217 protein-coding genes, 3 tRNA genes and 1 pseudogene (2 of these 221 only partly in view) are annotated in these 224973 nt (G+C 73.3%); 117 read left to right on the forward strand and 104 right to left on the reverse strand.

The window, feature by feature from the left end; all coding sequences use genetic code 11:
- The 4 genes from AC6EH9_RS04700 to AC6EH9_RS04715 form a co-directional block, all read left to right on the forward strand.
- Positions 1-491, forward strand: partial view of an SDR family NAD(P)-dependent oxidoreductase gene (locus AC6EH9_RS04700; RefSeq protein WP_498421048.1) — the 3' portion only. The gene continues 349 nt to the left of window position 1, outside the view; 491 of the gene's 840 nt are visible here — the last part of the coding sequence; the start codon falls outside the window, past its left edge; it ends in the stop codon at positions 489-491.
- A complete protein-coding gene (locus tag AC6EH9_RS04705) occupies positions 488-1855 on the forward strand; it encodes an MFS transporter (RefSeq protein WP_498421049.1) in 1368 nt (455 codons plus the stop codon). Before AC6EH9_RS04700 ends, AC6EH9_RS04705 begins: the two co-directional genes overlap by 4 nt.
- Before the next feature lie 67 nt (positions 1856-1922).
- Positions 1923-3044 (forward strand): hypothetical protein, encoded by a 1122-nt coding sequence (locus tag AC6EH9_RS04710; protein WP_498421052.1) that lies wholly within the window; start codon positions 1923-1925, stop codon positions 3042-3044.
- A 103-nt stretch (positions 3045-3147) separates the two neighbouring features.
- On the forward strand, positions 3148-4533 hold the full coding sequence (locus AC6EH9_RS04715; RefSeq protein ID WP_498421054.1) for an HNH endonuclease: 1386 nt from the start codon (positions 3148-3150) through the stop codon (positions 4531-4533).
- Positions 4534-4545: 12 nt separating this feature from the next.
- On the opposite strand, the gene AC6EH9_RS04720 is transcribed toward AC6EH9_RS04715, so the two are convergent.
- Positions 4546-4851, reverse strand: a complete 306-nt coding sequence (locus tag AC6EH9_RS04720; protein WP_498421056.1) for a helix-turn-helix transcriptional regulator — start codon at positions 4849-4851, stop codon at positions 4546-4548.
- A 723-nt stretch (positions 4852-5574) separates the two neighbouring features.
- On the opposite strand from AC6EH9_RS04720, the gene AC6EH9_RS04725 reads away from it, so the two are divergent.
- Both AC6EH9_RS04725 and AC6EH9_RS04730 read left to right on the forward strand, forming a co-directional pair.
- Entirely contained in the window at positions 5575-6072 is a 498-nt protein-coding gene (locus AC6EH9_RS04725) for a C40 family peptidase (RefSeq protein ID WP_498421058.1), read from the forward strand.
- A 144-nt stretch (positions 6073-6216) separates the two neighbouring features.
- Positions 6217-6579: a hypothetical protein gene (locus AC6EH9_RS04730; RefSeq protein ID WP_498421060.1), complete on the forward strand. Its 363-nt coding sequence runs from the start codon at positions 6217-6219 to the stop codon at positions 6577-6579.
- Here the strand turns inward: AC6EH9_RS04730 and AC6EH9_RS04735 are convergent.
- Positions 6564-7340, reverse strand: coding sequence for an MOSC domain-containing protein (locus AC6EH9_RS04735; protein ID WP_498421062.1), 777 nt, complete (start codon positions 7338-7340; stop codon positions 6564-6566). The two genes, AC6EH9_RS04730 and AC6EH9_RS04735, sit on opposite strands and share 16 nt — an antisense overlap.
- 84 nt (positions 7341-7424) lie before the next feature.
- Between AC6EH9_RS04735 and AC6EH9_RS04740 the strand changes: the two genes are divergently transcribed.
- Entirely contained in the window at positions 7425-10670 is a 3246-nt protein-coding gene (locus AC6EH9_RS04740) for a DEAD/DEAH box helicase (RefSeq protein WP_498421064.1), read from the forward strand.
- Between the two features lie 10 nt (positions 10671-10680).
- Here the strand turns inward: AC6EH9_RS04740 and AC6EH9_RS04745 are convergent, their stop codons facing one another.
- Together AC6EH9_RS04745 and AC6EH9_RS04750 are read right to left on the reverse strand one after the other, a co-directional pair.
- Positions 10681-11823: an acyl-CoA dehydrogenase family protein gene (locus tag AC6EH9_RS04745; protein ID WP_498421066.1), complete on the reverse strand. Its 1143-nt coding sequence runs from the start codon at positions 11821-11823 to the stop codon at positions 10681-10683.
- An 11-nt stretch (positions 11824-11834) separates the two neighbouring features.
- The gene (locus AC6EH9_RS04750) at positions 11835-12989 is read right to left on the reverse strand and encodes an acyl-CoA dehydrogenase family protein (RefSeq protein ID WP_498421068.1); all 1155 of its coding nucleotides are present in this window, start codon (positions 12987-12989) and stop codon (positions 11835-11837) included.
- A gap of 291 nt (positions 12990-13280) precedes the next feature.
- Between AC6EH9_RS04750 and AC6EH9_RS04755 the strand changes: the two genes are divergently transcribed.
- Positions 13281-14357: an LPXTG cell wall anchor domain-containing protein gene (locus AC6EH9_RS04755; RefSeq protein WP_498421071.1), complete on the forward strand. Its 1077-nt coding sequence runs from the start codon at positions 13281-13283 to the stop codon at positions 14355-14357.
- Here the strand turns inward: AC6EH9_RS04755 and AC6EH9_RS04760 are convergent.
- Positions 14354-15163, reverse strand: a complete 810-nt coding sequence (locus AC6EH9_RS04760; RefSeq protein ID WP_498421073.1) for a YwiC-like family protein — start codon at positions 15161-15163, stop codon at positions 14354-14356. The genes AC6EH9_RS04755 and AC6EH9_RS04760 overlap by 4 nt on opposite strands.
- A 118-nt stretch (positions 15164-15281) precedes the next feature.
- Here AC6EH9_RS04760 and AC6EH9_RS04765 point away from each other — a divergent pair, with 118 nt between their 5' ends.
- Positions 15282-16136 (forward strand): ScoMcrA-related endonuclease, encoded by an 855-nt coding sequence (locus AC6EH9_RS04765; RefSeq protein ID WP_498421075.1) that lies wholly within the window; start codon positions 15282-15284, stop codon positions 16134-16136.
- On the opposite strand, the gene AC6EH9_RS04770 is transcribed toward AC6EH9_RS04765, so the two are convergent.
- The 3 genes from AC6EH9_RS04770 to AC6EH9_RS04780 all read right to left on the reverse strand — a co-directional run bounded on the left by AC6EH9_RS04770 (position 16124) and on the right by AC6EH9_RS04780 (position 19312).
- The gene (locus tag AC6EH9_RS04770; protein ID WP_498421077.1) at positions 16124-17869 is read right to left on the reverse strand and encodes a SelB domain-containing protein; all 1746 of its coding nucleotides are present in this window, start codon (positions 17867-17869) and stop codon (positions 16124-16126) included. The two genes, AC6EH9_RS04765 and AC6EH9_RS04770, sit on opposite strands and share 13 nt — an antisense overlap.
- A gap of 22 nt (positions 17870-17891) precedes the next feature.
- Positions 17892-19181, reverse strand: a complete 1290-nt coding sequence (gene selA / locus AC6EH9_RS04775; protein ID WP_498421078.1) for an L-seryl-tRNA(Sec) selenium transferase — start codon at positions 19179-19181, stop codon at positions 17892-17894.
- Positions 19182-19217: 36 nt separating this feature from the next.
- Positions 19218-19312, reverse strand: a tRNA-Sec gene (locus AC6EH9_RS04780).
- 44 nt (positions 19313-19356) lie between these two features.
- Between AC6EH9_RS04780 and selD the strand changes: the two genes are divergently transcribed.
- The 12 genes and pseudogenes from selD (at position 19357) to AC6EH9_RS04840 (ending at position 32986) form a co-directional block, all read left to right on the forward strand.
- Complete coding sequence (selD, locus tag AC6EH9_RS04785; RefSeq protein ID WP_498421080.1) at positions 19357-20370, forward strand: selenide, water dikinase SelD; 1014 nt, start codon at positions 19357-19359, stop codon at positions 20368-20370.
- A 97-nt stretch (positions 20371-20467) separates the two neighbouring features.
- The gene (locus tag AC6EH9_RS04790; protein WP_498421083.1) at positions 20468-21031 is read left to right on the forward strand and encodes a hypothetical protein; all 564 of its coding nucleotides are present in this window, start codon (positions 20468-20470) and stop codon (positions 21029-21031) included.
- A 12-nt stretch (positions 21032-21043) separates the two neighbouring features.
- Positions 21044-23809: pseudogene (gene fdh / locus AC6EH9_RS04795) on the forward strand (formate dehydrogenase); the annotation flags it as partial.
- Positions 23806-24720 carry a 4Fe-4S dicluster domain-containing protein gene (locus AC6EH9_RS04800; protein WP_498421085.1) on the forward strand — a complete coding sequence of 305 codons (915 nt, stop codon included), beginning with the start codon at positions 23806-23808 and terminating at the stop codon, positions 24718-24720. The pseudogene fdh and the gene AC6EH9_RS04800, both read left to right, overlap by 4 nt.
- Positions 24717-25727 carry an NrfD/PsrC family molybdoenzyme membrane anchor subunit gene (gene nrfD, locus AC6EH9_RS04805; RefSeq protein WP_498421087.1) on the forward strand — a complete coding sequence of 337 codons (1011 nt, stop codon included), beginning with the start codon at positions 24717-24719 and terminating at the stop codon, positions 25725-25727. Before AC6EH9_RS04800 ends, nrfD begins: the two co-directional genes overlap by 4 nt.
- Before the next feature lie 28 nt (positions 25728-25755).
- Positions 25756-27015, forward strand: a complete 1260-nt coding sequence (locus tag AC6EH9_RS04810; RefSeq protein WP_498421088.1) for an L-lactate MFS transporter — start codon at positions 25756-25758, stop codon at positions 27013-27015.
- Positions 27012-27353 (forward strand): TraR/DksA family transcriptional regulator, encoded by a 342-nt coding sequence (locus AC6EH9_RS04815; protein ID WP_498421089.1) that lies wholly within the window; start codon positions 27012-27014, stop codon positions 27351-27353. Before AC6EH9_RS04810 ends, AC6EH9_RS04815 begins: the two co-directional genes overlap by 4 nt.
- Before the next feature lie 84 nt (positions 27354-27437).
- Positions 27438-28199, forward strand: a complete 762-nt coding sequence (locus AC6EH9_RS04820) for a hypothetical protein (RefSeq protein WP_498421091.1) — start codon at positions 27438-27440, stop codon at positions 28197-28199.
- 80 nt (positions 28200-28279) lie between these two features.
- Positions 28280-29515 carry a TY-Chap domain-containing protein gene (locus AC6EH9_RS04825; protein WP_498421092.1) on the forward strand — a complete coding sequence of 412 codons (1236 nt, stop codon included), beginning with the start codon at positions 28280-28282 and terminating at the stop codon, positions 29513-29515.
- 71 nt (positions 29516-29586) lie between these two features.
- Positions 29587-30906 carry a hypothetical protein gene (locus AC6EH9_RS04830; protein WP_498421093.1) on the forward strand — a complete coding sequence of 440 codons (1320 nt, stop codon included), beginning with the start codon at positions 29587-29589 and terminating at the stop codon, positions 30904-30906.
- Positions 30903-31976 (forward strand): NADH:flavin oxidoreductase/NADH oxidase, encoded by a 1074-nt coding sequence (locus AC6EH9_RS04835; RefSeq protein ID WP_498421095.1) that lies wholly within the window; start codon positions 30903-30905, stop codon positions 31974-31976. The genes AC6EH9_RS04830 and AC6EH9_RS04835 overlap by 4 nt, the downstream gene beginning before the upstream one ends.
- Positions 31976-32986 carry a glycosyl hydrolase family 18 protein gene (locus AC6EH9_RS04840; protein WP_498421097.1) on the forward strand — a complete coding sequence of 337 codons (1011 nt, stop codon included), beginning with the start codon at positions 31976-31978 and terminating at the stop codon, positions 32984-32986. Before AC6EH9_RS04835 ends, AC6EH9_RS04840 begins: the two co-directional genes overlap by 1 nt.
- A 6-nt stretch (positions 32987-32992) precedes the next feature.
- On the opposite strand, the gene AC6EH9_RS04845 is transcribed toward AC6EH9_RS04840, so the two are convergent.
- Complete coding sequence (locus tag AC6EH9_RS04845; RefSeq protein ID WP_498421099.1) at positions 32993-33562, reverse strand: mismatch-specific DNA-glycosylase; 570 nt, start codon at positions 33560-33562, stop codon at positions 32993-32995.
- Between the two features lie 60 nt (positions 33563-33622).
- Between AC6EH9_RS04845 and AC6EH9_RS04850 the strand changes: the two genes are divergently transcribed.
- A complete protein-coding gene (locus AC6EH9_RS04850) occupies positions 33623-33982 on the forward strand; it encodes a hypothetical protein (RefSeq protein ID WP_498421101.1) in 360 nt (119 codons plus the stop codon).
- Between the two features lie 6 nt (positions 33983-33988).
- On the opposite strand, the gene AC6EH9_RS04855 is transcribed toward AC6EH9_RS04850, so the two are convergent.
- From AC6EH9_RS04855 to AC6EH9_RS04865, 3 genes are read right to left on the reverse strand one after another with little or no spacing between them, the layout of a single operon-like run.
- The gene (locus AC6EH9_RS04855) at positions 33989-34747 is read right to left on the reverse strand and encodes a hypothetical protein (protein WP_498421103.1); all 759 of its coding nucleotides are present in this window, start codon (positions 34745-34747) and stop codon (positions 33989-33991) included.
- A 59-nt stretch (positions 34748-34806) separates the two neighbouring features.
- On the reverse strand, positions 34807-35880 hold the full coding sequence (metX, locus tag AC6EH9_RS04860; RefSeq protein ID WP_498421105.1) for a homoserine O-acetyltransferase MetX: 1074 nt from the start codon (positions 35878-35880) through the stop codon (positions 34807-34809).
- Position 35881: 1 nt separating this feature from the next.
- Positions 35882-37168, reverse strand: coding sequence for an O-acetylhomoserine aminocarboxypropyltransferase/cysteine synthase family protein (locus tag AC6EH9_RS04865; RefSeq protein ID WP_498421106.1), 1287 nt, complete (start codon positions 37166-37168; stop codon positions 35882-35884).
- Between the two features lie 136 nt (positions 37169-37304).
- Between AC6EH9_RS04865 and AC6EH9_RS04870 the strand changes: the two genes are divergently transcribed.
- Positions 37305-38501, forward strand: coding sequence for a site-specific DNA-methyltransferase (locus AC6EH9_RS04870; RefSeq protein ID WP_498421108.1), 1197 nt, complete (start codon positions 37305-37307; stop codon positions 38499-38501).
- A gap of 5 nt (positions 38502-38506) precedes the next feature.
- Here the strand turns inward: AC6EH9_RS04870 and AC6EH9_RS04875 are convergent, their stop codons facing one another.
- Entirely contained in the window at positions 38507-39904 is a 1398-nt protein-coding gene (locus AC6EH9_RS04875; protein ID WP_498421110.1) for a WS/DGAT/MGAT family O-acyltransferase, read from the reverse strand.
- 249 nt (positions 39905-40153) lie between these two features.
- Here AC6EH9_RS04875 and AC6EH9_RS04880 point away from each other — a divergent pair, with 249 nt between their 5' ends.
- The 3 genes from AC6EH9_RS04880 to AC6EH9_RS04890 are packed head-to-tail and all read left to right on the forward strand — an operon-like array spanning position 40154 to position 42704.
- Positions 40154-40480 (forward strand): hypothetical protein, encoded by a 327-nt coding sequence (locus AC6EH9_RS04880; RefSeq protein WP_498421111.1) that lies wholly within the window; start codon positions 40154-40156, stop codon positions 40478-40480.
- 52 nt (positions 40481-40532) lie between these two features.
- On the forward strand, positions 40533-41633 hold the full coding sequence (locus tag AC6EH9_RS04885; RefSeq protein ID WP_498421112.1) for an FUSC family protein: 1101 nt from the start codon (positions 40533-40535) through the stop codon (positions 41631-41633).
- Positions 41634-41639: 6 nt separating this feature from the next.
- Positions 41640-42704, forward strand: coding sequence for a DNA polymerase IV (locus AC6EH9_RS04890; protein ID WP_498421114.1), 1065 nt, complete (start codon positions 41640-41642; stop codon positions 42702-42704).
- A 28-nt stretch (positions 42705-42732) separates the two neighbouring features.
- On the opposite strand, the gene AC6EH9_RS04895 is transcribed toward AC6EH9_RS04890, so the two are convergent.
- From AC6EH9_RS04895 to AC6EH9_RS04910, 4 genes are read right to left on the reverse strand one after another with little or no spacing between them, the layout of a single operon-like run.
- Positions 42733-44100: an FtsX-like permease family protein gene (locus AC6EH9_RS04895; RefSeq protein ID WP_498421115.1), complete on the reverse strand. Its 1368-nt coding sequence runs from the start codon at positions 44098-44100 to the stop codon at positions 42733-42735.
- The gene (locus tag AC6EH9_RS04900) at positions 44097-44759 is read right to left on the reverse strand and encodes an ABC transporter ATP-binding protein (protein WP_498421116.1); all 663 of its coding nucleotides are present in this window, start codon (positions 44757-44759) and stop codon (positions 44097-44099) included. The genes AC6EH9_RS04895 and AC6EH9_RS04900 overlap by 4 nt, the downstream gene beginning before the upstream one ends.
- Before the next feature lie 26 nt (positions 44760-44785).
- On the reverse strand, positions 44786-45193 hold the full coding sequence (locus AC6EH9_RS04905; protein WP_498421685.1) for a PadR family transcriptional regulator: 408 nt from the start codon (positions 45191-45193) through the stop codon (positions 44786-44788).
- A 24-nt stretch (positions 45194-45217) separates the two neighbouring features.
- Positions 45218-46345, reverse strand: coding sequence for a glutamate--cysteine ligase (locus AC6EH9_RS04910; protein ID WP_498421118.1), 1128 nt, complete (start codon positions 46343-46345; stop codon positions 45218-45220).
- A gap of 70 nt (positions 46346-46415) precedes the next feature.
- Here AC6EH9_RS04910 and AC6EH9_RS04915 point away from each other — a divergent pair, with 70 nt between their 5' ends.
- On the forward strand, positions 46416-47741 hold the full coding sequence (locus tag AC6EH9_RS04915; protein ID WP_498421120.1) for a threonine/serine exporter family protein: 1326 nt from the start codon (positions 46416-46418) through the stop codon (positions 47739-47741).
- Positions 47742-47765: 24 nt separating this feature from the next.
- Here the strand turns inward: AC6EH9_RS04915 and AC6EH9_RS04920 are convergent, their stop codons facing one another.
- Genes AC6EH9_RS04920 through AC6EH9_RS04930 form a run of 3 tightly spaced genes read right to left on the reverse strand, consistent with a single transcriptional unit; the run spans position 47766 to position 50636 of the window.
- Positions 47766-48275: a DUF402 domain-containing protein gene (locus tag AC6EH9_RS04920; protein WP_498421121.1), complete on the reverse strand. Its 510-nt coding sequence runs from the start codon at positions 48273-48275 to the stop codon at positions 47766-47768.
- A 28-nt stretch (positions 48276-48303) separates the two neighbouring features.
- Positions 48304-49140: an SDR family NAD(P)-dependent oxidoreductase gene (locus tag AC6EH9_RS04925; protein WP_498421123.1), complete on the reverse strand. Its 837-nt coding sequence runs from the start codon at positions 49138-49140 to the stop codon at positions 48304-48306.
- A complete protein-coding gene (locus AC6EH9_RS04930; protein WP_498421125.1) occupies positions 49137-50636 on the reverse strand; it encodes a flavin-containing monooxygenase in 1500 nt (499 codons plus the stop codon). Before AC6EH9_RS04930 ends, AC6EH9_RS04925 begins: the two co-directional genes overlap by 4 nt.
- A 51-nt stretch (positions 50637-50687) precedes the next feature.
- Between AC6EH9_RS04930 and AC6EH9_RS04935 the strand changes: the two genes are divergently transcribed.
- The gene (locus AC6EH9_RS04935) at positions 50688-51281 is read left to right on the forward strand and encodes a TetR/AcrR family transcriptional regulator (protein ID WP_498421128.1); all 594 of its coding nucleotides are present in this window, start codon (positions 50688-50690) and stop codon (positions 51279-51281) included.
- A gap of 222 nt (positions 51282-51503) precedes the next feature.
- On the opposite strand, the gene rocD is transcribed toward AC6EH9_RS04935, so the two are convergent.
- From rocD to AC6EH9_RS04955, 4 genes are read right to left on the reverse strand one after another with little or no spacing between them, the layout of a single operon-like run.
- A complete protein-coding gene (gene rocD / locus AC6EH9_RS04940) occupies positions 51504-52751 on the reverse strand; it encodes an ornithine--oxo-acid transaminase (protein ID WP_498421130.1) in 1248 nt (415 codons plus the stop codon).
- A gap of 49 nt (positions 52752-52800) precedes the next feature.
- Positions 52801-54105, reverse strand: a complete 1305-nt coding sequence (locus AC6EH9_RS04945; protein WP_498421132.1) for a hemolysin family protein — start codon at positions 54103-54105, stop codon at positions 52801-52803.
- Between the two features lie 9 nt (positions 54106-54114).
- A complete protein-coding gene (locus AC6EH9_RS04950; RefSeq protein WP_498421133.1) occupies positions 54115-55554 on the reverse strand; it encodes a sensor histidine kinase in 1440 nt (479 codons plus the stop codon).
- A gap of 1 nt (position 55555) precedes the next feature.
- Positions 55556-56263, reverse strand: a complete 708-nt coding sequence (locus tag AC6EH9_RS04955) for a response regulator transcription factor (RefSeq protein WP_498421135.1) — start codon at positions 56261-56263, stop codon at positions 55556-55558.
- A gap of 96 nt (positions 56264-56359) precedes the next feature.
- Here AC6EH9_RS04955 and hrpA point away from each other — a divergent pair, with 96 nt between their 5' ends.
- The 5 genes from hrpA to AC6EH9_RS04980 all read left to right on the forward strand — a co-directional run bounded on the left by hrpA (position 56360) and on the right by AC6EH9_RS04980 (position 63761).
- Positions 56360-60157, forward strand: coding sequence for an ATP-dependent RNA helicase HrpA (gene hrpA, locus AC6EH9_RS04960; protein ID WP_498421137.1), 3798 nt, complete (start codon positions 56360-56362; stop codon positions 60155-60157).
- A gap of 16 nt (positions 60158-60173) precedes the next feature.
- On the forward strand, positions 60174-60767 hold the full coding sequence (locus AC6EH9_RS04965; protein ID WP_498421139.1) for a hypothetical protein: 594 nt from the start codon (positions 60174-60176) through the stop codon (positions 60765-60767).
- Positions 60768-60920: 153 nt separating this feature from the next.
- The gene (locus AC6EH9_RS04970; protein ID WP_498421141.1) at positions 60921-61367 is read left to right on the forward strand and encodes a type II toxin-antitoxin system PemK/MazF family toxin; all 447 of its coding nucleotides are present in this window, start codon (positions 60921-60923) and stop codon (positions 61365-61367) included.
- A complete protein-coding gene (locus tag AC6EH9_RS04975) occupies positions 61364-62236 on the forward strand; it encodes an aldo/keto reductase (RefSeq protein ID WP_498421143.1) in 873 nt (290 codons plus the stop codon). Before AC6EH9_RS04970 ends, AC6EH9_RS04975 begins: the two co-directional genes overlap by 4 nt.
- Before the next feature lie 160 nt (positions 62237-62396).
- Positions 62397-63761 carry an ABC transporter substrate-binding protein gene (locus tag AC6EH9_RS04980; protein ID WP_498421145.1) on the forward strand — a complete coding sequence of 455 codons (1365 nt, stop codon included), beginning with the start codon at positions 62397-62399 and terminating at the stop codon, positions 63759-63761.
- Positions 63762-63764: 3 nt separating this feature from the next.
- Here the strand turns inward: AC6EH9_RS04980 and AC6EH9_RS04985 are convergent, their stop codons facing one another.
- Genes AC6EH9_RS04985 through AC6EH9_RS04995 form a run of 3 tightly spaced genes read right to left on the reverse strand, consistent with a single transcriptional unit; the run spans position 63765 to position 66102 of the window.
- Positions 63765-64127 (reverse strand): hypothetical protein, encoded by a 363-nt coding sequence (locus AC6EH9_RS04985; protein WP_498421147.1) that lies wholly within the window; start codon positions 64125-64127, stop codon positions 63765-63767.
- The gene (locus tag AC6EH9_RS04990; protein WP_498421149.1) at positions 64124-65470 is read right to left on the reverse strand and encodes an HRDC domain-containing protein; all 1347 of its coding nucleotides are present in this window, start codon (positions 65468-65470) and stop codon (positions 64124-64126) included. Before AC6EH9_RS04990 ends, AC6EH9_RS04985 begins: the two co-directional genes overlap by 4 nt.
- 5 nt (positions 65471-65475) lie before the next feature.
- A complete protein-coding gene (locus tag AC6EH9_RS04995) occupies positions 65476-66102 on the reverse strand; it encodes a DUF3000 domain-containing protein (protein WP_498421150.1) in 627 nt (208 codons plus the stop codon).
- Between the two features lie 70 nt (positions 66103-66172).
- On the opposite strand from AC6EH9_RS04995, the gene hemE reads away from it, so the two are divergent.
- Complete coding sequence (gene hemE / locus AC6EH9_RS05000) at positions 66173-67267, forward strand: uroporphyrinogen decarboxylase (RefSeq protein WP_498421152.1); 1095 nt, start codon at positions 66173-66175, stop codon at positions 67265-67267.
- A 9-nt stretch (positions 67268-67276) separates the two neighbouring features.
- Positions 67277-67801 (forward strand): SRPBCC family protein, encoded by a 525-nt coding sequence (locus AC6EH9_RS05005; protein ID WP_498421154.1) that lies wholly within the window; start codon positions 67277-67279, stop codon positions 67799-67801.
- On the opposite strand, the gene AC6EH9_RS05010 is transcribed toward AC6EH9_RS05005, so the two are convergent.
- Positions 67780-68688 carry a LysR family transcriptional regulator gene (locus tag AC6EH9_RS05010; protein ID WP_498421157.1) on the reverse strand — a complete coding sequence of 303 codons (909 nt, stop codon included), beginning with the start codon at positions 68686-68688 and terminating at the stop codon, positions 67780-67782. The genes AC6EH9_RS05005 and AC6EH9_RS05010 overlap by 22 nt on opposite strands.
- Before the next feature lie 202 nt (positions 68689-68890).
- Here AC6EH9_RS05010 and AC6EH9_RS05015 point away from each other — a divergent pair, with 202 nt between their 5' ends.
- The 5 genes from AC6EH9_RS05015 to hemQ all read left to right on the forward strand — a co-directional run bounded on the left by AC6EH9_RS05015 (position 68891) and on the right by hemQ (position 74069).
- Complete coding sequence (locus AC6EH9_RS05015; protein WP_498421159.1) at positions 68891-70141, forward strand: SfnB family sulfur acquisition oxidoreductase; 1251 nt, start codon at positions 68891-68893, stop codon at positions 70139-70141.
- A 56-nt stretch (positions 70142-70197) separates the two neighbouring features.
- Entirely contained in the window at positions 70198-71346 is a 1149-nt protein-coding gene (locus AC6EH9_RS05020; RefSeq protein WP_498421160.1) for an LLM class flavin-dependent oxidoreductase, read from the forward strand.
- Positions 71343-71861, forward strand: a complete 519-nt coding sequence (locus AC6EH9_RS05025) for a flavin reductase family protein (protein ID WP_498421161.1) — start codon at positions 71343-71345, stop codon at positions 71859-71861. The genes AC6EH9_RS05020 and AC6EH9_RS05025 overlap by 4 nt, the downstream gene beginning before the upstream one ends.
- 64 nt (positions 71862-71925) lie before the next feature.
- Positions 71926-73314, forward strand: coding sequence for a protoporphyrinogen oxidase (gene hemG / locus AC6EH9_RS05030; protein ID WP_498421163.1), 1389 nt, complete (start codon positions 71926-71928; stop codon positions 73312-73314).
- Between the two features lie 56 nt (positions 73315-73370).
- The gene (gene hemQ / locus AC6EH9_RS05035; protein ID WP_498421165.1) at positions 73371-74069 is read left to right on the forward strand and encodes a hydrogen peroxide-dependent heme synthase; all 699 of its coding nucleotides are present in this window, start codon (positions 73371-73373) and stop codon (positions 74067-74069) included.
- Between the two features lie 13 nt (positions 74070-74082).
- On the opposite strand, the gene msrB is transcribed toward hemQ, so the two are convergent.
- On the reverse strand, positions 74083-74481 hold the full coding sequence (gene msrB / locus AC6EH9_RS05040; RefSeq protein WP_498421168.1) for a peptide-methionine (R)-S-oxide reductase MsrB: 399 nt from the start codon (positions 74479-74481) through the stop codon (positions 74083-74085).
- A gap of 73 nt (positions 74482-74554) precedes the next feature.
- Here msrB and AC6EH9_RS05045 point away from each other — a divergent pair, with 73 nt between their 5' ends.
- Genes AC6EH9_RS05045 through AC6EH9_RS05060 form a run of 4 tightly spaced genes read left to right on the forward strand, consistent with a single transcriptional unit; the run spans position 74555 to position 78482 of the window.
- Positions 74555-75649, forward strand: coding sequence for a ferredoxin reductase (locus tag AC6EH9_RS05045; protein ID WP_498421169.1), 1095 nt, complete (start codon positions 74555-74557; stop codon positions 75647-75649).
- Between the two features lie 8 nt (positions 75650-75657).
- Positions 75658-76917, forward strand: a complete 1260-nt coding sequence (locus tag AC6EH9_RS05050; RefSeq protein ID WP_498421171.1) for a fatty acid desaturase family protein — start codon at positions 75658-75660, stop codon at positions 76915-76917.
- Entirely contained in the window at positions 76917-77390 is a 474-nt protein-coding gene (locus AC6EH9_RS05055; RefSeq protein WP_498421173.1) for a hypothetical protein, read from the forward strand. The genes AC6EH9_RS05050 and AC6EH9_RS05055 overlap by 1 nt, the downstream gene beginning before the upstream one ends.
- Before the next feature lie 9 nt (positions 77391-77399).
- Positions 77400-78482, forward strand: a complete 1083-nt coding sequence (locus AC6EH9_RS05060) for a DNA polymerase domain-containing protein (protein WP_498421175.1) — start codon at positions 77400-77402, stop codon at positions 78480-78482.
- Positions 78483-78494: 12 nt separating this feature from the next.
- Here AC6EH9_RS05060 and AC6EH9_RS05065 read toward each other — a convergent pair whose 3' ends face one another.
- From AC6EH9_RS05065 to AC6EH9_RS05075, 3 genes are read right to left on the reverse strand one after another with little or no spacing between them, the layout of a single operon-like run.
- The gene (locus AC6EH9_RS05065; protein ID WP_498421178.1) at positions 78495-79592 is read right to left on the reverse strand and encodes a hypothetical protein; all 1098 of its coding nucleotides are present in this window, start codon (positions 79590-79592) and stop codon (positions 78495-78497) included.
- Positions 79589-80137, reverse strand: a complete 549-nt coding sequence (locus AC6EH9_RS05070) for a hypothetical protein (protein WP_498421180.1) — start codon at positions 80135-80137, stop codon at positions 79589-79591. Before AC6EH9_RS05070 ends, AC6EH9_RS05065 begins: the two co-directional genes overlap by 4 nt.
- 25 nt (positions 80138-80162) lie before the next feature.
- Positions 80163-81296, reverse strand: a complete 1134-nt coding sequence (locus tag AC6EH9_RS05075) for an ATP-dependent DNA ligase (RefSeq protein WP_498421182.1) — start codon at positions 81294-81296, stop codon at positions 80163-80165.
- 65 nt (positions 81297-81361) lie between these two features.
- Between AC6EH9_RS05075 and AC6EH9_RS05080 the strand changes: the two genes are divergently transcribed.
- From AC6EH9_RS05080 to AC6EH9_RS05105, 6 genes are all read left to right on the forward strand, one after another.
- Positions 81362-81440 (forward strand) — tRNA-Gln (locus tag AC6EH9_RS05080).
- A gap of 1 nt (position 81441) precedes the next feature.
- Positions 81442-82881, forward strand: a complete 1440-nt coding sequence (gene glmU, locus AC6EH9_RS05085) for a bifunctional UDP-N-acetylglucosamine diphosphorylase/glucosamine-1-phosphate N-acetyltransferase GlmU (protein ID WP_498421184.1) — start codon at positions 81442-81444, stop codon at positions 82879-82881.
- Between the two features lie 105 nt (positions 82882-82986).
- Positions 82987-83967 (forward strand): ribose-phosphate diphosphokinase, encoded by a 981-nt coding sequence (locus AC6EH9_RS05090; RefSeq protein ID WP_498421186.1) that lies wholly within the window; start codon positions 82987-82989, stop codon positions 83965-83967.
- A gap of 228 nt (positions 83968-84195) precedes the next feature.
- A complete protein-coding gene (locus AC6EH9_RS05095) occupies positions 84196-84849 on the forward strand; it encodes a 50S ribosomal protein L25/general stress protein Ctc (protein WP_498421188.1) in 654 nt (217 codons plus the stop codon).
- 31 nt (positions 84850-84880) lie between these two features.
- Positions 84881-85480, forward strand: coding sequence for an aminoacyl-tRNA hydrolase (pth, locus tag AC6EH9_RS05100; protein ID WP_498421189.1), 600 nt, complete (start codon positions 84881-84883; stop codon positions 85478-85480).
- 103 nt (positions 85481-85583) lie between these two features.
- Positions 85584-86240 carry a hypothetical protein gene (locus AC6EH9_RS05105; protein WP_498421191.1) on the forward strand — a complete coding sequence of 219 codons (657 nt, stop codon included), beginning with the start codon at positions 85584-85586 and terminating at the stop codon, positions 86238-86240.
- Positions 86241-86258: 18 nt separating this feature from the next.
- Here the strand turns inward: AC6EH9_RS05105 and AC6EH9_RS05110 are convergent, their stop codons facing one another.
- Positions 86259-87044, reverse strand: a complete 786-nt coding sequence (locus AC6EH9_RS05110; RefSeq protein ID WP_498421192.1) for a TetR/AcrR family transcriptional regulator — start codon at positions 87042-87044, stop codon at positions 86259-86261.
- 253 nt (positions 87045-87297) lie between these two features.
- Between AC6EH9_RS05110 and AC6EH9_RS05115 the strand changes: the two genes are divergently transcribed.
- The 10 genes from AC6EH9_RS05115 (at position 87298) to AC6EH9_RS05160 (ending at position 97804) form a co-directional block, all read left to right on the forward strand.
- Entirely contained in the window at positions 87298-88659 is a 1362-nt protein-coding gene (locus AC6EH9_RS05115; protein ID WP_498421194.1) for an exopolysaccharide biosynthesis polyprenyl glycosylphosphotransferase, read from the forward strand.
- A complete protein-coding gene (locus tag AC6EH9_RS05120; protein WP_498421196.1) occupies positions 88659-89198 on the forward strand; it encodes a UDP-N-acetylglucosamine--LPS N-acetylglucosamine transferase in 540 nt (179 codons plus the stop codon). The genes AC6EH9_RS05115 and AC6EH9_RS05120 overlap by 1 nt, the downstream gene beginning before the upstream one ends.
- Positions 89195-89761, forward strand: a complete 567-nt coding sequence (locus AC6EH9_RS05125) for a glycosyltransferase (RefSeq protein WP_498421198.1) — start codon at positions 89195-89197, stop codon at positions 89759-89761. The genes AC6EH9_RS05120 and AC6EH9_RS05125 overlap by 4 nt, the downstream gene beginning before the upstream one ends.
- Entirely contained in the window at positions 89758-90297 is a 540-nt protein-coding gene (locus AC6EH9_RS05130; RefSeq protein WP_498421199.1) for an acyltransferase, read from the forward strand. The genes AC6EH9_RS05125 and AC6EH9_RS05130 overlap by 4 nt, the downstream gene beginning before the upstream one ends.
- Positions 90294-91598 (forward strand): O-antigen ligase family protein, encoded by a 1305-nt coding sequence (locus AC6EH9_RS05135; protein WP_498421201.1) that lies wholly within the window; start codon positions 90294-90296, stop codon positions 91596-91598. The genes AC6EH9_RS05130 and AC6EH9_RS05135 overlap by 4 nt, the downstream gene beginning before the upstream one ends.
- 49 nt (positions 91599-91647) lie before the next feature.
- On the forward strand, positions 91648-92727 hold the full coding sequence (locus AC6EH9_RS05140; protein WP_498421203.1) for a P-loop NTPase family protein: 1080 nt from the start codon (positions 91648-91650) through the stop codon (positions 92725-92727).
- Positions 92724-93659 (forward strand): glycosyltransferase family 2 protein, encoded by a 936-nt coding sequence (locus AC6EH9_RS05145; protein ID WP_498421205.1) that lies wholly within the window; start codon positions 92724-92726, stop codon positions 93657-93659. The genes AC6EH9_RS05140 and AC6EH9_RS05145 overlap by 4 nt, the downstream gene beginning before the upstream one ends.
- Complete coding sequence (locus AC6EH9_RS05150) at positions 93637-95208, forward strand: MATE family efflux transporter (RefSeq protein WP_498421207.1); 1572 nt, start codon at positions 93637-93639, stop codon at positions 95206-95208. The genes AC6EH9_RS05145 and AC6EH9_RS05150 overlap by 23 nt, the downstream gene beginning before the upstream one ends.
- A complete protein-coding gene (locus AC6EH9_RS05155) occupies positions 95205-96122 on the forward strand; it encodes a sulfotransferase domain-containing protein (protein ID WP_498421209.1) in 918 nt (305 codons plus the stop codon). The genes AC6EH9_RS05150 and AC6EH9_RS05155 overlap by 4 nt, the downstream gene beginning before the upstream one ends.
- Before the next feature lie 62 nt (positions 96123-96184).
- A complete protein-coding gene (locus tag AC6EH9_RS05160; protein ID WP_498421210.1) occupies positions 96185-97804 on the forward strand; it encodes a YncE family protein in 1620 nt (539 codons plus the stop codon).
- Between the two features lie 10 nt (positions 97805-97814).
- Here the strand turns inward: AC6EH9_RS05160 and AC6EH9_RS05165 are convergent, their stop codons facing one another.
- A complete protein-coding gene (locus AC6EH9_RS05165; RefSeq protein ID WP_498421211.1) occupies positions 97815-98981 on the reverse strand; it encodes a hypothetical protein in 1167 nt (388 codons plus the stop codon).
- Between the two features lie 53 nt (positions 98982-99034).
- On the opposite strand from AC6EH9_RS05165, the gene AC6EH9_RS05170 reads away from it, so the two are divergent.
- From AC6EH9_RS05170 to AC6EH9_RS05180, 3 genes are all read left to right on the forward strand, one after another.
- The gene (locus AC6EH9_RS05170; protein ID WP_498421212.1) at positions 99035-99835 is read left to right on the forward strand and encodes a 3'(2'),5'-bisphosphate nucleotidase CysQ; all 801 of its coding nucleotides are present in this window, start codon (positions 99035-99037) and stop codon (positions 99833-99835) included.
- A 69-nt stretch (positions 99836-99904) separates the two neighbouring features.
- Positions 99905-100360 (forward strand): Zn-ribbon domain-containing OB-fold protein, encoded by a 456-nt coding sequence (locus AC6EH9_RS05175; RefSeq protein ID WP_498421214.1) that lies wholly within the window; start codon positions 99905-99907, stop codon positions 100358-100360.
- Complete coding sequence (locus tag AC6EH9_RS05180) at positions 100357-101547, forward strand: lipid-transfer protein (protein WP_498421216.1); 1191 nt, start codon at positions 100357-100359, stop codon at positions 101545-101547. The genes AC6EH9_RS05175 and AC6EH9_RS05180 overlap by 4 nt, the downstream gene beginning before the upstream one ends.
- Positions 101548-101554: 7 nt before the next feature.
- On the opposite strand, the gene AC6EH9_RS05185 is transcribed toward AC6EH9_RS05180, so the two are convergent.
- Positions 101555-103063 (reverse strand): SulP family inorganic anion transporter, encoded by a 1509-nt coding sequence (locus tag AC6EH9_RS05185; RefSeq protein ID WP_498421218.1) that lies wholly within the window; start codon positions 103061-103063, stop codon positions 101555-101557.
- 211 nt (positions 103064-103274) lie between these two features.
- Between AC6EH9_RS05185 and AC6EH9_RS05190 the strand changes: the two genes are divergently transcribed.
- Positions 103275-103958, forward strand: a complete 684-nt coding sequence (locus AC6EH9_RS05190) for a helix-turn-helix transcriptional regulator (protein WP_498421220.1) — start codon at positions 103275-103277, stop codon at positions 103956-103958.
- Between the two features lie 9 nt (positions 103959-103967).
- Here AC6EH9_RS05190 and AC6EH9_RS05195 read toward each other — a convergent pair whose 3' ends face one another.
- Positions 103968-104825 carry an LCP family protein gene (locus AC6EH9_RS05195; RefSeq protein WP_498421222.1) on the reverse strand — a complete coding sequence of 286 codons (858 nt, stop codon included), beginning with the start codon at positions 104823-104825 and terminating at the stop codon, positions 103968-103970.
- A gap of 291 nt (positions 104826-105116) precedes the next feature.
- Here AC6EH9_RS05195 and AC6EH9_RS05200 point away from each other — a divergent pair, with 291 nt between their 5' ends.
- Together AC6EH9_RS05200 and AC6EH9_RS05205 are read left to right on the forward strand one after the other, a co-directional pair.
- Entirely contained in the window at positions 105117-105722 is a 606-nt protein-coding gene (locus AC6EH9_RS05200) for a hypothetical protein (protein ID WP_498421224.1), read from the forward strand.
- 123 nt (positions 105723-105845) lie between these two features.
- Positions 105846-109166, forward strand: a complete 3321-nt coding sequence (locus tag AC6EH9_RS05205; RefSeq protein ID WP_498421226.1) for a LamG-like jellyroll fold domain-containing protein — start codon at positions 105846-105848, stop codon at positions 109164-109166.
- Between the two features lie 45 nt (positions 109167-109211).
- On the opposite strand, the gene AC6EH9_RS05210 is transcribed toward AC6EH9_RS05205, so the two are convergent.
- From AC6EH9_RS05210 to AC6EH9_RS05220, 3 genes are read right to left on the reverse strand one after another with little or no spacing between them, the layout of a single operon-like run.
- The gene (locus tag AC6EH9_RS05210) at positions 109212-111062 is read right to left on the reverse strand and encodes a right-handed parallel beta-helix repeat-containing protein (protein ID WP_498421228.1); all 1851 of its coding nucleotides are present in this window, start codon (positions 111060-111062) and stop codon (positions 109212-109214) included.
- Positions 111055-112209 (reverse strand): GNAT family N-acetyltransferase, encoded by a 1155-nt coding sequence (locus AC6EH9_RS05215; RefSeq protein WP_498421230.1) that lies wholly within the window; start codon positions 112207-112209, stop codon positions 111055-111057. Before AC6EH9_RS05215 ends, AC6EH9_RS05210 begins: the two co-directional genes overlap by 8 nt.
- Before the next feature lie 20 nt (positions 112210-112229).
- Positions 112230-113753, reverse strand: coding sequence for a glucosamine inositolphosphorylceramide transferase family protein (locus tag AC6EH9_RS05220; RefSeq protein ID WP_498421232.1), 1524 nt, complete (start codon positions 113751-113753; stop codon positions 112230-112232).
- Positions 113754-113938: 185 nt separating this feature from the next.
- Between AC6EH9_RS05220 and AC6EH9_RS05225 the strand changes: the two genes are divergently transcribed.
- Complete coding sequence (locus tag AC6EH9_RS05225) at positions 113939-115438, forward strand: tyrosine-protein kinase domain-containing protein (RefSeq protein WP_498421234.1); 1500 nt, start codon at positions 113939-113941, stop codon at positions 115436-115438.
- 98 nt (positions 115439-115536) lie between these two features.
- The gene (locus tag AC6EH9_RS05230; protein ID WP_498421236.1) at positions 115537-117678 is read left to right on the forward strand and encodes an acyltransferase family protein; all 2142 of its coding nucleotides are present in this window, start codon (positions 115537-115539) and stop codon (positions 117676-117678) included.
- An 18-nt stretch (positions 117679-117696) separates the two neighbouring features.
- Here the strand turns inward: AC6EH9_RS05230 and AC6EH9_RS05235 are convergent, their stop codons facing one another.
- From AC6EH9_RS05235 to AC6EH9_RS05255, 5 genes are read right to left on the reverse strand one after another with little or no spacing between them, the layout of a single operon-like run.
- Positions 117697-118395, reverse strand: coding sequence for an arsenate reductase/protein-tyrosine-phosphatase family protein (locus AC6EH9_RS05235; protein WP_498421238.1), 699 nt, complete (start codon positions 118393-118395; stop codon positions 117697-117699).
- Positions 118392-119636: a hypothetical protein gene (locus tag AC6EH9_RS05240; RefSeq protein ID WP_498421240.1), complete on the reverse strand. Its 1245-nt coding sequence runs from the start codon at positions 119634-119636 to the stop codon at positions 118392-118394. Before AC6EH9_RS05240 ends, AC6EH9_RS05235 begins: the two co-directional genes overlap by 4 nt.
- A complete protein-coding gene (locus AC6EH9_RS05245; RefSeq protein ID WP_498421241.1) occupies positions 119633-120919 on the reverse strand; it encodes a polysaccharide biosynthesis protein in 1287 nt (428 codons plus the stop codon). Before AC6EH9_RS05245 ends, AC6EH9_RS05240 begins: the two co-directional genes overlap by 4 nt.
- On the reverse strand, positions 120916-122082 hold the full coding sequence (locus tag AC6EH9_RS05250) for a DUF1972 domain-containing protein (protein WP_498421244.1): 1167 nt from the start codon (positions 122080-122082) through the stop codon (positions 120916-120918). Before AC6EH9_RS05250 ends, AC6EH9_RS05245 begins: the two co-directional genes overlap by 4 nt.
- A 10-nt stretch (positions 122083-122092) precedes the next feature.
- Positions 122093-122851, reverse strand: coding sequence for a CDP-alcohol phosphatidyltransferase family protein (locus AC6EH9_RS05255; protein ID WP_498421245.1), 759 nt, complete (start codon positions 122849-122851; stop codon positions 122093-122095).
- A gap of 148 nt (positions 122852-122999) precedes the next feature.
- Here AC6EH9_RS05255 and AC6EH9_RS05260 point away from each other — a divergent pair, with 148 nt between their 5' ends.
- Complete coding sequence (locus AC6EH9_RS05260) at positions 123000-124184, forward strand: glycosyltransferase family 4 protein (RefSeq protein ID WP_498421248.1); 1185 nt, start codon at positions 123000-123002, stop codon at positions 124182-124184.
- Between the two features lie 38 nt (positions 124185-124222).
- On the opposite strand, the gene AC6EH9_RS05265 is transcribed toward AC6EH9_RS05260, so the two are convergent.
- Positions 124223-124672 (reverse strand): FAD synthase family protein, encoded by a 450-nt coding sequence (locus tag AC6EH9_RS05265; protein ID WP_498421249.1) that lies wholly within the window; start codon positions 124670-124672, stop codon positions 124223-124225.
- Between the two features lie 168 nt (positions 124673-124840).
- Here AC6EH9_RS05265 and AC6EH9_RS05270 point away from each other — a divergent pair, with 168 nt between their 5' ends.
- The gene (locus tag AC6EH9_RS05270; RefSeq protein WP_498421250.1) at positions 124841-125266 is read left to right on the forward strand and encodes a VOC family protein; all 426 of its coding nucleotides are present in this window, start codon (positions 124841-124843) and stop codon (positions 125264-125266) included.
- A gap of 9 nt (positions 125267-125275) precedes the next feature.
- On the opposite strand, the gene AC6EH9_RS05275 is transcribed toward AC6EH9_RS05270, so the two are convergent.
- Complete coding sequence (locus AC6EH9_RS05275; protein WP_498421251.1) at positions 125276-126133, reverse strand: hypothetical protein; 858 nt, start codon at positions 126131-126133, stop codon at positions 125276-125278.
- 167 nt (positions 126134-126300) lie between these two features.
- On the opposite strand from AC6EH9_RS05275, the gene mfd reads away from it, so the two are divergent.
- The 4 genes from mfd to AC6EH9_RS05295 are packed head-to-tail and all read left to right on the forward strand — an operon-like array spanning position 126301 to position 131654.
- Positions 126301-129855 carry a transcription-repair coupling factor gene (gene mfd / locus AC6EH9_RS05280; protein ID WP_498421252.1) on the forward strand — a complete coding sequence of 1185 codons (3555 nt, stop codon included), beginning with the start codon at positions 126301-126303 and terminating at the stop codon, positions 129853-129855.
- Between the two features lie 12 nt (positions 129856-129867).
- Entirely contained in the window at positions 129868-130545 is a 678-nt protein-coding gene (locus tag AC6EH9_RS05285; RefSeq protein ID WP_498421254.1) for a hypothetical protein, read from the forward strand.
- 5 nt (positions 130546-130550) lie between these two features.
- A complete protein-coding gene (locus AC6EH9_RS05290) occupies positions 130551-131171 on the forward strand; it encodes a nucleoside triphosphate pyrophosphohydrolase (RefSeq protein ID WP_498421256.1) in 621 nt (206 codons plus the stop codon).
- Between the two features lie 9 nt (positions 131172-131180).
- On the forward strand, positions 131181-131654 hold the full coding sequence (locus AC6EH9_RS05295; protein ID WP_498421257.1) for an ASCH domain-containing protein: 474 nt from the start codon (positions 131181-131183) through the stop codon (positions 131652-131654).
- Positions 131655-131666: 12 nt separating this feature from the next.
- Here the strand turns inward: AC6EH9_RS05295 and AC6EH9_RS05300 are convergent, their stop codons facing one another.
- From AC6EH9_RS05300 to AC6EH9_RS05310, 3 genes are read right to left on the reverse strand one after another with little or no spacing between them, the layout of a single operon-like run.
- Positions 131667-132326: a methionine ABC transporter permease gene (locus tag AC6EH9_RS05300; RefSeq protein WP_498421259.1), complete on the reverse strand. Its 660-nt coding sequence runs from the start codon at positions 132324-132326 to the stop codon at positions 131667-131669.
- Positions 132326-133387, reverse strand: coding sequence for a methionine ABC transporter ATP-binding protein (locus AC6EH9_RS05305; protein WP_498421260.1), 1062 nt, complete (start codon positions 133385-133387; stop codon positions 132326-132328). Before AC6EH9_RS05305 ends, AC6EH9_RS05300 begins: the two co-directional genes overlap by 1 nt.
- 5 nt (positions 133388-133392) lie before the next feature.
- Complete coding sequence (locus AC6EH9_RS05310; protein WP_498421262.1) at positions 133393-134337, reverse strand: MetQ/NlpA family ABC transporter substrate-binding protein; 945 nt, start codon at positions 134335-134337, stop codon at positions 133393-133395.
- A 276-nt stretch (positions 134338-134613) separates the two neighbouring features.
- Here AC6EH9_RS05310 and eno point away from each other — a divergent pair, with 276 nt between their 5' ends.
- The 13 genes from eno (at position 134614) to AC6EH9_RS05375 (ending at position 143798) form a co-directional block, all read left to right on the forward strand.
- Positions 134614-135891 (forward strand): phosphopyruvate hydratase, encoded by a 1278-nt coding sequence (eno, locus tag AC6EH9_RS05315; RefSeq protein WP_498421264.1) that lies wholly within the window; start codon positions 134614-134616, stop codon positions 135889-135891.
- A gap of 13 nt (positions 135892-135904) precedes the next feature.
- Positions 135905-136501, forward strand: a complete 597-nt coding sequence (locus tag AC6EH9_RS05320) for an FtsB family cell division protein (protein WP_498421265.1) — start codon at positions 135905-135907, stop codon at positions 136499-136501.
- Positions 136498-137061 (forward strand): DUF501 domain-containing protein, encoded by a 564-nt coding sequence (locus tag AC6EH9_RS05325; protein ID WP_498421266.1) that lies wholly within the window; start codon positions 136498-136500, stop codon positions 137059-137061. The genes AC6EH9_RS05320 and AC6EH9_RS05325 overlap by 4 nt, the downstream gene beginning before the upstream one ends.
- Positions 137058-137957 carry a Ppx/GppA phosphatase family protein gene (locus tag AC6EH9_RS05330; RefSeq protein WP_498421267.1) on the forward strand — a complete coding sequence of 300 codons (900 nt, stop codon included), beginning with the start codon at positions 137058-137060 and terminating at the stop codon, positions 137955-137957. The genes AC6EH9_RS05325 and AC6EH9_RS05330 overlap by 4 nt, the downstream gene beginning before the upstream one ends.
- Positions 137958-138031: 74 nt before the next feature.
- Positions 138032-138427 carry a phage holin family protein gene (locus tag AC6EH9_RS05335; RefSeq protein ID WP_498421269.1) on the forward strand — a complete coding sequence of 132 codons (396 nt, stop codon included), beginning with the start codon at positions 138032-138034 and terminating at the stop codon, positions 138425-138427.
- Positions 138424-138723 (forward strand): DUF3618 domain-containing protein, encoded by a 300-nt coding sequence (locus tag AC6EH9_RS05340; protein WP_498421270.1) that lies wholly within the window; start codon positions 138424-138426, stop codon positions 138721-138723. The genes AC6EH9_RS05335 and AC6EH9_RS05340 overlap by 4 nt, the downstream gene beginning before the upstream one ends.
- Positions 138724-138776: 53 nt before the next feature.
- A complete protein-coding gene (locus AC6EH9_RS05345; RefSeq protein ID WP_498421272.1) occupies positions 138777-139097 on the forward strand; it encodes a hypothetical protein in 321 nt (106 codons plus the stop codon).
- 71 nt (positions 139098-139168) lie between these two features.
- Positions 139169-140047, forward strand: coding sequence for a uracil-DNA glycosylase (locus AC6EH9_RS05350; protein ID WP_498421275.1), 879 nt, complete (start codon positions 139169-139171; stop codon positions 140045-140047).
- Entirely contained in the window at positions 140044-140562 is a 519-nt protein-coding gene (locus AC6EH9_RS05355) for a glycine cleavage system transcriptional repressor (RefSeq protein WP_498421278.1), read from the forward strand. Before AC6EH9_RS05350 ends, AC6EH9_RS05355 begins: the two co-directional genes overlap by 4 nt.
- Positions 140559-141113 (forward strand): peptide deformylase, encoded by a 555-nt coding sequence (locus AC6EH9_RS05360; RefSeq protein WP_498421281.1) that lies wholly within the window; start codon positions 140559-140561, stop codon positions 141111-141113. Before AC6EH9_RS05355 ends, AC6EH9_RS05360 begins: the two co-directional genes overlap by 4 nt.
- A gap of 32 nt (positions 141114-141145) precedes the next feature.
- Positions 141146-141218, forward strand: a tRNA-Leu gene (locus tag AC6EH9_RS05365).
- 48 nt (positions 141219-141266) lie between these two features.
- Complete coding sequence (locus AC6EH9_RS05370) at positions 141267-142802, forward strand: hypothetical protein (RefSeq protein ID WP_498421284.1); 1536 nt, start codon at positions 141267-141269, stop codon at positions 142800-142802.
- 141 nt (positions 142803-142943) lie between these two features.
- Positions 142944-143798: a Bax inhibitor-1/YccA family protein gene (locus AC6EH9_RS05375; protein ID WP_498421286.1), complete on the forward strand. Its 855-nt coding sequence runs from the start codon at positions 142944-142946 to the stop codon at positions 143796-143798.
- Between the two features lie 93 nt (positions 143799-143891).
- Here the strand turns inward: AC6EH9_RS05375 and AC6EH9_RS05380 are convergent, their stop codons facing one another.
- From AC6EH9_RS05380 to AC6EH9_RS05390, 3 genes are read right to left on the reverse strand one after another with little or no spacing between them, the layout of a single operon-like run.
- Entirely contained in the window at positions 143892-144260 is a 369-nt protein-coding gene (locus AC6EH9_RS05380; RefSeq protein WP_498421288.1) for an HNH endonuclease, read from the reverse strand.
- A gap of 21 nt (positions 144261-144281) precedes the next feature.
- Positions 144282-146075 carry a carboxyl transferase domain-containing protein gene (locus tag AC6EH9_RS05385; RefSeq protein WP_498421290.1) on the reverse strand — a complete coding sequence of 598 codons (1794 nt, stop codon included), beginning with the start codon at positions 146073-146075 and terminating at the stop codon, positions 144282-144284.
- Between the two features lie 57 nt (positions 146076-146132).
- The gene (locus AC6EH9_RS05390; RefSeq protein WP_498421292.1) at positions 146133-147191 is read right to left on the reverse strand and encodes an SGNH/GDSL hydrolase family protein; all 1059 of its coding nucleotides are present in this window, start codon (positions 147189-147191) and stop codon (positions 146133-146135) included.
- 65 nt (positions 147192-147256) lie between these two features.
- On the opposite strand from AC6EH9_RS05390, the gene AC6EH9_RS05395 reads away from it, so the two are divergent.
- Positions 147257-148672, forward strand: coding sequence for a cystathionine beta-synthase (locus AC6EH9_RS05395; protein ID WP_498421294.1), 1416 nt, complete (start codon positions 147257-147259; stop codon positions 148670-148672).
- Positions 148673-148691: 19 nt separating this feature from the next.
- Here the strand turns inward: AC6EH9_RS05395 and AC6EH9_RS05400 are convergent, their stop codons facing one another.
- Positions 148692-149537 carry a cobalamin-binding protein gene (locus AC6EH9_RS05400; RefSeq protein WP_498421296.1) on the reverse strand — a complete coding sequence of 282 codons (846 nt, stop codon included), beginning with the start codon at positions 149535-149537 and terminating at the stop codon, positions 148692-148694.
- Positions 149538-149608: 71 nt separating this feature from the next.
- Between AC6EH9_RS05400 and AC6EH9_RS05405 the strand changes: the two genes are divergently transcribed.
- Positions 149609-150391: a sulfite exporter TauE/SafE family protein gene (locus AC6EH9_RS05405; RefSeq protein ID WP_498421299.1), complete on the forward strand. Its 783-nt coding sequence runs from the start codon at positions 149609-149611 to the stop codon at positions 150389-150391.
- On the forward strand, positions 150388-151017 hold the full coding sequence (locus AC6EH9_RS05410) for a YigZ family protein (protein WP_498421301.1): 630 nt from the start codon (positions 150388-150390) through the stop codon (positions 151015-151017). The genes AC6EH9_RS05405 and AC6EH9_RS05410 overlap by 4 nt, the downstream gene beginning before the upstream one ends.
- A 9-nt stretch (positions 151018-151026) precedes the next feature.
- On the opposite strand, the gene AC6EH9_RS05415 is transcribed toward AC6EH9_RS05410, so the two are convergent.
- Positions 151027-151446, reverse strand: coding sequence for a YchJ family protein (locus AC6EH9_RS05415; RefSeq protein ID WP_498421303.1), 420 nt, complete (start codon positions 151444-151446; stop codon positions 151027-151029).
- A gap of 23 nt (positions 151447-151469) precedes the next feature.
- Between AC6EH9_RS05415 and AC6EH9_RS05420 the strand changes: the two genes are divergently transcribed.
- The 5 genes from AC6EH9_RS05420 to AC6EH9_RS05440 all read left to right on the forward strand — a co-directional run bounded on the left by AC6EH9_RS05420 (position 151470) and on the right by AC6EH9_RS05440 (position 157515).
- Entirely contained in the window at positions 151470-151799 is a 330-nt protein-coding gene (locus tag AC6EH9_RS05420; protein ID WP_498421304.1) for a pyridoxamine 5'-phosphate oxidase, read from the forward strand.
- 129 nt (positions 151800-151928) lie between these two features.
- On the forward strand, positions 151929-153449 hold the full coding sequence (locus AC6EH9_RS05425; protein ID WP_498421307.1) for an MFS transporter: 1521 nt from the start codon (positions 151929-151931) through the stop codon (positions 153447-153449).
- Positions 153446-153982 carry a DinB family protein gene (locus tag AC6EH9_RS05430; RefSeq protein ID WP_498421310.1) on the forward strand — a complete coding sequence of 179 codons (537 nt, stop codon included), beginning with the start codon at positions 153446-153448 and terminating at the stop codon, positions 153980-153982. Before AC6EH9_RS05425 ends, AC6EH9_RS05430 begins: the two co-directional genes overlap by 4 nt.
- Positions 153983-154060: 78 nt before the next feature.
- Positions 154061-155452, forward strand: coding sequence for a sigma 54-interacting transcriptional regulator (locus AC6EH9_RS05435; RefSeq protein WP_498421686.1), 1392 nt, complete (start codon positions 154061-154063; stop codon positions 155450-155452).
- The gene (locus tag AC6EH9_RS05440; RefSeq protein WP_498421312.1) at positions 155452-157515 is read left to right on the forward strand and encodes a vWA domain-containing protein; all 2064 of its coding nucleotides are present in this window, start codon (positions 155452-155454) and stop codon (positions 157513-157515) included. Before AC6EH9_RS05435 ends, AC6EH9_RS05440 begins: the two co-directional genes overlap by 1 nt.
- A gap of 19 nt (positions 157516-157534) precedes the next feature.
- Here AC6EH9_RS05440 and AC6EH9_RS05445 read toward each other — a convergent pair whose 3' ends face one another.
- The 6 genes from AC6EH9_RS05445 to msrA form a co-directional block, all read right to left on the reverse strand.
- Positions 157535-157963 carry a nuclear transport factor 2 family protein gene (locus AC6EH9_RS05445; RefSeq protein WP_498421314.1) on the reverse strand — a complete coding sequence of 143 codons (429 nt, stop codon included), beginning with the start codon at positions 157961-157963 and terminating at the stop codon, positions 157535-157537.
- A 17-nt stretch (positions 157964-157980) separates the two neighbouring features.
- The gene (locus tag AC6EH9_RS05450; protein ID WP_498421315.1) at positions 157981-158913 is read right to left on the reverse strand and encodes a DinB family protein; all 933 of its coding nucleotides are present in this window, start codon (positions 158911-158913) and stop codon (positions 157981-157983) included.
- Positions 158914-158949: 36 nt separating this feature from the next.
- A complete protein-coding gene (locus AC6EH9_RS05455) occupies positions 158950-159588 on the reverse strand; it encodes a CPCC family cysteine-rich protein (protein WP_498421317.1) in 639 nt (212 codons plus the stop codon).
- Between the two features lie 142 nt (positions 159589-159730).
- Entirely contained in the window at positions 159731-161197 is a 1467-nt protein-coding gene (locus AC6EH9_RS05460; RefSeq protein ID WP_498421319.1) for an HNH endonuclease signature motif containing protein, read from the reverse strand.
- 146 nt (positions 161198-161343) lie between these two features.
- Positions 161344-161868, reverse strand: a complete 525-nt coding sequence (locus AC6EH9_RS05465) for a dihydrofolate reductase family protein (RefSeq protein ID WP_498421321.1) — start codon at positions 161866-161868, stop codon at positions 161344-161346.
- A 94-nt stretch (positions 161869-161962) separates the two neighbouring features.
- Entirely contained in the window at positions 161963-162607 is a 645-nt protein-coding gene (gene msrA, locus AC6EH9_RS05470) for a peptide-methionine (S)-S-oxide reductase MsrA (protein WP_498421323.1), read from the reverse strand.
- A gap of 130 nt (positions 162608-162737) precedes the next feature.
- On the opposite strand from msrA, the gene AC6EH9_RS05475 reads away from it, so the two are divergent.
- The 4 genes from AC6EH9_RS05475 to ilvA are packed head-to-tail and all read left to right on the forward strand — an operon-like array spanning position 162738 to position 168022.
- Positions 162738-163901 carry a cystathionine gamma-synthase gene (locus AC6EH9_RS05475; RefSeq protein ID WP_498421324.1) on the forward strand — a complete coding sequence of 388 codons (1164 nt, stop codon included), beginning with the start codon at positions 162738-162740 and terminating at the stop codon, positions 163899-163901.
- The gene (locus tag AC6EH9_RS05480) at positions 163888-165300 is read left to right on the forward strand and encodes a glutamate mutase L (RefSeq protein ID WP_498421326.1); all 1413 of its coding nucleotides are present in this window, start codon (positions 163888-163890) and stop codon (positions 165298-165300) included. The genes AC6EH9_RS05475 and AC6EH9_RS05480 overlap by 14 nt, the downstream gene beginning before the upstream one ends.
- A gap of 9 nt (positions 165301-165309) precedes the next feature.
- Positions 165310-166764, forward strand: coding sequence for an AI-2E family transporter (locus AC6EH9_RS05485; RefSeq protein ID WP_498421328.1), 1455 nt, complete (start codon positions 165310-165312; stop codon positions 166762-166764).
- Positions 166757-168022: a threonine ammonia-lyase gene (gene ilvA, locus AC6EH9_RS05490; RefSeq protein WP_498421330.1), complete on the forward strand. Its 1266-nt coding sequence runs from the start codon at positions 166757-166759 to the stop codon at positions 168020-168022. Before AC6EH9_RS05485 ends, ilvA begins: the two co-directional genes overlap by 8 nt.
- A gap of 7 nt (positions 168023-168029) precedes the next feature.
- Here ilvA and greA read toward each other — a convergent pair whose 3' ends face one another.
- Positions 168030-168527 (reverse strand): transcription elongation factor GreA, encoded by a 498-nt coding sequence (greA, locus tag AC6EH9_RS05495; protein ID WP_498421331.1) that lies wholly within the window; start codon positions 168525-168527, stop codon positions 168030-168032.
- A gap of 262 nt (positions 168528-168789) precedes the next feature.
- Complete coding sequence (locus AC6EH9_RS05500; RefSeq protein WP_498421333.1) at positions 168790-169221, reverse strand: DUF4307 domain-containing protein; 432 nt, start codon at positions 169219-169221, stop codon at positions 168790-168792.
- Positions 169222-169250: 29 nt separating this feature from the next.
- Here AC6EH9_RS05500 and mca point away from each other — a divergent pair, with 29 nt between their 5' ends.
- The gene (mca, locus tag AC6EH9_RS05505) at positions 169251-170135 is read left to right on the forward strand and encodes a mycothiol conjugate amidase Mca (protein WP_498421335.1); all 885 of its coding nucleotides are present in this window, start codon (positions 169251-169253) and stop codon (positions 170133-170135) included.
- A gap of 66 nt (positions 170136-170201) precedes the next feature.
- On the forward strand, positions 170202-170492 hold the full coding sequence (locus AC6EH9_RS05510) for a hypothetical protein (protein ID WP_498421337.1): 291 nt from the start codon (positions 170202-170204) through the stop codon (positions 170490-170492).
- Between the two features lie 52 nt (positions 170493-170544).
- Here AC6EH9_RS05510 and AC6EH9_RS05515 read toward each other — a convergent pair whose 3' ends face one another.
- On the reverse strand, positions 170545-170946 hold the full coding sequence (locus tag AC6EH9_RS05515; protein ID WP_498421339.1) for a thioredoxin family protein: 402 nt from the start codon (positions 170944-170946) through the stop codon (positions 170545-170547).
- A 124-nt stretch (positions 170947-171070) separates the two neighbouring features.
- On the opposite strand from AC6EH9_RS05515, the gene AC6EH9_RS05520 reads away from it, so the two are divergent.
- Positions 171071-172651, forward strand: a complete 1581-nt coding sequence (locus AC6EH9_RS05520) for a sodium-dependent transporter (RefSeq protein ID WP_498421341.1) — start codon at positions 171071-171073, stop codon at positions 172649-172651.
- Positions 172648-172776 (forward strand): methionine/alanine import family NSS transporter small subunit, encoded by a 129-nt coding sequence (locus AC6EH9_RS05525; protein ID WP_498421343.1) that lies wholly within the window; start codon positions 172648-172650, stop codon positions 172774-172776. The genes AC6EH9_RS05520 and AC6EH9_RS05525 overlap by 4 nt, the downstream gene beginning before the upstream one ends.
- A 6-nt stretch (positions 172777-172782) precedes the next feature.
- Here AC6EH9_RS05525 and AC6EH9_RS05530 read toward each other — a convergent pair whose 3' ends face one another.
- The gene (locus AC6EH9_RS05530) at positions 172783-173367 is read right to left on the reverse strand and encodes a TIGR03086 family metal-binding protein (RefSeq protein WP_498421344.1); all 585 of its coding nucleotides are present in this window, start codon (positions 173365-173367) and stop codon (positions 172783-172785) included.
- Between the two features lie 37 nt (positions 173368-173404).
- On the opposite strand from AC6EH9_RS05530, the gene AC6EH9_RS05535 reads away from it, so the two are divergent.
- Complete coding sequence (locus AC6EH9_RS05535) at positions 173405-174229, forward strand: helix-turn-helix domain-containing protein (RefSeq protein WP_498421345.1); 825 nt, start codon at positions 173405-173407, stop codon at positions 174227-174229.
- A gap of 25 nt (positions 174230-174254) precedes the next feature.
- On the opposite strand, the gene trhA is transcribed toward AC6EH9_RS05535, so the two are convergent.
- Positions 174255-174974, reverse strand: a complete 720-nt coding sequence (gene trhA, locus AC6EH9_RS05540) for a PAQR family membrane homeostasis protein TrhA (protein WP_498421346.1) — start codon at positions 174972-174974, stop codon at positions 174255-174257.
- Positions 174975-175109: 135 nt separating this feature from the next.
- Between trhA and AC6EH9_RS05545 the strand changes: the two genes are divergently transcribed.
- From AC6EH9_RS05545 to AC6EH9_RS05555, 3 genes are all read left to right on the forward strand, one after another.
- Positions 175110-175886 carry an isoprenyl transferase gene (locus AC6EH9_RS05545; protein ID WP_498421347.1) on the forward strand — a complete coding sequence of 259 codons (777 nt, stop codon included), beginning with the start codon at positions 175110-175112 and terminating at the stop codon, positions 175884-175886.
- 298 nt (positions 175887-176184) lie between these two features.
- Positions 176185-177516, forward strand: coding sequence for an RNA 5'-3' helicase PhoH2 (gene phoH2 / locus AC6EH9_RS05550; RefSeq protein ID WP_498421348.1), 1332 nt, complete (start codon positions 176185-176187; stop codon positions 177514-177516).
- Between the two features lie 208 nt (positions 177517-177724).
- Entirely contained in the window at positions 177725-178402 is a 678-nt protein-coding gene (locus AC6EH9_RS05555; RefSeq protein WP_498421349.1) for an aggregation-promoting factor C-terminal-like domain-containing protein, read from the forward strand.
- Between the two features lie 29 nt (positions 178403-178431).
- Here AC6EH9_RS05555 and AC6EH9_RS05560 read toward each other — a convergent pair whose 3' ends face one another.
- Positions 178432-179844, reverse strand: coding sequence for a class II fumarate hydratase (locus AC6EH9_RS05560; protein WP_498421350.1), 1413 nt, complete (start codon positions 179842-179844; stop codon positions 178432-178434).
- A 53-nt stretch (positions 179845-179897) separates the two neighbouring features.
- Positions 179898-180569: a spermidine synthase gene (locus tag AC6EH9_RS05565; protein WP_498421351.1), complete on the reverse strand. Its 672-nt coding sequence runs from the start codon at positions 180567-180569 to the stop codon at positions 179898-179900.
- 113 nt (positions 180570-180682) lie between these two features.
- Between AC6EH9_RS05565 and AC6EH9_RS05570 the strand changes: the two genes are divergently transcribed.
- The 4 genes from AC6EH9_RS05570 to AC6EH9_RS05585 all read left to right on the forward strand — a co-directional run bounded on the left by AC6EH9_RS05570 (position 180683) and on the right by AC6EH9_RS05585 (position 182693).
- Positions 180683-180895, forward strand: coding sequence for a hypothetical protein (locus AC6EH9_RS05570; protein ID WP_498421352.1), 213 nt, complete (start codon positions 180683-180685; stop codon positions 180893-180895).
- Between the two features lie 87 nt (positions 180896-180982).
- On the forward strand, positions 180983-181669 hold the full coding sequence (locus AC6EH9_RS05575; protein WP_498421353.1) for a hypothetical protein: 687 nt from the start codon (positions 180983-180985) through the stop codon (positions 181667-181669).
- Positions 181666-182130 (forward strand): phage holin family protein, encoded by a 465-nt coding sequence (locus tag AC6EH9_RS05580; protein ID WP_498421355.1) that lies wholly within the window; start codon positions 181666-181668, stop codon positions 182128-182130. The genes AC6EH9_RS05575 and AC6EH9_RS05580 overlap by 4 nt, the downstream gene beginning before the upstream one ends.
- Positions 182106-182693 carry a DUF3618 domain-containing protein gene (locus AC6EH9_RS05585; protein WP_498421356.1) on the forward strand — a complete coding sequence of 196 codons (588 nt, stop codon included), beginning with the start codon at positions 182106-182108 and terminating at the stop codon, positions 182691-182693. Before AC6EH9_RS05580 ends, AC6EH9_RS05585 begins: the two co-directional genes overlap by 25 nt.
- A 43-nt stretch (positions 182694-182736) precedes the next feature.
- Here the strand turns inward: AC6EH9_RS05585 and AC6EH9_RS05590 are convergent, their stop codons facing one another.
- Complete coding sequence (locus AC6EH9_RS05590; RefSeq protein WP_498421358.1) at positions 182737-184440, reverse strand: fumarate hydratase; 1704 nt, start codon at positions 184438-184440, stop codon at positions 182737-182739.
- A 100-nt stretch (positions 184441-184540) separates the two neighbouring features.
- Between AC6EH9_RS05590 and AC6EH9_RS05595 the strand changes: the two genes are divergently transcribed.
- Positions 184541-185221: a DUF1707 SHOCT-like domain-containing protein gene (locus AC6EH9_RS05595; protein WP_498421360.1), complete on the forward strand. Its 681-nt coding sequence runs from the start codon at positions 184541-184543 to the stop codon at positions 185219-185221.
- Between the two features lie 54 nt (positions 185222-185275).
- On the opposite strand, the gene AC6EH9_RS05600 is transcribed toward AC6EH9_RS05595, so the two are convergent.
- From AC6EH9_RS05600 to AC6EH9_RS05620, 5 genes are all read right to left on the reverse strand, one after another.
- On the reverse strand, positions 185276-186547 hold the full coding sequence (locus tag AC6EH9_RS05600; RefSeq protein ID WP_498421361.1) for an ABC transporter ATP-binding protein: 1272 nt from the start codon (positions 186545-186547) through the stop codon (positions 185276-185278).
- Between the two features lie 4 nt (positions 186548-186551).
- A complete protein-coding gene (locus AC6EH9_RS05605) occupies positions 186552-187382 on the reverse strand; it encodes a carbohydrate ABC transporter permease (protein ID WP_498421362.1) in 831 nt (276 codons plus the stop codon).
- A gap of 2 nt (positions 187383-187384) precedes the next feature.
- Positions 187385-188335, reverse strand: coding sequence for a carbohydrate ABC transporter permease (locus tag AC6EH9_RS05610; RefSeq protein ID WP_498421363.1), 951 nt, complete (start codon positions 188333-188335; stop codon positions 187385-187387).
- The gene (locus tag AC6EH9_RS05615) at positions 188332-189684 is read right to left on the reverse strand and encodes an extracellular solute-binding protein (protein ID WP_498421364.1); all 1353 of its coding nucleotides are present in this window, start codon (positions 189682-189684) and stop codon (positions 188332-188334) included. Before AC6EH9_RS05615 ends, AC6EH9_RS05610 begins: the two co-directional genes overlap by 4 nt.
- A gap of 158 nt (positions 189685-189842) precedes the next feature.
- Positions 189843-190757: an alpha/beta fold hydrolase gene (locus tag AC6EH9_RS05620; protein ID WP_498421365.1), complete on the reverse strand. Its 915-nt coding sequence runs from the start codon at positions 190755-190757 to the stop codon at positions 189843-189845.
- Between the two features lie 92 nt (positions 190758-190849).
- On the opposite strand from AC6EH9_RS05620, the gene AC6EH9_RS05625 reads away from it, so the two are divergent.
- A complete protein-coding gene (locus AC6EH9_RS05625; protein ID WP_498421366.1) occupies positions 190850-191743 on the forward strand; it encodes an esterase/lipase family protein in 894 nt (297 codons plus the stop codon).
- Here the strand turns inward: AC6EH9_RS05625 and glpX are convergent.
- From glpX to AC6EH9_RS05650, 5 genes are read right to left on the reverse strand one after another with little or no spacing between them, the layout of a single operon-like run.
- Positions 191708-192736: a class II fructose-bisphosphatase gene (gene glpX / locus AC6EH9_RS05630; RefSeq protein ID WP_498421368.1), complete on the reverse strand. Its 1029-nt coding sequence runs from the start codon at positions 192734-192736 to the stop codon at positions 191708-191710. The two genes, AC6EH9_RS05625 and glpX, sit on opposite strands and share 36 nt — an antisense overlap.
- A gap of 9 nt (positions 192737-192745) precedes the next feature.
- Positions 192746-193744, reverse strand: coding sequence for an ABC transporter ATP-binding protein (locus AC6EH9_RS05635; protein WP_498421370.1), 999 nt, complete (start codon positions 193742-193744; stop codon positions 192746-192748).
- Positions 193741-194544, reverse strand: coding sequence for an ABC transporter permease (locus tag AC6EH9_RS05640; protein WP_498421373.1), 804 nt, complete (start codon positions 194542-194544; stop codon positions 193741-193743). Before AC6EH9_RS05640 ends, AC6EH9_RS05635 begins: the two co-directional genes overlap by 4 nt.
- Before the next feature lies 1 nt (position 194545).
- Entirely contained in the window at positions 194546-195325 is a 780-nt protein-coding gene (gene modA, locus AC6EH9_RS05645; protein WP_498421376.1) for a molybdate ABC transporter substrate-binding protein, read from the reverse strand.
- Positions 195322-195717, reverse strand: a complete 396-nt coding sequence (locus AC6EH9_RS05650; protein ID WP_498421378.1) for a TOBE domain-containing protein — start codon at positions 195715-195717, stop codon at positions 195322-195324. Before AC6EH9_RS05650 ends, modA begins: the two co-directional genes overlap by 4 nt.
- A gap of 133 nt (positions 195718-195850) precedes the next feature.
- Between AC6EH9_RS05650 and AC6EH9_RS05655 the strand changes: the two genes are divergently transcribed.
- A complete protein-coding gene (locus AC6EH9_RS05655) occupies positions 195851-196408 on the forward strand; it encodes a DUF4245 domain-containing protein (protein WP_498421380.1) in 558 nt (185 codons plus the stop codon).
- On the opposite strand, the gene AC6EH9_RS05660 is transcribed toward AC6EH9_RS05655, so the two are convergent.
- The 3 genes from AC6EH9_RS05660 to xseA are packed head-to-tail and all read right to left on the reverse strand — an operon-like array spanning position 196389 to position 198798.
- A complete protein-coding gene (locus AC6EH9_RS05660) occupies positions 196389-197258 on the reverse strand; it encodes a putative protein N(5)-glutamine methyltransferase (protein WP_498421687.1) in 870 nt (289 codons plus the stop codon). The two genes, AC6EH9_RS05655 and AC6EH9_RS05660, sit on opposite strands and share 20 nt — an antisense overlap.
- The gene (locus AC6EH9_RS05665; RefSeq protein WP_498421382.1) at positions 197255-197500 is read right to left on the reverse strand and encodes an exodeoxyribonuclease VII small subunit; all 246 of its coding nucleotides are present in this window, start codon (positions 197498-197500) and stop codon (positions 197255-197257) included. Before AC6EH9_RS05665 ends, AC6EH9_RS05660 begins: the two co-directional genes overlap by 4 nt.
- 11 nt (positions 197501-197511) lie before the next feature.
- On the reverse strand, positions 197512-198798 hold the full coding sequence (xseA, locus tag AC6EH9_RS05670) for an exodeoxyribonuclease VII large subunit (RefSeq protein ID WP_498421383.1): 1287 nt from the start codon (positions 198796-198798) through the stop codon (positions 197512-197514).
- Between the two features lie 95 nt (positions 198799-198893).
- Between xseA and AC6EH9_RS05675 the strand changes: the two genes are divergently transcribed.
- Positions 198894-199904: a 4-hydroxy-3-methylbut-2-enyl diphosphate reductase gene (locus AC6EH9_RS05675; RefSeq protein ID WP_498421385.1), complete on the forward strand. Its 1011-nt coding sequence runs from the start codon at positions 198894-198896 to the stop codon at positions 199902-199904.
- 11 nt (positions 199905-199915) lie between these two features.
- A complete protein-coding gene (locus AC6EH9_RS05680) occupies positions 199916-200539 on the forward strand; it encodes an L-threonylcarbamoyladenylate synthase (protein WP_498421387.1) in 624 nt (207 codons plus the stop codon).
- Here the strand turns inward: AC6EH9_RS05680 and AC6EH9_RS05685 are convergent.
- The 22 genes from AC6EH9_RS05685 to AC6EH9_RS05790 all read right to left on the reverse strand — a co-directional run bounded on the left by AC6EH9_RS05685 (position 200536) and on the right by AC6EH9_RS05790 (position 222875).
- Positions 200536-200934, reverse strand: a complete 399-nt coding sequence (locus AC6EH9_RS05685; RefSeq protein ID WP_498421390.1) for a DUF6542 domain-containing protein — start codon at positions 200932-200934, stop codon at positions 200536-200538. The genes AC6EH9_RS05680 and AC6EH9_RS05685 overlap by 4 nt on opposite strands.
- Positions 200935-200943: 9 nt before the next feature.
- Positions 200944-202086, reverse strand: a complete 1143-nt coding sequence (locus tag AC6EH9_RS05690; protein ID WP_498421392.1) for a DNA recombination protein RmuC — start codon at positions 202084-202086, stop codon at positions 200944-200946.
- Between the two features lie 47 nt (positions 202087-202133).
- Positions 202134-203183, reverse strand: a complete 1050-nt coding sequence (locus AC6EH9_RS05695) for an isopenicillin N synthase family dioxygenase (protein ID WP_498421394.1) — start codon at positions 203181-203183, stop codon at positions 202134-202136.
- Positions 203180-204247, reverse strand: a complete 1068-nt coding sequence (gene add, locus AC6EH9_RS05700; RefSeq protein WP_498421397.1) for an adenosine deaminase — start codon at positions 204245-204247, stop codon at positions 203180-203182. Before add ends, AC6EH9_RS05695 begins: the two co-directional genes overlap by 4 nt.
- Positions 204244-205044 (reverse strand): ABC transporter permease, encoded by an 801-nt coding sequence (locus AC6EH9_RS05705; protein WP_498421399.1) that lies wholly within the window; start codon positions 205042-205044, stop codon positions 204244-204246. Before AC6EH9_RS05705 ends, add begins: the two co-directional genes overlap by 4 nt.
- Complete coding sequence (locus AC6EH9_RS05710; protein WP_498421401.1) at positions 205041-205841, reverse strand: ABC transporter permease; 801 nt, start codon at positions 205839-205841, stop codon at positions 205041-205043. The genes AC6EH9_RS05705 and AC6EH9_RS05710 overlap by 4 nt, the downstream gene beginning before the upstream one ends.
- Positions 205842-205845: 4 nt before the next feature.
- Positions 205846-206694, reverse strand: a complete 849-nt coding sequence (locus AC6EH9_RS05715; RefSeq protein ID WP_498421404.1) for an ABC transporter ATP-binding protein — start codon at positions 206692-206694, stop codon at positions 205846-205848.
- Positions 206695-206707: 13 nt separating this feature from the next.
- A complete protein-coding gene (locus AC6EH9_RS05720; protein WP_498421406.1) occupies positions 206708-207775 on the reverse strand; it encodes an ABC transporter substrate-binding protein in 1068 nt (355 codons plus the stop codon).
- Between the two features lie 161 nt (positions 207776-207936).
- Positions 207937-208407 carry a nucleoside deaminase gene (locus AC6EH9_RS05725; RefSeq protein WP_498421410.1) on the reverse strand — a complete coding sequence of 157 codons (471 nt, stop codon included), beginning with the start codon at positions 208405-208407 and terminating at the stop codon, positions 207937-207939.
- The gene (locus tag AC6EH9_RS05730; protein ID WP_498421412.1) at positions 208404-211139 is read right to left on the reverse strand and encodes a molybdopterin-dependent oxidoreductase; all 2736 of its coding nucleotides are present in this window, start codon (positions 211137-211139) and stop codon (positions 208404-208406) included. The genes AC6EH9_RS05725 and AC6EH9_RS05730 overlap by 4 nt, the downstream gene beginning before the upstream one ends.
- Positions 211136-211984 carry an FAD binding domain-containing protein gene (locus AC6EH9_RS05735; protein WP_498421414.1) on the reverse strand — a complete coding sequence of 283 codons (849 nt, stop codon included), beginning with the start codon at positions 211982-211984 and terminating at the stop codon, positions 211136-211138. The genes AC6EH9_RS05730 and AC6EH9_RS05735 overlap by 4 nt, the downstream gene beginning before the upstream one ends.
- Positions 211984-212790 (reverse strand): MurR/RpiR family transcriptional regulator, encoded by an 807-nt coding sequence (locus tag AC6EH9_RS05740; RefSeq protein WP_498421416.1) that lies wholly within the window; start codon positions 212788-212790, stop codon positions 211984-211986. The genes AC6EH9_RS05735 and AC6EH9_RS05740 overlap by 1 nt, the downstream gene beginning before the upstream one ends.
- The gene (locus AC6EH9_RS05745; protein ID WP_498421418.1) at positions 212787-214043 is read right to left on the reverse strand and encodes an allantoate amidohydrolase; all 1257 of its coding nucleotides are present in this window, start codon (positions 214041-214043) and stop codon (positions 212787-212789) included. Before AC6EH9_RS05745 ends, AC6EH9_RS05740 begins: the two co-directional genes overlap by 4 nt.
- Positions 214040-215257 (reverse strand): pyridoxal-phosphate-dependent aminotransferase family protein, encoded by a 1218-nt coding sequence (locus AC6EH9_RS05750; RefSeq protein ID WP_498421420.1) that lies wholly within the window; start codon positions 215255-215257, stop codon positions 214040-214042. Before AC6EH9_RS05750 ends, AC6EH9_RS05745 begins: the two co-directional genes overlap by 4 nt.
- A gap of 36 nt (positions 215258-215293) precedes the next feature.
- Positions 215294-216706, reverse strand: coding sequence for an allantoinase AllB (gene allB / locus AC6EH9_RS05755; RefSeq protein WP_498421422.1), 1413 nt, complete (start codon positions 216704-216706; stop codon positions 215294-215296).
- A 10-nt stretch (positions 216707-216716) separates the two neighbouring features.
- Positions 216717-217661, reverse strand: a complete 945-nt coding sequence (gene pucL, locus AC6EH9_RS05760; protein ID WP_498421424.1) for a factor-independent urate hydroxylase — start codon at positions 217659-217661, stop codon at positions 216717-216719.
- A 5-nt stretch (positions 217662-217666) separates the two neighbouring features.
- The gene (gene uraH / locus AC6EH9_RS05765; RefSeq protein ID WP_498421426.1) at positions 217667-218008 is read right to left on the reverse strand and encodes a hydroxyisourate hydrolase; all 342 of its coding nucleotides are present in this window, start codon (positions 218006-218008) and stop codon (positions 217667-217669) included.
- Positions 218005-218499 carry a 2-oxo-4-hydroxy-4-carboxy-5-ureidoimidazoline decarboxylase gene (gene uraD / locus AC6EH9_RS05770; RefSeq protein WP_498421428.1) on the reverse strand — a complete coding sequence of 165 codons (495 nt, stop codon included), beginning with the start codon at positions 218497-218499 and terminating at the stop codon, positions 218005-218007. The genes uraH and uraD overlap by 4 nt, the downstream gene beginning before the upstream one ends.
- Positions 218500-218613: 114 nt before the next feature.
- Complete coding sequence (locus AC6EH9_RS05775; protein ID WP_498421431.1) at positions 218614-220143, reverse strand: AtzH-like domain-containing protein; 1530 nt, start codon at positions 220141-220143, stop codon at positions 218614-218616.
- Positions 220140-221207: an acetamidase/formamidase family protein gene (locus tag AC6EH9_RS05780; RefSeq protein ID WP_498421434.1), complete on the reverse strand. Its 1068-nt coding sequence runs from the start codon at positions 221205-221207 to the stop codon at positions 220140-220142. Before AC6EH9_RS05780 ends, AC6EH9_RS05775 begins: the two co-directional genes overlap by 4 nt.
- Positions 221208-221303: 96 nt before the next feature.
- Positions 221304-222029, reverse strand: coding sequence for a class I SAM-dependent methyltransferase (locus tag AC6EH9_RS05785; RefSeq protein ID WP_498421436.1), 726 nt, complete (start codon positions 222027-222029; stop codon positions 221304-221306).
- Between the two features lie 69 nt (positions 222030-222098).
- Positions 222099-222875: an exodeoxyribonuclease III gene (locus AC6EH9_RS05790; protein ID WP_498421439.1), complete on the reverse strand. Its 777-nt coding sequence runs from the start codon at positions 222873-222875 to the stop codon at positions 222099-222101.
- Positions 222876-222920: 45 nt separating this feature from the next.
- Between AC6EH9_RS05790 and AC6EH9_RS05795 the strand changes: the two genes are divergently transcribed.
- Positions 222921-223730, forward strand: coding sequence for a CDP-alcohol phosphatidyltransferase family protein (locus AC6EH9_RS05795; RefSeq protein WP_498421441.1), 810 nt, complete (start codon positions 222921-222923; stop codon positions 223728-223730).
- On the opposite strand, the gene AC6EH9_RS05800 is transcribed toward AC6EH9_RS05795, so the two are convergent.
- On the reverse strand, positions 223621-224973 hold the 3' portion of the coding sequence (locus tag AC6EH9_RS05800) for a PH domain-containing protein (RefSeq protein ID WP_498421443.1). It continues 189 nt past the right edge of the window; 1353 of the gene's 1542 nt are visible here — the last part of the coding sequence; its start codon lies off the right edge, out of view — the gene reads right to left on this strand; it ends in the stop codon at positions 223621-223623. The genes AC6EH9_RS05795 and AC6EH9_RS05800 overlap by 110 nt on opposite strands.

Here is a 224973-nt window from a genome sequence, read left to right on the forward strand (position 1 = left end):
TCGAGGCGCTGGTGGCCTCGCGCGGGCGGGTGGTGATGCTGACCTCGCGGATGGCGGTCATGCAGCTGCCGCTCGCCGCGGCGTACGGCGCCTCGAAGCGCGCGCTGGTGGCCTACGCCGACGCGCTGCGCCTCGAGCTCGGCACCCACGTGGGCGTGACCTGTGTCTACCCCTCTGCGGTGCGCAGCCCGATCCACGACTCCACCGCGTCGGCCGGGCTGTCGCTGGAGGGGATGAGCAGCTACGAGCCGCTCGAGGGCGTCGTCGACGCGGTGCTGCACGCCGCGCTGTCGCGCCGGCCCCGCCGCGACCTGCCCACCACCCGGCGCGGTGCGGTCGAGTTCTTCCTGGCCCGCCACCTGCCGGCGCTCACCGACCGGATCGTCGCGCGCACCTTCGCCGCCCGGATCGGCTCCGGCGCCTTCGCCGGCGCCGAGCTGGCCGCCCGCGCGGTGGCCCGGCACACCGAGCGGGACGGGGCCCGCAGATGAGCACCGCCCACGAGCCGGTCGCTGTCACCGGCGAGAGCCACGACAACCGCGCCCGGACCCCGCACCTGCTGGCCTACGGCTCCGGCTCACTGGGGATGGGCGTGTGGGTCACCGTGCCCGGGCTGCTGCTGCTCTACTTCCTGACCCACACCCTGGGCGTGTCGCCGCTGCTGGCCGGGCTCACGCTGCTGGTGCCCAAGGTGATCGACGCCGTGGTGCACCCGGTGCTGGGCACCTGGTCGGACCGCGGGGCACGCCGCGTCGGCCACCGGCGCCAGATGCTGCGCGTCGGCCTGTTCCTCGCCCTGGCGATGGCCGCGATGTTCACGGTGCCCGACGGCGTCTCGGGCGGCTGGGCGGCACTGTGGGTGGGCGGCTTCTACATCGTCGGCAACCTGCTCTTCGCCTGCTTCCAGGTGCCCTACCTGACCACCCCGTCGGACCTGCGCGTCGGCTACCACGAGCGCACCCGCGTGTTCATGGTCCGGATGCTGCTGCTGACCGTCGGCCTGCTGCTCGCCGGCGTGCTGGCACCGGCGCTGGTCGAGGACGGCGAGCGCGGCAGCTATGCCCGGATGGCGCTGCTGCTCGGCGCCCTGATGGTGCTCAGCGGCCTGGTGGCCATCCGGGGCGTGCGCCGGCTCACCGAGACCTGCGGCTTCCGGATGCCCGACGAGCGGGCCCACTCCACGCGCGCCGACCTGGTGCTCGCCTGGAGGGACCGGGACTTCCGGCTGCTCGCGCTGTCCTACCTGTTCACCGGCACCACCACCCACCTCGTGCTGGCGGCGGTCCCGTTCTACGCCGAGTACGTCCTCGCCGACAGCGGTCTCACCGCCGTCCTGATGGGCGCCTTCCTCGGCCCCGCCGTGGTCGCCGGACCGGTCTGGATGTCGGCCTCGCGGGTGCTCGGCAAGCAGCGCGGCCTGCTCCTGGCCCAGGTGCTCTTCATCCTCGGCAGCGTGCTGCTGCTGTTCGGGAAGGGGCTCGGCGTCCCGGCGACCGTCGCGATCGTGGTCCTGCTCGGCATCTCCTTCGCCGGCCTGCAGCTGCTCGCCTTCTCGATGGTCCCCGACGCGGTCGCCGCCGCGGAGGAGCGCGGCACGTCGCGCGCCGGCGCCTACACCGGGGTGTGGACCGCGACCGAGGCGGTCGGCACCGCGATCGGGCCCTACGTCTACTCCGCCGTGCTGGCCATCGGCGGCTTCGTCTCGGCGGTCGACGGCGACAGCGTGGCTCAGAGCGACGGGGCGCTCGACGCCCTGCTGATCGGGTTCACCCTGGTGCCGGCGGTGCTGATGGCGGTGGCGGTGGCCTTCCAGCGGCTTTGCGCGCTGGACCACGCCGCGGTGCCGCGCGGCTGAGGGCGAGTTCTCCACAGGTTCGAAACTGGCTCTGGTGGCAACACCGGGGCGGGTCTTTGCTGGGGGCATGTCGAGATCACGACCTCCCCGGCGCCGCGCCCGCCCCGCATCGGACACTCCCTTCCCGGCGGATGACCCTCTGGCGAAGCTCTGGCGGATCCTGGTCGCCGCGGACCGGGCCGAGGTGGCCGGCGACGCGGCCTTCGCCTGTCAGCTGATGCGGGCCCACCCCGTCGGTCCCGATGGCAGGCCGTTCTGGCGCCCGTGGCGGGTGCTCGCGCTCGAGCAGCTCGTCGAGCTCGGCCCGGCTCGGCCGGCCTGGGTGACCTCGCGCTGGATGCTGGCGCAGGCCCTGCAGCACGCGGACGCGACGAGCCGCGAGCGGTGCAGCGCGGCCCTCGACCTGGCGCTCGACCTGCTTGAGGACTCCGCGGACCCACCGGGGGCCGACCGGGTGGACAGGATCAGCCAGGTGATGGACCACGACTGGGTCTACCGCCAGCTGCATCTCTACGAGCTCGGCGGCCTGGAGGACTTCGTGCACCGGGTCGCCTCCCGGGAGCTGCGCCGTGCCGGGGAGGAGATGGACCCATGGCTGCGTGCGGCGATGGGCGGCTACCGGCTCCAGGGAGCGGACCGGGGCAGGCTGAGCTGGGAGGATCTCGCCACCCACGACACCGTCACCACGCTCGACACCGGGGCGGCCGCGCTCGTGCTCGGAGGGGAGACCGTGCTCGGGCGACTGGTCCCGGCGGGTGAGGAGACGATCTTCGAGGGCGTGCCGCTGCTCGTGTCGCCCGAGCTCGCCGGCGCGGTGGCGGCGTCACCGGGGGAGTGGCTGCACCTGCTGCAGCAGACCCCGGACAGGCCGGACACGTACCTCGCACCCGGCTGCGGCTTCGCCTCGGACGTGCGCGTCGACGTCCTGGACGCGATGGGTGGGGGCCTCGACCTGGTGCTCGAGGCGCTGGAGATCGTCGAGCACGGCGAGGTCGAGAGCGTGCCGGGCGACGTCGACATCTGGCCCTACTGCGCCGCGGTCCTGCTCCGGCCCGGGCGGCTCGACGCGATCGCCGGGCTGCTGGGCCCCGAGGACGCCGAGATGGTGGCCGCGCTGGCGGGGCGACTGGCCGAGCCGGCGGCGTCCGCGTGCCATCGGCTGGCGGCCCGGCTGCAGGCCGCGGCCTGAGCCCCACAGCCCTTATGACCTGCGGAAATGCTGGCCGAGAAGTTCTCCACAGATTGGCTTGCGGGGGTTACCTCGGGGTGCCGATTTGACTATAATCGGTCCTATGTTTGAACTCTCTGACTACGGGCTGAACGGCGGCGACGACGCTGCCGACGCACCCGTGCCCGAGGCAGCCGAGCGGCCGGGTGAGTTCTGGGTCGAGATCCTCGCCGCGGTCGAGCCCGCGGGGCTCAGCGATGCCGCGCTGGTCGACGAACTGGCCGGGTTGGAGCGGCTCACCTCCGCGGCGGCCGCGGCCAAGGCCCGGCTGACCGCGGACCTCGCGGCACGGCGCCGCGCCGAGGACACCGCCCGAGGCGTCCCGGCGCAGCGGTGCGGGCGCGGGGTCGCCCACGAGGTCGCGCTGGCACGCCGGGAGTCCCCACACGCCGCCCGCGAGCACGTCACGCTCGCGGTCGCGCTGGTCGAGGACCTCCCCGAAACCCTGGCCGCGCTGGCCCGCGGCGACCTCAACGAGCACCGCGCGCAGATCCTGGCCCGCGAGAGCGCCGACCTGTCGCGCGCCGACCGCGCCCAGCTCGACTCCACCCTCGCCCCACAGTTGGCCGGGATGGGGAACCGTGAGGTGATGCTGGCCACCCGCCGCCTGGCCTACGCCCTCGACGCCGAGGGCGCCGCCCAGCGCGCCACCCGCGCCCGGGCCCGGCGCCGCGTCACCCACCGCGGACTGGGTGACGGGATGGTCCGCATCAGCGCCGACGTCCCGGCCTGGGACGCGATCGTGGCGATGCAGGCCCTCGCCGAGCGCGCCGACCATCTCAAGGCCTGCGGCGACACCCGCACCCGCGACCAGATCATGGCCGACGAACTCCTCACCCGACTCGACCAGCCCGCCACCGCGCGTGGGCGGCGCATCGAGATCCAGCTGGTGATGAACGCCGAGATGCTCCTCGACCCCGACCAGTCCACGCCCGCACACCTGGTCGGCTACGGCCCCGTGCCCGCCAAGGTGGTCGCCACGCTGCTGGGCGACCCCGACGCTGAGGTCGCGATCCGGCGGCTGTACGCCAACCCCGCCGACGGGGCGCTGGTCGCGATGGACTCCCGCGCCCAGCTGTTCACCGGTGGCCTGCGCCGGCTGCTGTTCGCCCGCGACGGCGAGACCTGCCGCACGCCGTACTGCGACGCGCCCGTGCGGCACGGCGACCACGTCACCCCCCGCTCCCGCGGCGGCACCACCACCCTGAACCAGGGCCAAGGCCTGTGCGCGGCCTGCAACTACGCCAAAGAGGCCCCCGGCTGGCGCCACCGCACCACCAGCCCACCCCACACCCGCCACACCGTCGAGGTCACCACCCCCACCGGCCACACCCACCACTCCACGGCCCCACCACCACCCGTCCCGCCGTCCGGCACCAACAGCGGCCTCGACGTCCGGATCCACCACCGCCCCACCAGCCTCGAGATCGACTGGGTCCTCGGCGCCTAGGCTGCCCGGGTCTCAGAGGCCGCGACGCATCCGGGCCGCGCGCTGGCCGGGCGTCTCGCCGTACTCCTTGGTGAACGCCGCCACGAACGCGGACGCGCTGGAGTAGCCCACCCGGTGGGCGGTCTCGGTGACCGGGTGCAGGCCGAGCAGGGCCAGCGAGGCCTGCAGCCGCAGCCGGGTGCGCCACGCGGTGAAGGAGAGTGCGTACTCCCGGATGAAGTCGCGCTGCAGGCTCTTCACGCTGGTGTGCAGGCGGGTCGCCCACGCCTCCAGGCTGGTCTCGTCGGCCGGGTCGGTGGACAGCGCGGCGGCGACCACTCGGGCTGCGACAGGCCGGGTCCGCCGAGGCGTCGGATCACGCCGGCGGCGGCGCCGTCCATGGTCAGGGTGCCGGCCGGGACCTCCTGGACCGCCGGCGGCACCTCGCGCAGGCACACCCGGTAGACCGTCTGGCGGTCGCAGCCGCGGGCCGCGAACACCGCACCGCGGCGTACCCACAGTGCCTCGTCGGGCCCAGGAAGCGGTGACTCCCGCCGCGCGCGACCGCGAGCATCCCGTCCGGGGACCACACGACCTGGTGCAGGTAGTCGTCGCGGCTCTCGGCCGAGCTCGTCGAGGAGGTCTTCGGGCTGCCCTGCCTGATCGTGGAGGACCCGGTGGCCGGCACCCCGATGATCGTGCCGACGCTGGTGTGAGGCTGTGGCGAAGTTGTGGCGAAGTTGTGGTGCACATCGCCACCCCCCAAGGATTGCCCTTCGGTGGCCGATGGTGGCACCATCGATTTTCTGTCCGGGCTACTCGCGCCCGCGCAGACGAAATGCTCCGCACTCCGCCGGAGCCGCCTGGACCGCGCCGAGGCCCGTCACGTCGCCAGGTTGAACACGACCCAAGGAAGTGCAGAGACGGGCGCGGGAGACCCAAGCAGCACGCCTGAGCGGTGAGACCACCGTGAGGGCTCGGGGTGAAGTCGAGCAGCGCTCGACCGGGCACGGCGTCCGAATCCGACAGGACTCCTTCCGCAGGCGGTGCCGAGGAACCACTGTGAACAACGCCCGTATCGGCGTGCTGTCGCGCGCCCGCTCCCTTGCCCTGCTCCTGGTCGTCGCCTTCATGCTGGCCGGCACCCTCGTCGTCGCCGGCGGAGCCTCCGCCCCGGCCGACGCGATCGGCGCCAAAGCCCTGAAGAAGCGCGGCGAGAGGGTCGTCGCGGTCGCCCGCAACCAGGCCGGCGACCCCTACCGCTACGGCGCCACCGGCCCCAACGCCTTCGACTGCTCCGGCCTGACGCAGTACGTCTACCGCAAGGCCACCGGCAAGCAGCTGCCGCGCACCTCCGACGCCCAGGCCCGGGCCGCCAAGCGGATCAAGCGCTCCAGCGCCCGCCGCGGCGACCTGGTCTTCTTCCACAGCGGCGGCAACGTCTACCACGCCGCGATCTACGCCGGGAACAACAAGATCTGGCACTCGCCGAACTCCGGCTCGCGGGTGCACAAGGCGAAGATCTGGTCCAGCAGCGTCTTCTTCGGCCGGGTCCGCTGAGGCACTGCCGGATCGTCACCCAGGGGGCAACCGCGCCCGTGGGGGCCGACTAGAGTGTCCGCGATGAGTGCGTCAGCCGAGGACTACTGCGATCTGTGTGACCTTCCGAGGTCTCAGTGCCCCCACGGGCGTCCACCCACGCCGGTGGTCGAGCCGCCCGTCGCCGCGAAGCCGGTCCGCCGCTCGACCGTGCGCCGGACGCCGGGTGCGCCGATCAAGCGCGTCCAGCACCGATGGACCCCCGTCGAGACCCTGGAGCCGCACATCGTCGCGGTCCTGCAGGGGGCCGGGGGAGAGCTCGACACCGACGACGTGATGCGCGAGCTGGCGACCCGGCTGGAGGGCCGGCTGCTCCCCGGGGACGAGGAGACCACCCCCGAGGGCGAGCTGCGCTGGCGCTACGCGGCCCGCAAGGCGCGTCAGTCGCTGGCCCGCCAGGGTCTGATGGTCACCGGGCGTCCCGGGGTGTGGCAGCTGACCGACGCGGGTCTTCACTCCCCGGGCTGAGCCAGCACCCGGACGGCGTCCCCGGGCCGGATCGTGCCCGGCACCGTCACCTCGGCGTCGACGCCGAAGCACAGCTCGCCGGTCGTGAAGCGCGGCCGGTAGTCGGCCAGCGCCCGGAGGACGCCGGCGTCGCGACGCCCGGTGCGCGGGTCGAGGTCGACGACGGCGCAGCGCGGGACACGCTGGCGCACCCGCACCCGGGCGTCACCGAGCGCGACCTCCCTGCCGAGCCAGTCGTCCTCCTGGTGCGCGCTCAGGCCCTCGAGGAGCGCGGTGGCGCGGAAGCGGGCGCTCTGCGCGGCCACCTCCGGGCGTCCGAGCCGCCTGGAGAGCTCGCGCATCGAGGCGCTCGAGACCAGCGTGACGGCCGCGCCGTAGACCACCTGGCCGCGGGCGACGGCGGCGAGACGGACCGGTGCGCCGAGGTACGACGCGAGCAGCGCGGCGTGCGGCCCGTCCAGGAGCTCCAGCTCGGCCGGGCGACCCCAGTAGTCGCAGGTCAACCGCTCCCCGGTGGGGCGCGGTGCCCCGCTCGCGGACTCGCCGCCGGGCAGCACCACCTCCAGGTGCCCCTGGCCGTAGCGGGCGGTGACCGCGATCAGCGAGGGGTGCTGCACGGTGCGCAGCACCCGGGCGGCGTCGGGGTCGACCAGGCACAGCGCGCGGTCGCCCACGGGTCCGTGCGCGTCCAGCACGACCTCGTCGTACGCCGTGTGCGCGGTGCCCTTGACCGGCGCGAACCCGACCCGCTCGATGTGCATGCGCCGAGCCTGCCACGCCCGACCTCGCCGGGCCCTGTGGAGGACCGGGACCGAGCCCTGCCCCGGCGGTGAATAATCGGCCACGTGCACCCTCTGCTGGCTCCGCTCGACGACGCGGCGCTCCACGTGACCTTCGGCAGCGCCACGCTGCAGCGGGCGCGCGCCTACGCCCGCGAGGAGCGCGTGCGCCGGGTCGAGGTGGTCGAGGAGGCCCCCCACGAGCTGGTGGTCTCCGCGACGGTGGCCGGAAGCCACGCGATGGTCTACGAGGTGGGGGTGATCGTCGTCCGCTCGCGGGGCCGGGTGCTCGCGCACGGCGACTGCACCTGCCCGGTGATGGTCAACTGCAAGCACGCGGCGGCGGCGATCATCGCCCTGCGCGGGCGTCCCGAGAGCCCCCGGCACCTGCACGCGGTCCCGCGCTGGGGCGTGCAGCTGGAGGCGGTGCTCGACGAGCTCGACGGCTCGCGGGCCGCCGAGGCGGCCCAGCCGCTGGGCCTGCAGTTCGACCTGCGAGCGGCGCGCTCGGGCCAGCTCCCGGGGATCCGGATGCGACCCGTCCAGCGCGGCGCCCGGGAGCGGTGGATCAAGTCGGGCATCGGCTGGGCCGACGTCGGCCGGGCGGGCTACTCCTCGACCCGCGACCGGGCCCAGATGGCGGTGCTGGCGGAGCTGGCGCGTGCCTCGCGCGGAGACGCGTACTACTACTCCGCCGCCGCGCAGCCCGAGCTCGGCGACTTCGGTCCCGCCCTGTGGCTGCTGCTGCGCCGGGCCCGGGAGGCGGGGATCGTCTTCGTCGGCGCGGGGACGATCGCGAGCGTGGAGCTGCTGGATGAGCCCGTCGCGGTGCTCGCCGACGTCGTCGACGCCGGTGGCCAGACGCGGCTCGAGGTGGGCGTACGCCAGGGCGAGACCTGGTGGCCGGCCGAGCGGGTGGTACCGGTCGGGGGTCACGGGGTCGCCCTGCTCGGTCCCGGCCCCGGCGGGCACCGGCTGCTGCTGGCCCCCACCGACAGGTTCCTGCCCGACCCGATGCGCCGCCTGCTGAGCGGCGGCGAGGCGGTGCTGGTGCCGCCCGGCGAGCGGGAGCGCTTCACCACCGACTACCTGCCGCGGCTGGGTCGGCACCTCGAGGTGGTCTCCTCCGACGGGTCGGTGCCCGTCCCCGAGGAGCACCCGCCGGTCCTCACCGTGGCCGTGACCTGGCACGGCGCGTTCCGCGTCGCGCTGGAGTGGGGCTGGCGCTACCAGGTCGGCGACGAGCGCCGGGTCTTCGCCCTCGACAGCGAGGACGGGCTGCGCGACGTACGGCGGGTGCGGGCCGAGCGCGCCCACCTGGACCGGCTGCGACTGGCCCCGGCGGTGGCCGAGCTGCTGGCCGGCGCCGACGGGGAGCCGCTGGCGCGCCGCGAGCTGGTCGACGTCGAGGTGCTGGCCTTCGTCGACACGGTGCTGCCCGCGCTGCGCGCCGAGCCCCTCGTCGAGGTCGTCGAGCACGGCGTCGAGCCCGAGCACCGCGAGGCCCAGGGCGACCTCGACATCCGCTTCGACCTGGTCGACGACGGCGGTGGCGCCGACGACGCGGGGCCCACCGACTGGCTCGACCTGGCGGTGGCCATCACCATCGACGGCGAGTCGGTCCCGCTCGCCGACGTGCTGGCCGCCCTGACCCTGGGCCAGGAGCGGATCTTCCTGCCCAGCGGGACGCACCTGTCGGCCGCGCACCCCGAGCTCACCCGGCTCGCCGACCTGGTCCGCGCGGCCGGTGAGCTGGTCGACCAGGACGGCGAGGGCGTGCGGGTCGGGCGCCACGACCTCGGGCTGTGGGGCGAGCTGGCCGACCTCGGGATCGTGGATGCCCAGGCCGCGCGCTGGGTGCGCTCGGCGCAGGCGCTGCGCGACCTGACCGGTCTGCCCGAGGTCGAGCCCGAGGGCATCGTCAGCGAGCTGCGCGGCTACCAGCTCGACGGGTTCCGCTGGCTGGCGTTCCTCTGGCAGGCCGGCCTGGGCGGGATCCTGGCCGACGACATGGGACTCGGCAAGACCCTGCAGACGCTGGCCCTGATCAGCCACGCCCGCGGCAACGGGGCCGGTCCGTTCCTGGTCGTCGCGCCTTCCAGCGTGGTCTCCGGCTGGGCGCACGAGGCCGCCCGGCACGCCCCGAAGCTCGACGTCCGCACGGTGACCTCCTCGGGGCGCAAGCGCGGCGTCGCGCTGGGCGACGTGGTGGCCGGCGCCGACGTGGTGGTCACCTCCTACACGCTGCTGCGCCTGGAGGCCGAGGAGTACGCCGCGCTGGGCTGGGGCGGTCTGGTGCTCGACGAGGCCCATCAGGTCAAGAACCACCAGGGCAAGACCTACCAGGCCGTCCGCCGTCTCGACGTGCCGTTCCGCCTCGCCCTCACCGGCACGCCGTTCGAGAACCGGCTGATGGAGCTGTGGTCGCTGCTCTCGATCGTCGCGCCGGGGCTCTACCCGTGGCCCAAGAAGTTCACCCAGCACGTCGTGGTGCCGGTCGAGAAGCAGGGCGATCAGGCGGCGCTCACGCGCTTCCAGCGACGGATCCGCCCGTTCCTGCTGCGCCGGACCAAGGAGCTGGTGGCCTCCGACCTGCCACCCAAGCAGGAGCAGGTGCTGGAGGTGACGCTCGGCGCCAAGCACCGCAAGGTCTACGAGACCCACCTGCAGCGCGAGCGCCAGGCGGTGCTCGGCCTGGTCGAGGACTTCGACCGCAACCGGGTCGCGATCTTCCGCTCGCTGACCCGGCTGCGCCAGCTCAGCCTGGACGCCGCGCTGCTCGACCCGGCGCACGAGGGGATCGGCTCCGCGAAGCTCGACGTGCTCGTCGAGCACCTCGTCGAGCTGGTCGCCGAGGGCCACCGGGCACTGGTCTTCAGCCAGTTCACCAGCTTCCTGAGCCGGGTGCGCGCCCGGCTCGACGCCGAGGGGATCGACACCGTCTACCTCGACGGCCGGACCCGCGACCGGGGCCGGGTGATCGCCGACTTCAAGGGCGGGGACGCGCCGGTCTTCCTGATCAGCCTCAAGGCCGGTGGGGTGGGGCTGACCCTGACCGAGGCCGACTACGTGTTCGTGCTCGACCCGTGGTGGAACCCCGCCGCCGAGGCACAGGCGGTCGACCGCGCGCACCGGATCGGCCAGGACCGGCCGGTGATGGTCTACCGCCTGGTCGCCACCGACACCATCGAGGAGAAGGTGATGGCGCTCAAGGAGCGCAAGGCGGCCCTGTTCGGCCAGGTGCTCGACGGCGGCGCCGCGATGACCACGGGCATCGACGCCGACGACGTGCGCGAGCTGTTCGGGCCGTGAGCCGGCCGCCTCAGCCCAGCGGGTCCACCTCGTGGTGCTCGCCGACCGTGGCCGCCAGTCTGGCCAGGTGGTGGTTGCCGTCACCGAGCAGGTGGTCGAGCGCGGTCAGGTGGCTGGTGTAGCTGCCCACGCTGTACTCGGCGGTCATCGCGATGCCGCCGTGCAGCTGGATCGCCTCCTGGCCGACGTGCCGCCCGGCCCGGCTGACCTGGAGCGCCGCCCGCGAGGCCGCCTCCGCCACCTCCTGCGGGCTGCCGGAGACCAGCACCATCGACGCCCACAGCGCGACGCTGCGGGCCAGCTCGAGGGAGACGTACATGTCCGCGGCCCGGAAGTTCAACGCCTGGAAGGTGTTGAGGGTGACGCCGAACTGCTTGCGGCTCTTGAGGTAGTCGGTGGTGGCGGCCAGGGCGAACTCCATCGCCCCGATCGCCTCGTTGCAGGCCGCGATGCGCGCCGCGTCGAGGGCGCGGGCGATCACGTCGCCGCGGTCGCCGCCCTCGCCGAGGACGGTGGCCGCGGCGCCGTCGAAGGTGATCCGTGCGGCCCGCCCGCCGTCGTGGGTCCGGTACCCCGTGCGGGTCACGGCGTCGGAGTCCGGGTCGAGCAGGAACAGTCCGGTGCCGCCCTCAGGCAGCGCCGCGCTCACCACCAGCTGATCGGCGCGGGCACCGTGCGGCACCGGCTCCTTGACGCCGCTGAGCACCCAGCCGGTCCCCGTCTGGGTGGCGGTGACCGCGACGGCCGAGGCCGACCAGCGGCTGCCCGGCTCGGCGTGGGCGAAGGCCAGCAGACGCTCCCCGGAGGCGAGCGCGCCCAGCACCTCGCCGCGCTGCTCGGCGCTGCCGGCCGCGGCCACCACGCCGCCGGCCAGCACGACCGACGTCAGGAACGGCTCGGGGGCCAGGCACCGGCCGATCTCGCCCGCCACGATGCCGACCTCCACGGGGCCGGCGCCCATCCCGCCGTCCTCCTCGGCGAAGGGCAGCCCGAGCACCCCCATCTCGGCCAGCCGCGCCCACAGCGCCTCGTCGAAGCCGGGCTCCTGGGCGACCGCGCGGCGGCGCTCCTCGAAGTCGGCGTACGTCTTGGTGACCAGCCCGCGCACCGCGTCGCGCAGCGCGAGCTGCTCCTCGTCGTACTCGAAGTCCATCTCGTCGCCCCTCAGAGTCCCAGGATCGTCTTTGCGATGATCTGTCGCTGGATCTCGTTGGATCCGCCGTAGATCGACGCCTTGCGAAGGTTCAGGTAGACCGGTGTGGACCGTCGGGCCCACTCGGGCAGGTCGGAGTCGTCGCCCGCGCCGGAGGCCAGCGAGGCCGGACCGGCGAGGTCGACGACCAGCTCGCTGACCGCCTGCTGGAGCTCGGTGCCCTTCAGCTTCAGCACCGACGAGGCGGGGTGGGCCTTGCCGTCGGCGGAGTCGGCGACCACACGCAGCGCGGTCAGCTCGAGCGCCAGCAGCTCGTTCTCGAGCTCGGCGACCCGGGCGGCCAGCAGCGGGTCCTCGGTGAGCAGCGGACCGGCCCACTGCTTGGCCTGGGCCAGCACCCGCTTGCTGGCCCCGACCGGGGCGACGCCGACGCGCTCGTTGCCGAGCAGGAACTTGGCGTAGTCCCAGCCGTGGTTCTCCTCCCCGACCAGGTTCCCCGCGGGCACCCGCACGTCCTCGAACCACACCTCGTTGACCTCGTGGCCGCCGTCGATCAGCTCAATGGGGCGCACCGTCAGACCGGGGCTGGTCATGTCGATGAGCAGGAACGAGATGCCGCGCTGCTTCTTGGCCTCGGGGTCGGTGCGCACCAGGCAGAAGATCCAGTCGCCGTACTGCCCGAGCGTGGTCCAGGTCTTCTGGCCGTTGACCACGTACTCGTCGCCGTCGCGCACCGCGCTGGTGCGCAGCGAGGCGAGGTCGGAGCCGGCGTCGGGCTCGGAGAACCCCTGCGACCACCAGATGTCGAGGTTGGCGGTGCCGGGCAGGAAGCGCTCCTTGAGCTCCTGGGAGGCGAACGCGGCGATCACCGGGCCGACCATGGTGGCGTTGAAGGCCAGCGGCGCGGGCACGAACGCCCGCTGCATCTCCTCGTGCCAGATGTGGCGGCGCAGCTCGCTCCAGTCGCGCCCGCCCCACTCGACCGGCCAGTGCGGTACGGCGAGGCCGTGCGCGTTGAGGATGCGCTGGGTCTCGACGAACTGCTCCCGGGTCAGCTCACGGCGGTGCGCGACGGCGTCGCGGATCTCCTGGGGGACCTGGGTGGTGAAGAAGGTGCGCATCTCCTCGCGGAACGCGGCGTCCTCGGCGGACAGCTCCAGCTGCATCGGCAAGCCTCCTGGGTCGTGGTGCCGGCCCCATCATGGCCCGGGTCACCAACTCCCGCACCCGCACTGTGCAGGTCGTCCAACGGGCCGGCTCGGGAGCCGGGCGCAGTGCACGGGAGCCGGGCGTAGTGCACGGGAGAGAACATCTGCCGGTCCCAGGACACGTCTTTGCCACGTCCGGGACACATCGCTGCCTCTGGCCCTCGCCGGCCCGACTTCGCGCTTACCGTCGGCCGGGCCACGGACCTCTTTCGTGGCGCAATTGGGTGGGGGATGCAAGTGAGAAGAATCGTGACGACGGCGCTGTCCGTCTGTCTGGCCGTGCTCGGATCGGTGCTGTTCGCCGGGCCGGCCTCGGCGCACCACGTCAATGTCATGGGAACCGTGGTGTGTGGGGACACGCCGGGCACCTGGGACGTCACCTGGACCGTACGCAACTGGCAGGACCCCGACGCGAGCAACACCGCGACGGTGAGCTCCAGCTCCCGCGCCGTCGTCCCGGTCGGGACCACCTTCGCGCCGGACCAGGCGCGGACGTTCTCCGAGACGGTGAGCGCGACGACCCCGCTCACCCTCGAGGTCGGCCTGCGCTGGGCCAACGCCAACACCGGCTCCGCTCGCACCGGCGTGACCACCTTCCCCGCCTGCGACCCGGTGCTCGTGGACGTGACGGCCGCAGCGCCGAGCGTCACCCCGGCGACCTGCGAGAGCGACGGGACCCTCGTGGTGCCCGCCGACACCGACAAGGTCCGCTACACCCGTCAGCCCGCCGGAGCCGGCCCCGGGACCTACCTGGTCACCGCCACCGCGACTCCCGGCCACCGGCTGGTCGGCACCTCGACCTGGAAGCTCACCGTGGCTGAGCGCTCGTCGGTGCTGGACTGCCTCGTGCAGGTCAAGCCCGTGGCGCCGCAGGTGAAGGCCGAGGCCGACTGCGACACGGCCGGCTCGCTGAGCATGGCGGTCACCGAGGGTGTGCGCTACGTCCTGACCCGCGGCGACGGAGCCACCGGGAAGTGGGAGGTCACCGCCTTCGCGAAGCCCGGTTACGTCATCGCCGCCGGCGCCCGCACCGTCTTCACCGGCGACCTGGGCACGCCCGAGGACTGCGAGCCGGTAGAGGGCAACCCCGGCACCCCCGTCGTGAACGTGCCGGGGAAGCCCCCGGTCGAGCAGCCCCCGACGCCCACCGCGGACACGCCGGCCACGCCTGACGCTCCGGTGAGCTCCACGCCCGAGCTGCCGGCCACCGGCGCGGACGCGAACCTGGCGGCCCTCTCGGGCGCCGGTCTCGGCCTGCTCGTGCTCGGTGCGGCCATGGTCGCGATGGCCCGTCGCCGGACCACCCGACGCGGACTCGCCGGCTAGGCCCAGCGGGCGACGACGAGGCCGGCGACCACGAGAAGGAAGCCGGCCAGCTCGATCAGCCCGATCCGGGCCGGACGCATCGGGCGCCGGCCCACGACGAACGAGCGGACCGCCAGCACGACGAACGCGGGCACCAGCCACAGCCCCGCCGGCAGCCCCCAGAGCGCGCCGAGCGCCAGGACCACCGGCACCGAGGCCACGGCGAAGGCCCGGGAGACGTGGGCGAAGCGAGGATCGCGACGCTCGCGGATCAGGGACTTCACGTGCAGCGTGGAGCCGAGCAGGACCAGCACGCACAGTGCGGTGACCACCGCGAGCCGGACGGTGGCCAGCTCCTCGAGCGGGGGCAGCCAGGTCCGCTCGCCGACGGCGAGGGCGCGCACGACCGGCACCATCAGCGCGCACTCGGCCACCAGCACCAGGTCGTTGCCCAGCGCGCGCTCCCGGTTGCGACTCGCGTAGTGCAGGTTGACCGCGAGGCCGACGAGGTAGAGGGCGCCGACCCAGACCAGCCACGGCCGGGCGAGGAGCAGCAGCAGCGCCGGGGGCGTGGCGAGCGCGAGCCAGAGGACGAAGGGCCGGCGGAACCGCTGGGAGCGGCGCGCCCGGACCAGGCCCGAGGCTGCCCACGACATCGGGTACGCCGCGACCCAGGCGAGCCCGAGCACCAGCAGCAACGGGGTCCAGGGGGAGACGAGGGCGCCCAGCACCAGCGGCAGCACGAGGAAGGCCCAGGCGCCGTGCTGCTCGGGGAAGAGGCTGGCGATGCGGCGCGATCCTCGCGGGCGGGTCGTGGCACTGGTCACGGCGGTACTCATCGCGCCCCATTGAAGAGCCCGTTCTCCGGGGTAGGTAGAGACCATGGTCCCGCCGTGCACCGGCCAGGATGCCCGGTCGAGGGCCGGCGCACTCTAATCTGAGGGCATGCTGAATTTCTCCTCCCTCACTCGCGAGCACGTCGAACGTGCCATGGACGAGTACGACCAGCGCGGTGAGGACGGGTTCCTGTCCCGCCACGGCTTCGGCAAGACGCGTGAGTACTTCCTGTGGCACAACGCGAAGGCCTACGACGCGATGGCGATCGTCGGGGTCGCCTACGGCTTCGCCACCGGTACGCCGGCCAAGGCCGCGCAGTTCCCCGAGGGGCGCGAGGGCGCCGCGACGGTGCTGCACGAGCTCGGCTACGAGGTGTTCTCGACCAGCGCGTCCTCCAAGGACCTGGCCGAGCCCCCGAACGGCGCCTGGCGTGACGCCGCCGAGATCGGGATCGACGTCGCTCGCAAGGAGTGGGCCGAGGCCGCGCGCGCCGTACTCATCGAGACGGCCGGCCGCTACGGCGCCATCGTCACCTACAAGCAGCTCGGCGGGCTGGTCCGTGAGCGCACCGGGATCCGCACCGGGCAGCTGATGCACTACTGGATCGGCGACGTGCTCACCCGGGTCGCCCTGGACTGCGCCGAGCGCGGCGAGCCGATCCTCTCGGCGCTGTGCGTGAACGCCTCGGGCAGCGTCGGGAACGGCTACGCCCAGGCGCTCTCGCAGATCCACGGCCAGGCCCCCGACAACCACGACGACCACGCCGCCGAGGAGCGCCTCGCCTGCCACCACCACTTCGGCGCCGAGATGCCCGACCACGGCGGCGTCGCCACGCTGACGCCCCAGGTCGTCACGCTGCGTGACCGGCTGCGCAAGCAGCGCATCGCCGAGAAGGCCGTGCCGCTGTGCCCCAACTGCCACATGGCGCTGCCGGCCACCGGGGAGTGCGACTACTGCGCGTGAGCCCCGACTGACGTCGTCCGGCGGTCGTCCGGCAGCCGGCGGGTCAGCCCGCGGGCGTCGAGGTGCTCGAGCAGGGGGAGCGCCACCCGCCGGCTGGTGCCCAACCGGACCCGGGCCTCGCTGGTCGTGAACGGCTGCGGCAGCTGTGCCAGGTGCCCGGCCGCGCGCTCGGCGGCGTCGGGAAGCAGCACGATCCCCGGGGCCAGCCGCAGCAGCAGGCCGGCCCTCGCGGCCGCGGCGACGCGCTTGGTGTCCAGGCCCAGGGCGGCCAGCCGCTCCGCGGTCGGCGCCGCGAAGGGGGCCTCGGCGAGCTCGGCCTCCAGCGCCGCGATGGCGCTCACCAGCTCGCTGGGCGGGCCATCCGCGGTGGGCGCGACGACCCGGCCGCGCAGCACGCGCAGCGGCGCCCGGACCACGGCGGCCACCAGCTCCGCGGTGGGCAGCCCGACCCGCTCGGCGAGCGCGGTCAGCGCGACGCCGGGGTCCAGCGGGTGGGCGAGGTCGTGCTCGCGCACCGCCCGGGCCACCTCGGCGGCTGCCTGATCGGCGCGCTCGGGGCTGATCAGCCACCCCGGCTCGGAGGTGGGGACCCCGATCCGGCGCAGCACGTCGGCGTGGACCACTCCCCGCCGCTCGAGCTCGGAGGCGGGGTCCGGCTCGCCGCTCAGCGCGGCGAGGACCTCGGCGCGCTCGGCAGCTGCGCCCCGGCGGCGCAGCGCGGGGGGCATCGGGTCGAGGACCAGCACCCCCCACACCCGGCGGCTGCCGGGATCGCGCAGCAGCGCCCGGTCACCGACCCGCAGCGGCAGCGGCCGGTCGAGGGTGATCCGCAGGTGCCCGGCGCCCAGCGGGCGACCGCGCACCGCGACCGCGGCGGCCCCGACGTGCAGCATCGGCTCGGTCGGGACGTCGCCGGCGTCCCCGTTCACGCGGACGTCGAGCTGGGTGGTCTCGTGCCACGCGCCGGGAGTGACCAGGGCCGACCCGCGCTCGAGGGAGCCGACCTGCTCGCCGGTGAGGTTGAGCGCGACCCGGGCGACGCCGCTCGCCTCGGGGACCGCCTCGCCCAGCGACTGCAGCGCACGCACCCGCAGCGTCCCGGCGGCGTGCGCCAGCGCGTCGCCTCGCCGGATCGTGCCCGCGGGCAGGGTGCCGGTGACCACGGTGCCGGCCCCCTTGACCGTGAAGCGCCGGTCGACCCAGAGGCGGACGTCGGCCTCGGGGCGGCTGGTGGGGACCGCCCGCAGCATCTCGCCCAACGCCGCGCGCAGCTGGTCGAGACCCTGCCCGGTGCGCCCGCTGACGACGACCACGGGTGACCCGGCGAGCGTCGTAGCGGAGATCTCGGCGGCCGCCCGGGCACACATCGGTGCCGGATCGGCGAGGTCGCCGCGGGTGACGGCGACGACCCCGTGGCGCACGCCGAGGGCGTCGAGCGCGGCGAGGTGCTCGGCGGCCTGGGGCATCCAGGGGTCGTCGGCGGCGACGACGAGCAGCGCCGCGGGCACCGGGCCGATCCCCGACAGCATGGTCGAGATGAACCGCTCGTGCCCCGGCACGTCGACGAACGCCACGTCGCCCACCGCGGGCAGCGTCGTCCAGCAGTAGCCGAGCTCGATGGACAGCCCGCGCCGGCGCTCCTCCTCGAGCCGGTCGGGGTCGGTGCCGGTGAGCGCCTCGACCAGCGTCGACTTGCCGTGGTCGACGTGGCCGGCGGTTGCGATGACGTGCACGGGCTCAGCGTGTCAGCACCGGTCAAGAGCGAGCGCGGAACACGGCCTCGACCAGTACGGCGTCGTCGGCGGTCGCCACGGCGATCAGGTCCAGCAGCAGGCGGCCCTTCTCGACCCGGCCCACCACCGGCAGCTCGCCGTGGCGCAGCGGCCCGGCGAGGTCCGCGTCCAGGGCCACCGCGGCGCTGGGCAGCTCGACCTCCGGGGCGCCGCCCCCGCCGACCGCGGCGCGGGACTCGACGGCGCAGGCATCCACCTCGGGGGCGAGGGCGGCGGCGATCCGCTGGGCGCGGGCCAACAGCCCTTCCGGGGTGGTCGACAGCGCCTGCGCGACCGGGGGCGGCGGCCCGGTCAGCGTGGCCTCCAGCGCGGCCAGGGTGAGCTTGTCGACGCGGACGGCGCGGGCGAACGGGTGGCGGCGCAGCGACTCGACCAGCGCCGCGTCGCCGAGCATCAGCCCGCACTGGGGCCCGCCGAGCAGCTTGTCGCCCGACGCCGTGACCAGCGTGGCGCCCGCGCGCAGCGCCGCGGCCGCGCTCGGCTCGTCGGGGAGTCGCGGGTGGGGCCGCAGCAGCCCCGAGCCGATGTCGGCGACCACCGGCACGCCGAGCCCGGCGAGCTCGCGGATCCCGACCGAGGAGGTGAACCCCGAGACCAGGAAGTTGCTGGGATGGACCTTGAGCACGAACGCGGTGTCGTCGTCGATCGCCTCGGCGTAGTCGCCGAGCCGGACCCGGTTGGTGGTGCCCACCTCGCGCAGCACGCCGCCGACGGACTCGATCAGCTCGGGGATCCGGAACCCGTCACCGATCTCGACGAGCTCGCCGCGCGAGACCACGATCGTGCGGCCGGCGGCCAGCGCGAGGGTGACCAGCGCCAGCGCGGCGGCCCCGTTGTTGACGACGTGCACGCCGCCCGCGGCCGGGACCGCCTCGGCCAGCGCCGCCAGCGCGGAGCGGCCCCGACGCCCCCGGCGGCCGGTGGCGAGATCGAGCTCGACGTCGGTGGCGCCGGCCGCCACCCCCAGCGCCTCGACGGCGGCCGGCGACAGCGGCGCGCGACCCAGGTTGGTGTGCACGACCACGCCGGTGGCGTTGACGACCCGGCGCAGCGCGGTCGCGGCGAGCGGCAGCGACTCCACGGCGTACGACGCGACGTCGGCCGCGTCGACCTCCCCGGCCCGACACGCGGCGAGGGCGGCGGCGACGGCGGACTTGACCAGCCGCTCGCCGAGCCGGTCCGTGGCCGCTCGCAGACGGGGGTCGGCCAGGACGTGGTCGGTGCGGGGCGTCTCCCGCCGCGGGTCGGACACGGCCGCAGCCTATGCGGGATCGAGGTTTCGGCAAGCTGGCGGAGGCGGACGGGAATCGAACCCGCCGGACCCGGATACCGGGCCCCTACGGTTTTGAGGACCGCGCCCATCACCAGACGAGGTACGCCTCCGCGGCCACCCTAGGGCACACCTGGGCGGGGTTACCGTGGGTGCCATGACCGACGTGACCAGCCCGCTCCGTCTCACCCAGTACGCCGCGGGCGGCGGTTGCGCCTGCAAGATCCCGCCCGGTGAGCTCGAACGGGTGCTCGCCGACCTGCCCGGCAGCCGGGCCCCCGGCCCGGGCACGAGCTACGGCGACCTGATCGTCGGGCTCGAGAACGGCGACGACGCGGCCGCCGTGCGCATCGAGGACGGCCGGGCGGTGATCGCCACTGCCGACTTCTTCACCCCGGTCGTCGACGACCCGTACGACTGGGGGCGGATCGCGGCCGCCAATGCGCTCTCCGACGTCTACGCGATGGGCGGCGAGCCGCTGCTCGCGGTCAACCTGCTGGCCTGGCCGCGCGACAAGGTGCCCTTCGAGGTGGCCGCCGAGGTGCTGCGCGGCGGTGCCGAGGTATGCCGCCAGGCGGGCACGCACCTGGCCGGCGGGCACAGCATCGACGACCCCGAGCCCAAGTACGGGCTGGCCGTCACCGGGTTCGCCGACGCGAGCCGGCTGCTGCGCAACGACGGCGCCACCGCGGGCAGCGCGCTGACGCTGACCAAGCCGCTCGGGCTGGGCGTGCTCAACAACCGCCACAAGAGCACCGGCGAGCGCTTCGAGCAGGCGGTCGCGACGATGACCGCGCTCAACCGCGACGCCTCCCGCGCGGCGGTGGCGGCCGGGCTGCGCGCGGCCACCGACGTGACCGGCTTCGGGCTGCTGGGCCACCTCTACAAGCTGGCCCGCGCCAGCGGCGTCACCGCGGTCCTCGACGCCGCGGCGGTGCCCTACCTCGACGGCGCCCGCGCCTCGCTCGCCGACGGCTTCGTGCCCGGCGGCAGCCTGCGCAACCTGGACTGGGTGCGCCCGCACCTCGACGCGTCGGTGGGCGAGGACGAGCTGGTGCTGCTGGCCGACGCGCAGACCTCCGGCGGGCTGCTGGTCGCCGGGGAGCTGCCCGGCCACCCGGTGGTGGGCGAGCTGGTCGAGGCCGGGGAGTTCCCGCTCGTCGTCCGGTGAGCGCCGAGCCGGTGCCCGCGGATGGTGGCGTGAAGCGGCCGGTGCGGGGTACTTTCGCAGTCTCGGGCTCTTGTCTCGAGGGGAGAGGGGAAGCGTCATGGTGAGGACGCCGCTGTCCTGGCCGGTGCTGCGTCAGCTGACCGGCACCGACCTGCTGGGTCGCGGCAAGGCCGTGCGCTCGCCGAAGACCGAGGAGATCACCTCCCGCACCGTCTCCGCCGACCGGGTGGCCCGCAGCGTGTGCCCCTACTGCGCCGTCGGTTGCGGGCAGAAGGTGTTCGTCAAGGACGAGCAGGTCATCTCCATCGAGGGCGACCCCGACAGCCCCATCTCCCGGGGCCGGCTGTGCCCCAAGGGCTCGGCCAGCAAGAACCTGGTCACCAGCTCGATGCGCGAGACCAAGGTGAAGTACCGCCGGGCCTACGGCACCGAGTGGGAGGAGCTCGAGCTCGGCACCGCGATGAGCATGATCGCCGACCGGGTGGTCAAGGCCCGCAACGACACCTGGCAGGAGCTCGACGAGCACGGTCGCCGGGTCAACCGCACCCTCGGCATCGCCAGCCTCGGAGGGGCGACCCTCGACAACGAGGAGAACTACCTGATCAAGAAGCTGTTCACGGCGATGGGCGCGATCCAGATCGAGAACCAGGCCCGTATTTGACACTCCGCCACTGTCCCCGGTCTGGGGACCAGCTTCGGGCGCGGCGGCGCCACCGGGTTCCAGCAGGACCTCGCAGGCGCTGACTGCATCATCATCCAGGGCTCCAACATGGCCGAGGCCCACCCGGTGGGCTTCCAATGGGTGATGGAGGCGAAGGCCCGTGGGGCCAAGGTGATCCACGTCGACCCGCGCTTCACCCGCACCAGCGCGCTCGCCCACACCTACGTGCCGCTGCGGGTGGGCACCGACATCGCGTTCCTCGGCGGCATCGTCAACCACGTGCTGAGCAACGAGCTCGACTTCCGCGAGTACGTCGTGGCCTACACCAACGCGGCCACCATCGTCAGCGACGACTTCGCCGACACCGAGGACCTGGACGGGCTCTTCTCCGGGTTCGACGACGAGTCGCGCACCTACGACCCCTCCAGCTGGCAGTACGCCACCCAGGAGGGCGAGGGCGGCGACCGCCAGGACCAGGCGATGCAGCGCGAGACCGCCAGCGCGATGCAGCACGAGACGCACGGCGTCCAGGTGGACGGCGTGGTGCAGCGCGACGAGACGCTGCAGCACCCGCGCTGCGTCTACCAGGTCCTCAAGCGTCACTTCGCGCGCTACACCCCCGAGATGGTCGCCCGGACCTGCGGCGTCTCCGAGGAGGCCTTCCTCGAGGTGGCCGACGCCTGGGTCAGCAACTCCGGGCGGGAGCGGACCACCGCGCTGGTCTACAGCGTCGGCTGGACCCAGCACAGCGTCGGCGTGCAGTACATCCGCACCGGCGCGATCCTGCAGCTGCTGCTGGGCAACATGGGCCGGCCCGGGGGAGGGATCATGGCGCTGCGCGGACACGCCAGCATCCAGGGCTCCACCGACATCCCGACCCTGTTCAACCTGCTGCCCGGCTACCTGCCGATGCCCAACGCCGAGGATCACACCTCGCTGGATGCCTGGATCGACAGCGTGCGCAACCCCGGGGCGAAGGGCTTCTGGTCCAACGCGGGGGCCTACGGCATCAACCTGCTCAAGGCCTACTGGGGCGAGCACGCGACGACCGAGAACGGCTTCTGCTTCGACCACCTGCCCCGGATCACCGGCGACCACGGCACCTACCGCACCGTCCTGGACATGATCGACGGCAAGGTCAAGGGCTACTTCCTGCTCGGCCAGAACCCGGCGGTCGGCTCCGCGCACGGCAAGGCGCAGCGCCTCGGGATGGCCAACCTCGACTGGCTGGTGGTGCGCGACCTGTTCGAGATCGAGTCGGCGTCGTTCTGGAAGAACAGCCCCGAGGTCGAGACCGGCGAGATCGTCACCGAGGAGTGCCGCACCGAGGTGTTCCTGATGCCGGCCGCCACCCACGTGGAGAAGGAGGGCACCTTCACCCAGACCCAGCGGATGCTGCAGTGGCGCGAGAAGGCGCTCGACCCGCCGGGCGACTGCCGCTCCGAGCTGTGGTTCTTCTACCACCTCGGCCGGATGGTGCGCGAGCGGCTGGCCGACTCAGGCGACCCCCGGGACCTGCCGGTGCAGCAGCTGGCCTGGGACTACCCGGTGCACGGCGAGTACGACGAGCCGAGTGCGGAGGCGGTGCTCAAGGAGATCAACGGCTACGAGGTCGCCACCGGTCGGCCGCTGTCGACGTTCCTCGAGATGAAGGACGACGGCTCGACGCTCGGCGGCTGCTGGATCTACACCGGCGTCTTCGCCGACGGCGTCAACCAGGCCGCGCGGCGCAAGCCCGGCTCCGAGCAGAGCTGGGTCGCCCCGGAGTGGGGCTGGGCCTGGCCGGCGAACCGTCGCACGCTCTACAACCGCGCCTCGGCCGACCCCGAGGGCCGGCCGTGGAGCGAGCGCAAGGCCTACGTGTGGTGGGACCCCGAGTTGGGGGAGGCCGGCGAGTGGACCGGTCACGACGTCCCCGACTTCGAGAAGACCAAGCCGCCGTCGTACCGCCCGCCCGAGGGCACCGACGGCGTCGCGGGCATCGCCGGCGACGACCCGTTCATCATGCAGGGCGACGGGAAGGGCAGCCTCTACGTCCCCCAGGGGTTGATAGACGGTCCGATGCCGACCCACTACGAGCCGGTCGAGTCGCCGTTCCGCAACCCGATCTACGGCCAGCAGGCGAACCCGACCCGCAAGGAGTACGCCCGCGAGGACAACCGGATCAACCCGAGCCCGCCCGAGGAGCACAGCGAGGTCTTCCCGTTCGTGTTCACCACCAGCCGGCTGACCGAGCACCACACGGCCGGCGGGATGAGCCGCTACGTCGCCCGGCTGGCCGAGCTGCAGCCGGAGATGTTCGTCGAGGTCTCACCCGAGCTCGCCGAGCGCCAGGGCCTGGAGAACGGCGGCTGGTGCCACGTGGTGACCGCGCGCGCCGCGGTCGAGGGGCGGGTGCTGGTCACCGACCGGCTCACCCCGCTGCGGGTGGAGGGGCGCACCGTGCACCAGGTGTGGCTGCCCTACCACTGGGGCACGGGGGGCATGGTCACCGGCGACTCCGCCAACGACCTGTTCGGGATCTCGCTCGACCCCAACGTGTTGATCCAGGAGAGCAAGGTGGGCACCTGTGACGTCCGAGCCGGCCGACGACCGACGGGGCCGGCGCTGCTGGAGCTGGTGGCCGACTACCAGCTCCGCTCGGGCGTGTACGACGACCACACGGTGCCGATCGTGACCGCGTCCGGCCGGGGCGCCCGGCAGCAGCAGGACGGCGACCAGACGCCCGACCCCAGCACCGACTCACCCGACTCCTCGCAGTTCGGAGATGGCCCATGATCGGCAAGAACAGCCTGTGGGGACCGCTCGACCCGGCCCCCGACGCCGGCTACGACGGCGAGCACAAGCGCAAGGGCTTCTTCACCGACACCTCGATCTGCATCGGCTGCAAGGCCTGCGAGGTGGCCTGCAAGGAGTGGAACGACGTCCCCGCCGACCACTTCGACCTGCTCGGCTCCTCCTACGACAACTCGATGTCGCTGAACTCGAACCAGTGGCGCCACGTGGCGTTCATCGAGCAGCCCGCCCGCCCCGCGAAGCCGGACCGGGCCTCGGTCGACCTGGGCATGCCGGCGATGCCCGGCGCCGAGCAGAGCGAGCGTCCGGACTTCCGCTGGCTGATGTCCTCGGACGTGTGCAAGCACTGCACCCACGCCGCCTGCCTCGACGTGTGCCCGACCGGGTCGCTGATGCGCAGCGAGTTCGGCACGGTGGTGGTCCAGAACGACATCTGCAACGGCTGCGGCTACTGCGTGCCGGCCTGCCCCTACGGTGTGATCGAGCGCCGCCAGGGCCCCGAGGGCGCCAAGAACGTCGGCATCGCCCAGAAGTGCACGCTGTGCTACGACCGGCTCGACGCGGGTCAGCAGCCGGCCTGCTCGCAGGCCTGCCCCACCGAGTCGATCCAGTTCGGCGACGTCGAGGAGCTGCGCGAACGGGCCAGCAAGCGGGTCGAGCGGCTGCACGAGGCCGGGATCATGGACGCCCGCCTCTACGGCAACGACCCCAACGACGGCGTCGGGGGCACCGGCGCGTTCTTCCTGCTGCTCGACGAGCCGGAGGTCTACGGCTTCCCGCCGGACCCGGTGGTGACCACCAAGGACCTGCCGCACATGTTCAACCGGGCCTCCACGGCCGCCGGCGTGATGCTGCTCGGCGCGGTCGTGTCCTTCCTGGGGAGGCGCACGTGAACGAGGTGACCTCGAGGCGCTCGCGGCGCCGCGGCGGTGGACGCCGACGCGAGGACGTGGTGGTGCCCGAGGCGGCGTTCACCTCCTACTACGGGCGCCCCATCGTCAAGGCGTCGCCGTGGAAGGCAGAGATCCCGCTCTACCTGTTCACCGGGGGCCTGGCGGCGGGCTCGTCGCTGGTGGCCGCCGGCGCCCAGTCCACCGGACGCGACGCGCTGCGCCGCTCGAGCCGGTTCGGGGCGCTCGCGGCGCTGGGGCTCTCGATGTTCGCGCTGGTCCACGACCTCGGCCGGCCCTCCCGGTTCGTGAACATGCTGCGGGTGGTGAAGCTGACCTCGCCGATGTCGATCGGCACCTGGATCCTCACCATCTACGCGCCGTTCGCCGGTGCCGCGGCCGCGGCGGAGGTGGCCTCGATGCTGCCCCGGCGGATCCGCCGCAAGCCGCTGGTGCGGCTGCTGGAGTTCGCCGGCCGACCGGCCGGGCTGCTCGCCGGTCTCTTCGCTCCACCCGTCGCGGCGTACACCGCCGTGCTGCTCTCCGACACCGCGACGCCGTCGTGGCACGCCGCCTACAAGGAGCTGCCGTTCGTCTTCGTCGGCTCGGGAGCGGCCGCCGCCGGTGGGCTGGCGATGGTGAGCGCCCCTACCGCGCAGACGCTGCCGGCCCGGCGCTACGCCATCGGCGGTGCGCTGCTCGAGCTGGTGATGGAGCACCGCATGGAGCAGTCGATGGGCATCACCGTCGAGCCGCTGCACACCGGCCGGGCGGGGCTGCTGATGAACACCGCCAAGGCGCTCACCGTCGCCGGTGCCGCGGGCACGCTGCTGGCCGGCCGCAGCCGGGCGGTCGCGGTGGCCTCGGGGGCGGCGCTGATGGCGGGCGCGGCCTGCACGCGCTTCGCCATCTTCGAGGCCGGCCAGGCCTCGGCCAGGGACCCGCGCTACACGGTGGTGCCCCAGCGTGAGCGGGTCGATCGTGGGGAACCGGTGCGGCACCAGGACTAGCGAGTCAGACACGGACGAGGAGAGACCGATGGCTCAGGACGCGACCAAGGGACGCTGGCTCCTCGTCGGGGGCGGCCTGCTGCTGCAGTTCTCCATCGGCGCCGTCTACGCCTGGAGCGTCTTCGGCACCGCGCTCGAGAAGTCCGCCGACTTCGAGCTGACCAAGTTCCAGGCCTCGCTGCCGTTCAGCGTGACGATCGGGATGATCTTCGTCGGCACCTACCTCGGCGGCCGGGTCCAGGACAAGCAGGGGCCGCGGGTGGTGGCCCTGGTGGGCGGCGTCATCTACGCGCTCGGCATCATCCTCGCCTCGTTCGCGCGCAGCGACGACGACCTGTGGCTGATCATCGTGGGCTACGGCGTGATCAGCGGGTTCGGCCTCGGCGTGGCCTACATCGTGCCGATCGCGATGCTGCAGAAGTGGTTCCCCGACAAGCGCGGCCTGATCACCGGGCTGGCGGTGGGCGGCTTCGGCTTCGGCGCGGTGCTGACCTCCCCGGTGGCGCAGTGGCTGATCGAGCGCAACGAGGACCAGCCCACCCGCGCCTTCCTCCCGCTCGGCATCGCCTACCTGGTGATGTCGCTGATCGGCGCCTCGATCTTCCGCAACCCGCCCGCGGACTACGTGGTGCCGGGTCACGAGGCGGGCTCTGCCGCCGAGGGCGGCGTCACGCACGACTACACCCAGGGCGAGGCGCTGAGGACGCCGCAGTGGTACCTGCTCACCGCGATCCTCACCCTCAACGTGATCGCCGGCATCGCGCTGATCTCGCAGGCCAAGAGCAGTGCCATCGACATCGCCGGGTACGGCGCCGGCGGGGCCGCCAGCGTCGTCGGAGCGCTGGCCATCTTCAACGGCGCCGGCCGCATCGTGTGGGCCGCGGCGTCGGACCGGATGGGGCGGATGCCGTCGTTCGTCGCGATGCTCGGCCTCCAGGGCGTCTGCCTGCTGCTCATCCCGCACGCCTCGAGCGCCGTGCTGTTCTTCGCGCTCGCCGCGGTCATCTACCTCTGCTACGGCGGTGGGTTCGGCACCATGCCGGCCACCGCGGGCGACTACTTCGGCGTCAAGAACGCCGGCGCGATCTACGGCCTGATGCTGATCGGGTGGAGCCTGGGCGGAGTGATCGGCCCGCTGGTCGCCTCCGCGCTGATCGGGGACGACGCCGACTACACGCTGGGCTACACCACCATCGGCATCCTCACGCTGGTCGCCATGGCGCTCCCGCTGATCACCCGGATCCCGCGGGACCGTAAGGCGCCCGAGCAGGCCGCGGGGGTGCGGTGAGCGATCCTGACACCCGGGCCCGCCTGCTCGCCGACCTGGCGGCGACCGCGGGACGGGTGGCTCGGCTGCGCGGCGACTTCACCGGGATGGTCGAGGCCTCGCAGTCCTCCAACGCCGACGACGAGCACGATCCGGAGGGGGCGACGATCGCGTTCGAGCGCTCTCAGCTCAGCACCCTGATCCGCCAGGGCGAGCGCCGCCTCGAGGAGATCGAGCAGGCGCTGGCCCGGCTCGACGCGGACAGCTACGGCAGGTGCAGCCGCTGCGGACGCGCGATCCCGGCCGAGCGCCTGGCGGTGCGCCCCACGGCCACCACCTGCGTGACCTGCCCGCCGTGAGGCCCATTAGGTTCGTCACACGTCCGGCTGGGCGCCGCTCGACGGGCTGGGTCGCGCATGGTTCGGCCTGCATACTCGAACGGGATGACTGATGCACAGAAGCCCAAGCTCGAGATCGACTGGCTGAAGACCCTCGCCGGTGCGCTGGCGGCCGTCTCCTCGGCCGTTCTGCTCTCCACCCTGGGTGCCGCGGGCACCCTGATCGGCGCCGCCATCGGAAGCGTCGTGGTGACCATCACCAGCGCCCTGTACTCCCAGGGCCTGGCCCGCAGCCGGGCCAAGCTGACCAAGGCGCAGGAGGCGGCGCTGGCACGGGTGGGCGTCTCGACCTCGGAGGTGAACCGCGCCCAGGCGGACCTGGACCCGGCCACCGACGACACCGGCGAGCAGCCCTCCGAGGCGCCGTCGGTCCCGCTGCGCGAGCGGCTGGCGAGGCTGCCCTGGCGGCGGATCGCGATCGGCGCCGGGGGACTGTTCCTGGTGGTGGTGCTGGCGATCACCGCCTTCGAGGTCATCGCCGGACGCTCGGTGTCCTCCTTCACCGGCGGCAGCAAGTCCGGGGACGGGACGTCGCTGAGCAAGCTCACCGGCAACCAGGACGACCAGAAGCGCTCGCCGGACAAGGGCGAGGACAAGGGCTCCGAGAAGAGCTCCCCCTCACCCGGCAGCGAGAGCAGCCCCAGCGCCCCGGAGTCGAGCGCGGAGCCGAACGACGACGCGTCCGAGGAGCCGAGCCAGGAGCCCACGCAGGAGCCCAGCGAGAGCTCCACGACCGAGCCCGAGGAGCGGATGGCGCCCGAGACCACGGCGCCGGCACCCAGCGCCTCGGTGCCCACCCAGCCGTAGGCCGGCGCCGTCCGACTACGGTCGTCGGCGAGACGGCCTCGGGGCGGAGCGCGGCCGGGGCGAGCGGGAGAGGGAGCCGGATGGACGACGTAAGCGGCTTCGAGACGGCCGGGGAGCGGGCCTGGACCGGGTTCCGCGCGCGGCTGGCCGACCGGGTGGCGATGCTGACCGACGACGAGCTGGTGCACATCGACGCCGGCGTCGGCGTCGACCCCGAGGAGCTGGGCGGGGCCAACCCCTACCTCCAGCTGGTGGGCTGGTCGGACGGCCTGGTACGCGCCGAGGCCGCAGGCAACGCGCTGCTCGCGCCCGGCCAGCGGCTCGGCGAGGAGGCGCTCGCGCGGCTGCGCGAGATCGGCTGGAACGACCCGACCTACGTCCCGCCGGCCGAGCCCGACGACGGCTCGGCCAACCACTGGCTCGACCTGGAGCGCCGCGAGGCGGACCTGCTCGCGGTGGTCTGCGTGCGCACCCTGCGCGAGGTCTACGGCTGCCCACACCCCTCGTTCCTCGACGCCGACGGGCTCGAGGTCGACCCGGCCGCCGTGCCCGGGCCGGCCCCGGCGGCCCACGAGGTCCAGGAGGAGGCGATCGCCGTCTTCGCCGAGTCGCCCGACGAGCTCGAGGAGCTGGTCGACGCCGCGCTGGCGCTGATGTTCGACGAGCCGCTGCGCCACGACGCCGACGGCGACCTCCCGGTCGTGGTCGGCAAGAGCGTGGTCCTGGTCCGGATCGCCGACGACGTGCCGGCGGTGGACCTCGTCTGCGACCTGGTGGTCGAGATCGCCCACCTCGACCGGGCGCAGACCGAGGTGGGCATCCTCAACCGCGACCATCCGAGCCTGCAATTCCACCTGCGCGAGGACACGATCGTGGCCCGCTACCGGCTGTGCGCCGTCCCGTTCGCGGCGACGCAGCTGCGTGCGGTGCTCGCGGCGTTCTGCGAGGGCCTCGACGAGACCGCCTGCGACCTGACCCGGCGCGTCGGCGGCCGGCGGCTGCTCGAGGGAGCCGAGGAGACCCCCGGCGCGCGCCCGAGCGCCGCCCCGGGCACGGACCGCGTCGGCGACGAGCACCCGGCGCTGTCGGTGCTGCGCGAGCTGGCGCGCACCGGACCGGTCAGCGCGGAGATGGCCGCGACCGTGTGCGGGATGGATCGCGAGCTGATCGCCGAGCAGATCATCCGGCTGCGCAGGGCTTGTGACGAGGGGGCTGGTGCCGAGGGGCCGGATGACGCGGGGGCAGGGCTGATCGCGACGCTGGCCGACGCCCTGCGGCTGGTCGTCGAGCGGGAGATGATACGCGAGCGCCGGTAGGGCTCTGGGCCCGCGCAGATCGTCCGCCGTTCGGGGTGGACGGGCGGACCAGGGGGGTGTGGACTAGTGCCATGCGTCACCCACTCTCGGTCCTCCTCGCCGCTCCCGCCGCGGCGGCTCTCGGTGTGGTGCTCGCCGCCGGGCCCGCCGCGGCCGCAGGCACCGTCACGGTGCCCGGACTGGCCTTCCCCGGCGGGCACGTGCGACTGGCCTACGCCGGCTGCGAGGACTACTTCAGCGGCGCCGGCGCCCCTCTGGCGCGGATCAACCGCGGCCCCGGAGCCGCCCCGCTGGGGGAGCGGAGCTTCGGTTTCGAGCTGGCGCCGGGCACGGTCGCCGGTCCGGCGCACCGGGTCGACTCGCTGGCCGGCACCTCGGTCGCCGCGGTCCGGGTGCTGGCCCCCAGCGGCACCAGCGGGGCGGCCTACGTCTGGTACGCCGGGACCGACCTGGCCCCGGGCCAGGCGTGGAGCGGGCGCGCCGAGCTGGCCGTGGCGGCGGGCGGGTGGCAGGACGTCTCGGTGGCGGGCCTGCGCTACACCTGGACCGCCCACGACATGTCCACCGGCCGCCAGGTCCGCACGGGCGGCACCTCGACGATCGCGGACTTCACCGCCGGTCACGGTGGTGACGGCCCCGGGTGGTTCGTGCTGGGCTTCGGCTGCGGCGGCTCGTCGTTCAACGTGGACGCCTTCCGGGTCGGGGGCGACGCCGGCGTCACGACGTACGACTTCGAGGGAATGACACTGAGCGCGACCATCGACGGGCCTGCCCGGCGGGTCCGCGCCGGCGCCGAGGTCGAGCTCACCGGAAGCACCCGCGACTCCGGCGGTGAGATCACCGGACAGCCGATGACCCTCGAGGCCAGGGCCGCCGGACAGGCGCAGTTCCGCCCCGTCGGCGAGCCGGTCCTGCCCGGGGCGGACGGACTGGTGAGGACCACGGTGAAGCCGGAGCGCGACACCGACTACCGCTGGCGCACCGAGGAGACCGAGTACGCCGAGGGCGCGGTCTCGCAGACGCTGTCGATCGCCGTCAAGGGTGCGCGGGACGCCAAGCCGAAGCGGGAGCCGAAGTCGAAGCGGGAGCCGAAGCCGGAGCGGGAGCCGAAGTCGGAGCCCGAGCAGTCTGCGGAGCCGAGCACCGAGCCCGAGCCCGAGCCGAGCGCCTCGCCGAGTGCCTCGCCGAGCGCGTCGCCGAGTGCCGCGCCGTCGCCCAGCCCTGAGACGGAGACGCCGGAGCCTGCGCCGAAGGCGACGCCGACGCCGACGCCCACCCCGACGCCGTCGCCCACGCCGACGCCGACGCCGAAGCCGAAGCTGTCCAAGCTGCCGTCGCCCTCGCCGAGTCCCTCGCCCTCGCCCTCGCCCTCCGTCGAGCCGACCGGATGAGCGAGCTCTTCACCCCCCTCACGCTGCGTGGACTGACGATCCGCAACCGGGCGTGGGTGGCGCCGATGTGCCAGTACTCGGCCGTCGAGGGCGTCCCGCAGGACTGGCACCTCGCCCACCTGGGGTCGTTCGCGCGCGGCGGCGCGGGGCTGGTGCTGACCGAGGCCAGCGCGGTGCTGCCCGAGGGGCGGATCTCCCCGGTGGACGCCGGCATCTGGAACGACGAGCAGCAGGCGGCGTGGTCGCGCATCGTGGACCTGGTCCGCTCCCAGGGTGCCCGCGCCGGGATCCAGCTGGCCCACGCCGGCCGCAAGGCCTCCACCCTTCCGCCGTGGGAGGGACGCGGCATCGTCGCCGACGCCGACGGCGGGTGGCAGCCGGTCGCGCCGTCGGCGGAGCCCTACCCGCAGATGCGTGAGCCACAGGCCCTCGACGCCGACGGCATCCGGGCCGTGGTCGACGCGTTCGGCCGGGGTGCCGAGCGCGCCGTGGCGGCCGGCTTCGAGGTCGTCGAGGTGCACGCGGCGCACGGCTACCTGCTGCACGAGTTCTACTCGCCGCTGTCGAACCACCGCACCGACGAGTACGGCGGCTCGTTCGAGAACCGGGTGCGCCTCCTGCTCGAGGTGGTCTCCGAGATCCGCGAGCGGATCCCGGAGCGGATGCCGCTGCTGGTGCGGATCTCGGCCACCGACTGGATCGAGGGCGGTTGGAGCGTGGAGGACTCCGTCCGGCTCGCCCGGCTGCTCCAGCCAGCGGGCGTCGACCTGGTCGACGCCTCCTCCGGGGGCAACGCCCCCGCCCGCATCGACCTGCAGCCGGGCTACCAGGTGCCGCTGGCCCAGCGGATCCGCGCCGAGGCCGGCATGCCGACCGGGGCCGTCGGGCTGATCACCGAGCCCAAGCAGGCCGAGGAGATCGTCGCCAGCGGTGCCGCCGACGCGGTCCTGCTGGCCCGGGTGATGCTGCGTGAGCCGCACTGGCCGCTGCGCGCCGCCCACGAGCTCGGCGTGGAGATCGGCCAGGGCATCGACTGGCCGCGACAGTACCTGCGTGCGGCGCTGGACTGATGCCGCACCGCAATGCCCTGCTCGGCGCCTTCGTCGCCGTGCTGCTCACCACCACGCCCGCTGTGCCCGGCGTGCCGGCTGTGCCCGCCGCGCCCGCCGTCGCGGAGCCGCAGGTCACCGGCTACGCGGTCGGCGGCACGCCGGACCGCGTCATCGGCCGCGACGCCGACGCGCTGAGCACCGTCGGGGTCGCCGCGGTCTCCCTCTCGGCCGACGGGCGGCGCGTGGTGGCGCCCAGCAGCGGCGTGCGGAGCCTGCTGCGCAGCGCGCACCGGCGCGGCCTGCGCGCCGAGCTGCTGCTCAGCAACTGGAGCAACCGGCTCGGAGGCTTCGACCCGCGCGCCGCCGCCCGGCTGCTGCGCAACGACACCCACATCGACCGGGTCGCCCGGACCCTGGCCGACTGGGCGATCACGCAGGGCTGGGACGGCATCTCGGTCGACCTGGAGGGGCTGGGCCCTCGCCAGGGCGCGGGTCTGGTCACGCTGGTGGACGCGCTGCAGGCGCGGATGCCGGCACAGCGGACGGTCTCGGTGTGCGTCAGCGCGCGGACCTCCGCCTCGGGCTACCGCAACGGCGGCTACCGGCTGGCTGCGCTGGGCCGCTCGGCGGACACCATCGCGCTGATGACCTACGACCAGCACGGGCCCACCTGGTCGGGGCCCGGTCCGATCGGCGCCCTGGCCTGGCAGCGCCGCTCGCTGGCCGCCGCGGTCGCGCTCGCGCCGCGCACCAAGATCGATCTCGGGGTCGCCGGGTACGGCTACTCCTGGCCCCGGCGCGGCACCGGTCGCATGCTGAGCACCGCGGCCGCACGCAGGCTGGTGCACCGCGACGGCGCCCGGGCCCGCTGGCGCCCGGCGATGGGGGAGTGGACCGCGCGGCTCTCGGACGGGACCGTGCTGTGGTGGTCCGACGCCCGCTCGTACGCCCTGCGCGCCCGGTTGGCCCGGCGCCAGGGGCTGCACGGGCTGGCGCTGTGGCGGCTGGGGTCGGCCGACCCGCTGTGAGGCCGCTCAGCCGAGGACCCCGGCCTCCCGGGCGGGCTCGGCGTACGCCTGCGCCAGCGTGGCGAGGGTCTCGTGGGCGTTGAGCCCGCTCGGGTTGGGGACCACCCACAGCCGCGCCGGGCCGAGGTCTGCCGGCTGGGGGCCGAGCACCGCCTTGGGCAGCCCGAACGCCGTCCGGTACGCCGTGATCCCGGCGACCGCGACCACCCGGGGGCTCTCGCGCTCCACCAGCTCGACCAGCCGCCGGGAGCCCTCGCGCAGCTCTTCGGGCGTCAGCTCCGAGGCGCGGGCGGTGGCGCGCGGGGCCAGGTTGGTGATGCCGATGCCGCGCGCCCGCAGGTCGTCGCGGTCGGCGTCGCTCATCCCGGCGGACGGGTCGATGCGGCGCTCGATGATCCCGGCGCGCAGCAGCGCGGGGTAGAAGCGGTTGGCCGGGTGGGCGAAGTGGGTCTGGGTGGCCGCGGTCCACAGGCCCGGGTTGATCCCGACGAAGAGCAGTCGCAGTCCGGGCCCGAGGAGGTCGGGGACCTCGGTGTCGCGGAAGGACTCGAGTTCGGCGCGGGAGAACAGGGGCACACCCCGCACTCTCCCAGCCGGGCGGTGACATCATGGACCCAGCGCCTCGAGAGGAACTCCATGAGCGACCTGCCCAGCACCCAGCCCCGCCGCCAGCGGCACCTGATGGATCCCGCCAACCTCCAGGCCAGCCAGGTGTCCACGGGCGGGATGAGCATCAGCAACGTGCAGAAGTGGGTGATGTCCACCCTCGCGGTGACCACGATCCTGCACCTCGCCGGCGGGCTGGTGCTGGCCGCGCGGATGATGGACACCATCGACTTCGCCGGTCAGATCGGGCTGGTCGTGATCGCCAGCGTGCTCGGCGTGCTGGCGATCTTCGCCGGGCTCCTCATCCACCAGCACCGGCTGCTGAGCAAATGGCTGCTGGTGGCGCCGGCGCTGGCGGCCGTCTTCGCCTGGTTGGTCTTCGGCCTCTGAGCGGCGTCACCGGCACCGCACCGACCCCAGCCGCGCCAGGCCCTCCCGGTCGCCCGGGCCGAACGCGGTGACGCCGCCGCTGCTGTCGGCGTTCATCAGCTCGTAGGGGTCGTCGACGTGGGCGAGGCCGACCAGGTGGGCGAGCTCGTGGTCCACGATCGCCTGCGCCATGGCGTACCCGTCGGGGCGGGCGGCCAGGCGGGTGAAGGCGTCGCGGTCGAGTGCCACCATGCCGGTCACGTAGCGCATCGCGGTGCGCCCGGCGCCCACCGCGGTGCTCCCGCCGATGCCGGCGACGTCTCCGGTCAGCGCGGGGAGCTCCTCCGCGGTCGACCACCCCACCAGGACGGGGTCGGAGTGCGCGGGGGAGCGGACGGCCGTGCGGTCGGTGAAGTCGCGGTCGTCGGTGGTGCCCTCGACCTCGAAGCGCAGACCGGTCGCCGCCGCCACGCGGTCGATGCCGGTCGCGATCAAGGCGCTCCCGCCGGGTGGGGCGCCCTCGGGGTTCACCACCACCCGGACCGGGTGGCACGGGTCGTAGCCGACCGGCTGGTCGCTGCCGCTCTGGGTCAGGCTGAACGCGTACCGGCCCTCGCCGTGGGGGACGTCGGGAGCGGCCTCGAGCCGTGCACCGCCGTAGCCCGCCAGCGCGCGCAGGGTGCGCGTGGTTCCGTCGGGGTCCAGCAGCACCAGGCCGGCCAGCAGCAGCACCACGACCAGGCTGCCGGCGGCTCCGGCCGACGTGCCGCGCCGTTCGGTCCCCATCCGCACATGGTGCGCCATCCACGCTGCGCGCGCGAGGCCTGCGCGCTGACCGGTGGGGCTCAGCTGCGCAGGAACCCCGTCACCAGCTCCTGGTAGCCGGGCGCGGTCATCAGGAACGAGTCGTGTCCCCAGGGCGCGCTGATCTCGTGGCGGCGGACCGGGACGCCCCCGGCGCGCAGCGCGTCGGCGAGGCGGACCGAGTGCTCGGTGCCGAAGCGCCAGTCGGAGTCGAAGGAGATCACCAGGAACCGGGTCCCGCCGCCGGCCACCCGCTGCGCCGTCCCCGGCTCGGCGAACGGGTCGAAGTAGTCCATCACCCGGGTGAAGTACAGGTAGGACAGCGCGTCGAAGCGCTCCAGGAAGACCGAGCCCTGGTGCTCGAGGTAGGACTCGATGGCGAAGTCCACCCCGAACCCGCCGCCGAGCGCCTCGCGCTGCGGGCGGCGCCCGAAGCGCTCCTCCAGGCCCCGCTCGGACATGTAGGTCAGGTGGGCCATCATCCGGGCGATCGCCATCCCCTGGCTCGGCCCGGCGCCGTCGTCGTAGTCACCCTGCGCGAAGCCGGGGTCGCCGGTGATCGCGGCCCGGGCGACCGCGGAGAACCCGATGTTCATCGCGGTCAGCCGGCCGCTCGCGGCGACGACGACGGCGCGCTCGAGCTCGTCGGGGGCGTCGATCGCCCACTGCAGCACCTGCATCCCGCCCAGCGAGCCGCCGATCGCCGCGTGCAGGCGCCGTACGCCGAGGTGGGCGGCCAGCCGCCGGTGCACGGCGACCAGGTCGCGCATCGTGAGCTGCGGGAAGTCGAGTCCGTAGCGCCGTCCGGTGCTCGGGTCGATCGAGCGGGGACCGGTCGTCCCGCGGCAGCCGCCGAGCAGGTTGGGCGAGATCACGAAGAAGCGCTCGGTGTCCACGGGCAGGCCGGGGCCGACCATCGTGGACCACCAGTCGGCGGCGTGCGCGTCCCCGGTCAGGGCGTGGCAGACGAAGACGGCGTTCGAGCCGTCGGCGGCGAGCGTCCCGTAGGTCTCGAAGGCCACCTCGACCTCGCTCAGACACGAGCCGTCGGCGAGCACCAGCGGGTCCTCCTCGGTGAACAGGAGGACCCGCTGGCCGGCAGGGCGAAGCGGCACCTCAGCTGCTCTTGGCCAGCGCCTGCTCGAGGTCGGCGATGATGTCCTCGACGTGCTCGATGCCGATCGAGAGCCGCACCATGTCCTCGGGCACGCCGGCCGCCACCAGCTCGTCGGGGGTGAGCTGGGAGTGGGTGGTGGTGGCGTTGTGGATCGCCAGCGACTTGGCGTCGCCGATGTTGGCCAGGTGGCTGAAGAGCCCGAGCGCCTCGATGAAGGTCTTGCCGCCCTCGCGCCCGGACTTCAGGCCGAAGCTGACCAGGCCGCCGTACCCGCGCCCGGTGAAGGTGCGGTCCGCGACCTCCTTGTAGGCGCTGTCCTCGAGCCCGGGGTAGCTGACCCAGGACACCGCGTCGTGGCCCTGGAGGTACTTCGCAACGCTCAGCGCGTTCTCGCTGTGCCGCTCCATGCGCAGGTGCAGCGTCTCCAGGCCCTGCAGGAACAGCCAGGCGTTCATCGGGGTGGTCGCCGCCCCGGTGTTGCGCAGCAGCACGGTGCGGGCGCGGACGATGTAGGCGAGGTTGCCGACGGCCTCGGTCCACACCACGCCGTGGTAGGCGTCGTCGGGCGAGGTCAGCCCCGGGAAGCGCTCGGAGTGCGCGGCCCAGTCGAAGTTGCCGGAGTCGACGATGATGCCGCCGATGGAGGTGCCGTGCCCGCCGATGTACTTCGTGGCGGCGTGCACCGCGACGTCCGCGCCGAGGTCGAAGACCCGGCACAGGTACGGCGTGGGGGCGGTGTTGTCGACGATCAGCGGCAGGCCCTGGGCGTGTGCGGCGTCGGCCCAGGCGCGGATGTCGACGACGTTGATGCGCGGGTTGCCGACGGTCTCGGCGAAGACCAGCTTGGTCCGCTCGTCGACCGCGGCGGCCAGCTCCTCGGGCTTCTCGGGGTCGACGAAGCGGACCTCGATGCCGAACTGCGGCAGCGTGTGCGCGAACAGCGCGTAGGTGCCGCCGTAGAGCGTGGAGAGCGCCACGATGTTGTCGCCGGTGTAGGTCAGGTTGAGCACGGCGTACGTCGTCGCCGCGGAGCCCGAGGCGGTGGCCAGCGCGCCCACCCCGCCCTCGAGCTGGGTCATCCGCTCCTCGAAGACCGACTGGGTGGGGTTCATGATGCGGGTGTAGATGTTGCCGGGCTCGGCCAGCGAGAACAGGTTGGCGGCGTGCTCGGTGTCGTTGAAGACGTAGGACGTGGTCTGGTAGATCGGCACGGCGCGGGCGTTGGTGGCGGGGTCCGCCTCCTCCTGGCCGGCGTGCACCGCGATGGTCTCCGGGCGGTGGGTCACAAGCGACTCCTTCGTTCTGTCGGGCTGCCCGTGCAGCGTGCTCCGAAATCCCGGCGCCGAGATCGGGGTCTCACGAAGTGGTACTCGCCGCGGGCGGGCTAGGGTGCCCACCGTGCGGCGCGGCGTGGGACCAACGGTGTGGAACACCTTCATCGAGGGCGACAGCCTCGAGGTGCTGCCCACGTTGGTGGCGCAGGCGCGGACCCGCCCGGAGTCGGCCTTCGACCTGGTCTACATCGACCCGCCCTACAACACCGGCAACGACTTCGCCTACCGCGACGACTTCCGCGGGGACCGCGCCGACGGCACCCGCCGTACGACCCGGCACGCGGCGTGGACCTCGATGATGCGACCCCGCCTCGAGCTGGCCCGCGAGGTGCTCAAGCCGTCCGGGGCGATCTTCCTCAGCATCGACGACAACGAGGTGGCCCACCTGCGGCTGCTGATGGACGAGGTGTTCGGCGAGGAGAGCCTCATCGCCCAGGTGGTGGTGAGCCTGAACCCCAAGGGGCGCCAGCTCGGGCCGTTCTTCGCGACCAGCCACGAGTACCTGCTGGTCTACGCCCGCGACATCCGGCTCTGCGCGCTCGACGCCACCTCGGCGGAGACGGTGGTGGCCGCCGACTTCCCGCTCGTCGACCCCGACGGGCGGCGCTACCGTCGGCTCCCGCTGCGCAACACCAACAAGCGCTTCAACCCGGTGACGGCGCGGACCCTGCACTACCCGCTGTGGGGGGACCCGGTCAGCGGCCGGGTGGCCACCGCGCCGTTCGAGGACGCCGCCGAGATCAGGCCGGTCTTCGGCGACGGCACGCCCGCCGTGTGGCGCTGGTCGCGCCCGCTGGTCGACGAGCGCCCCGACGACCTGCTGTGCCGGGTGGTCAAGGGCCGCCTGGGCCAGCGCGTCGACGTCTTCCAGAAGGACTGGCTGCACCCGGACCGGCGCAAGAAGCTGCCGACGATCTGGCTGCCCGACGAGATCGGCTCCACCGACTCCGCGGTGGCCGAGCTCAAGGACATCGTCGGGCACGTTTTCGAGACCCCGAAGCCCACCGGGCTGCTGCGCCGGGTGGTCGCGACCATGCCGAGCGACGCCCGGGTGCTGGACTTCTTCGCCGGCAGCGGCACGACGGGGCACGCGGTGGCCCTGCTCAACGCCGAGGACGGCGGCACCCGGCACTGCACCAGCATCAACATCGCCGAGCCCACCCGGGAGGGCTCCAACGCCCGCGCGGCCGGGTTCGCCACCGTCTCGCAGATCACCCGGGCCCGGCTGCAGGCCGTGGCCGAGCGGGTCGGCGGCGGGCTCGAGGCGCACCCACCGGCCGACTGAGCCGGCTAGACGACCGCCTTCTCCAGCGCGGCGAGCTCGTCGTCGAGGTGGGCGAGCAGCCGCTGCAGCCGGGGCACCGTGCGCCGGCAGCCGGTCAGTCCGAAGCCCATCTTCCCGGCGTAGGAGGTGCAGGTGATGTTCAGGGCGATGCCGTGGATCGGGATCGACAGCGGGTAGACGCCGTCCAGCCTGGCTCCGTTGAGGTAGTGGGTATCACGGGGGCCCGGCACGTTGCTGATGATCAGGTTGAACGGCGGGCGGGTCAGCCCCTGCATGCCCAGCATCGGGGTGAGGATCGAGGGCGCCACTCCCAGCGCGCTCATCGCCAGGATCTGCAGCGGCGTCATCGAGGACAGCGCCTGCTTGCCGGTGGCCATCGAGCGGTGGATCGCGTGCAGCCGATCCGCCGGGTCGCTCAGGTCGGTGGCCAGCCCGACCATCACCGCGCCGACCGCGTTGCCGCCCTCGGCGGAGGCGCTCTGGGCCTGCTTGGCGTTCAGGCCCACCGGCACCATCGCCACCAGCGGGGTGTCGGGCAGCTCGCCCTGCTCCTTGAGGTAGCCGCGCAGGGCGCCGCTGCACATGGCGAGGACCACGTCGTTGATCGTGGTGCCGGTGGCGGCGCCGATCGCCTTCATCCGCTCGACCGGCCAGTCCTGGGCGGCGAAGCGTCGCGAGCCGGTGATCGTCTGGTTGAGGATCGTGCGGGGGGCGTAGAGGGAGAGCGCGGACGTCTCGTTGCGGATCCCGCGGTTGAGGGTGCGCAGCAGGGCGGCGGGCAGGCCGGCCGCCTCCGCGCTGATCGCGAGGCCCGAGCGCAGTGCGTGGAGCGGGACCTCGGCCAGGGTGGCCGCGGCCGGGCGCACGGCCGGCGGCCGGCTGGGCGGAGGTGCGCCCCAGGGCGGCGGCATGTCGCGGCGGTCGGGGTCGGTGCTCAGCACGCTCTGCAGCAGGCGGGTTGCCGAGACCCCGTCGACCAGGGCGTGGTGCATCTTCGTGTACATCGCGAAGCGGCCGTCGGCCAGTCCCTCGATCAGGTAGGCCTCCCACAGCGGGCGCTCCGGTGCCAGCCGCATGCCGTGCACCCGCGAGCACAGCTCGAGCAGCTCACGGATCCGGCCCGGGACGGGCAGCGCCGCGTGCCGCACGTGGTAGTCGATGTCGAACAGCTCGTCGGGGGCCCACACCCACTGCCCGGCGGTGCGCAGGGAGCGGTGCGGTCGCTTGCTGAACAGCGGGCTGATCTCGGCGACGTCGCGCATCTGCTCGTAGACGCCCGAGACGTAGTCGGGCCCGGCGCCCTCGGGGGTGGTGAAGAGCTGCAGGCCGCCTACGTGCATCGGCATGGCGCGGTTCTCCGCGAACAGGAATCCCAGCGACGTCGGGTCGAGCGGTGTGGCCACGGTGTTCCCCCCAGGTGAGCGAGCTCTGATACTGACGTGAGGTGACGCTGTTCACAAGGGCGAAAATCGGGCGGCAAGACCCAGCACGAGGTGCCGAGCGCCGTGACGCTGGCCCGCTGAGCATCCACAGGGCGCCCCGGCGTCCTCGTCCTCCACAGGCCACCGCACGGTCCGGCCACCGGGGCCGCCGGCTCCCTAGCGTGGCGGTGCGCCGGATCGGCCGGCGTGCTGAGGGCAGGAGCTGAGCAGATGAAGAGACTCATTGCGACGAGTACGGCGCTCGTGGTGCTGGCGCTGGCCGGGACCGGGGCGGCGCTGGCCGATTCCGGTCCCGGCTGGACGCCGCCCGGCGACACGATCGTGGAGATCACCGGGGACAAGGCGAACGGGTTCGAGATCCGCCACTACGACGGCACGGAGGTCTTCCCGCCCACCGACTCCGAGGCCAGGGCCGAGTGCGGGGAGTACGACACCCGGGTCCAGCGCGTGCGCTGCCGCACCGCGGTGCGGGTCTGGTACCGCGAGCTGGGCCGGATGAAGACGGCGCTGACCTGGGCGCAGCTCTCGCGCGGCTGAGCCGCTCGGAGGCCCGGTCGTGGTGGGGGATCGCTCTGGCAGGATCTGAGGCATGGAGCCGAACCCGCTCGACCGGGCCTGGAGCCGGGGCCGCACCTCGCTGCGGGCACGCCTGAAACGGCTGCGCGCCAAGTCGTGGGCGATCGCCCAGTGCGCGATCGCGGCGGGTGTCGCCTGGTTCATCGCGGCGGACCTGCTCGACCACCCGATCCCCTTCTTCGCCCCGGTGGCGGCCGTGCTCAGCCTCGGCACGTCCTACGGCCAGCGGCTTCGCCGGGTGGTCGAGGTGGCGATCGGGGTAGCGGTGGGTGTGTTCGCCGGTGACGTCCTGGTGGCGCAGGTGGGGGCCGGCTGGTGGCAGCTGACGCTGATCGTGGCGCTGGCGATGTCGGCGGCCTTCCTGCTCGACGGGGGGCAGCTGTTCGTGAACCAGGCGGCCATCCAGTCGATCGTGGTCACCACCTTGGTGCCCGACCCCGGGGCGGGGCTGATCCGGTGGACCGACGCGCTGATCGGCGGCGCCGTCGCGCTGGTCGCGGCCACCGTCGTCCCGGCGGCCCCGCTGCGGCGCCCGCGGGAGGAGGCGGCCGTGGTGGTGCGCAAGATCGCCCGGCTGCTGCGCGCCGCCGGCGAGGTGATGGTCGACGGCGAGGTCGAGCCCGCGCTCGAGCTGCTCACCGACGCCCGCTCCACCGACTACCTGATCCGCGAGCTGCAGGCTGCCGCCGACGAGGGGCTCTCGGTGGTGGCCTCCTCGCCCTTCCGGGTCCGCCACAAGGGCGACCTGCGCCGGATGGCCGACATGGTCGAGCCGCTCGACCGGGCCCTGCGCAGCACCCGGGTGCTGGTGCGCCGCACGGCGGTCGTCGCCTACCGGCGCCAACCGGTGCCGCGCTCCTACGCCAAGCTGTGCGACGAGCTCGCCGACGCGGCGCAGGAGGTGGCCGCCGAGCTGGACGCCAACCGGACGCCGGTGGGGGCGCAGGACGCCCTGCTCAAGGTCGCCGCCGGGACCGGGCAGGTGGAGCGCACCGACGAGCTGGTCATCGAGGTGGTCCTGGCTCAGATCCGCTCGGTGATCGCCGACCTGCTGCTGCTGACCGGGATGAGCCAGCTGGAGTCCACCGACGCCCTTCCGCCCCCGCGCCGGTGAGGGGTCGTGAGCGCCGTGGAGTGGGTCCTGCACGTCGACCTCGACCAGTTCATCGCCGCCGTCGAGGTGCTGCGCCACCCCGAGCTCGAGGGCCTGCCCGTGGTCGTCGGAGGCAACGGCGACCCCACTGAGCGCGGCGTCGTGGCCACCGCGTCGTACCCGGCCCGAGAGTTCGGCGTGGGGTCGGGGATGCCGCTGCGGGTGGCCGCGCGCAAGTGCCCCGACGCGGTCTTCCTGCCGGTGGACAAGGACGCCTACGAGGCGGCCTCCGCCAAGGTGATGGCCACGCTGCGTGACCTGGAGTGGGGCGGGGTGCCGGTGGTGGTGCAGGTGCTCGGCTGGGACGAGGCGTTCCTGGCCGCCGGGCCGGGCCACGGCCCGCTCGGCGAGCCGGAGGAGTTCGCGCGGCGGGTGCGCGAGGCGGTGCTCGCCGCGACCCGGCTGCACTGCTCGGTCGGGATCGGCGACAACAAGCTGCGCGCCAAGATCGCCACCGACTTCGGCAAGCCGCGCGGGACGTGGCGGCTGACCGAGGAGAACTGGTTCGCGGTGATGGGGGAGCGCGGCCCCGAGGCGCTGTGGGGGATCGGGCGCAAGACCGCCGCCCGGCTGGCGGCGATCGGGATCACCACGGTCGCCGAGCTGGCCGGCGCCGACCCCGCCGAGCTGGCCGAGCGGCTCGGCCCCACGATGGGGCCGTGGTACCGGCGGCTGGGTCGCGGTGTGGACTCCAGCCCGGTTGACGCCACGCCGTACGTGGCGAAGGCGCACGGGCGCGAGCAGACCTTCCAGCGCGACCTCGAGGACTGGGGCGAGGTCGAGCGCGAGGTCGCGGCGCTGACCCGCCGGGTCGTCGAGGACGTCGACCGGGAAGGGCGTCCGGCGGCGCGGATCGGCATCAAGGTGCGCTACCGGCCCTTCTTCACCGTGACCCGCAGCCTGACCCTGCCCGCGCCCAGCAACGACCCCGACGCGCTCGCCGCCGCGGCGCTCTCGCTGCTGGACCGGGTCGAGCGCGACCGTCCGGTCCGGCTGCTCGGGGTGCGCCTGGAGATGGTGGACCCGCGCTGAAGACCGGTGCGGCTCGCAGGCGCAGCGCTCACTCGGTCCGCAGGTTCCCTGCTGCGGTCGTGCTGAGGGTCCAGGGCCGGACCAGGCGCACCGCGGCGTGGACGGCGGCCCAGACGAGCGCGGGGAGGACGACGAGCGTGACCGCGCTGCACAGCGCCCAGCCGAGGCTGGCGGTGTCGGGGGAGGCGCCGACGACCGCGATGCCGAGCAGGGCGCCGGCCAGGGTCACCGGCACGGCGACGAGCCCGGCCTCCCACCGCTGGGCCCGCACGATCAGCTCGTCCGGCACACCCAGGGCCGACAGCCCGGCGATGGCCCGCCTGCGGTCCAGCAGCGACTCGACGGAGTGGACCGCCAGCGAGCCCACCACGGTGGCCAGGGCGAGCAGCAGTGCGAGGGCGGCCAGGACCGCGCCGACGAGGTAGTAGCCGGCGTCGTCGTCCGCCATGGTGGCGACCTCGGAGACGAAGGCGGTCCCGCCGCCGGCCACCAGGCCGACCCCGCCCAGCGCCGCGGCGGCCCGGCCGGCGGGCCGCGGGTCGGCGACCAGGCGGCGCGCGGCCAGCAGGACGTGGGCGCTGCGGGCTCGCTCGGCGACCGCCCGGCCGACCGCGTACGCCGTCCAGGGAGCGAGGCTGACCAGGCCCAGCACGAGCAGGAGCACCGCCAGCAGCGGGAGGACCGCGGCGGCCTCGGCGGACAGCGTGGTGTAGCCGAAGGTGTACCCGAGCCCGCACGCCAGCCCCGCCGCCACCAGCAGCAGGCCCCAGGGCCGCGGCCTGGGCCGAGCCGATCGCCGGGTGAGGCCGAGTGGGCTGACGACGACGCGGCGCCCGGCCAGGGCGCCGGTGCCCACCCCCAGCAGCGTCACGGCCGCGACGACGACGAGCAGCTGCCACCACGTCGGCACGACGGAGGTCGGCACGATCCGCAGCGAGAGTGTCTCCTGCCAGGCTCCGCCGTCCACGGAGCGGGTGTAGGCCAGGTTGCCGCCCAGGACCAGGCGCAGCAGCCAGTAGACGCCGATGCCGCCGAGCGCGCCGATCAGGGCCGGCACGCCGACCTCGACCGCGCCGATGCGCCGGACCTCGCCCGGCGTGGCCCCGGCCAGCCGCAGCGCCGCGAGGCGGCGCTCGCGGGCGGAGGTGCCCAGGCGGACGGCCTGGTGGAGCAGGAGCAGCGGCGCCAGGCCGAGCAGCAGGGTGCTGAGCGCGTAGCCGCCGCGGGTGCCGGGGTCGGCCACCACGTCGTAGAGATGCTCCTGGGGCTCTCCGGGCAGCGAGAGCACGGTGACGACCACGAGCAGCAGGCCGGAGACCGCGGCCGTGCACGCCGCCAGCAGCAGCGCGCGACCCCGGCCGCCGGCCAGGGCGAGCCGCAGTGCCAGGCGGGTCACTGGACCAGCCCGTCGCGCAACCGGACCTCGCGATCGGCACGTGCGGCCACCCGGTTCTCGTGGGTCACCAGGATCACGCTCGCGCCGGTGTCGCGGGCGGCGCCGAGCATGGTCTCCAGGAGCTGCTCACCTGCCACCGTGTCCAGCGCGCCGGTCGGCTCGTCGGCGAAGAGGACCTGGGGGCCGGTCACCAGAGCCCGGGCCACGGCCACCCGCTGGCACTCGCCGCCGGACAGCTCGCCGGGAAGCGCGTCGGCCAGGCCGAGCGCGCCGAGCCGCTCGAGCCAGCCCAGCCCCACCCGCTCGGCCGGTCCGCGCTCGTGTCGTTCGAGGAGCAGCGGGAGCGTGACGTTCTGCACCGCGGTCAGCTCGGGGACCAGCTGCCCGAACTGCAGCACCACCCCGAACTGGCGCCGCCGCAGCCGCGTGCGCTGCGCCTCGGGGAGGTCGTCCAACCTGGCCCCGGCGAAGCGCACCTCCCCGGACTCCGGGCGCAGGATGCCCGCCAGCGACAACAGCAGCGTCGACTTCCCGCTGCCCGAGGGGCCGGTGATCGCGACCGACTCGCCGGTCCCCACCTCCAGGCTGACGCCCCGCAGCGCCTCGGTGCGGCCGTACGCCTTGCGCACGCCGCGTGCCTCGATCAGGATCTCGCTCACGTCTGGGCCCCCGTGTCCTCGGTCGGTCACTGTCTGTTCTGCTGGCTCTGGGTGGTCTGCTCGGTGACCCGCTCGGCGGCCGTCTCCAGCCACCTCAGGTCCGCGTCCAGGTGGAACACCGTGTGGTCGACGGCGATCCGTCCGGCCGGGTCGGTGGTCGCGCGCTGCAGCGCCAGCAGCTCGCGCATCCGGGTCAGGTGGACCGCGCGCTGGCGCCGCAGGAAGGCGCCCGCGTCCGCCCCCAGCCTCAGCGCGGTGACGGTCTTGCGCACCAGCTCGTCGGCGGCGTACGGGCCGGCCGGCTCGCTGGTCGCCAGCCAGGCATGCAGCTCGGTGCGCCCCGCCTCGGTCAGCGCGTAGACCGTCCGGGTCGGCCCGGCGTCCTGCGCCGTCTCCAGCACCTCGACCCAGCCGTCGCGCTCGAGCCGCTGCAGGGAGGCGTGGGAGGAGCGGCGGCCTCAGAGGCTGGCGCGCAGCTCGGCCACCACCGAGTCGACGACCGCGACCAGGTCGCCGTCGTGCGCGGCGGCCACCGCCCGCTGACGCTGGTACGACGCGCCGCGGCGCGGGATCTCGGCGACCGCGCGCAGCTCGTCGGCGCAGCCCAGGCGCCGCGCCACCGGGGTGAGCCGCTCGAGCAGGTCGTCGAGGTCCTCGGTGATCAGCCGCTCATGGGAGTCGGCGTCGAGGATGATGATCGCGTCCAGCCCGTAGCGGGCGGCGCGCCACTTGTTCTCCTGCACGTGCCACGGCGGCATCACCGGCAGCGTCTCGCCGGCGGCCAGCCGGGTGTCGAGGTCGACGACCAGGCAGTGCATCAGCGCGGTCAGGGCGGCGAGCTCGCCGATGTCGGAGATGCCGTCGCAGACCCGGTTCTCGAGCGTGCCCAGGTGCGGCGCCGGGCGCATGTCCCAGCGGATCTCCGAGAGGTCCTCGATCACCCCGGTGGTCAGCTGGTCGTGGGCGAACGCCTCGAACTCCGACCAGCGCTGGAACTGGAAGGGCAGCCCGGCGGTCGGCAGCTGCTGGAACATCAGCGCCCGGTTCGAGGCGTAGCCGGTGTCGGTGCCCGACCACACCGGCGAGGAGGCCGAGAGCGCCTGCAGGTGCGGGTAGTAGTTGAGCAGCGACGAGAGCACCGGCATCACCCGGTCGCGCTCGGGCAGGCCGACGTGCACGTGCACGCCCCAGATCAGCATCTGTCGCCCCCACCACTGGGTGCGGTTGATCAGCTCCTCGTAGCGGTGACCCGGGGTGAGCTGCTGGCCCGACCAGGTGCCGAAGGGGTGGGTGCCGGCGCCGAACAGGTCGACGCCGAGGTCGTCGGCGGCGGGCAGCACCGCCGCGAGGGACTGGCGCAGGTCGGCCATCGCATCGCCGACGGTGTCGCAGATCCCGGTGACCAGCTCGATGGTGTTGCGCAGCAGCTCCTTGTGGAGCCGCTCGGGGTTCTCGTGGCGCGGGCGCGCCGCGTCGAGCAGCTCCGAGGCGGTGTTGCTCAGGTCGCGGGTCTGCTTGTCGACCAGGGCCAGCTCCCACTCCACCCCGAGGGTCGGCCGGGGGGAGCCGTGGAAGTCGATCCGCACGAGGCCAGCCAAGCACATGGGGGAAGGAGTCGTTTTGAGTGCCCCCGCCAGCGCCTGCCACCATGCGTTCATGCCTGAGGCGCGCGTACTGAACCTGACGCTCGATTTCTGCCTGCGGGTGGGCGAGCTGCTGCTGTCCTCGGGCGCCGGAGCCGCCGATGTGACCGCCACCATGCAGTCCCTGGCCCGGCATCTGGGCGTGCGTCACCCCGATCTGGATGTGACGTTCACCTCCCTGTCGATGTCCTACCAGCCGAACCCGGAGGACCCGCCGCTGGTGCTGATCCGCCAGGTCAAGCAGCGCGACATCGACTACGAGGACCTCACCCTGGTCGACCACCTGGTGCGCGACGTGCTCACCGACAAGGTCGACCTGATCGAGGGCCGCGCGCGGCTGGCCCGGATCTTCAGCTCCGGCCACGGCACCCCGCGGTGGGCGGTCACGCTGGGCTGGGGCCTGATGTGCGCCGGCGTCGCGATCATGCTCGGCGGGAACCTGCTGGTGGTGGTGAGCGCCTTCCTCGCCGCCGCGGTCATCGACCGGCTGCAGCAGCAGCTGGCCCGGCACCGGCTGCCGTTCTTCTACCAGCAGATCGCCGGCGGTTTCGTGGCCACCGTGCTGGCCGCCCTGGCGGCGGCCACGCCCCTGGACGTGGACCCCTCCCTGGTGGTGACCGCGAACATCATCATGCTGCTCGCCGGCATCGGCTTCATGGGCGCGCTGCAGGACGCGCTGACCGGGTTCTACGTCACCGCCGGCGCCCGCATCACCGAGGCGCTGCTCTCCACCGCGGGCATCATCGCGGGGGTCAGCGGCGGGCTCACCCTGGCCGGGCTCGCCGGCGTCCAGGTCGGCCGGATCGAGAGCCCGGTGCTCACCTGGCAGACGATCGGGATGGTCGCCTTCGGCAGCGCGCTGTGCGCCTCGGCGTTCGCCTTCGCCTCCTACGCGCCGCGTCGCTCGCTGATCCCGATCGCGGTGATCGCCGGGCTCGCGGCGCTGATCGCGCAGGGGCTGGCGATGCAGGGGCTCGGCCGGGCCTGGGGCACCGCCACCGCGGCGTTCTTCATCGGCCTGGTCGCCTACGCCGTCTCGGGTCGCGTCCTGGTCCCGCCGCTGGTGGTGGTCGTCTCCGCCGTCGTGCCGATGCTGCCCGGCCTGTCGATCTACCGCGGCCTGTCGCTGCTCACCGAGGGCGGCTTCCAGACCTCGGCGGGGCTGCTGGCCCTGATCACCGCCGCCTCGGTGGCGATCTCGCTGGCCTCCGGGGTGATCCTCGGCGAGTACGTCGCGCAGCCGCTCAAGCGGGAGGCGCGGCGCCTGGAGAGCCGGCTCGCGGGTCCCCGCCTGGTGGGGCCGCTGCGGGTGCGCACCGTCCGCAAGCGCGCGAGCTGAGCGGCCCCCGGGGGACGGCGGTCGCTACAGCGCGGCGAGCCGGTCCAGCCAGATCTCGGCGCTGCCGTCGTACGGCGCGGCCCGCCGGGTCAGCGCCGCGCGGACCTGCTCGCAGCTGCGCGAGGCGGCCGCGATCAGGTCGTCGGAGTACCCCAGCAAGGTGCGGTGCTGGGCGAACTCGTCCTCGTCGTCGACCCACACCCGCCCGGTGACGCCGCGCACCACGTCGAGGTCGAGGTCGACGGCGCCGACGGTGGGCCCGTCCCAGAACGGCGGCGTGGTGATGTCGACGTAGACGTCGACCACCCCGCCGGGGCCGTGGAACGTCGAGACCGCCCACTGCTCCTCGGGCAGCCAGACCACCTGGTCGACCGGGGCGACGTACTCCGCCCCGGGACGCGACATCGGGGTGCCCGCGCGGACCCCCACCCAGTCGCCGAACTCGTCGGCGCCGAGGAAGACCGCCTGGTAGGCCCAGTGCGGCGCGTCGCGCCACTTGGTCATCACGACGTCGACCGGAGTCCCTGGATGCATGCCCAGGTGTGCCCGCTCCCGGGCCGGCTCACACCACCTTGGCGGGAAGCACCCGTTTGCCGACCCGGGCCACGACGTCCTGGTAGCGCGAGCCCAGCACCCGGCCCAGCTGGTGCAGCGCATGGGCGTCGGCGCCGACGAGCACTCTGGCCTTGTCGGCGAGGATCCCCGCGACGATGATCTCGGCGGCCCGCTCGGGGGTCATCCGGGCCAGCTTCTCGTCGAAGAACCGGGCGGTGGCGCTCTGGTCCTCGGCCGCGCTGACCCGCGCGCTGCGGGCGATCGCGGTCTTGATCCCGCCGGGGTGGACGGCCGTCACCGCCACCCGGTGCCCGGCGATCAGCATCTCCTGGCGCAGCGACTCGGTGAACCCGCGCACGGCGTACTTGGTGGCGTTGTAGGCGCTCTGCCCGGGCATCGAGACCAGGCCGAAGAGCGAGGAGAGGTTCACGACGTGGCCGTCGCCGGAGGCGATCAGGTGGGGGAGGAACTCCTTGGTCCCGTGCACCACGCCCCAGAAGTTGATGTCCAGGATCCAGGCCATGTCGGCGTAGTCCAGGTCGGTGACGTCCCCGGCCAGGGCGACCCCGGCGTTGTTCACCACGACGTTGACCCGGCCGTAGTGCGCCACCACCGCGCGGGCGTAGGCCGCGAACGCGTCGCGGTCGGAGACGTCGAGCCGGGCGCTGTGCACGGCCGGGGCGCGCTCGGCCTCGAGCAGCTCGACGGTGCGGGCCAGCCCGGCCTCGTCGACGTCGGAGAGCGCGAGCAGCGCGCCGCGGCGGGCGGTCTCGAGCGCGAGCGCGCGGCCGATCCCGGAGCCGGCGCCGGTGATCACGACGACCTTGCCATCGAGTGTCTTCATGCCAGGTAGGCCTCTCGGTCGGTGCGGACGGGGGCCTGCACGCCGTACGCCGCGACGTCGAAGCGGCGCAGCTGGCGGCGGAAGGTGAAGGTGGACTTGGGCCACAGGGTGACGTTGCGTCCGTGGTCGTCGAGGTACCAGCTGGCACATCCGCCGGCGCTCCACACGGTGCGCTTCATCCGGCGCTGCAGGTCGTCGTTCCAGCTGCGCTGCGCCCGGGCCAGCGGCTCGACGGTGTCGTAGCGGTTGAGTCGCATGGTCCGGATCGCGTCGCAGATGTAGGCGATCTGCGATTCGATCACGAAGACCATGCTGGAGTGGCCCAGGCCGGTGTTGGGCCCGACCACCAGGAACAGGTTGGGGAAGCCGTGCACGGTGGTGCCCTTGTAGGCCGCCATCCCCTCCTCGGCCCACACCTGGGCCAGGGTGCGCCCGTCCCGGCCGGTGATCACCTCCGAGATCGGCAGGTCGGTGGTGTGGAAGCCGGTGGCCACGATCAGGACGTCGATCTCGCGCTCGGTCCCGTCGCGCCCGATGATCGAGGTCGGGGTGATCCGCTCGATCCCGTCGGTGACCAGCTCGGTGTTGTCCGCGTCGAGGGCGGGGTACCAGGCGTTGGAGATCAGGATGCGCTTGCAGCCGATCGCGTAGTCGGGGGTGACCTTGCGGCGTAGCTCGGGGTCGGTGACGCCGCGGGCGATGTTGGCCAGCGCCAGCTTCTTGGCCGGCAGCGCGATCCGGGGGTCGATCGTGAAGGCGGGCACGTAGAGCTCGCGTCCCCAGTAGATCGCCGTGCGGTAGAGCTTCTGGAGCGCCGGGACGTGCTGGAACAGCAGCCGCTCGGCGCGGGTGTAGCGCCGGTCGTTGCGCGGGATCACCCACGGTGCGGTGCGCTGGTAGACGTCGAGGTGGCCGGCCACCTTCTGCACCTCGGGCACGATCTGGATCGCCGAGGCGCCGGTGCCGATGACCGCGACCCGCTTGCCCGTCAGGTCCACGTCGTGGTTCCAGTCCGCGGAGTGGAAGACCTCCCCGGCGAAGGACTCGATGCCGTCGATGTCGGGCAGCTTGGGCTCGGAGAGGCCGCCGGCCGCGCTGATCACGTGGCGCGCGCTCCACGCGCCGTCGCTGGTGGCGACCTGCCAGCGCTGGGTCGTCTCGTCGTAGGTCACGGCCTGCACGGTGGTGTCGAACCGGAAGCGGTCCAGCACCCCCGACTCGCCCGCCACCCGGCGGATGTAGGCCTGGATCTCCGGCTGCGGCGAGAACGACATCGACCAGTCGGGGTTGGGCGCGAACGAGAACGAGTAGAGCTGGCTCGGCACGTCGCACGCGGCGCCGGGATAGGTGTTGGCGCGCCAGGTGCCGCCGACGTCGCTGCCCTTCTCGATGACGACGAAGTCGTCCTCGCCCTGCTCGGCGAGCTTGATCGCCGTGCCGAGGCCGCCGAAGCCGGCGCCGATGACGAGGTGGTCGACGTGCTGGAGGTCGGTCATGGGGCGTCACGCTAGTGGCGTTATTGAAAATCCGTCAATAGGATGGATCCCGTGACCGCGCCCACACGCACCCGCCTGTCCAAGGAAGACCGACGCGCCCAGCTGCTCGACCTCGGCGTGCGGCTGCTGGCCACCCGCTCGCTCGACGAGATCTCCATCGACGTGCTCGCCGAGGAGGCCGGCATCTCGCGCGGGCTGCTCTACCACTACTTCGGCAACAAGCACGACTTCCACCGGGCCGTCGTACGACGCGCGGCCGACGACCTGATCGCCACCACCGCGCCGCCCGCGACCGGGGACCCGCTGGAGCGCCTGCTCACCTCGATCGCCGGGTACGTCGACTACGTCGAGGCCAACTACCAGGGCTACCTGTCGCTGGTGAAGGGCGCGGCCAGCGGCGACCAGGCGCTGCGCGAGATCTACGAGGAGGCACGCTCGGCGCTGACCGATCGGATCTTCGCCGAGGACGCCGAGGGCGTGATCGTCCCCGACACGCCCGCCGCCCGGCTGATGGTCCGGGGCTGGTCGGCGATGACCGAGGAGCTGGTGCTCACCTGGGCCGTGGACCGGCGCGGAGTCAGCCGCGAGGAGCTGCTCGGCGCCCTGGCCGGGTCGCTGCCGGCGCTGGTGGAGGTGCTGCACTGACCGGGGCCGAGGGAAGCTGGGGAGACGGCACCGCCCGCACCGTCGGCGCACGGGGACGTGGACGGGGCGGGCGGGCTCGGATGGACTCCGGGAGCTCCGAGGTGGTCCCACACGAGCGGGAGACGCGAGGGGCCTCGGTGGGCCAGGTGTCCGACCGGCTCCACGGTGCCGCAGAGCGGACGGTTCCGGGCCCCGACCGGGGGCGATATACCGAATTTTCGTCTAACCGGCGCTGACCACGGCCTCGAGCTGGTCCAGGCCCCAGTGCAGGTCGGCCTCGTCGATCATCAGCGGCGGCGCGAGCCGGATCGTCGAGCCGTGGGTGTCCTTGGCCAGGACGCCGCGCGCCATCAGCGCCTCGCACACCGCCCGCCCGGTGCCGACCGACGGGTCGATGTCGACCCCGGCCCACAGGCCGCGGGTGCGCACGCCGACGACGCCGTGGCCGCGCATCGCCTTGAGCCGGTCGTGCAGCACCTTGCCGAGCTCGCTCGCGCGCTCCTGGTACTCGCCGCCTGCCAGCAGGCCGACCACGGCCCGGCCGACCGCGCAGGCCAGCGCGTTGCCCCCGAACGTGCTGCCGTGCTGTCCGGGGTGCAGCACACCGAGCACGTGCCGGTCGGCCACCACGGCCGAGACCGGGACGATGCCGCCGCCCAGTGCCTTGCCCAGGATGTACATGTCGGGGACGACGTCCTCGTGGTCGCAGGCGAACGTGCGCCCGGTGCGGCCCAGGCCGGCCTGGATCTCGTCGGCGGCGAAGAGGATCCCGGCGCGCGTGCAGGCCTGGCGCACACCGCGCAGGTAGCCGTCGGGCGGGATGACCACGCCGCCCTCGCCCTGGATGGGCTCGATCAGCACCGCGACCGTCTTCGGGGTGATCGCGGCCTCGAGCGCGGCGAGGTCGCCGAAGGGCACCATCCGGAAGCCCGGCGCGAAGGGGCCGAAGCCGCCGCGTGCCTCGGGGTCGTCGGAGAAGCCGACGATGGTCGTGGTCCGGCCGTGGAAGTTGCCCGAGGCGACGATGATCTCGGCGCGGTCGGGGGTCACGCCCTTGACGTCGTAGCCCCACTTGCGGGCGACCTTGATGGCGGTCTCCACGGCCTCGGCGCCGGTGTTCATCGGCAGCACCAGCTCCTTGCCGGCGAGGTCGCCGAGCTCGGCGCAGAAGGCGCCGAACTGGTCGTGGACGAAGGCGCGGCTGGTCAGGGTGAGCCGGTCGAGCTGCTCGTGCGCGGCGCGCAGCAGGTCCGGATGCCCGTGGCCGAAGTTCAGCGCCGAGTAGCCGGCCAGCAGGTCCAGGAAGCGGTTGCCGTCGACATCGGTCATCCAGGCACCCTCGGCGCTGGCCACCACCACCGGGAGGGGGTGGTAGTTGTGCGCCGTGCGCGCCTCGGCCTCCTCGACGAGGGCGGGCCCCCGCGGCGTGGCAGCCTCGTGCATGGGAACGGTGTCGACGGATGCCGTCATGGTGTCGCCTCCTCGATGGTGCCGGGTGTCGGCGAAGATTGTCCGACAATCACTCTGCTGGCAGCGTAACGCGAGGGCCCTCGTCGTCGGCGACCCGCACTGCGATCCTGCTCACGTGGTGGTGCTCCACCCCCTGGACCACCAGCTCGCGGCCCTCCACCTCCACCCGGTCGCCGGGCTCGGCCAGGCGCCCCAGCCGGGCCACCACGAAGCCCGAGGCGGTCTCGTAGGGCCCCTCGGGCAGGTCCACCCCGGTCTGCTCAGCGAACTCCTCCAGGGACAGCATCGCGTCGACCACGGCGACCCCGTCGCGCACCACGCTGGCGGCGGGCGCGGGCGCGTCGTACTCGTCGCGGATGTCGCCGACCAGCTCCTCGACCAGGTCCTCGAGGGTGACGATCCCGTCCGTGCCGCCGTACTCGTCGACCACGAGCGCGATGTGCACCTCCTCGGCGCGCAGCCGGCTCAACGAGGGGATCAGCCGGTTGGTGCCCGGCAGCCGGACGATGGGGCGGGCCAGCTCGGCCACGGTGGCGGACGGGGCGGCGTCGAGCAGGTCGCGCACGTGCAGGAAGCCCCGGACGTCGTCGAAGCCCTCGCCGGTCACCGGGTAGCGCGAGTACGGGCTGGCGCGCACCACCTCGACGGCCTCGCGCACGGTCGCGTCCGCGGGCAGGAACGTCACCTCCCGGCGCGGGCGCATCACCTCGGTGAGGCGGCGCCCACCGGCGTCGAAGACGTCGTCGAGGATGCGCCGCTCGTCGGGGGTGAGGTCCTCGTGGGAGATGACCAGCTGGCGCAGCTCCTCGGAGGTGATCCGCTCGGTGCCGGCCTCCGGGTCGCCGCCCAGCAGCCGGACCACGGCGTTCGTCGAGGCCGACAGCGTCCAGATCACCGGGCGCATCACGGTGGCCACCCGGTCCAGCGGCGGGGCGACCAGCAGCGCGGTCCCCATGGAGCGCTGCAGGGCCAGGCGCTTGGGCACCAGCTCTCCGAGGACCAGCGAGAGGTAGGCGATGGCCAACGTGAGAGCGACCAGCGCCAGGGTGGGCGCGAGCACCTCGGGCACCCCGAGCGCCTCGAGCGCCGGCTCGAAGTCCGGAGCCAGCCGCGACGCGCCGTACGCCGCGGACAGGAACCCCATCACCGTCACGCCGACCTGGACGGTGGCCAGGAAGCGGTTGGGGTCGCGGGCCACCCGGGCCACCCGGGCGCCGCGCGGGCCCTGGGCCTCGAGGCGGCGGATCTGGCCCTCGCGCAGGGAGACCAGGGCCATCTCGGTGCCCGCGAAGACGCCGCCCATCAGGACGAAGGCGATCACCAAGACGATGTTCAGCCAGGTGTCCTGGTCCATGCCTCCAACCTAGCCCGGCGCGGCCGGCAGTCGGACCGTGAACGTGGTGGCGCCGGGGCGGCTGTGCAGGCTCACCTCGCCGCCGTGCGCGGCCGCGATCGCCTTGACCAGCGCCAGCCCGAGTCCGGTGCCTCCCTCGGCGGCGCCGCGGGTGCGGGCGCTGTCGCCGCGGGCGAACCGCTCGAACTCCTTGCCGCGCAGCTCGGGCGGCAGGCCGGGTCCGTCGTCGTGCACGACGATCTCGCCGGGGCGCGCGCTGACGGTGACGGTGGTGCCGGCCGGGGTGTGCTTGCGGGCATTGGTGAGCAGGTTGCTGACCAGCTGGTGCAGGCGCTGCTCGTCGCCGCAGACCTGCAGGGCCTCCTCGGGCAGGTCGAGGCGCCACCGGTGGTCGGGGGCGAGCACCCGGGCGTCCGCCACCGTCTCGAGCAGCAGCCGGGTCAGGTCCACCGGCCGGCGCTCCAGCGGGCGGCCGGCGTCGAGGCGGGCCAGCAGCAGCAGGTCCTCCACCAGGGCGGTCATCCGCGCCGCCTCGGCCTCCACCTTGTCCAGCGCCGTCCCGGTCATCGCCGGGTCGTCGGGGCGCCGCCGGGCGAGCTCGGCGTAGCCCTTGATGGTGGCCAGCGGGGTGCGCAGCTCGTGCGAGGCGTCGGCGACGAACTGGCGGACCTGCTGCTCGCTGCGCTGGCGCGCGGCCAGCGACGACTCGACGTGGCTGAGCAGCGTGTTGAGCGCGGCGCCCACCCGGCCCACCTCGGTGCGCTCGTCGGTGAGGTGCTCGGGCACCCGCTCGGTGAGCTCGATGTCGCCCGAGGCCAGCGGCAGCTGCGCGACGTGGCGGGCGGTGCCGGCCACCTCGCGCAACGGGCGCAGCTGGCGGCGTACGACGACCAGGCCGGCGCCGCCGGCGGCGAGGACGCCCAGCAGGGTCAGCGCCAGCTCCCACCAGATCAGGCTGGCCACGGTGGCGTCGACGTCGGCGGAGGGCAGACCGGTGACGAGCACGCCCTCCTGGACCCCCGAGCCCGCCGCGTAGCGGGTGGCCTCCATCGCCGTCACCCGGTAGGACCCCTGCCCCTCCACGTCCACGGCGTGCACCTCGCCGTCGACCGGCACCTCCGCCAGCCGGTCCAGGGCGTCGGCCGCCAGCGTCTGCGGGTCGCCGCGGCGGTCGGTGAGGATCTCGCCCTCGCCGGCCCCGTCCCCGGGCAGGAAGGCGTTGAGCGTCCCGGGCGGCTGGTTGCGCCGTTCGAACTCGTCGGGGGAGCCCGGGGGACCGCCCGGCGCGGTGAGCGCGTCCACCGACGCCAGCACGTCGCCGTCGAGCTGGCCGGTCAGGTAGGAGCGCATCGCCACGGTGGTGGCGGAGCCGATCAGCAGGCAGACCACCGCGACCAGGGCCACCAGGGTGACGACCAGGCGCGCGGTCAGCGACGCGGGCCGGCCCACCTCAGGCCGGCTTCAACACGTAGCCGGCGCCGCGCATGGTGTGGATCATCGGCGGGCGCCCCGCGTCGATCTTCTTGCGCAGGTAGGACACGTACAGCTCGACGACGTTGGCCTGCCCGCCGAAGTCGTAGTTCCACACCCGGTCCAGGATCTGGGCCTTGCTCAACACCCGGCGCGGGTTGCGCATCAGGAAGCGCAGCAGCTCGAACTCGGTCGCGGTCAGCTTGATCTCGTCGCCGCCGCGGAACACCTCGTGGGTGTCCTCGTCCAGGGTCAGGTCGCCCACGGTGAGCACCGAGGACGACTCGCTGCGCTGGGCGCCGGCGCGCCGCATCAGCCCCCGCAGCCGGGCCACCAGCTCCTCGAGCGAGAACGGCTTGGTGACGTAGTCGTCGCCGCCGGCGGTGAGCCCGGCGACCCGGTCCTCGACCGCGTCGCGGGCGGTCAGGAAGACCACCGGGACGTCGGGCAGTGTGGCGCGCAGGCGGCGCAGCACCTCCATCCCGTCGAAGTCGGGAAGCATGATGTCGAGGACCACGGCATCGGGGCGGAACTCCTTGGCCACGCTCACCGCCTGCGCGCCGGTGTGCGCCATCCGCACCTCCCAGCCCTCGTAGCGCAGCGCCATCGCCACCAGCTCGGCGATGTTCACCTCGTCGTCGACGACGAGGATGCGCAGCGGGCTCCCGTCCGGCCTGGTCAGGTCCATGACTCCATCTTGCGCGCGAAGTCTGTGGATGTCCTGTGCCCCGGCTGTGCGTCCGATTCGCCGGCGTTTCCGCGACCCGGGCACAATGAGCGCGTTGTGGACATTCATTTCCCGCCCGAGCTCCCGGTCACCCAGCGCCGCGAGGACATCGCCGCCGCCATCCGCGACCACCAGGTCGTCATCGTCGCGGGCGAGACCGGGTCGGGGAAGACCACCCAGCTGCCCAAGATCTGCCTCGAGCTGGGGCGCGGCGACCGGGCCGCCGGCGGCAAGCTGATCGGCCACACCCAGCCGCGCCGGATCGCGGCGCGGTCGGTGGCCGAGCGGATCGCCAGCGAGCTCGGCAGCGAGCTCGGCGACCTGGTCGGCTACCAGGTCCGCTTCACCGACCGGACCTCGCGCAGCAGCCGGGTCAAGCTGATGACCGACGGCATCCTGCTCGCCGAGCTGCAGCGCGACCGGATGCTGCGCAAGTACGACACGATCATCATCGACGAGGCCCACGAGCGCAGCCTCAACATCGACTTCCTGCTGGGCTACCTCAAGCGGCTGCTGCCCAAGCGGCCCGACCTCAAGCTCATCATCACCTCCGCGACCATCGACCCCGAGCGGTTCGCGCAGCACTTCTGCGAGCGCGACGGCCGGCCCGCCCCGATCATCGAGGTCTCCGGGCGCACCTACCCCGTCGAGGTCCGCTACCGGCCGCTGATCGAGCTGCCGGAGGAGGACGAGGAGGGCGAGGCGGTCGTCCGCGACCAGACCGACGCCATCGTGGACGCGGTCAAGGAGCTCTCCGCGGAGGGCCCCGGCGACATCCTGGTCTTCCTGCCCGGGGAGCGGGAGATCCGCGACACCGCCGACGTGCTCAACGAGCTCGCCGGCAGCGGCGGGAGGGGGCTGGAGGTCGTGCCGCTCTACTCGCGGCTCTCGGCCGCCGAGCAGCACCGGGTCTTCTCCCCGCACACCGCCGGGCGCCGGGTGGTGCTGGCCACCAACGTCGCGGAGACGTCGCTGACCGTGCCGGGCATCCGCTACGTCGTGGACTCCGGCGTCGCCCGGATCAGCCGTTACTCCGCGCGCACCAAGGTCCAGCGGCTGCCGATCGAGCCGATCAGCCAGGCCTCGGCCAACCAGCGCTCGGGGCGCTGCGGACGCGTCGAGGCGGGGATCGCGATCCGGCTCTACTCCGAGGAGGACTTCGAGGCTCGCCCGGAGTTCACCGACCCCGAGATCCTGCGCACCAACCTGGCCAGCGTGATCCTGCAGATGGCCTCGCTGGGTCTCGGCGAGGTCGCCCGCTTCCCGTTCGTGGAGCCCCCCGACCGGCGCAACATCACCGCCGGCACCCAGCTGCTCGAGGAGCTCGGCGCGGTCGGTGCGGACCGGCAGGGTCCCGCCGCACCCGGCGTCCGTCTCACCCGGGTGGGCAAGCGCCTGGCCCGGCTGCCGATCGACCCGCGGCTGGGCCGGATGATCCTCGAGGCCGAGCGGCTCGGCTGCGTGCGCGAGGTGCTGGTGATCGCCTCGGCGCTGTCGCTGCAGGACCCCCGCGAGCGGCCGGCCGAGCTCAAGGCGCAGGCCGACCAGCAGCACGCCCGGTTCAAGGCCGAGGACAGCGACTTCCTGACCTGGCTGAACCTGTGGCGCTACCTCAAGGACCAGCAGCGCGAGCTCTCCTCGAGCGCGTTCCGGCGGATGTGCCGCAAGGAGTTCCTCAACTACCTGCGGGTCCGGGAGTGGCAGGACTTCGAGTCCCAGCTGCGCCAGGTGTGCAAGGAGATGGGCATCGAGCTGGGCCACCCCGCGGACGTGCCCGACGCCGACGGCATCCACCAGGCCCTGCTCTCGGGGCTGCTCTCGCACATCGGCCTGCTCGAGGAGCGGGACAAGGCCAAGCCCGGCCGATCGGGGGAGCGGCGCGCGATGCGCGAGTACCTCGGCGCGCGAGGAGCCCGGTTCGCGATCTTCCCCGGCAGCGGGCTGGCCCGGAAGAGCCCGCAGTTCCTGATGGCCGGCGAGCTGGTGGAGACCAGCCGGCTGTGGGCGCGCCAGAACGCCGCCATCAAGCCGGAGTGGGCCGAGCGGCTGGGCAAGGACCTGGTCAAGCGCTCCTACTCCGAGCCGCACTGGTCGCAGAAGCGGGCCGCGGTGATGGCCCACGAGCGGGTCACGCTGTACGGCGTGCCGCTGGTCGCCGACCGGCTGATCAACTACGGCGCGGTCGACCCCGAGCTGAGCCGCGAGCTGTTCATCCGCCACGCCCTGGTGTACGGCGAGTGGAGCACCCGGCACCGCTTCTACGCCGAGAACCTCCGGCTGCTCGAGGAGGCCTCCGAGCTCGAGCACCGGGCCCGGCGCCGCGACATCGTCGTCGACGAGCACACGCTCTTCGACTTCTACGACGCGCGGGTGGGCAAGGAGGTGGTCAGCGGGGCGCACTTCGACCAGTGGTGGAAGCACGAGCGCCAGCAGCGGCCCGACCTGCTCACCTTCGACCCCGACATGCTCACCCACGACACCGCCGAGGAGATCCGGGCGGCCGACTACCCCGAGTACTGGCACGCCGAGGGGCTGACCTTCCCGATCAGCTACCACTTCGAGCCCGGCGCGGCCGACGACGGCCTCACCATCGACGTCCCGCTGGCCACCCTCAACCAGGTCGGCGCCGAGGACTTCTCCTGGGTGGTGCCCGGGGTCCGCGAGGAGCTCGTCACCAGCCTGATCCGCAGCCTGCCCAAGCAGCTGCGGGTCAACTTCGTGCCCGCGCCCAACCACGCCCGCGACTTCCTGGCCAAGGTCCCGGCGGGGGAGGAGCCGCTGCTGGACGCGCTGGAGCGCCACTTCCGCGCCACCACCGGCGTGGTGGTGCCGCGCGAGGCCTGGGACTGGTCCAAGGTCCCCGACCACCTCAAGCCGATCTTCCGCGTCGTCGACGAGGCGGGGGAGGTCGTCGCCCAGGGCAAGGACCTGGAGGCGCTGAAGGCGCCGCTGCGCCCGACCTTCGACCAGGCGATGAAGGAGGTCGCCTCGGACTCCGGGGTCACGGCCTCGGGCCAGACCGGCTGGACCTTCGGCACCATCGAGCGCTCGTTCACCCAGAAGCGCGCGGGCCACGAGGTGCGCGGCTTCCCCGCGCTGGTCGACGAGGGCGCAGGCGTCGGGCTCGGCGTGTTCGGCTCGGCCGAGGAGCAGGAGGCGCGCCACCGGCTGGGTGTGCGCCGGCTGCTCGCGCTGGAGACCCGCTCGCCGGTCAAGGCGGTGCTCGACTCGCTCACCAACGCCGAGAAGCTGGCCCTGGCCGGCTCGCCGTACCCGACGGTGGCCGAGCTGCTCGAGGACTGCCGTGCGGCGGTGCTCGCCGCGGTCGTCGACGCGCGGCCGGCCGTGCGCGACCAGGCGTCGTACGACGCGCTGCGCGCGGCCGCCGACGCCGACGCCGAGGCGCACCTGCGCGCGGTGATGCAGGACGTGATCCGGGTGCTCCAGGGGTGGCGCCGGGTGGACCGGGCGCTGAGCGGGCGTGCGGACATGTACCAGCTGCCGGCCCTCTCCGACATGCAGGCGCAGCTGGGGCGGCTGGTGCACCGGGGCTTCGTCGGCGAGGCCGGCGTCACCCAGCTGCGCCACTACCCGCGCTACCTCCAGGCCATGGAGTACCGCCGTGAGCGGCTCGAGGGCCAGGTCGCGCGCGACCGGCAGCTGATGGACCAGATCCAGGAGCTGCAGGAGGCCTACCTGCACCGGCTCGAGGCGCTGCCCGCCGGGCGGCCGCCGGACGCGGCGCTGCGCCAGGTGCGCTGGCTGCTCGAGGAGTACCGGGTCTCGCTGTGGGCCCAGCACCTCGGCACCGCGGTGCCGGTGAGCGACGCGAGAATCCGCAAGGCCCTGGGCTGAGCCGTAGGCTGGAGCGATGAGCGAGCGCCGTCACCACAAGCCGATGGTGCCCGGCGCCGACTTCATCGAGGCGGCCACCGGCGGCGCCGACCCGGCCGTCCTGCGCGAGGCCGCCGAGCAGGCGGCCCAGCTGCTGGTCCGCGGCGCCCGGCGCAAGGGCGACCCCGAGACCGCCGAGCGGGTGGTGCGCCTGGCCGAGGACGAGGGCCTGGAGACCCTGGCCGAGCTGTGGTCCGGGGCGCCGGCCGACTCGCTGGCCGGCAGCCTGTGGCGGCTCTACCTGCTGCGCGGCTGGGTCTACGCCGACCCCGTCGGCGTCGCCCGCGAGTTCGAGGCCGGCCGGGTCCGCGCCCAGGTCGCCCGGGTGGTCGCCGGGGTGGCCGACCCGCCGAGCCCCGAGGGCCTGAAGCTGATGGTCGACGAGGTGCTGCGCGGCATCGCCACCGCCGACTACGCCGACGTGCTCTTCCGCGCGGCGGCGTTCGCCCGGGTGGTCGCCACCGGCCGCGCCGCGCTCGGCGCGCAGCCGGTCACCGCCGGCCGGATGCTGACCCTCGCCGAGCAGCTCGAGGCCGCCGGGCACTTCGAGCTCGAGCACCGACTGGCCTAGCGGGTAGACTGTGCGCGGTACGCCGGACCGCGGCAGCCCCGGGTCCCAAAATAAGCCGCTTCGAGCGGCCACGCGCCGTGAGGCGCTCCCGGTCCGGCGTACCACTCTCACGTCCGCCCGGTCGGCCTTTCCCCGGCGCCTAGGCTCACTGGCATGAGCTTCCTGAGCCGGGCCCTGTCCCAGGTCCTCCCGCGGCGCGGCGGCGCCGTCCAGAGCCGGGCCACCCAGACCTATGCCCCGCAGCGCGACGGAGAGCCCGACCCCGGCGAGGTGGTCTGGGCGTGGGTGGCCTACGAGGACGACCCCGCCCAGGGCAAGGACCGCCCGGTGCTGATCGTGGCCGAGGACGGCCCGGCCTGGCTAGGTCTGTACCTCACCAGCAAGGACCACGACCGCGACGCCGCCGACGAGGCCCGCTGGGGTCGGCACTGGATGGACGTGGGCACCGGGGGCTGGGACCGTCAGGGCCGCCCCAGCGAGGTCCGTCTGGACCGCCTGCTGCGCCTGGAGCGTGGCGACGTGCGCCGCGAGGGCGCCGCCCTGGCGCGTCCCGTCTTCGACAGCGTCGTCGCCGAGGCGCGACGCTTCCATTCCCTGTGAGCGCCCTGAGGACCCGCCTGCTCGGCGATCGGCCGGTCAGCGCGCTGGGTCTGGGGGCGATGCCGCTCTCGCGCCCCGGACGCGACGGCGCCGTGCCCGACCGGGCCCGGGCGATCGCCACCGTGCACGCCGCGCTGGACGCGGGGATCACCCTGGTCGACACCGCGGACTGCTACGCGCCCGACGGGTACGGGCTGGGGCACAACGAGGAGCTGGTCGCCGAGGCGCTGCGCGGGCGCGGTGAGGACGTGCTGGTCGCCACCAAGGGCGGCATCCGCCGCGACGGCGCCGCCTGGCCGGTCGACGGGCGCCCCGAGTGGATCCGCAGCGCCGCCGAGGGGTCCCTGCGCCGCCTGGGCACCGACAGCATCGGCCTGTACCAGCACCACCGCCCCGACCCGGCGGTCCCCTACGCGGAGACCATCGGCGCGTTCCGCGAGCTGTACGACGCGGGCCTGGTGCAGCGGGTCGGGCTCTCCAACGCCGACCCGGCCCAGATCCGCGAGGCCCAGGCGATCCTGGGCCCGGCGCTGGTCAGCGTGCAGAACCAGCTCAGCCCCGCCTTCCGCTCCAGCCTCGGCGAGGTCGCCCTGTGCGCCGAGCTCGGACTGGCCTTCCTGCCCTGGAGCCCCCTGGGTGGGATGCAGGGCGCCGCCGACCTCGGCTCGACGTACGCGCCCTTCGCGCAGGTGGCCGCCCGGCACGGGGTCAGCGCGCAGCAGGTCTGCCTGGCGTGGCTGCTCGGCCTGGGCGAGCACGTGGTGCCGATCCCGGGCGCCAGCCGGCCCGCCTCGCCTGCCGCCTCGGTACGTGCGCTATCTCTCACCCTGAGCGCTGAGGATGTCGCGCTGCTCGAGGGCGCCGGGTGAGTCGATATCGTGACGTGCGAATGTCCGGAGCCCGATCGGCGGCCCGGTTGCAGGCAGGGAGAGGAGCGCGCGGGTGACATCGCGTCGTGAGGAGGCCCCCGGTATGGGGCCAGGGCACAACCAGGGCAGGACGCCCACCTCAGGTGCGCGAGGACGCCGCGTGCGTCGGCGCCCCGCCTGGCTGGCGGCCGCCCTGGCGTTGGCGCTGTCGGCGACCACCGTCGCGTGCACCCAGGAGAGTGACGGGCCGGACGGGAGCCAGAGCCCGTCGCCCACCGCCGCGCCCACCGAGCTCACCTTCGGCGTCTACGGGCCGGAGGCGGAGATCACCGCCTTCACCGACGTCGTCGAGGCCTACAACTCGCTGGCCGACAACAGCACCGTCACGCTGCGCACCTGGCGCGACCACGAGGAGGCGGCGACCGCGATGCAGGACGAGGGGCGCGTCCCCGACGTCTTCTTCGCGACCCGTGACGACCTGGCCTGGCTGGGCGAGGACCACCTGAGCCAGCCGGTCGACGAGCTGCTCGACGAGCGAGGCGTCGACTTCGGCGACGTCTACTCCCGCGACGCCCTGCAGGCCTTCAGCAGCGACAACCGGCTGCAGTGCATGCCCTACGGCATCTCGCCGATGGTGATCTTCTACAACACCAAGCTCATCGACTTCGAGCGGATGCGCGAGCGCGGCCTGCCGGCCCCGACCTCCAACGCCTCCTGGACGATGGAGCAGTTCACCGCCGCCGCCGAGACCGCCACCCGGCCGCGGCGCGGCACCCGGGGCGTGCACATCGACCCCAGCGTCACCGGGCTCGCGCCGTTCATCGTCTCCGGGCGCGGTCGGGTCTTCAACGAGGAGACCTCGCCCACGTCGCTGGCCTTCTCCGACGAGTCCACCCAGAGCGCCCTCGAGCGGACCCTGCAGCTGCTGCGGACCCCCTACCTGACGCTGACCGAGGCCCAGCTCGCCAAGGCCGACCCGGTGGAGTGGTTCAAGCGCGGCAAGGTCGGCATGATCGCCGGGTACCGCTCACTGGTCCCGCAGCTGCGCGAGGTGCCCGGCCTCGACTTCGATGTGATGCCGATGCCCACCCTCGACGACGAGGCGACGCTGGGCGACATCACCGGGCTGTGCATGTCCGCCGACGCCGCCGACCCCGGCGAGGCGGCCGACTTCATGACCTACGCGCTCTCCACGATGGCGGTCGAGCGGGTGGTGCGGGCCGGCTACCTGGTCCCGGCCAACCTCGAGGTCGCCGAGTCCGACGTCTTCCTGCAGCCCGGACGGATGCCGGAGGGTGCGGCGGTGTTCAACCGCCGGGTCCGCGACATCACCATGCTGCCGGTGATCGACGACTGGGAGCAGCTGGAGGAGGCGGTCCGACCCGGGCTGCGTCAGCTGGTCACCGTGCCGGTGCTCGAGCTCACCGAGATGACCGAGCGGATCGACGAGGAGTCGCGACGCGTGCTCGACCCGGAGTGGAGCGAGGACGACGCCAGCGAGAGCCCGGAGCCCGAGGAGCGGTGAGCCTCAGCGGGGGGTCTGCTGGTGGAAGACCAGCCGCCAGCCGGCCTCCCGCCGTACGTAGTGGCTGCTGATCAGCGCGGAGTAATCCGCGGCTCCCTCGCGCCGGGCGAGCACGCCGTAGGCGACGATGCCGGTCTCCGGCATCGGCTGGAAGACCCACAGGTCCTGCATCTCGTAGGACGCCCAGGGCTGGCCCGACAGCGAGGCGATGATCGCGTCCCGGTCGTCGAGCACCAGCCCGCCGGGAAGCAGCATCACCACCGTGTGGTCCAGGACGCCGTCGTAGAACTCGGCAGCCTCGCCGGGGGAGGCGGACAGCGCGCGCCAGCCCTGCTCCTCCAGATCCACCAGCTCGCTCTGGGTCATGACTCGGTCCCTCCGTCCTCGATGCTGTGCTCGGTGCTGTGCTCGGTGAGCTGGGTGTCCTGAGTCTGCTCCGCGGCCAGGATCGCCTCCACCAGGGCCGGCGTGGCCAGCTCGACCTGCCAGGGCCGCGCGCCGTACCCGGCCAGCTGCTCGGCGACGCCGGCGGCGAGCGTCTCGTCGTCGCGGGCGCTCGGGGGCTCCCACAGCACCCGGCGCAGGTGGTCGGGGGTGAGCAGGTTCTCGACCGGCAGCTTGAGCCCCTGGGCGAGGCCGCTGAGCATCTCGCGGGCCAGCTGCAGCCGGCGGGCCGCGACGGCGTCCTTCTCGGCCCAGGCGCGGGGCAGGGGCGGGCCCTCGCTGCGCTGGGTGCGGGCGGGCAGCGCCGACTCGGGCATCTCCTGGACCTCGCGCAGCGCCTCGACCCAGCGCGAGGCGTAGCGCTCGGCCCCCCGGCCGTGGAAGCCGCGGGTGGACAGCAGCGCGGCCCGGTCGGTCGGCATCGCCTGCGCGGCCGCGATGATCGCGGCGTCGGGGATGATCCGGCCCGGGGTGACGTCGCGCTGCTCGGCGATCCGGTCCCGGGCCTGCCACAGGGCGCGCACCGCGCCGAGGGCTCGGCGCCCGCGCAGCTTGTGGGTGCCCGAGACCCGGCGCCAGGGCTCGGCGCGGACGGTCGGCTGATGGCCGAGCAGGTGCTCGAACTCCTGGCGCGCCCACTCGGTCTTGCCGGCCGCCTCGAGCTGCTCGATCATCGCCTCGCGCAGCTCGAGCAGCACCTCGACGTCGAGCGCGGCGTACTCCAGCCACGGCTGGGGCAGCGGTCGGGTCGACCAGTCCACCGCCGAGTGCTCCTTGCGCATCCGGCGCCCGATGATCGTCTCGACCAGGGTGGCCAGGCCGACCCGGGGATAGCCCAGCAGTCGTCCGGCGAGCTCGGTGTCGAACAGCGACGCGGGGTGCAGCCCGACCTCGGCGAGGCAGGCGAGGTCCTGGGTGGCGGCGTGCAGGATCCACTCCGCGTCGCCCAGCGCCTGCTGCAGCACGACCAGGTCGTCGAAGGCGATCGGGTCGACCAGGGCCGTGCCCGCACCCTCGCGGCGCAGCTGGATCAGGTAGGCGCGCGCCGAGTAACGGTAGCCCGAGGCGCGCTCGGCGTCGATCGCCACCGGTCCGGTGCCGGCGGCGAAGTCCGCGCACACCCGGGCCAGCGCCTCCTCGGTGTCGACCACCGGCGTCAGGCCGTCGCGCAGCTCCAGCAGCGGCACCGGCTCCGGCGGCTCGGTCGGGGCCTGGCTCTCGGCCGGCGTCTGTGCGGGGCTCTCGTGGTTCTCGTCGTCAGCCATCATCGTCAGGGCGTCGGGCCGCGCTGTCCGCGCCGACTGGGCATCGCGGTCACGCCCTCGGGGACGGGAGGCAGCCCCACGGTGGTGCACAGCAGCTCGCCCCACGCCTCGACGTGGGGAGCGATGTCCCAGTGCTCGTCCTCGTCGGGAGTCGGCGTCCAGGAGGCGCGGATCTCGACCTGGGCGGTGCCCTCCTCGTCGCTCATCGCGCCGAAGCTCTCGGTGGCGACCAGGGTGACCGTGCCGGAGGGGGCGGTGTACGCCGCGCCGTGCGCCTCCAGCGCCTCGACCAGCCAGGACCAGCCCACGCCGGCCAGCAGCGGGTCGCTGATCATCTCGGGGTCGATCTCCGCGCGGACGTAGGCCACGCAGCGGAAGGTGCCGTCCCAGGCGTCGTTGCCGGCGGGGTCGTGGAGCAGGATGATCCGCCCGGTGCCGACATCGATCTCGTCGACGGTGACGTCGGCCGACAGGGCCGCCGCGTACGGCGCGATCCGCTGGGGCGCCGGCATCTCCTCGCAGAAGACCTCCGGGCGCAGGCGCGCGCCACGCATCGCCTCCACCGCGTCCCGGAACTCGGGGGGTGTGATGCCCGCACCCGTTCCCGGGTACGTCTCCTGACGCACGACCATGCCCCCACAGTAGGCCCGCCGGCCCGCTGCCGATGTGCCAACACGCCGTCTGACCTGCGAGGATCAGAGGGTGACGAGCGACTCCCCAGCACAGCCCGCAACGACGCGGCCCAGCCTCCCTGCTCTGCCCGACCACCTCGCCGGGAGCGCCTTCCTGCGCGCCGCGCGCGGTGAGCCCGTCGCGCACACCCCGGTGTGGTTCATGCGCCAGGCCGGACGCTCGCTGCCGGAGTACCGCAGGCTCCGCGAGGGCGTGGGGATGCTCGAGTCCTGCATGGACCCGGGGCTGGTCACCGAGATCACCCTGCAGCCGGTGCGCCGCTACGGGGTGGACGCGGCGATCTTCTTCTCCGACATCGTGCTGCCGCTCAAGGCGGTCGGCGTCGACCTCGACATCGTGGCCGGCGTCGGCCCGGTGGTCGCCAAGCCGGTGCGCACCCTCGACGACGTGGCCGCGATCGAGGACCTCACCCCCGAGCACGTGCCGTTCATCACCGAGGCGGTGCGCTCGCTGGTGGGCGAGCTGGGCTCGACGCCGCTGATCGGCTTCGCCGGCGCGCCGTTCACGGTCGCGTCGTACCTGGTCGAGGGCGGGCCGTCCAAGGAGCACGCCAAGACCAAGGCGATGATGTTCGGCGCGCCGCAGGTGTGGGACGCGCTGATGCGCAAGATCGCCGACATGGCCGCCACCTACCTCGAGGTGCAGGTGGCTGCCGGCGCCTCCGCCGTGCAGCTGTTCGACTCGTGGGCCGGTGCGCTCACCCCGGGCGACTACACCGAGCACGTGATGCCGCACTCCGCGCGGGTGCTGGCCCGGGCCGGGGAGCTCGGGGTGCCGCGGATCCACTTCGGGGTGGGCACCACCAACCTGCTGACGCTGATGGGGGAGGCCGGCGCCGACGTCGTCGGGGTCGACTGGCGCACGCCGCTGACCTCGGCCCTCCCGCTGGTCGGCGACCGGGGGGTGCAGGGCAACCTCGACCCGACCCTGGTCTTCGCGCCCACCGACGTGATGACGGCGCGCGCGGCGGAGGTGATCGAGGCCGGCCGGGCGGCGAAGGGGCACATCTTCAACCTCGGCCACGGAGTGATCCCCTCCACCGACCCCGACCAGCTCGCCCGGCTGACCGAGTTCGTGCAGTCCTACCCCTTGACCGCCCCGTAGTCTCACCTCATGACGCAGCACAGCGGGTCCGAGGCGCCGGAGCAGGGCGAGGCAGCGACCGGGGCGGAGCCGCGCCGGATCTCGGTGACCCGGGATATCGGGGCTCCGGCGGCGGCGGTGTTCGACGAGATCGCCGACCCGCAGGGTCACGTCCGCATCGACGGCTCCGGGATGCTCGTGGCGACCTCGGCGGCCGCCCGGCTCGCGGCCGTCGGCGACAGCTTCACCATGGACATGGACCGCGAGCCGCTGGGCGACCTGCCGATGGGGCGCTACACGGTCGTCAACACCGTCACCCGGATCGTGCCCGACCGGCTCCTGGAGTGGAGCGTGGGCGCCGAGGGCCGCACCCCGATCGGGCACGTCTACGGCTACGAGCTCGAGCCGCTGGCCGAGGGCGGCACCCGCGTCACGTCGTACTGCGACTGGACGGACCTGCATCCCAAGCTGCGCGACAAGCTGACGTTCCCGATCGTCCCGGCCTCGATGCTCGAGACGTCGCTGGAGAACCTTCAGGCGCTGCTCGAGCGGTAGTCGCGGGCGTGGGCCACCAGCAGTGAGCGCAGCTCCTCGACGGCGGGTGGGGCCGGGTCCTGGGGGCGCTCGAGCAGCACCAGGTCGACGCCGGTGGCGTCCTCGAGCGGACGGTGGGTGAGCACGCCCGCCACCACGAGCGGGTCGCCGGCCACGCTGTAGTCGGGCAGCACGGTCACGCCGAGCCCCTCGGCGACCATCAGCTTGCCCATCTCCGCGCCGTCGGTGCTCGACGCGATCGGCGGCATCCGCGGGCCCAGCACCCGGTGCACGAAGCGGTGCATCAGGTAGCCCGCGCGCATCGCCACGAAGCTCTCGGTGCGCAGGTCCTCGAGGGTGACCACCTCCTGGGCGGCGAGCCGGTGGTCCGCCCGGCAGACCAGCGCCGGGCGTCCCTGCAGCAGCCGCGCGCAGCGCAGGTCGGCCGGTGCGTCGTCGCCGTCCAGCAGGTTCACCAGGCCCAGGTCGAGAGCCCCCTCGGCGAGCTGGCGGTGGATCTCCTCCTGCTGCAGGTTCACGATCTCGACGGTGGTGCCCGGCCGGCTCTGCGCCAGCGCCCGCACCGCCGGCACCAGCAGTGTCGAGGTGGCCGCGCTGACCGTGCCGACCCGGACCAGGCGGGCCGCCTGGCTCTGGTCGCCGGCCGCGGTGCGCAGCCGCTGGACGGCCTCCATCACCTCCGCGATCTGCGGCAGCAGGTCCCTGCCCCGGCGGCTGATCCGGGTGCCGCTGCGGCTGCGGTCCAGCAGGCTGACCCCCAGCTCGCGCTCGAGGTTGCGCAGGGCCTCGCTCAGCGCGGGCTGGGAGATGTGCAGCTGCTCGCTGGTACGGCGCAGCGAGCCGTGCCGGGTCACGGCGGTGAGGTACTCCAGCTGTTCGGTGCGCATGTGGCCTCTCGGGGGTGCGGGCGGAGCGGGCGGGACGGGAGCCGCCGATGCCGGAGGTGAGAGGCAGAGCCTGCACCCCCCTCGTCAACGGCTGGCGCCTTTCTCCTTGCCTGCGGCGCGCCCGTCGAGCAGTTTTGTTCAGTCAGCATATAAAGTCGAGTAACTTGCTAGACAAAACCGCCCTGCAGTCCAAGGAGAAACCATGTGTCCCTCAGGGTCCCCGCACACGGCCACGCAGGCCCGTCCAGCCTCGATCGCGGAGCCCACGGGTCGGGTGCCCGTGCTCAGCGCCGACGAGGCGATCCGGGTGGCCGCCGATCTCGGTGGGATGCTCGCCGCGGACGCGGCGCGTCGCGACGCCGAGCGGGTGCTGCCCGCCGCGGAGCTCGACCTGCTCTCGGCCAGCGGCCTGCTGGCGAGCACCGTCCCCGCCGCCCACGGTGGGGCGGACCTCGACGCCGAGACCCTCGCCGAGGTCTTCCGCCTGCTCGCCGCCGGCGACCCCAGCGTCGCGCAGATCCCGCACAGCCACTTCGTCTACGTCAACGTGCTGCGCCACCAGGGGACGCCGGCGCAGCAGGCGTTCTTCTTCGCCGAGGTGCTCGCCGGCAAGCGGTTCGGCAACGCCCAGTCCGAGGTCGGCACCAAGCACGTGCGCGACATCCGGACCACGCTGAGCCCCGCGGGCGACGGGAGCTGGGTGCTCGACGGCGTCAAGGGCTACAGCACCGGCGCCCTCTTCGCCGACTGGATCCCGGTCCTGGCCCACCTGGACGTGGACGGGCCCTTGCACGTGGCCTGGGTGGAGCGGACCGCCCCCGGCGTGAGCGTCGTCGACGACTGGAACGGGATGGGCCAGCGCACCACGGCCAGCGGCACGGTGCGCCTGGAGTCCGTGGCCGTCGACGCGGCCCGGATCACGCCGTACCACCTGACCTTCACCGGACCGCAGACGTTCGGCGCCTTCGCTCAGCTGCTGCACGCCGCGCTCGACGTGGGCATCGCCCGCGCGGCCGTCGACGAGGCGGCGCTGTTCGTGCGCACCAAGAGCCGCCCCTACCCCGACGCCGGCGTCGAGCGCGCCGCCGAGGACCCCCTGGTCGTGCACGCGCTGGGCCAGATGGAGGTCGCGGTGCGCGCGGCCGAGGCGGTACTCGCCGAGGCCGGCCGCGCCGTGGACCGGGCGAACGCGGCGCTGAGCGCGGAGTCGGCCGGCCAGGCCAGCCTGGCGGTGGCCGCCGCCCGCGCGCTCAGCACGTCCGCCTCGGTCGAGGTGTCCAGCCGGTTGTTCGAGGTCGCCGGGACCCGCTCGGCGCTGGACAGCCTGAACCTCAACCGGCACTGGCGCAACGCCCGCACCCACACCCTGCACGACCCGGCCGCCTGGAAGGTCCAGCACCTCGGCCGCTACGTCGTGGACGGCACCCTGCCGCCCAGCCACGGCCAGCTCTGAGCCGCATCCACCCGCATCCCGGCATCGCAGAACCCGCATCGACGAAGAGGACGACAATGACGCTCACTTTCCACTGGTTCCTCCCCACCAACGGAGGTGACGGCCGCTTCGTGGTCGGCGGCGGCCACGGCGTCGCTGCCGGACCGGCCGGCCGGCCGGCCTCCGTCCCCTACCTCGGGCAGGTCGCCCGCAGCGCCGAGCAGCTCGGCTTCGAGGCGGCACTGACCCCGACCGGCGCCTGGTGCGAGGACGCGTGGCTGTCCACCGCCATGCTCAGCTCGGTCTCGGAGCGGCTGAAGTTCCTGGTCGCCTTCCGTCCGGGCCTCACCTCGCCGACGCTGGCCGCGCAGATGGCCGCGACGTTCCAGAACCTGTCCGGCGGGCGGCTGCTGCTCAACGTGGTCACCGGCGGGGAGAGCCAGGAGCAGCGCGCCTACGGCGACTTCCTCGACAAGGAGGCCCGCTACGCCCGGTGCGGGGAGTTCCTCGAGGTGGTGCGTCGGCTCTGGGCGGGGGAGACCGTGGACTTCGCCGGCGAGCACCTGCGGGTGGAGGGCGCCGCGCTGGCCCAGCTGCCCGACCCGGTGCCCGCGATCTACTTCGGCGGCTCCTCCCCGGCCGCGGGGGAGGTGGCGGCCAAGCACGCCGACGTCTACCTGACCTGGGGCGAGCCGCCCGCCGCGGTGGCCGAGAAGATCGCCTGGATCCGCAAGCTCGCCGCCGAGCAGGGCCGCGAGCTCCGCTTCGGCATCCGGATGCACACGATCACCCGCGACACCTCCGACCTGGCCTGGGCCGAGGCCGACCGGCTGCTGGCCGGCATCGACGACGAGACCATCCGCACGGTCCAGGCCGGGCTGGCGCGCAGCGAGTCCGAGGGCCAGCGCCGGATGCTCGAGCTCAACCGCGGCAGTCGCGACGACCTCGAGATCTACCCCAACGTCTGGGCCGGCGTCGGGCTGGTCCGCGGCGGCGCCGGCACCGCGCTGGTGGGCAGCCACGAGGAGGTGGCCGACCGCATCGAGGAGTACCACGCGCTGGGCATCGACGAGTTCGTGCTCTCCGGCTACCCCCACCTGGAGGAGTCCTACGCCTTCGGTGAGGGAGTGCTGCCGGTGCTCGCCCAGCGCGGGCTGTGGCAGCACCCCACGCCGTCGACGTACCGCGCCTCGGTGCCGTTCGGCTCCAGGTCGGCCGCCTCGTGAGCGCCTCGCGTCTGGACCCGGTGGCGCTGCGACGCGCGTTCGGGGCGTTCCCCAGCGGCGTCGTCGCGGTCGCGGCCGAGGTGGACGGCGCCCACGTCGGGATGGCCGCGAGCTCGTTCACCTCCGTGTCGCTGGAGCCGGCCCTGGTGTCCTTCTCGATCGCCCGGACCAGCTCGACGTGGCCGGTGCTGCGCCGCGCGACGCGGCTGGGGGTCAGCGTGCTGGCCGACCACCACGCAGGGGTGTGCCGCCAGCTCGCCGGACCGGCCGCGAGCCGCTTCGACGGGCTCGCCCTGGGCGTGCGCGACGGGGGAGCGGTGCTGGTCTCGGATGCCGTCGCCTCCTTCGAGTGCAGCATCCACCGCGAGATCGAGGCGGGCGACCACGTCCTGGTGCTGCTGCACCTGCACGCGATCGCGGACCTGGGTCACCGCTCGCCGCTGGTGTTCCACCGCAGCGGCTTCACCCGGCTGCACGCCGTACCGGCCGGTGACGTGCTGGGCGCGACCGGATGAGCGCCGCCGAGCAGGCGCCGAGCCCGGTCTGAGCGCGGCTCGCGGGGTCTGAGAGATTGGAGCCGTGAGCACAACACGACAGGTGACAGTCGTCGGCGGCGGCCTCGCGGGGCTCTGCGCAGCACGAGCCCTCGCGGACGCCGGCCACGAGGTGCGGGTGCTCGAGGGCGCGGGTCGCGCCGGCGGCAAGATCCGCCGCACCGCGGTCGGGGGAGTCGTCGTCGACGTCGGCGCCGAGGCGATGCTCAACCGCCGCCCCGAGGCGGTCGGGCTGGCCCGCGAGCTGGGGCTGCCGATCGAGCACCCCACCGGCGCCTCCTCACAGGTGTGGACCTACGGGGCGCTGCGCCCGATGCCCCGCTCGCTGATGGGCGTGCCGATGGACCTGCCCCAGCTCGAGGCGTCCGGGGTGCTCTCGGCGGCCGGGCTGGCCCGGGTCCGCGAGGAGCCCTCGCTGCCCCCCACCCGGCTGGGCGACGACCAGGACGTCTCGGTCGGCGAGCTGGTCGCGGCCCGCCTCGGCGACGAGGTGGTCGACCAGCTGGTGGAGCCGCTGCTCGGCGGGGTCTACGCCGGCGACGCGCGTGCCCTCTCGGCTCGGGCCACCGTGCCGATGCTGGTCTCGCTGCTGGGCCGCGGCTCGCTGCTGGAGGCGGCCGCGGCGATGCCGCCCCCCTCGGGCGGCCCGGTCTTCGCCGGCATCCCCGGCGGGATGGGGCAGCTCACCGAGGCGCTGGCCGCCTCCGGCGACTTCGCCGTCGAGCTCGACGCGCCGGTGCGCGAGCTGCGGCGCACCGCCGACGGCTTCGAGCTCCTCACCGGGCCGACGACGGCCCCGCGCACGGTGCGCGCCACCGACGTCGTGCTCGCCACGCCCGCAGCACCGACCGCCCGGCTGCTGGCCGGCCTGGCGCCGGCCGCGGCGAGCGAGCTGGCCGGGATCGAGTACGCCTCGATGGCGGTGGTCACCTTCGCGTTCCGCGCCGACGACCTGCCCGAGCTGGCCGGCTCGGGCTTCCTGGTCCCGCCCCGGGACGGCCGCCGGATCAAGGCCTCGACGTTCTCGGCCAACAAGTGGTCGTGGGTCCGCGAGGCCGGCCGCGGTGCCGGACCGGGCGGCGCGGACCTGGTCATGCTGCGGACCTCCATCGGCCGCCACCGCGAGGAGGCGTCGCTGCAGGTGCCCGACGAGGAGCTGGTGCGGGTCTCGCTCGAGGACCTCGCCGAGGCGGCCGGGATCCGCGCCGTGCCGGTCGACACCCACGTCCAGCGCTGGGGCGGCGGGCTGCCGCAGTACGCGGTGGGCCACCTCGACCGCGTGGCACGCATCCGCGCCGACATCGCCCGCGAGATCGGGCCGCGGCTGGTCGTCTGCGGCGCGGCGTACGACGGAGTGGGCATCGCCGCCGTCGTCGCCTCCGCCCGCCGCGCCGCCGCCGCCCTCACTGCCTGACCCGCCGACTCCGACCCCGGGATCGGGCCGCGCCCGGGCAGCGGCACAATGGATCCATGACGTCCAACGCTGCCCGGGTTCGCGAGATCAACGACTCCATCCGCTACACGATGTGGTCGGTCTTCAAGCTCGATCGCGTGCTCGGCGACGCCGACCGCGCGAGCGAGGCCACCGAGGTCGAGCAGCTCTTCAAGGCGCTCGACGCCGACGGCGTGGTGGTGCGCGGCGTGTACGACGTGAGCGGCCTGCGCGCCGACGCCGACCTGATGATCTGGTGGCACGCCGAGACCTCCGAGCAGCTCCAGGACGCCTACAAGCGGTTCCGCCGCACCGCGTTCGGCAGCCGCCTCTCCCCGGTCTGGTCGCAGATGGCGCTGCACCGCCCGGCCGAGTTCAACAAGTCCCACGTGCCGGCGTTCCTCTCCAACGAGGAGCCCAAGAAGCACCTGTGCGTCTACCCGTTCGTGCGCTCCTACGAGTGGTACCTGCTCGAGGACTCCGAGCGCCGCCGGATGCTCGCCGACCACGGCCGGATGGCGCGCGACTACGTCGACGTGCGCGCCAACACCGTGTCCAGCTTCGCGCTCGGCGACTATGAGTGGATGCTCGCCTTCGAGGCCGACGAGCTCTACCGGATCGTGGACCTGATGCGCCACCTGCGCGGCTCCGAGGCGCGCCGCCACGTCCGCGAGGAGGTGCCGTTCTACACCGGCGCCCGCACCGAGGTCGGCGAGCTGCTCGACACCCTGCCCTGACCCGGCGGGCTGGCTACTGCTTCGGCTCCAGCGTGAGCGCCACGGAGTTGATGCAGTAGCGGTCGCCGGTCGGCGTGCCGTGCCCGTCGGGGAAGACGTGGCCCAGGTGCGAGCCGCAGTTGGTGCAGCGCACCTCGACCCGCTTCATGCCGTGCGAGGTGTCCTCGATGTACTCGATCGTGTCGCTGATCGGCTGGTAGAACGACGGCCAGCCGCACCCGGAGTGGAACTTCGTGTCGGAGCGGAAGAGCTCGGCGCGGCACGCCTTGCACCGGTAGACACCCGTGGTGTCGGTGTCGTTGTACTCGCCGGTGAACGGCCGCTCCGTGCCCGCCTGGCGGAGCACCGCGTACTCCTCGGGGGAGAGCTCGGCCCGCCACTGCTCGTCGGTCTTGTGCACCTGGTAAGCCATGACGCCCACCGTACCGGGCGAGAAGTGTGAACAGTGTCTTGACCAGTTGGGTCTACACCTGTTCACTGACGCAATGGCACTGTCCACGCCGCGGGTGCGGCCGGTGAAATGGGAGCGGGTCCGATCGGTGGGCTCGCGCCTGACCACGCCCCTGCACCCCGACGACTACCTCTCGCTGGTCAACCCGCTGTGGTCGGCGCGCGAGCTGCGCGGGCGCGTCGAGGAGGTCATCCCCGAGACCGAGGACGCCGCCACGCTGGTGATCCGCCCGGGCTGGGGCTGGCGCTACGACCACCGCCCCGGGCAGTACGTCGGGATCGGCGTGCAGGTGGACGGGCGCTTCCAGTGGCGCTCCTACTCGGTGAGCTCGGCGCCCGCGCGCTCGGGCAGGACGATCGCGATCACCGTCCGGGCGATGCCCGAGGGGCTGCTCTCCAGCCACCTCGTCGGCGGCCTGGAGCCGGGGACCATCGTCCGCCTCGCCCTGCCCGAGGGCGACTTCGTGCTGCCCGAACCGCCGCCGGCCAAGATGCTCTTCCTGGTCGGGGGCAGCGGCGTCACGCCGGTGATGGCGATGCTGCGGACCCTGGACCGGCGCGGCACGATGCCCGACGTCGTCATGCACTACTCCTCGCCCACCCCGGAGCGGATGATCTTCCGCGACGAGCTCGACGCGCTGGCCCGCACGCACCAGGGGCTCACCCTGCACCCGCTGCACACCGACCTGGACGGGATGCTGGACCTCGAGGCCGACCTGGACCGGATCTGCCCCGACTGGCGCGAGCGGGAGACCTGGGCCTGCGGGCCCGGCCCGATGCTGGACGCGGCCGAGAAGCACTGGGAGGCCGCGGGGGTGGCCGACCGACTGCACCTGGAGCGCTTCTCGCTCGACCTCGGCGGCGACGGGGGAGAGGGCGGCACGATCACCTTCCGCAACTCCCACAAGTCCACCGAGGTGGACGGGGCCACCACCATCCTCGAGGCCGGCGAGCAGGCCGGCGTCGGCATGCCCTACGGCTGCCGGATGGGGATCTGTCACACCTGCACGCTCACGCTCGTCTCGGGCACCGTGAAGGACCTGCGCAACGGCGACGAGTTCAACCAGCCCAACGAGCCGGTGCAGACCTGCGTCACGGCTGCCGTCGGCGACTGCACACTCGACATCTAGGAGGTTCCGTGGCCATCGCGGACGTCAAGGAGTACACGCACCTCAGCGAGGACGAGGTCGAGCAGATCGGCCGCGAGCTCGACGCGATCCGTGCCGAGATCGAGGAGTCGCGCGGCGCCGCCGACGCGGCGTACATCAACCGGATGATCCGCATCCAGCGCGGCCTCGCCGCCGGCGGCCGGGTGGCGCTGGTCGCCAGCGCCTGGTCGAGGACGGCCGGCCTGCCCCGGGTGCGCAGGCCCGCGTGGGTCGCCGGCACCGCGATGCTCGGGCTGGCCAAGATCCTGGAGAACATGGAGATCGGCCACAACGTCATGCACGGCCAGTGGGACTGGATGAACGACCCGGAGATCCACTCCAGCAACTGGGAGTGGGACACCGCCCAGCCCGCCGAGCAGTGGAAGCACTCGCACAACTACATCCACCACCAGTTCACCAACGTGCTCGGCTACGACAACGACATCGGCTACGGCATCCTGCGGATGGCGCGCGAGCAGAAGTGGCACCCCTACTACCTGGGCCAGCCGGTCTACAACGCGCTGCTCGCCACGCTCTTCCAGTGGGGCGTGGCCCTGCACGACCTCGACCTGGAGCGGATCCGCAAGGGCGAGAAGGACCCGAAGGAGATGAAGCGGCAGCTGCTCCAGATCGGGCGCAAGATCCGCGGTCAGATCGCCAAGGACTACGTCGTCTACCCGGCGCTGGGCGGGCCGGACTGGCGCGCCACGATGACCGCGAACGCGACCGCCAACCTGGCCCGCAACCTGTGGTCCTACATGATCATCTTCTGCGGGCACTTCCCCGACGGTGCGCTGCACTTCACCGAGGAGGAGATCCAGGACGAGACCCGTGCGGAGTGGTACCTGCGCCAGATCCTGGGCGCCGCCAACTTCGAGGGCGGCCCGCTGCTGCACATCGCGTCGGGCAACCTCGGCTACCAGATCGAGCACCACCTGTTCCCGGACCTGCCCAGCAACCGCTACGCGCAGATCTCCGAGCGGGTCCGGGCGCTGTGCGACAAGTACGACATCCCCTACACGACCGGTCCGCTGCACCGCCAGTACGGCCAGGCGCTGCGCACGATCATGAAGCTTTCCCTGCCCAACCACATGACCAGCAGCGACGACCCCGCCCCGCCCGAGCGCAGCGACACCTCCGACGAGGGCGCCCGCGACCGGCGGCGTCGCTCCGACGCCGAGCGCCCGCCGCGGCGCACCGAGCTCGGCGGCTGGTCGCGGCGCGGCTCGCGGCGTGGGGACGCCGACTGATGGATCCCGCCCCGCGTCCCTTCTCCGAGCTCGCGGTCGACCCCGAGCTCGCCACGCCGGTGCCGTTCGCCTGCGGCACCGGCGAGGCCGGCGAGCCGGCCTCGGCCCGCGACCTCGACCAGCGCCGGGTCACCCAGTGCGCGCTGAGCCGGGTCTGCGGGATCTGCGGTGCCGGGCTCGGCCGCCCGGTGGCGTTCCTCGGCTCCGAAAACGAGGCGGCGCGCAACGCCTTCCACTTCCCGCCCACGCACCTGACCTGCGCGCAGGCCCTGCTCGCGGCGTACGACGCGGTGGACGCGGCGGTGCTGGGCCAGCCGGGCCCGGTCGCCACGTGGGCGCTGGTGACCACCGGCGGCTTCGAGTTCGTCCGCGCCGGGCGCGAGCAGGCCGACCGGCGTCCGGTGTTCTCGCCCAACTCGATCCTCGAGCACGCCGCGCTCGAGAACAGCAGGCGTGGGGGGAGCCCCCGCTAGCGTGTGCCCATGGTGAAGCCCCCTGCAGCCGAGGTCGACGCCGGTGGACGCGCGGTGCGCGTGTCGAGTCCGGACCGGGTGATCTACCCGGCCACCGAGCGCACCCCGGAGATCACCAAGCTCAGGGTGGCGCAGTACTTCGCCGCGGTCGAGGACGGGCTGATGCGCGCGCTGCGCGATCGCCCGACCGCGCTGGAGCGGTGGCCCTCCGGGGTGCGCGAGGGCTTCCGGCTGGCGACCGGGCCGCAGGACAAGGACGCTGAGGCGTTCTACCAGAAGCGGATCGCCAAGGGCGCACCCGACTACGTCGAGTCCGTCGAGATCGCGTTCCCCTCGGGACGCCGGGCCGCCGAGATCTGTCCGACCGAGATCGCGGTCCCGGTCTGGTGCGCGCAGATGGGCACGCTGACCTTCCACCCCTGGCCGGTACGACGCGCCGACGTGGACCACCCCGACGAGCTGCGCATCGACCTCGACCCGCAGCCCGGCACCACGTTCGCGGACGCCGTGCGGGTGGCCGGCCGGGCCCGCGCGCTGCTCGAGGAGCTCGGCATCGTCGGCTTCGCCAAGACCTCCGGCAACCGCGGGATCCACATCTTCGTGCGCATCGAGCCGCGCTGGGACTTCGTCGATGTCCGGCACGCCGCGATCGGCCTGGGCCGCGAGCTGGAGCGCCGCGACCCCGGCGTCACCACCGCCTGGTGGAAGGAGGAGCGCGGCGAGCGGATCTTCGTCGACTACAACCAGAACAGCCGCGACCGCACGATCGCCTCGGCGTACTCGCTGCGTCCGCTGCCCGGGGCGCCGGTCTCCACGCCGGTGACCTGGGAGGAGCTGGCCGAGGTGGAGGACCCGCGCGACTTCAACCTGCTCACCGTGCCGGAGCGCCTCGCCGCCCAGGGCGACCCGTGGGCCACGATCGACGACCGCGCGTTCTCCCTCGACCCGCTGCTGGGCCTGTGGGAGGAGCAGGGCGCGGTCGAGCTCAACTACCCGCCGGACTACCCCAAGATGCCCGGCGAGCCGCCCCGGGTCCAGCCGAGCAAGAAGGTCGCCGCGCACTGGGACGCCGAGGGCAACCGGGTCGAGTGAGGGCGGCGGCCCTCAGCCGTGCCGGAAGGGCGTGTCGCCCTCCACCAGCATGTGCTCCACGGCGGCGGGATGGTGCTCGCCGGCCATCGTCAGCGACACCGTGGTCACCGCGCCGTCGGCCGCCACGTCCTCGAGGCTCACCACGTCGCTGAGCGGGGAGCGGGTCTTGAGCGAGGTGCCGTCGGTGAACAGCTCCTCGAGCTCCCCGACGGCGGCCTCGGCGTCCTCCTCGGACTCGAAGTGGTACGCCACGGTGACCAGGGCGGCGTCGTCCTGGACGCCCCAGCCGATGCCGACGGCGTCGAACGCCTGGTCCAGGCCCTCGGCGCCAGACGATCCGGCGTCCAGGGAGTCGCCCGGGCTGAGCACGGCGGAGACCACGTCCGCGGCGTCCAGCGCCTCGGCCACTGCCAGCAGCGCCTCGTCGTCGGCGAGCGACTCCTTGGGCCCGGCCAGCCACTGCTCGACGAACGACGTCCGCGGCGAGGCCGCGAGCCGGTCGCCGTCGGCGGCCATCCGCAGGGGCATCCCGAGCGGACGGGCCACGGTGCGGCTCTCGATGTCCATCTCCATGTCCTCGCCGTCCCCGGCACTGACGATGCCGTCGGAGACCTCGGTGAGGTCCTCGGCCAGGCTGTCCTCGTCGAGCGCGCCAGAGACCATCAGGAACGTGCTCGGCGCGCCGGCCTCCTCGACGAACACGTCCACGTCGAGGACCGACCAGCCCAGCTCCGCGTCGTACTCCTCGGCGCTCTCGGTGGACTGCCACATCGACTCGGGCATCGGCACGTGCACGAGGGGGGCCGAGGAGTCCTCGGGGCGCAGCCCGGTGAGCGGCATGAGCCAGGCGGAGATCTCCCCGGCGTCGAAGCCGTCGGGGCGCTCCAGGCCCGCGAGCTCGGTGGCCGCGGCCAGGTCGCCCGTGCGCACCAGGGTGGTGCCCTCGTCCTCGCCGTGGGCCGCGGCCGGGACCTCGGCGAGCGCCCGGGCCACGGAGTAGCCGTCGCCGGACGCCACTGCGGAGCCCCCGTCCCCTCCGCAGCCCGAGACGGCCAGAGCGGTGAGGCCGGTGAGCGCGGTCAGGGCGGTGCCGAGACCCGGGCGGGTCATACCCCGGTCACGCCCTCGCCGCCGCCGGCCTGCTCGTCGAAGCTCTCGTGCTCAAGCAGGTGCAGCACCGGCACGCCGAGGTGGCGCCGGGCCCGCGAGCTCCAGTCGACGTGGAAGAACTCCGCGACCACGTGCGGGCGGGTCAGGATGATCGCCTCGCGGCCGTCCACGGCCTTGACCTTGGCGGCCAGGGCCTCGACCGGCGCCTGGGTGACGACCTCGCCGACGGCGTCGGCGCCGACGGTCCGGAGCGCGGCGACCGTGTCGACCAGGGCGGCCTCGGAGGTCTCCAGGCACTCGCGCCGGACCTCGTCGAGGTCGACGTCGCTGAGCACCATGCCCGGGGTGCCCAGCATGTCGCCGGCGCCCAGGGTGCCCATCGAGGCCTCCACCCGTCCGGCGGCGTCCTCCACGGGAAGCAGCACGTGGTAGCGGACCGGCTCGTCCAGAGCCTGGTGCAGCGAGGTCACCTGGGCGGCGTCGGCGGCCGAGAGCGCCTGCTCCACCAGCAACACCACGTTGTAGGTCGCGGTCGGTTCGGCCATCGTGGGGGTGCCTCCTGAGATCGGGTCAGCTGACGTCGAGGATCCTACTCAGGTCGTAGCGCACCGGCTCGTCCAATTGCGCATACCCGCACGACTCGGGGTCGCGGTCGCTGCGCCACCTCTTGAACTGCGCGGTGTGGCGCAGCCGGCGGCCCTCCATGTGGTCGTAGCCCACCTCGAGCACCAGCACCGGGCGCAGGGGGACGAAGGAGAGGTCCTTGCCGGCGCTCCAGCGCGACTGGGTGCCGGGCACCCGGTCGGGGTTGGCGATCGCGCCGCCGGCCTGGATCCACCCGCCCCAGGGGTGCTCCTCGGCCGGGCAGACCAGCGGCGCCAGCTCCTCGACCAGCTCCGCGCGCCGCTTCGCGGTGAAGGACGCGGCCACCCCGATGTGCTGCAGCGTGCCCTCGTCGTACAGGCCGAGCAGCAGGGAGCCGAGCAGCGGCCGCTGCGGCGTGGAGGTCTTGTGCAGGCGGTAGCCGGCGACCACCACGTCGGCGGTGCGCTCGTGCTTGACCTTGAGCATCGTGCGCGCGTTCTGCTGGTACGGCGCGCCGAGGGGCTTGGCGACCACCCCGTCCAGCCCGGCGCCCTCGAACTGGGTGAACCACTCCTCGGCGAGCCCCGGGTCCTCGGTGATCCGGGTCAGGTGGCAGGGGCCGGTGCCGTCCAGGTGCGCGAGGGCCTGCGCCAGGACGGCGCGGCGCTCGGCGAAGGGCCGGTCCAGGTACGACGTGTCGCCCAGCGCCAGCAGGTCGAAGGCCACGAAGCTGGCCGGCGTCCGCTCCGCGAGTGTGCTGATCCGGGAGGCGGCCGGATGGATGCGCTCCTGGAGGACCTCGAACTCGAGCCGGTTCCCGCCGGGGGCCTCAGGGCTGTCCACGGCCACGAACAGCTCCCCGTCGAGCACGCAGCGCTCGGGCAGCTGGGCCCGCACGGCGGCGACGATCTCCGGGAAGTAGCGGGTCAGCGGCTTGGTGTTGCGCGAGGCCAGCTCGACCTCGTCTCCGTCGCGGAACACCAGGCACCGGAAGCCGTCCCACTTGGGCTCGAACGCCAGGCCCGGCACGTCGCCGACCCCGTATCGGGCCGGGTCGGGGATCCCGCGCACGGACTTGGCGAGCATCGGCGCGACGGGCGGCATCACGGGCAGGTCCACGGAGGCGACAGTAGCCGTGGGGCCCGGCGACAGTAAGGTGTGGATCCTATCCCTCAGGGGATCGATCCCCGGTTGGTCTGCCGGCAGGGCCCGCCTGACTTTGAATCAGGACTAGCGACGTAGGTTCGACTCCTACCCGGGGAGCGTGGATAACCTCACCGTCATCGTTCTGGCCGCCGGCGGCGGCACCCGGATGAAGTCCAAGACCATGAAGGTCCTTCATCCGGTCTCCGGGCGCAGCATGATCGGCCATGTCCTGACCGCCGTGGCCGGCGTGCAGCCCGACCGCGTGGTGGCCGTCGTGGGCCATCAGCGCGAGCAGGTGGGCCGCCACATCCGCGAGCTCCTGCCCGAGGCGGTGCTCGCGGTCCAGGAGACCCAGGAGGGCACCGGGCACGCCGTCCGGGCGGCGATGGCCGCGCTCGAGGGCCCGGTCACCGGGACGGTCATCGTGACCGCCGGCGACACCCCGATGCTCACCGGCGAGAGCCTGCGCGCGTTCGCCGCGGACCACGAGGCGGCCCAGCGCGCGGTCAGCATCCTGTCCGGCGTGGTCCCCGACCCGTTCGGCTACGGACGGGTGGTCCGCAACGCCGAGGGCGACGTGGAGGCCATCGTCGAGGAGAAGGACGCCACCCCCGAGCAGCGCGACATCCGCGAGATCAACTCCGGCATCCTCGCCTTCGACGCGGAGTTCCTCGTCGAGGCGCTCGCCGCGATCGGCAACGACAACGTCAAGGGGGAGTACTACCTCACCGACGCGGTGCGGATCGCCCGCGACGCCGGGCTCAACGTCGGGGCCTGGCAGATCGACGACGTCCGCCAGACCGAGGGCGCCAACGACCGGGCCCAGCTGGCGGCCCTGGGACGGGAGATGAACCGTCGCATCGTCACCCGCTGGATGCTCGACGGCGTCACCGTGATGGACCCCGACACCACCTGGATCGACGCCGACGTGGTGCTCGCCGAGGACGTCACGCTCCTGCCCGGCACCCAGCTGCTCGGGGCCACCGTGGTCGGCGAGGACGCCGTCGTCGGCCCCGACACCACCCTCAAGGACTGCGAGGTGGGTGCCGGTGCCCGCGTCGTACGCACCCACGGTGAGCTGGCCGTGGTGGGCGCCGGTGCCACCGTCGGCCCCTTCTCCTACCTGCGGCCCGGGACGACGCTGGGCAGCGAGGGCAAGATCGGGGCCTTCGTGGAGACCAAGAACGTCGCCATCGGCGAGGGTGCGAAGGTCCCGCACCTGTCCTACGTCGGCGACGCCGAGATCGGCGAGGGCACCAACATCGGGGCCGGCACGATCTTCGCGAACTACGACGGGGTGGCCAAGCACCGCACGGTGGTCGGACGCCACGCCAAGACCGGCTCCAACAACACGTTCGTCGCGCCGGTGCGGATCGGGGACGGCGCCGGGACCGGCGCCGGGACCGTGGTCCGCGGCGACGTCCCGGCCGGGGCGCTGGGGGTCTCGGCGGGCCCGCTGCGCGTGGTCACCGGCTGGACCCAGCGCCGTCGCCCGGGCACCGCCCAGGCCGAGGCCGCCGCCGCAGCCTCGCAGGAGAGCACACCCGACGAGATGTGACGAGCATCGTCCCAGATGGCGGCGTCACAGTTTGGGAGCCCTACCCGCTGTGAGGGAGGATGGGGGGCGGGGACAAGAGCGCGATGACACAGGGAGCGGCGTGACGTGAGCGGTATGAAGCTGAGCACCGAGAAGAACTTGATGGTCTTCAGCGGCCGGGCACACCCCGCCCTCGCCGAGGAGGTGGCCGAGCTGATCGGGACCGGCCTCGTCCCGTCCTCGATGTACGGCTTCGCCAACTCCGAGCTTTACGTGCGCTACGAGGAGTCCGTGCGCGGCTCCGACGCGTTCGTGATCCAGAGCCACACCGCTCCGGTCAACGAGTGGATCATGGAGCACCTGATCATGGTGGACGCGCTCAAGCGCGCCTCCGCCAAGGAGATCACGGTCGTCCTGCCCTTCTACGGCTACGCCCGCCAGGACAAGAAGCACCGCGGCCGCGAGCCGATCTCGGCCCGCCTGATCGCGGACCTCTTCAAGACCGCCGGCGCCGACCGGCTGATCACCGTCGACCTGCACGCCGACCAGATCCAGGGCTTCTTCGACGGCCCGGTCGACCACCTGATGGCGCTGCCGATCCTGGCCGACTACGTGCGCGAGAAGTACGGGCGCGGCCAGCTCGCGGTCGTCTCGCCCGACGCCGGGCGGATCAAGGTCGCCGAGCGCTGGTCGGCTCGCCTCGGCGGTGCGCCGCTGGCCTTCATCCACAAGACCCGCCGCACCGACCGCCCCAACGAGACGGTCGCGAACCGGGTGGTGGGCGAGGTCAAGGGCCGGATGTGCGTGCTGGTCGACGACATGATCGACACCGGCGGCACGATCGTGAAGGCCGCGGACGCGCTGATGGCCGAGGGGGCGGCGGGCGTGATCATCGCCGCCACGCACGCGATCCTCTCCGACCCCGCCGTCGACCGGCTCAAGAACAGCGCGGCGGTCGAGGTGATCGTGACCAACACCCTCCCGATCGCGGAGGACCGGCACTTCGACAAGCTCACCGTCCTCTCCATCGCACCGCTGCTGGCGCGCGCGATCCGCGAGGTCTTCGAGGACGGCTCGGTCACCTCGATGTTCGACGGCCACGCCTGAGCGCGACGATTCGACCACTCGCGACGGCCGGGGCTAGACTTCTGCGGTTGCCTCGGCGAGGGAGGGCGTCCACCTGGACGCCGGCTCCGTGATCGACAGGGCTGGCAGGACCTCTCCGGTGCGCCGCGCTGACTCGATCGCGCGGCGTTTTTCGCGCTCCACCCCTCGCAGCCGACGACCGACCTGACAATCCTTCGCACCACCCCCCACGCACGAGGAGTCCTGAGCATGTCTGCCGAGAAGATCACCGCTGAAGCCCGTACCGAGTTCGGCAAGGGCGCCGCTCGACGCATCCGTCGCAGCGCCAAGGTGCCCGCGGTCATCTACGGCCACGGCAACGAGCCGGTGCACGTGATCCTGCCGGGCCACAGCACGATGCTGGCCCTGAAGAACGGTGGCGCCAACGCCCTCGTCGAGCTCGACCTCGACGGCGAGATCCACCTGGCCCTGGCCAAGGAGGTCCAGCGCGACCCGATCAAGGGCTTCCTCGAGCACGTCGACTTCGTCGCCGTGGTCCGTGGCGAGAAGGTCACCGTCGACGTCCCCGTGCACGTCGTCGGCGACGCGGCCCGCGAGACGCTGGTCGTGACCGAGAACGCGACCGTGCAGCTCGAGGCGGAGGCCACCCACCTCCCCGACTTCATCGAGGTCTCGATCGAGGGTGCCACGGCCGGCACGCAGTTCACCGCGGCCGAGCTGGTGCTGCCCAAGGGCGCGAGCCTGGTCACCGACCCCGAGACGCTGATCGTCAACGTCACCCAGGCCCAGACCACCGAGCAGGTCGAGGCCGAGCTCGAGGAGGCCGAGGCCGAGGCCGGCATCGAGAAGGACGAGAAGGACGACGCTGCCGAGGCGCCCGCCGAGGACACCGACTCCGAGTGACCCGCGGACCAGGGCCGGGAGACCTCAGCCGATGAGCGAGGCCGCCTCCGAGGTGTGGCTCGTCGTCGGCCTGGGCAATCCCGGCCCTGGCTATGCCGGCAACCGGCACAACATCGGCTACCTCGTCACCGACGAGCTCGCCTCCCGGATGCGCTCGCCGTTCCGGGCCCACAAGTCGGGCCGGGCCGACGTCGTCGAGGGACGACTCGGCGCGCCCGGCAGCCAGGGGCCGCGGGTGGTGCTCGCCCGCCCGCGCTCCTACATGAACGAGGTCGGCGGCCCGGTCTCCACGCTCGCCAAGTTCTACAAGGTGGCACCCGACCACATCGTGGCCATCCACGATGAGCTGGACATCGCCTTCGGCACCCTGCGCATCAAGCTCGGTGGCGGCGACAACGGCCACAACGGGCTGAAGTCCATGCGCGCCTCGCTGGGCACCGGCGACTTCTACCGGATCCGCGCGGGGATCGGTCGTCCCCCAGGCCGCCAGGACGTGGCCGACTTCGTGCTCTCGGACTACTCCAAGGTCGAGCGCAAGGAGCTCCCCTTCCAGATCGGGGACGCGGCGGACGCCGTGGAGTGTCTGGTCGCCGAGGGGCTGGAGCGGACCCAGCAGCGGTTCAACTCCTGATCAAGATTTAACCCGCCGCCCGGCGGCGTGCGGGCCTACACTCGACGTCCGGACGCGGGTCGAGCAGTGGCGCGCGACACTGGCAGGCGGGGGGTGTCTGCAGGTGAGCGAACAAGCGAGCCCGGAGACCGTCCTGCAGCTCTCACTGCCCAGTCCCGACGGACTCCTCGCCACGGTGCAGCTGCGCGGGTCCGGGTCGACGTTCGAGCAGGCCGTGCGGGCGATGGCGAGGTCGCTGCCCGCCGGCCCCGAGTCCGTGGCCGAGATCGCGGCCGCCTTCGTGGAGGAGGCCCTGCGCGCTCTGGACGACATGACCCAGGTGGGGGTCCGCGAGCGGCTGCGGTACGTCGCCGAGACCGCCGCGGCGAGGTTCGGGTGCACCGCCTGGTGGCTGGCCACGGTGGCGGGCGACCTGGTGCTCCCGTGCGACCACGGGGCCGGCGACCCGGCCGCCGCGCGTCGCCTGCAGGCGACGGCGCAGCGAGTACGCCCGTTGCGCACCCCGTCGGTGCAGGCCGCGCTCGAGGGAGGCTCGCTGCACGCCACCACGGACCACCCCGCGCTGGGCCGACACCTGCGCGAGGCCGGGGTCAGCGAGGTCGTCGCCGTCGGCGGCTACGACACCGACGCGGTCCAGTGGCTGGTCTGCCTGGGAGACGACCGGAGCGGCCAGGTGCTGCGCGACACCCGCTCGGCCCTGTTCGCGAGCGTGCAGGCCGCGCTCGGCTTCCCGCGCGGTCCGCGCCCGCGCTGGGGCTGAGTCGGGAGGGAGCGGGGCTCAGGAGGCGGGGGGCCGCGGGAGCCCGGCCGTCTCCAGGACGGTGTCGAGGTGCGCGTGGTAGCACTCGTCGACGTTGGTGAAGAACCAGCCGAGCTGGCCGGTGATCTCGAGGGAGACGTACCCGTGCAGGGCCGTCCAGACCATCAGCAGCAGGCTCACCGGGCCGCTGGCCAGGGGCTCGGCCGCGTCGTCGACCAGCCGCCGGCGGACCTGCTGCAGGGCGTCGCTGAGGTGCAGCTCGTGGCCGAAGCGGGCCCGCGTGGGGTCCAGCTCACCGGACCGGGTCGCGGCGACCAGTGTCTGCAGCGGGACGGCGTAGAAGTCCTGCAGCGCGGCGGCGGTGTCGACCTCGCTGCCGGAGAGCAGGAACGCGTGGTCGGTGGTGAAGATCAGGTTGAACTCGGCCCGGTTCTCCAGGGCCCACTCCCGGTAGGCGATGCCCATCGCCCGGCAGCGCTCCCAGGCGGAGTCGGACGCGACGCCGTCGCGAGCCTCGCGCAGCGCCTCGGCCGCAGAGGTGTAGGCGTCGGCCGCCACCGCGGCGACCAGCGCCTGCTGGGAGCTGAAGTAGCGGTAGATGGCGGAGGGGGCGAGGCCCACCTCGCGGGCGACCGCGCGCAGGGAGAGCTGTCCGGCGCTCTGCAGGGTCAGCTGCTCGCGAGCGGCGCCCTTGATCTCCTCGGTGGTCAGCCTGCGCACCTGCTCGCGCCGTGACACACGGGGCTCGGCTGGGTCGTCGGACGGCACCGGCGAGGTCGACGCAGTGACACTTCCGGCCGTCACGTCTCTCCTTCTCGCACCTGCTGTACCTGGGTCCGGCGCCTGCGCGCGCCGCTGCCACCCTACTGCCAGCCGCGCCGCGGCTGCCTCCTCGCCCGCTCACAGTGTGGGATCTGGATCACGTCCGGGTCCCCGTGACCTCCTGCGCGCACCGTCGTTTGACAACAGTGTTCACAGAAGTGGACAGTGTTCTCAGGTGTCGCCGCGGCCTCAGCGCCGGCCACACCGACCGGCTTGCATGGGGGAGGCAAGGCAGATGTCGCACGGCACGCTCAATCTCGTTCCGCCGCTCGAAGCGTTGCCGCCCGCCCCGGTCGCCGAGCGCTTCACCCCGGCGCGTCGCGGGGACCACGCCGCCCTCGCCGGCGAGGCCGTGGCGCTGGTCGCCGCGACCGCGGCGCTGCTCGTCGCGGGACTCTCCTCCGCAGTGGTCCTCGGCACCGCGGTGGCCTGGCTGCTGGCGCGCGCCCTGCGGGCCGGGAGGCCGGCGATCGGCGGCGCGTACGCCCCTCGTCAGCTGCTCGAGGCGGCCGTGCTGCTGGCGGCCGGCGCCGGCCTGGTCGCGGCCTGGGTGGGGCTGAGCCCCCTGGTCCTGCGTCAGGCGCTGCTCGCCGGCGCCGTGCTCGCCGGCGCGGGCGCCGCGGCGCGCTGGGCGGCCGAGCGGCGCGGCGGGCCGATCCGGGCGCTGGTCGTCGGGGACGCCGACGCCCTCGGCAGGGTGCGGGGCCGCTGGTCGCCCCAGGAGGTGTCGGTGACCGCCGTCGCCGAGGTCACGCACGCCCAGGGCGTCGTCGACCTGCTCGACGCCGCCGCCCCCACCGCGATCGACGTGGTGATGCTCGCTCCCGGCTCGGGCCTCGAGGGCTCCGAGCTGCGCCGCCTCGGGTGGGCGCTGGAGGAGCTGGGGGTCGCGCTGGTCGTCCTCGACGGCCTCGAGCCCACCGCACGCCGCCGGCTGCGGCTGGTGGAGGTCGCGGGACGGCCGCTGCTCGAGATCCGCCCGCCCCGTCCCCGGCTCGGGGCCCGGCTCGCCAAGTGCCTGCTCGATCGCGTGGGCGGGCTGGTGCTGCTGGCGCTGGTGGCCCCCCTGCTGGTCGTCCTGGCCCTCGCCGTCCGGCTCGACAGCCCCGGCCCCGCGCTGTTCCGCCAGACCCGGATCGGGCGCTACGGGCGACCCTTCACGATCTTCAAGCTGCGGACCATGCACGTCGGAGCCGAGCAGTTCCGCGACGGGCTGCTGGAGGCGAACGAGGTCGACGCGGTGCTGTTCAAGATCCGCCGCGACCCTCGGATCACCCGGATCGGGCGGCTGCTGCGGCGCTCCTCGCTCGACGAGCTGCCTCAGCTGCTCAACGTCGTGCGCGGCGAGATGTCGCTGGTGGGTCCGCGTCCGGCGCTGCCGCACGAGGTCGCCCAGTACGACGAGCTGGCCCGCCGCCGTCTGGTGGTCCGCCCCGGCATCACCGGGCTGTGGCAGATCAGCGGCCGCTCGGACCTCGACTGGGAGGAGTCCGTCGCCCTCGACGTGCACTACGCCGACAACCTGACGCTCACCGGCGACCTGGTCATCTGCCTGCGCACCGTGCGAGCGGTCCTGCTGGCGAAGGGAGCCTACTGATGACCCTCACCGAGACCCTGCTGCGTCCGGTCGCCGCGCCGGCGAGCCCGGCGCGCACCCCGGCCGCGGAGGCGACCACCCCGCTGACCGGGCCGGTGCTCCTGGTCAGCACCCAGGGCGGGCACCTGGCCCAGCTGCTGTCCCTGCGTTCCTGGTGGGCCCCGCGCGAGCGGCTGTGGGTGTGCCCCGACACCCCGGATGTGCGCGACCGACTGGCCGACGAGCGGCTCGTGGTGTCGCACTCGCCGACGACGCGGAACCTGCCCAACCTGCTGCGCAACCTCGTGCTCGCCGCGCGGGTGCTGCTGCGTGAGCGCCCCGCCATCGTGATCAGCGCCGGCGCGGGCGTCGCGGTGCCGTTCTTCGTGCTCGCCTGGCTGCTGCGGATCCCGACCGTGTTCATCGAGGTCTACGACCGGGTGGACTCCGCCACGATGACCGGCCGGCTGTGCGGGCCGTTCACGACGCGACGCATCGTGCAGTGGGACAGCCAGCTCGACCTGTACCCCGACGCCCGCCTGGTAGGACCGCTGCTGTGAGCGGACTCGTCGTGGTCCTGCTCGGCACCGACCACCATCGCTTCGACCGGCTGGTGCAGTGGGCCGACGCCGCAGCCGAACGGCTCACCCCGCACACCCACGTGGTCGTCCAGCACGGGACGAGCCACGCCCCACACGTCGCCGAGGGCCACGACTTCCTTCCCCACCACGAGCTCCAGCGCCTGCTGCTGGTCGCCCGAGCCGTCGTGTGCCACGCGGGCCCGGGCACGATCCTCGATGCCCGCGCCTACGGCCACCTGCCCCTGTGCGTCCCGCGCGACCCCGCGCTGGGCGAGCACGTGGACGCACACCAGCTCCGGTTCGCCGCCGCCGCCGCGCGCGCCGGTCAGGTCCGGGTCACCGATGACGAGGCCGGCTTCCACCGTGTCCTCGACGACCTCCTCAGCGCCGGCCCCGTCCGCGGCCGCCAGGAGGTCTCCGAGGCGTCGGACCTCGACCTCGCGCGGGCCCGGCTGGGCCGTGAGCTCGACCTGCTCGCCGGCGAGCGGCCGCTGCGGCGCTCCTCGCTGCGGCGCAGCCTGCGCTCGCGGGTGCAGCGATGAGCATCGTGCGCGCCGTCCGCCTCGACCTCGCCATCGCCTGGCGCCACCTGGTGCTCGACCTGCTGGCGGGCTCCGGGCTGGTGCCCCGGCCGCTGCGCTGGGCCCTCTACCGGGCGCTGGGCCTGGACGTGCGGACCGCCAACGTGTTCAGCGGCACCCGGATCACCGGTCGCGACCTGCACATCGGACGCGGCACCTTCGTCAACCACGACTGCTACCTCGACGTCGCCCGGGGACGCATCGAGATCGGCGAGCGCTGCCAGCTCGGGCCTCAGGTGATGGTGCTGACCGCCACGCACGAGATCGGCCCGGACGGCGCCGCCTCGGCGCAGGCCGTCTACCGCACCACCGTCGTCGGCGACCGGGTGTGGCTCGGGGCCCGGGTCACCGTGCTGCCGGGAGCCAGCATCGGCGAGGGCTGCGTGGTGGCCGCCGGCGCGGTCGTCTCCGGGGACTGCCCGCCCGGCGGCGTGTACGCCGGGGTGCCCGCCCGTCGGCTGCGCGCGGTCGAGCCCACCCGCAGCGGTGCCCGATGACTGCGGTCTTCCCTCGCGTGCGAGCCATCGACCGCGCCGCGCTGCCGCTGGCCGCCCTGCTGGTGGCCTACCCGCTGTGGTGGGCGCTGGGGGTGCAGCTCCCCGCCTGGCCGGTGCTGGCGGTGCCGGTGGCGGCCTGGCTGGTGGCCAACCGCCGCACGCTCGCGCTGCCCCCGGGCTACGGGGCGCTGGGCCTCTTCATGGGCTGGGTCCTGGTGTCCGCGCTGATGCTCACCACCTGGCGCTACGCCGCGGCGTACACGCTGCGCCTGCTGCTCTACGCGGCCGTCGCCGTCTTCGCCCTCTTCGTCTGGAACGCACTGCGCCGCGGCCTCGAGCCCTGGCGGGTGACCGGCTGGCTGACGGTGCTGTGGGCGAGTGCGGTGCTGCTGGCGCTGCCCGGCGTGGCCGTCGCGAACCTGGAGTTCACCAGCCCCCTGCAGGCGATCCTCGCCGCCCTCGGCAGCGACGACCCCTTCGTGGTCGCCCTGACCCACCCCGAGTTCTCCGAGTACGACCTGCTCTACGGGGTGCCTCGCCCCAGCCCGCTGTTCGCCTACACCAACGACTGGGGCGCGGCGGTCGGCATCCTGACCCCGGTCGCGGTGCACGCCTGGCTGACCGCGCCGAGCCGCTGGGCGCGGTTCGTGCTGGGATCGCTGCTGACCGTGTCGTTGGTGCCGATCCTGGTCTCGCTCAACCGCGGCTGCTGGATCAGCATCGGCGTGGCCGTCGGCTACGTGCTGCTGCGCCGGGCCGCGGTCGGGCGCATGCACGTGCTCGCCGGGGTGTCGGGCTGCGCGCTGCTGGCGAGCGCGCTGTACCTGCTGGTCCCCGAGGTCAACCGGATCGTGACGGCGCGCTTCGACTACGCCAACACGAGCACCCGCGAGACGCTGTACGAGGCGTCCTTCCGGCTGGCCGCCCGCTCGCCGCTGTTCGGCTACGGCGCGCCGCAGTCCTCCCAGGGGCTCGCCGACAGCAACGACGTCTCGATCGGGACCCACGGCCAGCTCTGGACGATCCTGGTCTCCCAGGGCTTCGTGGGGGCGGCTCTCTTCGTCTTCGCGATGGCCGCGGTGTGGTGGCACGCCCGGCCCCTGTCCGGCAGGTCGCCCGACGTCTGGCTGCACGCCACCGGGCTGGTCCTGCTGGTCCAGATCGCGTTCTACGAGGTCCTGCCGGTGCCTCTCGCGATCGCCCTCTTCGCTCTCGCCGTCACCGGCTATCACCGCACGCGCGACTCGCGCGCGGTGCACCCCACCAGGAAGGAGGACGCGTATGAGCGTCCTGCGGCTTGAACCCGGGCCTGACTGGTCCCCGCAACCCCGAGGCGAGCGGCTGGTGCCGATGACCAGCATCATGGCCTCGCTCACCTCCCGCTGGTACCTGCTGGTCGTCGGGGTCCTGTGGGGAGCCGCCGCCGGCCTCGCCCTGGGCGCCATGCTGCCCACGACGTACGACGCGTCGTCCGCGGTCAGGCTCGGCAGCGGTCTGGTGCCGGTCGGCGACATGTCGACCCCCACGACCTGGGCCGACGACCAGGTCGAGCTGGCCACCACCCGCAGCACCCTGGCCGCCATCGCCGAGGAGCTCGGCGAGGACGGCGCGGAGGTGGTCGAGGAGCGGCTGACGGTCACCGCCCGGGAGAACACCTCGTTCCTCGACTTCACCTACGTCGCGGACTCCGCCGCGCTGGCCGAGGCCGGCGCCGACACCGCCGCGACCGTCTACCTCGACGTGGCCGAGCGCGACGCGCGTCAGCGCTGGCAGGACCAGGCCGACGTGATCACGGGTCTGCTGGCCACGGCCCCCCAGCAGGAGGTCGCCGAGCTGCGCCGGCAGCGCCAGGCCCTCAACCGCACCGTGGTGGACCCCGGCGACGTCGTCGAGAGTGCCGCCGGTCTCGCCGAGCGCGGCGGCGTGCCCCGCGCCATGCTCCCGGTGGCCGGGGGAGTGGGCGGGCTGCTGCTGGCCGGAGCCCTGGCCTACCTGTTGGAGGCCCGCTCCCCGCGGGTGCGCAAGGGGACGGCGCTGCCCGACGACCTGCGCGACCTCGGCCGGCTCGACGCCCCGGGGATCGGGCTGATGGCCGCCGCCGAGCGGCTGTCGACGCTCCCGCTGCCCGACGGCCGGAGCCGCCCCCGGCTGGGTGCGGCCCTGCTGAGCGGGCACAGCGACGAGCTGCTCGAGCAGCTGCGCGGCGCCCTGGCCGGGGTCGGGGCCACCGACGTGCAGGTCGTTGCGTTCGACCCACGCGGGGGCGACGGCGTGCAGACGGCGCGCAGCTGCGACGCGGCGGTGCTGGTGGCGGCCTCGGGGCGCACCACGTTCGCCGCGCTCGACGAGGGCGCCACCCGCCTCGCGCTGCTGCGGGTGCCCTGCCTGGGCGTCGTGACCGTGCCGCGCCGAGCAGGCTCGCGCCGGTGAGCGCCCCCGCCGGCGCCCAGCCGGCGGTCTCGGTGGTCCTGGCCACTCGGGACCGGCTGCCGCTGCTGCGTCGGGCGCTGGAGGCGATCTGGACCCAGGACTACGCCGGCAGGCTGCAGGTGATCGTCGCGTTCGACGGCGCCGTCCCCGGCGACGCCGCGCTTCCCCAGCCGCGGGTCCCCGACCGGCAGACGCTGGAGGTGGTGGCCAACGACCGCACTCCCGGAGTGGCCGGTGCCCGCAACAGCGCCCTCGCCGTGGCGGTGGCCGACCTGGTCGCGACCTGTGACGACGACGACGTGTGGCAGCCGGGCCGGCTGCGGGTGCAGGTCGCCGAGCTGGCCGCGCACGGTGAGGCGGTCGCCGTGGGAGGCAGCGTGCGCATCGTCCGCGGCGAGGAGCACGTGGTGCGTCGCGCCCCGCGCCGGGAGGTGCTGCTGAGCGACCTGCTCGACGACCGGGTGATGGAGCTGCACCCCTCCGCGATGCTCTACCGCCGCGAGACTCTCGACCGGGTCGGTGGGTGGGACGAGACGATCCCCGGCGGCTACGCCGAGGACTACGACCTCCTGCTGCGACTCGCGCGGCACGGCACGCTGCGTCTGGTCGAGGAGGTGGTCGCCGACATCCACTGGAACGGCGGCTCGTTCTTCTTCAGCCGCTGGGAGACGATCGCCGACGCCCTCGAGGTCGTCCTCGAGCGCTATCCCGAGTTCGCCTCGTCCCCGCGCGGACGCGCCCGGATCCACGGACAGATCGCCTTCGCCCACGCCGCCCTGGGCAGACGCCGCGAGGCGACCCGGTGGCTGCGTCGCGGCTGGGCCGACCACCGGCGCGAGCCGCGGCTGGCGCTCACCGCGCTGGTGCTGAGCGGAGCCGTCAGCGCCGGCCGGGTGCAGGAGATGCTGCATGCCCGCGGTCGTGGGATCTAGCACCCCGGGGCTCGCCGACGGGTCCCCGGCCAGCAGCTGGCAGGGCGCGCCGGGGGAGCGCCGCGAGCTGGCGCGCGGCGGCGTGGTGACGCTCGCCGGCGCGATGTACGCCGCGCTCGCGGGGTTCGCCCTGACGCTCGCCGTGGGCCGGCTCTTCGGGGCGCACCTGTCCGGGCTCTACTTCGAGGCCGTCGCGGTGTTCATGATCCTCAACGGCGCGGCCCTGGTCGGCAGCGACACCGGGATGCTGCGCAGCCTGGCCGCGCGCCGGGCGCTGCACGCGCACCGCGACGCCTGGGAGTCGGTGCGGGCGGGGCTGTGGCCGGTGCTCGCCTGGAGCCTGCTGCTCGCCGCGGCGCTGGGCCTGGTCAGCCGGGACCTGGCCCGGGCCCTGGCTCCCGACGACGTCGAGGTGGCCACCGGCTTCCTGCGGGTGCTGGCCGCCACCCTCGTGCTGTCCGCGGTCGGCCAGGCCTGCCTGAACGGGACCCGGTCCTTCGGCAGCCTGCGGCCGTTCGTGCTGCTCTACCAGGTGTGGCTGCCCACCAGCCGGCTGCTGCTGGTGATCGCCCTGTGGTGGGCCGGGGACGACGGCGCCCTGCTGCTGTGGAGCTGGGCCGCCCCGCTGCTGGTGATGGACGTCGCCGCGCTGGCCTACGTCCTGCGCGCCGCACGCCGCGACCTGCGGCTGCCGGGACCCCCGGCGCGCCCCCGGCGCGAGGTGTGGACCGAGGTGTGGCGCTTCAACCTCCCGCGTGGGCTGGCCTCGATGTTCGAGATCGGCATCGTGTGGGTCGACGTGATCATCGTCGGGCTGATGCTGGGTCCGGCCGCGGCCGGTGCCTACGCGGCCGCGAGCCGGTTCATCACCTCCGGGACGATGGCGATGGAGGCGCTGCGCGTGGGCACCGCGCCGACGCTCGCCGCGGCGTACTCGCGCGGCGAGCTGGACCGGGTGCAGGGCGTCTATGCCCTCTCCTCGGTCTGGCTGGTGCTGCTGTCGTGGCCGATGTTCCTCGCCCTGGCGGCGTTCGCGCCGCTGGCGATGGGGCTGGTCGGCGACGACTTCATGGTGGCGGCCACCCCGATGAGCGTGATGGCGCTGGCGATCCTGGGCTACCTCGCGCTCGGCAACATCAACTCGGTGCTGCTGATGGCCGGGCTGAGCCGCGTCACCGCCGGCAACACGGCCGTGTCGCTGAGCCTCAACATCGTCCTCAACCTGGTGCTGATCCCGGTGCTCGGCCTGACCGGAGCGGCCATCGCGTGGGCGAGCGCGCTGAGCGTCGACTCCGTGCTGTGCCTGCTGCGCGGACGGCGGGCGCTCGGGGTCGCGCTGCCCTGGCGCGGGGTCCTGCTCGCCGCCGCCGTCGCGCTCACCGCCTTCGGCGTCCCCGGGCTGCTGGTCCGGGTGCTGGCCGAGCCCAGCTGGGAGTGGTTCCTGGTCTACGCCGCGGTCTCGGTCACCGCCTACCTGCTGCTGCTGCGCCACTGGCGTGTGGCGCTCCAGCTCGACGACCTGCACGACCTGCTGAGGAGAAGACGATGAGCACGTCGCTGCGGGGCACCACCGACGGTCCGGCGCTCCGGATGGCCAAGTCGATCGTCCCCACCCGGGCGAAGGGCGCGGTCGAGGACGGCGTGCGCCGGTTCACCACCGCCACCGCAGGCCTGCGCGAGGGCCCCGAGCTGCTCGTGGTCGGCACCAAGCGGGGCGGCACCACCTTCGTCTGGTCGACGCTGCTGGGCCACCCCCAGGTGATGGCGATGGTGCCGGCGGCCAAGCACCTCAAGAGCAACCACTACTTCTACCGCCACCTGGACCGGGGTCCGGCGTGGTACCTCGGACACTTCCCGACCCGGGCCGCCCGGGCCCACCACGCCGCCCGTCACGGCGGCGCGCTGTGCCTGGAGGCCAGCCCCTTCTACCTCTTCGACCCGCGGGTGGCCGAGCGGGCCGCGGACCTGCTCCCGAGCGCCAAGGTCGTCGTGCTGCTGCGCGACCCCGTGGAGCGGGCGCACTCGCACTACCGCGAGCGTCGCCGCGCCGGCGTGGAGACGCTGAGCTTTCGCGAGGCGCTGCGCGCGGAGGAGGCGCGGCTGGCGGGGGAGGAGCAGCGGATGGCCGACGACCCGCACTACTACAGCCGGCCCTGGGACTGGTACTCCTACCGCACCCGCGGCGAGTACGCACCGCAGGTGCGCCGCTGGTTCGACGCCTACGGCCGCGACCGGGTACTGGTGCTGCGCAGCGAGGACCTCTACACCGACCCGTCCTCGACCCTGGACCGGATCCAGGAGTTCGCCGGGTTGGCGCCGCTGCCGCTGACCGGCCGCAAGCGCAACGCGGTCCGCTCCCACGAGCACATCGACGCCGTCAGCGCCTACGCGCTGCGTGCTCATTACGCCGCTCACAACCAGGAGCTCGCCGAGCTGCTGAACACGCCGGTGTGGTGGCCGTGACCCGCACCCGCCGCGCCCCCGCCGTCTCCCGACCGACCGACGCCCCGCAAGGAGGGATCCCCATGTCCCCGACCCCCTCGTCACCCCGACGACACCGCCTGCCCCTGGCCGCGCTCCTGGGCCTGGTCACGCTGCTGGGCGCGACCCTGCTGCCGGCCGCCCCAGCCACCGCCTACGACCCGGAGCACACCCTGATGCGGGGCAGCGCCTCCCCGATGGGCCAGACCAACGGCCCCGTCTGGGCCCTCGAGGTCGCGGGCGGGCGGATCTACGCCGGCGGCGCGTTCACCTCGACCCGTCCGGCCGGCGCCGCCGCCGGCAGCAGCGAGACCGGTCAGGCGCACCTGGCCGCCTTCGACGTCACCACCGGGGCGCCGCTCACCTCGTTCGCGCCGCGGCTCACCAACGACTACACGAACGGGCCCGCGACGGTGTTCGCGACCGCGCTCTCCCCGGACCGCCGCACCCTCTACGTGGGCGGTGACTTCAACCGCGTCGACGGGCAGAAGGCCGAGCACCTGGCGAAGTTCGACACCGCCACCGGGGCCTTCCTCGGCCAGGTCGGGTGGAACGGCGTGGACGGCACCGTGCGGGCGCTGGCGGTCTCCCCGGACGGCAACACCCTCTACGTGGGCGGCAACTTCAGCCGCGCCAACTGGACCACCCGGCGCGACGCCGCGGCCTTCGACCTGCGCGACAACAGCGTCACCGCCTGGGCGCCGGCGGTCACCGACAACGTCGTCAACGAGGCCCTGCGCGTCACCGCGCTCGCGGTCGCCGGCGGCGGCAACCGCGTCTTCCTCACCGGCACCTTCCGCAAGGTCAACGGCGTCGCCGCGCAGGGGTTCATGGCGGTCGACTCCACCACCGGTGCCAACGTCGCCGGCTGGCGCGCCGACTACCTGCTGGCCTCGACCAACTGGGGGACCTCGCTCGAGGTCGTCGGCAACACCGTCTACCTGGGCGCCCGCGACGACGTGGCCACCACCCTCGACCGCAAGGAGGGGGTGTACTCGCTGGAGACGAGCACCGGCGCGGTCAACTGGTACGCCCGGTGCTACGGCGACACCTTCGGGCTGCAGGTGATCGGCAACGACCTCTACGTCGCCTCCCACGCCCACGACTGCGCGGGCGCCGGCGGGATGCCGGAGACGGCACCGCGCACCTACCTGGCGATGCACGCCATCAACCGCACCACCGGCGTGGTCAAGCCGTACTTCGTGCAGACGGCCGGCAGCGCGAGCACCCCGGACACCCTGCTGCTCTCCCGGGCGCTGGCCAGCGACGGCACCCGGCTGGTGATGGGCGGCGGCTTCGCGCGGCTCAACGGCACCGCCCAGGCCAACCTGGCCCGCTTCGAGGCCGGCAGCGCGGCGCCTGAGCGCGCCGCGTGGCCCTCGGCGAAGAGCTGCTCGGGCTGTGCCTACGTGGACGTGTCGGTGCTCGAGGGGGCCGACCGCGACGACGTGAACCTTCGCTACGAGGTGTTCCGCGGCTGGGGCCTGAGCGCCCCGATCGCCGTGGTGAACCGCGAGTCCGCGCCGTACGCCACCCGGACGTTCACGATCCGCGACACCGGCGTGAAGGCCGGTCAGGAGGTCTTCTACCGGGTGCGGGTGAGCGACCCGGCGGGCAACCAGGTGCTCTCGGTGAGCTCGGCCTCGGTGGTGGTCGGACGCTGAGCCGGGGCCCTCATCGCGCGGCCCCGGGGGCGCCGTCCAGCAGGGCGTGGGCGTGGGCGGCGGAGGCGTCGTTGCCGGCGGCTGCCTGGCCGGCCCGGCGCACCATCATGTCCAACAGGAACAGCTCGGCCAGCAGCGAGGCGTGCGGCTCGTCGCGCGCAGCCCGGGCCGCGCCCGCGCGCAGGCGACGGGCCGCGCGTGCGGCAGGCACGCCGCGCACGCTGGTGTCGAAGGTGTAGCGCCAGTTCCACCGGTCCAGGCCGAGCGGCGCCATCCGGTGTGCGAACTCCCAGTCCCACAGCGCGAGCGACGCCGCGCCGGTCCAGGCCATGTTCCACGGCGACCAGTCGCCGTGGCGGACCCCGTGCGGCAGCTCGGTGTCGCCCCAGCGCTGCCGGGCTTCCTCGACCGCGGTGCGCACCGGCGCCCAGGCCGGGGGCAGGAGCGCGGCGTCGCCGACCAGGTCGGCCAGCCAGGGGGACTGCGCCAGCGTCAGCAGCCGTCTCGGCCGGGCGCTGACCATCGACTCCAGCCAGGGCCGGGTGCGAGCCTCGTGTCGCGGGCTCACCCGGCGTACGTCGTCGGGCAGCGGGTCGACGCCCAGCACCAGCGCCTCCCCCCACTCGGTGAGGAAGAGCGGGCGGGGCACCAGCAGCCCCGGCACCGGCCGGGTGGCGAAGTCGGCCAGGAAGTCGTGCTCGCGCAACAGCGCGGCGCGGTCGTCGCTGGCGACGACCTTGACGAAGGCGCGGGCGCGTCCGGCCCGGTCGCTGACGTTGAGGGTGACCCGCGAGCCGGGGCGGATGCCGGTGGAGAGGATCAGCGTCTCGGTGGTTCCCAGCGCGTCGGCGACGCTCTCCAGCAGCGTGCGTCCGCCCGGGGGCGGCGGCGCGTGCAGCAGGTTGCGTCCGGGGCGCTCGCGGGGCAGCCCGACCTGGACGGCGGTGGCGAGGCCGAGGCGCAGGACCCGCCGGGTGTCGGTGCGCAGGTGGTTGTAGCGGCGCAGGAGCCTGGCCCGGGCCGCGGGGGGCGCGTCCAGGGGCAGCAGGAAGCGTGGGTCGCCCAGGTGCGGCACCGCGATGTAGCGCTCGGCTCCGGCCGGGATCGCGCCGTCGCTCGGGCGCAGCCGGGTGCCCCCGGAACCGTCGGGCCAGACCAGCGCGGACAGCCGCTCCATCCGACCCCCTTGACCTCGGCGTGACTCGGCAGGGCCCAGGTTAGGGTGACCCGGTGACTTTCGCCCCCGGAACGCCTCCTGTCGAGGCCGCCACCAACGACCACGTCCTCGCCACCTGGCTCGCTACCGTCGCCGGAGAGCTGCTGCTCGAGGTGCGCGCGGAGGGCCTGGAGGGCAAGGAGCTCAAGGACGCCGGCGACCGCGCCGCCCACGAGCTGCTGATGCAGCTGCTGGCCGAGCACCGCCCCGCCGACAGCGTGCTGTCGGAGGAGGGCAAGGACGACAAGGCCCGGCTGAGCGCGCAGCGGGTCTGGATCATCGACCCGCTCGACGGGACCCGCGAGTTCTCCGAGGTCCCGCGCGAGGACTGGGCCGTCCACGTGGCGCTGTGGCAGCGCGACGAGCAGGGCTCGGACGCCGGCGAGCTGGTCGCCGGAGCCGTCGCCCAGCCGGCGCTCGGCGAGACCTTCACCACCGGCCGGCCCCCGGTCGTCCCCCCGCGTACCTCCGAGCGGCCGCGGATCGCGGTCTCGCGGACCCGCCCCCCGGCGTTCGTGCAGGCGCTGGCCCAGGAGCTGGACGCCGAGCTGGTCCCGATGGGCTCGGCCGGGGTGAAGATGATGGCCGTGGTGCGCGACCTCGCCGACGCCTACGTCCACGCCGGCGGGCAGTACGAGTGGGACTCCGCGGCGCCCGTCGCGGTGGCCCGGGCTGCGGGACTGTTCACCTCGCGCGTCGACGGCTCCCCGCTGGTCTACAACTGCGACGACGTGTCGCTGCCGGACCTGATCGTGTGCCGCCCCGAGCTGGCCGAGACCATCCTGGCCTTCGTCGCCGCGCACGGCACCGACTGAGCGGACCCGGCGTTCACCGAGCGGGATCGCGACCTGCCCGGCGGTCGCGATCGCGGCATACTCCGGGCCATGACTGCGACCCCTGCGATCGAGGGCTGGTTCACCACGGGTGACCGGCCCGCGCTGCTCGGCACCCGGTGCCGCGACTGCGGAACCGTCTACTTCCCCCGCGAGCAGGTCTTCTGCCGCAACCCCGGGTGCGCGGGGGAGGAGTTCGACGACTACGAGTTCGCGCGCACCGGCACCGTGTGGTCCTACACCGACGCGCAGTACCAGCCGCCGCCGCCCTACATCCCCGCCCACGACCCCTACGTGCCGTTCGCGATCGCCGCGGTCGAGCTCCCCGAGGGCATCGTGGTGCTGGGCCAGCTCGCCGACGGGTTCGGCGTCGACGACGTGCGGGTCGGCTCGCCGGTCGAGCTGGTCGTGGAGACCCTCTACACCGACGAGTCCGGGGAGCGCACCATCTGGCGCTGGAAGCCCGCCCCCGCAGCCGCACCGCAGACGACCGGAGGTCAGGCATGAGCAACGACGTCGCAGTGCTGGGTGTGGGCATGCACCCGTGGGGCAAGTGGGGCCGCTCCTTCGTGACCTACGGCGTGCACGCGGCGCGCGCCGCGCTCGCCGACGCCGGGGTGGACTGGCGAGACGTCGAGCTGGTCGTCGGGGGCGAGACCGTGCGCAACGGCTACGGCGGCTACGTCGCCGGCGCCACGTTCGCCCAGGCGCTGGGCTGGAACGGCGCCCGCGTCGCCACGTCGTACGCCGCGTGTGCGACGGGTGCGCAGGCGCTCGACACCGCCCGCTCGCGGATCCTGGCCGGTCAGTGCGAGGTCGCGCTGGTGGTCGGCGCCGACACCACCCCGAAGGGCTTCCTGGCCCCCAACGCCGGTGAGCGCTGGGACGACCCCGACTGGCTGCGCTTCCGGCTGGTCGGGATGACCAACCCGGCCTACTTCGCGCTCAACGCCCGCCGCCGGATGGACCTCTACGGCGCCACCCAGGCCGACTTCGCCGCGGTGAAGGTCAAGAACGCGCGGCACGGGCTGGCCAACCCCAACGCCCGCTACCGCAAGGAGGTCTCGGTCCAGGACGTGCTGAGCTCCGCCGTGGTCTCCGACCCGCTGCACCTGCTCGACATCTGCGCGACCTCCGACGGCGGTGCCGCGGTGGTGCTGACCTCGATGGACTACGCGCGCCGCCACGGGCTGGCCGACCCGGTCCGGATCCGGGCGATCTCCACGGTCACCCCGACCTTCCCGCAGACGATCATGGACATGCCGAACTTCTCCACCGACTCCGCCGCCACGGTCGCGGCGCCGGCGCGGACGTTCAAGGAGTCGATCGCCGACGCCGCCTACGAGGAGGCCGGGATCGGTCCCGAGGACGTCTCGGTGGCGGAGGTCTACGACCTGTCCACCGCGCTCGAGCTCGACTGGATCGAGGACATCGGCCTGTGCCCGCGCGGCGAGGCGGAGAAGCTGCTGCGGGCCGGCGAGACCACCATCGGCGGACGGATCCCGGTCAACCCCTCCGGCGGGCTGGCCTGCTTCGGCGAGGCGGTCCCGGCGCAGGCGCTGGCCCAGGTCTGTGAGCTCACCTGGCAGCTGCGCGGCCAGGCCGAGGGGCGTCAGGTCGAGGGCGCCCGGGTCGGCATCACCGCCAACCAGGGGCTCTTCGGGCACGGCTCCTCGGTGATCGTCTCCACCTGAGCCAGGGTCAGGGCAGTGCCCCGGTCAGCCGGCCGTGGCGCTCGGCGCTGGCCTCGTCGAGGCCGGTGATGGTGACGCGCTTGGCCTTGCGCTGGTACTTGGTGGTGATCGCGTCGAGCGCCGCCACGGTGGAGGCGTCCCAGATGTGCGCGTCGGCGAGGTCGATCACGACGCGGTCGGGGTCCTCGGCGTACCGGAACTGGGTGTAGAGGTCGTTGCTGGAGGCGAAGAACAGCTCGCCGGTGACCCGGTAGACGGCCGTGGGCCTGCCCTGCTCGTCCTCGACCAGCTCGCGCCGGGTCTCGGTGAGGTGCGCGACGCGCCGGGCGAAGAGCGTCATCGCGACCAGCACCCCGGCGATCACCCCGACCGCGAGGTTGTGGCTGAGGACGGTGACCAGGACGGTGGACACCATCACCGTGGTCTCCGACTTGGGCATCCGGCGCAGCGTCGCGGGCCGGACGGAGTGCCAGTCGAAGGTGGCGACCGAGACCATGATCATCACCGCGACCAGGGCTGCCATCGGGATCAGCGCGACCACGTCGCCCAGACCCACCACCAGGAACAGCAGGAAGACGCCGGCCAGGAACGTCGACAGCCGGGTACGCGCCCCGGAGGCCTTCACGTTGATCATCGTCTGCCCGATCATCGCGCAGCCGCCCATCCCGCCGAACAGGCCGGTGACCAGGTTGGCGGCCCCCTGCCCCCAGGCCTCACGGGTCTTGTCGGAGTGGGTGTCGGTGATGTCGTCGACGAGCTTGGCGGTGAGCAGCGACTCCAGCAGCCCGACGAGCGCCATCGCCAGCGCGTAGGGGGCGATGATCTCGAGGGTCTCCAGGGTGAGGGGGACGTCGGGCACGAAGAGCGTAGGCAGGCTGTCGGGCAGCTCGCCCTCGTCGCCCACGTCCGGCACCGAGATTCCGCCGACCAGGGTGAAGGCGGTGAGCGCCACGATGGCCACCAGCGGCGCCGGGACGACCGTGCTGACCCGCGGCAGGCCGACCAGCAGGGCGATGCCGACGCCGACCATCGGGTAGACCGGCCAGGGGACGTCGACCAGGTGGTCGATCTGGGACCCGAAGACGAGGATGGCCAGGGCGTTCACGAAGCCGACCATCACCGAGCGCGGAATGAAGCGCATCAGCCTGGCCACCCCGGCCAGCGCGAGCACGACCTGGATCACGCCGCCGAGCAGCACCGTGGCGATCAGGTAGTCGTAGCCGTGCTCGCGCATCACCGGTGCGATCACCAGGGCCACCGCGCCGGTGGCTGCCGAGATCATCGCGGGACGTCCGCCCAGGAACGAGATCGCCACGGCCATGGTGCACGACGCGAACAGGCCCACCCGCGGGTCCACCCCGGCGATGATCGAGAACGAGATCGCCTCGGGGATCAGGGCGAGCGCCACCACCAGCCCGGCGAGCACCTCGGTGCGCAGCAGCCGGGGTGATCCCAAGGCCTGCCTGACCGTGGGCTGCTCGGGCTGGGCGCGGTGGTCGAGGGGCGCGGCGGACATGGGCAAGCGGGACTCCGATGCAGAGGTGGGCGGCGAAAATCCTACGCATGGCCGGCGGGTGCCTCAGCATGGCCGACCAGGGCCGACCATCCCCAATTCTGGGTTTTCCTCCTCCTTCGCCGTGCGACGCCGACGGTGCGCGTCAGGCTGTCCATGGCTTGCGTCGTGCGAGGCCGCGCACATCCGGGAAGCGGGCTGACGATGGGTGAGGATGATGATCGATCCTGGCGAGGTCGGCCTGCGGGTGCTGATCGTGTCGCGTCTCTCGCTGGTCGCCGAGACCGTGGGCGCCGCCCTGGCCAGTCGCGGCGTCTCGGTGAGCCCGGTGCTGGCGGGGTTCGTGACCCCACCGGTGCTCACGCGGACCTGGCAGCGGACCCGCCCGGACGTCGTGGTGATCCTGGGTGAGCTGGACTCGGTCGAGGACGTGCAGCGGGTCTGCGCCTGGCTCGACGCGGCCCCCGGACCCAGCGTCGTGCTCACCTCGACCCCTCCGGGAAGTGGTTGGGGGGCCGCGCTGCGGGCGTCCGCGCGCGAGGTGCTCCCCGAGTCGACGGGGCTGGCCGATCTCGACGCCGTCCTCGCCGAGGTGGTCGCCGGCCGCCCGGTGATGGCGGAGGCGACCCGCGAGGAGCTGACAGGGGAGTGGGAGGCGGTCCGGGACGAGCGCGGTCGCCTCCTGGCGCAGATGGCGCTGCTCACCGCCCGCGAGCGCACGGTCCTGCGCCTGCTCTACGCCGGGGACAGCGTCACCTCGATCGCCGAGCTCTTCGGGGTCTCGCAGATGACGGTGCGCAGCCAGGTGGGCTCGATCCTCAGCAAGCTCGGGGTGCACTCGCAGCTGGGCGCGATCGCGCTGTACGCCGCGATGAAGCAGGGCCAGCAGCCGGGCTGAGCGCGGCGCTCAGCCCGGGGTGTTCGGACCGGGGGGGCTCGGCACGGTCTCGCCTACGGCGTCGTCGTCGCGCACCGCTGCCCACAGCCGGTGGCCGGCCTCCTGGTCGAGGCGCTTGGTACCGGTGGCTCGCCCGGGCACGACGGGAGCTGTGAAGTACTCCACGTCGGCGCCGTCGAGACCCCGCATCGACATGGCCAGCTCCAGCATCTGCTTGCTCGACCAGTCCTCGTCGACGCTGAGGTGGCCGGCGATGGCCTCCAGCTGCTGGCGCAGGTCGAGCAGGTCGAGGTCGGAGGAGGAGGCCAGGACCCGGGTCACCAGCTCCTCGATCAGTGCCTGCTGGCGCGTGGGGTCACGCAGCTCCTGAGGGTCGCCGAGGTCCACGCCGACCCCGTCCACGACCCCCTCCAGCCCCGTCCAGTCCAGGACCGCGAGGTGGTGCATCCGCACGTCGGTGATCGCCTCGACCGTCTCGATGGCCTCCGAGGGGGCCTCGCCGGAGACGGCGTCATCGACCGTGGTCACGCCCTCACCGTCGGGCGAGGCGGTCAGGGCGTCGTGCGGGATCGAGATCACCGAGACCCCCGAGCGGTCCCCCTCGATGTGCAGGACCATGATGCTGTCGGCGCTCTGGCCCGGCAGCCAGGCCAGGTTCTCCTGCTCGTCGTCCGCGCCGGCGCTGCCGATCATCAGGATGTTGATCGCCTCCGCGGCAGGTCCCTCGCTCGGCTGGGTGGGGCGGTCGTCGAGGCCGTCGAACACCCCTCCGATCCGCTCCACCCGGTTGCTCAGCTGGTGGTCGAGGTACAGCGCACCGGTGGTCGCGACGAGGGCGGCCAGCACTGCCAGGACGAACAGGGCCATGAGCGTCCTGCGTACCAGAGGATGCTCGCCGGGCCCTGCCGACGGGGTGGACCAGTGCATGGACGTACCTCTCAACCGTTGGAAGCGCAGGCCCGTGGCGCTGCCACTCACTGACGCACTCGCCCACGATCCGCAGTACGCCGAGCGGTTCGGGCCCCCGCCGCCGGACTTCCCCAATACGGGGGACCGCCGCCGCTCCCGGACCACCCGGACCCGGCGGGTCACCAGAATGCGAGCCGGTAGGGGACCGTGCACCCGCGTGCGTCTCGCCCCAGCGCCCAGGAGGCAAAGATGAGCGTCCCCGTGTCACCGCGTCGGCTGTCGTGGGTGGGCGCGATCGTCGTGGTCGCCGTGCTCGCCGTCCTGGCGGCGTTGCTCGTCACCCGCTCGTCGCCGTCCCCATCCCCGGCCGGGGCGCAGACCCCCGGCGCCGCCGGGACCTCGACGTCGCCGCAGCCCCGGCGCGCCTCGCTGAAGCCGGTGCCGGTGCGTCCGGTGCGGACCCTGGCCGCGGTCCCGATGGACGAGCCCGCGGACTTCGGGACAGGGGTGCGTCTGGTGGTGACCGGGGTCCAGGCGGTCCAGGGCCAGGCCCGCGGGCCCGGTGAGATCGCCGGCCCGGCCGTCCGCGTCGACCTCGAGCTGGTCAACGCGTCGGGGGAGCCGATCAGCCTCGACCACGTCGTGGTCGCGCTGGAGCACGGACGCGACCGGGTGCCGGCCTCTCCGCTCATCGGGCCGCCCACCCGCGCGCTGCGGGGCGAGCTAGCGGCTGGAGCCACCCAGCGTGCGACGTACGTCTACACCGTGCCCCCGGCCGGCCGCGAGGACCTGCGGATCGTGGCCAGCTACACCGGTGAGGCGCCGTCGGTGGCGCTCGTCGGCGCCGTGGGCTGATTCGCGGCACCCAATATGGGCGACGTCCTCACTCCTGGCCCCGGCAGGGCCGCCCCGCTGTCTAGGTTCCGCACCACCGGCGGCTCCCGGACGCGAGCTCGACACCGACAAGGGGTGGGGACATTGACCCAGCACAGGCACGACGAGGCGCCACGGCGCCGCACGACAGGAGTGCAACGCTGGGCGGTGCGCTGCCTGGCCCTGCTGATCGCGCTGAGCTCCGGGTGGATCGCCGCGTCCCCCGCCCCGGCGGACACGGCACCGCAGGACCCGAGCGATCCGCTCACCCCGGCGACGGTGTCGGCCGACGCCCTGCCGACGGCACAGATCGACGGTGTGGTCTGGTCCCAGGCGATGGTCGGCAACCGCGTCTACGCCGGCGGCAGCTTCAGCACCGCCCGGCCCGCCGGCTCCTCGTCCGGGGGCGTCACCCGCAACAACATGCTCGCCTTCGACGTCACCACCGGTGCCCTGTCGACCTCGTTCGCCCCTTCCTTCAACGCGCAGGTGCGCGCCGTGGCCGTCTCCCCGGACAACACCCGCGTCTACGTCGGCGGTGACTTCACCTCGGTGGACGGCGTCACCCGACGGCGCGTCGCGGCGTTCAACGCGGGCACCGGCGCCCTGATCTCGTCCTTCGCCCCGCCGGTGAACTACGACGTCAGCGCCATCGTGGCCACCAACGAGACCGTCTACGTGGGCGGCAGCTTCAGCGGTGTGGGCACCCAGAACCGCAGCAACCTGGCGGCCTTCCGGGCCTCCGACGGCGCGCTGCTGGACTGGGCACCCACCACGACCGGAGGCTACGTCTGGGCGATGACCCTCAACCAGGCCGGCACGAAGCTGGTCGTGGGAGGCTCGTTCACGGCCCTCAACGGCTCCTCGACCCCCGGCTACGGCCTCGGCATGGTCGACGCCATCACCGGGGCGAGCCTGCCGTTCGAGACCAACGACCACGTCCGCAACGGCACCGCCGACGGCGCGATCACCACCCTCACCAGCGACGGCGACAACGTCTACGGGGGCGGCTACACCTACGGTCGCAGCGGCGGGACCTGGGAGGGCACCTTCGCCGCCTCGTGGGACGACGGCAAGGTGTCCTGGCTGGCCGACTGCCACGGCGACACCTACTCCCTGCACGCCCAGGGCGATGTCGTCTACGCGGCCAGCCACACCCACTACTGCGAGAACATCGACGCGATCCGCCAGGGCGCCGGCAACGTCGGCAGCTACCCCTACTTCCGGGGCATCGCGTTCGCGAAGCAGCCCTCCGGGCAGAAGGTCACCTGGGAGCCGGACCAGGGCCGCTACTACAGCTTCGAGGGACTGCCGGCGGCGTCGATGCTGACCTGGTACCCCGCCCTCAACACCGGCAGCTACACCGGCCAGTTCCAGGGCCCCTGGAGCGTCACCGGCAACCGCGACTACATCGTGATGGGCGGTGAGTTCACCCGGGTGAACGGCCAGGCCCAGCAGGGGCTGGTCCGCTTCGCCACCCCCGCGATCGCTCCCAACGACCGCGGCCCGAGCCTGTTCAGCACCACCTACCCGCTCAACGTCACCTCGACCGAGGCGGGAAAGGCACGCATCAACTGGACCTCCAACGAGGACACCGACAACGAGTACCTCACCTACCGGGTCTACCGCGACACCCAGAACGCGGCGGGCCTGATCCACACCCGATCGGTGCGGGCCAGGTGGTGGAACCACTTCGGGATGGGCCTGAGCGACAGCGGGCTGGCGCCGGGGTCGACGCACCAGTACCGGGTCAGCGTCACCGACCCCTTCGGCAACGTCGCCAACTCGCCGTGGACGCCGGTCACGGTCGCCGCCTCCGGGACCGACAGCGCCTACGTCAAGGCGGTCCAGGCCAGCGAGCCGACCCACTACTGGCGCTTCGGCGAGGGCAGCGGCACCACTGCCGCGGACTCGGCCGGGTTCCGGCCGCTGACCACGACCGCCGACGTCACCCGCGGGGTGCCGGGGCCCCTGGCCGGCGACACCTCCGACAGCGCCGCCCGGTTCCCCGGGACCACCGCGACCCGGGCCAACTCCTCGGTCCAGGACAGCCCGCCGGACGTGTTCACGATCGAGGGCTGGTTCCGCACGACGTCGGTGACCGGTGGGAAGATCGTCGGGCGCGGCAACCGCGTCGACCGCAACTCCAGCAAGGTGGACCGCCACCTGTACCTGACCGACTCCGGGCAGGTGGTCTTCGGCGTCAAGCCGAACGCCACGCGACAGGTGGTCAGCAGCGCTGCCGGGCTCAACGACGGGCAGTGGCACCACGCGGCCGCGACGCTCTCCCCGGCCGGGATGAGGCTCTACGTGGACGGCGCTCTCGCCGGCGAGCGGGCCGACGTCACCGTCGGGGAGCACCTGGCGCTGGGCTACTGGCGGGTCGGGGGCGACACCCTGACCAACTGGCCCTCGGCACCCACCAGCGCGTTCCTCGCCGGTGACATCGACGAGGTCGCGGTGTACAAGCGGGCGCTGCCCGCGGCCGAGATCCGAGGCCACTGGACCGCTGCGGCCGGTACGCCGAACCAGCCCCCGACCGCCTCCTTCACCTCCTCGGCGCAGGACCTGGAGCTGTCGGTGAGCTCGACCTCGAGCGACGCCGACGGGACGATCGCCGGGCACGCGTGGAGCTTCGGGGACGGGACCACGGCCAGCACGGCGAACGCGACCCACGAGTACGCCGCGGCGGGCACCTATCAGGTCTCGCTGACCGTCACCGACGACAAGGGCGCCACCGCGACCACGTCGCGGTCGGTCACGGTCACCGAAGCCCCCGCACCGTCGGCCCTGGCCGCCGACTCCTTCGCGCGCTCGGTGAGCGGAGGTTGGGGCAGCGCCGAGATCGGCGGCGCCTGGGTCAGGTCGGGCACCGCCACCAACTTCTCGGTGAGCGAGGGGCAGGGCCGGATCCGGATGGGCACCGCCGGCAGCGGGCCGGGCATGACGCTCCCCGGGGTGTCGACCACGGCCGCGGACGTGACGGCGCGCCTGGGGGCCGACAAGGCGGCCACCGGAGGTGGCACGTACCTCACCGTGCAGCCACGCACGGTGGCCGGCGACTCCTACCACGCCATGGTGAGGCTGCTGGCGAACGGTAGCGTCTCCCTGACGCTGGGCCGCACGGTCGCCGGCACGGAGACCACCCTGCAGACGCGGGCCGTAACCGGCCTCACGGCGGCGGCCGGCCAGCTGCTGCAGGTCCGGGTCCAGGCGGTGGGCACCTCGCCGACCACCCTGCGCGCGAAGGTCTGGGCGGTCGGCTCGCCCGAGCCCTCGGCGTGGACCGGCTCGGTCACCGACACCTCGGCCACCCTGCAGTCGGCGGGCGGAGTCGGCCTGCGCACCTATCTCTCCGGGTCGGCGACCAATGCTCCGGTGGTGGGCCTGTTCGATGACCTGAGGGTGGAGACCGCGACTCCCTGAACGAGGGCGTCAGCAGGGCCCGGCCGGTGCTCCGGCCGGGCCCTGTCACCTGCGCGGCGGGGGCGTGAGCCAGGCACCCAGGTGGCGTCCGCGCCGGCGGCCGAGGAGGTCGCCCACGTCCCGGGGCAGGCGCCGCGCCAGCAGCGGCATCGCGCGGACGACCCACACGCTGGCCGCCATCGTCGCGGTCACCGCGCTGCGCCCGACCAGCTCGAGGTGTCGGCGCTCGTTGCCGGTCGCGTTGCGGAAGTCGGCGATCGTGCGGAAGGCGGCGGGGTCGCCGGCGCCCTGCGACCAGACGACGGCCCAGGGCGGCCGGTTCGCGGTCGGTCGCTGGTAGACGTTGCCGTCGGTGACCACGCCCAGCTGGCCCGCGGAGAAGCGCTCGGAGTAGTCCTCCACGCACAGCAGGCACAGCGCCGAGCGCCGGGCACTCGCCAGGATGTTGTTGTGCACCGCCACCGGCCCCAGCCGCCAGGTCATCGTGGGGTCGGGGAAGGGCTGGCGCGGGTCCCGCCCGATGGACTCCGGTGAGTCCGGCTGGCGCGGGTCCTGGACCAGGTTCAGGGTCCGCCCGTTCCCGACGAGCGTGTTGTTCCACAGCGCCACGTCCTGGGTGTTGTTGACCTTGATCCCGTCGCCGCCGTTGCCGGTGATCAGGCTGTCCGCGACGAGAGCGCGCGCGGAGATCTCCAGCGACAGCCCATGGCGCGCGTTGTCCCGCATCGTGGTGTCGATCACCCGGATGTCGCTGGAGGACTCGTCGAACCACAGCCCGGTGCCCGCGTTGGACACCAGCGCGCTGCCCCGCACGAGGACACGGCGGCTGCGGCCGACCTTGACGCCGCCGGCCACCGGGGAGGTGTTGAAGCCCTCGGTGTTGTTGCGTCGCGACCGGAGCCGCACCACGCGCAACCCGTCGGCGTACGTCGCGCTCATCCCGAGCATGCCGTTCCTCGCGGTGGTGACGTCGCGCACCCGCACCCCTGCGGCCATCACGTGGAGCCCCGTCGTCGCGTTCTCGCGGATCACCATGTCGCGCAGGGTCACCCTGCCGGCCTCGACGGTGACGGCGCCCATCTGCGGCACCGAGGGGGCGAAGCGGCGTACGCCGAGGCCGACGACGCGGGTGCCGGCCGCCTGGATGCTGAGGGCGCGGTTGAGGACCGAGGCGCGCACCCGGTGGCCCCGCGGTGGGCTACCCAGGTGGAGCACGTCCGCGGCGTCGTCGACGAAGAAGCTCCCGGGGCGCAGCTCCTGCACCGACCCGACCTGGCGCTGGGGGACCCCGTCGATCCACACCTGGTCCGGGTGGGCCGCCATCGGCCTGGCCGGGTCGATGAACGACCAGCCCTCCTCGGTGTTGTCCGGGGCACCCTCGATGTAGGTGGGACTGGAGTCGAACTCCGGCTCCCAGCCCTCGTGCGCGAACCCGTACGGCGTGCGCTGCCAGCCGCGCACGATCCGGCTGCCGTCGAGCCAGACCCGCTCTCCGGGTGCTGCCCGGATCCGCAGCGGCTTCCCCCTCGGGATGTCCACCCGCTCGGGGTAGACACCGCGGCGCACGAGGATGGCCTCGCCCGGCTGCGCCCGGTCGACGGCTGCGGCGATGGTGCGCAGCGGGTCGGCCCGGGTGCCGCGGGCGTGCACGCGGCCCTGCGGGGAGACGTGCAGGGTGCGCCCCGGCCCGTCGAGCCTGGCCGTCGTGTCGGCGGCGACGACGGGTGAACGTGGCGTGGGTGTCCAGGCTGGTTCGGGTGCGCCGGCCGGCGCCTCGGGTCCGGGAGCCGAGGACAGCAGGAGGGCGGTGAGCAGCAGCGGCGAGGCCCGGATCGCGGCGCGCGGCAGCCCGGAGCGCGGCGGCTCGACCGCTGCCGCGTCACCCGGGTCAGGCATGGCCTGCGGCGGGGATGGCCCGGCGGCGCCCCGGCAGGCGCAGGCTCGGGAGGCGCCGCGCCACGGCGAGGGCGCGCTTCGCGTGCCGCCGGGCCGTCGTGTCCAGGTCCAGGGCGGCGGCGGCGGCCAGACCCACCGGCGTGGCGGCGCGGCGCACCGCGTACATCGGCGTCGCGTGCGCACCCAGCTCGCTCTTGTAGCTCTCGTCGCCGACGGTCAGGTCGAAGGTGTGCCGCCCGGCCTCGATCGCGCGCGAGACCAGCTCCTCGACGATGATCAGGCCCAGGCAGTAGTTGCGCAGCCGGGCGAAGTCGTAGCCCACCACGAGGAAGAGGTGGCGCTGCTCGTCGACCAGGTCCAGGGAGACGGCCGCCACGCTGTCGCCGACGGTGAGTGCGCTCATCGCGACCGGCCCGCCGTGGGTGAGGCTGTCCACGGCGACCTGACGGTAGAAGGCGAAGCCGCCCGGGTCCTGCACGAGGTCGATCCCGTGGCGCTCGGCGAAGCGGTCGCGTCGGAACCGCTGCAGGTCGGCCATCAGCTCCGGGACCCGGGCCGGGTCGCTGACCTGGGTCAGCTGCACGGCTCCCTTGGGGCGCAGCCGCTTGCGCTTGCGGTCGAGGTGGCGGACGAGCTTGGGATCGAGTGCCTGGCTGCGCCACTGCTGGTGGGTCGCGGGCAGCGAGATGGCGTGGGAGTCGTAGCGGTGCCGGCGGGTGGTGCGCGCCGAGAGCAGGCAGGCGGCCTCGTCCGGGGAGCCGGGCAGCCGCTCCAGGAGCAGGAGGTCGAAGCGGCCCAGGCACGAGCGGATCGAGTCCCGCACCTGCGGGTCGGCCAGCAGGGCGTGACGGTGCGCGCGGTGCAGGACCGGCGCGACGTAGTCGCAGACGCCGAGGTCGGCGAACTCCACGCGCCGTACGCCGCGGCGCCGGCGCGACAGCAGGGGCAGGACGCCCACCAGGACACCCTCGCAGCGCATGGTCACCACCAGGGGGGTGGCAGCCCGGTGTGGTGCCAGGGTCCGGTAGACGGCGCCGATCCAGGTGGGGTGCTGGAAGAGGGTGGCGCCCGACTGGTCGAACAGCTCGGCGTACTCGACGGATCCGAAGTCCAGGTCGTCCTCGCGGGCGACGACGTAGCTGGGCATTGCTGCCTCCTCCTGGGGCTTCACCAAAGGCGTGCGGAGAGCGCCGAGCCGTCGATGCACTCCAGGCGGCCGGCGCGGTTGACGGTGTGCAGCCGGCGTCCGGGCCACGGGGGCCCGGGCTCGAACCGGGTGAGCACCCGCTGCGCGAACGTGTCCTCGTCGAGCGCGGTGATCTCGGCGATGGCGAGCGCCGCGCCGTAGCCTCGCGAGCAGTCCTGCACCGGGCGGAGCAGGCGTCCCTCGCGCTGCACCACCCGCCCCGCGGGGCGGGCCGAGGCGATGTCGAGGAGCACGGGGCTGCGCCGGTGCGGCGTCCAGGGGCCGACCAGGTGCGGGGCGTGCCACAGGTGCAGGGTGTCGGACCACGAGCCGGCGTGGCGCACGGTCGCCGCCAGCCACCACCGGCCCCCGTGCTGGAACGGCGTGGCGTCGCTGGCCTCGACGCCCTCGATCAGCACCCTCTCGCGCACCCAGCGGTCCGGGAAGCCCACCGCCCGGTAGAGCTCCACGGTGCCGGCTGCGGAGGTCTCCGGGATCATCCACAGCTCACCCTGGTCGGCCAGCACGTGCGGGTAGGACAGGTGCACGTCGTGGCTCAGCACCGGACGCGGCGTCGCCGGCGTGCCGCCCTCGTCGAGCTGGGTCACCGAGATGACCCCGCGCCCGATGCGGTGGTCGTAGTCCTCCACGAAGAGGTGGGTCACGCCGTCGACCAGGATCGGGAACGGGTCGGCGTAGAAGTGGTGCCCGTCGTCGGGCAGCGTCCGCCAGCCGCCCGGGAGCGCGGGGGGGAGGTCGAGCAGGTCGGGCCCGTCCACCACCCGCCAGCCGACCCTCCAGTGTGGGGTCCGGTAGAGCGCGCGATAGGCGCTGCGGACCGCCGTGCCGCCCACCACGCGCAGCGCACGCGGGACCAGCTGCTGCGCGCGCTCGCTCGGCGGCGCCGCCACCGCGGGGTCGTCCGCCGTCGCGGATCCCTCAAGCTGTGCGCTGTCCGCCTCCACGCGCAGGCGGTTGCCCAGCACGGCCTGGGTCACCAGCGTCACCACGCCGGCGAGTACGTCGTCGAGGGCCGCGGAGACGACCCCGGGACGCTCGCTGCCGGGGCGGGCCTCGGCCACCGTGGTGCCGTCGTCGGCGCGCAGCGCCACCACGGGGAACCGCCCGGCGCCGAGCGCGGGCAGCAGCGCCGCGGTGCCCGGGACGCCGTCGACCAGCAGCCGCCAGCAGGGCTGGTCCGGGCGGCGCGCGGTGCCCACCAGGTCGACCGTGAGCCGGTCCCAGGGCGAGGGGTCCTGCTCGAGCACGGCCACCGGCGCCGCCGACTCGGGCGGCAGGGAGTGGGTTGCGGTCTCGGCCCCGCGGGCCGCGGTCAGGCCGTGCAGGCGCCGCTCCAACCGCACCGTGGCCGAGGACAGCGGGGCAGCCCGCCCGCTGTCGATCCAGACCACGCGGACGGTGACGCCGGCCCTGCGGACCGAGGTGACCAGGTCGCGGTGCCAGCCGGACAGATGCGCCGGATCCAGCAACAGCTCCACATGCATCGGCGCACCCTTCTCGCGTAGAGGGCCACTGTGCGGGCCGCGCCGCCCGGCGGGGGACCGCGGCGCCGGGGACACCTCAAATTGGTGATATCGCCCCGTGGGGGCCGGGTCGGGGGCTCGGGGTGGGCGAGCCTCGTCCAGGCGGCTCTCTGCGGGCCGCCCGACACCGAACCTTGGGGGGCTCAGTGACTTTCACCGATTACGTGGTCGTGCTGCAGCGGCGCTGGCGCGTCTGGGGCACCTGCCTCGCGCTCGGCCTGCTGGTGGCCGCCGCGCTCAGCATGACCGCGCAGGTGCAGTACACCGCGCAGTCGCGCTCGTTCGTCACGGTCGCCGAGCGCAGCGGGAGCCAGGGCGAGATCTTCCAGGGGTCGCAGTTCGCCGTCCAGCGGGTGCGCTCCTACGCGCCTCTGGCGGAGAGCCCGCGGGTGCTGGAGCCCGTGCTCGAGGAGTTCGACCTGGACCTCAGCACCCGACAGCTGGCCGAGAAGGTGTCGGTCTCCAGCGAGCCCGAGACGGTGCTCATCCACGTGTCGGTGACCGACCCCGACCCGGTGGTGGCCATGGAGCTGTCGAACGCGATCTCCGTGCAGATGGGGGTCGTGATCGAGGCGCTCGAGGTCGCCCAGGCCACGAACGTCTCCAACGTCCGGGTGTCCCTGGCACAGCCGGCCGAGGTGCCCGCCCAGCCCTCCTCGCCCAAGGTGCCGCTCAACCTGCTGCTCGGCCTGGTGGGCGGGCTCTCCGTCGGCTTCGTCCTGGCGGTGATCCGTCAGCACCTCGATCGCCGGGTCAAGAGCGGCGAGGACGTGCGTGAGCTGACCGGGATGTCGGCTCTGGGCACCACCGTGCGCGAGCGCCGGGCGGCGCGTCGCCCCCTGGTCACCCTGGACTGGCGCTCGGTCAGCGCCGAGCGCTACCGGACCATCCGCACCGCCCTCAAGTTCGCGACCGTCGATCGCGAGCTGGGTCACTTCGCCATCACCTCGGCCCTCGCGGGGGAGGGCAAGACCACGGTGGCCTGCAACCTGGCGGTCAGCTGGGCGCAGGGCGGAGCCTCGGTCTGCCTGGTCGAGGCGGACATGCGCCGCCCCGGAGCCGCCGCGGTCTTCGGCATCGAGGGCGTCCTGGGGCTCTCCGACGTCCTCGTCGGCGAGACCACCCTGGACAAGGTCCTGCTCCCGTGGAACCACGGCACCCTGAGCGTGCTGCCCGCCGGGTCGCTGCCGCCCGACCCGACGGCGCTGCTGGGATCCTCGGCGATGCAGTCGCTCATCTCCCACCTGCGTCAGCGCTTCGACGTGGTGATCTACGACTGCCCGCCGGTGCTCTCGGTCACCGACGTCCTCGTGCTGGGCAGGCACACCGACGGCGCGGTCCTGGTGATCGGGGCCGGCACGACCACGGGCAACCAGGTCACCCAGGCGATGGAGGCTCTGCGCAGCGCGCGGGTCCCGGTGCTCGGCACCGTCCTCAACGCCGAGCGGCTCGGTCGCGGGACGCCCGAGCACGACTACCGGTCCCGGATCTCGCTCGACAGGGTCGAGCTCTCCCCGCTCTCGACCGCCCGGCAACCCAGCCCCGCCGTCCAGAACGAGCCCGAGGTGACCGAGCCGGTTGCGGAGGCGCCGCGAGCAGCCGAGGAGCCGACAGGCGACAAGCGGGGGCCGGAGGCGGCCGCCTAGGCGGTGCCCGCCACGGCGACAGCACCGGCCGCACCGGGCGCCGGAAGTGGGGAAGCGGGGGAAGAGACGTGAGTGGAGATCACAGCGGACCGGGTGCCATGCCACGACGAGACGTCCAGGGCCTGCGCGCGGTCGCGGTGCTCGCCGTGGTGGCCAACCACCTCTGGGGCTATCCCCGGGGAGGCTTCATCGGAGTCGACGTCTTCTTCGTCCTCTCCGGGTTCCTGATCACCGGGCTCCTCCTCAAGGAGCACGAGCGCGACGGGCGGATCAGCTTCACGAACTTCTACCGGCGCCGGATCAGGCGGATCGTGCCCGCCGCGACGTTGGTGATCGCCGCCACCGTGGCGGCGACCTTCTTCGCCTACAACCATCTTCGCGGTGCGGCGGCTGCTCGAGACGGGCTCTGGGCGCTCGTCTTCAGCGCGAACTGGCACTTCGCCGCGGTCGATACCGACTACTTCCGCGACGACGGGCTCCTGTCGCCGCTGCAGCACTACTGGTCGCTCAGCGTCGAGGAGCAGTTCTACCTGCTGTGGCCGCTCATCATCCTGGCCACCTACGCCCTTGCCCGAGGCAGGGTGCGCAGCGGCCGACTGGCGCTGGGGGTCGTCGCGGGGGCACTCACCCTCGCCTCGTTCGCCTATTCGGTGTGGCATACCTCGACCGAGCCCGTCCAGGCGTACTTCTCGACGCTGGACCGGGGGTGGGAGCTCGGTGTCGGTGCCCTCCTCGCGGTGCTCTCTCCCTACCTGAAGGAGCTCCCCGCCCGGCTCGCCTCCGGGCTCGGGGTGGCGGGTCTGCTGGGCATCGCGGCGGGTCTCTTCCTGATCGGTGAGACCTCGACCTTCCCGGCGCCGTGGGCCGCGCTGCCCGTCCTCGGCACCGCCTGCGTCCTGGTCTCGGGCATGTCGCGCGAACAGACCTACCTGCGCCCGATCGTGAACCCCGTCGCCGGGTACGTGGGCGACATCTCCTACTCGCTGTACCTGTGGCACTTCCCCGCGATCATCGTCCTGCAGGCGTTCTACCCCCGGGGCGGTCTGCAGTACCAGCTGCTCGCGTGCATCGCCATCGTCATGCTGTCGGTGCTGAGCTACCACCTGGTGGAGGACCCGATCCGTCGGTCGAGCTGGCTGGAGCCCGGCATGCTGGCCCGGCGTCGGGAGCGCCACCTGCGCTCTCCGCTGTTCGAGAACCGGCTTCCCCTGCACGTGCAGAACCTCGTGCTCGGCTGCCTGGTCGTCACCTGCCTGCTGGCCGTGGGTCTGGCCCTCCAACCGACCCGGACCCCGGAGCCGACGCGCTTCGAGCAGCTGCAGTCCGCGCCGCTCGAGGCGACCGACTCGGCCGTGCCTGCCGACTCGGAGACCGGCGCGGCACCGGTCTCGCCGGAACTTCGCGCGCAGCAGGAGGCCGTGGTGAGCGCACTCCAGGCGACCGCCTTCCCCGACCTGGACCCGGCCGTGGAGGACCTGGGGCTGGCGAACTGGGTCGACCGGATCACCGCGGACGGCTGCGCGAACGTCGGCGCCGGGACCCTGGCGAAGTGCCGCTTCGGTGACGAGGGCGCCACGAAGACGGTCGTCGTGCTGGGTGACTCCTACGCCATCTCCTGGATGCCCGGCATCCGGAAGGCGCTGGTGCCGCGTGGCTTCGCGGTCCAACAGCTCACGATGGGCCAGTGCCCGGTGTGGAACGCCCCGGTGGTGGCCGACGGAAAGCGGTTCGTCGAGTGCGAGCGGCACCGCGACTTCGCCGTCCAGGCGGTCCAGCGGATGAGGCCGGACCTGCTGGTGCTGGCCTCGTCGCAGAACGACCTGGAGAACCTGTACTCCGAGAACACCGGGTCCGCCGCCCAGCAGGAGGTGCAGTCCGCGATGACAGACACCCTCCGCAGGCTCGAGGGTGCGGCGGGGCGGACGGTGGTCCTCGCGCCGCCCCCCAACGCCGGCAACCTGGAGCTGTGCATGACCCGGGGCGCTGCCCCCGACGACTGCGTCTCCGCGATCGGCGAGGCCTGGTCGCTGATGGCGCAGGCGGAGCAGACCGCCGCCGACCTCGCGAAGGTCCAGTACATCGACACCTCGGCGTGGTTCTGCGCCGCCGACCTGTGTCCGGCCTTCACCGGGAACCAGCCGGTCCGCGCGGACGGCTCGCACCTGACCTGGGAGTACTCCGAGCACCTGGCGCCCCTGCTGGCGCAGAGCCTGCTGGGCGGCGCCGCGCCCGCTGCCTGAGGGACGCGGCGCCGGGCGTCAGGGGCGCGGTCCGGGCTGCTGGGCGAGGGCCGTGAACGCCGCCATCGTCTCGGCGAACTGAGTGACCGGGGGCTGGGCGAGCCGGAGCACCAGACGGTGCCGGACTCGGTGATCGAGATGCGCATCGGGCACGTCATGCCCCTGGATCTCCAGGGGCCGCCACGGCGCGGAGAGCGTCAGCTGACGCTCGGTGCGGACCTGGTCGCCGAGGCCGCGCTGGGCATCGAGCTGTACGACGAACTCGCGCAGTCGGCGCTCGACGCCCTCGGGGAGGGCCTGAGACAGCGCGGTGGGCTCGCCTGAGGGGAGCCGAGGAAGCTCGCCGTGCAGCTGCGCGGCGAGCTGCCCGGCCTCACGGACCGTGAAGACGCGCGAGTGTGACTGGGGGAACATCCGGACCACCCCTGCGCGCGCGTGCCGATCGGCGGTGAGGGTGAGATCGGCACCCGCCAAGGCTGCCGGGGTGGCCAGCGTCGCGCGGTGCTCGGAGAGCCCGTGCCGGGTCTCGTGGGCCCGATTGAGCAGGCGTGCGATCTCGGCGCACGCCAGGTCCCCGGGGATCGCATCGAGGCCGCACGTCCGGATCTGGAGGTGGTGGCGCACGAGATGGCCGCGCAGAGCCCTGTCCAGCAGGACAGCGGTGAGCGGCGAACGACAGACGTTGGCCGAGCACACGATCATCACGGTGAAGGTCATCGGGGGGCTCCCTCGTCGGCGGGTACCTGCACTGCAAAGGCGAAGCACAAGAAGGTGATGAAGGCGGCGGAGGCGTCGAAGAGCCCGCTCTCCAGCACGCTGACGAGCACCAGCAGCACCAGCGTCACCACGCCCAGCGACCGCCAGGGCGCCTGGGTGGTGGCGGCCTTGGCCAGGGTGATCAGCACGAGCAGCACCAGCACCGCGGTGCCCAGCCAGCCGGCCTGCACCAGGGCCGAGACCCAGGTGCTGTCGAGGATCTGCTCGTTGCGGTACATGGCCGAGACGGGGATCTTCTTCACCGACAGCCCGACGCCGAGCATCTCCTGCGCCGCGGTGTCGGGGTACTCCAGAGCCGCGCGCCACGCGATGGTCCGCGAGTTCAGCGTCAGCATGCTGCTGGTGTCGCCACGGGTGAGGTACTGGCTGAGCACCGGCGTGTAGACGGCGATCGCCAGGCCCGTGGGGACGGCCAGCACACCGAGGGAGAAGACGTAGGCCGGGAGGCGCGCGGCCAGCAGCACGAGCAGGACGGTCGCCAGCAGGAGCGCCGCCAGCCCGGTGCGGGTCCCGGTGGCCCAGACGACCGCGAGCAGGATCGGCAGCGCAGCGACGTCGCGCGAGTTGGCCACTCCCACGATGCAACGCCAGACCAGGCACAGGAACGGGATGCTGACCAGCAGCGCGATCTCGTTGGCGTTGACCGGTGGGATCCCTCCGTAGAGGCGGCCCTCGCTGGCCAGCGAGCCGATGCCGGTGACGGAGGTGAAGCCCGCCAGCAGCAGCATGGCCGTCATCAGCGTGCTCAGCACCTGCACGCTGAGATAGCGGGAGAAGACGAGCACGAGCGTCGCGATGATCAGGAAGCTGCGCGCGATCAGGACGCCGGTGGCCAGGCCGTTGCCGTCCAGCACGGCGCCCAGGCCGGTGATCAGGAGGTAGGCGCCGAGCCAGGGCAGCGGCCCCACGGGGAACCGGTCCCAGGGCGTCCCGCGCCGGGGCGCGGTGAAGGCCAGGATGATGGCGACGACGTTCAGCGCCGCCTTCATCACCACCACGCCGTCCATGCCGCCGGAGTAGTAGGTGCCCTTGCGCCAGGCGACGGTGGAGAGCAGCAGGAGCAGGAAGATCAGCAGCAGCCGGAACGGCGAGCGGCCCAGCGGGGCGAGGGACGCCGCCAGGCGCAGGTCGCGCTCGCGGCTCGCCCCGACGTCGGGCGGGGAGTCGAGGGTGGAGGTCATCGCGGCGCACCCGCCAGCCCGGAAGCGCCGGCCGTGGAGCTCGAGTCGGCCCGGGACTCCTCGACGAGCCCGGTCAGCAGGCGGCGACACCACCACCCGCCGACGAACGAGCCGACGCACAGCAGCCAGGGCATCGACCAGGCGGGCGTGCCCACCGCCAGCAGCAGCGCGGCGACCAGGAGCAGCGAGAGGCACGAGTCGACCACCCGGACCAGCAGCACCTGCGCCTGCTGGCCTCGCACCGCGGCGAGACTGCCGTAGGGCAGGACCGCGGCACAGGACGCGGCGTACGCCGTCCAGCCCAGCACCGCAGGCACCTCGAGGGGGAACCGGCCACCGGTCAGCAGCGGGCCGAGCACGCCACTGGCGGCGACGGCCGCCAGCCCGCAGAGGGTGGCGGCGACCAGCATCACCGCGGCGGCCCGGTCGGCCCGGCCCAGCAACGCGTCGAGCGGTCGGTCCCGGTCGGCGGCGTAGGAGGAGAACAGGTAGGAGCCGATGCCCTGCACCAGCAGCAGGGCCGGCGCCACGAACACCCGGGCCGCCTCCAGCTCGCCCACCGCCGCCTGGCCGGCGGCGAGCAGCACCAGCCACCGGGCCGCGTTGAGCGCCGTCGGGCGCACGAACTGCTGGGTGGCCCGCCACACTCCGAAGCCGAGCACGGCCCGCCAGGCGGGCGGGCCGTGCCCGAGGGCGCGCTCGCGGCGGGGCAGGAGCAGGCCGGCCACCAGACAGGCGCTCAGCTGGCCCAGCATCAGTGCTGCCAGGAAGGCCGCCAGGCTCAGCGAGGCGACGTACGCGGCCCCGGCCAGCACCGCGAGGCTGACCAGCAGCCCGGTGCCGTCGACCAGGACCAGACACCCGAAGCGCAGGTCCGCCATCAGCAGCCGGCGCAGCAGGTCGGCCACCATGAAGGCCGCGGTGGCGCCCGCGAACGCGAGAGCCGCCGCGGCGGGCAACCCGGTCCCGAGCACGACGACGGTGCCGCCGGTGACGGTGGCCGCCGCGACGGTGAGGGCGGCGATCCGCACCAGGGCGGCGCGCACCGCCGGATCGTCGCGGTCCAGGACGGTCAGGCTGTCCCCGACGAGCCCGGTGGACAGCGCGGTGAACATCACGGTCGCCCCGAACAGCAGGGCGTACTGGCCGAGCCCGGCGGCACCGAGCTCGCGCGCCGCGAGCAGCTGCAGGGCGAGGCTGCTGCCCGCCAGGGTCACCTGCGCGGCCAGCGCAGCGACCGGCCGGGGCAGCCGCCGCCCGAGCGCGACCGCGGAGTGGGTCACGAGGGGGCGCTCCGCCCGCTGCGGCCCCGGCCGGTACGACGCCCCGAGACACGCCGGCGACTCGAGTGTCCCCGCCGCAGCCGGACCAGGAGCCCCTCGTAGCCCTCGGCGACGCTCGACCACCGGTAGCGCTCGGCGGCGCGAGCACGCAGCCGGGCACCGCGGGCGGCCAGCTCGTCGGGCACGGTCTCGGCCTTCTCCAGCAGCTCGGCGACGTCGGCCGGCACGGCGAAGAACAGCCCGTCCTCGCCGAGCACCTCCCGGTTGAAGTCCACGTCGTAGGCGACGACGGCGGCGCCGGCGCCCATCGCCCGCAGCAGCGACGGGTTGGTGCCGCCCACCGAGTGGCCGTGCAGGTAGGTGACGGCGTTGGCGTAGAGCTCGTCGAGCTCGTCCTGGTCCCAGACGGCGCCGACCAGCCGGATCCGGGGGTCGTCCCCGGCGCGCTCGCGCACGTGCGCGGTGTAGCGGTCCGCGTACGGCGCCGAGCCCACCACCACCAGGGGCAGCCGGGCCCCGGAGTCGCGGAAGCCTGCGACGATCTCGGCCACGTGGTTCTCCGGCTCGAAGCGGGCGACCACGAGGTGGTAGCCGCCCGGGGACAGCCCCAGCCGGGAGAGCCGGGTCGCGCCGGGCTCGGACTGGATGGGGGCGCCGTAGGTGAGCAGCTCGGTGCCGGCGCCGAACTCGCGGCGGTAGTAGTCCGCGATGCCCTGGGCGTCGGCGATGAGCGCGTCGCCCCAACGCACGGCGAACGCCTCCGCCAGCCGGTAGTACAGCCGCCCGGTGGGGCCCCACTTGGCGCGCTTCCACTCCAGGCCGTCGACGTGCACGGCCGTCGGCACCCGGCGCAGGCGCAGGATCGGCAGCAGCGGCGCGTTGGCCGCGTTGAACACGATCGCTGTGTCCTGGCGGGGCGAGACGAGCAGGTGCAGCAGCGAGAGCGCGGTGTGGCTCAGCGTCTCCAGGGCACGACCGCGCAGCGCGGGCAGGTGCACCAGCCGCATCCCGAGGTATTCGCGCACCGGCTCGTCGGCGCCCCGGCAGTAGACCGTGACGTCGTGGCCCTGCGCGGCCAGTCGCTGGCCGATCTCCTCGATGGCCGTCTCGAAGCCGCCGTACCTGGCCGGCACGCCCCGGGTCCCCAGCATCGCGATTCGCATGTGCGCCTCCTCAGGCGGTGAGTGCGTTCAGCTCGCGCCACCACTTGCGCAGGGCGAGAGCGAGCAGGACGGCGTTGAGGGCGAAGAGCAGGGTGTAGGCGGACAGGAAGAGCGTCGGCCAGCCGAGGAGGACGAACATCCAGCAGAAGACGCCGTAGTCGCTGGGCAGGATCAGCCAGCGACGCCAGGGGCTCTCGACGCTCTCGGCGGCGTGTTTGGGGCGCTCGGCGGACACGTAGCGCGCCCGCAGGAACGGGAGCATGATGATGCCGAAGAAGCAGACGATGTCGACCACCTCGAAGGCGATCGGGACGAGCAGCGCCGCGTCGTCCTCCACCGGGGGGTGGCGGTACCAGGCCACCAGCACCGCCAGGTGCAGGGCGCTGGTCTTGGCGCAGTCGACGGTGTGGTCGAGCCACTCGCCGGCGACCGAGCCCCCTCCGCGCAGCCGCGCCAGCTGTCCGTCGACGGAGTCCATCACGTAGCCCCCGGCGAGCAGCACAGCGACCGTGAAGCCCACCCACACCGAGGCCGGCCCCGCCGCGAGCAGCAGCAGGGCGCTCGCGCTCAGCACGGCGCTGAGGGCGGTGGCCTGGTTGGGCGACATGCCGATGAGGTGGGCTGCCGCGGCGACGCGGCGACCGGCGGGCCGGTTCAGGTGCCGGGAGTACGCCGCGGTTCCCCGCGCGGGCTTCTGCGCCCTCTCCAGCGCGCCCAGGTGGTCGCGGTAGCCCAGCCGGACCGGCTCGGCCAGCGTCGTGTCACCCATCGATCCCCCTGCTCCAGCCAACGGCGTTGCGGTGGAACGTAGGCCGAGCCGCGAGGCCCGACGCCGGCCTCGGGGGGAAGTAGACAAATTTGGGGGTCCTCTGACCGCCGGGGCCTCGGCCGCGGCCTCCGTCCCTAGCGTCGGGAGCGTGAACGCACCGTCTCCCGGCCCCACCGTCCTGGTCGCGAACCCGACCGCGGACCTCTACGGCTCCGACCTGCAGATGCTCGAGAGCGTCGCCGGCCTCCGCGCCCACGGCTGGCGCGTGGTGGTGGCGGTGCCCGATGCCGGGCCGCTGGTGGCGAGGCTGGAGGAGCTGGGCGCCGAGGTCCGGGTGCTCGGCTTCCCGGTGCTGCGTCGCGCCGAGGCCACCCCCGCCGGCCTCGCGCAGATGGCGCGACGCGCCTGGGGGGTCGTCCGGTCGCTGCGCGAGCTGGTGCACCGCGAGAGCGCGATCCTGGTCTACGTCAACACGATCACCGTGCCCTGGTGGCTGGCAGCCGCGCGCAGCGCGGGAGTGCCTTCGCTGTGCCACCTGCACGAGGCGGAGGCGAAGGACGCCCGGGTGGTCCGCCAGCTGCTGGCGGCACCGCTGCGGATGGCGGACCTGCTGGTGGTCAACAGCGAGTCGACGCGGACCGTGCTGAGCGGGGTGGACCCGGTCCTGGGGCGGCGCGCCCGGCTCGTCTACAACGGCGTCGCGCTGCCGCGGGCGTGCCCGGGGCCCACCCAGGCCTCGCCCTCGCCGAGGCTGCTCGTGCTGGGTCGTCTGTCGCCGCGCAAGGCTCCGCACGTGGCGCTGGAGGCGGCGGGACTGCTGCGCCGGCAGGGGCGCGACGTCGAGCTCGAGCTGTGTGGGACGGCCGCGCCCGGCACGGGGGACTACGTCGCGGGTCTGCGCGCTCGCGCGGCCCAGCCGGACCTGCGCGGGTCGGTGACCTTCTCCGGCTACGTCTCGCCGGTGTGGCCGGCGCTGGAGCGTGCACACGTCGTGCTGGCGCCGTCGCTGGGGGAGTCGTTCGGCAACGCCACGGTGGAGGCCCAGGGCGCGCTGCGGCCGGTGGTGGCCACGGCCGTCCAGGGCCACCTCGAGACCATCGAGGACGGGGTCTCCGGACTGCTCGTGCCCACCCTGGACGCGCCGGCGATGGCGGCGGCGGTGACCCGGCTGCTCGACGATCCCGCGCAGGCCGTCGGCATCGCCGCGGCGGGACGGGAGCGGGCGGTGGCCCGGTTCGGGGCGGAGCGCTACCGCAGCGAGATCCACCAGGTCGTCTCCGGCCTGTCCGGCGACCGGGCCTCGACCCGGGTGACCCTGACCGACCTGCGCTAGCTCCGTGCGGCTAGCGCTGTGCGGCTAGTTCCGTGCCGCTAGTTCTGTGCGCTGGCCGGGCGCAGCTCGCCCTCGAGCAGCTCGAGGGCCCGGCGCAGCCGGGTGCTCGAGGTGTGCACGGTGTAGGGGAAGTAGACGACCTCGACGCCGACCCCGGCGAAGTCTCGCTCCAGGCGGTCACCCTTGGGGGTGCCGCGCCAGTCGTCGCCCTTGAAGATGCGGTCGAAGCGCAGCAGCCGCCAGGTCTCGACCTTGCTCGCGAGGGTCTCGGCGTGCACCTCGTCGACCACGTCGATGTGGCTGACGATCTCCAGCCGCTCCGCGAGCGAGACGACCGGGCGCACCCCCTTCACCTGCGCGCACAGCTCGTCGGAGACCACTCCGGCGATCAGGTGGTCGCACATGCTGCGCGCGTGCCGCAGCACGTTGAGGTGCCCGACATGGAAGAGGTCGTACGCCCCCGGTGCGTAGCCAACGATCTTGCTCATCCACGGTCCCCTGTACTTCTCGACGGTGCTGCTCGACGACGCGGGGGCGCACCTCCCGCGGACCAGATCGTCGAACGCCGGGGAGGGGGCGCACGGGCGGGGCGGGGCAAGTTACCCGGTAGTGGGGAGGAGTGGCGCCGGGGGCCGGGGGGAGGGCACAGTGGCGCGATGACCTCCTTCGTGTCGCACACCACCTTCGACTGCGCCAACGCCTACGAGCTCTCCGAGTGGTGGAAGCCGGTGTTGGGGTACGCCGACGACGAGGGGGACCCCAATCTGCCCGGCCACGAGGAGTGCGCGATCCGCGACCCGGAGTCCGGCCACGCGCTGTGGTTCATCGAGGTGCCCGAGCCGAAGGCGGTCAAGAACCGCCTGCACCTCGACCTGCGCCCGCGGCACGGCACCCGCGACGACGAGGTGGTCCGGCTGCTCGCACTCGGTGCCGACCAGGTCGCGGACATGCGCGGCATCCACGGCCCGGGCACCGGCTGGGTGGTGCTCGCCGACCCCGAGGGCAACGAGTTCTGCATCCTGCGCTCACCCGCCGAGATCGCCGAGGGCGCCGAGATCGCCGAGGCGACCCAGGAGGCGTGAGCCCCCGGCTCAGCGCAGCCGGACCCGCAGCACCGGACTGTTCGGACCCTCGCTGCCGCGCAGCAGCGCAAGGCCGTTGCGCGTGAACTCGATCGACTCGCCCTGGGGGACATGGGGGAGCGCGAAGCGCCGCGTGATCGGGCCGGCCGCGGTGCGCTTGAGGTAGGCCGTGTCGTAGTCGGTCATCACCAGGCGCCGCCCGTTCGGGCTGAACGCCGCCGCGGTGATGGACGCGGGTGCCGCGGACACCCGGCGCAGCACGTTGGGCTCCGAGCGCGACAGCCTGCGCGGTGCCCGGTAGACCGCGCCGCGCCGTTGCTGCTTGGAGACCACGAACACGCGGCCGGTGCGCGGATGGACCGCCAGCGCCTCCGCGTCGTGCGGTCCGTCGGGATAGACCAGGGGGAAGCGCGTCCAGCGCACCCTGCTCGGGCGCAGTCCGCGCGTCTCGGTGATCCGGTAGACCCAGATCCGGCGCCGATCGAAGTCGTTGTCGCCGATGTCGCCGATCCACAGCGTGTGCCCGGGCCCGGTGGAGACGTCCTCCCAGTCCACCGGACGAGCGCCCCTCAGCCGCAGCACGGCGCGGGTGGACCCGGAGCGGCCCACCGCGAAGAGCACCGGCGTCCCGTCGTTGTCGTTGTGGGTGAACAGCAGCGGGCGCGCGAAGGTGCTGCGCGCCAGCCCGCTGGACTCCATGATCCGCGGGTCCCTCAGGTGGCGATCCACCACCGCCCGGCCGGCGGCGGCTCGCGCCTCGCCGTCCGGTCGGGCCGGCGTGCCCTGCGCGAGCCCGGCCGGGACGCTCGCACCGAGCCAGGTCGCCAGGACCAGGGCCGTGATCTCGACAGCGTGCCGCGGGGACATGGCGGGAACCTAGGGCGGCGCCGGGTGCTCACCCGGGCCGTGCACGGCGGATACCTAAGTCGGGTGACGGCCTCCGGGCGGTGGCGCCGGGCCGACCTAGACTGGTTCCACACCCCCTGGCACACCTGGCCGGGGGGCGCTCGTGATGCGCACTCCTGGGAGCTCTCGTGACCCTTGCCGGTCTGGCCACCGCCGTCCTCGCCGACCCGACCCTCGCCTCGGCGCTCTCCAGCGTCCGCGAGGAGGGCGTCGCGTCGCTCGACCTGACCGGCCCGGCGTCGCTGCGCTCGTTCGTCGTCAAGGGGGTCGTCGACACCGGCCGGACGGTGCTCGCGGTCACCGCGACCACCCGGGAGGCCGAGGAGCTGGTCGAGTCGCTGGGCTGCCTGATCGACCCGCGCGAGGTCGCCTACTACCCGAGCTGGGAGACGCTGCCGCACGAGCGGCTGAGCCCGCGCAGCGACACCGTCGGGCGTCGGCTGGCGGTGCTGCGCCGGCTGGTGCACCCGGGCGAGGACCCGTCGAACGGCCCGCTCAAGGTGGTCGTCGCGCCGGTGCGCAGCGTGCTGCAGCCGCAGGTCCGGGGCCTGGGGGAGCTGGAGCCGGTCGAGCTCACCGAGGGGATGACGGCCCCGCTCGAGGACGTGGTGCGGCGGCTGGCCGACGCCGCCTACTCCCGCGTCGACCTGGTGGAGAAGCGCGGCGAGTTCGCGGTGCGCGGCGGGATCGTCGACGTCTTCCCGCCGACCGAGGAGCACCCGCTGCGCGTGGAGTTCTGGGGCGACGACGTCGAGGAGATCCGCGCCTTCTCGGTCGCCGACCAGCGCACCCTGGAGAAGGCCGAGCGGCTCTGGGCGCCGCCGTGCCGCGAGCTCCTGCTCACCGACGAGGTACGACGCCGCGCGGCCGAGCTGGGCCGCGCCCACCCGCAGCTGGTGGAGCTCACCGACAAGATCGCCGCGGGCATCGCGGTGGAGGGGATGGAGTCGCTGGCCCCGGTGCTCGTCGACGAGATGGAGCTGCTCGTCGACCTGCTGCCCCCGGACTCCCACGTGCTGGTCCTCGACCCCGAGCGTGCCCGCAGCCGGGCCCACGACCTGGTCGCGACCAGCGAGGAGTTCCTCGGCGCCAGCTGGGCCGCGGCGGCCAGCGGCGGGACCGCTCCGATCGACCTGGGCGCCGCGTCGTACCGCACGCTCTCCGACGTCCGCGAGCACACCCTGGACCGCGGGACGCCGTGGTGGACGATGAGCCCGTTCGGCCTCGACACCGACGCCGCCGACGCGGTGCCCGACGTCGACGTGATCGTGGGCGCGGTCGAGAGCCGGGCGCTGCCGGCCCGCCCCGCCGACGCCTACCGCGGGGACGTGGAGCACGTCGTCAACGACCTGCGGGAGTGGCTCAAGAAGGGCTACCGCACGGTGGTGGTGCACCCCGGCCACGGTCCCGCCGAGCGGACCGTGCAGATCCTCGGCGAGCACGACATCGCGGCGCGGCTGGTGGACAGCCTGGACGCGGTCCCCGACACCGACGTGGTGACGGTGACGTGCGCGGCGCTGGTGAGCGGGTTCGTCGACGACGTGAACCGGATCGCGGTCGTCACCGGCGAGGACATCTCCGGGCAGAAGGCCTCCACCCGCGACATGCGCAAGATGCCCGCGCGCCGCAAGAAGCAGATCGACCCGCTCGAGCTCAAGGCCGGCGACTACGTGGTGCACGAGCAGCACGGCGTGGGCCGCTTCGTGGAGATGAAGCAGCGTGAGGTGGGCGGCGCGACGCGCGAGTACCTGGTGCTGGAGTACGGCGCGGCGAAGCGCGGCGCCGCCCCCGACCGGCTCTACGTGCCCGCCGACGCGCTGGACCAGGTCACCCGCTACGTCGGCGGCGAGCAGCCCAGCCTGGACCGGCTCGGCGGCGCCGACTGGTCCAAGCGCAAGAACCGGGCCCGCAAGGCGGTGCGCGAGATCGCGGCCGAGCTGATCAAGCTCTACGCCGCGCGCCAGGCCACCCGGGGCCACGCGTTCGGCCCCGACACCCCGTGGCAGCGCGAGCTCGAGGACGCCTTCCCCTTCAACGAGACCCCCGACCAGCTGAGCACCGTCGACGAGGTCAAGGCCGACATGATGCGGCAGGTCCCGATGGACCGGCTGGTCTGCGGCGACGTCGGCTACGGCAAGACCGAGATCGCGGTGCGCGCGGCGTTCAAGGCGGTCCAGGACGGCAAGCAGGTGGTGGTGCTGGTGCCCACCACGCTGCTGGTCAACCAGCACCTGTCCACGTTCACCGAGCGGATGAGCGGCTTCCCGGTCAACATCAAGGCGCTCTCGCGCTTCCAGAGCGACAAGGAGGCGCGCGAGGTGCTGGCCGGCCTGGCCGAGGGCACCGTCGACATCGCGATCGGCACCCACCGCCTGCTCGGCGCCGACGTGCGGATCAAGGACCTCGGGCTGATCATCGTCGACGAGGAGCAGCGCTTCGGTGTCGAGCACAAGGAGCAGATGAAGCGGCTGCGCACCTCCGTCGACGTGCTCGCGATGTCCGCGACGCCGATCCCGCGCACCCTGGAGATGGCGATCACCGGCATCCGGGAGATGTCCACGATCGCGACCCCGCCCGAGGAGCGCCACCCGGTGCTCACCTACGTCGGCGCCTACGAGGACCGTCAGGTCGTCGCCGCGGTGCGCCGCGAGCTGCTGCGCGAGGGCCAGGTCTTCTACATCCACAACCGGGTCAACTCCATCGACAAGGCCGCCGCGCACATCCGCGAGCTGGTCCCCGAGGCCCGGGTGGCCACCGCGCACGGGCAGATGAGCGAGCAGCAGCTCGAGCAGGTGATGCTCGACTTCTGGGAGAAGCGCTTCGACGTGCTGGTCTGCACCACGATCGTGGAGTCCGGCATCGACGTCTCCAACGCCAACACGATGCTGATCGAGCGCGCCGACACCCTGGGCCTCTCCCAGCTGCACCAGCTGCGTGGCCGGGTCGGGCGCAGCCGCGAGCGCGCCTACGCCTACTTCCTCTACCCCAGTGAGAAGCCGCTCACCGAGACCGCCCACGAGCGGCTGGCGACGCTGGCCCAGCACTCCGACCTCGGCGGCGGCATGGCGATCGCGATGAAGGACCTCGAGATCCGCGGCGCCGGCAACCTGCTCGGCGGCGAGCAGTCGGGCCACATCGCCGACGTCGGCTTCGACCTCTACGTGCGTCTGGTGGGGGAGGCGGTCAACGACTTCAAGGGCACCAAGGAGGACGAGGGGCTGGGCGAGGTCCGCATCGAGCTGCCGATCGACGCGCACCTGCCGCACGGCTACATCTCCTCGGAGCGGCTGCGCCTGGAGATGTACAAGCGCCTCGCCGAGGTCCGCAGCGACGAGGACGTCGACGTGCTGCGTGACGAGATGGTCGACCGCTACGGCGAGCCGCCGCAGGAGGTCGCCTCGCTGCTGCTCGTCGCGCGGTTCCGGGCCCGGGCCCGCCGCGCCGGCGTCGGCGAGGTCACGATCGCGGGCAAGAACGTCCGCTTCGCCCCCGTCGAGCTGCCCGACTCGCGCGTCGTACGGCTCCAGCGCCTGCACCCCAAGAGCATCGTCAAGCCCCAGCTGCAGACCATCCTGGTGCCCCGCCCGCAGACCGCGGTGGTAGGGGGGAAGCCGATCACGGGCGTGGCTTTGCTTGAATGGGCGCGGCAGGTCATCGACACGGTGATCGACCCCCAGAGCTGAGGAGCCCTCCACGTGACCATCCGCCTGCGCCCGATCGCCGGTCTCGCCGTCGCCGCCACCGTCCTGCTCTCCGGCTGCGGCACGTCGCCGGGCTCGGCGGTGCGCGTGGACGACACCACGGTCTCGATGGGGACGCTCGACGAGCGCACCTCCGAGGCGTGCGAGGCGCTGGAGACCCAGCTGCCCGAGGGCCAGGCGCTCTCGCGGGCCTCGGTGCGCGCCACCGTCGCCCAGCAGGCGCTGGTGCGCGAGGTGGTCGACCAGATCGCCGACGAGTACGGCGTGCGGCCCTCCTCGGCCTACGACGAGGCCGAGGCGCAGATCCGCCAGCAGAGCGCGGACATCCCCGAGGAGCTGATGGACACCTGGGTCGAGGTGAACGCCGGCAACGCCTACCTCCAGGACGTCCTCGGCCAGGTCGGCGCCCAGGTGCTCCAGGAGGAGGGGACCGACGCGAACCCCCAGGCGGCCGCCCAGCGCGGAGACCAGATCTTCCAGGAGTGGCTCGCCGACCACGACATCCAGGTCGACCCGCGCTTCGGCTTCGCGGTCATCGACGGCGGCCTGACCCAGACCGACTCCAGCGTGTCGGTGCCGGTGAGCGGCTCGGCGCTGGCCACGCTGGCGGACCTGAGCGGCCAGGACCAGGGCCACGCGGCGTCGCTGCCGCAGTCCCAGCGGTGCGGCTGAGCGCCATGACGCCGGGCGAGCGCAGTCCCCTCGTCGAGTTCCACGAGGTGATGCGCCGGCTGCGCAGCGAGTGCAGCTGGAAGGCCGCCCAGACCCATCGGTCGCTGGCCCGCTACCTCCTCGAGGAGACCCACGAGGTGCTCGAGGCCCTGGACACCGGTGACGACGAGCACCTGCGCGAGGAGCTCGGCGACCTGCTGCTGCAGGTCTACTTCCACGCGGTGATCGCGCAGGAGCGCGGCGCGTTCACCCTCGACGACGTGGCCCGCGACGTCATCGCCAAGATGCGCCGGCGCAACCCGCACGTGTTCGCCCCCGAGGGCGGCGAGCTGGCCCCCGGCGGCGACCCGGCGGCGGTCAACGACGTCTGGCAGGCGATCAAGGCGACCGAGAAGCCGCGCAGCTCGGTCCTGGACGGGATCCCGCCCGGCCTGCCGGCGCTGCTGCTCGCGGACAAGGTGCTCGAGCGCCTCGAGCGGGCGGGCGTGGCACCCTCCGCGGACCCCGGGCGCGCCGACGAGCTCGGGGAGCGGCTGCTCGCCCTGGTCGCCGAGGCGCGCGCCGAGGGCGTCGACCCAGAGCAGGCCCTGCGCGACGCCGTACGCCGCGCGCTCCCGCCCGGATAGGCTGGCCGGATGAACGACACCCCCACGGTCGAGGAGTTCTGGCAGGAGTGTCGCTCGGCGCTACCCGGCCTGCCCGCGCAGACGCCCGAGGCGTGGGCGTTCGGTGCGACCCCCGCCCATGCAGACGGCCTCCTCGCCCTGGTGCTGGCAGGCACGAAGACGGCGACGGCTTCCTCGCTGTGGGACTACGAGCACACCGGGGAGCCCCTCCCCGAAGTGGGCCTGCTGAACATCATCCTCGACGGTCGCGGGGTCCCTCGCGCGCTTCTGGAGACGGTCGCCGTGGACGTGATCGCCTTCGACGAGGTGCCGGCATCACACGCCTTCGCGGAAGGCGAGGGAGACCGATCGCTCTCCTCGTGGCGCCAGGTTCACGAGCGCTTCTGGCGCGAGCACTCCGAGAGCCCGAGGGGCTTCGATCCCGGCATGCCCGTCGTGTGCGAGGAGCTCCGGCTTCTGCACGGCGACCAGCGTCCAGCCTGAAACAGGCCGCGCTCAGCGGCGCATCGCCCGGTGCGCCAGCCGGTTGCCGGCGAACTGGGCGGTCTGCACCAGCGCGACGATCACCAGCACCGCGGCCCAGGTCACCACCGGCTCGAACTGGCGGTAGCCGTAGGTCACCGCGAAGGCGCCGAGCCCGCCGCCGCCGACCACGCCGGCCACCGCCGACATGTCGACGATGGCGACCAGCGCGAAGGTGTAGCCCAGGATCAGCGGGCCCAGCGCCTCCGGCAGCAGCACCGCGAACGTCGTGCGCAGCTTGCCCGCGCCCATCGCCCGCGACGCCTCGAGCACCCCGGGGTCGACCGAGACCAGGTTCTGCTCGACGATCCGGCTGATCCCGAAGGCCGCGGCCAGCGAGAGCGCGAAGATGATCGCCCGGTTCCCGATCCCGATCCCGACCACCAGCCGGGCCAGCGGCTGGGCGGCGGCGATGAAGATGACGAACGGGATCGGCCGGAAGAAGTTCACCAGCACGTTGACCGCGAGGTTCACCACCCGCTGGGGCGCGATCCCGCCGGGCCGCGTCGTGTACAGCAGCAGGCCGAGCACCAGCCCGCCCACACCGCCGATGACCAGCGTGATGCCGACGATGTAGAGGGTCTCGACGGTGGCGCTCCAGAAGAGCGAGTCGAGCTCGATCAGGCGGTCCATCAGCGCACCTCCTCGGTGCTCGGCAAGGTCTGGGGGCGGGTGACCTCGACCCGGGTGCCCACGTGGGCGAGCGCGTCGGCGAGCGCCGCCGGGTCACCGGTGAGGGCGAAGGTGAGGTGGCCGAAGGTGCGTCCGCGGACATCCTCGACGCCCCCATGGATCAGCTCGAAGTCGACGCCGCGCTCGATGAACGCCGTGAACACGTCGGCGGGGGAGACGTCCTCGTCGCGGAACGAGAGCGTGACGAACTCCCCGGGGTGACGCTGGCGCAGCCGCTCCAGGGCGCGCGTGCCGGGGCCCTTCTCCACCAGCGTGCTGACGAAGCGGCGGGTGGCCGGGTGCTGCGGGTCGGAGAACACGTCGTAGGTGTCACCGGACTCCACGATGCGTCCGGCCTCCATCACCGCGACCCGGTGCGCGATCGAGCGGACCACCTCCATCTCGTGGGTGATCACCACGATCGTCACCCCGAGCTCCTCGTTGACCCGGCGCAGCAGTGCCAGCACCTCGGAGGTCGTCTGCGGGTCCAGCGCGCTGGTGGCCTCGTCGGCGAGCAGCAGCCGGGGCTGGGTGGCCAGCGCCCGGGCGATCCCGACGCGCTGCTTCTGCCCGCCGGAGAGCTGCTCGATGTGCGCGTGCGCCTTGTCCGCCAGGCCGACGAAGTGCAGCAGCTCGGAGATCCTCGCCTGGTGCTGCTCCTTCGCGACGCCGGCGACCTGCAGCGGGTAGGCGATGTTGCCCCACACCGTGCGCGAGGAGAACAGGTTGAACTGCTGGAAGATCATCCCGATCTCGCGGCGCACCTCGCGCAGGTCGCGCTCCGACATCGTGCTGACCTCGCGCCCGGCGACGCTGACGGTGCCCTCGGTGGGGCGGTCCAGGGCGTTGATCAGGCGCAGCAGCGTCGACTTGCCGGCCCCGGAGTACCCGACCACGCCGAGGATCTCGCCCTCGGCGACGTCGAGGGACACGTGGTCCAGGGCCAGCACCGGCGAGCCCTGCCTCGAGCGCGCCGGGAACGCGCGACTCACGTCGCGCAGCCGGATCAGGGGCTCGCTCACCGCGCTCAGCCCTTGTGGTCGCGGGTGTCGGCCTCGACCTTGCGCAGCGACTCGACCAGGTCGTCGACCGGCGTCTTGAGCATCACGGCGGTGTCGCCGGAGGCCTTGCGCACCGCGTCCTGCACCGGGGTCGTCTCCTGGTAGATCTCGACCAGCTTGCGGTACGTCGCGTCGTCGGCGTCGCCGGACCGCGCGGCGAAGACGTTGACGTAGGGCAGCGCGTTGGGGTCGGCGGGGTCGTCCTGGGCGATCGCGTCGGCGAAGTCCAGGCCGGCCTTCTCGACGAAGTCGTTGTTCACGATCGCGGCCGCCACGTCGTCCAGGGCGGGCGCGGTGAGGGCGGCGTCGAGGGCCTTGACCTCGATGCGCGAGCCGTCCGCGACGTCGGAGAGGTCGGAGAAGATGGTGCCGCCGGAGGTCAGCTCGATCAGCCCGGCCGACTGCAGCACCAGCAGCGCGCGCGCCTGGTTGCTCGGGTCGTTGGGCACCGCCACGGTCGCGCCGTCGGGGATCTCCTCGGCGCTGTCGTACTGCTTGGAGTACAGGCCGAGGGGGTAGATCGCGGTGGCGCCGATCGGCTCGAGGTCGTCGTCGTTGGCCACGTTGTAGTCGGCCAGGTAGACGATGTGCTGGAACTGGTTGAGGTCGACCTCGCCCTCGCTGAGCGCGGGGTTCGGCTGGGTGTACTCCGCGAAGTTCACCAGCTCGACGGCGATGCCCTCCTTCTCGGCGGCCTCGACGTAGGTGTCCCAGTACGGCTCGCTGGCGTCGACGACGCCGATGCGGATCTTCTCCTCGTCCTCGTCGCCGCCGGTGAGGGCGACCACCAGGCCGATCACGACGGCGATCGCCACCAGCGCGGCGAGCAGCAGCGGCCACCGCTTGCGCCGGGGGGCCTCGATCAGGGGCGAGGCGGGGGACTCGGAGCTGGGCGGGGGAAGCTGCGACACGGTGTTTCCTGTTCGGTTCGTGAGGGGGGCTCGTGGCCGCCCCACGGGGCATCGGGGGATGCAACCGAGTGCAGCAGGGGGGATTCCCCGGGCCTCGTCCGTTTCACTATGCAAGATGGCGATCTCAGCGCCGCGAGCGTGACGGGCCAGCGCCGGGTGCCGGAACTCACACCTGGGCGGGGCTCCCGGAAATGTGTGACGACGCCGATACGCTGGGTCACGACCTACCGGTCCGCACCATCCGTCCCCCCGTTCTCGAACCAGCAGGAGTGCACCGTGGCTTCCATCGCAGCAGTCGGCGCCCGAGAGATCCTCGACTCGCGCGGCAATCCCACCGTCGAGGTCGAGGTCCTCCTCGACGACGGCGTCCTCGGCCGAGCCGCGGTGCCCAGCGGCGCCTCCACCGGAGCCTTCGAGGCCGTCGAGCTGCGCGACGGCGGCGAGCGCTACCTCGGCAAGGGCGTGGAGAACGCCGTCAACGCGGTCATCGACACGATCGGCCCCGCCGTGCTGGACATGGAGGCCGACGACCAGCGCCTGCTCGACCAGCGGATGCTCGAGCTCGACGCCACCCCCAACAAGGCCAACCTGGGCGCGAACGCCATCCTCGGTGTCTCGATGGCCGTGGCCCGGGCCGCCGCCGACTCCGCCGGCCTGCCGCTCTACCGCTACATCGGCGGTCCCAACGCGCACCTGCTGCCCGTCCCGATGATGAACATCCTCAACGGCGGCTCGCACGCCGACTCCAACGTGGACATCCAGGAGTTCATGATCGCGCCGATCGGGGCGCCGACGTTCCGCGAGGCGCTGCGCCAGGGCGCGGAGGTCTACCACGCGCTGAAGTCGGTGCTGAAGAAGAAGGGGCTGGCCACCGGCCTCGGCGACGAGGGCGGCTTCGCCCCCAACCTCGAGTCCAACCGCGCCGCGCTCGACCTGATCGCCGAGGCCGTCTCGGCCGCCGGCCTCACGCTCGGCACCGACATCGCGCTGGCGATGGACGTGGCCGCCTCGGAGTTCTTCAAGGACGGCTCCTACGCCTTCGAGGGCGGCACCAAGTCGTCGGCCGAGATGAGCGCCTACTACGCCGACCTCGTCGCGGCGTACCCGATCGTCTCCATCGAGGACCCGCTCGACGAGGACGACTGGGAGGGCTGGAAGGCGCTCACCGACCAGCTCGGCGACAAGATCCAGATCGTCGGCGACGACCTCTTCGTCACCAACGTGGAGCGGCTGCAGCGCGGCATCAGCGGCGGCCAGGCGAACGCGCTGCTGGTGAAGGTCAACCAGATCGGCTCGCTCACCGAGACCCTCGACTCCGTCGACCTGGCGCACCGCAACGGCTACCGCTGCATGATGAGCCACCGCTCGGGCGAGACCGAGGACACCACGATCGCCGACCTCGCGGTGGCGACCAACTGCGGCCAGATCAAGACCGGCGCCCCGGCGCGCTCGGAGCGGGTGGCGAAGTACAACCAGCTGCTGCGCATCGAGGAGGAGCTCGGCGACGCCGCACGCTACGCCGGCGCGAGCGCCTTCCCGCGCTTCCGGGCCTGACCGGGCACCTGGCGTGAGCACTCGGGACAGCGCCCGGTCCGCGCGCGGCAACGGCCGCGGCGGACCCGGCGGCAGCCGTCGGCCGGGCGAGCGGGGAGCCCCGCGCGCCCGGTCGGCGGCGTCCCCTGCTCCCGCCCGCCCCCCGCGCCGCCGTCCCCGGCTCACCGGCCGGGCGGCGGTGCTGGTGCTGGTGGTGGCCGTGCTCGCGGTCTCCTACGCCTCGTCCCTGCGGGCCTACCTCGAGCAGCGCAGCCACCTGGCCGAGCTGAAGACCCAGATCGCCGAGCGCGAAGCCGACATCGAGTCCCTCGAGCGCGAGAAGCGACGCTGGGACGACCCGGCGTACGTCGAGGCGCAGGCGCGTGAGCGGTTCGGCTACCTGATGCCGGGGGAGACCGGCTTCCAGGTGCTCGACCGCGACGGCCGGCCGCTGGGTGCCCAGGCCACGCTGCACGACCCCCAGGACGTCGTGCCCACCGAGCCGACGGCGTGGTGGACCACGGCCTGGGGCTCCATGGAGCTGGCCGGTCACCCGCCGAGCGCGGCGGACCGTCCCGCCGACGAGATCGGCGCCCCCACCCACCCGAAGACCCCGAAGGGCGACCAGTGACCGAACCGCGTGACGCGGCCCCGCTCGAAGCCGCGGACGTCGCGGCCATCACCGCCCAGCTGGGCCGTGAGCCCCGCGGCATCCAGGAGATCGGGCACCGCTGCCCGTGCGGCAACCCCGACGTGGTCACCACCAAGCCGCGCCTGCCCAACGGCACGCCGTTCCCGACCACCTTCTACCTGACCTGCCCGCGGGCGGCCTCGCGCATCGGCACCCTCGAGGGCACCGGGGTGATGAAGCGGATGCAGGAGCGGCTCGGGGAGGACCCCGAGCTGGCGGCCGCCTACGTCGCCGCGCACGAGCGCTACCTCGAGGCCCGTTACGCGATCGGCGAGGTGCCCGAGATCCACGGCATCTCCGCGGGCGGGATGCCCGATCGGGTGAAGTGCCTGCACGTGCTGGCCGGGCAGTCGCTGGCCCAGGGCCGCGGGGTGAACCCGCTCGGCGACGAGGTGCTCGACCTGCTCGGCGCGTGGTGGGAGTCCGGGCCGTGCGTGAGCGTGGACGGCCCGGACGAAGGCGCCGGGCCGAGCGAGGCAACGGGGGCGGACGGCTCGTGATCGCTGCCATCGACTGCGGCACCAACACCATCAAGCTGCTGATCGGGGACCTGCCCGACGTCGCGGTCCGCGAGGCCCGGATGGTGCGGCTGGGCGAGGGCGTGGACCGCACCGGCCGGCTCAACGACGCGGCCCTGGAGCGCGCCTTCGCGGCGCTGGACGAGTACGCCGCGCTGATCGCGCAGCACCCGGTGCAGCGGATCCGGTTCTGCGCCACCTCCGCGACCCGCGACGCCAGCAACGCCGAGGTGTTCACCGCGGGCGTGCGCGAGCGGCTCGGCGTGGAGCCGGAGGTCGTCGGCGGCGCCGAGGAGGCGGCCCTCGCCTTCGACGGCGCGGTGCGCAACCTGCGGGTCCCGGCCGCCGCGCCGGTACTGGTGGTCGACATCGGTGGCGGGTCCACCGAGCTGATCCTGGGAGACGCCTCGGGTGAGGCGGCCGCCTCGGCGTACTCGATGGACATCGGGTCGGTCCGGCTGCACGAGCGCCACCTGCACGGCGACCCGCCGAGCGCCGCCGAGCTGGCCGCCTGCGTCGCCGACATCGACGCCGCGCTGGACGCCTGCCCGGTCGCCGTGTCGTCGGCCGCCAGCGTGGTGGGCGTCGCCGGGACCGTGCTCACCCTCGCCGCCGGCGTCCTGGACCTGCCGGCGTTCGACTCCGCGGTCGTGGACCAGTCCGTGCTCTCCCGCGACGCCGTGCACGCGCTGACCGAGCGGCTGCTCGCGATGAGCGTGGACGAGCGTCGGGCGCTGCCCTACATGCACCCCGGGCGCGCCGACGTGATCGGCGCCGGCGCGCTGATCCTGGACCGGATCCTGCGCCGGGCCCGGGTCGATGAGCTGATCGCCTCGGAGGCCGACATCCTGGACGGGATCGGCTGGTCGATCAGCTGACGCGTCGGTTTCCCCGGTCGACCGGGGAAACCGACGCCTGGTTTGCCCCCCGGTGCCAGGGGTACCGACGCCCCATGAGCCACCAACAGTCGGACGAACCGATCGGTGCGCTGGTCCATCGGCTCTCCGAGCAGATCCCCCAGCTCATCCGCAGCGAGCTGCGCCTGGCCCAGGCGGAGATGGCCCAGAAGGGCAAGAAGGCCGGCATCGGCATCGGCATGTTCAGCGCCGCCGGTCTCCTGGCGTTCTTCGGCCTGGCGACGCTGATCACCACCGCGATCCTCGCCCTGGACCTGGTGCTGCCCGCCTGGGCGGCCGCCCTGATCGTGGCCGGCGTCCTGCTCGTGGTGGCGGCCGTGATGGCGCTGCTGGGCAAGAAGGAGGTCGCGCAGGCGACCCCGGCCGCGCCGGAGACCGCCATCGAGAGCGTCAAGGCCGACGTCGACGCCCTGAAGGGGGGACACGCATGAGCGGCAGGCATGCAGGTGAGCACGACGAGGGCGCCGAGCCGGCCGAGCCGGGGAGCCCGGAGGCGATCGAGGCCGACATCGCCCGGCAGCGTGAGCAGCTGGCCGACACCGTGGACGCCCTCCAGCGCCAGCTGGACTTCAAGACGCGCGTCCAGACCAAGCTCGCCGAGCTGCGACGCCGTGCCACCGACGCGGACGGCAAGCCGAAGCCGGCCGTGGCCGGCGGCGTCGCGGGCGGCGTCGTACTGCTCGTGGGGCTGGTCGTGCTCAAGCGTCGCCGCGGCTCCCACGACTGAGTGACCGGCTCCCCGCCAATCCCAAGGATCACCCCCCACCGAGAGGAAGTTCCATGATCAAGAAGCTCCCCCTGCTCGCCGCCGCCGGCGTCGGCTACGTGCTTGGTGCCCGCGCGGGCCGCCAGCGCTACGAGCAGATCGCCGCCACGACCCGCAAGGTGGCGCGCAACCCCAAGGTGCAGCAGGCGGCCAAGTCGGCCCAGGACGCCGTCGCTGCCCAGGCCCCGGTCGTCGCCGACGCGGTGAAGAGCAAGGTGACGACGGCCGCCTCCGCGGCCGCGGACAAGGTCCGCAAGGACGACAGCGACTCGCCCAGCAATGGCTCTGAGTCCGACGTGACGCCGGGCATCACGCCTCCGCCTGCGGTCTACTGATCCGGGCGCGGGTCGGTGCCCAACCCACCCGCCCGGCCTCGTCGTAGGAGGTCCTCGGTGAGGATGGGGGAGTGAGCGAGCTCCTGCCCCATCCCCTCACCGGGGACCTCTTCGCGTCCCCGGTCCCGCCCGGCACCGGCTGGCCCGGCGACCCCGCCCAGCCCGACACGCCGGTCGCCCGCGACGCCGACGACGTACGCCGATTGGTCACAGACGGACCTCCGGCGGCCGAAATCTCACCCGTTGGGGACCAAACGGCGCAGCTCGACGCCCGCATCTCGGTATGCCGCGCCTGCCCCCGCCTGGTCCGCTGGCGCGAGGACGTGGCGCGCGACAAGCGGGCGTCGTTCCGCGGCGAGCCCTACTGGGGCCGGCCGATCAGCGGGTGGGGGTCGGCGACGCCGCGGGTGCTGATCGTGGGGCTGGCGCCGGCGGCGAACGGGGGCAACCGGACGGGGCGGATCTTCACCGGCGACCGGTCCGGGGACTGGCTGTTCGCGAGCCTGTTCCGGGTCGGCCTGGCCAACCAGCCCACCAGCGAGCACGCCGGCGACGGCCTGGAGCTGATCGACGCCCGGATGCTGGCCGCGGTACGCTGCGCCCCGCCGGCGAACAAGCCGACCCCGACCGAGCGCGACACCTGCGCCCCCTGGCTGCACGCCGAGCTGGCCCTGGTCGCCCCGAGCGTGCGCGCCGTGGTGGCGCTGGGCGGTTTCGGCTGGGACGCGGCGCTGGCGGCGTACCGGGCCCTGGGCTACCACGTGCCACGGCCCCGGCCGCGCTTCGGGCACGGTGCCGAGGTCGTGCTCAGCTCCGCGGACAGCGCGCGGCTGCCCGACGTGGTGCTCATCGGCAGCTATCACCCCAGCCAGCAGAACACGTTCACCGGGCGGCTCACCGAGACCATGCTGGACGACGTGCTCGGCCGGGCTGCCACAATACGGGCGTGACCCTCCACGCCATCACCGTCCTCGGCCACGACCGACCCGGCATCATCGCCGAGACCACCGGCGTCATCGCCGGTCTGGGCCTCAACCTCGAGGACACCACGATGACGCTGCTGCGGGGCCATTTCGCGATGATGCTGATCTGCGACGGCGCCGCGAGCGACGCGGCCATCGAGGAGGCGCTGTCCCCGCTGGCCGCCGACGGCACGCTGACCGTGACCGTGCGCGAGGTGCCGCGCGAGGACCGAGGCACGGTGGGCGGTACGTCGTGGGTGCTGACCGTGCACGGCGGCGACCGGCCCGGCATCGTCTCCTCGATCATCGGCGAGGTGGCCCGGGTCGGCGGCAACATCACCGACCTCACCACCCGGCTGGCCGGTGAGCTCTACCTGCTGATCGCCGAGGTCGACCTGCCCTCGGGAGCCGACGTCGCCGCCGTGGAGGCGGCCCTGCGCGACGCCGCGGACGCCCTCGGGGTGGACGTGTCGCTGCGTGCGGTGGAGGCCGACGAGCTGTGATCGACGCACGCCTCGCTGCCTGGACCGAGGACGAGCTGGGCGTCGAGGGCAGGATCCTCGACGTCGTGCGCGCCCCGGCCAAGGTGCTCTCCACGGTCGGCGCCGAGGTCGACCCGACCGCCCCCGAGACGGTCCAGCTCGCCGCGGACCTGATCGCCACGATGCGGGTCAGCCCCGGCTGCGTGGGGCTGGCCGCCCCCCAGGTCGGCGTGTCGGCGAAGGTCTTCTGCGTCGACGTCTCCGCGCACCCCAAGACCCGCGACCACCACGCTACGTTCGTCCTGTGCAATGCGGTCGTCGTGGAGTCCTCGCGCAACGAGAAGGCACGCGAGGGCTGCATGTCCGTGCCCGACTTCACCGGCGACGTCAAGCGTGCGACGCGGCTGGTGGTGCGTGGCCAGCTGCCGGGCACCGGGGAGAGCGTGGAGTTCAGCGCCAACGCGTTCGAGGCCCGCGCCCTGCAGCACGAGATCGACCACTGCGAGGGGCTGCTCTTCCTGGACCGGGCGGCGGGCGCCCACGCGATCTACGCGCGCAAGACCTACCAGTAGCCGGACCCGACCGATGAGCCCCGCACCGATGCGCCCCCGTATCCCAATGGCAGAGGAAATCGCCTTAAAAGCGACTCAGTGTGGGTTCGAGTCCCACCGGGGGCACGTGATGCTCGAACGTGGCCCCGGGCCGGTCCCCGGGAACGGGACGCCTTGAGCGAGGCGGCCGCGGACGAGGGGCGTCCCACCCGGTGGCTGCTGCCGCTGGCGGTGGCGCTGGTCGTCCTCTCCCGCGTGCCCGGCCTGCTGTGGCCGCTGAGCTCGGACGAGGCAGGGTTCCTGCTGGTCGCTCGGGAGTGGGACCCGGCTCCCGACAGCCTCTACGGCACCTACTGGGTCGACCGGGCGCCGATCCTGATCGCCACCATCCGCTTCGCCGACCTCCTCGCCGGGGCGTACGGCGCCCGTCTGCTGGCCGCGGTCTTCGCCGGGCTGCTGGTCCTCGCCGTGCATCGCCTGGCCGCGCTCGTGGTCGGCCCGGCGGCCGGGCGCTGGGCGACGATCACGGCGGCCGGGCTGTTGGCCAACCCCTACCTCAACGCGTGGACGGGCAAGGGCGAGGTCTTCGGCACCGCGCTGGTGGCGCTGGCCTGCTGGTGGGCGGTGGCGGCGCTGCGCCGGCCCGGCCGCTTCGCCCGCCTGGCCCTGATGGTCGCAGCCGGCGTCGCAGGCGCCCTGGCCTTCGGCATGAAGCAGAACCTCGTCGGCGGACTGGTCTTCGCCGGAGCCCTCTGGGTGGGCGCGATCCTGCTCGGGCGGGTCGGGCGTGGGCAGGGCGCGGCCGCGGTGGGCGCACTGCTGGTGGGCGCCGCCGTCCCGGTCGCCGCCACCGTGCTCTGGGCGGTGAGCAACGGGGTCGAGCTCGACACGCTGAGCTACCAGGTCATCGGCTTCCGTGCCGACGCGGGCGCGGTGATCGCCGAGGGCAGCGCCCGCCGGGTGGTCATCCGCGGCGCGCTGCTGCTGGTGCTGTTCGTCGGCGCCGGGATGGCTCCGGCGCTGGTGCTGCTGGCCGGCGCGCTGCCACGGCTGCTTCCGCGCCTCGGCCCCGAGCTGATCGCGCTGGGCGCGATGCTCACCGTCGACGCGGTGGGCGTCGCCCTCGGCGGCAGCTACTGGCGCTCGTACCTGATCCCGCTCGTCCCGGGAGTCGCCCTGGCGGTGGCGTTCGTGGCGCTGGTGCCGGGCTGGCGGCAGCGGGCGACCCGGATGCTCACGGCCTGGGTCTGCGCGGTCTCGGTGGTGCTGCTGATCCAGTGGACCATCGCGCGCAGCACCGGCGAGCTCGGGCCTCATTCGCACCACATCGGCAGCGCCGTCGCGGAGGTGGCCGAGCCCGGCGACAGCGTCGTCACGCTCTACGGGATGAGCTCGCTGGTGGTGGCCTCCGGCCTGGAGTCGCCCTACGAGCACCTGTGGAGTCTGCCGATGCGCACCCTCGACCCCGATCTCGCCGAGCTGCGTGCGCTGCTCGCGGGTCCCGACGCCCCGACCTGGGTCGCCGAGCTGGTGCCGGCGAACTCCTGGGGGATCGACGACTCCGGGGCCCTGCGCAGCCTGCTCGCCGAGCGCTACGTCGTGGCGGGGGAGCCCTGCGGGAGCACCGTCTACCGCCGCGCCGACGCGCCCCGCGCCGCTCTGCCCCCCGTCGACTGCGACGCCGCGTGGACCGTCTGGTCCGACTCCTGAGCCCGCGGGGGCCGTGCCTGAGATGTTGCTGAGATTGGGAACACCGCGGTGTCGTCCCACGTTGTCCCTGACAGAGCCGCCCTTACACTGAGCGGCACGCTTGACCGTCGACACGACGGCACCCGGCCTCAAGGAGTGACCATGCAGAGCAACAACCCGGTGTTCAGGCGCTCGGCCGAGTTCAACGGGTCGAGCACCAACAGCTACGCCCACCAGACCTACCCCGGCGGCCAGCAGGGGTACGCGGAGCCCGGCTACACAGACCCGTCGACCTGGGACATGACCCGTCAGGCTCCGCCGGCCCGCCAGGGCCGGATGACGATCGACTCGGTCGTCCAGGCCACCGGCGCGTCGCTGGCCGTGGTCATGGTGAGCGCGTTCGCGACCTGGTTGCTGACCCCCGAGATCACCGCGGACGCGGGCGTCTCCGGCTCGCTGATGATGGCCTTCATCGTCGGCTCGCTCGGCGCCTTCGCGCTGTCGCTGGTGAACTCGTTCAAGCGGGTGATCAGCCCGGCGCTGGTCCTCGCCTTCGCCGTCCTCGAGGGCATGGCCCTGGGCGGGCTGAGCAAGATCTTCGATGCACAGTTCGGTGACGGCGTGGTCACCAACGCCGTGCTGGGCACCTTCGCGGCGTTCATCGGCACGCTCGCGGCCTACAAGTTCCTCAACATCCAGGTCAGCGACAAGTTCCGCAAGATCGTGGTCGCCGCCATGTTCGGCATGGTCGCCCTCGGCCTGCTCGAGGTGGTGCTCTCGCTGTTCGGCGCCTCGTTCGGTCTCTTCGGGACCGGTGCGCTCGGCCTGCTGTTCGCCGTCGCGGGTCTCGCCCTCGGTGTGTTCATGCTGATCCTCGACTTCGACTTCGTGGAGAAGGGCATCGCCGCCGGCCTCGAGCAGCGCGAGTCGTGGCGCGCCGCGTTCGGGCTGACCGTCAGCCTGGTCTGGATCTACACCAACCTGCTGCGCCTGATGGCGATCTTCAGCTCGGACTGAGCGCCGAGCAGCACCGCACGACGTACGACGAGAGCCCCGGGCCGAGCGCCCGGGGCTCTCGTGCGTCCGGGCCCCGGTGAGGGCGGGCGCGGCTCAGCCGGCGTCGGGGGCCGGCGCGAAGCGCAGCGCCAGCTCCGCGGAGATCGCGACGTGGCGCTCCAGGAAGGCACGCTCGTCGAGCCGCTTGCGCCGCAGCCAGCCGGTGACCTCGTCGTTGCACTTGCTCGCGTTGCACGAGCCGCAGGCCGGTGCGATGTTGTCGAGGGTGTAGCGCCCGCCGCGCGAGATCGGCAGCACGCAGTCGCGCTGCAGGGCCCGGTCGGTGGCCCCGCAGTAGGCGCAGCCGCCCCAGGCGGCCTGCAGCGCCTCCCACTGGGCGGGGCTGAGGTCATGCTCGACGCGCCCCATCCGCACCTTGCGCCGCCGCGCGTAGCGCGCCTTGCGACTTCCACTGACCGCCACGGGCGCCAGTCTAGGAGCCGCTCAGCCCAGCAGCCGGGTGATCCAGCGGCGTGTGTGCGCCGGGTCGATCACGTCGTCGAGCTCGCACACGCTGGCCGCGTTGAGCGCCTTGCCCTGCTCGTAGGCCAGCTCCACCATCTCGGCGAGGAAGCGCTCGCGCTCGCCCGCGTCCTCGATCGCCTCCAGCTCGCGGCGGAAGCCGAGCTTGACCGCGCCCTCGAGCCCCATCGCGCCCACCTCGCCGGTCGGCCAGGCCAGCGTCGCGAGCGGCACCTTGAACCCGCCGCCGGCCATCGCCATCGCGCCCAGCCCGTAGGCCTTGCGCAGCACGACGGTGACCAGCGGCACCGTCAGCCGGGCCCCGGTGGTGAACAGCGCCCCGAACCGGCGCACCGACCCGCTGCGCTCGGCCTCGGGCCCCACCATGAAGCCGGGGGTGTCGCACAGCGAGATCACCGCCAGGCCGTGGCTCTGGCACAGCTCCAGGAACGCGGCGGCCTTGTCGGCGCCCTCGCTGTCGATGGCGCCGCCGAGGTGCTCGCTGCTGTTCGCCAGCAGCCCGTAGGGGCGCCCCTCGACGCGGACCAGCGCGGTGAGGATCCCGCGGCCGAAGTCGCGGCGCAGCTCGAGCACCGAGTCGGTGTCGGCGAGCAGCTCGACCACGCGCCGTACGTCGTAGGCGCGCACCCGGTCGAGCGGGACCACCTCGCGCAGCAGCTCCTGCTCGGCGCAGGCCCACTCCGGGCGCGGCCCGGCCAGGTAGGACAGGTAGCGCTTCGCCACCGCGACCGCCTCGGCCTCGTCGTCCACCAGCACGTCGATCACCCCGTTGGCGCTCTGCACGTCGCTGGGGCCGATCTCCTCGGGGCGGTGCACGCCCAGCCCGCCGCCCTCGATCATCGCCGGACCGCCCATCGCGATGTGGGAGTCGCGGGTGGCGATGACGACGTCGCAGCAGCCGAGCAGGGCGGCGTTGCCGGCGAAGCAGCGCCCCGCGGCGATGCCGACCAGCGGCACCTGCCCGCGCAGCCGCGCGAAGCGGTGGAACGTGGACAGGTCCAGCATCGCCACCACCGGCACGTCGGTGTCGCCGGGACGCCCGCCGCCGCCCTCGGCGAAGAGCACGACCGGGGTGCGCAGCTGCTCGGCCAGGTCCACCAGCCGATCGGTCTTCTGGTGGTTGCGCAGGCCCTGGGTGCCGGCCAGCACGGTCGCGTCGTAGGCCAGCACCGCGCAACGGCGGCCCTCGACCTCCGCGATCGCGGTGATCAGCCCGTCCGCCGGGGTGTTCGCGACCAGGTCGTCGAGGGTGCGCCGGCCGCGCTGGGCGGCGAGCGCCAGTGGCCCGTACTCCACGACGGTGCCGTCGTCGCACAGGTCGGCGACGTTCTCGCGCGCGGTGCGCTGTCCGCGGGCGCGGCGCCGGGCGACGGCGGCGGGCCGGTTCTCGTCCAGGCCGTGGGCGTGCGCCGTGCGCACCTCGGCGAGGTCGCGGCGTACGGCGGCGGGGTCGCCGTCGCCGGTGGCGGACTCCGCCTCGCCGTCCTCCTCGGGCGCCGGTCCGGTCGCCGCGCGGAGCACGACCAGCGGCTGGTCGCGCCGTACCCCCTCGCGCAGCGCGACGCCGACCGTGGCCACCTCGAACCAGCCGGGGCCCTCCGGGGCGGTGACCGGGTGCTCCATCTTCATCGACTCCAGCACCAGCAGCGTGGCGCCGCCGGCCACGAGGTCCCCGGGGCTCGCCACGATCCGCACCACCGTGCCGATCATCGGCGCGCGCACCTGCTGCTCGTCGAGTGCCGCTCCACCGCTCATCTGGTCCCGTCCTCTCCGAACAGTCTGCCGGTCGCAGTCAGCGACGTACCCCGCGCGCTACAGCCGGCTGTGCGGTCCGGGAGCGGTGGCGTCGTCGTCGTCGGGCGCTTCGCCGGGCTCGTCGTCGGGGGCCTCGGGCTCGGCCTGCGGGTGGCGCCGGCGGTGCCGCAGCTCCGCCCACCGTCCGCGTACGCCGCGGCGCGCGCCGGCGACCTCGGTGCCGTCGACCTCGGTGCCCGGGGTGCGGGCGGCCTGCACCGCGGCCGTGGCGATCGGCAGCACGCCCTCGCCGCGGAACGGCTCGGGCGCGGCCTCGTCCTCGGGGATCAGGCCGAGCGCGGCCAGGGTCGAGGGCAGCAGCACCGCCGCCAGCGAGCGGTAGCCGTCGGCGGAGGGGTGGAACTGGTCGGGGCCGAAGAGCAGCGCCGGGGCGGCCTCGAACTCCGCGCCGAGCACCGAGCTGAGCGAGACGGTCCGCCCGCCCTCCTCGACGACCGCGATGGTCTGGGCGGCCGCCAGCCGGCGCGACCACGCCCGCGCGACCTGCTTGAGCGGCGGCGGGATCGGCTTGATCGTGCCGAGGTCGGGGCAGGTGCCGACGACCACCTGCACGCCGGCGTCGAGCAGGCGGCGTACCCCCTCGGCGAGGTACTGCACCGACTGAGACGGCAGCACCGTGTGAGTGACGTCGTTGGCGCCGATCAGGATCAGCGCGACGTCCGGCTCGATCGGCAGGGTGCGGTCGATCTGCGCGGCGAGGTCGGAGGACTGGGCGCCGACGACCGCGAACTCGCGCAGGTAGACCCGGCGATCGGCGCGGGCGGCCAGGCCCGAGGCCAGCCGCGCGCCCGGGGTCTCCTCGACCCGCTCGACGCCGTAGCCGGCCGCGCTGGAGTCGCCGAGCAGAGCCACCTTGATCGCCGGTCCCGGCCGGCCGCGCCCGTACCATCCGGTGGCGTCCGGGGGAGGCTCCTCCGAGACGTCTCCGATCGCCTTGCGTGCGAGCTTGGCCTCGGCGGTCAGCACGCCGTACAGGCCCGCACCGAGGACGGACAGCCCCCCGCCGCCGAACGCGGCAGCCGAGGCGAGTCTCCTGGCGGCAGCAGCTTTCCCCACGGCCCCACTGTACGAGGCGGGTGCGCGGGTTTGCCGCCGGACCGGCGCGGTGGGACATTTAGGCGGTGCAGTACGTGGACTCCCTCCTTGACCTGATCGGCAACACCCCGCTCCTGCGGCTGTCCCGATCCCTCGACGAACCCGACACCGCGCCCGAGGGGCGCCTGGCCGGCACGACGACCGGGCCGATGGTGCTGGCCAAGGTCGAGTACCTCAACCCGGGTGGCTCCATCAAGGACCGCATCGCGGTCCGGATGGTCGACGCCGCGGAGCGCTCCGGCGCCCTGCAGCCCGGCGGCACGATCGTCGAGCCCACCTCGGGCAACACCGGCGTCGGGCTGGCGATGGTCGCCCAGGCGCGCGGCTACACGTGCATCTTCGTGTGCCCCGACAAGGTCAGCGAGGACAAGCGCAACGTGCTCAAGGCCTACGGCGCGCAGGTCGTGGTCTGCCCGACCGCGGTGGCGCCGGAGCACCCGGACTCCTACTACAACGTCTCCGACCGGCTGGCCTCCCAGCCCGGCGCCTGGAAGCCGGACCAGTACTCCAACCAGGAGAACCCGCGCTCGCACTACGAGAGCACGGGCCCCGAGATCTGGGCGCAGACCGAGGGCCGGATCACCCACCTGGTCACCGGCGTCGGCACCGGCGGCACGATCAGCGGGATCGGGCGCTTCCTCAAGGAGCAGAACCCCGCCATCCAGGTGATCGGTGCGGACCCGGCCGGCTCGGTGTACTCCGGCGGCACCGGGCGTCCCTACCTGGTCGAGGGGGTCGGCGAGGACTTCTGGCCGACCACCTACGACAAGTCCGTGGCGGACCGGATCATCGAGGTCTCCGACGCGGACTCCTTCTCGATGACCCGCCGTCTGGCGCGCGAGGAGTCGCTGCTGGTCGGCGGCTCGTCGGGGATGGCCGCCTGGGCGGCACGTGAGCTGGCCCGCGAGCTGGCCGGCACCCCCGAGGGCGAGAACGCGGTGATCGTGGTCGTGCTGCCCGACTCCGGGCGCGGCTACCTCACCAAGGTCTTCAACGACGACTGGCTCAGCCAGTACGGCTTCCTGGCCGCCTCCTCCGAGCAGACCGTCGGCCAGGTGCTGCGCGGCAAGTCCGGCGTGCTGCCGGACCTGGTGCACACCCACCCCGGCGAGACGATCGCCGAGGCGGTGCACATCCTGCAGGAGTACGGCGTCTCGCAGATGCCCGTGGTCCGCGCGGAGCCGCCGATCGTGGCGGCCGAGGTCGCCGGGGCGGTCTCGGAGCGCACCCTGCTCGACGCCCTCTACGCCGGCAAGGCCAAGCTCACCGACCCGGTCGAGGACCACATGTCGGTGCCGATGCCGACCGTGGGTGCCACCGCCGCCGCGTCGAGCGCCGTCGAGCTGCTGGAGACCGCGGACGCCGTGCTCGTCCAGGAGGACGGCAAGCCCGTCGGCGTGCTCACCCGCCAGGACCTGCTCGCCCACCTCACCCGCTCCTAGGCAGACGCGGCTGCACCCCTCAGGGGTGCAGCAGCGCGGCCAGCTCCTCGACCCCGTCGACCAGGCGGGTGCCGGGGCGCGCCCAGGAAGCGTTGGCGTCGACGGCGTGGACGGGGATCCCGGGTGGCAGCGCGCCGGAGGCGACCAGGTCGTCGGCGAGGCGCTGGGAGGCGGTGCGGTCGAAGCCGCAGGGGGCGCAGATGATCACGTCGGGAGCGGCTGCGTGCACGTCGTCCCAGGTGACCCGGCGCGACTTCTCACCGGCCGTGCCGAGCAGCGCCTCGCCCCCGGCGAGCGTGATCATCTCCGGGATCCAGTGGCCGGGGGCGAACGGCGGGTCGGTCCACTCCAGGAACATCACCCGGGGCTTGGACGTGGGTGCGACGCGCTGCGCGACCGCCGCCAGCCGCTCCCGCTGATCGCGCACGAGCGCCTCGGCCTCGGCCAGGCGACCGGTCGCCCTGCCCAGCGCCAGGATCGAGTCCAGCACCTCCTCGAGCGTGTGCGGGTCGATGGTGAGCACCTCGGCCCGGCACCCGAGGTGGGCCAGCGCGTCGTCGACCACCGACACGTCGACCGCGCACACCGCGCAGAGGTCCTGGGTGACCACCAGGTCGGCGTCGAGGCCGGCGAGCGCGCCCTCGTCGAGGTGGTAGAGGTCCACCCCGCGCCGCATCGCGTCCGCCACCCACGCGTCGATCCGGGCCGGGGGGAGACCCTCGGGCATCGCGGAGGTGGACACGATCGTGCGCTCGCGGGCCTCGGCGGGGAAGTCGCACTCGAACGTCACCCCCACCACGTCCTCCCCGGCGCCGAGGGCGAAGAGGATCTCGGTGGTCGACGGCAGCAGGGACACGATGCGCATGTCGCGATCCTGGCAGGTGTCCGGGCGGGCGGCGACCGGGGAAACCACCCCCGTGCATAGGGTGATCGACCATGGACGACCCGACCACCACCGTGCTCGTCCTGCTCGGGCTCGCGGCCCTGGCTGCGGGGTTCGTCGACGCGGTGGTCGGCGGGGGAGGGCTGATCCAGCTGCCGGCGCTGGTGATCGGGCTGCCGGGCGCCTCGCCGGTGAGCCTGCTGGCGACCAACAAGCTGGCCAGCATCTGCGGTACGACGGTCAGCTCGCTCACGTACTTCCGCCGGATCCGGCCCGATCCGCGCACGTTCGGGCCGCTGATGGCCTTCGCCTTCGCGGGGTCGCTGGGCGGCGCCCTGGTGGCGGGCCTGATCCCGCGCTCCACGTTCGACCCGCTGGTCCTGGTGGTGCTGGTGCTGGTCGGCGCCTACGTCCTGCTCAAGCCCGATGCCGGGGAGCTGACGAAGCTGCGCTTCGAGGGGCGCCGGCACCTGTGGGCGACGGCGCTGACCGGGGCGATCATCGGCTTCTACGACGGGGCGCTCGGTCCCGGCACCGGCTCGTTCTTCGTGTTCGCGCTGGTCGGCCTGCTCGGCTACGGGTTCCTCGAGGCGTCGGCCAAGGCCCGGATGGCGAACTGGGCCACCAACCTGGCCGCGCTCGTGGTCTTCGTGCCCCAGGGCGCCGTGCTGTGGGAGGTCGGGCTGCTGATGGGCGTGGGCAACCTGGTCGGCGGCTACCTCGGTGCCCGGCTCGCGGTGGCCAAGGGCGCCGGCCTGGTCCGGGTCTTCTTCATCACCGTGGTCTCGGCGTTCATCGTCCGCATCGGCGGCGACGTGCTGGGGTTCTGGGGATGAGCGCCACGTCCTACCTCGTCCCGGCCCGCGACGGCGAGGCCGCGATCGAGGTCAAGCGCTCCCGCTTCCTGGCCACCGTCGCCCGGGTCGAGGACGAGGGCGCGGCCCGGGCGGTCGTGGAGCGGCTGCGCAGGCAGCACTGGGACGCCCGCCACCACTGCTCGGCGTTCGTGCTCGGCCCGGACGCCGCGATCCAGCGCTCCAGCGACGACGGCGAGCCGGCCGGTACGGCGGGCGCCCCGATGCTCGAGGTCCTGCGTGGGCGCGAGGTCTGCGACGTGGTCGTGGTGGTCACCCGCTGGTTCGGCGGGATCCTGCTCGGCGCCGGCGGCCTGGTCCGCGCGTACGGCGACGCGGTGCGCGCGGGCCTCGACGAGGTGGGCACCCGGCGCCGGCAGCTGCTCGGCGAGTTCGCCGTCGTCGTCGACCACGCCGGCGCCGGCCGCCTGGAGAGCGACCTGCGCGCCCGCGGGGTGGCGATCCTCGGCACCGACTACGCCGCCCGGGCCACGCTGCGCGTCGGCGTCGGTGCCGACCAGGCCGACGCGCTGCCCGGGCTGCTGGCCGAGCTCACCTCCGGCGCGGCGAGCGCCGAGCCGCTGGGCCAGCGCTGGGTGGACGCCTGAGCCGGCTGGTCAGCTCAGGTCGCCGTCGAGGTAGACCCAGCGCCCGCCGCGGCGCACGAACCGGCTGCGCTCCACCAGCTCGCCCTCGCCCCCGGCGGTGCGGTACCGGGCCCGGAAGGCAACCACCCCCTCGGCGTCGTCGACGCCGCCGTCGAGGACCTCGAGGATCTCGAGCCCCAGCCAGGTCAGCCCCTCCTCGGCGCTCAGGTCGTCGGGCCGGGTGCGCGGGTGCCAGGTCCGGAAGACGTGGTCGAGCTCGCCCACCGCGTACGCCGCGTAGCGCGAGCGCATCAGCTCCTGCGCGGTCGCCGCCTGGCGCTGCTGGCGGTGCAGCGGCCCGCAGCACGCGTCGTACGCCGCTCCCGAGCCGCACGCGCACGCGGTCGAGCCGGAGCGGGTGCCGGAGCCGAAGACACCTGAGTCAGCCACGTGCGGCAGCGTAGCCTCGTGCCATGAGCATCCCCGTGGCCGTCTCCGAGCTGCCCGCCACGCTGACCGGGTTCGGCACCGGCTACCTGCTGAGCGTCGGCGACCCGGGCGCGCGGCCCGGGGTCAAGGCCGTCTCGGTGGCGCCCGAGCTGTCCGACGGCGTGCTCGTGGTCCGCGGCCCGGGACGCGGCACGCTGGCCAACGCCGCGCGCGAGGCGGCGGTGACCCTGCTGTACCCGCCACGCGAGGAGAGCGGCTACACGCTGCTCGTCGACGGTCTGGCCGAGGTGGTGGGCGACGACCTGCGGATCGCGGCCACCTCCGCGGTCCTGCACCGCCCCGTCGACGCGTGAGCGCCTCGTCCTGCCTCACCGACCGGGATCCGTGGACCGGTCTGCCGCCCCGATCCGGCTAGGGTGCGCTGGTTGCATTGCGCAACCAGAACTTGAGCCACCGGACGACTCCGGGCGGGGAGGAATCACGTGAGCGGCACCTCGGGCTTGCGCCGGCACCACCACTGGGTGACCTTCGCCGTGCTCGCGGTCGCGGTCTCGGCGTTCACGCTGCTGCAGTCGCTGATCGTGCCGGTGCTCCCCGAGGTGCAGCGCGAGCTCGACACCGACCAGGCGACCGTCACCTGGGTGCTCACCGGCTACCTGCTCTCGGCCTCGATCTGCACCCCGCTGCTGGGCCGCATCGGCGACGTCGTCGGCAAGAAGCGGATGCTCGTGCTCGTGCTCGGCGCGTTGACCGTCGGCTCGGCGATGGCGGCGCTGTCCACCACCGTGGAGTGGCTGATCATCGCCCGCGTCGTCCAGGGCTTCGGGGGAGGCGTGCTGCCGCTGTCCTTCGGGATCATCCGCGACGAGTTCCCGCAGGCCCGGGTCAACTACGCCATCAGCGTCATCGCGTCGCTGTCCGCGGTCGGGTTCGGCATCGGCATCGTGGTCGCCGGCCCGATCGTCGACGGCCTGGGCTTCGCCTGGCTGTTCTGGCTGCCGATGATCGCGACCGCGGTCGCCAGCGCGACGGCGCTGGTGCTGGTGCCGGAGTCCCCGGTGCGCGCACGAACCCGGCTGCCGGTGCTGCCCGCGCTGCTGCTGTCGGCCTGGCTGGTCGCGCTGCTGCTCGCGATCAGCCACGGCAACGACTGGGGCTGGGGGTCGGTGCGCGTGGTCGGCCTGCTCGTCCTCGCCGCCGTCGTGCTCCTCGGCTGGGTCGTCCTGGAGACCCGCATCGAGGTGCCGCTGATCGACATGGCGATGATGCGTCGTCGCGGGGTGTGGACGACGAACGTCGTGGCCGCCTGCGTGGGGTTCGCGATGTTCGCCTCGTTCGGGTTCCTGCCCCAGTTCCTGCAGACCCCGCCCTCGGCCGGCTACGGTCTCGGCGCCACGATCAGCGAGTCCGGGCGGCTGATGCTGCCCTCGGCGCTCGGCAGCTTCGCGATCGGCTTCGCGACGGCTCCGCTGGTGCGGCTGCTGGGGGCGCGGCGGGTGGTGATGACCGGCACGCTGACCAGCGCCTGCGCGTTCGGGCTGCTGGCGCTCTTCCACGACGAGGCGTGGCAGGTGGTGACGGCGAGCTCGATCCAGGGCTTCGGCTCCGGGTTGGTCTTCTCCAGCCTGGCCGGCGTCGTGGTGTCCTCCGTGCCGGCCTCCCAGACCGGCGTCGCCAGCGGCATGAACGCCAACATCCGCACCATCGGCGGCGCGATCGGCTCGGCGGTGATGGCGGGCATCGTGACCTCGCACGTCGGCGCCGGCGGACTGCCCGCCGAGCGCGGCTACACGATCGGGTTCTCGGTGATGGCCGGCCTGATGCTGGTGGCGGCCGTGGCCGCGCTGGCGTTGCCCGACAGCCACGACCAGCCGACCCACTCCGGGCTCGAGGACGCCGACAACGCCGGGCTGGGCCTGGTCGCGATGGGCGCACGGCCGGCCGGTGACGGGCCCAGCCGGCGCCGCCGTACACCGACGGCGGCGGACGGGGACGTCCGGTGAGCGCCGAGGCCGCCGGGCGCGTCGACCCGCCGCTGACCGGTGCGGAGACCGAGATGCTGCGCGGGTGGCTCGACTTCCACCGCGCCACGCTGCGCCGCAAGACCGACGGGCTGGACGCGGCGCAGCTCGACACGGCTCCCCTCCCCAGCTCGCTGACCCTCGGCGGTCTGCTCGCGCACCTCGCCTTCGTCGAGGACTACTGGCTGCCGCACGTGATGGCGGGGCGCGAGCCGGCCGAGCCCTGGGCGGGCACCGACTGGCGCGCCGACCGGGACGCGGACTTCCACCACGCCGCCGCTCTGGAGCCCGGCGCGTTGCGAGGGCTGCTCGACGACGCCGTCGCCGCCTCCGACCGCGTCCTCGATGAGCTGCTGGCCGACCCGAGCGGGCTGGGCCGGCTCTCGGCGCGTGAGCGTCACGGCGAGCACGTCAGCCTGCGCTGGGTCCTGGTCCACCTCATCGAGGAGTACGCCCGCCACAACGGGCACGCCGACCTGATCCGCGAGGCGATCGACGGGAGCACCGGCGAGTGAGCTGACCGTGGACCTCGGTCGCGGCCTTGACCGCGCCCTTGAGTGCCGGACTAGCGTGGGCGAGTGACTCACGCCACCATCTCCGCCGCCCCCTCCGTCTCGACGCTGGGCGAGCTGCGCGCCTCGGGCCACGAGCTGCGCAGCCTGCGCGCCGAGATCCGGGAGAACCTGCTCGCCGCGCTCGCGGAGGGCCGCGACCCCTGGCCGGGCCTGCACGGGTTCGAGTCCACGGTGATCCCGCAGCTCGAGCGAGCGCTGATCGCCGGGCACGACGTCGTCCTGCTCGGTGAGCGGGGGCAGGGCAAGACCCGCCTGCTGCGCACCTTGGCGACGCTGCTCGACGAGTGGACGCCGGTGATCGCCGGCTCCGAGCTCGGCGAGCACCCCTACGACCCGGTCACCCCCGCCTCGGCACGTCGCGTGGCAGAGCTCGGCGACGCCCTGCCGGTCGCCTGGCGCCATCGCAGCGAGCGCTACGCCGAGAAGCTGGCGACGCCGGACACCTCGGTGGCCGACCTGATCGGCGACGTCGACCCGATGAAGGTTGCCGAGGGGCGCTCGCTGGGCGACCCGGAGACCATCCACTTCGGGCTGATCCCGCGCAGCCACCGCGGCATCGTGGCCATCAACGAGCTCCCGGACCTCGCCGAGCGGATCCAGGTCGCGATGCTCAACGTGATGGAGGAGCGCGACATCCAGATCCGCGGCTACGTGCTGCGCCTGAACCTCGACGTGCTCGTGGTGGCCAGCGCGAACCCCGAGGACTACACCAACCGTGGCCGGATCATCACCCCGCTCAAGGACCGCTTCGGCGCCGAGATCCGCACGCACTACCCCAGCCAGCTCGCCGACGAGGTCGCGGTGATCCGCCAGGAGTCGCGGATGGTCGGCCACGTCCCCGACCACCTGGTGGAGATCCTGGCCCGGTTCACCCGCTCGCTGCGCGAGTCCTCCGCCGTCGACCAGCGCTCGGGGGTCTCCGCGCGCTTCGCGATCGCCGGCGCCGAGACCGTCGCCGCCTCCGCGCTGCACCGCGCGACCGTGCAGGGCGAGCCGAGCGCCGTCGCCCGGGTCGTCGACCTCGAGGCCGCGGTCGACGTGCTGGGCGGCAAGGTGGAGTTCGAGACCGGTGAGGAGGGCCGCGAGCAGCAGGTCCTCGAGCATCTGCTGCGCCTGGCCACCGCGGAGACGGTGCGCCACCACCTGCGCGGCATCGACTTCGCCCTGCTGGTGGACGCCCTCGAGGCGGGCGCCTCGGTCACCACCGGGGAGCAGGTCAGCGCCCGCGACTTCCTCACCGGCCTGCCGGCGCTGGGGGAGTCCGACCTCTACGACCAGGTCACCGAGCGGCTCGGCGCCCGCGACGACGGCGAGTGCGCCAGCGCCATCGAGCTGGCCCTGGAGGGGCTCTTCCTGGCCCGCAAGGTGGGCAAGGAGTCCACCGAGACCGGCGAGACGACGTACGGCTGATGGCCGGCGAGGGCAGGTCTGGCAGGCGCGGAGCGGAGCGGCACCGCGCCCGCTACGGCAGGTACGGCGGCGGGCCGGACCCGCTGGCGCCGCTGGTGGACCTCGCCGATGCTCTCGACGCGATCGGTGAGGACGTGATGGCCGGGTACTCGCCCGAGCGCGCGATGCGCGAGTACCTGCGCCGCGGCAGCGAGAGCCAGCGGGGCCTGGACGACCTGGCGGCCCGGGTCGCGCAGAAGCGCCGTGAGCTGCTCGCCCGCAACAACCTCGACGGCACCCTGCAGGAGGTGCGCGAGCTGCTGGACCGCGCGGTGCTCGAGGAGCGCAAGCAGCTGGCCCGCGACCTCGACGACGACGCCCGCTTCGCGGAGATGCGGATCGCCAACCTGCCGCCCTCGACGGCCGCGGCGGTCAACGAGCTCGGCGACTATCAGTGGCGCAGCCCTGCGGCGCGCGCCGACTTCGAGCAGATCAAGGACCTGCTCGGCCGCGAGCTGCTCGACCAGCGCTTCGCCGGCATGAAGCAGGCGCTGGAGAGCGCCACCGACGAGGACCGCGCCGCGATCAACGAGATGCTCGCCGACCTCAACGACCTGCTCGCCGCACACGCGCGCGGCGAGGACACCGGCGAGCAGTTCGAGGAGTTCATGGACCGGCACGGGGACTTCTTCCCCGAGCAGCCGCGCGACATCGACGAGCTCCTCGACGCGCTCGCCGCCCGGGCCGCGGCCGCGGCCCGGATGCGCAACTCGATGACTCCCGAGCAGCGCGCCGAGCTCGACGCGCTCGCCACCCAGGCGTTCGGATCGCCGGAGCTGATGGAGCAGCTCTCCGCGCTGGACGCCAGCCTGCAGGCGCTGCGCCCCGGTGAGGACTGGTCGGGCTCGGAGCAGTTCGAGGGCGAGCAGGGGCTTGGGCTCGGCGACGGCACCGGTGCGCTGCAGGACCTGGCCGACCTCGACGACCTCGCCGAGCAGCTCGCCCAGTCCTACTCCGGGGCGCGGATGGACGACGTCGACCTCGACAAGCTCGCCCGCCAGCTGGGTGACGACGCGGCCGTCGACGCCCGGACCCTGGCCGAGCTGGAGAGGGCGCTGCGCGACTCCGGCTACCTCAAGCGCGGCACCGACGGCCAGCTGCGGCTCTCGCCCAAGGCGATGCGCCAGCTCGGCAAGGCGCTGCTGCGCGACGTGGCGCAGCGGATGTCGGGGCGCCAGGGCAACCGCGACCTGCGCCGGGCCGGCGCGGCGGGGGAGCGCAGCGGCGCGACCCGGGAGTGGGAGTTCGGCGACACCGAGCCCTGGGACGTGACCCGCTCGGTGCTCAACGCGGTGGCGCGGGCGGCGGGGGAGGGCCGGCCGACCGCGCCGGTGCGCCTGGAGATCGGTGACGTCGAGGTGATGGAGACCGAGGCACGCACCCAGGCCGCGGTCGCGCTGCTGGTCGACACGTCGTTCTCGATGGCGATGGACGGGCGGTGGGTGCCGATGAAGCGCACGGCGCTGGCACTGCACACGCTGATCCGCAGCCGCTTCCGCGGCGACCACCTCCAGCTGATCGGCTTCGGCCGGCACGCCGAGGTGATGGACATCGAGGAGCTCACCGCGCTCGACGCGATGTGGGACAAGGGCACGAACCTGCACCACGCCCTGCTGCTCGCCAACCGGCACTTCCGCAAGCACCCGAACGCCCAGCCGGTGCTGCTGGTGGTCACCGACGGCGAGCCGACCGCCCACCTGGAGGCCGACGGGGAGGTGTGGTTCTCCTACCCGCCGCACCCGCTCACCGTCGCCCACAGCGTGCGCGAGCTCGACGCCGCCGGGAGGCTGGGGGCGCAGACGACGTTCTTCCGGCTCGGCACCGACCCGGGGCTGGCCCGCTTCGTGGAGCAGATGGCGCGCCGCGTCGACGGCCGGGTGGTCGCTCCCGAGCTCGACGACCTGGGCGCCGCCGTGGTGGGCAGCTACCTCGGCTCGCGCCGGGGAACCGGGTCGGGCTTCGGGGCGGGTGGCGGGTTCCCGGACATGTTCGGCGGGAGGGGCTTCTGGGTGGACGACGCCTGAGAGCCGGCTCAGGTCGGGCTCAAGCCAGGCGCTGGAGCTCCTCGCCCATCTTGGCGACGACGGCGTGCAGCGCCTTGAGGGGCCGGATCATCACCGTGAACTCCTGGATCCGCCCGTCGGCGTCCCAGGTGATCCGGTCGATGCCGTGCACCTCGAGGCCGTCGACGGTGGCGGAGAACTCCAGGATGGCGTCGCTCTCGCGCACCCACTGGTCGTCGTAGCCGAAGCCCTCGCCGAGCACGGTCATCGCCGCCGCGAGGTACGCCGCGACGAGCGCGCGGCCCTCCTGGGGGCGGTGCACCGCCGGGGAGCGGAAGACGGCGTCCTCGGCGATCATCGCCGGGAGCAGCGAGGCGTCGTGCGAGGAGATGGCCTCGTGCCAGCGCCGGAGCCCGAGGGTGGCGGCGGTGTCGGGGGCGGTCTCGCGGGCGGGGGCGGTCTCAGACATGGGACGACGGTAGCGGGCTACTCGCCGACCCGGCCGTCGATCCGCTCGCGCAGCAGGTCGGCGTGGCCGTTGTGGCGGGCGTACTCCTCGATCATGTGGACCAGCACCTCGCGTACCGAGATCGGCCCGTCCTCGGTGCTGCCGGTGCTGGAGAGGTCGGCGGTGTCGTGGACGTACTGGTCGGTGAACGCGCACTCGGAGCGCCACGCGGCCCAGGCCTCCTGCACCGCGGCGGGGTCGGCCACCGCGCCGTCGAAGGCGGGAGCATGGCTGTCGGGGGTGCGGAAGTGGAAGTCGACCTCCTGGCCCGCCAGCCGGCGGCGGAACCAGGAGAGCTCGACGTCGGCGAGGTGACGGACCAGCCCCAGCAGCGAAAGCGAGGACGGCTCGACCGCGCGCCGGGCCAGCTGCGCGGCGTTCAGGCCGGCGCACTTCATCTCCAGGGTGAGGCGCTGGGAGCGCAGGTACGACGTCAGCGTGGTGCGCTCGTCGCCCAGCGACGGCCCGCCCTCGCGCGGGTCGTCCTGGGGGTCCACCCACATCTCGGGGCGCAGCCGCGGGGTCTCGGGGATCCGCGAGACCAGCTCGACGAGGTTGCCGTCGGGGTCGCGGACCAGCGCGGTGCGGTTGTCGTTGCCGGTGGGCGCAGGCTCCCGGACCACCGCGACACCGGCCGCCGCGAGGGTCGCGACCGTGGCGTCCACGTCCCGGGTCCACAGCACGACGGCCATCGCGGGCGCGCCGGGCTGGCTCTCCACCCCGTGCACCCGACGGGCGGCCTCCACGGTGCCGAGCCCGAGGGTGAACCCGCCGGCAGCCAGCTCGACGTGCTCGGGGGTGCCGGTGGCGGGCGTGCGGAACGTCTCGGGCAGGCCGAGCAGGTCGCGGTAGAAGGCGAGCGCGGCGTCGATGTCGCGGGTGTAGAGGTTGACCAGGCCGGAGGTGATCATGGCCGGAACCCTAGCCGCCGGGTCCGACGCTGGGCCCTACCCGACGACGCGGAAGGTGCCCGACCGCACCTCGTGCCAGCTGCGTCGCCACGTGCCGCCGCGGGCGTGACGCAGCAGCCAGCGGGCGGTGCGCAGAGGGTGGTGGCGGTAGTAGGAGGGGTTCTTCAGCATCCGGGCCGTCAGCTCCAGGTAGGCCTCGGGCAGGAGGACGTCGTGCTCGTGGCCCAGGTCGAGCATCCTGGCCCTGATCTCGTCGTAGGACAGAGCGGGCGCCTCCTCGCGCAGGGACTGCATCGCCGCGTTGTAGCCCTGGAACGGTCCCTCGGGATCCGCGGCGATCTGCTGGGCCGCCAACTCGCGTTCCCGCTCCCAGATGCGCTGCTCCTCCTGCGTGTGGCGCTCGATGCGCTCGAGCAGCTCGGCGGTCACCTCGATCGGTCGCCAGTCGGACTGGCGCGCCTCGCTGGGCCTGGGCCGGCGTACCTTGCCCGGGCGGAGCCGGTAGGGCCGCCGCTCGGCCAGGTACTCCTGCTGCGCCTCGACCAGCGTCTGTGCGTTCGGGCCGCTGATCTCCCACGGCTGCGCGCCGTCGTCCTCCCACCAGCACACCGGACACAGCTCGTAGTCGTGACGCGACGGGAGCGTCCGGTAGCCGCAGCAGGGGCAGGGGTGCATCCGGGGAGTCTCTGGCAGGGCGGGCTCACCGGCAAGCGAGAAGCGGTGTGGCGTGCTCCACCGCGCGGTAGGACGCCGGTGTGGCGCGGACGTGCCACTGGCCCCGCCGGGTGGTGCCTGGGCAGGGTGCGGGGCGGGGCAGCTACTGGTCGGGTGGGGGCAGGTCCGACTCGACCGGAGTGGCGTGCGGATTCGCACGTCGTCGATCCCGGGAGACGTCGAGGGTGCCGGTGTGATCGCGCAGGTACTGGTAGCCCTGGGGACTGGTCCACAGGTAGCTGCCCTTGTCGAGGGCGGTGTAGCTCCAGGGGCTGTGGGTCTTGTGGCGATGGTGTCGTCGGCAGAGCGGGGCGAGGTTGCATGAGCACGTGGTGCCGCCGGTGGCGTGCTCGCGGATGTGGTCGCAGTCGGCGCGATGGCCGTCGGGGGTGAGTCGTCTGGCGGGGCGGGTGCACCAGGGGAAGACGCAGGTGTGCTCGATGAGTGCGAGGCGTTCGACGAGCCGGTCGGGGGTCTCGTAGGCGTTGACGTGGACGTGGTCCTCGAGGTCGATGACCGGCTTCACGATCACCTGGGCATCGGGGGTGGCGCACCAGTCGCGGACCTGGTCGACCGAGACGAAGGAGGCGGTGTTCTCCACGCGAGCCAGGTGAACGCCGGTGTCGTCGAGGCCTCGGGCGCGTAGCGCGTCGTGGGAGAGGTGGACGTAGAGCACGACCTGACGCGGTCGTCGGGCCTTGGCGGTGTCGCCCTGCGCAGCAGTGTGCGGTTGATCGGAAGCACACGGTGCGCCGGATCCACCGCACTGACCGGTGTCCGCGCCGTCGGTCGCCTCAGTCGATGTCGCGACGTTCAGATCGAGGGCAAGCTGGCGTCGCGCCAGCTCCCCGGCGGCCTTCGCGCGGCGCACGCCGAGCGGGTCCACCGACCCCAACGCCTGCTGCTGCGCCGCACCGGCCGCGACGGCCGCGTCAAGGTCGAGCGCGTCGGCGAGGTCCAGCTCACCGCGCACCGTCATGGTGCCGTCGTAGGAGACCTGGTCGGTGTCGATGTCGAAACACCGCCCGTCTGCAGCCGCGCGGCGCCGAGCCTCAGCCTCCTCGGGCTGGAACCGCACCCGCGCCTCCTCGACCAACCGGTCCAGGGCGGCGAGGCCGATCTTGTGCGCCACCGCGGCGACGTGGGTGTCGACGAACCCCGCACCGGCCGGGACGAGGCTCATCGTCGCGTCCGCGATGCGCCGGGCCTTCCACGCCACGAGATCCCCAGCCAGCACCCGCTTCCAGACCTTCGGGAGCCGGTGGCGCAGCTCCAGGGCCTGCCCCACATACCGGCGTCCGGCGTCGGTGGACATGCCGATCGCGAGGGCGAACTCGGTGACCGCGAACTCCGCCACCAGGGGCGCTCCTGGCCCGGCGACGGGGATGCCGTGGTCTCCGTACGGCCCGTGGATGACCGCGGCAGCCTCCAACGACTTCACCGAATGCATCGCCGCCCAGTCCACCGCCAGCTGCAGCTGACGCGCCTCGGCCGCATCCGCCGTACCCCGCGAGACCCGCGCAGCGTCCAGCACCGCACGAGCGGTGTCAGGGGCTGCGGTCCGGGTCATGCATCTACTCAAGCAGGCGCCACCGACACTCCTGCCCCCAGAAACCGCCCCGACACGCGGACTGTGGAGAACACATCCGACCTGTTCCGAGAGGGTCGCCGGCGCTCACTCCACCACCGGCAGCGAGAGGCCGGGAGACCGGGCGGTCAGCCGCGGCGGCCGTAGCTCAGGAAGAGGCACCCGGTCTCCGAGCGGTCGACGCCGGCGAGCTCGAGACGGCGCACCTCGGTGGCGTCGGTGAGCAGGCGTCGGCCGGTGCCGGCGAGGGTGGGGATCACGACCAGCTCCAGGCGGTCGACGAGGTCAGCTGCGAGCAGGGCGCGTCCGAGCTCGATGCTGCCGTGGACGCCGATGTCAGCCCCCGGTCCCTGGGCGAGCCTCCGGAGATAGGGGACCGGGCCCTCGTCGGCCACGAGCGCTCCTGCCCACGGTGTAGTGAGCGGCGTCGAGGTGAACACGTGCTTGGGCCGGCCGTTGATGAAGTCGGCGAAGGGCTGGACGTCGGACCCGGGCCAGTACCCGGCCCAGTAGTCGTACGTCCCCCGTCCGAGGACGACGTCGCTCTGAGTCTCGATCACCCGGGCGAGGTTGCCGAAGACGCCGTCGTCCGCCTCGAACATCCAGTTCCCGGGCTCTTCCGCGACCCCGTCCAAGGACAGCAGGGAGTACACGACGACATCTCGCACAGCGGCTCTCCGATCCTGGTGGATCAGTTCTGACTGCGCTCGACTCGCCATCTCATCGCCACGACCGCGCGCGAAGCACTCACCCCTTCGGGAACGGCACACCCGTCGCGGAGTGGCAGCGGTAGCCGTTCGGCACCTTGAACAGGTACTGCTGGTGCGCGTCCTCGGCGTAGTAGTACGTCGGCGCGGGGGCGACCTCGGTGGTGATCTCGCCGTAGCCGCGGTCGGTCAGGGCGGGCTGGTAGGCCTTGATCATCTCTTCGGCGACCCGGCGCTGCTCGTCGGTGGTGTAGTAGATCGCCGAGCGGTACTGGGTGCCCAGGTCGTTGCCCTGCCGCATCCCCTGGGTCGGGTCGTGGACCTCGAAGAACGCGCGCACCAGCGCGGCGTACGAGACCTTCGCCGGGTCGTAGACGACGCGGACGGCCTCGGTGTGGCCGGTACGGCCCGAGCAGACCTCCTCGTACGACGGGTTCGGCGTGATGCCGCCCGCGTAGCCGGCGGAGGTGGACCACACGCCCGGCATCTGCCAGAAGATCTCCTCGGCGCCCCAGAAGCAGCCGAGACCGAAGATCGCCACCTCGAGGCCCTCGGGCACCTCGTCGGTGACCAGGGGAGCGTCGAGCACCAGGTGCCGCTCGGCCAGCGGGAACCAGCGCTCGGGGCGACCGGGCAGGGCCTCGTCGGCGCTCGGCAGCGTGGACTTGTTGCGGTTCAGGAACACGTGTACTCCCATGGGCTCTGGCCGCCCGCAGGCGGGCCGGCTTCGGCGGCGGTCTCCGGGTGCAACAGCGGGGAGCCCGCAAACGTTCCCCGGATCGTCGGTGTCCGCGCCCCCCACTACAGTCGGCCAGATGAGCGAGCAGGAGCACCAGTCCAAGTCCGGCTTCGAGACGCGTGCGATCCACGCCGGCTACGAGCCCGACCCGATGACCGGGGCGGTCATCCCGCCCATCTACGCCACCAGCACCTACAAGCAGGACGGCGTCGGCGGGATGCGCGGCGGCTACGAGTACAGCCGCTCGGCCAACCCCACCCGCACCGCCCTCGAGGGCAACATCGCGGCCCTGGAGGAAGGGGAGCGCGGCTTCGCGTTCGCCTCCGGCCTGGCCGCCGAGGACACCCTCATCCGGGCGCTGTGCCGCCCCGGTGACCACGTGGTCATCCCCGACGACGCCTACGGCGGCACGTTCCGGCTCTTCGACAAGGTCGAGCAGGTCTGGGGGCTCGGCTACGACGCCGCGCCGGTCTCCGACGTCGACGCCGTGCGCGCCGCGATCCGCCCGGGCCAGACCAAGCTGGTCTGGGTGGAGACGCCCACCAACCCGCTGCTCAACATCGGCGACATCGAGGCGCTCGCCGCGGTCGCCCACGACGCCGGCGCGCTGCTGGTGGTGGACAACACCTTCGCCTCGCCGTACCTGCAGCAGCCGCTGACGCTGGGCGCCGACGTGGTCGTGCACTCCACCACCAAGTACTGCGGCGGCCACTCCGACGTCGTCGGCGGCGCGCTGGTGGTGCGCGACCTCGAGGTGGCCGAGAAGGTCGCCTTCCACCAGAACTCGATGGGCGCCGTGGCCGGCCCGTTCGACTCCTGGCTGGTGCTGCGCGGGCTCAAGACGCTGGCGGTGCGGATGGACCGGCACTGCGACAACGCCGAGCGCATCGTGGAGTTCCTCACCGCGCACCCCAAGGTCGCCCAGGTGATCTACCCCGGCCTCGAGGAGCACCCCGGGCACGCCGTCGCGGCCAAGCAGATGAAGCGCTTCGGGGGCATGGTGTCGTTCCGGGTGACCGGCGGCGAGCAGCACGCCCTGGACGTGTGCGAGCGCGCCGAGGTGTTCACGCTCGGGGAGTCGCTGGGCGGGGTGGAGTCGCTGATCGAGCACCCGGGCCGGATGACCCACGCCAGCGTCGCCGGCACCGACCTCGAGGTGCCCGCCGACCTGGTCCGGATCAGCGTCGGGATCGAGACCGTCGAGGACCTCCTGGGCGACCTCGACCGTGCCCTCGGCTGAGCCCGGCGCCGGGCAGGTCGTCGTCTGCGTCGACTTCGGCTCCACCTTCACCAAGGCCGTCCTGGTCGACCTGACCCAGGCCCGCGTCGTGGCCGCCGCCACGCACCCGACCACCCTGAGCACCGACGTCCTGGACGGGTACGACGCGTGCCTGGCCGCGCTGGCCGAGCAGGACCCGCGCGCCGCCGCGGCCGAGGCGCTCGCCTGCTCCTCGGCCGGCGGCGGCCTGCGGATCGCCGTGGTCGGCAACGAGGAGCTGGTCACCGCCGAGGCCGGCCGCCGGGTGGCGCTGTCCAGCGGCGGCGTGGTGGTGGCGGTGCTGGCCGCCGGGCGCGGCGACGACCTCTCGGGCGGCGTCGCCGAGAGCCGCCCCGACGTGGTGCTGCTCACCGGCGGCACCGACGGCGGCAACGCCGAGCCGTTGCTGGCCAGCGCGCGCCGGCTCGTCGACGGCGGCTGGCGCGGCCCGGTGGTCGTCGCCGGCAACGTCGCGGCCCGGGCCGAGGTGGCCGCGATCCTGGGCGCGGCGGGCACGCCGTACGTGCTGGCCGACAACGTGGTCCCGCGCATCGGCGTGCTGGCGCCGGACTCCGCGCGGTCCGCGGTGCGCGAGGTGTTCCTGGCCCACGTGATCGGCGGCAAGCACCTCAGCGCCCGCGCCGACTTCGTGGCGATGGTGCGCGGGGCCACCCCCGACGTGGTGCTGAGCGGTGTCGAGCTGCTCGCCCGCGGGATCGGCGACGTCGTGGTGGTCGACGTCGGCGGCGCCACCACCGACGTCCACTCCGTGGTCGAGGTCGACCCCGACACCGGACTCGTCGAGGCGGGCACCGCCGGGGTGGGCCTGGCCCGCGAGGTGGTCGCCAGCACCCCGCTCACCCGCAGCGTCGAGGGCGACCTCGGGATGCGCTGGTCGGCGGTCTCCACGGTCGCGGCGGCCCTCGCCGAGGGGCTGATGGCGCCCGGCGAGCTGGAGGCGGCCGCGGCGGCGCGGCGCGCCGATCCGGCGATGGTGCCCGCCGACCCGGCGAGCGCCGACGAGGACGAGGCGATCGCGCGCGCCGCCGTCCAGCTGGCGATGCGCCGCCACGCCGGCCGCTCGCGGGTGGTGCTCGGCGACGACGGGCGGGTGGTGGAGCGCACCGGCAGGGACCTGCGCGACGTCGCACTGCTGATCGGGTCCGGCGGCGTGCTGCGCCACGGGCGCCCCGGGGTCGCGGAACGCGTGCTCGCCGCGAGCACCGGAGCCGACGTCCCCGGCGGGTGGCAGCTGCCCCGGGCACCAAGGGTGCTCCTCGACTCCACCAGCGTGCTGGCCGCGGCGGGGCTGCTGGCGCACCGCTGGCCCGAGGTGGCCTACCGGCTCGCCCGCCGCCTGGCGCACGGAGACGATGGGTAGCCTGACCCGGTGAGTGACGAGGTGGGAGGCAGGACCTCCGGCGACCCGGGTGTGCCAGCAGTCGACGGGGGACACGAGGGCGGTGGCTCCGGCGACGGCCGGCGTGCCCTGCTGCCCCTGATCAAGACCCGCGGACGTGGTCGCTTCGGCGAGGCTCCACGCGACGACGAGGAGAGCCTGGCCGAGCGGCTGACCCAGCAGCTCTCCCAGCAGTGGGCGCAGCTGCGGGCCGAGCGCCGCTCCGAGCCGGTCGTGGTCACCACCGGCCGGTCGAACTTCACCCGCGCCCAGGTGCCGTGGGGCCTCGACCTGGCCGCGGCCTGGGCCTGGCGCTTCCTGGTGATCGCCGCGGCCGGCTACCTGATCCTGTGGCTGGCGGCCAAGTTCGCCCTGGTGACGGTCCCGGTCGCCATCGCCCTGCTGCTCGCGGCACTGGCGAGCCCGGCGGTCCGGACGATGCACCGGGTGGGCCTTCCTCGGGGCCTCGCCGCGGGACTGGTCATCGTGCTGGGCCTCGGCGCGGTCACCGCGCTGCTCACGTTCGTCGGCCAGCAGGTCGCCGACGGCTCCTCCCAGCTGGCCGACCAGGTCGTCCAGGGCCTGGGCAAGATCCGCGCCTGGCTCAAGGACGGGCCGCTGCAGGCGAGCGACTCCCAGATCAACAGCTACATCGAGCAGGCCCAGCGCGGCATCGCCAACTGGAGCAAGGACGGCAACGCGGTCAGCCAGGTGACCGAGGTCGGCACCGCCCTGACCAACGTCTTCGCGGCGTTCTTCATCGTGCTCTTCTCGACCTTCTTCTTCCTCGCCGACGGCGGCCGGATCTGGGCCTGGCTGGTCCGGCTGGCGCCGGGCGCCGCCCGTGAGCGCCTGGACAGCTCCGGGCGGGTCGCCTGGGTCTCGCTGACCCAGTTCGTCCGGGCCACCGTGATCGTCGCGCTCGTCGACGCGATCGGGGTGATGGTCGTGGCTGCCATCCTCGGCGTCCCGTTCCTGCTGGCGATCGCGGTGCTGGTCTTCATCGGCGCGTTCGTGCCGATGGTCGGCGCGACCGTCGCCGGCGCGGTCGCGGTGCTGGTGGCACTCGTCGACCAGGGGCCGGTGACCGCCCTGCTGATGCTCGGCGGCGTGATCCTGGTGCAGCAGATCGAGGGCCACATCCTGCAGCCCTTCCTGATGGGCCGCTTCGTGTCCGTGCACCCGCTCGGGGTGATCCTGGCCATCACCGCCGGCATCCTGGTCGCCGGCATCGCCGGCGCGCTGATCGCGGTGCCGCTGGTCGCCGCGGTCAACGCCGTGGTGCTGCACCTCTCCGATGAGGGCAGACCCGGCGACGACCCGGTCGAGGAGCTGCGCGAGGACCTGCCCCCGGACGGGGTCGAGCGCTTCGACGACGCCGGTGCCCCGCTGGCCGACAAGGTCGGCGACCACAGCCCCGCGACCGTGCAGGAGCACCGTGACTGAGGACGCCCCGCCCACCGCGCCGGCGCCCGGACCCGGAGGCCTGCCGGTCGCCCTCGCCGACATCGAGGCGGCCCGGGAGCTGCTGCGCGGGGTGGCTGTCGAGACGCCGTTGGAGGAGTCGCGCTGGCTCTCCGCGCGGGTCGGCGGTCCGGTCGGCCTCAAGTGCGAGAACCTCCAGCGGGCCGGGTCATTCAAGATCCGCGGCGCCTACACGCGCATCGCGGGACTCAGCGAGGCCGAGCGCGCCCGAGGCGTCGTCGCGGCCAGCGCCGGCAACCACGCCCAGGGGGTGGCCCTGGCCGCGTCGCTGCTCGGCATCCACGCCACCGTGTTCATGCCCGAGGGGGCGCCGATCCCCAAGGAGAACGCCACCCGCGGCTACGGCGCGGAGGTCGTCTTCCACGGGCGCTACGTCGACGAGGCGCTGGTCGCCGCCAAGGAGTACGCCGAGGCGACCGGGGCGGTCCTGATCCACCCCTTCGACCACGTGGACATCGTGGCCGGCCAGGGGACCTGCGGCCTGGAGATCCTCGAGCAGGCTCCCGACGTGCGCACCGTCCTGGTGCCCACCGGGGGAGGAGGCCTCGCGGCCGGCGTGGCGACCGCGATCAAGGAGAGCTGCGCGCGCGCCGGGCGACCCGACGTACGCATCGTGGCGGTGCAGGCCGAGGGCGCCGCGGCGTTCCCCGGCTCGCTGGTCGCCGGCCGTCCGGTGCCGGTGGGCGACATGCTGACGATGGCCGACGGGATCGCGGTCGGCTGTCCCGGCGAGGTCCCCTTCGAGGCCGTACGACGCTACGTCGACGACGTCGTCACGGTCTCGGAGGAGTCGCTCTCCCGGGCCCTGCTGGCGCTGCTGGAGCGCGCCAAGCTGGTCGTCGAGCCGGCCGGCGCGGCGGCCGTGGCGGCGCTGCTGGACGACCCGTCGGCCTACCGGACACCGGCGGTGGCGATCCTCTCGGGCGGCAACATCGACCCGCTGCTGCTGGGCAAGGTGATCCGGCACGGGCTGGCCGCCGCGGGCCGCTTCCTGACCCTGGGCGTCCAGATCCGCGACCACCCCGGCGGTCTGGCCGGACTGCTCATCGACCTCGCCGACGCGGGCGCCAACGTGCTCGAGGTCGTGCACGGGCGGGTCTCCCCGCAGCTGCACCTTGACGAGGTCGAGGTGCGCATCGAGCTGGAGACCCGCGGGCAGGCGCACGCCGAGCAGGTGCTCGCCCGGCTGCGCGCCAGCGGCTACCGCGTCGTCGAGTAGCCCCCGCTCAGCCCGTGTAGGGGACCGCGTCGATGATCTCGACCTGTAGCTGCTTGCCGTTGGGCGCGGTGTAGGCGACCTTGTCGCCCTTCGACGCGCCGTTGATGGCGGTGCCCATCGGGGACTGGGGGGAGTAGACGACCAGGTCGCCCTCCTCGATCTCGCGTGCGCCGAGCAGGAACTCCTCGGTCTCGTCGTCGCCCTCGAAGCGGATCGTGACGAGCATCCCGGGCTCGACGACGCCGTCGTCGGGGGGCGTCTCGCCGACCTCGGCACGGCGGAGCATGTCCTCGAGCTGCAGGATCCGACCCTCGAGCTTGCCCTGCTCCTCGCGCGCTGCGTGGTAGCCGCCGTTCTCCTTCAGGTCGCCCTCGTCGCGGGCGGCCGCGATCCTGGCGACGACCTCCTGGCGGACCGGCCCCTTGAGGTTCTCCAGCTCGACCCGGAGCTTGTCGTGCGCCTCCTGGGTCAGCCAGACGGTCGTGTGTTCGGTGGACTGCGTCATCGGTACTCCTGCCGTGATTCACAGGTGCGAGGTCGTCGCGCCTGGTTGTCTCGTCTGGTTGCTCGTGCCGGGCGTGGGGATACCTGCGGGTGCGGCAACGGCGGCGGGCACATCGTGCGAGCTCCGTCGGCTGCACGAGCCAGTCTCCTGGGCGGCCCTGCGGGACATTGAGGGAAAGAGCCAGACTAGCAAGGAACCGGGCATTCGGGCGGTCCACGACGCGCCCGCCCGGTTTTCGAACCCCTCGAGCGCTCGCCGGGGCTCAGCGCGCGCGGTTCTGGTCCGCGGTGGTGCAGCCCAGGTGCTCGACCGACGTGGCGCGCCGCTCGGTGCGGATCACCACGTCGTTGCGGCCCCGGACCGGGGTGAAGGCGAGGTCGCCGACCGACGTCTTGTCCGCGGCGATCGCGCGCACCCGGCACTGCGCCTCGACGTCGTCGTCCATCTCCACCTGCACCGTGGTGCGCGCGGTGTGCTCGTCGACGACCTCGAAGGTCAGCTGGTTGGACTTCACCTCCGGGCTCGCGGAGTCGTAGCCGGCCCAGGCCGCCATGAAGGCGATCACGGCGATGATCGGCACCGTCACGGCGAGCAGCACGACGGTGCGGCGCGAGAACGCGCGCCGGCCGTACCGCTCGGCGAGGACGGGGTCCTGCGCCAGGGTGTCTCGGCGCTGGTCACGCTGCTGGTTCACCCTTGCATGATCCCACCTAGAATCGCCGCATGCCGAACCACCCCCGCGCTGGCCTGCGCCTGATGCACGTGCACGCCCACCCCGACGACGAGTCCAGCAAGGGGGCGGCCTCGACGGCGAAGTACGTCGCGGAGGGTGTCGACGTGCACGTCGTCACCTGCACCGGCGGGGAGCGCGGCTCGATCCTGAACCCCAAGATGGACCGGCCCGAGATCCTCGCCGACATCACCGAGGTGCGCCGCCAGGAGATGGACGCGGCGCGCGAGATCCTCGGGGTCCGCCAGGACTGGCTGGGCTTCGTCGACTCGGGCTGGCCGGAGGGCGACCCGCCGCCGCCGCTGCCCGAGGGCTGCTTCGCGCTGGTGCCCGTGGAGGAGGCCGCCGAGCGGCTGGTCCGGCTGATCCGCGAGTTCCGCCCGCACGTGCTCACCACCTACGACGAGCGCGGCGGCTACCCCCACCCCGACCACGTGATGTGCCACAAGGTCTCGGTGGCGGCGTTCGAGGCGGCCGGCGACCCCGAGCGGTACCCGGACGCCGGCGAGCCCTGGCAGCCGCTGAAGCTCTACTACCACCACACGTTCAACCGGCCCCGGACCCAGGCGCTGCACGACGAGATGGTGCGGCGCGGGCTGACCTCGCCGTACACCAAGCGGCTGGAGACCTGGGAGCCCGAGCCGGAGTGGGACGCCCGGATCACCACCCGGGTGCCGTGCGCGGAGTACTTCGCGGTGCGCGACCAGGCGCTGCTGGCCCACGCCACGCAGATCGACCCTGACGGACCCTGGTTCGCCTGCCCGCTGGAGGTGCACCAGGCGGCGTGGCCGACCGAGGACTACGAGCTGGTCGCGAGCCACGTGATCGCGCCGACCCCCGAGGACGACCTCTTCGCCGGGATCACCCCCGAGGGCTGAGAGCCCGGTCACCGGGTCCGGCTCCTGCCGGTACGGCGTGTGGAGCCGCCTGCGACACTGGACGACATGGACGTCCTGATCGTGCACAGCCTGACCCTGCTCTCGATCCTCGCCGAGGAGGGTCCCGAGCCCGAGGACGTGAAGGCGGGCTGGACGGCGTTCGCGATCTGGATCGGCCTGGGCCTCGCGGTGGTGGTCCTGGCGTTCTCGCTGGTCAAGCAGATGCGCAAGGTCCAGGGAGCCTGGGAGGCCGGGCGCTACGACGACGCGCCGCCCCCCGCCGAGACCGACGAGCCGGCCTCCGAGGAGCAGGCGACGGGCGTGGACGGCACGACGGGCCGCGACCCCCGCGCCTGAGCCCGGCTCCGCGTCGTACGACGCGCACCAGGCAGCCGTACGCCGCGCAGACTCAGGCGCGCCGGCGGTCCTCGGCGTCGTCGGCGGACTCCGCCGCGCTCTGGGCGGCGACCTCGCGACGGATCTCGTCCATGTCGAGGCCGCGGACCCCCTCGATCAGCTGGTCGAGGGCCTCCGGCGGGAGCGCCCCGGGCTGGGAGAAGACCAGGATCCCCTCCCGGAACGCCATCAGCGTCGGGATCGAGGAGATCCGTGCCGCGCCGGCGAGCTCCTGCTGCTCCTCGGTGTTCACCGACCCGAACCTGATGTCCGGGTTCGCCTCGGACGCCGCCTCGTAGGTGGGGGCGAACTGCCGGCATGGGGCGCACCAGGAGGCCCAGAAGTCGACGAACACGATGTCGTTGCTCTGGACGGTGGTCTCGAAGTTGTCGACGGTCAGCTCGAAGGTGGCCATGGCGTCCACCGTAACGCGGCGCCCGAGAGCACTCGATGACCCCTCGTAACGACGGGGGGCTGGTGGCGCGCGGGCGCGAGGGTGCAGCATGCTCTGGGGATCACACCCGATCTCAGGAGGAGTCGTGACCGACCGACCGGCAACCGCCGAGGCGCACGAGCAGCGCCGCGGCGCGTTCAGCTCGCGCCGCGTGTTCATCCTGGCCGCGATCGGCTCCGCCGTCGGGCTGGGCAACATCTGGCGCTTCCCCTACGTCGCCTACGAGAACGGCGGCGGCGCGTTCGTGCTGCCCTACCTGATCGCGCTGCTGAGCGCGGGCATCCCGTTCCTGCTGCTGGACTACGCCATCGGCCACCGCTACCGCGGCTCCGCGCCGCTGTCCTTCCGGCGGGCCGGGGGGCGGGCCGAGGCCATCGGCTGGTGGCAGGCGGGCATCTGCACGGTGATCGCCCTCTACTACGCGGTGATCATCGCGTGGGCGGTGCGCTACATGCTCTTCTCGGTCGACGAGGCCTGGGGCGAGGACCCGGGGACCTTCTTCGAGACGGAGTTCCTCGAGGTCGGCGCCTTCGAGGTGAGCACGGACTTCGTGGCCGGCGTCCTGGTGCCGCTGCTGCTGGTCTGGGTGGCGACGCTGGTGGTGATGGCCCTCGGCGTCCAGCGCGGGCTCGGCTCGATGGCGGTGGTGTTCATCCCCGTCCTCGTGCTCGCGTTCGGCGCCCTCGTCGTCCGGGCCCTGTTCCTGCCCGGGGCGGCCGAGGGCCTCGACGCGCTGTTCTCGCCCGACTGGTCCGCGCTGGGCCACGCCTCGGTGTGGACGGCCGCCTACGGGCAGATCTTCTTCTCGCTCTCGATCGGCTTCGGCATCATGATCACCTACGCCTCCTACGTCGGGCGGCGCACCGACATGAGCGGCTCGGGCCTGGTCGTGGGCTTCGCCAACTCCGGCTTCGAGCTGCTCGCCGGCATCGGCGTGTTCGCGGCGCTGGGCTTCATCGCCCAGGCCCAGGGGGTCGGCGTGGAGGACGTCGCCGCCAACGGGATCGGGCTCGCCTTCGTCGCGTTCCCGACGATCATCTCCGAGGCGCCGGCGGGCGCACTGATCGGCGTGCTCTTCTTCGCCTCCCTGGTGCTGGCCGGATTCACCTCGCTGGTCAGCGTCCTGGAGGTCGTGGTGGCCGCGGTGCGCGACAAGTTCGAGCTGCGCCGGATCACCGCGGTGCTGCTGGTCGGCCTGCCGGCGGCCGTGGTGAGCGTGTTCCTGTTCAGCACCACCAGCGGCCTGCACGCGCTCGACATCGTGGACAACTTCATCAACAAGTTCGGCATCCTGCTGGTGGCCATCGTCAGCATCGCGGTGGTGGCCTGGGTGCTGCGGCTGCTGCCCTCGCTCGAGGCGCACCTCAACCGCACCGGATCGGTCCGCCTGGGCGGCTGGTGGTGGGCACTGGTCGCGGTCGTGGTGCCGGTGGTGCTGGCGCTGATCCTCGGCCAGGAGCTCTACGACGAGGTGCGGGACTCCTACGGGGAGTACCCGACCTGGATGATCCTGTTGTTCGGCTGGGGGGCGGTGGTGGGCGTGATCGTGGTCGCCGGCGTGCTCACCGCGCTGCCCTGGAAGAAGGACACCCCGCTGGGTGCCCCGCCGGACGACCTGGACGCTCCCGGCCACACCCACGGACTCACGAAGGAGGCGCGGGGATGAGCGCGGACGCGATCGCGATGATGGTGCTGGCGATGGTGGTCCTGTGGGGCGGACTGATCGCGGCGGTGGTCAACCTGACCCGCAGCAAGGAGCCACTGGCCGACGAGCCGCTGCGCGACCTGTAGCCGCCCTCAGGCGCGGCGCCCCAGCAGCGCGAGCAGCCGCGCCTGGCGATCGGCGTCGTCGGCGGCCTCCACGTCGGCTCGGCAGACCCCCTCGGAGTGCAGGGCGTCGCCGTAGCCGGCCGCGCAAGCCTCGACGAAGTTCAGCTCCTCCTCGGAGAGGCGCTCGTCCAGCCCGGCCGAGCGGGCCAGGTCCCAGCGGTGCACCACGAGGTCGAAGCCGTAGAAGCGCAGCAGGGAGTCGCCCACCGTGGTCCGGCCGAAGTGGCCGTCGTACTCGCGGTTGCCCAGGGCCGGGTCGGCGAGCGCCTCGGTGAGCGCCGTGGCGTGGTCGCGCCAGGCCGCGACCGGGTCGGCGTCGCGCAAGGGGTCGGGCAGGTCCACGCCGTGCGGGGCGAGGAAGTCGCGCTCGGTGCCCATCACGTGGCGCAGCACGTCGTGCGCGGTCCAGCCGTCGCACGGGGAGGGCTGGGCCCAGGCGCCGGCCGGCAGCTGCTCGCAGACCGCGCCGAAGGGGCCGGTGAGCCGCAGGAAGCTCTGCGTCGAGGCCGGGGGGTCGGTGGGGGAGAGGGGCGAGGTGGTGGAGGTGTCCATATGGCGAGGGTAGGTGACATACGTCACTCTGGGATTGATGAAATCCGACAATCGCCTCGACCCGGTAGAGCGGGCCCACCTCGTGGACCCGGCCGACCGCTCCTGGCGCATCGACCGCTACCCGGCTCCGGACGGGCTGGGCGACCTGGTGCAGCGCTTCTGGGTCCCGGTCTGGTCGGTGCCCGCCGGGGCGGAGTCCACGCAGCAGGTGCTGCAGTACCCGGTCTGCCTGATCGTCGTCACGCCCGCCTACGCGCGCCTCTACGGGGTGGTCTCGGGTCTGTCCTCGACCACGCTGACCGGCACCGGCTGGGCGCTCGGGATGATGCTGCAGCCCGCGACCGGGGCGTTGCTGGTCGGCGGCTCGGTGCAGCGCTGGACCGACCGGTACGACGAGCTCGCGGTGGCGCTGGGTGAGCCCGGGGCGCGGCTCGCGGCCCGGGTGCGGGCGGCGATGGCGGCGGACCCCGAGCTGCCCGGCCCGCGGGTGGAGGCGATGGCGGCGTGCGCGGACCTGCTGCGCGCCCATCTCCCGCTCGACGACGAGGGGCTGCTGGTCAACGAGATCGTGGCCCACGTCGAGCAGGACCCCCGGTTGCGGCGGGTGGACCAGCTCTGCGAGCGGTTCGGGCTCAGCGAGCGCGGGCTCCAGCGGCTGCTGCGGCGCCGTACCGGCCTGAGCCCGAAGTGGCTGATCCAGCGCCGTCGGCTGCAGGAGGCCGCCGAGCGGCTGCGCGTCGGGGACGAGACGCTGGCCGAGCTCGCCGCCCAGCTGGGCTACGCCGACCAGGCGCACTTCACCCGCGACTTCCGCCGGGTCACCGCCATGACGCCCGGACGCTTCGCGGCCCGCTTCCGGTGAGGGCCCGCGCCGGGGTCGGTCGCGACTACCGCAGGGCGTAGGTGGCCAGGGAGACGCCCACGTAGTGGGCGGCGAAGGCCAGGATGGTCAGGGTGTGGAAGATCTCGTGGAACCCGAACCACTGCGGCCACGGGTCGGGCCGCTTCAGGCCGTAGACCACGCCCCCGAACGTGTAGAGCAGTCCGCCCACGATCACCAGGACGAGCGCGGCGACCCCACCGGTGCCCAGCGCCCGCGCGCCGTCGGCCATCGCCGGGATGAAGAACACCGCGGCCCAGCCCAGGGCGATGTAGATGGGTGTGTAGAGCCATCGCGGGGCGTTGGTCCAGAAGACCCGGAACAGGACGCCCAGGATGGCGCCGCTCCAGACCACGACCAGCAGCGTGGTGCGTTGGGTGCCCTCGAGCAGCAGCAGGCTGAACGGCGTGTACGAGCCGGCGATCAGGATGAAGATGTTGGAGTGGTCGAAGCGGCGCAGGAAGGCCCACGTCCGCGGGGACCAGGTCCCGCGGTGGTAGATGGCGGAGACCGTGAACAGGATCATCGCCGAGCCGATGAAGACCGCCGAGCCGATCTTGGTGGCGGCGGTGGGCGAGAGGGCGATCAGCACGATCCCGGCCGCAAGTGTCGCGGGAACGGTGACCAGGTGCAGCCAACCGCGCAGCTTGGGCTTGATCTCGGCGATCGCCTCGCGCAGGTGGTCCCCGGCGTCATGACGGATCTCGGAGAGGCGGGGGTGTTCCATGGGTCCTAACCTACCCAACCGTAGGTTCGGCAAAACGCCGATGGGGCGCCCTCGGGTGCGAGCCTGGTCACGCCTCGATTCCGGGTCCCGCGGTTCGCGTGATGGGCGTCGCGTCACGCCGGTAACATCGGTCGGGTGGCGGACTGGAAGAGCGGGCTTCGACGGGTGCTCTACCCGGCCTATGAGGCACGGATGGTCCGCCGGCTCCCGCACGACAAGCTGCCCAAGCACGTGGGCGTGATGCTCGACGGCAACCGGCGCTGGGCCAAGGCGGTCGGGGCGGACACCGCCCACGGCCACCGGGCCGGAGCGGCCAACATCGAGCCGCTGCTGGGCTGGTGCGAGGAGGTCGGCATCGAGGTCGTCACCTTGTGGCTGCTCTCCACCGACAACCTCAACCGCGCCCCCTCCGAGCTCGAGCCGCTGCTCGCGATCATCGAGGAGGCGGTCGCCTCACTGGCCGACGAGCGGCGCTGGCGACTGAACCCGGTCGGGGCCCAGGACCTGCTCCCCGCCGCGACCGCGACCCGGTTGAAGAAGGCGGCCGAGGACACCCGCGACGTGGACGGCATGTTGGTCAACATCGCGGTCGGCTACGGCGGTCGGCGCGAGATCGCCGATGCGGTCCGCTCGCTGCTCCTCGAGCACGCCGACCGGGGCACCCCGATCGAGGAGATCGCACACACCCTGGACGTCGACGACATCTCCGCACACCTCTACACCCGCGGTCAGCCCGACCCGGACCTGGTGATCCGCACCTCCGGCGAGCAGCGGCTCGGCGGCTTCCTGCTCTGGCAGAGCGCGAAGTCGGAGTTCTACTTCTGCGAGGCGTTCTGGCCCGACTTCCGCCGCGTCGACTTCCTGCGCGCCCTGCGTGCCTACGCCGAGCGGGAGCGCCGCTTCGGCGCGTGACGACCCGCCTCGGCCTACACTGAGAGCGAGATCACGCCGTAACGCAACATTCACCCCGCGTGCGGGCGTGTCGCGCTTGCGCGGTGCGGTCGCGGCGTACCGTCGAAGGACCGGCGAGTGGGGAAGCTCGCCGCCACCGGAAGGCCCGAACGTGTCCGAGCACGACTCTTGCGCACCTCAGCCTGGCTGGTGTGCGCGGAGGGGCCGGCACTCCGGCCCGTCGGCGTCCTCCCGGTCCGTCTGCATGAGCTAGGGCCGGGGCGAGGAGTGCACGTGCCGGTCCGTGAGGGGTAAGACCATGGCGACGACGCGCAGTGCCAGCGACACCTCAGAGCCGATCCGCACCTACGTGCTCGACACCAGCGTCCTGCTGGCCGACCCGGGCGCGCTGCGCCGCTTCGAGGAGCACGAGGTCGTGCTGCCGGTGGTGGTCATCACCGAGCTCGAGGGCAAGCGCCACCACCCGGAGCTGGGCTTCTTCGCCCGCGCGGCGCTGCGCGCCCTCGACGAGCTGCGCGTCCAGCACGGCCGCCTGGACCAGCCGGTCCCGATCGGCGACGCCGGTGGCACCCTGCGCGTGGAGCTCAACCACACCGACGCCGACGCCCTGCCCTCGGGCTTCCGGCTGGGGGACAACGACACCCGGATCCTCGCCGTCGCCCGCAACCTCGCCGACGAGGGGGACGCGGTGACCCTGGTCTCCAAGGACCTGCCGCTGCGGATCAAGGCCTCCGCGGTGGGGCTGGACGCCGAGGAGTACCGCGCCGAGGCGATCAACGAGTCCGACACCGGCTACACCGGGATGGCCGAGATCGACCTGGGCGCCGCCGAGCTCGACGAGCTGTACGAGGACGGAGCGCTGGCCCTGGAGGCCGCCCGCGACCTGCCCTGCCACACCGGGCTGGTGCTGCTCTCCGAGCGCGGTACCGCGCTGGGCCGGGTCGGCCCGGACAAGCAGGTGCACCTGGTCCGCGGCGACCGGGAGGCGTTCGGCGTGCACGGCCGCTCGGCCGAGCAGCGGATCGCGCTGGAGATGCTCCTCGACCCCGAGGTCGGCATCGTCTCGCTGGGCGGGCGGGCGGGCACCGGCAAGTCCGCGATGGCGCTCTGTGCCGGGCTGGAGGCGGTGCTCGAGCGCGGGCAGCACAAGAAGGTCGTGGTGTTCCGTCCGCTCTTCGCGGTCGGGGGACAGGAGCTGGGGTACCTGCCCGGCTCGGAGTCGGAGAAGATGTCGCCGTGGGGCCAGGCGGTCTTCGACACCCTGGGCGCGATCACCTCGCGCGAGGTGATCGACGAGGTGCTCGCCCAGGGCATGCTGGAGGTGCTCCCGCTGACCCACATCCGGGGGCGCTCGCTGCACGACGCGTTCGTGATCGTCGACGAGGCCCAGTCGCTGGAGCGCAACGTGCTGCTCACGGTGCTCTCGCGCATCGGCGCCGGGTCCAAGGTCGTGCTCACCCACGACGTCGCGCAGCGCGACAACCTGCGGGTGGGGCGCCATGACGGCATCGTCGCGGTGGTCGAGAAGCTCAAGGGGCACCCGCTCTTCGCGCACGTCACGCTGACCCGCTCCGAGCGGTCCCCGGTCGCCGCCCTGGTCACCGAGATGTTGGAGAACGTCACGCTCTGAGGGCGCCGCCGGCCCCGGCCCCGCCGGGGCCGGTGTGGCTCTCGAGCACTCGTGGGACGGATGTGGCCAGCGGGGCGCAGCGTGGCGGATTTCACCCGTCCGCAGGGCGCGGTTCGGTTTGCGGTCACTGCTTGGAGGATGCAAGGTGGCTGGTGGCCGGGGGTCAGCTCCCGGCCGTCCCCCTGTAGCCGACCCGTGAGCACCCACCTTGACCAAGCCCGAGAAGCACGTCCCCAAGCACCGTCGGGCCCCCGCCCGACCCCCGCTGGGACAGACTCCCAAGCTCGTCCTGCGCAACTCACTGCTCTTCTCCTCCGTCGCGGTCGCGGCGACCGGGGCGTCGGTCGCCGGGGGAGTGCTCACCGCCGGCTCCGAGTCCGAGCGCATCACCACGGTGGCCGCCCAGACCCCTCCCGAGGACACCGAGAACCCCGAGGACGGCGCCTTCACCGACGCCGAGCTCGCCGAGCGCAACACGGAGGTCGCGACCCGCTCGGACCGCCGTGAAGGCGCCGACCCGGTCAAGGAGGCGGCCCTCACCCCCGCGAACGGCCGCGCGGTCACCGGCGCGGAGACCCTCGCCGACGACGACCCGCGCGACATCGCCCGGGCCCTGCTCGGGGAGTTCGGCTTCTCCGCCGGGCAGTTCCAGTGCCTCGACTCGCTCTACGTCAGCGAGAGCAACTGGCGCGTGGACGCCGACAACCCCACCAGCTCGGCGTACGGCATCCCGCAGGCGCTGCCCGGCGAGAAGATGGCCTCGGCCGGCGCGGACTGGGCGACCAACCCGGTCACCCAGATCCGCTGGGGCCTGGGCTACATCGCGGACCGCTACGGCACCCCGTGCAGCGCCTGGTCGTTCAAGCAGGCGAACAACTGGTACTGACCCACTAGTTCCGGGCGGCCGCCGCCGGGTCAGGGGTGGGTCATCGACTCCACGTCGAGCCCGGCGTCGAGCTGCTCCGCGGTGAGCTCGCCGCGCTCGAGGAAGCCCATCGCGATCACCGTCTCGCGGATGGTGGCGCCGTCGGCCAGCGCCTTCTTGGCCACCTTCGCGGCGTTCTCATAGCCGATGTACTTGTTCAGCGGCGTGACCACGGAGGGCGACGACTCGGCGTAGCGTCGCATCCGCTCGGCATCGGCGGTGATGCCGTCCACGCACCGGTGCGCCAACAGCACCGTCGAGGTGGACAGCAGCCGGATCGACTCCAGCAGGTTGCTGGCCATCACCGGCATCATCACGTTCAGCTCGAAGCTGCCGCTGGCGCCGGCGTGCGCGATCGTGGCGTCGTTGCCGATCACCTGCGCGCAGACCATCAGCGTGGCCTCCGGCAGCACCGGGTTGACCTTGCCCGGCATGATGCTCGAGCCCGGCTGCAGGTCGGGCAGGTGGATCTCGGCCAGCCCCGTGGTGGGCCCACTGGACATCCAGCGCAGGTCGTTGCAGATCTTGGTCAGCCCGACCGCGATCGTGCGCAGCACGCCGCTGAGCTCGACCAGGGAGTCACGCGCGCCCTGAGCCTCGAAGTGGTCGCGGGCCTCGGTGAACTCCTGGCCGGACTCCTCGGAGACGATCTCGATCACCCGGGCGGCGAAGCCCGGCGGGGTGTTGATCCCGGTGCCCACGGCGGTGCCGCCCAGCGGCAGCTCGCGCACCCGGGGCAGCACGGAGTCGAGCCGCTCGAGCGCGTAGCGCATCGTCGCGGCGTAGCCCCCGAACTCCTGGCCGAGCATCACCGGGGTGGCGTCCATCAGGTGGGTGCGCCCGGACTTCACCAGGCCGGCGAACTCCTCGGCCTTCGCCTCCAGGCTGGCGGCGAGCACCCCCAGCGCGGGCTGGAGGTCCTCGGCCACGCCCAGCGCGGCCGCCACGTGGATCGAGGTGGGGAAGGTGTCGTTGGAGGACTGGCTGGCGTTGACGTGGTCGTTGGGATGGACCTCGACCCCGGCCCGGGCCGCCAGCGAGGCCAGCACCTCGTTCATGTTCATGTTCGAGCTGGTCCCGGACCCGGTCTGGAAGACGTCGAGCGGGAACTGGTCGTCGTGGCGACCCGCGATCACCTCCGCGGCCGCTGCCCGGATCGCCGCGGCCTGCTCGCCGGAGATCACCCCGAGCTCGGCGTTGACGGCGGCCGCCGCGGCCTTGACCCGGGCGATCGCCTGCAGGTGACGAGGCTCCAGGGTGGCGCCGCTGATCGGGAAGTTCTCGATCGCGCGCTGGGTCTGGGCGCGCCACAGGGCGTCCTTGGGGACGCGGACCTCGCCCATGGAGTCGTGCTCGATGCGGTAGTCACTGTGCTCGATGCGGTTGTCACTGTGCTCGCTCATGTCCGGACAGTACCCACGACCGGGCTCCCCAAGGCCGCGGCTGCGCGCAGAGGTCAGGCCCGTGCGAGGTAGAGCCAGTACTGCTCGTCGCGGCCCTGCAGCCGGACGTCGTACCCGTGCGCCTCGACGTTGCCGAAGACCTTGGCCAGCACGGCCTCCAGCTCGCTGGACGGCGAGGCCGACCAGATCACCAGCGTCCCCCCGGGGCGGATCGCGCGCCGGGCCGCGGTGAGCAGCGGAGGCTGGTAGATCACGGCGTTGGTGGCGTGCACCAGGTAGCCGGGGCCGTTGTCGACGTCGAGCAGCACCAGGTCGTACGACGCGTCCCCGGCCTCCACCAGGGCGGCGGCGACGTCGCTGACCACCAGTCGGATCCGCTGGTCGGCGAGCAGGCCGGGCCCGTGCGGGATGGTGCCGTCGCGCATCCAGTCGACGAGCATCGGCTCGATCTCGACGACCGTGCACCGCTCCACCCGGCTGTCGGCGAGCACCTCGTGCATGGTGAAACCGAGCCCCAGGCCGCCGACGAGCACGTGCTCGACCCGCCCGGCCAGGCGCAGCGCGGCGTGGGCCAGGGCCCGCTCGCTGCTGGTCTCCAGGGTGTCCATCACGAAGATCCCGTTGGCGCGCAGCTCGAGCACCGCCGGGGCTCCGGCGACGCGCCTCTCGCGCAGCACCAGCTCGCCGCGCTCGGACTCGGCTCGGGCGATCTCGACGTGTTCCACGGTCCCATCTTGGCCCATCTTCGACCCAGGTGGGACGAGTGGCGTGGAGCCGACCGCATGGGCGGCAATGCGTTCGGGTACCTCCCGCCCACGCCACCGACGAGGAGGAAGCAATGAGCGCGCACGACAAGTCCGACAAGCAGGTCTCCGAGGTGTCGGGACTGGGACCGGCAAGTGAGGCCAACGACCCCATCTCGCCGGAGGACGCCACCGCCGGCTATCCCACCGACCTCGACTCGCAGCGCCCCCAGGAGGGGACTGCGGGCCCGGACGCTCCGCCCAAGCACGGCCGGCCGCGCGAGGGCGACCAGGCCTCGGAGGACTGAGGGCCCACGCGAACCCGGGGCGTGCGTGGGCCGGCCCTCCCAGCGAGGAGAGGCGAGCAGCGCCCCCATCTGTGAATTGGAGAAACGATGACCAGCACCCCGAGCACCAAGGAAAGAGCACAGGACGCCGCCTCCACGGCCGCCGACGAGGGCAAGCACGTCGCGGGCGTCGCCAAGGACGAGGCCCAGAACGTCGCCTCGGAGGCGATCAGCCAGGCGCGCGGTCTGGTCGACCAGGCGCTCGCGCAGGTCGACGAGCAGTCGCGCTCCCAGCGCGATCGGCTGGTCAGCACGCTGCGCAGCCTGGGCGACGACCTCGACCAGATGGCCGAGCAGAGCGAGGGCGGCGGACTGGCCACCGACCTCGCCCGCGAGTTCGCGCAGCGAGCCCGGGCGATCAGCTCGCGCCTCGACGGCCGCGAGCCCAACGATCTCCTCGACGACCTGCGTGGCTTCGCGCGGCGCCGCCCCGGCACCTTCCTGCTGGGCGCGCTCGCGGCCGGCGTGGTGGCGGGACGGGTGGCCCGCGGGGCGAAGGCGGCCCAGAGCTCCGGACCCTCCGCCCTCCCCGGTTCGGGCGGCGGCTTCGAGCCGGTCGTGCCCACGCCGGGCGCGCCGCTGGCTGCCCCGGTCACGCACGGTCAGCAGACGATGGACCCGGCGAGCGACCCCGTCACGGGGGCGCCGGAGAGCGGGACCGGGCTCTACGGGGCGCCGACCTCGCCCGGCGCCGCGCCCGGCGAGGAGGGTCTGAGCGGAGGTACCCGCTCGTGAGCAGCCCGATCAACCCCCCAGGGGGCCACGTCGAGGTCACGAACCCGTCGTACACCGGTGAGCCGGAGCCTCGCGGCGCCGGCGACGAGCGCAGCATCGGCGAGATCGTCAGCGACGTCACCAGCAGCCTGACCACGCTCATCCGCCAGGAGATGGAGCTGGCGAAGACGGAGATGAAGGAGGAGTTCGCCAAGGCGGGCAAGGGCGCCGGCCTGCTCGGCGGCGCCGGCGTGGCCGGCCTCATCCTGCTGATCTTCGTCTCACTGACCCTGATGTTCCTGCTCGACAACTGGATGCCCATCGAGCTGGCGGCCCTGATCGTCACGGTCGTCTGGGGCATCGTCGCCGCCGTCCTGGCCCTCACCGGCCGGAAGGCACTCCAGGAGAGCAACCCGCAGCTGCCCGAGACGCAGCAGAGCCTGAAGGAGGACGCGCAATGGGCGCGAGCACAGAAGAGCTGAACCAGGACATCGCCGGCACCAGGGACTCGCTGGCCGCCGACCTCGACGCGCTGCAGGACCGGGTCAGCCCGTCCGCCATCGTCGAACGGCGCAAGGCAGCCGCCCGTGGCCGCGTGCAGTCGATGAAGAGTCGGTTGATGGGCACCGCGGAGAGCGCCCGCAGCAGCGCCGGCGGCTCCGCCTCGGGGGCGGCCGGCAGCGTCCGGGGCACCGCCGACAGCGTCAAGGGCACCGCCCAGGACGCGATGAGCAGCGCCGAGGAGAGGTTCGAGGGCAGCCCGCTGGCCGCCGGCCTGGTCGCCTTCGGCGCCGGGATGCTCCTCTCCGCGCTGCTGCCCGCCAGCGACACCGAGACTCAGGCCGCTCAGCGCCTGGTCGAGCAGGCGCAGCCGCTCGTGGAGGGCGCCAAGTCGATGGGCCAGGAGGTGGGCGAGCAGCTGAAGGACTCGGCCGCCGAGGCGGCGCAGGAGGTCAAGGGCGCCGCCCAGGACTCCGCCCAGCGTGTGCAGGAGGAGGGCACGTCGTCGGCCCAGAGCGTGAAGTCGGACGTCCAGGGCTCCTGACGCCCGTGCTCAGCGCCCGCCAGGTCCCTGGACCCGGCGGGCGCTAGAGCTGCGCGGAGCGCACCCGCAGTCCGGTGACCGGGACGGTGACGGCGCCGGAGGGGTCGGTGAAGAAGTCGTTGCCCTTGTCGTCGACGACGATGAACGCGGGGAAGTCCTCGACCTCGATCTTCCAGACCGCCTCCATCCCGAGCTCGGGGTACTCCAGGACCTCCTGGCTGCGGATGCAGTCCTGGGCCAGCCGAGCCGCCGGGCCGCCGATCGAGCCGAGGTAGAAGCCGCCGTGGGCGTGGCAGGCCTCGGTGACCACCTTGGAGCGGTTGCCCTTGGCGAGCATCACCATCGAGCCGCCGGCCGCCTGGAACTGCTCCACGTAGGAGTCCATCCGCCCGGCCGTGGTCGGGCCGAACGAGCCCGAGGCCATCCCCTGCGGCGTCTTGGCCGGTCCGGCGTAGTAGACCGGGTGGTCCTTGAGGTAGGCCGGCATCTCCTCACCGGCGTCGAGGCGCTCCTTGATCTTGGCGTGCGCGATGTCGCGGGCCACCACCAGCGGACCGCTCAGCGAGAGCCGCGTCTTGACCGGGTGCTTGCGCAGCTCGGCGAGGATCTCGCTCATCGGCTGGTTCAGGTCGATGGCGACGACCGCGCCGCCGGAGATGTCCTCGGCGACACCGGCGTCGGGCATGTACTGCGCCGGGTCGGTCTCCAGCTGCTCGAGGAACACGCCCTCGGGGGTGATCTTGCCCAGCGCCTGACGATCCGCCGAGCAGGACACCGCGATCGCGACCGGGCAGGACGCGCCGTGGCGGGGCAGACGGACCACGCGCACGTCGTGGCAGAAGTACTTGCCGCCGAACTGGGCGCCGATCCCGAAGGACTGGGTCAGCTTGAAGACCTGCTCCTCCAGCTCGAGGTCGCGGAAGCCGTGGGCGTCCATCGAGCCCTCGGTGGGCAGGTTGTCGAGGTAGTGCGCGGAGGCGTACTTCGCGGTCTTCAGGGCGAACTCGGCCGAGGTGCCGCCGATCACCACCGCCAGGTGGTACGGCGGGCAGGCGGCGGTGCCCAGCGAGCGGATCTTCTCGTCGAGGAAGCTCAGCATCCGCTCGGGGTTCAGGATCGCCTTGGTCTCCTGGAACAGGAACGACTTGTTCGCCGAGCCGCCGCCCTTGGCCATGAAGAGGAACTTGTACTCCGGCTTCCCGCTCGTCTGCGGGGTGGAGTAGATCTCGATCTGCGCCGGCAGGTTGGTGCCGGTGTTCTTCTCCTCGTAGGTGGTGAGCGGGGCGAGCTGGGAGTAGCGCAGGTTCAGCTCGGTGTAGGCGTCGTAGACGCCCCGGCTGATCGCCTCGCCGTCGTCGGCGTGGGTGAGCACGCCCTCGGACTTCTTGCCCATCACGATCGCGGTGCCGGTGTCCTGGCACATCGGCAGCACGCCGCCGGCGGAGATGTTGACGTTCTTGAGCAGGTCGAGCGCCACGAAGCGGTCGTTGCCAGAGGACTCGGGGTCGTCGATGATCCGGCGCAGCTGCGCCAGGTGCGCGGGGCGCAGGTAGTGCGCGATGTCGTGCATCGCCTCGGCGGTGAGCCGCTGGATCGCCTCCGGTTCGACCTGGAGGAAGGTCCGCCCGCCCACCTCGAAGGTGGAGACGCCGTCGGTGGTGACCAGCCGGTACGGCGTGGGGTCCTCGCCGAGGGGGAGGAGATCGGAGTAGCGGAACTCGGGCCCGGGGCCGGCAGCAGTGCTCACGGCTCGTGAGATTAGCCCAGAGCGCGCGCCGTCGCCGCGCAGGGGCCGGACAGTGGTGTGAACGGTGCCACAGTGATCGCCGGTCGTTAGGGTGGGGCCCATGGAGGGACCAGGGCCGTGGGTGAACGACCCGGCACAGCTGCGGATCTCGGACGCCGATCGTCATCAGGTGGCCGAGTTCCTTCGTGAGGCCGCCGGCGAGGGGCGCCTCGAGCTCGACGAGCTCGACGAGCGTCTCGAGGCGACGTACGGCGCGAAGGTCTACGCCGACCTCGTCCCGATCGTCGCGGACCTGCCCGGCCAGGCCCCGGCCGCCGCCCAGCGCGGCGGCGCGCCCGCCGTGCCGCCACCACCGCCCGGCCCGGCCGTCCCGCTGCCGCCCGGCGGCTACCTCCCGCGTCACGACGCCAGCCTGGCGGTGCTGAGCGGGCAGGACCGCAAGGGGCCCTGGGAGGTCGGCCCGACCCACACCGCGTTCACGCTGATGGGCGGCATCACCCTGGACCTGCGTCAGGCCCGGTTCGCCAGCATGGAGGTGGTGATCAACGCCAACGCGGTGATGGGCGGCATCGACATCGTGGTCAACCAGTGGACCCAGGTCTCCGTCGAGGGCCACGGCGTGATGGGCGGCTTCGACCTGGTGCGCTCCAAGGTCGAGCCCGAGATCGGCCCCGGGTCCCCGCTGGTGCGGGTGCGCGGCATCGCGCTGATGGGCGGGGTGACGGTGAGCCGCAAGCGGATGCCCGGCGAGCCGCGCCCCAAGCGCCTGCGCAAGGCCTGAGTCGAGCAGACAGCCCCGCCACCGCCGACGGGCGGTGGCGGGGCAGATCGTCGCTCAGGCGGGGGTGTCCTCCGGAGCCGTCTGCTGCTCGGTGATGGCGTGCTCGCGCTCACGCTGCTGCGCGGGGTCGGCCTCGGTCATCAGCGCCGGGATGTGGCCCGCGTGCTCGACGTCGAGGGTGAGGTTCTCGCCGGTCTCGGGGTCGAAGAGGTGCATCTTGGAGGAGTCGACCCAGATCTCGGCGTCGTCGCCCTCGGCGATGGTGCTGGCCCCGTCCAGCGAGACCACCATCTGGGTGCGCAGCGACTCCCCGTCCAGGTCGCGCTCGAGCTGATCGAGCTGGGCCTGCACCTCCGGGGGCGCCTCGAACGGGACGTAGGCGTAGGCCTGGTTGCCCAGCCACTCCACCACGTCGACCTGGGCCCGGAACGTCGAGCCGCGCTGCTTGGCGGGGTCGACGACCGAGGCGTCGTTGAAGTGCTCGGGGCGGATGCCGGCGATCAGCAGTCCCCGGCCCTCGGCCCGCTTCGCCTTGTCCGCGGGGATCTCCACCTGGCCGAACGGCAGCTCGACGGTGGTGCCGCGGACCGTGGCCGGCAGGAAGTTCATCGGCGGGGAGCCGATGAAGCCGGCCACGAACAGGTTGCCCGGGTTGGTGTAGAGCTCGCGCGGGGTGGCCAGCTGCTGGAGCAGACCCCGCTTGAGCACCGCGACCCGGTCGCCCAGCGTCATCGCCTCGGTCTGGTCGTGGGTGACGTAGACCGTGGTGATGCCGAGCTTCTTCTGCAGCCGGGAGATCTCGGTGCGCATCTGCCCGCGCAGCTTCGCGTCGAGGTTGGACAGCGGCTCGTCGAAGAGGAACGCGTCCGCGTCGCGCACGATCGCGCGGCCCATCGCCACCCGCTGACGCTGACCACCCGAGAGGTTGCCGGGCTTGCGGTCCAGGTGCTCGTCGAGCTCCAGGGTCTTGGAGGCCTCGCGGACCTTCGCGTCGACGGTCTTGTCGTCCATCTTGGCCAGGCGCAGCGGGAAGGCGATGTTCTCGTAGACGCTCAGGTGCGGGTAGAGCGCGTAGTTCTGGAAGACCATCGCCAGGTTCCGCTCCCGCGGGGCGAGGTCGTTGACCCGGCGGTCGCCGATGATCATGTCGCCGGAGGTGATGTCCTCCAGGCCGACGATCATCCGCAGCAGCGTGGACTTGCCGCATCCCGAGGGCCCGACCAGGATCACGAACTCCCCGTCGGCGATGTCGATGGAGACGTCGTTGACCGCGGGGAAGCCGTCGCCGTACTTCTTCACGATGTTCTTGAGCTGGATGGCAGCCACGGAGTCACCCCTTCACCGCGCCGGACGTCAGCCCGGCCACGATCTTGCGCTGGAAAATCAGGACGATGAGCACGATCGGGATCGTCGCGATGACGGCTCCCGCGGCCAGCAGCGAGGCCGGCCGGTTGAACGGGTCGTTGCCGACGAAGAAGGACAGTGCGGCCGGGATCGGCCGGGCGGCCTCGGTCGAGGTCAGCGAGATCCCGAAGACGAAGTCGTTCCACGCGAAGAAGAACGTCAGGATGGCCGCGGTGAAGACGCCTGGCGCCGCGAGCGGCACGATCACCTTGCGGAAGGCCTGCCACGACGTGGCGCCGTCGACCTGGGCCGCCTGCTCCATCTCCCACGGGATCTCGCGGAAGAAGGCGGACAGGGTCCAGATCGCCAGCGGCAGCGTGAAGGACATGTAGGGGATGATCAGGCCCGGCCAGGTGTCGTAGAGGCCGAAGGCGCGCCACATGTCGAACAGCGGGCCGACCAGCGAGACGACCGGGAACATCGCGATCGCCAGCGCCATCGTCAGCACGAACTTCTTGCCCTTGAACTCCAGGCGGGCGATCGCGTACGCCGCCAGGGTGGCGACGATGACCGAGAGCAGTGTCGCGATCAACGAGATCCCGATGGAGTTGAAGATGGCCCGGCGGAACTGCTCGTTGTCCCAGACGTCGATGTAGTTCTGCCACCCGGCGCTGGTCCCCTCGGCGGGGAAGAAGCCCGGGTTGCCGTTGGTGATCGACTCCTGGGACTTGAAGGACAGCGAGATGATCCAGGCCACCGGCAGCAGGCACCAGGCCAGGATCAGCAGGCAGCCGAGGGCGATTCCGACTTTTCTCATTGTCACGACTCCTGCCTGGCCTGGGCCAGATCGACCTTGAACAGCTTGACGATCAAGAACGCGATGAGCAGCACCGAGAGGAACAGCAGCACCGAGAGCGCCGAGCCGATGCCGAGCTGGAACTGCTCGATGGTCTGGCGGTAGGTCAGGAAGCTGATCGACTCGGTGCGCTGGGCTCCGGCGGTCATCACGAAGATGTTGTCGAAGATGCGGTAGGCGTCCAGGGCCCGGAACAGCACCGCCACCATGATCGCGGCGCGCATGTTGGGCAGGACCACCTTCCACATCCGCTGCCACCAGGTGGCACCGTCGACCTTGGCCGCCTCGACCATGTCCTCGGAGACCTGGGCGAGTCCGGCCAGCAGCAGCAGCGACATGAACGGCGTGGTCTTCCAGATCTCCGAGACCATGATCGCGATCATCGCGGGCGCGGTCTCGCCGAACCAGTTGAACGAGTTGCTGATGAACGGCAGCCACTCGTTGACGAAGCCGTTGGTGCTGCTGAACGCGAACTGCCAGGCGAAGCCCGAGACGACGGTGATGATGCCGTAGGGGATCAGGATCGAGGTCCGGATCACGCCCCGGGCGAAGATCACCCGGTGCATGACCAGCGCGAACGCGAACCCGATCACGAGCTCGACGGCCACGGTCACGACCATGTAGAGCACGGTGACCGCGGTGGTCTGCCAGAACAGCGGGTCGGTCAGCGCGGTGAGGTAGTTGGACAGCCCGATGAACTCGCGGTCCTCGGGCGCGGTCAGGGAGTAGTCGAACAGCGACAGGTACAGGGCCCGCAGCATCGGGAAGGCGGTGACCAGGAGCATCACCAGGATCGCGGGAAGGACGAGCCGCTGGCCGAGCCGGTTCTCCGCGCGGGAGCGGTCACTGACCTCGGGGCGGCCCTTGGGGGCCTTCGTGGTTGCCGCCGGGTTGGCGATCGTCGTCTGGGTCACAGGAGCGCCTTTCCTTGCAGGACGTCCTTCAGGAACTGCGCCGACTTCTCCGGCGTCGACTCGGGGTCGACGTTGTCCGGCGCGTGCCATCTGCTCTGGATGGCGCTGGAGATCATCGAGTAGAAGGCGCTCTGGGGGCGGGGGCCGCCGGTCTCGATGCTCTGCTGGAACAGCTCCAGCAGGCTGGCCGGATAGGCCTCCTTGAGCTCCGGGGCGTCGTAGGCCGAGGCGCGGGCCGGCATCAGGCCGCTGGTCACGGCCAGCTGGACCTGGGCGTCGGGACTGGTCACGCAGACCGCCGCGTCGCGGGCGAAATCGGGGTGCTTGGTGAACGCGCCCACGCCGATGTTGATGCCACCGATCGGGGGCCGCGACTCCATCCCCTTCACGGTCTCGGGGTAGCGGGCCCAACCGAGGTCCTCGAACTGCTTCTCGGTGATGCCGTTGGTCTCGTTCGGCTCGAAGTTCTTGTAGACGAACGTCCAGTTGACCATGAACTCGCCGGCACCGTCGGGCGGGTACATCCCGGCCAAGGCGGTGCCCTCGTTGGAGACGCTCAGGTCGGGCTGGGCGGCCTTGGAGTCGGCGAGCTTGCGGATGATCGCGGCGGCCTTCTGCCCGGCCTCGGAGTCGATCTCGATCGTGGCGTCCTTGCCCGCCTCGGTGTCGGTGATGATGTCGCCACCGGCGCCCTCGATCATCGCGTTGATCCACACCACCAGGCCCTCGTACTTGTTGCCCTGGACGCCGACGGTGCCGTCGTGCTTGGCGGCGGCGTCGATGATCTGGTCCCAGGTGACCGGCTGGCTCATGTCGAGACCGGCGGCCTCGGCGAGCGACTTGCGGTACCAGAGCACCTGGGTGTTGGCCCACTGCGGCGCCGCGTAGATCTTGTCCTCCCACTCCACGGTCTCCGCGGATCCGGCGAGGACATCGTCGTCGACGACCTTGCCGGCCAGGTCGCCCTCGAACTCCAGCAGCCAGCCGGCGTTGGCGAACTCGGGCAGGAAGACCGGGTCGAGGCTCATCAGGTCGGTGGCGTCGTCGTCGGCAGCCAGGCGCCGGGCCAGCTGGGTGCGCTGGTCGGTCGCGCTCGAGGGCAGCAGCTGCACCTCGATGTCGTACTCCTCGGTGCTGCACTCCTCGGCCAGCTTGGTCAGCGTTTCCACCCCGTCGGGGTTCACGTACCAATTCAGCGTGGGCTTGCCCTCGTCGCCCGAGGCGATGCCGCAGGCGGTGAGCAGGCTGCTGGTCAGCACCACCACGCCGGCGAGCGCGAGCCCGGAGCGGCTGCGATGGTTCTTCCTCCGGCGGCGCTCCGGCCGCCCGGAGGGCTGGGGCTTCAACATGGAGCTCCTTCCCTTCCCGTCGCGGGCGCGGGTGGCCCACATCACACGTCTAGTCCGCTCTGGGCAGTATGTCCACCCTGGCAAGGGCTAATCCCAGAAAGGGGTGGGACCTGTGGGACGGGCGGGATCGGCCCGCCCGGGGCGTCGGGGGGAGGTGCTCAGGCGCGGTCGGCGGTGCGCCGGATGACGTCGACGAAGGTGTCGAAGAGCCCGTCGGGGATGTCGTGGCCCATGCCCTCGATGATGACGAGCTCCGCGCCGGGGATGGCGGACGCCGTCGCCCGGCCGCCGGAGACGTGGACCATCTTGTCGGCGAGCCCGTGGATGACGGCGGTGGGGATCCGCAGGCTGCGCAGCGGCCGCGACCGGCTGGGCTGTAGCAGGATCGCGAGCATCTGGCGCAGCACGCCGGCCTGGGTGATGCCGCGGTCGTAGGTCTCCGCGCCGCGCCGGAGCAGCTCCTCCTCGGTCTGCGGGTAGCCGGGGGAGCCGATCAGCCGCGACATCGCCACCGTGCCCTCGACGTAGGCGGCGCGGCCGGGCTTGCGCGGCGCGATCATGATCGTCAGCAGCCGGGGGTGCTGCCAGCCGACGGTGCGCTTGCCGGTCGTGGACATGATCGAGACCATCGAGCGCACCCGGCCGGGGTGCTCGATCGCCATGGTCTGCACGATCATCCCACCCATCGAGACCCCGGCGACGTGGGCCGAGGCGATGCCGAGGTGGTCCAGCAGCCCGATGCCGTCGCGGGCCAGGTCGCTGAGCGTGTACGGCGCACGCACGTGCCGGCCCAGGAAGGCCTGCACGATCTGCGCCCGGGTGACCCGCTGGCGCATCCTCGTGGAACGCCCGGCGTCGCGGTTGTCGTAGCGGATCACGAAGAACCCGGCCTCGGCGAGGCGCCGGCAGAGCTCCGCGGGCCACCAGGTCATCGGCCCGCCCAGCCCCATCACCAGCAGCAGCGGCTCGTCCGTGGGATCGCCGAAGGTCTGGTAGCACAGCTCGACGTCCGGGCTGACCGGGGCGAAGAGCTCTTCGGAGACCGAGGGGGAGGGGGTCGCGGCGGCGCTCATTCCTGTAGTCAACATCCAAATGGGGGATGTGGAACACCCCAGGTCCGCAAAATGCAGACACGGGGCCCTCCGCGGGCCTACCGTCGAGCGCTATGGGCTCACCCTTGGCGGCGTTCCTCACCCCACACGGCTTCGCGCCGCCTCCCGCGGCGGCCGTGCTGCGCGAGGCGAGCCTGCTGCCGGAGTCGGCCCGCTACCTGGCGCGGCACCTGGGCGAGCGGCACGCGCGCCGCGCCACGCCGTACGTGGACCGGGTCCCGCTGCGCGGGGGCGATCCGGTGGTGCTGGTGCCGGGGTTCCTGGCCGGGGACGCCTCGCTGGCGATGATGTCGCGGGCCCTGCGGCACCTGGGCTACCGCACCTACCGCTCGCAGATCCGCGCCAACATCGGCTGCACCCTCGACGCCGCCGCCCAGCTCGAGCGGCGCCTGGACCAGGTCGCCCAACGCCGCGAGAGCAAGGTCCAGATCGTCGGGCACAGCCTGGGCGGGATGCTCGCCCGCGGGCTCGCCGCGCGGCGTCCCGATCTCGTCTCCGGGATCGTCACGATGGGCAGCCCGTCGCTGGCCCCCGGCGCCCACCACATCAGCCTCAGCGCCAGCGTCGACGTGCTGGTGCGGCTCAGCCGCGCCGGCGTGCGCGGGGTGATGGCCGCCGAGTGCGTGGCCGGAGCGTGCGCGCGGCAGAGCTTCGAGGACGGCCGGCTGGCGCTGGCCCCACACATCGGCTTCACCTCGATCTACTCCAGGCGCGACGGCATCGTCGACTGGCGCGCCTGCGTGGACCCGCTGGCGCACCCGGTCGAGGTCACCGCCTCCCACATCGGGATGGCGGTGGACCCGCGGGTGCGCGACGCCGTCGTCCAGGCGCTGGGCCGGCACGCGGCGCACGCGGCCCGGCTGGGGCACAGCCCCCTGGGCTCAGGGGGCGAAGGCTCAGTGGTCGAAGGCTCAGTGGTCGAAGTCGATGGCCGAGTAGGCGCGTAGCTTCTCCAGGCGGTGCTCGGAGGTGATCCGGCGGATCGTGCCGCTGCGCGAGCGCATCACCAGCGAGTCCGTGGTGGCTGCCCCGGCGCGGTAGCGCACGCCCTGCATCAGCTCGCCGTCGGTGATGCCGGTGGCCACGAAGAAGCAGTCGTCGCCGGTCACCAGGTCGTCGGTGGAGAGCACGAAGTCGGGGTCGAGGTTGTGCCCGGCGTCGAGGGCGCGCTGGCGCTCGTCGTCGTCCTGGGGCCACAGCCGGGCCTGGATGACGCCGCCGGTGCACTTCATCGCGCAGGCCGCGATGATGCCCTCGGGGGTGCCGCCGACGCCCAGCAGCAGGTCGATGCCGGTGTTGGGGCGCGCGGCCATGATCGCGCCGGCGACGTCGCCGTCGGAGATGAACTTGATCCGGGCTCCCGCCTCGCGGATCTCCTGGGCCAGCTTCTCGTGGCGGGGGCGGTCGAGGAGCACCACCGTGACGTCCTCGGGGGTGGAGCCCTTGGCCTTGGCGACCCGGTGGATGTTCTCCGCGACCGGGAGCCGGATGTCGACGACGTCGGCGGCCTCGGGCCCGGCGACCAGCTTCTCCATGTAGAAGACCGCGGACGGGTCGTACATCGTGCCGCGCGGCGCGACCGCCAGCACCGCGACCGCGTTGTTCATGCCCTTGGCGGTCAGCGTCGTGCCGTCGATCGGGTCGACGGCCACGTCGCACTCGGGGCCGGTGCCGTCGCCGACCTCCTCGCCGTTGTAGAGCATGGGCGCGTTGTCCTTCTCGCCCTCGCCGATGACCACGGTGCCGCGCATGCCGATCGTGGAGATCATCACCCGCATCGCGTTGACCGCGACGCCGTCGGCGCCGTTCTTGTCGCCGCGCCCGACCCATCGGCCGGCCGCCATCGCGGCCGCCTCCGTGACCCGCACCAGCTCGAGAGCGAGGTTGCGGTCGGGAACCTGGGCGGACACGGACAGCTCGGGAGGCACGCTCGCAGACATGCCCGCACCCTACCGGCTCTGCGCGGGGGGTCGCTGCGTCGTGTCCGCGCGGTAGCGCCGCACCGAGGTGGCCTTGACGCTCAGCCAGACCTCGCGCCCGGGCACCAGGCCGAGCTCGGTGGCGGCGCCGGGGGTGACGTCGGCGAGCAGGTCGCGCTCGGCGCCGACCAGCACCCGCACGGCGCCGCCGTGCGGCACGACGCTGCGCACGGTGCCGTGCCAGCGGTGCCGCGCCGAGCCCACCGGCTCGGCCAGCGAGACGGTGACCTCGTGCGGGCCGAAGGCGACCAGGTCGTCGTCCTCGCGCAGCACGTTGAGGCCCACCAGCCTGGCCACGTGCTCGGTGCGCGGACGCGCCGCCACCTCCGCGGGCGATCCCTCCTGGGCGACCCTGCCCTCGTCGAGGACCAGCACCCGGTCGGCCAGGGTCAGCGCGTCGAGCGCGTCGTGGGTGACCAGAAGCGTGATCCCGTCGTACGCCGCGAGGTGGCCGGCCAGCTCGATGCGCAGTGCGGTCGCCACCCCGACGTCGAGCCCGGCGAAGGGCTCGTCGAGCAGCAGCAGCGCCGGGCGGGTGGCCAGCGCCCGGGCGATCGCGACCCGCTGGGCCTGGCCGCCGGAGAGCTGCCCTGGGCGGCGGTGGGCGAGCGGCCCGACGCCGAGCCGGTCCAGCCAGGCCGCGGCCTGCGCACGCGCCTCGCGGCGCGGCGTCCCGCGGCTGCGCAGCCCGAAGGCCACGTTCTCCAGGGCGCTCAGGTGGGGGAAGAGCGCCTGGTCCTGGAACACCAGGCCGACGCGTCGCAGCCGGGCCGGCAGCGGCGGAGAGGACCACGGCTGCCCGTCGACGGTGAGCTCGCCGTCGTGGGGGAGCAGCCCGGCCAGCGCCCGCAGCAGCGTGCTCTTGCCGGCGCCGTTGGGCCCGATCACCGCGATCACGTCGCCCGGCGAGGCCTCTAGGGTGGCGGCGAGTCGGCCGGGGACCTCGATCCGGGCGCGCAGCGTGCTCACGAGCGCACCAGCCACTGGTTGCGCAGCGCCGCGAGGATCGCCACCGAGACGATCAGCAGGATCATGCTCAGGGTGCGGGCGACCTCGGGGTCGCGCTGGAGCTCGGTGTAGATCAGCGAGGGCATCGTCTGCGTGGTGCGCGGATAGTTGCCCGCGAAGGTGATGGTGGCGCCGAACTCGCCGAGCGAGCGGGCCCAGGCCAGCACCGCGCCGGCCATGATCCCGGGCATCGCCAGCGGCAGGGTGATCCGGCGGAACGTGGTCCACCGGGTCGCCCCCAGGGTGGCGGCCACCGCGTCGTAGCCGGCGCCGGAGGCGCGCAGCGCACCCTCGACCGCGATCACGTAGAACGGCAGCGCCACGAAGGTGTGGGCCAGCACCACGGCCGTCGTGGTGTAGGGCACGCTCTGCCCGGTCAGCTCGCGCACCAGCGAACCGAGGGGCCCGTTGCGGCCCAGGGCGGTGACCAGCGCGACGCCGGCGACCACCGGCGGCAGCACCAGCGGCACGGTCACCGCCGCGCGCAGCAGCGCCCGGCCCGGGAAGTCGACGCGGGCCAGCAGCCAGGCCAGCGGGGTGCCGAGCAGCAGGCAGGCCAGCACCGTGGCGCCCGAGGTCAGTGCGCTGAGCCACAGCGCGTCGAGGACGGCCGCGCTGCGCAGCTGCGCGAGGAACGACCCCCAGGGCGTGTCCAGCACCAGCGTGACCAGCGGGATCACCAGGAAGAGGGCGGCGATCGCGGCCGGGACGACGAGCACCACCGGTGGGCGGCCCAGGAGCGGGCCGGCGGGACGGGTCACCTCAGGCTCCACCGTCCTGGCCGGAGGCGGCGGTGAACCCGGCCGCCTCGAGCACCGCGCGCCCCTCGGGCGAGACGACGAGCTCCACGAACTCGCGGGCCAGGTCGGGCTCCTCGGACTGTTCCAGGACCGCCAGCGGGTACGTCGTGGTGTGCGCGCCGGCTCCGGGCACGTCGAAGACCCGCACCCGCTCGCCGGCCGCCTTCGCGTCGGTGGCGTAGACGAGCCCGGCGTCCGCCTCCCCGGACAGCAGCCGGGCCAGCACCGCCTTGACGTCGACCTCGAGGCTGGCCGGCTCGTGTCCGATCCCGCCTTCGTCGAGGACCTCGGCGGCGACGGCTCCGCACGGCGCGGTCCGGGCGCAGACGACGTAGGTCACGTCCTCGCGCTCGAGGTCGGCGAACGAGGCGAGGTCGGCGGGGTTGTCGGCAGGGGTGGCCAGCACCAGCGAGTTGCTCGCGAACGGGGTCGCCGGGCCGGCCAGCGCGCCGGCGTCCTCGGCGGCGGTCATCGTGGCGAGGTCGGCGGTGGCCAGGACGTCGGCGGGGGCACCCTCGGCGGCCTGGGCGGCCAGCGTGGCCGAGGAGTCCAGCGCGAGGTCGACGGTGACCCCGGGGTGGTCGGCCTCGAAGTCGGCGGCCAGGGCGGTGAAGGTCTCGGTGAGCGAGGCGGCGGCCAGGACCGTGAGCCGGCCCCCCGGCTCGTCGCTCTCCCCGGTGCACGCGCTCGCCGGGATCGCCACCAGGACGGCGGCGAGCAGCAGTCGCGCCGGCCGGCTCACGGGCGCTCCACGATCACGTTGGTCGACTTGACCGAGGCGATCGCCCGGGCGCCCGGCTCCAGGCCGAGCTCGTCGGCCGCCTCGCTGCTCATCAGCGAGACCAGGCGGTAGGGCCCGCAGATCAGCTCGACCTGGGCCATCACCGTGTCCTTCTTGACCCGGGTGACGATCCCCGGCAGCCGGTTGCGCGCGCTCACCGCGGAGGCCCGGGTCAGGGCCCGGTCGGGGTGGTCGGCCAGCGACTCGGCCAGCACGGCGAGGTCGGTGCCGCGGATCACCGTGCGACCGGAGTCGGTCTCGGCCGGCAGCCGGCCGCCGTCGACCCAGCGGCGCACGGTGTCGTCGCTCACCCCGAGCAGATCCGCTGCCTCCGCGATTCGGTACGTTGTCACGGGAGAAGTGTGCCGCACCTGCGGGTCGAATTGGGAGTTTCATCCGCAGATGCTGTGATCGACCTGTCCGGTTCCGGGTTGCGTCGGGGGTCCCGGCCCGGCGCCTTCGTCAACGAACTGTGAGGATAGTGCCGTGAGTGAGAAGCCTGGCCGCTACCAACGCAGCACCGGCGGACTCATCGGGGCGATGATCGTGCTGCTGCTCGCGGTCGGCGCCTTCGTGGGGTACCGCGCGCTGTTCCGCACCGAGCTCGTGGTCGAGCCGGAGGCGCTGGAGTACCTCGAGTACGTCGACGCCGCCCAGGCCAACGGGGTGGAGGTCGTCTACCCGCCGAGCCTGCCCGAGGGCTGGATCGCCACCAGCGCCGGCGCCAGCGGGGGCGAGCGGCCGGTCTGGCGCCTGGGGATGCTGAGTGACGAGGAGCGCTTCGTCGGCGTGCGCCAGGAGGACCGCTCGGTCGAGGAGATGATCGAGTTCGCCGTCGGCGAGGCCGACGCCTCCGAGGTCGAGGAGGGCGAGGCGATCCGGACCCCCGGTGCGGTGGCCGAGGAGTGGCGCACCTTCGACGCGCCCGACGAGGACGTCCTGCTCGTCGCCGAGGTGGACGGCACCACGGTGCTGGTCTACGGCCGCACCGACCGCGAGACCCTCACCGACATGGCCGAGTCCCTCACCACCGAGCCGCGCTGAGGCCCGCGGCGCTGCGCGGTCCGGCGGGTCGGGTGCCCACCACCACGGTCGCGTCGCGCTCGTCGTCGGCCACGACGTGCGCACTCAGCCCCGCCGTCCGCATCAGGGCGGCGGCAGCGCCGGCCTGATGGGCGGCGCTCTCCACCAGCAGGTGTCCGCCGGGAGCCAGCCACCGCCCGGCCGCCGCGATCACCCGGCGCTGCACGTCCTGGCCGTCGCGCCCGCCGTCGAGCGCCACCCGCGGCTCGTGCAGCCGGGCCTCGGGCGGCATCGTCGCGATCTGCGCGGTGGGCACGTAGGGGGCGTTCGCCAGCAGCACCCGCACCCGGGCGAGCAGTCGCCGGGGGAGCGGCGCGTCCAGGTCGCCGTGGTGAGCCGTGCCGCCGACGCCGGCGACGTTGCGCCCGGCGCAGGCGACCGCGGCGACCTCGACGTCGGCCACGTGCAGCTCGGGCCGGATCCCGCGCGCCAGCAGGCGATGAGCCAGCGCCGTACCGGCCGCGCCGGCGCCGCAGCACAGCTCGACCAGCACCGGGGCGTCCGCTCCGGCGGTGGCCGGGGCGGGACCCTCGAGCAGGCGCAGGGCCTCGGTGACCATCAGCTCGGTGCGGCGGCGCGGCACGAACACGCCGGGGTCGACCGCCAGGCGCAGTCCGTCGAACTCGACCCAGCCGAGCAGGTGCTCCAGCGGGACCCCGGCGACCCGGCGCGCCACCAGACGCTCGAGCTCCACGCGGCTGCCGCCGGCCGCACCGGCCAGCAGCCGGGCCTCGTCCTCGGCGAAGACGCAGCCGGCGCCGCGCAGCTGCGCGACCAGGCGGGGATCGGGGCTCGGGGCGGGGTCGCTCAGCGCGCGTCCTCCTCCTCGGCCACCGCGGCGTCGAGTCGCTGACGGGCGCCGTCGAGCCAGCGCTGGCAGATCTTGGCCAGCCGCTCCCCGCGCTCCCACAGCGCCAGCGACTCCTCCAGGGTGGTGCCGCCCGCCTCGAGGCGCCGTACGACGTCGATCAGCTCCTCGCGGGCGTCCTCGTAGCTGGTCTCCTCGCGACCCGCCACCTCCGGGCCGACCGGCTCGGCTCCCTGCTCAGGCATGGCTCTCCTCGTCACTCGGTTTGATCGGGCTCGGGTTGATCGGGCTGGGTTTGATCAGGCTGGGTTTGATCAGGCTGGGCCAGCGCCTCGACCCCGGTGCTCTGCGCGTGCACCCGGCCGTCGGCCACCCGGACGCTGATCGCCGCGCCCGGGCTGACCGCGTCCACGGAGGTCACCACGTGGCCCTCGGCGTCCTGGAGCACGGCGTAGCCGCGGCGCAGCGTCGCCAGTGGGGAGAGGGCGCGCGCCCGGGCCAGCTGGTGGTCGGTGTCGTCGGCGGCCCGGTCGAGGGAGTGGCCGAGGGTGCGGCGGGCCCGTTCGCGCAGCCGGAGGATCTCCTCGGCGCGGTCGTCGAGCAGGCTGCGCGGGTCCGCCATCGCCGGTCGCGAGCGCAGCGCGTCCAGGCCCGCCTGCTCGCGGGCGACCCAGTGGCCGAGCAGACTGCGCAACCGGTCCCGGGAGGCGACGATGCCGCGCTGCTCCTCGGCCATGTCGGGCACCACCCGCTTGCCCGCGTCGGTGGGGGTCGAGGCGCGCCAGTCCGCGACCAGGTCCAGCAGCGGCTGGTCGGGCTCGTGGCCGATCGCGGAGACGACCGGCGTACGGGCCTGGTGGACCGCGCGGATCAGCGCCTCGTCGGAGAAGGGCAGCAGGTCCTCGACCGAGCCGCCGCCGCGGGCGATCACGATCACCTCGACCTGCGGATCACGGTCCAGTCGCTGGACGGCCTCGATCACCTCGCCCGCGCAGCGCTGCCCCTGCATCGTGGCGTAGGCGATCTCGAAGCGGACCGCGGGCCAGCGCCGGCGCGCGTTCTCCAGCACGTCGCGCTCGGCGGCGGAGTTGGCGGCGGTGACCAGCCCGACCAGGCCGGGCAGGAACGGCAGCGTGCGCTTGAGCTCGCGGGCGAACAGGCCCTCGGCGGCCAGCAGCTGGCGGCGTCGCTCGAGGCGCGCCAGCAGCTCGCCGAGGCCGACCATCTTGATGTCGCGGGCGTAGAGCGAGAGCGTCCCGCGGTTGGCGTAGTAGGAGGGCTTGGCGTGCACGACCACGCTGGCGCCCTCGACCAGCGGCGGGTTGAGGCCGTCGAAGAGGGTGCGCGAGCAGGTCAGCGGCACGGAGATGTCGGCGACGGCGTCGCGCAGCGTCATGAACACGGTGTTGAGCCCCGGGCGGCGGCTGATCTGCGCCACCTGGCCCTCGACCCAGACCGCCCCGAGCCGGTCGACCCAGCCCGCGATCGCGTTGGCGATCTGCCGGACGGGCGCCGGCGACTGGGGGGAGGTCTCCATGGCCACGGCCGCGAGCCTAGGTCACCGCGCCGACAGAGCGGCAGCGGTGGGGCCTCAGCGACGGTGCGCCGACGACTCGCCCGGCCCGTAGACTGTGGCGCATGAGCATCGACCTGGGGACCCCGTCCGTCCTCTCCCCCGAGGAGGCGGAGAAGGCCGTGCTGCTGGCGGCGCCGCGTGGCTACTGCGCCGGCGTGGACCGTGCGGTGATCACGGTCGAGAAGGCACTGGACCTGTACGGCGCACCCGTCTACGTGCGCAAGCAGATCGTGCACAACAAGCACGTGGTGGCCACCCTGGAGTCGCGCGGCGCGATCTTCGTCGAGGAGCTCGACGAGGTCCCGGCCGGCCAGACGGTCGTCTTCTCCGCCCACGGCGTCTCCCCGGAAGTGCACCGCCAGGCCGCCGAACGCGAGCTGAAGACGATCGACGCGACCTGCCCGCTGGTGACCAAGGTCCACCACGAGGCGAAGCGCTTCGCCGCCGACGACTACGACATCCTGCTGATCGGCCACGAGGGCCACGAGGAGGTCGAGGGCACCGCCGGTGAGGCCCCCGAGCACATCCAGCTGGTGCAGAGCCCGGCCGACGTGCCGAACATCGTGGTGCGCGACCCCGAGCGGGTGGCCTGGCTCTCGCAGACCACGCTCTCGGTGGACGAGACCCTGGAGACGGTGGCCGCGATCCGGGAGCGGTTCCCCAAGCTGCTCGACCCGCCCAGCGACGACATCTGCTACGCCACCCAGAACCGCCAGCTCGCGGTCAAGGAGATCGCGCTCGGCGCCGACCTGGTGATCGTGGTCGGCTCGGGCAACTCCTCGAACTCGGTGCGGCTGGTCGAGGTGGCGCTGGAGGCCGGCGCGAAGGCCTCCTACCGCGTCGACGACGCCAGCGAGATCGACGAGGCCTGGCTCGACGGCGTACGCACCGTGTCGGTGACCTCGGGCGCCTCGGTGCCCGAGGAGCTCGTCGACGGGGTGCTCGCCTTCCTCGCCGAGCGCGGCTACCCCGACGCCAAGGCGGTGCACAGCGCCGAGGAGTCGCTGATCTTCGCCCTGCCCGTCGAGCTGCGCCGAGACCTGCGCGCGGCCGAGGCCGCCGCGCGCGGCTGAGGGACGACCCGGTGGCGCGCTATGTCGACCTGCATCCGGACAATCCCCAGCCGCGGCTGATCACCAAGGTGGTCGAGGCGCTGCGCGACGACGCGCTGATCGCCTACCCGACCGACTCGGGCTACGCGCTGGGCTGCCAGCTCGGCAACCGCGACGGCCGGGACCGGATCCTGCGGATCCGCCAGCTCGACGATCGCCACCACTTCACGCTGATGTGCCGCGACTTCGCCCAGCTGGGGCAGTTCGTGCAGGTCAACAACGCCGCGTTCCGTGCCATCAAGGCGGCCACCCCGGGGCCGTACACGTTCATCCTGCCGGCCACGGCCGAGGTGCCGAAGCGGCTGATGCACCCCAAGAAGCGCACGGTCGGCGTCCGCATCCCCGGGCACCCACTGGTCTCCGCGCTGCTGGAGGAGCTGGGGGAGCCGCTGCTGACCAGCACCCTGATCCTGCCCGGCGAGGACGGCCCGCGGACGATGGGCTGGGAGGTCAAGGAGGACCTCGACCACGACGTGGACATCGTCATCGAGTCCGGCGAGACCCCGGCCGTGTCGACCACCGTCGTGGACTTCTCCAGCGGGGCGCCCGAGGTGCTCCGTCGTGGGGCGGGCGACCCTGAGCGGTTCGAAGGCTAGTCGGGCAGCCGGCGGGTGCGGACCGCGAGCGCGGCCAGCGCCAGCACGTAGCCCACGGCCAGTGAGGTCGCGTGGGTGAACAGCCCGGAGATCACCGCCTGCACCGCGCCGTCGCGCTCGTCGGCGATCGTGCCCGGCGCGACCAGCGCGAGCAGCGCGAAGACCGCGAGCATGATCAGCGGCGGCAGGATGGCGACGGTGAAGAAGTCCCCGGGGCGCACCTGCAGCGCCAACCCGAGGCAGAGCACGATGAAGCACAGGTCGAAGAAGAGGCTGAGCCGGCCGCTCAGGGCGAGGTCCAGCACCACGGTGGTGAGCGCGACGGCCACGCCGAGGACGACGACCTGTCCGCCCGGCTCCTGACCCTGCGCCCACACGGAGCGTGTCTGGCTCACGGGGTCAACCTAGGGCGCCGTTCGGGCTCCGCGGGCGCGGCGCGCCGAGTCGAGATCCAGCTCCGGCCCGTCGGCCGCCCCCTCCGGCTGCAGCTCCAGGGCGCCCAGGGATCGCGTGGTGGCCTCGACCTGGCGGGGACTCGGCAGCTCGGCATCGGTGACCGACAGGTCCTGAAAGCGCCGCGCGGTGACCAGGACCCGGCTCTCCAGCGAGCCGACGGCCTGGTTGTAGCTCTTCACCGCCGTCCCCAGCGAGCGGCCGAGGAGGTCGAGGTGGCCCCCGACGGTGCCGATCCGCTCGTGCAGCTCGCGGCCGAGGCGGTGGATCTCGCGGGCCTGCTCGGCCAGCGTCTCGTGGCGCCAGCCGTGGGCGACCGTGCGCAGCAGCGCGATCAGCGTGGTGGGCGTGGCGAGCACGACCTGGCGGGTCGCGGCGTGCTCGAGCAGGTCGCGGTCGGTCTCCAGGGCGGCGGAGAGGAACGACTCCGCGGGCACGAACAGCACCACGAACTCGGGGCTCTCCTCGAGCGCGCGCCAGTAGCGCTTGGCCGAGAGCTGGTCGACGTGGGTGCGCAGCTGCCGGGCGTGGCGGCGCAGGTGCGCGTCGCGCTCGTCGTCGTCCTCGCTCTCGGCGGCGTCGAGGAACGCGTCGAGGGGGACCTTCGAGTCCACCACCACGCACTTGCCCCCGGCCAGGCGCACCACGAGGTCGGGGCGCAGCGCACCGCCCTCGAGGACGACCTGCTCGGCGAAGTCGCAGCGGTCCACCATCCCGGCCAGCTCGACCGCGCGGCGCAGGTGCAGCTCACCCCACTGCCCGCGCACCTGCGGCTTGCGCAGCGCGGTGGACAGCGCGTGGGTCTCGCGGCGCAGCCCGTCGGCGGTGTGGCGCATGTCGAGCACCTGCTGGTGCAGCTGACCCTGCCAGACCGCGCGGTTGTGCTCCAGGTCGCGCATCTGGTCGCCGATCCGCTCCAGGCCCTCGCGCAGCACCGCGTCGCCGGCCGCCCGCTGCTCCAGGGCCGCCAGGGCAGCCGGCAGCCCGGCGGAGGCCGGCGCCCGGCCACGCGCCCAGAGCACCCCCAGCGCCGTACCCGCCGCCATCCCCACCACCAGCAGCACCAGCGCCAGCGCCATCCCAGTCACGTCCATGGCGCCAGCATCCACGACGCCACCGACAGTGCCCGGCGCGGCGCGGGCTACCCGCCGGCCCGGGCGGCGATCACCCGGGCGGCCTCGCGCTCGGCGGCGACGTTGGCGACGCCGGCGCGGGAGCCGGCGAGCTTGGCGCGCAGGTGCTCGCCGACGGTGATCGGGGGGTACGGCGAGCCGTCGCCGATGCAGGTCGGCAGGGTCTCGATCAGGGCGTCGATGTTGCCGTCGTGGAAGTACGCCGCGCTGCGGCGCCGCTGGACGGCGCCGTCGACGATCGGCGGCTTGACCCGGTGCAGCGTCGACATCCACCGCTCGTTGGTCCACCGGGCCATCAGGTCGCCGAGGTTGATCAGCAGCGCCCCCTCGGCAGGCATCACGTCGTTCCAGGAGCCGTCGCCGCCGAGCACCTGCAGGCCCGCCACCCGGTCGGCCCACAGCACCGTGACGATGCCGTAGTCGGTGTGCTCGCCCATCCCGGTCAGGTCGCCGTCCAGGTCGAGGGCGCCGGGCTCGAGGGCGTAGTTGTTCATCCGCAGCACGTCCACGCTGTGGTCGGTGAAGGAGGCGAAGAAGCCCGGTTCGAGCCCGAGCGCGTCGGCGAACAGCCCGGTCAGGGTGCGCGCCACCCGCGCGGCCTCGTCGAAGTAGGCGTCGACCGCCTCGACGAACCCGGCGACCTCGTGGGGCCACACGTTCTCGGGGTAGTCGGCGGCCGGCAGGTCCAGGCCCGGGAAGTCCGAGCGGGCCGCCCCGACGTTGAACGCCTCGAAGAAGTCGTTCATCCGGTTCGCCGGGGCGATCCCCAGGCTCAGGCTCAGCGACTCGGTCTTGGGCGGGGCGTAGCCGCGGTTGACCTCCGGCGGCGTGCGGTAGGCCTTCTTCGCCTCCAGCGGCAGGCCGAAGAACCCGTCCAGCGCGTCGGCGAACGCGGCGAGGACCGCGTCGGGGACGCCGTGCCCGACGATCTGCACGAACCCGACGGTGCTGGCGGCCGCGTCGAAGGCGGCCGCGGCCCGGGCGCGCTCCTCGGCCGTGCCGCCCGCGACGTAGGAGGAGATGTCGACGGTGGGGACGTGGAAGCCGGTGCTGCTCATGCGGGGTCCTCCTGGGGGTGGGGGTCGTCGGGGATCGCGGCGACGGCGTGCTCGACGCGTCGGGCCAGCGCCGCCTTGTCGGTCTCGTCGAGCCAGCAGGCCTCGACGGCGTTGCGGGTGAAGCCGGCGAGCTCGTCGCGGCCGTAGCCCAGCGCGTGCGCCAGCACCCGGAAGTCGTGGGTGGGGTCGGTGCCGAACATCGGCGGGTCGTCGGAGTCGATGCACACGCGCAGCCCGGCGTCGACCATCTGCGCGATCCGGCGGTGGCTGCCGTCGCCGCTGCCGGAGTAGCGGCCGATGTCGGAGCTGACCGGGGTGCAGGTGAACGGCACCCGCTCGGCGACGCAGCGCGCGGTGATCTCGGGGTCGTCCACCACGTGGTAGCCGTGGTCCACGCGGCTGCAGCCCAGGTCGTCGAGCAGCGTAAGGATGTGGCCCGGCGGCCCGGACTCCGAGTGCGCGGTGCGCTGCAGCCCGTGCCGCGCGGCCAGCCGGTAGGCCTCGACGAAGCCCCCGGGCGGCCCGTTCACCTCGGCGTAGTCCAGGCCGATGCCGACCACCTCGTCGACGCGGTGCGCGATCACCTCCTCGACCAGCGCCACCGCCTCCGCGCCGCTGCGCTCGCGGTTGATGCCGACCACCAGCCGGGCCTCGATGCCGGTGTCGTGCTGGGCGTCGCGCATCCCGGCCAGCACCCCCTCCAGCAGCCGCGGGTAGGGGACCCCGGGGTGCCCGGGCGGGCTGAGCTGGATCTCGCGGTAGAGCACGTGGTGCGCCGCACCGCCCGCGGTCAGCGACTCGTAGGTGATCCGGTGGAAGTCGTCCACGTCGCGCACCACCGAGCCGACCAGGTCGAGGACCCGCAGGAACTCCCCGAGGTCCTCGTAGCTGGCATGGTCGTAGAGGCTCTCCGCGTCGCGTCCCTGCCAGGGCCCGGTCATCGGTACGCCGTGTTTGCGTGCGAGGTCGAGCACGGTGTCGGCCGCGACCGTGCCGATCAGGTGGCAGTGCAGGCTGACCTTGGGCAGCGCGGCCACCAGCGTCTCGACGTCGGCCGGCGTCATCGCGTCTCCTCGCCGAGACGGGCGAGTACCAGCGACTCGATCAGCTGAGCGAGCAGGTAGAGCAGCAGCGAGGCCAGGGTGATCACCACGACCAGCGCCCAGACCCGGTTGATCTGCGAGCGGGCGGCGGCCGAGACCACGGCGTACCCGACGCCTTGGCCGGTGGCCAGCCACTCCGCGAGCAGCGCGCCGGTGATCGCTCCGGGCACCGAGATCCGGATCGAGGCGAAGAGCGCGGGCATGGCCGAGGGCACCGCCACGGTGCGCAGCACCGACCAGGCGCCGCCGCCGTAGACCTGGACCACGTCACGCATCTGCGCCGAGACCGAGCGCAGCCCCAGCACGATGCTCACCAGCGCCGGGAAGAGCACCACGATCCCGCTCATCACCGCGACGGCGCCCACGCTGCGTCCGACCGAGAGGATGATGATCGGCGCCAGCGCGATCAGCGGCACCGAGCGCAGGATCATCGCCACCGGCATCACCACGCTCTCCACCGGCCGGGACAGCACGATGGCGGCGGCCAGGACGACCGCGGCCGCCATCCCCGCCACGAAGCCGATGGCGGAGTCGGTCAGGGTCCTGCCCAGCAGCGGCCAGATCTCGGCGCGCACCTCGGCGGCGTCCGGGTCGGTGACCAGGTAGGCCCACACGTCGCCGGGCCCCTTGCCGACGTAGTCGGAGACGCCGAAGGCGCGCAGCCCGACCACCCACAGCACCACCACCACGCCGAGCACGAACGCCATCGTGGCCACGGTCCGCAGCACCGCCCGGCCGAGCGTGGCCGGCCCGCTCATCGCGCGCCCCCCGTCGACCAGGGGGTGACCAGCCGGGAGAGCAGTCCCAGCACGGCGTACGCCGCGCCGGCGACCAGGGCGCAGCCCAGCCCGATGCCCCACGCCTGCTCGACGTCGATGTTCTGCTGGGCGATCTTCAGCGCCAGCCCGACCCCGCGCTCGATGCCGCCGGCGTACTCGCCGAGGATCGCGCCGAGGAAGGCGGCCGGCGCCGCGATCTGCAGCGACGCCAGGATCGAGGGCAGCGCGGCCACCAGCTGGACGCGGCGCAGCTGCTGGAGCCGGCCCCCGCCGTACACGCGGACCACGTCGAGGCTGGTCCGATCCGCCGAGCGGTAGCCCAGCACGGTGCCGACGACCGTGGTGAAGAAGACCGACAGCGCGGCCAGCGCCACCGCGGTGCCGGAGCGCTGACCGGGGTCGGGGACGCCGATCACGATGTAGAGCACCGGCGCGATCGCCACGATCGGGATGCAGTAGCTGATCACCGCGACCTGCATGATCACCGGCTCGGCGAACGGCACCAGCAGCACCAGCGAGGCCAGCAGCAGCGCGGCCAGGTTGCCGTAGAGGAAGCCGACGCCGGCCTCCTCGACGGTGACCGCGAAGTGGGTCCAGTAGAAGTCCCAGCCGTCGTCGAGCATCGAGGCGACCACCCCGCCGGGGGTCGGCACCCGGGCGTCGGCCAGCAGCGTCGCTGCCGCCAGCCACCACACCGCGATGCCTGCGACCAGCCCGGCCAGGCCCATCAGCGCCGAGCGGGTCGCCTGGGCGCTCGGCCGCGGGAACCAGCGCATCGGCTCAGTCCTCCGCGCCGGGCTGGTTGCCGAAGAGCAGCTCCGAGGCCCGGTCGTGCAGCGCGTGGAACTCCGGGGTGCGCATCATCTCGGGCAGCCGGGGCCGGGGCAGGTCGACCTCGATCACCTCCTGGACCCGTCCCGGCCGCGCGCTCATCACCGCGACCTGGTCGGAGAGGAAGATCGCCTCGCTGATGCCGTGGGTGACCATCAGCGTGGTGGCCGGCTTCTCGGTCCAGATCCGCAGCAGCTCGACGTTGAGCCGCTGGCGGGTCATGTCGTCGAGCGCCCCGAACGGCTCGTCGAGCAGCAGCACCGAGGGCTTGACGACCAGCGAGCGGGCGATGGAGACGCGCTGGCGCATCCCGCCGGAGAGCTGGGCGGGCTTGGCCTTCTCGAAGCCGGTCAGCCCGACCAGGCGGATCAGCTCGGTGACCAGCGCGTCGTCGGGCTTCTGGCCGGACACCTCGAAGGGCAGCCGGATGTTGGCGAGCACCGTGCGCCACGGGAGCAGGGCGGAGTCCTGGAAGGCGATGCCGAGCTCGTGGTCGCGGCGCAGCTCCAGCGGGGTCTTGCCCTCGACCAGCGCGGTCCCCGAGGTCGGCGTCTCCAGCCCGGCGAGGATCCGCAGGATCGTCGACTTGCCGCAGCCCGAGGGGCCCAGCAGGGACAGGAAGCTGCCCTTGTCGGTGAACAGGGTGGCGTCGTCGAGGGCGCGGACGCTGCGGCGCCCCACCCGGAACGTCTTGCTCAGGCTCTGGATCCGGACCCCCGTCCCGTGGGAGCCCTCAGGCGTGCTGGGGGCTCCCACGGATACGGTGCCGGAGCCCGTGTCGGTCACGGTCTCGGACATGGTCACGCAGCTCTCAGGAGGGGAGCTCGGTGAGCTCGGGCTTCTCCTCGAGGAGCTCCTCGAGCAGGGAGAGGTCGAAGAGCTCGTCGGCCTCGATCTCGATGCCGGCGGCCGCCAACGTCTCGATGCACTGCGCGATCAGCTCGTCGGTGATCGTGAACAGGCCGTTCTCCTCGACCTCGGGGGTGACGATCAGGCCGGTCTGCACCTTGGACTGCTCGAGCTCCTTGTCCATGTCGAGGTCGAGGTCCGCGCCGTACTCCTCGACGGCCAGCCGGGCGCCCTCGTCGGGGTCGGCGAGCGCGTCCTGCCAGCCGCGGATCTCGGCCTCGAGGAAGTCCTTCACCTTCTCGGGCTCCTCGGCGATCATCTGATCGGTGGTGATCACGCTCTCCGCGACGAACGGCAGCCCGTTGTCGGCGAAGGGCAGGTTGGTGACATCGTGGCCCTCCATCGACAGGGTGATCGACTCGTTGGTGACGTAGGCCAGGAAGCCGTCCACCTCGCCGTCGACGAGCGGGGACGGGTCGTACTCCACCGGCACCTTGGTCACGTCGCCCGGGTCGATGCCGTTGACCTCGAGCAGGGCGTCGAAGAGGGTCTCGTTGCCGCCGGCCTGGACGCCGATCTTCTTGCCGACGAGGTCCTCGGGGGTGGCGATGTCGCCGCCGTCCTTCATCGACAGGATCGTGAAGGGGTTCTTCTGGAACTTCGTGCCGACGATCTTCAGCGGCGCGTCCTCGGCGGCGACGACCTGGGCGGTCGCGACCGCGTTGCTGAGCGCGAAGTCGGCCTCGCCCGCGGCGACCATGGTCTCGATCGGGCCGGGGCCGGGGGTGAGCTTCACCGAGCTGAAGCCGGCGTCCTCGTAGTAGCCCTTGGAGTCGGCGAAGAACTCCCCGACGAACTCGGCGTTCTTGATCCACGACAGCTGCACGGTGATCGCGCCGTGGTCGGCGCCCTCGGCCGCGGCGGCGGAGTCCGGCTCGTCGTCGGAGCCGCAGGCGCTGAGAGCGAGGCCGGCCACGAGGAGGGCGGTGAGGCTCGCCGCGCGGCGACGGCCTTGGAACGACAGGGTCATGGTTGATACTCCTTGGTTTCTGCGCCGGGCCGGCGCACGTCGTGGACGAGCCTCCGAGACGAGAGGGACGCTAGGAGCGGCGGATTTCGGCCCCCGACGGCGCAGGTTTCGGTCGCGTTAAAACGCTCGTTTCACCCCGGCCGGCGCAGGTTTCAGGCAGCTCAGTAGTCGGTTCGGGCCGGGTCGGCCAGCCACGCCGCGAACGGCGTCGCCGCATCGGGCAGCTCCAGGCGCTCGACCCGGGTCGGCCAGGTGGCCCGGTCCTGGGCGAGCAGCTCGTAGAAGGCCCGGTCGTCGAAGCCGCCGTGCGCGGCGTCCTCGCGGTCGGCGGCGTAGACCACCCGGTCCAGGCGCGCCCACAGCGAGCCGGCCACGCACATCGGGCAGGGCTCGCAGGAGGTGTAGAGCACGCACCCGGCCAGGGAGAAGTCGCCCAACACCCGCCCGGCCGCCCGGATCGCCTGCACCTCGGCGTGCGCGGTGGGATCGAAGTCGCGGGTGACCCGGTTCTGCCCGGTCGCCACCAGCTCGCCCGCGCGCACCACGAGCGCCCCGAACGGGCCGCCGCCCTCGGCGACGTTGGCGACGGCCAGGTCGATGGCGTGGGCCAGCCACAGGGAGTCGGAGCTCATGCGTCGTCCTTAGGGGTCGAGGGGTTCGGGTTCTGCAGGAGCCGCCACACCCGGTCGTGGCTCAGCGGCAACTCGTGCGGGCGCACCCCGAGGGCGTCGCGTACGGCGTTGGCCAGCGCGGGGGCGACCGGGTTGTAGGGCGCCTCGCTCATCGACTTGGCGCCGCGCGGCCCGAGCAGGTCGTGGGTGTCGGCGAAGAGCACCTCGGTGTCGGGCACGTCGGCCATCTGCGGCACGCGATAGCCGCGGAACGAGCGGGTCAGCACCTCGCCGTCCTCGAGCATCATCTCCTCGTAGAGCGTGCTGCCGATCGCCTGGGCGACGCCGCCCTCGACCTGCCCGCGCAGCTGCTCGGGGTTGATCACCACCCCGGCGTCGACGGCCTGCGCCGAGTGCAGGATCCGGACCTCCCCGGTGCGCCGGTCGACCGCGACCCGGGCGCCGTGCACGTTGAAGGCCACCGAGCGCGGCGAGCCGTGGTGCTCGCCGGCCGCGCTCAGCGGCGCCGCCAGCAGCACGTCGTACGGCGTGAGTCGATCGTCCTCGTGGCGCACGCCGTCGGGGCCGGGCTCACCGCCGCCGGCCAGCTTGACGAGCTCCTCGCGCAGGGACCGGGCGGCCGCCGCGACCGCGCCGCCGGCGACCACCGAGCCGGTCGAGCCGTAGGCGCCGGTGTCGTGCCCGCCGAGGTCGGTGTCGCTGGAGCGCAGCGTGACCCGCGCGGGGTCCACGCCGAGCTCGCCGGCCACGATCTGGGTGTGCACGGTGGCGGTGCCGTTGCCGAACTCCGCGGTCCCCACCTCGACGGTGACGGCGCCGTCGGGGGCGATCGTGACGCACGCGTCGGCGTGGTGCCCACGCGGCGGGATCGTCGCGATCATCGAGGCGGCCATGCCCTCGCCGACGGCCCAGTGGGGCCCGTCGGGCAGCGGGTGCTCGGCCTGCGCCAGGGAGCGCTCCACCAGGTCCAGGCACTGGTCGAGCCCGTAGCTGCCGAAGACCAGGTCGGCGTCGGGGGCCCCGTTCACCACGAAGTCGTCGCCGGGCACGACCACGTTGCGTCGCCTGATCTCGTACGGCGTGAGGCCGAGCTCGCGGGCCAGCTCGTCGAGCGCCGACTCGATCGCGAAGATGACCTGGCCCAGCCCGTAGCCGCGGAAGGCACCCGAGGGCACGTTGTTGGTGTAGACCGCCTCCGCGTCGAGGCGCTTGTTGGCGCAGCGGTACAGCGCGATCGACTCGTGGCAGCCGTGGAACATCACGCCCGGCGCGTGGTTGCCGTAGGCGCCGGTGTCGGTGAGCACGTCGAGGACCATCGCGGTCAGGGTGCCGTCGGCGTCGGCGCCGAGGGTGACCTCGACGCGCATCGGGTGGCGGCACGGCACCAGCGTGAACTGCTCCTCGCGGGTCAGCTCCAGCTGCACCGGGGCCGGCTCGCCGCGCTCGGCGAGCCGGAGCACCGCGAGGCCCACCAGGTCCTCCACGAGCATCTCCTGCTTGCCGCCGAAGCCGCCGCCGACCCGGGCGGCCAGCACCCGGACCCGGTCGCGGTCCAGGCCGAGGAGGTGGGCGAGCTCGTCGCGCACCAGGTAGGGCACCTGGGTGCTGGTGCGCACCACGAGCCGGCCGTCCTCGTCGATCCAGCCGCGCGCACCGTGGGTCTCCAGGGCGGCGTGGGTGACCCGGCCGGTGCGCCAGGTCCCGCTGACGACCGCGGCGGCCACGGCGAGGCCGGCCCCCACGTCGCCGACCTCGCCGTGGGTCTGGGCCACGACGTTGCGCTGAGGCTCGGCGATCCGCGAGCGCGTCGTGGGCTTGTCGCCGTGCAGCAGGGGAGCCCCGGGCGCGCGCGCCGCCTCGGGCTCGAAGACGGCCGGCAGCGGCTGGTAGGTCACCTCGATCAGCCGCAGTGCGGCCTCCGCGACGGCGACGGACTCGGCGATCACCGCGGCGACCCGCTGGCCGCGGTAGCGCACCACGTCGTCGAGCATCCGGGTGTCGTCGGGGTCGTCGAGGCGGCTCTGGTGCCGGCCGGTGGAGTACAGCACGTCGGGCACGTCGGCGTGGGTGAGCACCAACCGAACTCCGGGCAGCGCCTCGGCGCGGCCGGTGTCGATCGCGGTGATCCGGGCGTGGGCGTGCGGGCTGGTGAGCAGCTTGAGGTGCAGCACCCCGTCGCCGGGCAGGTCGAGGGTGTAGCGCTCCCGCCCGGTCACGATCCGCGGGCCCGCCGGGGCGGCCAGCGAGGTGCCGAAGGCGCCGCAGCCGGCGCGCTCGACGTTGCCGGTGCCGCGCAGGGCGTCCTTGATGGAGCGGTAGCCGGTGCAGCGGCACAGGTTGCCCTTGAACATCCGCGCGACCTGGTCGGCGTCGGCCAGCGGGTCGAGGCGGCCCTCCTCGTCGGCCAGCGACGCCGCGGTCACGACGTACCCGGCCGTGCAGAAGCCGCACTGGAAGCCGCCCGCCTCGACGAAGCGGCGCTGCACCGGGTGCGGCTCCTCGGGGCTGCCCAGCCCGGCGGCGGTGGTGATCTCGTGGCCGGTGCCGCGCACGGCCGGGACGAGGCAGGAGTGCACGGCGTGGCCGTCCACCAGCACCGTGCAGGCGCCGCAGTCGCCGGAGTCGCAGCCCTTCTTCACGTCCAGGCTGCCGTGCTCGCGCAGGAACGTGCGCAGGCACTGCCCGGGGGCGGGGACGGCGTCGACCGGCTCGCCGTTGACCAGCATGCTCATCGGATGCCCCCCTCGAGCAGCTCCGCGCAGACCTCGACCGCGAGCACGCCGGTGACGGCCCGGCGCCAGTCGCGGGGGCCGTGCGGGTCGTCGTACCAGCAGTCCACCTCGCCGAGCAGCGCCTCGAGTCGCGCCTGCGGCAGCTGGCCGGACACCGGGGACACCGATAGCCCGACCGGGCGCTCGGTGGCCGCGGTGAAGACCAGGTGCACGGTGCCCGAGTCCGTCAGCCGGCCGGTGACCACGGCCGAGGAGCGCCCGATCGGGCTCAGCGAGATCTTGCGGAAGGCGGTGCGCAGCGTCCGGCGCGGGTCCAGGGCGGCGCCCGGCACGTCGACGGCGCGCAGCACCTCGCCGGGGGCGAGCGTGGTGCGACCGGGACCGGTCACGAACCCGGCGACCGGCTCGCGCCGCTCGCCGCCGTCGGGGGTCCAGACGACGACCTCGGCGTCGAGGGCGGCCATCAGCGAGATCATCGCGCCGGCGGGCAGGGCCAGGCAGAGGTTCCCGCCGACGGTGGCGCCGTGCTGGACCTTGAACGACATCAGCAGTGCCTCGGCGCACGCGCGCACCATCCGGTGCGCCGAGCCGAGCACCGGCGGGGGTACGGCGAGCAGCTGCTCGATGGTGCACGTCGCGCCGATCCGCAGCCGCCGGTCCGCGCCGGAGCCGATCAGCTCCCAGGCCGGCCAGCCCAACGTGGTCAGGTCGACCAGCCCGGTGGTGTGCGGCTGCGGCTCGGAGAACAGCCAGGTGCCGCCGGCCAGCAGCGTCTCGCCCGGGGCCAGGGAGAGGTCGGCGCGGGTGCGCGCGGGGCGCAGCGAGGCCACCGTGCCCAGGTCCATCACTCCACCTCCCCGAGCCGGCCGTAGGAGCGGCTGATCGCGCCCACCCGGGCACGGGCGGCGCGGCCGACCTCACAGAGCACGCCGTCGGCGATCACGCCGACCAGGCTCATCGCGGCCGCGTAGCTGTCGAAGGCCAACCCCGAGGCGACCGGGCACTCCAACCACACGTCGGCGTGGGCCGCGTGCTCGCGCGCGGTGGGGTCCGCGACCAGGACGACCATGGCGCCGGTGGCGGCGGCCTCGGCCATGAACGCGGCGAAGCCGGCGGGACGGCGGCGGAAGCCGATCACGACCAGCGCGTCGCCGCGGCCCAGGTCGGCGAGCTCCTCGCCGGTCGTCTGGCCCGGCAGGGGGGCCAGGTGCACGTCCGGGCGGGCGTGCGCCAGCTGGGAGCGCAGGTGCAGCGCGACCGGGTGGCTGTTGCGCCAGCCGACGACGCTGACGCGCCGGGCGCCGGCCAGGCCGGAGACCACCTCCGCCAGCCGTGGCTGGGTCAGGGCGCGCAGCACCGCCTCGGCCTCGTCGCCGGCGTGGGCGGCCAGGTCGGGTGCCCCTTCGAGGCGGTGCGGCTCCCCGGCCTGGCGCAGCGCGCGCAGGTGGTCGCGGACCTCGTCGAAGTCGGCGAAGCCGAGGCTGCGGAACAGCCTGCTCATCGTCGCCTTGGACACCCCGGCCAGCGTCGCGAGCTCGGCGGCGCGGTAGGTGGCCAGGTCGTCGAGGTGCTCCAGCAGCGTCTCGGCGGCCCGCCGCTCCTGCGGGGAGAGCTCGGCGTGGTGGGCGGCGATCCGCTCGTCGATCCTCATGACCGCGGCGCTTCGGCGGTGCGGGCGGCCACCGCGAGCACGGCCGCCTCGAAGGCGTCGAGGCCGCGCGCCACGTCGAGCTCGCGGACGTCCTCGTCGGGGGCGTGGGAGATGCCGTCGTGGCAGCGCAGGAACAGCATCGCGATGTCGGTGCCGGCGGCGGCGAGCGCCATCGCGTCGTGCCCGGCGCGGCTCCACAGCGCCATCGGGGTGCGGTCCCCGGTGGCCGCGATACCGGCGACCACCGCCTCCTGCAGCCACCCCGCGCACGGGGCGGCCGGCGCCTCATGCGTCTGGGTGACCTCCAGGCGCAGCCCGCGGGCGGCGCACAGGCTCTCCAGCTCGGCGCGGATGGTGTCCCACATCGCGTCGCGCTCGGCGTCGGTGGCCGCGCGCAGGTCGAGGGTGAGCTCGGCACGCCCGGCGATCACGTTGACCGCTGCGGGGTGCACCTCGATCCGCCCCACCGTGGCGATGCACTCCGAGGCCCGGCCGAGCCGCTCGATCGTGGTGATCGCCTCGCCGGCACCGGCCAGGGCGTCGCGCCGGCGCGGGTACGGCGTGCCGCCGGCGTGACGTGCCTCGCCGAGGATCGTGAGCAGGAACCGCCGCGCCCCGGCGATGGTGGTGACGTAGCCCAGGGAGGCGTCCGCTTCCTCCAGGTGCGGGCCCTGCTCGATGTGCGCCTCGAGGTAGCCGAGGAGCTCGCCGGAGGCGCGCGCCGCCTCGCCGACCCGGGCCGGGTCGAGCCCCAACGCGGTGAACGCCTCGCGCAGGGAGGTGCCGTGCTCGTCGGCGAGCGCCCACCAGGCGTCGTCCCAGGTGCCGGCCACGGCCCGGCTGCCGAGCAGTGCGGTGCCGAAGCGGGCGCCCTCCTCGTCGCCGAAGCCGATCACCTCCAGGGCGAACGGCAGCTCCTCGGCCCGGGCCGCCAGCCGCTCGGCCACCGCCAGCGCCATCACCACCCCGAGCATCCCGTCGTAGCGCCCGGCGTCGGGCACGGTGTCGAGGTGCGAGCCGAGCAGCAGCGCCGGCAGCCCGGGGGCGCGGCCCTCGAGGCGGCCGCAGACGTTGCCGGCCGCGTCGACCCAGGTGCGCAGCCCGGCGCGCTGCATCCAGGAGGCGACCAGGGCGTTGGCCCGGGCGTGCTCGGGGGTCAGGTGGAGCCGGGTCAGCGAGCCTGGGGTGGAGGTGAGCGCGGCCAGCTCGTCGCAGCGGGTGAGCACCTCCGCAGCGGTGTTGCGCGTGCTCACGAGGCGTACACCTCCCGGGCCGCGCCGACGCCGCCGCCGGCGGTGAGCGCCACGCCGGCGGCCCGCAGCACCTGCTCGAGGGCGGCCAGCGTCGTCAGCACCGCATCGCGGCGGGCGTTGTGGCCCATCGTCCCGATCCGCCAGACACGCCCGTGCAGCGGCCCGAAGGAGGTGCCGATCTCGATGCCGAAGTCGTCGAGCAGCGCGGCGCGGACCCCGTCGCCGTCGACCCCCTCGGGGATCTGGACGGCGACCACGTTGTTCATCTTGTGGGCGAGGTCGCCGAAGACGCCCAGGCCGAGGCCCTGCACGCCGGCGAGCATCGCGGCCCCGTGCAGCCGGTGCCGCTCGACGGCCGCGTCCAGCCCCTCGGCGACCAGCAGCCGGGCGCACTCGCGCGCGGCGTACAGCATGCTGGTCGCCTCGGTGTGGTGGTTGAGCCGGCGCTCGCCCCAGTAGTCCATGATCATCGCCAGGTCGAAGTAGTTCGACGCGATCCGGGTGCCGCGCGCGGCCTCGCGGTCCTCGCGCAGACCCGCCTCGACGTGGCGGCGGGCCTCGACGACCTCCACCGCGCGCGGGGACAGCGAGATCGGGGCGCTGCCCGACGGCCCGCCCAGGCACTTCTGCAGCCCGGCCGAGGCGACGTCGATGCCCCAGGCGTCCATCTCGAAGACGTTGCCGCCCAGCGAGGCGGTGGCGTCGCAGTAGAGCAGCACGTCGTGGCGCCGGCAGATCTCGCCGAGGTCGGCCAGCGGCTGGCACATCGTGGTGCTGGTGTCGCCCTGGACCAGCGCCAGCACCTTGGGGCGCACGGCGAGCACGGCCTCCTCGACCTGCTCGGGGGTGAAGACCTCGCCCCAGGGCACCTCGATCGTGTGCACCTCGGCGCCGCAGCGCTGCGCGATCTCGGTGAGCAGGTGCCCGAAGCGGCCCAGCACCGGCACCAGCACCCGGTCGCCTGGCTCGAGCAGCGAGACCAGGGCGGCCTCGATGCCGGCCCGCGCGGTGCCGTCGACCAGCAGCGTCTGCGGGTTGGCGGTGCGGAAGACCTCGCGGTAGAGCGCCATCGTCTCGCCCATGCACGCGGTCATCGCGGGGTCGAACTGCCCGACGAGCTGGGCCGACATGGCCCGCAGCACCCGCGGGTCGACCGTGATCGGCCCGGGGCCCATCAGCAGCCGCGGCGGCGGGTTGATCTCGTCGAGGTCCATGGGGTCCTTCCGGTCGGACAGAGGCGTGCGGGGAGCCTAGGAAACCGGTGTTTCGCCGGTGTTGCCGTTGCGAGTCGGCTGTTTCACCAGTTCCGGGCGGCGCAGCAGCCGGCCCCGCCGACCGGTCCCGGCGACGAGGTGACCGCCGAGCAGGGTGTGGGTGACCTGCCCGTCCAGGCGGTGCCCGTCGTAGGCCGAGAGCGGGTTGCGGTGGGCGAGGTGCTCGGCGCGCACCAGCAGCGGGGCGGCGGCGTCGTACACGGCGAGGTCGGCGTCGGCGCCCACCTCGATCCGGCCCTTGCCGGGCAGGCCGACCAGGTCGGCGGTGCCGCGGGCGGTCCACCGGCTCACCTGCGCCATCGACAGCCCCCGGCGCAGCGCCTCGTGGGCGAGCGCGGCGAAGCCGACCTGGAGGCCGGCGATCCCGCCCCAGGCGAGCTGGAGGTCGCCGTCGCCGCGGAGCTTCTCGGCGGCGGTGGCGGGGGAGTGGTCGCTCACCACCACGTCCACCACCCCCTCGGCCAGTGCCGCCCACAGCTCCTCACGGTTGCCGGCGTCGCGGATCGGCGGGCAGCACTTGTGCACCGCGGAGGCGTCGGGGATCGCCTCGGCGGCGAAGGTCAGGTAGTGCGGGCAGGTCTCCACGGTGATCGCCAGCCCCTCGGCCTTGGCGTCGGCGATCAGCGGCAGCGCGCGGGCGCTGGACAGGTGCAGCACGTGCACCCGCGCGCCGCTCTCGCGGGCGCCGCGGACCACCTGCGCGATCGCGGCGGTCTCGGCCTCGTCGGGGCGGGAGGCGAGGAAGTCGGCGTAGGCCCGGCTGGCCCGGGCGGGCGCCGCGGCGAGCACGCCGGGGTCCTCCGCGTGCACGACCATCAGCGCGCCGAGGCGGGCGACCTCGCGCAGCGCGGCGCGGAACCCGGCCGGGTCCAGCGGCGGGAACTCCTCGACGCCGGAGGGGGACAGGAAGCACTTGAAGCCGAAGACCCCGGCCTCCCACAGCGGCTCCAGGTCCGCGACGTTGCCCGGCACGGCGCCGCCCCAGAACCCGGTGTCCACGCTGAGCTGGCCACCGGCGGCGGCGCGCTTGGTCGCCAGCGCCGCAGCGGTGGTGGTCGCCGGGATGCTGTTCAGCGGCATGTCGACGACGGTGGTCACCCCGCCCAGCGCCGCCGCCCGGGTGCCGGTGGCGAACCCCTCCCAGCGGGTCCGGCCGGGCTCGTTGAGGTGCACGTGGGTGTCCACGGCCCCGGGCACCACGTAGGCGGTGTCGGGCGCCTGCAGCAGCCGGGTCCCGGCCGGCAGCGGGTGCTCGTACGGCGCGACGGCGCCGATCCGGCCGTCCTCGAGGAGCACCGTGGCCGCCACCGTGTCGTCCCCGACGACGACCCGGCGACCGCGGACCGCCTGCAGGGGCGCTGTGCCCTCCGTACCGTCCGTGCCGGTCATCGCTGCACCCTCAGCAGAACCCGGGCACGCCGGCCCAGAGCTCGGGGACCTGGGCGGCCCCCTCGCGCTGGACGCTCGCCTGGATCAGGCCGTAGGGACGGTCGGCGGCGAGGAAGACGGCGTTCGGGTTGTCCAGCCCGAACGGCTCCAGGTCGACCAGGAAGTGGTGCTTGTTGGGGCACGACAGCCGCACCTCGGCGACCTCGGCGAAGGCCTCCAGCACCGCCTTGCCCATCTCGAAGATCGTCTGCTGCAGGGCCAGCGAGTGCAGGTCGGCGAAGCGGGCCAGCATCAGGTCGCGGATCGCGGCGTAGCTGGCGTTGAAGTCCAGCGCCTCGAGGTCGGCGTCCTCGCGGTAGCGCCACCACACGGTCAGCGAGGTGGCCAGGATCCGGTCGTCGGTCTCGGCGAGCGTGGTGTAGCGATCGCGCGGGAAGCCGTGGAACTCCGAGCCGGTGGACTTCAGCACCGTGCAGTCCTTGAGCCCGGCGATCACGTCGACGCGGTCCCCGTCGCGCTGGACCACGGCGGTGCGGGTCTCGCGGCCCTCGCGGACGAAGGCGTGCTCGTGCGGGGTGCCGTCGACGCCGATCCGCGCCCAGGCGTACTGCTCGGCCTCCCAGCGGCCCCCGGTGACCCAGTCGAAGGAGCCGACGAAGTGCTCGGCGAGCCGCATCAACAGCCGCTCGGGGGAGCCCACCCCGTGCTCGCGGGCGAAGGCGTAGAGGGTGTTCTTCTGGGTGTCGGTGGCCACCACCCGCGCGTTGTCGCCGACGGTGTGCGCGGCGGTGAAGTCGCCGCGCAGCTGCGAGGTGACGTTGAGGTCCTCGATCTCGTGCACCCCGCCCTGGGCCTCGCTGTCGTCGCGGGTGATCCGCACCAGGCGGCACTCGGCCTTGCCGTACTGGTTGGGGCCCAGGACGATGCGTCTCTGCTCGATCGTGGCGTCGCTCACCGGGTTCAGCTCCCTCGGTAGGTGGTGTAGGAGTAGGGGCTCAGCAGCAGCGCCAGGTGGTAGTGCTCCTCGCCGGCGGCGACGTGGAAGGCGACGCGGACCTCGGGGAAGAGCGAGTCGCGCCCGGCTGCGGCGTACCAGGGCCCGGTCGCGAAGACGAGGGTGTGGCTGCCGGGGGCGAGTCCGTCGGCACCGGTGTCGAGGCGGGCCCGGCCGTCGGCGTCGGTGACGCCCTCGGCCAGGGTGGCCGGACCGTCGCGCCCGTCCGGTCCGAGCAGCCGTACGCCGATGCCGGCGCCGGGGCGGCCGCGGGCGGCGTCGAGGACGTGGCTGCTGCAGGTGGTCATTGGAGCACCTCGCCGAGGCGCAGCAGCGCGATCTCGCGCAAGTGCTCGGCCACTACGGCGTCCTCGGTCTCGGGGTCGTGGTGCAGCCGCTGCTCGAGGCTGTCCAGGATCTCCTCGGCGCTGCGCCCGCGGGCGCGGATCAGGAAGATCCGCCCGAAGCGCTCCTCATAGGTGCGGTTGCCGGCCGCCAGCCGGGCCCGCAGGTCGGCGTCGGAGCCGTCGACCCCCTGCTGGTCACGGGCGCTCATCGACGCGCTGACGCCCTCGCCGGTGTGCGCCGAGCCGATCCGGGGATGGTCGGCCAGGGCCTCGTCGACCTCACGGCGCGACCAGGTCCGGGCGGCCAGGTCCGCGGTCGCCAGCACCTCGCCCAGACCGGCGTACGGCCTGCCCGCGACGACCTGCTCGACCCACGAGCCGACCGCCGCGCAGGGGCGTACGACGCCTGCGGCGGCGTCCGGTGTGAGCCGGTTGAACTCTGCTATGTCCACGGGGACCTCCCTCTGCGCCCCGACCGTAGGGGGCGGTTGTAACGCCAACCGGAACATGCGTTTCTTGGACGTTAAACCTGAAACGTCCGGTGCTGGGCCCCCCCGACGCTCGGATCAGGAGGTGAGCGAGGCAGCGAGGTGGAGCAGCTCGCGGTCGCGTCCCGGTGCGGCGACCAGGCAGACGCCGCAGGGCAGGCCGTCGGCGGTCTCGATCGGGAGGCTGACCGCGGGCAGGCCGCCGATCCCGGCCAGGCAGGTCAGCGCCATGGTCGCCTCGCGCACCGCCTGCAGGCCCTCCCCGAGCCGGGGGGCGACCGAGGAGGCCGAGGGCAGCACCAGCACCCGGTCGCCGAGCAGGTCGCGCAGGATCGCCCGGGCCTCGCCGACCCGGGCGCCGGCCCGGGCGGCCTGCCCGGCGTCGATGCGCGAGGCCGCCCGGAAGCGGCCGCCGACGTCCTCGCCCAGCAGCCCGGGGGAGTCCATCAGTCCAGGGGAGTCCAGCCGCGGGCTCAGCCAGGACCCGTGGACCTGCCAGGCCTCCCAGGCCTGCAGGGTCTGGAAGGCGGCGAGCCAGTCCGCCAGGTCGTCCAGCGGCCAGGCCTCGCGCCGGGTGGGCCACTCGTCGCAGGCGGCCTCGACCGCCTCGGCCACGTCCGGAGCGGCGAGCCCGACCAGCTGGGCGACGACGACCAGGTCGGGGGCGGACAGCGCGTCACTGCCCGGGGGCAGCAGCACGTCGCCGACGGCGGCGAGGGTGGCGGCGTCGCGGGCCAGCCAGCCGACGGCGTCGAAGGACGGGGCCAGCGGCAGCACCCCGGCCTGCGGCACGGCGCCATGGCTGGTGCGGATGCCGAAGAGGCCCTGGTAGGCCGCCGGCACGCGGATCGAGCCGCCGGTGTCGGTGCCCAGCCCGACCCGGGCGTGGCCCAGCGAGACGGCGCTGGCCGAGCCCGACGTGGAGCCGCCCGGGACCCGGTGCGGTGCCCGCGGGTTCGGCGGGGTGCCGGTGTGCGCGTTGGTGCCGGCCAGGCTGTAGGCGAACTCGTCGGTGCGCGCGATCCCGCGCACCGCCGCCCCCGCGTCGAGGAGCCGGCCCACCGCCCACGCGTGCTCGGTCTCCACCGCCGCCTCGGCGAGCCAGGCCGGGTTCCCCGCGCCCACCCGATGCCCGGCCACGGCGTAGAGGTCCTTCACCGCGACGTCGACCCCGTCCAGCGGGCCGGGCGCGGTGGGCGGCACCAGCGGGTCGCCGACGACGCGCCACACCCGGGTGTCCAGGGCCGGGGGCGGCGCGCTGACGTGCGCGGCGGTGATCGCCCAGCCGGTGGGCAGCCGGGCCCAGAGCTGCGTCTGCTGCCCGCGGCCGCCGCGCAGCGGCTCGGTCACGGCGACGACCAGGGCGTGGTCGTCGTCGACGGGACGCACGTGGAGCTCCACGATCGTCCGCGGCGGGGCCCCGCCGCGGGCGCCGCGGAAGGCGCTGATCGTCTCGTGGCCGACCAGCAGGCCGGCGGCGTCACCGCGCAGGGTGGCCGGCCCGGGGGCGAACAGCCGGTCGAGCGCGGCGAGGTCGTCGCTCATCAGCGCCCGCTCGTACTCCCAGAACGCCGCGACCAGGCCCTCGGGGGCGCAGGGGAGGCTCATCGGAAGTCCGCGGTGCGGATCTTGGCGTGCACGCCCTTCACCACGTCGACGACCTGGGAGATGTCGAAGTCGGTCGCCGCGCTGAGGTAGGCGTAGGCCAGCCGGGGGTCCATCCCGTAGCGCGCCTGCAGCAGCGCGATCGCGGCCCGCACACAGTTCTGGACGGCGACGTCGAGGTCGGGGTCCATCCCGGTCGGCACCAGCAGCTCCGCGGTGCGCGCCAGCGGCCCGGCGAGCTCGCCGAACTCGCGCACCGCGTCCTCGCGGGCCAGCACGTCGAAGCGCAGGGTGGCCCGCAGCGACGCCTCCATCGCGGTCAGCGACACCTCGCCGTCACCCTGCGCGAAGTGCGGGTCCCCGACGTAGGCCAGCGCCCCCGCCACCTGCACCGGCAGGTAGAGCGTGGCGCCCACGGTGAGCAGGTTGATGTCGATGTTGCCTCCGTGCGCGCCCGGGGGGACCGAGTGGGGCCGCTGGTCGCCGTCGACCGCCACGCCCATGATCCCCAGGAAGGGGGCCAGCGGGAAGGCCACCCGCGGCTCGCCCCCGGGGACCAGCGGCAGCACGCCGTGCGGGCCGTCGGGGCCCTCGCGCACGCCGGCGAAGGCGCTGAAGACCTCGGCCCCCTCCAGCGGGTACTCGCCGGGCAGCGCCCCGCGTCCGTGCCGGTTGGAGATCACGCCGTACGGCACCCGCGGCAGCGTCTCGAGGACGGTGATCGCGAGCAGGTCGCCGGGCCGGGCCCCGCGCACCTCGATCGGGCCGGTGACCACGTGCGGGCCGTCGCGGCCTGGCCGGTGCTCGACGTCGGAGGCCGCGAGCGCGACCGCGTCGTCGAGCACGCCCGGCACGCCGTACGGCTCGAAGAACGCGCACGGGTCGCGGCCCTGGTCCTCGAGGATCCCCTCGTGGCTGATCGTGTCCACGGTGACCTCGGTGCCGGGCTCGATGCTCAGCACCGGGGAGTCCGCCGCGCAGGGCAGCCGCCCCCAGAGCAGGTGGTCGACGGTGGCGGGCAGGTACGTCGCGGCGCGCACGGGCCCGACGCCGGGCTGGAGGATCATGGCCCGAACGTAGGCAACGCGTGTTTCAGTTGTGTGCCGCCGCGTGTTCCGCAGGTTTCAGCGGTTGCGCCAGACTCTCAGCGGCTTCGCCAGACTTCAGCGGCTTCGCCAGGCCCGGAACTCCTCGAGGATCTCGGCGAAGTCCGCCAGCCGCAGCACGTCCTGCTCGAGGACGAACTGCTCGAAGCTGAGCGCGGCGATCTCGGCGACGGTGCGCTCGGTGACCTCCGGGCGTCGCTCGCGCCAGATCACCGCCTGGCCGTGGTTGTCGCCGATCGTGCGGTAGGTCAGGTCCTGGTAGAAGGTGTCGATGAACCAGACCAGCTTGTAGACGTCGCCCATCCACGCCTTGCGCTGGACGCCCAGCCACTCCTTGACGGTCAGGAAGTTCTCCCGGTCGGAGATCGAGGCCAGGTACGTCGGCGGCTGGACGTCGTCGATCACGATGACGCCGTCGGGCTGCAGGTGGGCCAGCGCGTTGGTGAGGTCGCGCAGGGTCTGCTCGAAGGTGTGCAGCCCGTCCAGGAAGATCACGTCGAACAGCTCGTCGGCGCCGACGATCGAGCCGAAGTACTCGTCGCTGGTGACCTGGTGGTAGGCCGTGTTCGGGTTGGCCCGCTCGGCGGCGACGTGGTCGAAGAGGAAGTCCGGGTCGACCGCGACCTTGTGGGCGGCCGTCACCCGGTCGAACGTGCGACCCCGCTGCACCCCGACCTCGAGGTAGCGCGGCTTGTCGTAGAGCTCGAGGAGCTGGCGCAGCACCACGGGGCGCGCGACGAACGGGGGCCGGTCCGGCTGGCCGGGCGGGGCGGGCTGGTTCACGGGTGCTCCTGTCGGTTCGAGCAGGTTGTGGCGGACGTCACCTGGACCCTAGCCACCCCGGGCCCGGAATCAGCGCAGATCCACGACCACCGGCGCGTGGTCGGAGGCCCCGGTGCCGGCGCGCTCCTCGCGGTCGATGAACGCGTGGGTGACCCGCTCGGCCAGCGAGGGGGACCCGAGGACGAAGTCGATGCGCAGCCCGCGGTTGCGCTCGAAGCGCTGGCGGTAGTAGTCCCAGTAGGTGTAGACGTCCGGTCCGGGGGTGTGCGGGCGCACCACGTCGACGTACCCGTCGTCGAGGAAGGCCTGGAAGGCGGCGCGCTCCGGCGGCGTCACGTGCGTGGACTTCGCGAACTGCAACATGTCGAAGACGTCCTCGTCGCGCGGCGCGATGTTCCAGTCGCCGACCAGGGCGGTGTCCTCGCCCAGCCAGCCGCCGGCCGCCTCGCGCAGCCGGGCCAGCCACTCGAGCTTGTAGACGTAGTGCGGGTCGCCGACCTTGCGCCCGTTGGGCACGTAGAGCGACCAGATCCGCACCCCGCCGCAGACGGCGCCCATCGCGCGGGACTCCGCGACGGCCGGGTCGCCGAAGCCGGGCATCTGCTCGAAGCCGACCTGGACGTCGTCGAGGCCCACCCGGCTGATCAGCGCGACCCCGTTCCACTGGTTGGTGCCACACGCGGCGACCTCGTAGCCGAGCGACTCCAGCCCCATCAGCGGCAGCTGCTCCGGGCGTGCCTTGGTCTCCTGCAGGGCCAGGACGTCGACGTCGTGGCGCTGCAGGAAGGCCTCGACGCGATCGATACGGGAGCGAAGCGAGTTCACGTTCCAGGTGGCGATGCGCATGTGAGGAATCTACGGTGAGCGCTGAGGGCCCTACGATCCTGCCTCATGGACACGATCACCAGGGCCACGCCGGGTGCGCGGGTTGCCGCCGGACTCGTCCACGTCTACACCTCCGTCGGCGTCGCGCTGGCCCTGCTCATGGTCCACCTCTCCTACGAGGGCGACGTCAAGGCCGTGCTGTGGCTGTTCCTCGCGGCGATGGTGATCGACGGCACCGACGGGTTCCTGGCGCGTCACCTGCGGGTGAAGACGGTGATGCCGGGCTTCGACGGGGCGCTGCTGGACAACATCGTGGACTACATCACCTACGCGTTCGCGCCGATGGTGCTGCTGTGGGCCAACGGCTACCTGCCCGACGGCGTCTGGGGCGGGGTGGTCGCGATGCTGCCGCTGCTCGCCTCGTGCTACCAGTTCTGCCGCTCGGACGCGAAGACCGACGACCACTTCTTCCTGGGCTTCCCGAGCTACTGGAACATCGTCGCCTTCTACGTGGTCGTCTTCGGGTGGGGCACCGGCGTCACCGCGACCGTGCTGCTGGTCTTCGCGGTGCTGGTCTTCGTGCCGATCAAGTACCTCTACCCCTCGCGCACCGAGGAGCTGTGGGCGCTGAACATGACGCTGGCCGTGGTCTGGCTGGCTCTGTTCGGCGCGATCGTCGCGCAGCTGCCCGACCCGTCGGTGCTGCTGGTGGCGCTGTCGTTCGGCTACCCGCTCTACTACACCGCGGTCAGCCTGTGGCTCACGCTCAGGACGCGTGCCGGCTCACGGAAGCAGGCGCGGACAGGTACGGCGTCAGCATCCCCGGAGTCGCCGCGTCTGCCAGGGCTATCCCCGTCCGAAGGGGGACGTCGGTGACGACCACCCGCTCCGGGCCGGCGGCGGTGGTGGCGACCAGTGTGGCCAGTCCGCGGCGGCGCTGAAACCAGCTCTGGCGCACCACCCAGCCGATGATGCCGTCGGTCTCCAGCGCGGTGGTCACCCGGGCCACCGACGGCGCCCGGGAGACCAGGTGGTCGTGGTGCAGCCCGTGGCCCAGGTGGGCGTAGCCGACCTCTGCCACCGCAGCCCCGATCCCGGCCAGGACGGCCAGCACGAGCGGGGGCACCCACAGCGGCCCGTCCAGGCCGACGGTGGCCGCGGTGACCCCGGCGGTGAGGAACACCGTGGGCCACTGGCAGCGCACGTGGCGGCGCCGGCGCGCGTCCGGCCCGTGCGGAGTCAGCGCCGCGTCGAGGACGCCGGCCACCCCCAGGATGTCGTGCCCGACCCGCCGGTCGACGTCCACCGGGCTGGGGGGGAGCACCTTCGTCGCCCCCGACTCGCCGGTGCCGGTGGCCAGCGTGGTGAGCTCGGCGCCCCCGGCGAGCCGCAGCAGCAGCGGCTCGCTGAGCTCGACGCCGCGCACCCGGGCCTCCTCGACGCTGGTGGAGCGGGTGGTGAACAGACCCGCGGTGAGGCGCAGGTTGCCCGACTCGCGGGTCAGGCGCAGGTTCCACCACTGGATGACGTAGCCGCCGATCGCGACGGCCAGCCAGACCAGCAGCGCCAGCACCGCGCCGACGACCACGATCAGCACGAGGGCCTGGGAGGCGATCCAGTCCCCGACGGAGCGCACCCGGTCGGCCTCGAGCACCGGCACCTCGCCGGCCAGCTGCGACCCGGCGCCCAGTACGCCGGCCAGCACCACCAGCCGCCCCAGGCTGAGCGGGGCGAAGCGCAGCCAGGACCAGTCGATCCGGGCGAGCTCCTGGGCCGGTTCCTGCGGGGGCTCCGGGGCGGGCTCCTGGGGCGGCTGCCAGCCGGGCTCCTGGGGGACCGGCACCGGGACCTCGGCGGTCGCGGAGGCGCGGGTCAGCAACCGCGTGCGCAGTCGATCGGCGTCGGGGACGGTCAGCGCCTCCAGCTCGATCCGGGTCTCGTCGACCCCGGTCCCGACCTGGACCTTGGTCATCCCCAGGAGCCGGTGCAGCAGCGGAGCCTCGAGGTCCACGCTGCGTACCCGGTCCAGCGGCGCGGTCAGCCGGGTCTTGTTGAGCAGGCCGCGGCGCACCTCGAGCTGGGTGGCGCTGACCCGGTAGAAGGTCGTGAACCACGGGAT

The sequence above is a fragment of the Nocardioides sp. Z21_20 genome, assembly GCF_059766585.1.

Excerpts from the sequence above, each read along its gene's own strand:
- AC6EH9_RS05475 (WP_498421324.1), top strand. The coding sequence starts at position 162,738 with ATGAGCGAGCAGGAGCACCAGTCCAAGTCCGGCTTCGAGACGCGTGCG.
- AC6EH9_RS04745 (WP_498421066.1), bottom strand. The coding sequence starts at position 11,823 with ATGGACTTCGAGTACGACGAGGAGCAGCTCGCGCTGCGCGACGCGGTG.
- pth (WP_498421189.1), top strand. The coding sequence starts at position 84,881 with ATGAGCGAGGCCGCCTCCGAGGTGTGGCTCGTCGTCGGCCTGGGCAAT.
- AC6EH9_RS05115 (WP_498421194.1), top strand. The coding sequence starts at position 87,298 with ATGTCGCACGGCACGCTCAATCTCGTTCCGCCGCTCGAAGCGTTGCCG.
- AC6EH9_RS05605 (WP_498421362.1), bottom strand. The coding sequence starts at position 187,382 with ATGAGAAAAGTCGGAATCGCCCTCGGCTGCCTGCTGATCCTGGCCTGG.
- selD (WP_498421080.1), top strand. The coding sequence starts at position 19,357 with ATGACCGACGTGACCAGCCCGCTCCGTCTCACCCAGTACGCCGCGGGC.
- AC6EH9_RS04750 (WP_498421068.1), bottom strand. The coding sequence starts at position 12,989 with ATGCAGCTGGAGCTGTCCGCCGAGGACGCCGCGTTCCGCGAGGAGATG.
- AC6EH9_RS05410 (WP_498421301.1), top strand. The coding sequence starts at position 150,388 with ATGAGCGCCACGTCCTACCTCGTCCCGGCCCGCGACGGCGAGGCCGCG.
- AC6EH9_RS05020 (WP_498421160.1), top strand. The coding sequence starts at position 70,198 with ATGACGCTCACTTTCCACTGGTTCCTCCCCACCAACGGAGGTGACGGC.
- AC6EH9_RS04920 (WP_498421121.1), bottom strand. The coding sequence starts at position 48,275 with ATGCATCCAGGGACTCCGGTCGACGTCGTGATGACCAAGTGGCGCGAC.
- AC6EH9_RS04885 (WP_498421112.1), top strand. The coding sequence starts at position 40,533 with ATGGAGCCGAACCCGCTCGACCGGGCCTGGAGCCGGGGCCGCACCTCG.
- AC6EH9_RS04965 (WP_498421139.1), top strand. The coding sequence starts at position 60,174 with ATGAGCGAGCGCCGTCACCACAAGCCGATGGTGCCCGGCGCCGACTTC.
- AC6EH9_RS05165 (WP_498421211.1), bottom strand. The coding sequence starts at position 98,981 with ATGGAGCGGCTGTCCGCGCTGGTCTGGCCCGACGGTTCCGGGGGCACC.
- AC6EH9_RS04915 (WP_498421120.1), top strand. The coding sequence starts at position 46,416 with ATGCCTGAGGCGCGCGTACTGAACCTGACGCTCGATTTCTGCCTGCGG.
- AC6EH9_RS05150 (WP_498421207.1), top strand. The coding sequence starts at position 93,637 with ATGCCCGCGGTCGTGGGATCTAGCACCCCGGGGCTCGCCGACGGGTCC.
- AC6EH9_RS05180 (WP_498421216.1), top strand. The coding sequence starts at position 100,357 with ATGAGCAACGACGTCGCAGTGCTGGGTGTGGGCATGCACCCGTGGGGC.
- AC6EH9_RS05130 (WP_498421199.1), top strand. The coding sequence starts at position 89,758 with ATGAGCATCGTGCGCGCCGTCCGCCTCGACCTCGCCATCGCCTGGCGC.
- AC6EH9_RS05615 (WP_498421364.1), bottom strand. The coding sequence starts at position 189,684 with ATGTTGAAGCCCCAGCCCTCCGGGCGGCCGGAGCGCCGCCGGAGGAAG.
- AC6EH9_RS05795 (WP_498421441.1), top strand. The coding sequence starts at position 222,921 with ATGGACACGATCACCAGGGCCACGCCGGGTGCGCGGGTTGCCGCCGGA.
- AC6EH9_RS05740 (WP_498421416.1), bottom strand. The coding sequence starts at position 212,790 with ATGAGGATCGACGAGCGGATCGCCGCCCACCACGCCGAGCTCTCCCCG.
- AC6EH9_RS05335 (WP_498421269.1), top strand. The coding sequence starts at position 138,032 with ATGAGCCACCAACAGTCGGACGAACCGATCGGTGCGCTGGTCCATCGG.
- AC6EH9_RS05055 (WP_498421173.1), top strand. The coding sequence starts at position 76,917 with ATGGATCCCGCCCCGCGTCCCTTCTCCGAGCTCGCGGTCGACCCCGAG.
- AC6EH9_RS05460 (WP_498421319.1), bottom strand. The coding sequence starts at position 161,197 with ATGACCCGGACCGCAGCCCCTGACACCGCTCGTGCGGTGCTGGACGCT.
- AC6EH9_RS05240 (WP_498421240.1), bottom strand. The coding sequence starts at position 119,636 with ATGACCTCCACCCTCGACTCCCCGCCCGACGTCGGGGCGAGCCGCGAG.
- mca (WP_498421335.1), top strand. The coding sequence starts at position 169,251 with ATGCCGAACCACCCCCGCGCTGGCCTGCGCCTGATGCACGTGCACGCC.
- AC6EH9_RS05450 (WP_498421315.1), bottom strand. The coding sequence starts at position 158,913 with ATGATCACCTCCGGCCTGGTCAACCTCTACACCCGCGACATCGACGCC.
- AC6EH9_RS05235 (WP_498421238.1), bottom strand. The coding sequence starts at position 118,395 with ATGACCTTCACCGTGATGATCGTGTGCTCGGCCAACGTCTGTCGTTCG.
- AC6EH9_RS05270 (WP_498421250.1), top strand. The coding sequence starts at position 124,841 with ATGACCTCCTTCGTGTCGCACACCACCTTCGACTGCGCCAACGCCTAC.
- AC6EH9_RS05255 (WP_498421245.1), bottom strand. The coding sequence starts at position 122,851 with ATGGGTGACACGACGCTGGCCGAGCCGGTCCGGCTGGGCTACCGCGAC.
- AC6EH9_RS05400 (WP_498421296.1), bottom strand. The coding sequence starts at position 149,537 with ATGCGCATCGTGTCCCTGCTGCCGTCGACCACCGAGATCCTCTTCGCC.
- AC6EH9_RS05010 (WP_498421157.1), bottom strand. The coding sequence starts at position 68,688 with ATGCGCACCGAACAGCTGGAGTACCTCACCGCCGTGACCCGGCACGGC.
- AC6EH9_RS05275 (WP_498421251.1), bottom strand. The coding sequence starts at position 126,133 with ATGTCCCCGCGGCACGCTGTCGAGATCACGGCCCTGGTCCTGGCGACC.
- glpX (WP_498421368.1), bottom strand. The coding sequence starts at position 192,736 with ATGTCTGCGAGCGTGCCTCCCGAGCTGTCCGTGTCCGCCCAGGTTCCC.
- AC6EH9_RS05140 (WP_498421203.1), top strand. The coding sequence starts at position 91,648 with ATGACCAGCATCATGGCCTCGCTCACCTCCCGCTGGTACCTGCTGGTC.
- trhA (WP_498421346.1), bottom strand. The coding sequence starts at position 174,974 with ATGGAACACCCCCGCCTCTCCGAGATCCGTCATGACGCCGGGGACCAC.
- AC6EH9_RS05070 (WP_498421180.1), bottom strand. The coding sequence starts at position 80,137 with ATGGCCGAACCGACCGCGACCTACAACGTGGTGTTGCTGGTGGAGCAG.
- AC6EH9_RS04930 (WP_498421125.1), bottom strand. The coding sequence starts at position 50,636 with ATGACCGACCTCCAGCACGTCGACCACCTCGTCATCGGCGCCGGCTTC.
- AC6EH9_RS05705 (WP_498421399.1), bottom strand. The coding sequence starts at position 205,044 with ATGAGCGGGCCGGCCACGCTCGGCCGGGCGGTGCTGCGGACCGTGGCC.
- AC6EH9_RS04850 (WP_498421101.1), top strand. The coding sequence starts at position 33,623 with ATGAGCGACCTGCCCAGCACCCAGCCCCGCCGCCAGCGGCACCTGATG.
- AC6EH9_RS05300 (WP_498421259.1), bottom strand. The coding sequence starts at position 132,326 with ATGGACCGCCTGATCGAGCTCGACTCGCTCTTCTGGAGCGCCACCGTC.
- rocD (WP_498421130.1), bottom strand. The coding sequence starts at position 52,751 with ATGACGGCATCCGTCGACACCGTTCCCATGCACGAGGCTGCCACGCCG.
- AC6EH9_RS05695 (WP_498421394.1), bottom strand. The coding sequence starts at position 203,183 with ATGAGCAGCACCGGCTTCCACGTCCCCACCGTCGACATCTCCTCCTAC.
- AC6EH9_RS05780 (WP_498421434.1), bottom strand. The coding sequence starts at position 221,207 with ATGATCCTCCAGCCCGGCGTCGGGCCCGTGCGCGCCGCGACGTACCTG.
- AC6EH9_RS05135 (WP_498421201.1), top strand. The coding sequence starts at position 90,294 with ATGACTGCGGTCTTCCCTCGCGTGCGAGCCATCGACCGCGCCGCGCTG.
- AC6EH9_RS05595 (WP_498421360.1), top strand. The coding sequence starts at position 184,541 with ATGGAGGGACCAGGGCCGTGGGTGAACGACCCGGCACAGCTGCGGATC.
- AC6EH9_RS05455 (WP_498421317.1), bottom strand. The coding sequence starts at position 159,588 with ATGCACCCCTGCCCCTGCTGCGGCTACCGGACGCTCCCGTCGCGTCAC.
- phoH2 (WP_498421348.1), top strand. The coding sequence starts at position 176,185 with ATGGCGACGACGCGCAGTGCCAGCGACACCTCAGAGCCGATCCGCACC.
- AC6EH9_RS05710 (WP_498421401.1), bottom strand. The coding sequence starts at position 205,841 with ATGCGCTGGTTCCCGCGGCCGAGCGCCCAGGCGACCCGCTCGGCGCTG.
- AC6EH9_RS05570 (WP_498421352.1), top strand. The coding sequence starts at position 180,683 with ATGAGCGCGCACGACAAGTCCGACAAGCAGGTCTCCGAGGTGTCGGGA.
- AC6EH9_RS04990 (WP_498421149.1), bottom strand. The coding sequence starts at position 65,470 with ATGGCTGACGACGAGAACCACGAGAGCCCCGCACAGACGCCGGCCGAG.
- AC6EH9_RS05690 (WP_498421392.1), bottom strand. The coding sequence starts at position 202,086 with ATGGACGTGACTGGGATGGCGCTGGCGCTGGTGCTGCTGGTGGTGGGG.
- AC6EH9_RS05530 (WP_498421344.1), bottom strand. The coding sequence starts at position 173,367 with ATGGACACCTCCACCACCTCGCCCCTCTCCCCCACCGACCCCCCGGCC.
- msrB (WP_498421168.1), bottom strand. The coding sequence starts at position 74,481 with ATGGCTTACCAGGTGCACAAGACCGACGAGCAGTGGCGGGCCGAGCTC.
- AC6EH9_RS05560 (WP_498421350.1), bottom strand. The coding sequence starts at position 179,844 with ATGAGCGAGCACAGTGACAACCGCATCGAGCACAGTGACTACCGCATC.
- AC6EH9_RS04800 (WP_498421085.1), top strand. The coding sequence starts at position 23,806 with ATGATCGGCAAGAACAGCCTGTGGGGACCGCTCGACCCGGCCCCCGAC.
- AC6EH9_RS05060 (WP_498421175.1), top strand. The coding sequence starts at position 77,400 with ATGGTGAAGCCCCCTGCAGCCGAGGTCGACGCCGGTGGACGCGCGGTG.
- AC6EH9_RS05730 (WP_498421412.1), bottom strand. The coding sequence starts at position 211,139 with ATGAGCATGCTGGTCAACGGCGAGCCGGTCGACGCCGTCCCCGCCCCC.
- AC6EH9_RS05405 (WP_498421299.1), top strand. The coding sequence starts at position 149,609 with ATGGACGACCCGACCACCACCGTGCTCGTCCTGCTCGGGCTCGCGGCC.
- AC6EH9_RS05190 (WP_498421220.1), top strand. The coding sequence starts at position 103,275 with ATGATGATCGATCCTGGCGAGGTCGGCCTGCGGGTGCTGATCGTGTCG.
- allB (WP_498421422.1), bottom strand. The coding sequence starts at position 216,706 with ATGACCGGCACGGACGGTACGGAGGGCACAGCGCCCCTGCAGGCGGTC.
- AC6EH9_RS05525 (WP_498421343.1), top strand. The coding sequence starts at position 172,648 with ATGAGCGCGGACGCGATCGCGATGATGGTGCTGGCGATGGTGGTCCTG.
- AC6EH9_RS05295 (WP_498421257.1), top strand. The coding sequence starts at position 131,181 with ATGAACGACACCCCCACGGTCGAGGAGTTCTGGCAGGAGTGTCGCTCG.
- AC6EH9_RS05620 (WP_498421365.1), bottom strand. The coding sequence starts at position 190,757 with ATGAGCGCCGCCGCGACCCCCTCCCCCTCGGTCTCCGAAGAGCTCTTC.
- AC6EH9_RS05510 (WP_498421337.1), top strand. The coding sequence starts at position 170,202 with ATGGACGTCCTGATCGTGCACAGCCTGACCCTGCTCTCGATCCTCGCC.
- AC6EH9_RS05445 (WP_498421314.1), bottom strand. The coding sequence starts at position 157,963 with ATGTCTGAGACCGCCCCCGCCCGCGAGACCGCCCCCGACACCGCCGCC.
- AC6EH9_RS04995 (WP_498421150.1), bottom strand. The coding sequence starts at position 66,102 with ATGGTCGTGCGTCAGGAGACGTACCCGGGAACGGGTGCGGGCATCACA.
- add (WP_498421397.1), bottom strand. The coding sequence starts at position 204,247 with ATGACGCCGGCCGACGTCGAGACGCTGGTGGCCGCGCTGCCCAAGGTC.
- AC6EH9_RS04790 (WP_498421083.1), top strand. The coding sequence starts at position 20,468 with ATGGTGAGGACGCCGCTGTCCTGGCCGGTGCTGCGTCAGCTGACCGGC.
- AC6EH9_RS05715 (WP_498421404.1), bottom strand. The coding sequence starts at position 206,694 with ATGTCCGAGACCGTGACCGACACGGGCTCCGGCACCGTATCCGTGGGA.
- AC6EH9_RS05175 (WP_498421214.1), top strand. The coding sequence starts at position 99,905 with ATGACTGCGACCCCTGCGATCGAGGGCTGGTTCACCACGGGTGACCGG.
- AC6EH9_RS05095 (WP_498421188.1), top strand. The coding sequence starts at position 84,196 with ATGTCTGCCGAGAAGATCACCGCTGAAGCCCGTACCGAGTTCGGCAAG.
- AC6EH9_RS04735 (WP_498421062.1), bottom strand. The coding sequence starts at position 7,340 with ATGCACATCGAGCGGGTCGGGTTCGCGCCGGTCAAGGGCACCGCGCAC.
- AC6EH9_RS04765 (WP_498421075.1), top strand. The coding sequence starts at position 15,282 with ATGCTGAATTTCTCCTCCCTCACTCGCGAGCACGTCGAACGTGCCATG.
- AC6EH9_RS05625 (WP_498421366.1), top strand. The coding sequence starts at position 190,850 with ATGGGCTCACCCTTGGCGGCGTTCCTCACCCCACACGGCTTCGCGCCG.
- AC6EH9_RS04835 (WP_498421095.1), top strand. The coding sequence starts at position 30,903 with ATGAGCGAGCTCTTCACCCCCCTCACGCTGCGTGGACTGACGATCCGC.
- AC6EH9_RS05675 (WP_498421385.1), top strand. The coding sequence starts at position 198,894 with ATGAGCATCGACCTGGGGACCCCGTCCGTCCTCTCCCCCGAGGAGGCG.
- AC6EH9_RS05725 (WP_498421410.1), bottom strand. The coding sequence starts at position 208,407 with ATGAGCTCCGACTCCCTGTGGCTGGCCCACGCCATCGACCTGGCCGTC.
- AC6EH9_RS05230 (WP_498421236.1), top strand. The coding sequence starts at position 115,537 with ATGCCACGACGAGACGTCCAGGGCCTGCGCGCGGTCGCGGTGCTCGCC.
- AC6EH9_RS04925 (WP_498421123.1), bottom strand. The coding sequence starts at position 49,140 with ATGAAGACACTCGATGGCAAGGTCGTCGTGATCACCGGCGCCGGCTCC.
- AC6EH9_RS05210 (WP_498421228.1), bottom strand. The coding sequence starts at position 111,062 with ATGCCTGACCCGGGTGACGCGGCAGCGGTCGAGCCGCCGCGCTCCGGG.
- AC6EH9_RS05265 (WP_498421249.1), bottom strand. The coding sequence starts at position 124,672 with ATGAGCAAGATCGTTGGCTACGCACCGGGGGCGTACGACCTCTTCCAT.
- AC6EH9_RS04855 (WP_498421103.1), bottom strand. The coding sequence starts at position 34,747 with ATGGGGACCGAACGGCGCGGCACGTCGGCCGGAGCCGCCGGCAGCCTG.
- AC6EH9_RS04825 (WP_498421092.1), top strand. The coding sequence starts at position 28,280 with ATGGACGACGTAAGCGGCTTCGAGACGGCCGGGGAGCGGGCCTGGACC.
- AC6EH9_RS04970 (WP_498421141.1), top strand. The coding sequence starts at position 60,921 with ATGAGCTTCCTGAGCCGGGCCCTGTCCCAGGTCCTCCCGCGGCGCGGC.
- AC6EH9_RS04945 (WP_498421132.1), bottom strand. The coding sequence starts at position 54,105 with ATGGACCAGGACACCTGGCTGAACATCGTCTTGGTGATCGCCTTCGTC.
- AC6EH9_RS05160 (WP_498421210.1), top strand. The coding sequence starts at position 96,185 with ATGTCCCCGACCCCCTCGTCACCCCGACGACACCGCCTGCCCCTGGCC.
- hemQ (WP_498421165.1), top strand. The coding sequence starts at position 73,371 with ATGACGTCCAACGCTGCCCGGGTTCGCGAGATCAACGACTCCATCCGC.
- AC6EH9_RS05120 (WP_498421196.1), top strand. The coding sequence starts at position 88,659 with ATGACCCTCACCGAGACCCTGCTGCGTCCGGTCGCCGCGCCGGCGAGC.
- AC6EH9_RS04840 (WP_498421097.1), top strand. The coding sequence starts at position 31,976 with ATGCCGCACCGCAATGCCCTGCTCGGCGCCTTCGTCGCCGTGCTGCTC.
- AC6EH9_RS05750 (WP_498421420.1), bottom strand. The coding sequence starts at position 215,257 with ATGGACCTCGACGAGATCAACCCGCCGCCGCGGCTGCTGATGGGCCCC.
- AC6EH9_RS05345 (WP_498421272.1), top strand. The coding sequence starts at position 138,777 with ATGATCAAGAAGCTCCCCCTGCTCGCCGCCGCCGGCGTCGGCTACGTG.
- AC6EH9_RS05775 (WP_498421431.1), bottom strand. The coding sequence starts at position 220,143 with ATGAGCCTCCCCTGCGCCCCCGAGGGCCTGGTCGCGGCGTTCTGGGAG.
- AC6EH9_RS04715 (WP_498421054.1), top strand. The coding sequence starts at position 3,148 with ATGTTTGAACTCTCTGACTACGGGCTGAACGGCGGCGACGACGCTGCC.
- AC6EH9_RS05535 (WP_498421345.1), top strand. The coding sequence starts at position 173,405 with ATGAAATCCGACAATCGCCTCGACCCGGTAGAGCGGGCCCACCTCGTG.
- AC6EH9_RS05440 (WP_498421312.1), top strand. The coding sequence starts at position 155,452 with ATGGCCGGCGAGGGCAGGTCTGGCAGGCGCGGAGCGGAGCGGCACCGC.
- AC6EH9_RS05665 (WP_498421382.1), bottom strand. The coding sequence starts at position 197,500 with ATGCCTGAGCAGGGAGCCGAGCCGGTCGGCCCGGAGGTGGCGGGTCGC.
- AC6EH9_RS05385 (WP_498421290.1), bottom strand. The coding sequence starts at position 146,075 with ATGAGCGGTGGAGCGGCACTCGACGAGCAGCAGGTGCGCGCGCCGATG.
- AC6EH9_RS05155 (WP_498421209.1), top strand. The coding sequence starts at position 95,205 with ATGAGCACGTCGCTGCGGGGCACCACCGACGGTCCGGCGCTCCGGATG.
- AC6EH9_RS05015 (WP_498421159.1), top strand. The coding sequence starts at position 68,891 with ATGTGTCCCTCAGGGTCCCCGCACACGGCCACGCAGGCCCGTCCAGCC.
- AC6EH9_RS05250 (WP_498421244.1), bottom strand. The coding sequence starts at position 122,082 with ATGCGAATCGCGATGCTGGGGACCCGGGGCGTGCCGGCCAGGTACGGC.
- AC6EH9_RS05065 (WP_498421178.1), bottom strand. The coding sequence starts at position 79,592 with ATGACCCGCCCGGGTCTCGGCACCGCCCTGACCGCGCTCACCGGCCTC.
- AC6EH9_RS05735 (WP_498421414.1), bottom strand. The coding sequence starts at position 211,984 with ATGGACCTGGGCACGGTGGCCTCGCTGCGCCCCGCGCGCACCCGCGCC.
- AC6EH9_RS04880 (WP_498421111.1), top strand. The coding sequence starts at position 40,154 with ATGAAGAGACTCATTGCGACGAGTACGGCGCTCGTGGTGCTGGCGCTG.
- AC6EH9_RS05720 (WP_498421406.1), bottom strand. The coding sequence starts at position 207,775 with ATGACCCTGTCGTTCCAAGGCCGTCGCCGCGCGGCGAGCCTCACCGCC.
- AC6EH9_RS04710 (WP_498421052.1), top strand. The coding sequence starts at position 1,923 with ATGTCGAGATCACGACCTCCCCGGCGCCGCGCCCGCCCCGCATCGGAC.
- AC6EH9_RS05220 (WP_498421232.1), bottom strand. The coding sequence starts at position 113,753 with ATGCATGTGGAGCTGTTGCTGGATCCGGCGCATCTGTCCGGCTGGCAC.
- AC6EH9_RS05575 (WP_498421353.1), top strand. The coding sequence starts at position 180,983 with ATGACCAGCACCCCGAGCACCAAGGAAAGAGCACAGGACGCCGCCTCC.
- AC6EH9_RS05185 (WP_498421218.1), bottom strand. The coding sequence starts at position 103,063 with ATGTCCGCCGCGCCCCTCGACCACCGCGCCCAGCCCGAGCAGCCCACG.
- AC6EH9_RS05420 (WP_498421304.1), top strand. The coding sequence starts at position 151,470 with ATGAGCATCCCCGTGGCCGTCTCCGAGCTGCCCGCCACGCTGACCGGG.
- AC6EH9_RS05585 (WP_498421356.1), top strand. The coding sequence starts at position 182,106 with ATGGGCGCGAGCACAGAAGAGCTGAACCAGGACATCGCCGGCACCAGG.
- AC6EH9_RS05515 (WP_498421339.1), bottom strand. The coding sequence starts at position 170,946 with ATGGCCACCTTCGAGCTGACCGTCGACAACTTCGAGACCACCGTCCAG.
- AC6EH9_RS05340 (WP_498421270.1), top strand. The coding sequence starts at position 138,424 with ATGAGCGGCAGGCATGCAGGTGAGCACGACGAGGGCGCCGAGCCGGCC.
- AC6EH9_RS05790 (WP_498421439.1), bottom strand. The coding sequence starts at position 222,875 with ATGCGCATCGCCACCTGGAACGTGAACTCGCTTCGCTCCCGTATCGAT.
- AC6EH9_RS04955 (WP_498421135.1), bottom strand. The coding sequence starts at position 56,263 with ATGGACCTGACCAGGCCGGACGGGAGCCCGCTGCGCATCCTCGTCGTC.
- AC6EH9_RS05375 (WP_498421286.1), top strand. The coding sequence starts at position 142,944 with ATGCAGAGCAACAACCCGGTGTTCAGGCGCTCGGCCGAGTTCAACGGG.
- AC6EH9_RS05045 (WP_498421169.1), top strand. The coding sequence starts at position 74,555 with ATGGCACTGTCCACGCCGCGGGTGCGGCCGGTGAAATGGGAGCGGGTC.
- AC6EH9_RS05215 (WP_498421230.1), bottom strand. The coding sequence starts at position 112,209 with ATGCCCAGCTACGTCGTCGCCCGCGAGGACGACCTGGACTTCGGATCC.
- AC6EH9_RS04705 (WP_498421049.1), top strand. The coding sequence starts at position 488 with ATGAGCACCGCCCACGAGCCGGTCGCTGTCACCGGCGAGAGCCACGAC.
- AC6EH9_RS04985 (WP_498421147.1), bottom strand. The coding sequence starts at position 64,127 with ATGACCCAGAGCGAGCTGGTGGATCTGGAGGAGCAGGGCTGGCGCGCG.
- AC6EH9_RS04810 (WP_498421088.1), top strand. The coding sequence starts at position 25,756 with ATGGCTCAGGACGCGACCAAGGGACGCTGGCTCCTCGTCGGGGGCGGC.
- AC6EH9_RS05005 (WP_498421154.1), top strand. The coding sequence starts at position 67,277 with ATGACGCAGCACAGCGGGTCCGAGGCGCCGGAGCAGGGCGAGGCAGCG.
- AC6EH9_RS04830 (WP_498421093.1), top strand. The coding sequence starts at position 29,587 with ATGCGTCACCCACTCTCGGTCCTCCTCGCCGCTCCCGCCGCGGCGGCT.
- AC6EH9_RS05200 (WP_498421224.1), top strand. The coding sequence starts at position 105,117 with ATGAGCGTCCCCGTGTCACCGCGTCGGCTGTCGTGGGTGGGCGCGATC.
- AC6EH9_RS05290 (WP_498421256.1), top strand. The coding sequence starts at position 130,551 with ATGACGCCGGGCGAGCGCAGTCCCCTCGTCGAGTTCCACGAGGTGATG.
- uraH (WP_498421426.1), bottom strand. The coding sequence starts at position 218,008 with ATGACCACCTGCAGCAGCCACGTCCTCGACGCCGCCCGCGGCCGCCCC.
- greA (WP_498421331.1), bottom strand. The coding sequence starts at position 168,527 with ATGACGCAGTCCACCGAACACACGACCGTCTGGCTGACCCAGGAGGCG.
- AC6EH9_RS04820 (WP_498421091.1), top strand. The coding sequence starts at position 27,438 with ATGACTGATGCACAGAAGCCCAAGCTCGAGATCGACTGGCTGAAGACC.
- AC6EH9_RS05195 (WP_498421222.1), bottom strand. The coding sequence starts at position 104,825 with ATGGCCCTGTTCGTCCTGGCAGTGCTGGCCGCCCTCGTCGCGACCACC.